The sequence below is a fragment of the Thalassospira sp. MIT1004 genome, from assembly GCF_001858545.1.
Lineage (GTDB): Bacteria > Pseudomonadota > Alphaproteobacteria > Rhodospirillales > Thalassospiraceae > Thalassospira > Thalassospira xiamenensis.
In genome coordinates, this window is sequence record NZ_MCAO01000033.1 from 1 (window position 1) to 230,686 (window position 230,686).

At 54.6% G+C, this 230,686-nt stretch carries 199 protein-coding genes and 3 tRNA genes (1 of these 202 cut by a window edge); 95 read left to right on the forward strand and 107 right to left on the reverse strand.

What is annotated here, in order from left to right; all coding sequences use genetic code 11:
* Nucleotides 1–25: 25 nt before the first annotated feature.
* Both BC440_RS11590 and BC440_RS11595 read right to left on the reverse strand, forming a co-directional pair.
* Entirely contained in the window at nt 26–1,768 is a 1,743-nt protein-coding gene (locus BC440_RS11590) for a hypothetical protein (RefSeq protein ID WP_063092494.1), read from the reverse strand.
* 27 nt (nt 1,769–1,795) lie between these two features.
* Nucleotides 1,796–3,652, reverse strand: a complete 1,857-nt coding sequence (locus BC440_RS11595) for a tyrosinase family protein (RefSeq protein WP_074624794.1) — start codon at nt 3,650–3,652, stop codon at nt 1,796–1,798.
* A gap of 109 nt (nt 3,653–3,761) precedes the next feature.
* Here BC440_RS11595 and BC440_RS11600 point away from each other — a divergent pair, with 109 nt between their 5' ends.
* Nucleotides 3,762–4,262 (forward strand): Lrp/AsnC family transcriptional regulator, encoded by a 501-nt coding sequence (locus tag BC440_RS11600; RefSeq protein WP_196871093.1) that lies wholly within the window; start codon nt 3,762–3,764, stop codon nt 4,260–4,262.
* Nucleotides 4,263–4,311: 49 nt separating this feature from the next.
* Here the strand turns inward: BC440_RS11600 and BC440_RS11605 are convergent, their stop codons facing one another.
* The 7 genes from BC440_RS11605 to hutI all read right to left on the reverse strand — a co-directional run bounded on the left by BC440_RS11605 (nt 4,312) and on the right by hutI (nt 12,893).
* Nucleotides 4,312–5,859, reverse strand: a complete 1,548-nt coding sequence (locus BC440_RS11605; RefSeq protein ID WP_063092492.1) for a TRAP transporter large permease subunit — start codon at nt 5,857–5,859, stop codon at nt 4,312–4,314.
* The gene (locus BC440_RS11610; RefSeq protein ID WP_063092491.1) at nt 5,859–6,362 is read right to left on the reverse strand and encodes a TRAP transporter small permease subunit; all 504 of its coding nucleotides are present in this window, start codon (nt 6,360–6,362) and stop codon (nt 5,859–5,861) included. The genes BC440_RS11605 and BC440_RS11610 overlap by 1 nt, the downstream gene beginning before the upstream one ends.
* Nucleotides 6,363–6,422: 60 nt before the next feature.
* A complete protein-coding gene (locus BC440_RS11615; protein WP_007088762.1) occupies nt 6,423–7,520 on the reverse strand; it encodes a TRAP transporter substrate-binding protein in 1,098 nt (365 codons plus the stop codon).
* 71 nt (nt 7,521–7,591) lie between these two features.
* Entirely contained in the window at nt 7,592–9,268 is a 1,677-nt protein-coding gene (gene hutU / locus BC440_RS11620) for a urocanate hydratase (protein WP_063092490.1), read from the reverse strand.
* The gene (gene hutG / locus BC440_RS11625) at nt 9,265–10,074 is read right to left on the reverse strand and encodes an N-formylglutamate deformylase (protein ID WP_007088760.1); all 810 of its coding nucleotides are present in this window, start codon (nt 10,072–10,074) and stop codon (nt 9,265–9,267) included. The genes hutU and hutG overlap by 4 nt, the downstream gene beginning before the upstream one ends.
* Entirely contained in the window at nt 10,071–11,612 is a 1,542-nt protein-coding gene (hutH, locus tag BC440_RS11630; RefSeq protein WP_007088759.1) for a histidine ammonia-lyase, read from the reverse strand. The genes hutG and hutH overlap by 4 nt, the downstream gene beginning before the upstream one ends.
* A gap of 54 nt (nt 11,613–11,666) precedes the next feature.
* Nucleotides 11,667–12,893 carry an imidazolonepropionase gene (hutI, locus tag BC440_RS11635; RefSeq protein ID WP_063092489.1) on the reverse strand — a complete coding sequence of 409 codons (1,227 nt, stop codon included), beginning with the start codon at nt 12,891–12,893 and terminating at the stop codon, nt 11,667–11,669.
* A 79-nt stretch (nt 12,894–12,972) separates the two neighbouring features.
* Here hutI and BC440_RS11640 point away from each other — a divergent pair, with 79 nt between their 5' ends.
* From BC440_RS11640 to BC440_RS11655, 3 genes are all read left to right on the forward strand, one after another.
* Nucleotides 12,973–14,337, forward strand: coding sequence for a formimidoylglutamate deiminase (locus tag BC440_RS11640; protein WP_063092488.1), 1,365 nt, complete (start codon nt 12,973–12,975; stop codon nt 14,335–14,337).
* A complete protein-coding gene (locus BC440_RS11645) occupies nt 14,334–15,038 on the forward strand; it encodes a GntR family transcriptional regulator (RefSeq protein ID WP_063092487.1) in 705 nt (234 codons plus the stop codon). Before BC440_RS11640 ends, BC440_RS11645 begins: the two co-directional genes overlap by 4 nt.
* Nucleotides 15,039–16,019: 981 nt before the next feature.
* On the forward strand, nt 16,020–17,108 hold the full coding sequence (locus BC440_RS11655; RefSeq protein ID WP_063092485.1) for a hypothetical protein: 1,089 nt from the start codon (nt 16,020–16,022) through the stop codon (nt 17,106–17,108).
* A gap of 60 nt (nt 17,109–17,168) precedes the next feature.
* Here BC440_RS11655 and thpR read toward each other — a convergent pair whose 3' ends face one another.
* From thpR to BC440_RS11685, 6 genes are all read right to left on the reverse strand, one after another.
* On the reverse strand, nt 17,169–17,711 hold the full coding sequence (gene thpR / locus BC440_RS11660; protein ID WP_063092484.1) for an RNA 2',3'-cyclic phosphodiesterase: 543 nt from the start codon (nt 17,709–17,711) through the stop codon (nt 17,169–17,171).
* A 61-nt stretch (nt 17,712–17,772) separates the two neighbouring features.
* Nucleotides 17,773–18,639: a pirin family protein gene (locus BC440_RS11665; protein WP_063092483.1), complete on the reverse strand. Its 867-nt coding sequence runs from the start codon at nt 18,637–18,639 to the stop codon at nt 17,773–17,775.
* 49 nt (nt 18,640–18,688) lie between these two features.
* Entirely contained in the window at nt 18,689–19,729 is a 1,041-nt protein-coding gene (locus BC440_RS11670; RefSeq protein WP_063092482.1) for an NADP(H)-dependent aldo-keto reductase, read from the reverse strand.
* Between the two features lie 144 nt (nt 19,730–19,873).
* Nucleotides 19,874–20,992 (reverse strand): FIST C-terminal domain-containing protein, encoded by a 1,119-nt coding sequence (locus BC440_RS11675; RefSeq protein ID WP_063092481.1) that lies wholly within the window; start codon nt 20,990–20,992, stop codon nt 19,874–19,876.
* 135 nt (nt 20,993–21,127) lie between these two features.
* Entirely contained in the window at nt 21,128–21,829 is a 702-nt protein-coding gene (locus BC440_RS11680) for a J domain-containing protein (RefSeq protein ID WP_007088749.1), read from the reverse strand.
* Nucleotides 21,830–22,741: 912 nt separating this feature from the next.
* Nucleotides 22,742–23,500 (reverse strand): arylesterase, encoded by a 759-nt coding sequence (locus tag BC440_RS11685; RefSeq protein WP_223304897.1) that lies wholly within the window; start codon nt 23,498–23,500, stop codon nt 22,742–22,744.
* Between the two features lie 184 nt (nt 23,501–23,684).
* On the opposite strand from BC440_RS11685, the gene BC440_RS11690 reads away from it, so the two are divergent.
* Both BC440_RS11690 and BC440_RS11695 read left to right on the forward strand, forming a co-directional pair.
* Nucleotides 23,685–24,431, forward strand: coding sequence for an ABC transporter ATP-binding protein (locus tag BC440_RS11690; protein ID WP_110252387.1), 747 nt, complete (start codon nt 23,685–23,687; stop codon nt 24,429–24,431).
* Nucleotides 24,428–26,986 (forward strand): FtsX-like permease family protein, encoded by a 2,559-nt coding sequence (locus tag BC440_RS11695; RefSeq protein WP_063092480.1) that lies wholly within the window; start codon nt 24,428–24,430, stop codon nt 26,984–26,986. Before BC440_RS11690 ends, BC440_RS11695 begins: the two co-directional genes overlap by 4 nt.
* Nucleotides 26,987–27,063: 77 nt before the next feature.
* On the opposite strand, the gene BC440_RS11700 is transcribed toward BC440_RS11695, so the two are convergent.
* Both BC440_RS11700 and BC440_RS11705 read right to left on the reverse strand, forming a co-directional pair.
* A complete protein-coding gene (locus BC440_RS11700; RefSeq protein WP_063092479.1) occupies nt 27,064–28,680 on the reverse strand; it encodes an acyl-CoA synthetase in 1,617 nt (538 codons plus the stop codon).
* A gap of 136 nt (nt 28,681–28,816) precedes the next feature.
* Complete coding sequence (locus BC440_RS11705) at nt 28,817–30,292, reverse strand: hypothetical protein (protein WP_223304898.1); 1,476 nt, start codon at nt 30,290–30,292, stop codon at nt 28,817–28,819.
* Nucleotides 30,293–30,601: 309 nt separating this feature from the next.
* Here BC440_RS11705 and BC440_RS11710 point away from each other — a divergent pair, with 309 nt between their 5' ends.
* Nucleotides 30,602–31,321 (forward strand): Bax inhibitor-1/YccA family protein, encoded by a 720-nt coding sequence (locus BC440_RS11710; protein WP_063092477.1) that lies wholly within the window; start codon nt 30,602–30,604, stop codon nt 31,319–31,321.
* Nucleotides 31,322–31,436: 115 nt separating this feature from the next.
* Here the strand turns inward: BC440_RS11710 and BC440_RS11715 are convergent, their stop codons facing one another.
* Together BC440_RS11715 and htpX are read right to left on the reverse strand one after the other, a co-directional pair.
* Entirely contained in the window at nt 31,437–33,014 is a 1,578-nt protein-coding gene (locus tag BC440_RS11715; RefSeq protein ID WP_063092476.1) for a hypothetical protein, read from the reverse strand.
* Between the two features lie 193 nt (nt 33,015–33,207).
* Entirely contained in the window at nt 33,208–34,149 is a 942-nt protein-coding gene (gene htpX, locus BC440_RS11720) for a zinc metalloprotease HtpX (RefSeq protein WP_063092475.1), read from the reverse strand.
* 345 nt (nt 34,150–34,494) lie between these two features.
* Between htpX and BC440_RS11725 the strand changes: the two genes are divergently transcribed.
* Entirely contained in the window at nt 34,495–35,085 is a 591-nt protein-coding gene (locus BC440_RS11725; protein WP_110252386.1) for a hypothetical protein, read from the forward strand.
* Nucleotides 35,086–35,152: 67 nt separating this feature from the next.
* Here the strand turns inward: BC440_RS11725 and BC440_RS11730 are convergent, their stop codons facing one another.
* The 4 genes from BC440_RS11730 to BC440_RS11745 form a co-directional block, all read right to left on the reverse strand.
* On the reverse strand, nt 35,153–38,332 hold the full coding sequence (locus BC440_RS11730; protein WP_063092473.1) for a multidrug efflux RND transporter permease subunit: 3,180 nt from the start codon (nt 38,330–38,332) through the stop codon (nt 35,153–35,155).
* A gap of 38 nt (nt 38,333–38,370) precedes the next feature.
* On the reverse strand, nt 38,371–39,537 hold the full coding sequence (locus tag BC440_RS11735; RefSeq protein WP_065701863.1) for an efflux RND transporter periplasmic adaptor subunit: 1,167 nt from the start codon (nt 39,535–39,537) through the stop codon (nt 38,371–38,373).
* Nucleotides 39,538–39,660: 123 nt separating this feature from the next.
* A complete protein-coding gene (locus BC440_RS11740; RefSeq protein ID WP_063092570.1) occupies nt 39,661–40,314 on the reverse strand; it encodes a TetR/AcrR family transcriptional regulator in 654 nt (217 codons plus the stop codon).
* A gap of 288 nt (nt 40,315–40,602) precedes the next feature.
* Complete coding sequence (locus tag BC440_RS11745) at nt 40,603–45,438, reverse strand: NAD-glutamate dehydrogenase (protein WP_063092472.1); 4,836 nt, start codon at nt 45,436–45,438, stop codon at nt 40,603–40,605.
* A gap of 371 nt (nt 45,439–45,809) precedes the next feature.
* On the opposite strand from BC440_RS11745, the gene fabI reads away from it, so the two are divergent.
* Complete coding sequence (gene fabI / locus BC440_RS11750; protein WP_063092471.1) at nt 45,810–46,568, forward strand: enoyl-ACP reductase FabI; 759 nt, start codon at nt 45,810–45,812, stop codon at nt 46,566–46,568.
* A 12-nt stretch (nt 46,569–46,580) separates the two neighbouring features.
* On the opposite strand, the gene BC440_RS11755 is transcribed toward fabI, so the two are convergent.
* The 4 genes from BC440_RS11755 to BC440_RS11770 form a co-directional block, all read right to left on the reverse strand.
* A complete protein-coding gene (locus BC440_RS11755) occupies nt 46,581–47,738 on the reverse strand; it encodes a calcium-binding protein (protein WP_063092470.1) in 1,158 nt (385 codons plus the stop codon).
* Nucleotides 47,739–47,891: 153 nt separating this feature from the next.
* Nucleotides 47,892–48,566: a DUF488 domain-containing protein gene (locus BC440_RS11760; RefSeq protein ID WP_063092469.1), complete on the reverse strand. Its 675-nt coding sequence runs from the start codon at nt 48,564–48,566 to the stop codon at nt 47,892–47,894.
* Nucleotides 48,567–48,635: 69 nt separating this feature from the next.
* Nucleotides 48,636–48,710 (reverse strand) — tRNA-Gly (locus BC440_RS11765).
* A 35-nt stretch (nt 48,711–48,745) separates the two neighbouring features.
* Nucleotides 48,746–48,820 (reverse strand) — tRNA-Gly (locus BC440_RS11770).
* 217 nt (nt 48,821–49,037) lie between these two features.
* On the opposite strand from BC440_RS11770, the gene BC440_RS11775 reads away from it, so the two are divergent.
* From BC440_RS11775 to BC440_RS11795, 5 genes are all read left to right on the forward strand, one after another.
* A complete protein-coding gene (locus BC440_RS11775) occupies nt 49,038–49,547 on the forward strand; it encodes a prolyl-tRNA synthetase associated domain-containing protein (protein WP_063092468.1) in 510 nt (169 codons plus the stop codon).
* A 135-nt stretch (nt 49,548–49,682) separates the two neighbouring features.
* Nucleotides 49,683–50,609 (forward strand): thioredoxin, encoded by a 927-nt coding sequence (gene trxA, locus BC440_RS11780; RefSeq protein ID WP_065701864.1) that lies wholly within the window; start codon nt 49,683–49,685, stop codon nt 50,607–50,609.
* Nucleotides 50,606–51,292 carry an LON peptidase substrate-binding domain-containing protein gene (locus BC440_RS11785; RefSeq protein WP_037990752.1) on the forward strand — a complete coding sequence of 229 codons (687 nt, stop codon included), beginning with the start codon at nt 50,606–50,608 and terminating at the stop codon, nt 51,290–51,292. The genes trxA (BC440_RS11780) and BC440_RS11785 overlap by 4 nt, the downstream gene beginning before the upstream one ends.
* 20 nt (nt 51,293–51,312) lie before the next feature.
* Nucleotides 51,313–51,501, forward strand: coding sequence for a Trm112 family protein (locus BC440_RS11790; RefSeq protein WP_037990751.1), 189 nt, complete (start codon nt 51,313–51,315; stop codon nt 51,499–51,501).
* A 14-nt stretch (nt 51,502–51,515) separates the two neighbouring features.
* Nucleotides 51,516–51,902 (forward strand): DUF971 domain-containing protein, encoded by a 387-nt coding sequence (locus tag BC440_RS11795; RefSeq protein WP_063092467.1) that lies wholly within the window; start codon nt 51,516–51,518, stop codon nt 51,900–51,902.
* A 111-nt stretch (nt 51,903–52,013) separates the two neighbouring features.
* Here the strand turns inward: BC440_RS11795 and BC440_RS11800 are convergent, their stop codons facing one another.
* Together BC440_RS11800 and BC440_RS11805 are read right to left on the reverse strand one after the other, a co-directional pair.
* Nucleotides 52,014–52,679, reverse strand: coding sequence for an OmpW family protein (locus BC440_RS11800; protein WP_063092466.1), 666 nt, complete (start codon nt 52,677–52,679; stop codon nt 52,014–52,016).
* 203 nt (nt 52,680–52,882) lie between these two features.
* The gene (locus BC440_RS11805) at nt 52,883–54,109 is read right to left on the reverse strand and encodes a UbiH/UbiF/VisC/COQ6 family ubiquinone biosynthesis hydroxylase (RefSeq protein WP_063092465.1); all 1,227 of its coding nucleotides are present in this window, start codon (nt 54,107–54,109) and stop codon (nt 52,883–52,885) included.
* A 487-nt stretch (nt 54,110–54,596) separates the two neighbouring features.
* On the opposite strand from BC440_RS11805, the gene BC440_RS11810 reads away from it, so the two are divergent.
* From BC440_RS11810 to BC440_RS11835, 6 genes are all read left to right on the forward strand, one after another.
* A complete protein-coding gene (locus tag BC440_RS11810; RefSeq protein ID WP_007088725.1) occupies nt 54,597–54,935 on the forward strand; it encodes a P-II family nitrogen regulator in 339 nt (112 codons plus the stop codon).
* 23 nt (nt 54,936–54,958) lie between these two features.
* Nucleotides 54,959–56,287, forward strand: a complete 1,329-nt coding sequence (locus BC440_RS11815; RefSeq protein WP_007088724.1) for an ammonium transporter — start codon at nt 54,959–54,961, stop codon at nt 56,285–56,287.
* 384 nt (nt 56,288–56,671) lie between these two features.
* On the forward strand, nt 56,672–57,880 hold the full coding sequence (locus BC440_RS11820; protein ID WP_063092464.1) for an aminotransferase class I/II-fold pyridoxal phosphate-dependent enzyme: 1,209 nt from the start codon (nt 56,672–56,674) through the stop codon (nt 57,878–57,880).
* 47 nt (nt 57,881–57,927) lie between these two features.
* Complete coding sequence (locus BC440_RS11825; RefSeq protein WP_007088721.1) at nt 57,928–60,405, forward strand: DNA translocase FtsK; 2,478 nt, start codon at nt 57,928–57,930, stop codon at nt 60,403–60,405.
* Nucleotides 60,406–60,681: 276 nt separating this feature from the next.
* Nucleotides 60,682–62,367 (forward strand): cache domain-containing protein, encoded by a 1,686-nt coding sequence (locus BC440_RS11830; RefSeq protein ID WP_063092463.1) that lies wholly within the window; start codon nt 60,682–60,684, stop codon nt 62,365–62,367.
* A 235-nt stretch (nt 62,368–62,602) separates the two neighbouring features.
* Complete coding sequence (locus BC440_RS11835) at nt 62,603–64,285, forward strand: cache domain-containing protein (RefSeq protein WP_037988440.1); 1,683 nt, start codon at nt 62,603–62,605, stop codon at nt 64,283–64,285.
* 99 nt (nt 64,286–64,384) lie between these two features.
* Here BC440_RS11835 and trxA (BC440_RS11840) read toward each other — a convergent pair whose 3' ends face one another.
* The 6 genes from trxA (BC440_RS11840) to tsaE all read right to left on the reverse strand — a co-directional run bounded on the left by trxA (BC440_RS11840) (nt 64,385) and on the right by tsaE (nt 73,758).
* Nucleotides 64,385–64,705, reverse strand: coding sequence for a thioredoxin TrxA (gene trxA, locus BC440_RS11840; protein ID WP_007088718.1), 321 nt, complete (start codon nt 64,703–64,705; stop codon nt 64,385–64,387).
* Between the two features lie 105 nt (nt 64,706–64,810).
* Complete coding sequence (gene addA / locus BC440_RS11845; protein WP_063092462.1) at nt 64,811–68,272, reverse strand: double-strand break repair helicase AddA; 3,462 nt, start codon at nt 68,270–68,272, stop codon at nt 64,811–64,813.
* Nucleotides 68,269–71,403, reverse strand: coding sequence for a double-strand break repair protein AddB (addB, locus tag BC440_RS11850; protein ID WP_063092461.1), 3,135 nt, complete (start codon nt 71,401–71,403; stop codon nt 68,269–68,271). Before addB ends, addA begins: the two co-directional genes overlap by 4 nt.
* Nucleotides 71,403–72,176 carry a nucleotidyltransferase family protein gene (locus tag BC440_RS11855; protein WP_063092460.1) on the reverse strand — a complete coding sequence of 258 codons (774 nt, stop codon included), beginning with the start codon at nt 72,174–72,176 and terminating at the stop codon, nt 71,403–71,405. Before BC440_RS11855 ends, addB begins: the two co-directional genes overlap by 1 nt.
* Nucleotides 72,176–73,285, reverse strand: a complete 1,110-nt coding sequence (locus BC440_RS11860) for a phosphotransferase (RefSeq protein WP_063092459.1) — start codon at nt 73,283–73,285, stop codon at nt 72,176–72,178. Before BC440_RS11860 ends, BC440_RS11855 begins: the two co-directional genes overlap by 1 nt.
* On the reverse strand, nt 73,282–73,758 hold the full coding sequence (gene tsaE / locus BC440_RS11865) for a tRNA (adenosine(37)-N6)-threonylcarbamoyltransferase complex ATPase subunit type 1 TsaE (RefSeq protein WP_063092458.1): 477 nt from the start codon (nt 73,756–73,758) through the stop codon (nt 73,282–73,284). Before tsaE ends, BC440_RS11860 begins: the two co-directional genes overlap by 4 nt.
* Before the next feature lie 230 nt (nt 73,759–73,988).
* Here tsaE and BC440_RS11870 point away from each other — a divergent pair, with 230 nt between their 5' ends.
* The 3 genes from BC440_RS11870 to BC440_RS11880 all read left to right on the forward strand — a co-directional run bounded on the left by BC440_RS11870 (nt 73,989) and on the right by BC440_RS11880 (nt 75,979).
* Nucleotides 73,989–75,011: an NAD(P)/FAD-dependent oxidoreductase gene (locus tag BC440_RS11870; RefSeq protein WP_063092457.1), complete on the forward strand. Its 1,023-nt coding sequence runs from the start codon at nt 73,989–73,991 to the stop codon at nt 75,009–75,011.
* A gap of 34 nt (nt 75,012–75,045) precedes the next feature.
* Nucleotides 75,046–75,465, forward strand: a complete 420-nt coding sequence (locus BC440_RS11875; RefSeq protein WP_063092456.1) for a hypothetical protein — start codon at nt 75,046–75,048, stop codon at nt 75,463–75,465.
* Between the two features lie 100 nt (nt 75,466–75,565).
* A complete protein-coding gene (locus BC440_RS11880; RefSeq protein WP_063092455.1) occupies nt 75,566–75,979 on the forward strand; it encodes a GFA family protein in 414 nt (137 codons plus the stop codon).
* Between the two features lie 21 nt (nt 75,980–76,000).
* Here the strand turns inward: BC440_RS11880 and BC440_RS11885 are convergent, their stop codons facing one another.
* Nucleotides 76,001–76,795 carry an SDR family oxidoreductase gene (locus tag BC440_RS11885; RefSeq protein WP_007088710.1) on the reverse strand — a complete coding sequence of 265 codons (795 nt, stop codon included), beginning with the start codon at nt 76,793–76,795 and terminating at the stop codon, nt 76,001–76,003.
* A 50-nt stretch (nt 76,796–76,845) separates the two neighbouring features.
* Nucleotides 76,846–77,163 (reverse strand): hypothetical protein, encoded by a 318-nt coding sequence (locus BC440_RS11890; RefSeq protein ID WP_063092454.1) that lies wholly within the window; start codon nt 77,161–77,163, stop codon nt 76,846–76,848.
* A 103-nt stretch (nt 77,164–77,266) separates the two neighbouring features.
* Between BC440_RS11890 and BC440_RS11895 the strand changes: the two genes are divergently transcribed.
* Nucleotides 77,267–77,608 carry a winged helix-turn-helix transcriptional regulator gene (locus BC440_RS11895; protein ID WP_007088708.1) on the forward strand — a complete coding sequence of 114 codons (342 nt, stop codon included), beginning with the start codon at nt 77,267–77,269 and terminating at the stop codon, nt 77,606–77,608.
* 41 nt (nt 77,609–77,649) lie between these two features.
* On the opposite strand, the gene BC440_RS11900 is transcribed toward BC440_RS11895, so the two are convergent.
* Nucleotides 77,650–78,108, reverse strand: coding sequence for a heme-degrading domain-containing protein (locus tag BC440_RS11900; protein WP_037988388.1), 459 nt, complete (start codon nt 78,106–78,108; stop codon nt 77,650–77,652).
* Nucleotides 78,109–78,238: 130 nt separating this feature from the next.
* The gene (lepA, locus tag BC440_RS11905; protein WP_007088706.1) at nt 78,239–80,044 is read right to left on the reverse strand and encodes a translation elongation factor 4; all 1,806 of its coding nucleotides are present in this window, start codon (nt 80,042–80,044) and stop codon (nt 78,239–78,241) included.
* 534 nt (nt 80,045–80,578) lie between these two features.
* Between lepA and BC440_RS11910 the strand changes: the two genes are divergently transcribed.
* Entirely contained in the window at nt 80,579–82,621 is a 2,043-nt protein-coding gene (locus tag BC440_RS11910; protein WP_063092452.1) for an ATP-binding protein, read from the forward strand.
* A gap of 108 nt (nt 82,622–82,729) precedes the next feature.
* On the forward strand, nt 82,730–83,185 hold the full coding sequence (locus tag BC440_RS11915) for a hypothetical protein (protein WP_063092451.1): 456 nt from the start codon (nt 82,730–82,732) through the stop codon (nt 83,183–83,185).
* Nucleotides 83,186–83,281: 96 nt separating this feature from the next.
* On the opposite strand, the gene pheT is transcribed toward BC440_RS11915, so the two are convergent.
* The 8 genes from pheT to BC440_RS11955 form a co-directional block, all read right to left on the reverse strand.
* Nucleotides 83,282–85,690, reverse strand: a complete 2,409-nt coding sequence (pheT, locus tag BC440_RS11920) for a phenylalanine--tRNA ligase subunit beta (protein ID WP_063092450.1) — start codon at nt 85,688–85,690, stop codon at nt 83,282–83,284.
* A 4-nt stretch (nt 85,691–85,694) separates the two neighbouring features.
* Nucleotides 85,695–86,765, reverse strand: coding sequence for a phenylalanine--tRNA ligase subunit alpha (gene pheS, locus BC440_RS11925; protein WP_063092449.1), 1,071 nt, complete (start codon nt 86,763–86,765; stop codon nt 85,695–85,697).
* A 117-nt stretch (nt 86,766–86,882) separates the two neighbouring features.
* Nucleotides 86,883–87,239 carry a 50S ribosomal protein L20 gene (rplT, locus tag BC440_RS11930; RefSeq protein ID WP_007088700.1) on the reverse strand — a complete coding sequence of 119 codons (357 nt, stop codon included), beginning with the start codon at nt 87,237–87,239 and terminating at the stop codon, nt 86,883–86,885.
* 16 nt (nt 87,240–87,255) lie between these two features.
* Nucleotides 87,256–87,453, reverse strand: a complete 198-nt coding sequence (rpmI, locus tag BC440_RS11935; protein WP_007088699.1) for a 50S ribosomal protein L35 — start codon at nt 87,451–87,453, stop codon at nt 87,256–87,258.
* 349 nt (nt 87,454–87,802) lie between these two features.
* Nucleotides 87,803–88,207, reverse strand: a complete 405-nt coding sequence (locus tag BC440_RS11940; protein ID WP_007088698.1) for a response regulator — start codon at nt 88,205–88,207, stop codon at nt 87,803–87,805.
* A 38-nt stretch (nt 88,208–88,245) separates the two neighbouring features.
* Nucleotides 88,246–88,761 (reverse strand): translation initiation factor IF-3, encoded by a 516-nt coding sequence (gene infC, locus BC440_RS11945; protein WP_007088697.1) that lies wholly within the window; start codon nt 88,759–88,761, stop codon nt 88,246–88,248.
* A 248-nt stretch (nt 88,762–89,009) separates the two neighbouring features.
* Nucleotides 89,010–90,026 (reverse strand): glycosyltransferase family 9 protein, encoded by a 1,017-nt coding sequence (locus tag BC440_RS11950; RefSeq protein WP_007088696.1) that lies wholly within the window; start codon nt 90,024–90,026, stop codon nt 89,010–89,012.
* Nucleotides 90,023–91,255 carry a glycosyltransferase family 4 protein gene (locus tag BC440_RS11955; RefSeq protein ID WP_063092448.1) on the reverse strand — a complete coding sequence of 411 codons (1,233 nt, stop codon included), beginning with the start codon at nt 91,253–91,255 and terminating at the stop codon, nt 90,023–90,025. The genes BC440_RS11950 and BC440_RS11955 overlap by 4 nt, the downstream gene beginning before the upstream one ends.
* Nucleotides 91,256–91,429: 174 nt before the next feature.
* Here BC440_RS11955 and BC440_RS11960 point away from each other — a divergent pair, with 174 nt between their 5' ends.
* The gene (locus BC440_RS11960; protein ID WP_063092447.1) at nt 91,430–92,092 is read left to right on the forward strand and encodes an alpha/beta hydrolase; all 663 of its coding nucleotides are present in this window, start codon (nt 91,430–91,432) and stop codon (nt 92,090–92,092) included.
* A gap of 23 nt (nt 92,093–92,115) precedes the next feature.
* Here the strand turns inward: BC440_RS11960 and BC440_RS11965 are convergent, their stop codons facing one another.
* The 5 genes from BC440_RS11965 to tsaD all read right to left on the reverse strand — a co-directional run bounded on the left by BC440_RS11965 (nt 92,116) and on the right by tsaD (nt 95,380).
* Nucleotides 92,116–92,466 carry a Rieske (2Fe-2S) protein gene (locus BC440_RS11965; protein WP_063092446.1) on the reverse strand — a complete coding sequence of 117 codons (351 nt, stop codon included), beginning with the start codon at nt 92,464–92,466 and terminating at the stop codon, nt 92,116–92,118.
* The gene (locus BC440_RS11970; RefSeq protein ID WP_063092445.1) at nt 92,463–92,876 is read right to left on the reverse strand and encodes an EVE domain-containing protein; all 414 of its coding nucleotides are present in this window, start codon (nt 92,874–92,876) and stop codon (nt 92,463–92,465) included. The genes BC440_RS11965 and BC440_RS11970 overlap by 4 nt, the downstream gene beginning before the upstream one ends.
* Before the next feature lie 3 nt (nt 92,877–92,879).
* Nucleotides 92,880–93,158, reverse strand: a complete 279-nt coding sequence (locus BC440_RS11975; RefSeq protein WP_063092444.1) for a YciI family protein — start codon at nt 93,156–93,158, stop codon at nt 92,880–92,882.
* 101 nt (nt 93,159–93,259) lie between these two features.
* Entirely contained in the window at nt 93,260–94,267 is a 1,008-nt protein-coding gene (locus BC440_RS11980) for an NAD(P)H-dependent glycerol-3-phosphate dehydrogenase (RefSeq protein WP_063092443.1), read from the reverse strand.
* Nucleotides 94,268–94,321: 54 nt separating this feature from the next.
* Nucleotides 94,322–95,380 carry a tRNA (adenosine(37)-N6)-threonylcarbamoyltransferase complex transferase subunit TsaD gene (gene tsaD, locus BC440_RS11985; RefSeq protein WP_007088689.1) on the reverse strand — a complete coding sequence of 353 codons (1,059 nt, stop codon included), beginning with the start codon at nt 95,378–95,380 and terminating at the stop codon, nt 94,322–94,324.
* A 263-nt stretch (nt 95,381–95,643) separates the two neighbouring features.
* On the opposite strand from tsaD, the gene hemC reads away from it, so the two are divergent.
* From hemC to BC440_RS12005, 4 genes are all read left to right on the forward strand, one after another.
* Complete coding sequence (gene hemC / locus BC440_RS11990) at nt 95,644–96,597, forward strand: hydroxymethylbilane synthase (RefSeq protein ID WP_063092442.1); 954 nt, start codon at nt 95,644–95,646, stop codon at nt 96,595–96,597.
* Between the two features lie 40 nt (nt 96,598–96,637).
* Complete coding sequence (locus BC440_RS11995) at nt 96,638–97,360, forward strand: uroporphyrinogen-III synthase (protein ID WP_063092441.1); 723 nt, start codon at nt 96,638–96,640, stop codon at nt 97,358–97,360.
* A 366-nt stretch (nt 97,361–97,726) separates the two neighbouring features.
* Nucleotides 97,727–98,938 carry a mitofilin family membrane protein gene (locus BC440_RS12000; RefSeq protein ID WP_223304900.1) on the forward strand — a complete coding sequence of 404 codons (1,212 nt, stop codon included), beginning with the start codon at nt 97,727–97,729 and terminating at the stop codon, nt 98,936–98,938.
* Nucleotides 98,935–100,368 (forward strand): heme biosynthesis HemY N-terminal domain-containing protein, encoded by a 1,434-nt coding sequence (locus BC440_RS12005; RefSeq protein WP_063092439.1) that lies wholly within the window; start codon nt 98,935–98,937, stop codon nt 100,366–100,368. Before BC440_RS12000 ends, BC440_RS12005 begins: the two co-directional genes overlap by 4 nt.
* Before the next feature lie 85 nt (nt 100,369–100,453).
* On the opposite strand, the gene purH is transcribed toward BC440_RS12005, so the two are convergent.
* From purH to BC440_RS12020, 3 genes are all read right to left on the reverse strand, one after another.
* Complete coding sequence (gene purH, locus BC440_RS12010; RefSeq protein WP_063092569.1) at nt 100,454–102,031, reverse strand: bifunctional phosphoribosylaminoimidazolecarboxamide formyltransferase/IMP cyclohydrolase; 1,578 nt, start codon at nt 102,029–102,031, stop codon at nt 100,454–100,456.
* A 279-nt stretch (nt 102,032–102,310) separates the two neighbouring features.
* Nucleotides 102,311–104,269: a nucleoside-diphosphate sugar epimerase/dehydratase gene (locus tag BC440_RS12015; RefSeq protein WP_063092438.1), complete on the reverse strand. Its 1,959-nt coding sequence runs from the start codon at nt 104,267–104,269 to the stop codon at nt 102,311–102,313.
* A 117-nt stretch (nt 104,270–104,386) separates the two neighbouring features.
* Nucleotides 104,387–105,406 carry a glycosyltransferase family 4 protein gene (locus tag BC440_RS12020; protein WP_063092437.1) on the reverse strand — a complete coding sequence of 340 codons (1,020 nt, stop codon included), beginning with the start codon at nt 105,404–105,406 and terminating at the stop codon, nt 104,387–104,389.
* Nucleotides 105,407–105,595: 189 nt separating this feature from the next.
* Here BC440_RS12020 and BC440_RS12025 point away from each other — a divergent pair, with 189 nt between their 5' ends.
* The gene (locus BC440_RS12025) at nt 105,596–106,945 is read left to right on the forward strand and encodes an RsmB/NOP family class I SAM-dependent RNA methyltransferase (protein ID WP_063092436.1); all 1,350 of its coding nucleotides are present in this window, start codon (nt 105,596–105,598) and stop codon (nt 106,943–106,945) included.
* Nucleotides 106,946–107,071: 126 nt separating this feature from the next.
* Nucleotides 107,072–107,740 carry a ribulose-phosphate 3-epimerase gene (gene rpe, locus BC440_RS12030; RefSeq protein ID WP_040061298.1) on the forward strand — a complete coding sequence of 223 codons (669 nt, stop codon included), beginning with the start codon at nt 107,072–107,074 and terminating at the stop codon, nt 107,738–107,740.
* A gap of 113 nt (nt 107,741–107,853) precedes the next feature.
* On the opposite strand, the gene BC440_RS23525 is transcribed toward rpe, so the two are convergent.
* Nucleotides 107,854–108,114 (reverse strand): succinate dehydrogenase assembly factor 4, encoded by a 261-nt coding sequence (locus BC440_RS23525; RefSeq protein ID WP_007088679.1) that lies wholly within the window; start codon nt 108,112–108,114, stop codon nt 107,854–107,856.
* Nucleotides 108,115–108,362: 248 nt separating this feature from the next.
* On the opposite strand from BC440_RS23525, the gene BC440_RS12040 reads away from it, so the two are divergent.
* Together BC440_RS12040 and BC440_RS12045 are read left to right on the forward strand one after the other, a co-directional pair.
* On the forward strand, nt 108,363–110,741 hold the full coding sequence (locus BC440_RS12040) for a Tex family protein (protein ID WP_063092435.1): 2,379 nt from the start codon (nt 108,363–108,365) through the stop codon (nt 110,739–110,741).
* Between the two features lie 187 nt (nt 110,742–110,928).
* Nucleotides 110,929–111,234, forward strand: a complete 306-nt coding sequence (locus BC440_RS12045) for a hypothetical protein (RefSeq protein ID WP_051682147.1) — start codon at nt 110,929–110,931, stop codon at nt 111,232–111,234.
* On the opposite strand, the gene BC440_RS12050 is transcribed toward BC440_RS12045, so the two are convergent.
* Nucleotides 111,222–111,521 carry a hypothetical protein gene (locus BC440_RS12050; protein ID WP_063092434.1) on the reverse strand — a complete coding sequence of 100 codons (300 nt, stop codon included), beginning with the start codon at nt 111,519–111,521 and terminating at the stop codon, nt 111,222–111,224. The genes BC440_RS12045 and BC440_RS12050 overlap by 13 nt on opposite strands.
* A gap of 93 nt (nt 111,522–111,614) precedes the next feature.
* On the opposite strand from BC440_RS12050, the gene BC440_RS12055 reads away from it, so the two are divergent.
* On the forward strand, nt 111,615–112,223 hold the full coding sequence (locus BC440_RS12055; RefSeq protein ID WP_331710470.1) for a superoxide dismutase: 609 nt from the start codon (nt 111,615–111,617) through the stop codon (nt 112,221–112,223).
* A 278-nt stretch (nt 112,224–112,501) separates the two neighbouring features.
* Entirely contained in the window at nt 112,502–113,941 is a 1,440-nt protein-coding gene (locus tag BC440_RS12060; RefSeq protein ID WP_139189986.1) for a hypothetical protein, read from the forward strand.
* Between the two features lie 78 nt (nt 113,942–114,019).
* Here the strand turns inward: BC440_RS12060 and BC440_RS12065 are convergent, their stop codons facing one another.
* From BC440_RS12065 to BC440_RS12080, 4 genes are all read right to left on the reverse strand, one after another.
* The gene (locus tag BC440_RS12065) at nt 114,020–115,519 is read right to left on the reverse strand and encodes an aldehyde dehydrogenase family protein (RefSeq protein WP_110252385.1); all 1,500 of its coding nucleotides are present in this window, start codon (nt 115,517–115,519) and stop codon (nt 114,020–114,022) included.
* A gap of 34 nt (nt 115,520–115,553) precedes the next feature.
* Complete coding sequence (locus tag BC440_RS12070; RefSeq protein WP_082822557.1) at nt 115,554–116,897, reverse strand: aspartate aminotransferase family protein; 1,344 nt, start codon at nt 116,895–116,897, stop codon at nt 115,554–115,556.
* A 62-nt stretch (nt 116,898–116,959) separates the two neighbouring features.
* Nucleotides 116,960–118,147: an FAD-binding oxidoreductase gene (locus BC440_RS12075; protein WP_063092432.1), complete on the reverse strand. Its 1,188-nt coding sequence runs from the start codon at nt 118,145–118,147 to the stop codon at nt 116,960–116,962.
* 77 nt (nt 118,148–118,224) lie between these two features.
* Nucleotides 118,225–119,286, reverse strand: a complete 1,062-nt coding sequence (locus tag BC440_RS12080; protein ID WP_063092431.1) for a DUF1338 domain-containing protein — start codon at nt 119,284–119,286, stop codon at nt 118,225–118,227.
* Between the two features lie 179 nt (nt 119,287–119,465).
* Here BC440_RS12080 and gcvA point away from each other — a divergent pair, with 179 nt between their 5' ends.
* On the forward strand, nt 119,466–120,383 hold the full coding sequence (gcvA, locus tag BC440_RS12085; RefSeq protein WP_063092430.1) for a transcriptional regulator GcvA: 918 nt from the start codon (nt 119,466–119,468) through the stop codon (nt 120,381–120,383).
* A 173-nt stretch (nt 120,384–120,556) separates the two neighbouring features.
* Entirely contained in the window at nt 120,557–122,278 is a 1,722-nt protein-coding gene (locus BC440_RS12090; protein WP_063092429.1) for a methyl-accepting chemotaxis protein, read from the forward strand.
* A 35-nt stretch (nt 122,279–122,313) separates the two neighbouring features.
* On the opposite strand, the gene BC440_RS12095 is transcribed toward BC440_RS12090, so the two are convergent.
* Both BC440_RS12095 and BC440_RS12100 read right to left on the reverse strand, forming a co-directional pair.
* Nucleotides 122,314–123,588 (reverse strand): MFS transporter, encoded by a 1,275-nt coding sequence (locus BC440_RS12095; protein ID WP_063092428.1) that lies wholly within the window; start codon nt 123,586–123,588, stop codon nt 122,314–122,316.
* Nucleotides 123,589–123,660: 72 nt separating this feature from the next.
* Entirely contained in the window at nt 123,661–124,293 is a 633-nt protein-coding gene (locus BC440_RS12100) for a LysE family translocator (RefSeq protein WP_063092427.1), read from the reverse strand.
* Between the two features lie 295 nt (nt 124,294–124,588).
* On the opposite strand from BC440_RS12100, the gene BC440_RS12105 reads away from it, so the two are divergent.
* From BC440_RS12105 to BC440_RS12165, 13 genes are all read left to right on the forward strand, one after another.
* Nucleotides 124,589–124,822, forward strand: coding sequence for a glycine zipper domain-containing protein (locus BC440_RS12105; protein ID WP_040060230.1), 234 nt, complete (start codon nt 124,589–124,591; stop codon nt 124,820–124,822).
* Nucleotides 124,819–125,430, forward strand: a complete 612-nt coding sequence (locus BC440_RS12110; protein WP_063092426.1) for an RT0821/Lpp0805 family surface protein — start codon at nt 124,819–124,821, stop codon at nt 125,428–125,430. The genes BC440_RS12105 and BC440_RS12110 overlap by 4 nt, the downstream gene beginning before the upstream one ends.
* A 232-nt stretch (nt 125,431–125,662) precedes the next feature.
* Nucleotides 125,663–125,959, forward strand: coding sequence for an SCP2 sterol-binding domain-containing protein (locus BC440_RS12115; protein WP_063092425.1), 297 nt, complete (start codon nt 125,663–125,665; stop codon nt 125,957–125,959).
* Nucleotides 125,960–125,982: 23 nt separating this feature from the next.
* Nucleotides 125,983–126,654 carry a DUF6134 family protein gene (locus BC440_RS12120; protein ID WP_063092424.1) on the forward strand — a complete coding sequence of 224 codons (672 nt, stop codon included), beginning with the start codon at nt 125,983–125,985 and terminating at the stop codon, nt 126,652–126,654.
* 54 nt (nt 126,655–126,708) lie between these two features.
* Entirely contained in the window at nt 126,709–128,016 is a 1,308-nt protein-coding gene (locus BC440_RS12125) for an OmpP1/FadL family transporter (protein ID WP_063092423.1), read from the forward strand.
* Nucleotides 128,017–128,114: 98 nt separating this feature from the next.
* Nucleotides 128,115–129,806 (forward strand): long-chain fatty acid--CoA ligase, encoded by a 1,692-nt coding sequence (locus BC440_RS12130; RefSeq protein WP_063092422.1) that lies wholly within the window; start codon nt 128,115–128,117, stop codon nt 129,804–129,806.
* Nucleotides 129,807–129,910: 104 nt separating this feature from the next.
* Nucleotides 129,911–130,315, forward strand: a complete 405-nt coding sequence (locus BC440_RS12135) for a MerR family DNA-binding transcriptional regulator (RefSeq protein ID WP_062950364.1) — start codon at nt 129,911–129,913, stop codon at nt 130,313–130,315.
* Nucleotides 130,316–130,362: 47 nt separating this feature from the next.
* On the forward strand, nt 130,363–131,499 hold the full coding sequence (locus tag BC440_RS12140; protein ID WP_063092421.1) for a thiolase family protein: 1,137 nt from the start codon (nt 130,363–130,365) through the stop codon (nt 131,497–131,499).
* Nucleotides 131,499–133,823 carry a 3-hydroxyacyl-CoA dehydrogenase/enoyl-CoA hydratase family protein gene (locus BC440_RS12145; protein WP_063092420.1) on the forward strand — a complete coding sequence of 775 codons (2,325 nt, stop codon included), beginning with the start codon at nt 131,499–131,501 and terminating at the stop codon, nt 133,821–133,823. The genes BC440_RS12140 and BC440_RS12145 overlap by 1 nt, the downstream gene beginning before the upstream one ends.
* 18 nt (nt 133,824–133,841) lie before the next feature.
* Entirely contained in the window at nt 133,842–135,626 is a 1,785-nt protein-coding gene (locus BC440_RS12150) for an acyl-CoA dehydrogenase C-terminal domain-containing protein (RefSeq protein ID WP_063092419.1), read from the forward strand.
* A gap of 55 nt (nt 135,627–135,681) precedes the next feature.
* Nucleotides 135,682–136,212 carry a thioesterase family protein gene (locus BC440_RS12155; protein WP_063092418.1) on the forward strand — a complete coding sequence of 177 codons (531 nt, stop codon included), beginning with the start codon at nt 135,682–135,684 and terminating at the stop codon, nt 136,210–136,212.
* Between the two features lie 37 nt (nt 136,213–136,249).
* Nucleotides 136,250–137,056 carry an enoyl-CoA hydratase gene (locus tag BC440_RS12160; protein WP_063092417.1) on the forward strand — a complete coding sequence of 269 codons (807 nt, stop codon included), beginning with the start codon at nt 136,250–136,252 and terminating at the stop codon, nt 137,054–137,056.
* A gap of 21 nt (nt 137,057–137,077) precedes the next feature.
* Nucleotides 137,078–137,977, forward strand: a complete 900-nt coding sequence (locus BC440_RS12165) for an NAD(P)-dependent oxidoreductase (protein WP_063092416.1) — start codon at nt 137,078–137,080, stop codon at nt 137,975–137,977.
* Between the two features lie 488 nt (nt 137,978–138,465).
* Here the strand turns inward: BC440_RS12165 and BC440_RS12170 are convergent, their stop codons facing one another.
* From BC440_RS12170 to BC440_RS12200, 7 genes are all read right to left on the reverse strand, one after another.
* Nucleotides 138,466–138,948, reverse strand: a complete 483-nt coding sequence (locus tag BC440_RS12170) for a hypothetical protein (protein ID WP_063092415.1) — start codon at nt 138,946–138,948, stop codon at nt 138,466–138,468.
* A 139-nt stretch (nt 138,949–139,087) separates the two neighbouring features.
* Nucleotides 139,088–141,181 (reverse strand): glucans biosynthesis glucosyltransferase MdoH, encoded by a 2,094-nt coding sequence (mdoH, locus tag BC440_RS12175; RefSeq protein ID WP_230729274.1) that lies wholly within the window; start codon nt 141,179–141,181, stop codon nt 139,088–139,090.
* Nucleotides 141,182–141,293: 112 nt separating this feature from the next.
* A complete protein-coding gene (locus BC440_RS12180; RefSeq protein WP_223304902.1) occupies nt 141,294–143,060 on the reverse strand; it encodes a glucan biosynthesis protein in 1,767 nt (588 codons plus the stop codon).
* Between the two features lie 340 nt (nt 143,061–143,400).
* Nucleotides 143,401–144,999 carry a gamma-glutamyltransferase family protein gene (locus BC440_RS12185; RefSeq protein ID WP_063092413.1) on the reverse strand — a complete coding sequence of 533 codons (1,599 nt, stop codon included), beginning with the start codon at nt 144,997–144,999 and terminating at the stop codon, nt 143,401–143,403.
* A gap of 18 nt (nt 145,000–145,017) precedes the next feature.
* Nucleotides 145,018–146,538, reverse strand: coding sequence for a tripartite tricarboxylate transporter permease (locus tag BC440_RS12190; protein ID WP_007088644.1), 1,521 nt, complete (start codon nt 146,536–146,538; stop codon nt 145,018–145,020).
* 17 nt (nt 146,539–146,555) lie between these two features.
* Nucleotides 146,556–147,107 (reverse strand): tripartite tricarboxylate transporter TctB family protein, encoded by a 552-nt coding sequence (locus tag BC440_RS12195; protein WP_063092412.1) that lies wholly within the window; start codon nt 147,105–147,107, stop codon nt 146,556–146,558.
* Entirely contained in the window at nt 147,104–148,048 is a 945-nt protein-coding gene (locus BC440_RS12200; protein WP_063092411.1) for a tripartite tricarboxylate transporter substrate binding protein, read from the reverse strand. The genes BC440_RS12195 and BC440_RS12200 overlap by 4 nt, the downstream gene beginning before the upstream one ends.
* A 238-nt stretch (nt 148,049–148,286) precedes the next feature.
* On the opposite strand from BC440_RS12200, the gene BC440_RS12205 reads away from it, so the two are divergent.
* Nucleotides 148,287–149,120 carry a sulfite exporter TauE/SafE family protein gene (locus BC440_RS12205; protein ID WP_037988410.1) on the forward strand — a complete coding sequence of 278 codons (834 nt, stop codon included), beginning with the start codon at nt 148,287–148,289 and terminating at the stop codon, nt 149,118–149,120.
* Nucleotides 149,121–149,233: 113 nt separating this feature from the next.
* Entirely contained in the window at nt 149,234–149,905 is a 672-nt protein-coding gene (locus BC440_RS12210) for a FadR/GntR family transcriptional regulator (RefSeq protein WP_063092410.1), read from the forward strand.
* 23 nt (nt 149,906–149,928) lie between these two features.
* Here BC440_RS12210 and BC440_RS12215 read toward each other — a convergent pair whose 3' ends face one another.
* From BC440_RS12215 to BC440_RS12235, 5 genes are all read right to left on the reverse strand, one after another.
* The gene (locus BC440_RS12215; RefSeq protein WP_063092409.1) at nt 149,929–150,684 is read right to left on the reverse strand and encodes an aspartate/glutamate racemase family protein; all 756 of its coding nucleotides are present in this window, start codon (nt 150,682–150,684) and stop codon (nt 149,929–149,931) included.
* Nucleotides 150,681–151,508, reverse strand: coding sequence for an ABC transporter permease (locus BC440_RS12220; RefSeq protein ID WP_063092408.1), 828 nt, complete (start codon nt 151,506–151,508; stop codon nt 150,681–150,683). The genes BC440_RS12215 and BC440_RS12220 overlap by 4 nt, the downstream gene beginning before the upstream one ends.
* 1 nt (nt 151,509) lies before the next feature.
* Nucleotides 151,510–152,355, reverse strand: coding sequence for an ABC transporter permease (locus BC440_RS12225; protein ID WP_223304904.1), 846 nt, complete (start codon nt 152,353–152,355; stop codon nt 151,510–151,512).
* 98 nt (nt 152,356–152,453) lie between these two features.
* Nucleotides 152,454–153,770, reverse strand: a complete 1,317-nt coding sequence (locus tag BC440_RS12230) for a PotD/PotF family extracellular solute-binding protein (RefSeq protein WP_063092407.1) — start codon at nt 153,768–153,770, stop codon at nt 152,454–152,456.
* A 27-nt stretch (nt 153,771–153,797) separates the two neighbouring features.
* Nucleotides 153,798–154,883: an ABC transporter ATP-binding protein gene (locus tag BC440_RS12235; protein WP_063092406.1), complete on the reverse strand. Its 1,086-nt coding sequence runs from the start codon at nt 154,881–154,883 to the stop codon at nt 153,798–153,800.
* A gap of 315 nt (nt 154,884–155,198) precedes the next feature.
* Here BC440_RS12235 and BC440_RS12240 point away from each other — a divergent pair, with 315 nt between their 5' ends.
* The gene (locus BC440_RS12240) at nt 155,199–155,930 is read left to right on the forward strand and encodes a GntR family transcriptional regulator (protein WP_063092404.1); all 732 of its coding nucleotides are present in this window, start codon (nt 155,199–155,201) and stop codon (nt 155,928–155,930) included.
* Nucleotides 155,931–155,962: 32 nt separating this feature from the next.
* Here BC440_RS12240 and BC440_RS23630 read toward each other — a convergent pair whose 3' ends face one another.
* Nucleotides 155,963–156,085 carry a hypothetical protein gene (locus tag BC440_RS23630; protein ID WP_282097246.1) on the reverse strand — a complete coding sequence of 41 codons (123 nt, stop codon included), beginning with the start codon at nt 156,083–156,085 and terminating at the stop codon, nt 155,963–155,965.
* Nucleotides 156,086–156,525: 440 nt separating this feature from the next.
* Between BC440_RS23630 and BC440_RS12245 the strand changes: the two genes are divergently transcribed.
* A complete protein-coding gene (locus BC440_RS12245; RefSeq protein ID WP_063092403.1) occupies nt 156,526–158,103 on the forward strand; it encodes an aldehyde dehydrogenase (NADP(+)) in 1,578 nt (525 codons plus the stop codon).
* A gap of 100 nt (nt 158,104–158,203) precedes the next feature.
* Here the strand turns inward: BC440_RS12245 and chrA are convergent, their stop codons facing one another.
* From chrA to BC440_RS12265, 4 genes are all read right to left on the reverse strand, one after another.
* Nucleotides 158,204–159,571 (reverse strand): chromate efflux transporter, encoded by a 1,368-nt coding sequence (chrA, locus tag BC440_RS12250; protein WP_063092402.1) that lies wholly within the window; start codon nt 159,569–159,571, stop codon nt 158,204–158,206.
* A 1-nt stretch (nt 159,572) separates the two neighbouring features.
* Nucleotides 159,573–160,391 carry a sulfurtransferase/chromate resistance protein gene (locus tag BC440_RS12255; protein ID WP_063092401.1) on the reverse strand — a complete coding sequence of 273 codons (819 nt, stop codon included), beginning with the start codon at nt 160,389–160,391 and terminating at the stop codon, nt 159,573–159,575.
* Nucleotides 160,392–160,578: 187 nt separating this feature from the next.
* Nucleotides 160,579–161,889 carry an MFS transporter gene (locus tag BC440_RS12260; protein ID WP_063092400.1) on the reverse strand — a complete coding sequence of 437 codons (1,311 nt, stop codon included), beginning with the start codon at nt 161,887–161,889 and terminating at the stop codon, nt 160,579–160,581.
* 24 nt (nt 161,890–161,913) lie between these two features.
* On the reverse strand, nt 161,914–162,192 hold the full coding sequence (locus BC440_RS12265) for a metal-sensing transcriptional repressor (protein WP_063092399.1): 279 nt from the start codon (nt 162,190–162,192) through the stop codon (nt 161,914–161,916).
* A gap of 103 nt (nt 162,193–162,295) precedes the next feature.
* Between BC440_RS12265 and BC440_RS12270 the strand changes: the two genes are divergently transcribed.
* The 3 genes from BC440_RS12270 to BC440_RS12280 are packed head-to-tail and all read left to right on the forward strand — an operon-like array spanning nt 162,296 to nt 164,073.
* The gene (locus BC440_RS12270; protein ID WP_139189987.1) at nt 162,296–162,628 is read left to right on the forward strand and encodes a hypothetical protein; all 333 of its coding nucleotides are present in this window, start codon (nt 162,296–162,298) and stop codon (nt 162,626–162,628) included.
* Between the two features lie 47 nt (nt 162,629–162,675).
* Nucleotides 162,676–163,407, forward strand: a complete 732-nt coding sequence (locus BC440_RS12275; protein WP_082822558.1) for a HupE/UreJ family protein — start codon at nt 162,676–162,678, stop codon at nt 163,405–163,407.
* A gap of 18 nt (nt 163,408–163,425) precedes the next feature.
* Nucleotides 163,426–164,073, forward strand: a complete 648-nt coding sequence (locus BC440_RS12280; RefSeq protein ID WP_063092397.1) for a hypothetical protein — start codon at nt 163,426–163,428, stop codon at nt 164,071–164,073.
* Between the two features lie 1,112 nt (nt 164,074–165,185).
* On the opposite strand, the gene BC440_RS12285 is transcribed toward BC440_RS12280, so the two are convergent.
* Nucleotides 165,186–165,635, reverse strand: a complete 450-nt coding sequence (locus tag BC440_RS12285) for a PaaI family thioesterase (protein WP_062950308.1) — start codon at nt 165,633–165,635, stop codon at nt 165,186–165,188.
* 234 nt (nt 165,636–165,869) lie between these two features.
* Here BC440_RS12285 and BC440_RS23145 point away from each other — a divergent pair, with 234 nt between their 5' ends.
* Both BC440_RS23145 and BC440_RS12290 read left to right on the forward strand, forming a co-directional pair.
* Nucleotides 165,870–166,046: a hypothetical protein gene (locus BC440_RS23145; RefSeq protein ID WP_156484574.1), complete on the forward strand. Its 177-nt coding sequence runs from the start codon at nt 165,870–165,872 to the stop codon at nt 166,044–166,046.
* A 100-nt stretch (nt 166,047–166,146) separates the two neighbouring features.
* The gene (locus BC440_RS12290; RefSeq protein WP_063092343.1) at nt 166,147–167,079 is read left to right on the forward strand and encodes a LysR family transcriptional regulator; all 933 of its coding nucleotides are present in this window, start codon (nt 166,147–166,149) and stop codon (nt 167,077–167,079) included.
* 10 nt (nt 167,080–167,089) lie between these two features.
* Here BC440_RS12290 and BC440_RS12295 read toward each other — a convergent pair whose 3' ends face one another.
* A complete protein-coding gene (locus tag BC440_RS12295; RefSeq protein WP_223304907.1) occupies nt 167,090–167,878 on the reverse strand; it encodes a CbiX/SirB N-terminal domain-containing protein in 789 nt (262 codons plus the stop codon).
* A gap of 96 nt (nt 167,879–167,974) precedes the next feature.
* Nucleotides 167,975–168,886 carry a LysR family transcriptional regulator gene (locus BC440_RS12300; RefSeq protein WP_063092342.1) on the reverse strand — a complete coding sequence of 304 codons (912 nt, stop codon included), beginning with the start codon at nt 168,884–168,886 and terminating at the stop codon, nt 167,975–167,977.
* Between the two features lie 138 nt (nt 168,887–169,024).
* Between BC440_RS12300 and BC440_RS12305 the strand changes: the two genes are divergently transcribed.
* The 4 genes from BC440_RS12305 to BC440_RS12320 all read left to right on the forward strand — a co-directional run bounded on the left by BC440_RS12305 (nt 169,025) and on the right by BC440_RS12320 (nt 172,153).
* Complete coding sequence (locus BC440_RS12305; protein WP_037989206.1) at nt 169,025–169,726, forward strand: pirin family protein; 702 nt, start codon at nt 169,025–169,027, stop codon at nt 169,724–169,726.
* Nucleotides 169,727–169,764: 38 nt separating this feature from the next.
* Entirely contained in the window at nt 169,765–170,235 is a 471-nt protein-coding gene (locus BC440_RS12310) for a DoxX family protein (protein ID WP_082822657.1), read from the forward strand.
* Between the two features lie 210 nt (nt 170,236–170,445).
* Nucleotides 170,446–170,916, forward strand: a complete 471-nt coding sequence (locus BC440_RS12315; protein ID WP_007088624.1) for a response regulator — start codon at nt 170,446–170,448, stop codon at nt 170,914–170,916.
* Between the two features lie 22 nt (nt 170,917–170,938).
* Complete coding sequence (locus BC440_RS12320; RefSeq protein WP_063092341.1) at nt 170,939–172,153, forward strand: response regulator; 1,215 nt, start codon at nt 170,939–170,941, stop codon at nt 172,151–172,153.
* Between the two features lie 46 nt (nt 172,154–172,199).
* On the opposite strand, the gene BC440_RS12325 is transcribed toward BC440_RS12320, so the two are convergent.
* From BC440_RS12325 to BC440_RS12335, 3 genes are all read right to left on the reverse strand, one after another.
* Nucleotides 172,200–173,663, reverse strand: coding sequence for an ATP-binding protein (locus tag BC440_RS12325; RefSeq protein WP_223304908.1), 1,464 nt, complete (start codon nt 173,661–173,663; stop codon nt 172,200–172,202).
* Between the two features lie 43 nt (nt 173,664–173,706).
* Entirely contained in the window at nt 173,707–174,189 is a 483-nt protein-coding gene (locus BC440_RS12330) for a hypothetical protein (RefSeq protein ID WP_063092339.1), read from the reverse strand.
* Between the two features lie 87 nt (nt 174,190–174,276).
* Complete coding sequence (locus tag BC440_RS12335) at nt 174,277–175,443, reverse strand: EAL domain-containing protein (protein ID WP_063092338.1); 1,167 nt, start codon at nt 175,441–175,443, stop codon at nt 174,277–174,279.
* 134 nt (nt 175,444–175,577) lie between these two features.
* Between BC440_RS12335 and BC440_RS12340 the strand changes: the two genes are divergently transcribed.
* Nucleotides 175,578–176,555, forward strand: coding sequence for a response regulator (locus tag BC440_RS12340; RefSeq protein ID WP_223304911.1), 978 nt, complete (start codon nt 175,578–175,580; stop codon nt 176,553–176,555).
* Between the two features lie 8 nt (nt 176,556–176,563).
* Here BC440_RS12340 and BC440_RS12345 read toward each other — a convergent pair whose 3' ends face one another.
* Together BC440_RS12345 and BC440_RS12350 are read right to left on the reverse strand one after the other, a co-directional pair.
* Nucleotides 176,564–177,970, reverse strand: a complete 1,407-nt coding sequence (locus BC440_RS12345; protein WP_037988904.1) for a sensor histidine kinase — start codon at nt 177,968–177,970, stop codon at nt 176,564–176,566.
* A complete protein-coding gene (locus tag BC440_RS12350) occupies nt 177,967–178,632 on the reverse strand; it encodes a response regulator transcription factor (RefSeq protein WP_007088617.1) in 666 nt (221 codons plus the stop codon). Before BC440_RS12350 ends, BC440_RS12345 begins: the two co-directional genes overlap by 4 nt.
* Before the next feature lie 228 nt (nt 178,633–178,860).
* Between BC440_RS12350 and BC440_RS12355 the strand changes: the two genes are divergently transcribed.
* The 4 genes from BC440_RS12355 (at nt 178,861) to BC440_RS12370 (ending at nt 181,760) form a co-directional block, all read left to right on the forward strand.
* Nucleotides 178,861–179,907 carry an ABC transporter substrate-binding protein gene (locus tag BC440_RS12355; RefSeq protein WP_223304913.1) on the forward strand — a complete coding sequence of 349 codons (1,047 nt, stop codon included), beginning with the start codon at nt 178,861–178,863 and terminating at the stop codon, nt 179,905–179,907.
* A 93-nt stretch (nt 179,908–180,000) separates the two neighbouring features.
* Nucleotides 180,001–180,387 carry a hypothetical protein gene (locus BC440_RS12360; RefSeq protein ID WP_110252574.1) on the forward strand — a complete coding sequence of 129 codons (387 nt, stop codon included), beginning with the start codon at nt 180,001–180,003 and terminating at the stop codon, nt 180,385–180,387.
* A 93-nt stretch (nt 180,388–180,480) separates the two neighbouring features.
* Nucleotides 180,481–180,984 (forward strand): RNA polymerase sigma factor, encoded by a 504-nt coding sequence (locus tag BC440_RS12365; protein ID WP_063092336.1) that lies wholly within the window; start codon nt 180,481–180,483, stop codon nt 180,982–180,984.
* A complete protein-coding gene (locus tag BC440_RS12370) occupies nt 180,981–181,760 on the forward strand; it encodes an anti-sigma factor (protein ID WP_063092335.1) in 780 nt (259 codons plus the stop codon). The genes BC440_RS12365 and BC440_RS12370 overlap by 4 nt, the downstream gene beginning before the upstream one ends.
* A gap of 4 nt (nt 181,761–181,764) precedes the next feature.
* Here BC440_RS12370 and BC440_RS12375 read toward each other — a convergent pair whose 3' ends face one another.
* Nucleotides 181,765–182,613 carry a citryl-CoA lyase gene (locus BC440_RS12375; RefSeq protein ID WP_063092334.1) on the reverse strand — a complete coding sequence of 283 codons (849 nt, stop codon included), beginning with the start codon at nt 182,611–182,613 and terminating at the stop codon, nt 181,765–181,767.
* Nucleotides 182,610–183,827 carry a CaiB/BaiF CoA-transferase family protein gene (locus BC440_RS12380; protein ID WP_063092333.1) on the reverse strand — a complete coding sequence of 406 codons (1,218 nt, stop codon included), beginning with the start codon at nt 183,825–183,827 and terminating at the stop codon, nt 182,610–182,612. Before BC440_RS12380 ends, BC440_RS12375 begins: the two co-directional genes overlap by 4 nt.
* Before the next feature lie 119 nt (nt 183,828–183,946).
* Between BC440_RS12380 and BC440_RS12385 the strand changes: the two genes are divergently transcribed.
* The 10 genes from BC440_RS12385 (at nt 183,947) to BC440_RS12430 (ending at nt 195,190) form a co-directional block, all read left to right on the forward strand.
* Nucleotides 183,947–184,627 (forward strand): IclR family transcriptional regulator, encoded by a 681-nt coding sequence (locus BC440_RS12385; protein ID WP_007088610.1) that lies wholly within the window; start codon nt 183,947–183,949, stop codon nt 184,625–184,627.
* Between the two features lie 326 nt (nt 184,628–184,953).
* Nucleotides 184,954–185,952 carry a tripartite tricarboxylate transporter substrate-binding protein gene (locus BC440_RS12390; RefSeq protein ID WP_007088609.1) on the forward strand — a complete coding sequence of 333 codons (999 nt, stop codon included), beginning with the start codon at nt 184,954–184,956 and terminating at the stop codon, nt 185,950–185,952.
* Nucleotides 185,953–185,998: 46 nt separating this feature from the next.
* Nucleotides 185,999–186,472: a tripartite tricarboxylate transporter TctB family protein gene (locus tag BC440_RS12395; protein ID WP_007088608.1), complete on the forward strand. Its 474-nt coding sequence runs from the start codon at nt 185,999–186,001 to the stop codon at nt 186,470–186,472.
* Nucleotides 186,473–186,482: 10 nt separating this feature from the next.
* A complete protein-coding gene (locus BC440_RS12400) occupies nt 186,483–188,018 on the forward strand; it encodes a tripartite tricarboxylate transporter permease (protein ID WP_037988912.1) in 1,536 nt (511 codons plus the stop codon).
* Nucleotides 188,019–188,053: 35 nt separating this feature from the next.
* Nucleotides 188,054–189,736, forward strand: coding sequence for a HAMP domain-containing methyl-accepting chemotaxis protein (locus BC440_RS12405; protein ID WP_063092332.1), 1,683 nt, complete (start codon nt 188,054–188,056; stop codon nt 189,734–189,736).
* A gap of 2 nt (nt 189,737–189,738) precedes the next feature.
* On the forward strand, nt 189,739–190,857 hold the full coding sequence (locus tag BC440_RS12410) for an AbrB family transcriptional regulator (protein WP_063092331.1): 1,119 nt from the start codon (nt 189,739–189,741) through the stop codon (nt 190,855–190,857).
* Between the two features lie 70 nt (nt 190,858–190,927).
* A complete protein-coding gene (locus BC440_RS12415; RefSeq protein ID WP_082822656.1) occupies nt 190,928–191,593 on the forward strand; it encodes a sugar transferase in 666 nt (221 codons plus the stop codon).
* Between the two features lie 65 nt (nt 191,594–191,658).
* Nucleotides 191,659–192,825, forward strand: a complete 1,167-nt coding sequence (locus tag BC440_RS12420) for an outer membrane beta-barrel protein (protein ID WP_063092329.1) — start codon at nt 191,659–191,661, stop codon at nt 192,823–192,825.
* Between the two features lie 4 nt (nt 192,826–192,829).
* Nucleotides 192,830–193,351 (forward strand): polysaccharide biosynthesis/export family protein, encoded by a 522-nt coding sequence (locus BC440_RS12425; RefSeq protein WP_063092328.1) that lies wholly within the window; start codon nt 192,830–192,832, stop codon nt 193,349–193,351.
* A gap of 171 nt (nt 193,352–193,522) precedes the next feature.
* Nucleotides 193,523–195,190, forward strand: coding sequence for a thiamine pyrophosphate-binding protein (locus BC440_RS12430; RefSeq protein ID WP_063092327.1), 1,668 nt, complete (start codon nt 193,523–193,525; stop codon nt 195,188–195,190).
* 27 nt (nt 195,191–195,217) lie between these two features.
* Here BC440_RS12430 and BC440_RS12435 read toward each other — a convergent pair whose 3' ends face one another.
* The 5 genes from BC440_RS12435 to BC440_RS12455 all read right to left on the reverse strand — a co-directional run bounded on the left by BC440_RS12435 (nt 195,218) and on the right by BC440_RS12455 (nt 200,136).
* A complete protein-coding gene (locus BC440_RS12435; RefSeq protein WP_063092326.1) occupies nt 195,218–195,868 on the reverse strand; it encodes a 5'-methylthioadenosine/S-adenosylhomocysteine nucleosidase in 651 nt (216 codons plus the stop codon).
* Between the two features lie 102 nt (nt 195,869–195,970).
* Nucleotides 195,971–196,047, reverse strand: a tRNA-Arg gene (locus BC440_RS12440).
* 141 nt (nt 196,048–196,188) lie between these two features.
* Nucleotides 196,189–197,925, reverse strand: a complete 1,737-nt coding sequence (locus tag BC440_RS12445; protein WP_063092325.1) for an adenylate/guanylate cyclase domain-containing protein — start codon at nt 197,923–197,925, stop codon at nt 196,189–196,191.
* Between the two features lie 159 nt (nt 197,926–198,084).
* Complete coding sequence (locus BC440_RS12450) at nt 198,085–199,092, reverse strand: alpha/beta hydrolase (protein WP_223304914.1); 1,008 nt, start codon at nt 199,090–199,092, stop codon at nt 198,085–198,087.
* An 81-nt stretch (nt 199,093–199,173) separates the two neighbouring features.
* Complete coding sequence (locus BC440_RS12455; RefSeq protein WP_110252384.1) at nt 199,174–200,136, reverse strand: ABC transporter ATP-binding protein; 963 nt, start codon at nt 200,134–200,136, stop codon at nt 199,174–199,176.
* Nucleotides 200,137–200,321: 185 nt separating this feature from the next.
* Between BC440_RS12455 and BC440_RS12460 the strand changes: the two genes are divergently transcribed.
* The 5 genes from BC440_RS12460 (at nt 200,322) to BC440_RS12480 (ending at nt 204,982) form a co-directional block, all read left to right on the forward strand.
* Entirely contained in the window at nt 200,322–200,501 is a 180-nt protein-coding gene (locus tag BC440_RS12460) for a zinc-finger domain-containing protein (RefSeq protein ID WP_007088596.1), read from the forward strand.
* Between the two features lie 143 nt (nt 200,502–200,644).
* A complete protein-coding gene (gene trpB / locus BC440_RS12465) occupies nt 200,645–201,868 on the forward strand; it encodes a tryptophan synthase subunit beta (RefSeq protein ID WP_007088595.1) in 1,224 nt (407 codons plus the stop codon).
* Nucleotides 201,865–202,713, forward strand: coding sequence for a tryptophan synthase subunit alpha (gene trpA / locus BC440_RS12470; protein ID WP_063092324.1), 849 nt, complete (start codon nt 201,865–201,867; stop codon nt 202,711–202,713). Before trpB ends, trpA begins: the two co-directional genes overlap by 4 nt.
* Before the next feature lie 57 nt (nt 202,714–202,770).
* A complete protein-coding gene (gene accD, locus BC440_RS12475; protein ID WP_007088593.1) occupies nt 202,771–203,706 on the forward strand; it encodes an acetyl-CoA carboxylase, carboxyltransferase subunit beta in 936 nt (311 codons plus the stop codon).
* Entirely contained in the window at nt 203,687–204,982 is a 1,296-nt protein-coding gene (locus BC440_RS12480; protein ID WP_063092323.1) for a folylpolyglutamate synthase/dihydrofolate synthase family protein, read from the forward strand. Before accD ends, BC440_RS12480 begins: the two co-directional genes overlap by 20 nt.
* 17 nt (nt 204,983–204,999) lie before the next feature.
* Here the strand turns inward: BC440_RS12480 and BC440_RS12485 are convergent, their stop codons facing one another.
* Nucleotides 205,000–205,782 carry a hypothetical protein gene (locus BC440_RS12485; protein WP_223304916.1) on the reverse strand — a complete coding sequence of 261 codons (783 nt, stop codon included), beginning with the start codon at nt 205,780–205,782 and terminating at the stop codon, nt 205,000–205,002.
* Nucleotides 205,783–206,096: 314 nt separating this feature from the next.
* Between BC440_RS12485 and polA the strand changes: the two genes are divergently transcribed.
* Nucleotides 206,097–208,922, forward strand: a complete 2,826-nt coding sequence (polA, locus tag BC440_RS12490) for a DNA polymerase I (protein WP_063092321.1) — start codon at nt 206,097–206,099, stop codon at nt 208,920–208,922.
* An 88-nt stretch (nt 208,923–209,010) separates the two neighbouring features.
* On the opposite strand, the gene dapB is transcribed toward polA, so the two are convergent.
* The 4 genes from dapB to BC440_RS12510 all read right to left on the reverse strand — a co-directional run bounded on the left by dapB (nt 209,011) and on the right by BC440_RS12510 (nt 213,956).
* Entirely contained in the window at nt 209,011–209,811 is an 801-nt protein-coding gene (gene dapB, locus BC440_RS12495) for a 4-hydroxy-tetrahydrodipicolinate reductase (RefSeq protein WP_063092320.1), read from the reverse strand.
* A 131-nt stretch (nt 209,812–209,942) separates the two neighbouring features.
* Nucleotides 209,943–211,088 carry a molecular chaperone DnaJ gene (gene dnaJ, locus BC440_RS12500; RefSeq protein ID WP_007088588.1) on the reverse strand — a complete coding sequence of 382 codons (1,146 nt, stop codon included), beginning with the start codon at nt 211,086–211,088 and terminating at the stop codon, nt 209,943–209,945.
* 104 nt (nt 211,089–211,192) lie between these two features.
* Nucleotides 211,193–213,106, reverse strand: a complete 1,914-nt coding sequence (dnaK, locus tag BC440_RS12505; protein WP_037988934.1) for a molecular chaperone DnaK — start codon at nt 213,104–213,106, stop codon at nt 211,193–211,195.
* A gap of 373 nt (nt 213,107–213,479) precedes the next feature.
* Complete coding sequence (locus BC440_RS12510; RefSeq protein ID WP_223304918.1) at nt 213,480–213,956, reverse strand: DUF2244 domain-containing protein; 477 nt, start codon at nt 213,954–213,956, stop codon at nt 213,480–213,482.
* Between the two features lie 237 nt (nt 213,957–214,193).
* On the opposite strand from BC440_RS12510, the gene nth reads away from it, so the two are divergent.
* Entirely contained in the window at nt 214,194–214,835 is a 642-nt protein-coding gene (gene nth, locus BC440_RS12515) for an endonuclease III (protein WP_007088585.1), read from the forward strand.
* Nucleotides 214,836–214,882: 47 nt separating this feature from the next.
* Here nth and BC440_RS12520 read toward each other — a convergent pair whose 3' ends face one another.
* Nucleotides 214,883–216,328 (reverse strand): penicillin-binding protein activator, encoded by a 1,446-nt coding sequence (locus BC440_RS12520; protein WP_063092319.1) that lies wholly within the window; start codon nt 216,326–216,328, stop codon nt 214,883–214,885.
* A gap of 74 nt (nt 216,329–216,402) precedes the next feature.
* Between BC440_RS12520 and rsmI the strand changes: the two genes are divergently transcribed.
* Both rsmI and BC440_RS12530 read left to right on the forward strand, forming a co-directional pair.
* A complete protein-coding gene (gene rsmI, locus BC440_RS12525) occupies nt 216,403–217,254 on the forward strand; it encodes a 16S rRNA (cytidine(1402)-2'-O)-methyltransferase (protein WP_063092318.1) in 852 nt (283 codons plus the stop codon).
* A gap of 2 nt (nt 217,255–217,256) precedes the next feature.
* Nucleotides 217,257–217,640: a YraN family protein gene (locus BC440_RS12530; protein ID WP_007088582.1), complete on the forward strand. Its 384-nt coding sequence runs from the start codon at nt 217,257–217,259 to the stop codon at nt 217,638–217,640.
* 9 nt (nt 217,641–217,649) lie between these two features.
* On the opposite strand, the gene BC440_RS12535 is transcribed toward BC440_RS12530, so the two are convergent.
* Nucleotides 217,650–218,057: a DUF2000 family protein gene (locus tag BC440_RS12535; RefSeq protein ID WP_007088581.1), complete on the reverse strand. Its 408-nt coding sequence runs from the start codon at nt 218,055–218,057 to the stop codon at nt 217,650–217,652.
* A gap of 49 nt (nt 218,058–218,106) precedes the next feature.
* Between BC440_RS12535 and BC440_RS12540 the strand changes: the two genes are divergently transcribed.
* The 6 genes from BC440_RS12540 (at nt 218,107) to BC440_RS12565 (ending at nt 226,415) form a co-directional block, all read left to right on the forward strand.
* Nucleotides 218,107–218,970: an AraC family transcriptional regulator gene (locus tag BC440_RS12540; RefSeq protein ID WP_007088580.1), complete on the forward strand. Its 864-nt coding sequence runs from the start codon at nt 218,107–218,109 to the stop codon at nt 218,968–218,970.
* A 96-nt stretch (nt 218,971–219,066) separates the two neighbouring features.
* Nucleotides 219,067–219,723 carry a BON domain-containing protein gene (locus BC440_RS12545; protein WP_007088579.1) on the forward strand — a complete coding sequence of 219 codons (657 nt, stop codon included), beginning with the start codon at nt 219,067–219,069 and terminating at the stop codon, nt 219,721–219,723.
* Nucleotides 219,724–219,827: 104 nt separating this feature from the next.
* Nucleotides 219,828–220,736: a transglutaminase-like domain-containing protein gene (locus BC440_RS12550; RefSeq protein ID WP_063092317.1), complete on the forward strand. Its 909-nt coding sequence runs from the start codon at nt 219,828–219,830 to the stop codon at nt 220,734–220,736.
* A gap of 615 nt (nt 220,737–221,351) precedes the next feature.
* The gene (locus BC440_RS12555; protein ID WP_007088577.1) at nt 221,352–222,341 is read left to right on the forward strand and encodes an adenosine kinase; all 990 of its coding nucleotides are present in this window, start codon (nt 221,352–221,354) and stop codon (nt 222,339–222,341) included.
* A 424-nt stretch (nt 222,342–222,765) separates the two neighbouring features.
* Nucleotides 222,766–224,586, forward strand: a complete 1,821-nt coding sequence (gene typA, locus BC440_RS12560) for a translational GTPase TypA (protein ID WP_007088576.1) — start codon at nt 222,766–222,768, stop codon at nt 224,584–224,586.
* A 248-nt stretch (nt 224,587–224,834) separates the two neighbouring features.
* Complete coding sequence (locus BC440_RS12565) at nt 224,835–226,415, forward strand: MFS transporter (protein ID WP_063092316.1); 1,581 nt, start codon at nt 224,835–224,837, stop codon at nt 226,413–226,415.
* Nucleotides 226,416–226,496: 81 nt separating this feature from the next.
* On the opposite strand, the gene ptsN is transcribed toward BC440_RS12565, so the two are convergent.
* The 5 genes from ptsN to BC440_RS12590 form a co-directional block, all read right to left on the reverse strand.
* Nucleotides 226,497–226,961, reverse strand: a complete 465-nt coding sequence (gene ptsN / locus BC440_RS12570; RefSeq protein ID WP_007088574.1) for a PTS IIA-like nitrogen regulatory protein PtsN — start codon at nt 226,959–226,961, stop codon at nt 226,497–226,499.
* A gap of 41 nt (nt 226,962–227,002) precedes the next feature.
* A complete protein-coding gene (raiA, locus tag BC440_RS12575; protein WP_037988948.1) occupies nt 227,003–227,599 on the reverse strand; it encodes a ribosome-associated translation inhibitor RaiA in 597 nt (198 codons plus the stop codon).
* A gap of 162 nt (nt 227,600–227,761) precedes the next feature.
* Nucleotides 227,762–229,330: an RNA polymerase factor sigma-54 gene (gene rpoN / locus BC440_RS12580; protein ID WP_063092314.1), complete on the reverse strand. Its 1,569-nt coding sequence runs from the start codon at nt 229,328–229,330 to the stop codon at nt 227,762–227,764.
* A gap of 49 nt (nt 229,331–229,379) precedes the next feature.
* Nucleotides 229,380–230,111, reverse strand: coding sequence for an LPS export ABC transporter ATP-binding protein (gene lptB, locus BC440_RS12585; protein ID WP_246832234.1), 732 nt, complete (start codon nt 230,109–230,111; stop codon nt 229,380–229,382).
* 111 nt (nt 230,112–230,222) lie between these two features.
* Nucleotides 230,223–230,686 carry the 3' portion of an LptA/OstA family protein gene (locus BC440_RS12590; protein WP_223304920.1) on the reverse strand. It continues 334 nt past the right edge of the window, so only the last 464 of its 798 coding nucleotides appear in the window; its start codon lies off the right edge, out of view; it ends in the stop codon at nt 230,223–230,225.

Below are 230,686 nucleotides of genomic sequence, written 5' to 3' on the forward strand. Positions count from 1 at the left end.
CCCCGGATGCGTCCCCCCGCCCCTGTTAATGACTTGGAATAACAGCCAAACCACTTTCCCACGGATGATCGGCATCCGATGGATTGGCCGGTTCATTCGGGTTCAGAACCCGGAGGCTGACGGATCCCGGATTTGCCGATGACGATACAGCAAGATCCATAATGAAGCCCTGCGTACCGCCACCGTCGGTCTGGCCCGGAATCGCCGATGCATCTGGCAGGAACTTGGTCACTTTGGCCTTGATCCCGGGGTTGGAAAACTCAATCCGCGCGTTGTCGATCGTGGTGTTTTTATCCGCTCCCTGCACGATCAGAACAAAGCTGTTCACCGTTCCCGGTACCATCAATGCCGGAAGATCGGTCGGAGATTCCCCATAAAACAGATCAATCGGCACGAACTGAACCGGCCAGGGCTGCATACTGCCGCTGCTGCGGCTTGAAACGCATTTCATCGGTGACTGCAACGGTTGGTTCGGAGTCATCTGCGTTGCCGAAAGGGCAATTTTCATCTGGTTGGCGATATCGCCAATATGGGCAATCTTCTGACCATTGATCGTGCAGTCATTGATCGTGAAACCGGCACTTGGCGGAATATCAAACACCGCATGCAGTATCTGGTCCGAATTGTTCGGACCGGTTCCCGCCGTGCCACGGGTGATTTTCCAATACTGGCTGATATCCTCGCCATTCGGCCCCTTCCAGTTCGAAAGGTTCTGGGGCTGCTGGATATAAAGCCCGACCGGATCGGTCAGTGAAATACGGTAACGTGCCGCAGCCCGGTTGGCGATGAAACCGATATGCGGATCGGAATTGCGATAGTTCTGACCGTATTGCGCACAACAAATCAGGCTTTGGGGATCGCGGCTGCTTAAATCCGGACGCTGGATGGTTGCCGCCGCGGCAAGGTAAATTTCAGCACTCAGCGTATTGGGGCCTGACGTCAGATGCAGCGCCCCGCCCGACTGGCCGGGAACCCGCACCGTGCCGCGGTTCCACTTGTTGGTCACGTCATAGGCCGGACGTCCGGTGGTCGGATCCATGACTGGATCGCCTTTTTTACCGGTCGGCTGATCAACCGTGTAACGCAAATAAAGGTCTTCAAGCTTGACCGCCGGATCAACATACATCTGATAAAGGCCAAGGACCGCCTCGGGATTGATCCGCCACATCGTCAGATAATAGGCCGGGTTTTCGCAGGTAAACATGACGCTTTGCATCTTGCTGCCCGACGCATCATAGGTAATCGACCATTCACAATATTCATCAAGCCAGCCACGTGGGCCGGATGGCGAGAAATCAACGTATTCCCCGGTCCAATCGATTTCCGGACACCGTTTGGCCGGGATTTTCAGGATCGGAGCCGAACCGCTCGGATCATAGAGCTTGTAAAGCGTGCCATCGACGGTGATCTCGCCACTATCGGCAAGGCTCATGACCTCATCCATGGTCAATGGTCGATGCAGTTGCGGGTTGTTGGATGCCTCGGGTGGGGTCAGAAAGGCGATCAAGCGGTTCGGGAACGGGGTCCAACTGATGACTGCGTCACCGGCTTCACCAAATCCCTCGGTCAGCGGGTTATAGTAATCCGCCCGTGGTGCATCATTCAGGTTCGACCACGGATCACCAATGATCGCCATCTCGGTCCAACCGGCAACATTATTGTTCCAATCGGTTTCAAAAGCCGACAGTTCGTTTTCCATACCAAGCTTTTTGTAATCCTTGGGTGCCTGATGGGCGGGCGACGTAAATCTGGCAAAGGGTGTGCTCATTTTCGGTCTCCTGGGTCACGGTTATGATCAATGAAGCGAACAGCAGCCGCGCGGTGCCATCTGTCCAATAATCGGTTGGCGCGGATCCCCCCAAACCAGCTGGGGAATAAAGCCGGGTAGCGCTTTGTACTCGTCAGCCGTCACAACACGGCCGGTATCGAGGTGGGTCACAACAAGGGAAATTTGCGGTTTGTCTTCGGGGCGAAGATCAAGCGAATAGATGGTCGGCCCGGCATTCAGAACACGTGACACACCCTGTGTCACACAACGTCCTTTATCATCGACAAGCCCCATGCCGATCCGGCTGAACCGGCCGACATAATGCATGTTGCAGCTTGTCGCGTCGTTCGGGGTCGCGTCGGCCTGATTGATGAAAACATCGATCAGATAACTGTCATGGGTACAACGAACATCGTCAAAGACCACCCATGGGCCATCGTCCATGATCTTGGCTTCGGCACGTGTTGCGACAAACGGATCGGCGGAAACACCGGCCTCTTTTGCCATTTTTCCCGGTTTGGATGGCTTCGCCTTTACTGCCGTCGGGGATTTCTTGCGCGCCGCGTCACCAGTGAACTGTTTGGCAAGAGGTTCTCCATAGTCATACCCGATACGACGGCTATCCTGCGCCATTTCACCAATTGAAGTATAGCGCCAATGGTCCGCGCTGGAATAACTTACATCCGTCGCACCTGCGCCCAAAAACGGTTGAAGCGGTGTCTGGGTGGTGAATTGCGCGCCGGGATGATTGCGGATCCAGACTTCAAGCATCCGGTCGATATTGGCGTGATAGGACAGGAACAGCGGATCAAACGCGGTATAGGCATTGTCGCCCATATCCGGCCCCAGCCAGCCGTGATAATTGTCGTGGGGCTGTTCATAAAGACCGTCAAAATTGACATCGCGATAAGGATACAAATTATCGGGCTGCGGCGGGTGAAACGCCGGGATATTGGCCCACGGGTAACCGGGGACTCCCTGCGGCGTGCTGAAAGTTTCGAATTCCAGCGCATCAACGACCTGCTGCTGGAAAATCCGCGCCATCGCATAAAACTTGGTGCGTTCCGCCCTGTCGGTATCACCGGATGTGTAAAATAACGGATTACGCTGGACGTATTTGCAGTCCGGTCCGCTCATCTTGCCGATCGCACACAGTTTGGAATTGCCGTCCTTGGCCGCAGCATAACGTAACGGGTTGGGGCGCTTCTTGCCGGTGCCGGGATGGATATATGCCTCGTCCAGAAACGCTTGGGGCAAGCCAGCTTCGGGGCTACCATCGACACTGGCATCTTGTGCCATCCAGTCCCAATAGGGGATCGCAAAATCGATCAGTTCTTCCAGATACAGAAGATACGCCCGATGCCAAAGCGCAAAGGCTTCCTGATAATGCAGGCACCAGTTGGTGTGGATATAGGCAAATATCTGCCACGGTGCGCCGCGGTCCGGATTGCCAATCTGCATGATATCGTCAAGCTTGGCACGATAGGCATCAAGCTCGTCCTGACTTAACGACCGGATATCGGCCCTGATACGTTTGACCTTTTGCGGCAAATCCGGCGGCGGTATGCGGTCGGCCGGATCGAAGGGGGACGTTTGATCAACCCGCCACCCCTGATTAACCCAAAGCCGAAAGGTTTCCAGCGCATCAATCGGCCAGAATTGAGTCTGATCGGTGGTCAATGGCATGCTACGCGATGCCAGATGATTATAAATCGTCACCGACCATTCCTTGACCGAATCCACCTGATCCAGATCGATGAAATAACCGCGCATGCACCCGATCCAGCCCCGCGCCACGGCATCTCGCTCGTTAGGCGCAATCCAATAAGGCGCGACAAACAGGTTTTTAACGTCAGAATTCCATGTCGGTTTCGCTACAATCATCGCCTGCCCCGAATAACCCCATGAGTTTTATTGAAGTTTTCTCCACTTTAGGTAGTGTTAAGTTTAGCCCTTCCGTACGGAGAAATTTTGCAAAGTTGGGCGAATAGTGATGGGGTTTTTGCAATTTCAGGGGGCTATTGCAGGATTTATGGCAGATGCGATTGATCTGAAGATTTTGGCGAAGCTCCAGAAAGACTGTACGCAAAGTCTGGAATCGCTTAGCGACAGCGTCGGGCTATCCCCGACAAGCTGTTATCGACGGATCAAGAAACTCGAAAGCGACGGGGTCATTCGCGCGCGCTGCGCGATCCTTGATGAAAAGAAACTCGGCTTTCAGGTCACTGCCATGTTTCTGATAAAGCTTGAAAAAGATAGCGCCGATATCGATCAACGCATGCAGCAGATCCTCAAAAACCGGCCTGAAATCCAGCATTGCTATCTGATCGCCGGTGATTTTGATTTTGTGATGATCGCCAAATTCCGCGATGCGACGGAATATACTGACTATATCTATCACTTCCTTGAAACCTACGCCGATATCCCGATCCAGACCTATACCTCCAAACTGGTGGTCCGTACCGTCCGGCAGGACTGGGCCCTACCGCTTTAGGCGACAAAAATGCCTCGGATAAGGTCACGAGGCGCTTTTGAGTAGATGCTCAGAAAACCACGCTTGGCAACCATTGCGCCAAAGACGGCCACAACCAGATTACGAAAATGCCAAACACCTGAAGTGCTATGAACGGCACCACACCGGCATAAATCTGTCCGGTGGTGATTTCCGGAGGCGCGGCACTGCGCAGATAAAACAGCGAAAACCCGAATGGCGGGGTCAGGAACGATGTCTGCAGATTGATCGCAATCAGGATCGCCAGCCACACCGGATCATGACCCATCATAATCAGTCCGGGGGCAATCAGCGGCAGCAGGATCACCGTGATTTCCACGAAATCAAGGAAGAAGCCCAGAACGAAAATCACCGCCATGCAGAAAAACAGCGCGCCCATCGGGCCACCGGGCATGGATTCAAGGATTTCCGCCACATGGTCTTCGCCGCCCAACCCGATAAATACCAGCGAAAACATGCTGGCGGTCAGGATGGTGGCAAAGATCATCGCCGTTACGGTCATCGTCGATGTCAGTGCAGATTTCAGAACGTCGGCCTTCCATGCCTGTCTCAGGCACGCGGCAATCGCGGCAATACCGGCAATCGCCAGAACGACATATCCAGCGCCCAGAACATAATCAAACCCGGTCAGATCATTTCGCTGAAACCGGACCGGGGCAATCCCGGCCATAACAGCAAGGATCAGAAGGGCCGCAGTCCCCGCCAGGACCAGCTTCCGGTTTGCTCCCTGCCGCACACCGGCCATCAGGATCGCGCCAATCGCGCCGACCGATGCGGCCTCTGTCGGGGTGGCGACACCACCAAGGATCGCGCCCAAAACCGCAATGATCAGCAAAACCGGCGGCAGGATAGCCCGGATTACCTCGCCCATATCCGGGCGGCCATCGTCACTTTTGACCGGCGGCATATCATTTGGCCGGAAAAAACCACGCAACAGGATATAGGCAATATAAATCACCACCAGCGTCAGACCGGGGATGAGGGCCCCTGCAAAAATCTGCCCGACCGAAATGGTTTCGATGGTGAACTTGCCCTGTTCGTACTGTGCCTGCTGATAGGCCGATGACATCACATCAGACAGAATGATCAAAAGCGTAGACGGCGGAATGATCTGCCCCAGCGTACCCGCCGTGCACACAAGCCCCGATGCCATTTTCGGGTTATAGCCAGTACGCAACATGGTCGGAAGCGCAATCATGCCCATGGCAATCACGGTTGCACCAACAATCCCCGTCGATGCCGCCAGCAACGCGCCCACCAGCACCACGGAGATGCCAAGCCCACCGCGCAACTGGCCAAACACCCGGCCCATGGTATGAAGCAAGTCTTCGGCAATGCGCGATCTTTCCAGTACCACACCCATGAGGACGAAAAGCGGAATGGCAATCAGCACGTCATTGGTCAGAACACCAAACACCCGCTGACCAAGGGCCCCCATCAGCGCAATATTCATCGCGTCAGTTGCCCAACCGATAAAGGCAAAAATCACCGCCACACCAGCGATGGAAAACGACACCGGAAAACCAAGCAAAATGCAGCCCATCAGGGCCGCAAACATCAATAAATCAAGGTATTCCATCAGGCGGTACGCCCCCGCAAAATGATAATTTGCCGCAGAAGACAGGCAACCGACTGAATAATCAAAAGAATACAAAAGGCCGGAATCAGGGATTTAAGCAACCAGACGGCCGGAATCCCCCCCACCGAAATCGCGCCTTCCAGCATCGAAACGGAATTAACCACCGACGGCCATGACCAATACAGCAATGTCGCCATCGACGGGATCGCAAGCACGACATAGCCAAAGACATCAATCCTGGCCTTGGTCGTTTCGTGTGCCGCAGCATAGAAAATATCGACCCGCACATGTCGATCAACCAGAAGCGTATAACCCGCGCCCAGCATGAAAAGCCCGGAATGCAGGTAAAGCACGCTTTCATTCAACGCGATCGAACTGAACCCGAAAACATAGCGCAGCAAAACCACGGCAAACTGCAAAAGAACCATCAGAAGTGCAAACCACCGCACGGTCATTCCGGTCCACTGGTTCACCTGATCCAGCGCATCAGCAAGGCGTTGCATGAAATCCCCCGCGAAACAACAAGACCGGCGCGAGCAAACCCGCGCCGGTCTTCAGTTCTATCAGAAGCCAAGGACCTTGGCGCGCGCATTCATCTGACCGTTATCGGCATAGGTCATGTAGCCGCCAATAAGATCACGATAGGCAACAAAGCTCTCAGTCGTTTTGCGTGTCAGTGCATCGTCACTTTCGCGAAGCTCGCCAATCACTTCGGCTGCTGCCTTGCCCATTGCTTCGATCACATCATCGGGCAACATGCGCACCTGCACTTCCTGCTCGGCAACAAGCTGTTTCAGGGCCATCGCATGCTTGGTCTCGTACTCGGTCCAGACCTCGTTATAAAGGCTGTCACAGGCAAATTTGACCACGGCCTTAAGGTCGTCGGGAAGGTCGGCATATGCCTTGGCATTCACTGCACATTCCTCGGCCGAGGACGGCTCGCCCACACCGGGCCAGTAATAGTTCTTGGCAACCTGATAGAAGCCAAGCGCACTATCGGACCACGGACCGATGAACTCGCCTGCATCAAGCGCACCGGACTGCAATGCCTGGAACATGTCACGCCCGCCCATGGCCTGAACCGCCATGCCAAGCTTGGCACACATTTCCGAGGCAAGGCCGGTAGTACGGAATTTAAGCCCCTTAAGGTCTTCGGCCGATTTGATTTCATTGCGGAACCAGCCTGCCCACTGCGGGCCGGAGTTCCCGCACAAGAACGGTTTCAGGCCAAACTGGCCATAAATCTCGTCATAAAGTTCCTGACCGCCACCATGGGTCAGCCAGCCGACCTGTTCGTCTGCACGCAGGCCGAACGGCTGCGACCCGAACAGAAGAATGCCCTTGGATTTTGATCCCCAATAAGCCGGAACCGCGTGATAAATGTCAGCAGTCCCCTCGGCAACTGCATCAAACACGCCGTTGCCCGGCACCAGTTCACCGGCGGCATGCAATTTGACCTCGATCCGGCCACCCGAAAGGGTCGTGATGCGATCAGCCAGTTTCTGTGCGGCAACGCCTGGCCCAGGCAGGTTTTTGGGCCATGCGGTTACCATGTTCCATTGGCGTTTATCCTGTGCAATGGCTGGCGTTGCAAAGGTTGCCGCCATGGCGGCAGCCCCGGCACCGGCAACACTGGCAGTCAGAAATTCACGTCTTTTCATTTTATATAGCCTCCTTGATGAAGAACCCTGATTGGTCGGGGGCGTTTGCCCCCGGCCCTTCTTTTGTCAGATTACTTGCCGAGAATCCCGGGAAGATTAAGCCCGTGTTCTCGTGCGCAATCCAGTGCGATTTCATATCCCGCATCGGCATGACGCATCACACCGGTTGCCGGATCATTCCAAAGGACGCGTTCGACCCTGCGTGCAGCATCTTCCGTGCCGTCACAACAAATCACCATGCCGGAATGCTGCGAAAAGCCCATTCCGACACCGCCGCCGTGATGCAACGAAACCCAGGTGGCCCCCGATGCCGTGTTCAGCAGCGCATTAAGCAACGGCCAGTCACTGACCGCATCCGAACCATCTTTCATCGCCTCGGTTTCGCGGTTCGGGCTTGCGACCGAACCACTGTCGAGATGGTCGCGACCGATCACCACCGGGGCTTTCAATTCACCGTTTTTGACCATCTCGTTAAAGGCAAGCCCCAGACGGTGCCGCTGCCCCAGACCGACCCAGCAAATACGTGCCGGCAAGCCCTGGAACGCAATACGTTCGCGCGCCATATCCAACCAGTTATGCAGGTGTTTGTCATCCGGGATCAGTTCCTTAACCTTCTGATCCGTCTTGTAGATATCCTCGGGATCGCCCGAAAGTGCAGCCCAGCGGAACGGTCCGATCCCCTTGCAGAACAGCGGCCGAATATAGGCCGGAACAAAGCCCGGGAACGCAAACGCGTTTTCAAATCCTTCTTCGAGGGCCATCTGACGGATATTGTTGCCGTAATCGACCGTCGGGATACCGGCATCGTGGAAGGCAACCATCGCCTCGACCTGAACACGCATCGATGCGCGCGCGGCCTTTGCCACCGCTTTCGGATCAGATTCCTGCTTTTCGCGCCATTCCGCGACAGACCAGCCCTGCGGCAGGTAACCATGCACCGGGTCATGGGCCGATGTCTGATCGGTCACGATATCGGGGCGGACACCACGTTTGACCAGTTCCGGGAACACATCGGCGGCATTGCCGATCAGGGCAACCGATTTCGCCTCTCCCGCTTTGGTCCAGCGATCAATCATCGCCAGTGCCTCGTCCAGCGAATGGGTTTTTTCATCGACATAGCGGGTCCGAAGGCGGAAATCGGCCCGCGTTTCATCACATTCGACGGCCAGACAGCACGCACCGGCCATAACCGCGGCCAATGGCTGTGCACCGCCCATACCGCCAAGACCACCCGTCAGGATCCATTTGCCCTTAAGGCTGCCTCCATAATGCTGACGCCCGGCCTCGACAAAGGTTTCATAGGTGCCCTGAACGATGCCCTGTGATCCGATATAAATCCACGACCCCGCCGTCATCTGGCCATACATCGCCAGACCTTTTTTATCGAGTTCGTTGAAATGATCCCAGTTGGCCCAATGCGGCACAAGGTTGGAGTTCGCAATCAAAACACGCGGTGCATCCTTGTGGGTGCGAAACACGCCAACCGGCTTGCCCGACTGCACCAAAAGAGTCTGGTCATCTTCCAGTTCCTTCAGGCTGGCAACGATCTGGTCAAAATCCTTCCAGGTACGTGCCGCCCGGCCGATACCGCCATAAACCACAAGTTCATGCGGGTTTTCGGCAACGTCCGGATGCAGGTTATTCATCAACATGCGCATCGGTGCTTCGGTCAGCCAGCTTTTGGCAGTGATTTCCGTGCCGGTTGCCGGATAGACGTCGCGCTGGTTATGCCGCGGATTGTTGCTCATGATTTGCCTCTTAACGTCGGGGCCAGTTCGGCCAATTTTTCAAGAATGGAAGTCAGATGCGTGCGCAGTTTTGCGGCACGGCTTTCGTCATAGGCCCAGGGTGCTGCCTCGGCCTGAAGATAGGTTGATTGCGCCAATTCCATCTGGATGGCGTGCTGATTGATATCGGGGCGACCGTAATGGCGCGTGGTCCAGCCGCCTTTGAAACGGCCATTAACGATGCTGGTGTAATCCTTCGCCGCGGCACAGACATCGCGCGCTGCCGCCTCGATCACCGGATCGCAGGTCGTCCCCAGATTGGTGCCAATATTGAAATCGGGAAGCTTCCCGTCAAACAGGAACGGGATATGCGATCTGATCGAATGACAATCATAGAGGATCGCGACCCCATGCTTTTCGCGGACCCGGTCAAGCTCGCCTGCCAATGCCTGATGATAGGCTCTGTGAAAATGATGGGCGCGAAATGCGATATCATCGTCGTCAGGTGCCTGATCCCAGATGTTTTCACCATCAAAATCAGTCAGCGGCACCAAGGTCGTGGTGTTCTGACCGGGATACAAACTGACCCCTGCCGGGTCGCGATTGGCATCGATCACGTAACGATGGAACGTTGCCCGAACCGTCGTGACATTATCGAGAAGCCCGTCATAAAGCGTGTGGATATGCCAATCCGTATCGGCAAGTTCGCGCCCGCGATCATTCAGTTTTGCGGCAATGTCGTCTGGAACATAGGTCCCCGTATGGGGCAATCCCAGAACGATGGGACCATCGCCGTGCCTGACTTCAACCGGATTGCTCTTGGTCATGCGTTGCCCCCCACCACAAAACCCGAAAGTTTCGCCGCCGAAACAAGGCTGCCGTTGGTGACCAGCTCCGCCGCCTTCGCCAGATCAGGTGCCATGTAACGGTCCTGCTCGACACTTGGAATGTCTTTGCGGACCATCGCCAGGACATCCTGCAAACCGGCACTGGTTTTCAGCGGACGGCGGAATTCAACGCCCTGTGCCGCACAGATCAGCTCAACCCCCAGAATGTAGGAAAGGTTGGCATTCATCCGGGCCAGTCGGCGTGCACCGTGGGCGGCCATCGACACATGGTCTTCCTGATTGGCGCTGGTCGGCGTGCTGTCGGTCGAGCACGGATTGGCAAGATGCTTGTTCTCGCTCATGAGCGCTGCCGTCGTGACCTCGGCAATCATCAGACCGGAATTCAAACCCGGATCGGGGGTCAGGAACGGCGGCAGATCATGTGAAAGCGTCGGATCAACCATCAATGCCACGCGACGCTGGGCAATCGCCCCGATCTCGGCAACGGCAAGGGCAATCTGATCGGCGGCAAAGGCCACCGGTTCGGCATGGAAATTCCCGCCCGAAACAATCCGGCCATCTTCTTTGAGAACCAGCGGATTATCGGTGACCGCATTGGCCTCGATCTCCAGCGTCTGCCCGGCGAAGCGCAGCAAATCCATGGCTGCCCCGGTCACCTGCGGCTGGCAGCGGATGCAATAGGGGTCCTGAACGCGGGTATCGCCTTCGCGATGGCTTTCGCGGATTTCCGATCCGTCCATCAATGCGCGCATCGCGCGCGCCACATTGATCTGCCCCGGATGACCGCGCAGCGTATGGATTTCATCAACCAGTGGGGCTGTCGATCCCATGATCGCATCGGTCGAGAGCGAGGCGGTGACAATCGAACTGGCCGCGTTGCGCCAGGCTGAAAACAGCCCGACCAATGCGCATGCGGTTGAAAACTGTGTGCCGTTAATCAGGGCAAGGCCCTCTTTCGGGCCAAGGACCACCGGTGTCAAACCAGCCCTTTTCAGGGCATCCGCACCGGCCATGGTTTCACCGCGATAGACCGCTTCGCCTGCACCGATCATAACCGCCGTCATATGGGCAAGCGGTGCCAGATCGCCCGACGCCCCAACCGATCCCTGCGATGGGACGACCGGGGTTACACCATATTCCAGCATCCCCTCGATCAGATCGATAATGTCCCAGCGCACACCCGATGCACCCCGCCCGAGCGACAGCAATTTCAACGCCATCATCAGACGCGTGGTCGGGATATCAAGCGCATCCCCGACACCGCAGCAATGGCTGAGGATCAGGTTGCGTTGCAGGGTTTCGGTATCCTTGGCCGCAATCTTGACCGATGCCAGTTTGCCAAAACCGGTATTGACCCCGTAAACCGCATCACTGCCTTCGGCGGCGGCACGGACCATCGCATGGGCGGCCTCGACCCCGGCCTTGGCCGACGGGTCCAGCTTCACGGCGGCCTGACTGCGCCAGATATGTTCAAGATCGGCCAGTTTCACAGACGCGGGGATCAGGGTGACGGTCATTTTGCATCCTTGTCGAATACAGGTTTCGGGGCGCGTGGGCAGAGTTCAGGGCGCCTAGCGCGCGACCGGAACCCCACCAAAAATACGTTCGAACAGCGGGTTGAACCCGATGCGGTATGAAAGCTCTGCCGGGTGCGACACATTCCAGATCGTCAGATCGGCACGCATCCCCGCTCTGACCTGCCCGGTATCGGACAGGCCCAGTGCACGGGCGGCATGGGCCGTTGCCCCGACCAAGGCTTCTTCGGGGGTCAGGCGGAATAATGTGCAGGACATATTCATCGCGAGCAGGATCGACATCAGCGGCGATGTCCCCGGATTGCAATCGGTGGCGACCGCGATTGGCACGCCATGCTTTCGAAAGGCAGCGACGGGCGGCAACTGTTTTTCATGCAGGGTATAAAATGCGCCGGGCAACAGGACCGCGACCGAGCCGGATTTGGCCATGGCCATCGCATCTTCTTTGTTGGCATATTCGACATGATCGACCGACAGTGCGCCATAGCTCGCGGCCAGTTTGGTGCCGCCGATATTTGAAAGCTGTTCGGCATGCAGTTTGACCGGAATGCCAAGCGCGCGGGCGACATCGAACACACGGGCAATCTGTGCGGTATCAAACGCGATGCCTTCACAGAAACCGTCAACCGCATCGACCAGCCCTTCGGCGTGGGCCGCGCGCAATGTCGGGATGCAGACCTCGTCTATATAACGATCCGGTTCACCCTTGAATTCTGCCGGGGTAGCGTGGGCACCAAGGAAAGTGGTTTTGATTCGAACCGGGCGATGTTTTTCAATCGCACGTGCGGCGCGCAACATGTTCAGTTCCGTGTCGCGGTCCAGCCCGTAACCGGATTTGACCTCGATCACGCAAACACCCTCGGCTAGCAGCCCATCGACCCGCGGCAAGGCACTTGCCAGCAATTCTTCGACACTGGCGGCGCGGGTTGCGCTTACGGTTGAGACAATACCACCGCCCGCACGGGCGATTTCCTCGTAACTTGCCCCTTGCAGACGCATTTCGAACTCAACCGCGCGATTGCCGCCATGCACGACATGGGTATGGCAATCTATCAGAGCCGGGGTGATCAGGCGGCCTTCAAGATCGCGATAGGGGAATTTTTTGCTGTCTTTATAGTCTTCGGGGATCGCGTCGGCATCGCCGACCCAGACGATCTTTTCGCCTTCAATCGCCACCGCGCCCTTATCAATCATACAATATGATAATTGATCTTTGCCCGGCGCTTTATCGATCGCGACAATTTTCGCATTCCCCAAAAGCATGTAAAGCTCACCCTTGATAAGTCTGTTATTAAATATAATATGTACGTACATAATATCACTGTCAAGACAGGTAGAAGCAATGACGGTTCTCTGGGCAAATCAGGCACTTACCACCAAAGGCTGGGAAAACAGCGTCCTGATCGAGATTGGTAAAGACGGCAGAATCACAAAGGTTCAGGCCGATTCCCCTGCCACCGGAAACCGCGTTGGTACGCTTCTGCCCGCGATATCGAACCTGCATAGCCACGCGTTTCAGCGTTCGATGGCCGGACTGACCGAAAAACGCGGCCCCGATCCCCGTGATACCTTCTGGACATGGCGACAATTGATGTTCCGCTTCCTTGATCAGCTCACCCCGGATCACGTGCAGGACATCGCGGCCTTTGTGCAAATGGAAATGCTCGAAGCCGGATACGCCAACAATACCGAGTTCCATTACCTGCACCATCAACCGGGCGGCGTTCCCTATGACAATATCGCCGAGATGGCCGAACGCATTGCGGCGGCGGCAAACATCACCGGTATCGGCCTGACGCTTCTGCCCGTGCATTACCAGTTCGGCGGTTGCGACAAACGCCCGCTGGGCGCGGGGCAAATCCGGTTTGGCAATGATCCGGAACGCTTTGCCAAATTGTATGAGGAAAGCGAAAGGGCGTTGAAATCCCTGCCGTCCGACACACGCATGGGCGTTGCCCCGCATTCGCTGCGCGCCGTTGGTCGCGAGGACCTGATTGCCACCACGCGGCTGTCAAAGGACGGTCCGGTTCACATGCATCTGGCCGAACAGGTCGCCGAGGTCGAGGAAGTCGCGGCATCCTGGGGCAAGCGCCCGGTCGAATGGCTGCTTGAACATGCCGATGTCGATGAAAACTGGTGCCTGATCCATTGCACGCAGATGCAGGAACACGAGACGCTTGGCCTTGCCAGAACCGGGGCTGTTGCCGGGCTTTGCCCGATCACCGAAAGCAGCCTTGGCGATGGTATCTTTGATGGTGTGCGGTACCTGAATGCGGGTGGAAATATCGGTGTCGGATCGGATTCCAACATTCGCATTTCACTTTCCGAAGAACTCCGCACACTGGAATACAGCCAGCGTCTGCGCGATAAATCGCGTGCCGCCCTTGCCACCCCGGAAAAATCCACCGCCCGCCGGTTGTTCGATGCGGTTGCCAAAGGCGGCGCACAGGCGGCAGGCCGCAATGCCGGCCGGATCGAGGTCGGCGCACTGGCCGATCTGATGGCGCTTGATGGCGCGGCAGTTGACCTTATCGGTCGGACAGGCGATACGATCCTCGATACATATGTCTTTGCCGGAGATGATCGCATGGTGCGTGATGTCTGGTCGGCCGGTCGCCATGTCGTGACCGAGGGCCGCCATATCGCACATGATACGATCACGGGCCGGTATCGCAAGGTGATGGAACAACTCAAGGAAGCGGTGTGAGCACCACCACGGAACTGACAAACTGGCAATCGGTCCATGACGAGGTCCTGCGCCGCATTCACACCCGTGAATGGAAACCGGGCGACCAGATCCCCAAGGAAGTCGAACTGGCCGAGGAACTGGGCTGCGCGCGCGCGACCGTCAACCGGGCGCTTCGCGAACTTGCCACCGAGGGCTTCCTTGATCGCCGCCGCAAGGCCGGAACCCGTGTTGCGGCCCATCCGGTGCGACGCGCGCGGCTTGACATTCCGGTCATACGGCTGGAGATCGAGGGCCGCGGCCAGAAATACGCCTATGCCCTGCTGTTTCGCGAACGCCGCAGCCCGCCGCCGGAAATCTGCGCCAATCTGGGTGTAACACCTGACAGCGACATGCTGCATATCACGTCGCTGCATCTGGCGGATGGCAAGCCCTATATGTTTGAAGAACGCTGGGTCTCGGTCGCCGCGACGCCAGAAATTGTTGATGCTGATCTGTCCAAAATCAGTGCCAATGAATGGCTGGTACTTCATGCCCCCTACACCAAGGGCGACATTTCATTTTCCGCCGTGCTGGCTTCCGAAAACGAAGCCGAAATCCTGCGCACGCAAAAGAATGAACCGCTGTTCCTGATCGAGCGCACGACCTGGGAAGGGGAACAGGGCATTACCTCCGCCCGGCTGTTATTCGCGCCGGGATATCGGATGCATACGGCACTTTAGACCTTCCACAGAGCCTTTGGTTTCTGCGCATATCCGCCCCTTTTTTCAGATTTCCTAAAAAAGTTCTTGATTTGTTCTTTTAATTATGGCATAAGAGAAAAGTCAACGGGAGAAATACACCCGGACCGAAACCCGCAAAGCCTTGTAGGCTCTGCGGGTTTTTGCGTTTGGGGCCGGATCAAAGAGGATATCAGGATGCAGCGGCAAGGATTGAGGCAGGGCAGCGGGGCAGCCCGCAGGATATGCGTCGGCGGATGGCGGAGCCATTACGGCGGTGTTCCGCGCCGGTTCTAATACGTTTCGAACACGCTTATTTGTCATGACAGGAGAGGTGCGTCTTATCGGGGAACGGACCCCGGATTTGCCGGATGGGGCATAAATGGCAGCAGTGGCGGCAGTGATTTGTGGCCCGTCGGTGGTGGGCAGGTTGGGGGCAGTGCGCCCGAAATCCGTCTGCTGGTGAAAATGGCGGCCGCCCGAGGTTTGTCTGGACGTCGGGGTGGCAGGTTGTCGCCGTGGCCGGAAAGTGATCGAGGTGGGCAGAAAGCCCGATGATGGTCCGTCGGCGAGGTTGCGGGAGGCCCTTGGTCCTTGGGCCCGTGGTATGTCCGGACTTCGAGGTCAGGCCATTGCCGAAAGGGACTGGCTGTCTGCGGGCCGTCTGTTGGCAAAGCTGGCGAAAGCCCGGGATGTGTCCGGCGTTGCCCGAAGTCCTGCATTGCCGGAAGTCGCCGTGGCGCAGGCCGTGAGCTTGATGGCCGTCTGTGGAACCCAAGGTTTGTTCGGGCTTGCTCAGTTGCGGGACGTCCGGTTTGTAAAAAAGGCGCCTGTCCGCTTTTCTCGCAGTCCCCTTTTCTCGAGTGCTTTGCGAAACGGCATTGAGCGGTACTTATCTGGGGCCGCGAGCACGCGCGCTTGACGGTAAGGTATGACGAGCATAGAGCTTGGGTGAAAAATCAGAAAAAACCTAACGGATATGCGATGACGTCCGAAGACCTGTCCGCCCGCAGGGTATTTGCGAATAGCCAAAAAAGATTAAAATCCGAAATCATCCGCGAAGTTAATTTCGAAGGGGTGATAGAGCGGGCCCGGTCCATGGTCATCTTGCCAGACGCAAGAATTCTGGTAGAGGGCTCCTCCGTCAAGGATGGCGCGCCTTTGGCTGCTGTGTGGTCGCCTGCGGCTGATAAGCTCGAGACAGTGGGCCTTTACAGGTCTGCGATTGAGGAAAATGCATCCTCTGATCATCATTCAAGCAGCTTGTTTCCGTGGCGCGGGGCCTTTGGCTGGCTGGATTATGATCGCTTGCACGTGATGTCTGCCGATTTTAGCCGGTGTCTTCAGACCTATCCAATTCGCAATATGGATTTCCTCGCGGAAATGGAGATTTCCCGACAGGATTCCTTTGGTCGCAAACCCAACCCACTGAGCGCCATGGCGGTCAGTGATGATCTGCTTTTGGTGACGCTATCTGATAATTTCAGAGTCCGGGTTGGGCGCTTTTTTGCGTTTCTGCGCCGAACGGGCGACAGTTTCGAGTGGACCGGCTTGCCGGTGGAATTGAACTCCCCAGAAGTCATGGCAGCGTGGCGTGACCGTGCAATGGGCTCTTCTTGGTTGTTTATAATGGACGCGTTCTTGTGGGGCAGGAAGCTCCGCGCGGTAACAAACGGGGGGCAAGCAACCCATTTCAACAGCGGGCCAACCTTTGAAACGAAACTTGTCATTGATTATGACATCGTTGGTGCGGTTGCCGAGGAGCGCGGGTTCTGGCAGCGCTTCAAGAAGCCTCGTGCGCCTGAGCTGCATCTGAAAGCTGTCAGCCAGTTGCCGCTGGGCGATCTGACCTTTAGCCGGGATATGTCCTATAGCGTGCTGAAGCTCGCTGGGCTCAACAAGATCCTGATATATCCGCCGGACCTGTCCGCCCCATTGGGCATGTTGCCCTTGACACCAGGGATGAGTCTTGGCCAGCGTAAACATGATCGTGTTGCCTTGGCCTTTGATGAAGAGACGATGCTGGTGGGAGATAAAACGGGCTTCAACCTGTGTAGAATATTGTTCGATTAGAATTAGAAAAAGGGGACTGTTCCCTTTTCTGAAGCCGCAGTCAGGCTTTTGTCTGCCCAATCATTCAAACCCGTTATACGCCGCAATCACCCGGAATTCAGGGCCATCGACGGTTGAGTGGCTTTCGTAGAGGCAGAAGCGATCAACGGTGAAGCTGCGCGAGGTCAGGTCGATATTGTCGGCCACCGCCTGTTCGACGGTCGCACGGGCGGCGTCGCGGTTACGGCCCAAAGTGATATGCGGGGTGAATTTGCGCATGTCCATGTCCGGGCATTCTTCGAGCCGCAGCAATGCCTTTTCCACCCGGTTTGCAAGACTGTGCAGGGCGGGTTGATCAGTGACACCGGCCCAGAAAATGCGCAGTTTGCGGGCAGACGCAAAGATGCCAAGGCCCTGCACGCGAAGGTCGAACGGTTCGAACGGGAGTTCGGACAGGGCCGCATCGATTTCGCGGGCCAGACCGGGATCGACATTGCCGATGAATTTCAGCGTGATGTGCATGTTTTCCGGGGTCTGGGCATCGAGCCCCTTGATCCCGCGCGCCAACGGGTAAAGGTCGTCGGCAATATCAGCCGGAATTTCGACGCCAACAAACAAACGCATATTCGGAACTCACGCACGACAATCTGGCAGATGGGGATTTGAGTGGACGACCGCCCGGTATTTATCCGGTCGAACGGCCCGGCAGCGGGATGATGTCGTCCTCGCCCTTGATTTGCGGGAAGCGGCCCGCGGCCCAGTCGGCCTTGGCCTTATCGATCCGTTCCCTGGAACTGGAAACGAAGTTCCACCAGATATGGCGATAGCCGACCGGCAACCCGCCGAGCAGCATCACGCGGCAATCGGATTGGGCGACGATATCGGGAATTTCTTCGGGCGCGATATAGATGAAGTTTTCCGGTTCATACAGATCGCCATCAATGCGCAGGCTGCCGGAAACGACATACAGGGCGGCTTCCTGATTTTCGCCGGGCAGCAGAAGCTGCGCGCCAGCATCCATGCGGACATCAAGATAGAACAGCTTGGACTTGACCGGAACCGGGGCGGTTTTGCCGAAGGCCTCGCCCGCGATCAGGCGCATATGCAAACCGGCATCTTCGATAATCGGCAGGTCGTCCTTGGCGATATGGAAAAATTCCGGGTCGGATTCTTCTTCGTCTTCGGGCAGGGCCGCCCATAATTGCAGGCCATCGAGTTTATGATGGCTGTTGCGTACCGCATCGGTTTCGCGTTCGGAATGGGTGATGCCGCGCCCGGCACTCATCCAGTTGAGATCGCCCGGCTGGATTTCGAGCAAACTTCCAAGGCTGTCATGATGGCGGATCGCACCTTCGAAAAGATAGGTGACGGTGGCAAGCCCGATATGGGGATGCGGGGCAACGTCAACCCCCTGCCCCGGCTCGAACGATGCCGGTCCCATGCGATCAAAAAACACAAACGGACCGACAGACCGGACATCCCGATGTGGCAGGACGCGGCGCACGGACAGGGGACCAAGATTGGTTTCCTTGCCGGAAATCAGTATAGACATGCGCCGCCTCCTTTTAATGTATCTGAGACCTATCTGGTTTCTTCCTGCCTTACGGGCAAGGGTTCGGCCAGGTTGTCTGGATTTTCTCGATCTCGGCCAGAACGTCGTCGGACAGTTCAAGATAGGCAGAGCCGATATTGGATTTGAGCTGTTCCATGCTGGTCGCACCAATGATGTTGGCGGTCAGGAACGGGCGGGTATTGACATAAGCCAGCGCCATCTGCGCGGGATCAAGACCGTTATCCTTGGCAAGTTTGACATAGGCCTCGGTCGCCTTGATGCCATTTTCCGTCAGGTAGCGGCCGAAATATTGCGGCCAGATGGATGAACGCGCGCCTTCCGGGCGGGCACCGCCGAGATATTTGCCCGACAAAGCGCCACCGCCCAATGGCGAATACGCCAGAAGACCGGCATCTTCGCGGATCGAGCATTCCGCCAGACCGACTTCATAAGTCCGGTTCAAAAGCCCGTAAGGATTCTGCACCGAAACCACGCGCGGCCAGCCTTTTTTCTCGGCCAGTTCAAGGAACTTCATCAAGCCCCACGGGGTTTCGTTCGACAGACCGATATAGCGGATTTTGCCTGCCTGCACGAGGTCATGCAGGGCTTCGAGGGTTTCCTCGATCGGGGTGAATTCCTCGTTCGCGTCATGGACGTAACCGAGCTTGCCAAAGAAGTTGGAATTCCGATCCGGCCAATGGAGCTGATAGATATCGACATAATCGGTTTTGAGGCGTGTGAGGGAACCGTCAATCGCCTCGTTGATCTGCGCACGGGTCAGGCGCGGGCCACCCCGGACATAGGGAAAACGTTCTGCCGGGCCGACAATTTTGGATGCGATGACCAGATCATCACGACGACCCCGTTTTTCCAGCCAGTTGCCGATGATGGTTTCGGTTCTGGTGAAGGTTTCTTCCATCGCCGGAACCGGATACATTTCGGCGGTGTCGATGAAATTGATTTCATTGCCGGTGGCGTAATCGAGCTGTTCGAACGCTTCTTCCTGCGTATTCTGCTGGCCCCAGGTCATGGTACCCAGACAAATCACACTGACATTGATGTCAGTCCGACCCAATCGACGATATTCCATAGATCAATCCCCTTTTACGCCCTGATTGGGCGCATTTTATTTTCAATGGTATGAATATATCCCGGTCGCGGAGTGATGAAAGCTTTTAGCGCAAATTTTCTTGCAACATCATGGAATTGCAATGAATTTTCGACGCATTTGATCCTAGATGAACAGGGTCAGAACCCCGGTATAGCTGTAAAAGCGATCATTGCAGACCTCGCCACTGCCGTAAAATCCGGTGAGCGGCAGATCACCGATTTCATCGCGGATGATCATCATTTCACGGCTTTCGGTGCCAAACAGATGCGGCCCGCGGGCGACACAACTGCAATAAAGCGCGCCGCGCGGTTTGCCGGGAAGGCGTTTTTGCAAATCGCCCAGCATGCGGCGCAAATCCTGTTCGGCAGCAACGCCGTCACGCCGCACGAAACGGATGGTATCGCCCACCTGCACATCGCCGCTGATGGCCATCAGGTTGTTGTGCGGATCGACCCCCATCAGGTTGCGGACAACAAAATCGCCGGTATCAGAGCCCGGCACTATCAGGGCAACGTGATAGCGGCCCGAGGCGATGGAATTTTCGTTACCGTCGGCTTCCATTTCCGATTTGAAAACTTCGAGGGCCGGACGATCATCAAGGGTTGCGATGATGCCATCGCGTCCCTCGGTCACGCGATGCACCGGTCCGACCGGGGTGCAGGCCTGACTGATTCCGACCTGCACAATCGTTTTGTCGGCAAACAAAACCCCCGAAAGGCCGCCTTCGACGACCTTGTCGGCGATTTGCGGCGCGCCGCGTTCCCCCGATGCAATGCCGCCAACCAGATAGGTTGACCCCAGACGCGCCAGTTCGGAAAGAGTGGCCAGGCTGTCAGGTGCGCCCGGATCGCCGTGAACCAGACCAAAGATCGGTTGCAGGCGATCAATCGCCCGCTGCAATTCCGGTGCATCGAGATCGTTATCGGTTTTAAGCGGTTCGAAAATATGAAAATCATTCGGATCAATCGGGGCCACCATCACGGAGGCGGCCGGAACCCCGAAATAGGCCCGGCCAGACCCGCACACACCAATCCCGACAGTGCCGACCCAGTGTTCAAGCGACAGGCGGGAACGCAGGAAGGTCAGGATGCTGCCAAGGTCGGCGGCCAGTGCCTCGGAGACATATAAAAAAGCCAGTGCCTGTTGCGGCAATGGCTGTGTTTGCAATTGATCGGCCAGTTCGGTGGCGACTGCTGCCCAATTTTCCCCGCTGGCATGTGCCGCATGAAATTCAGCCGTCATGCATTCTCCCGCTTTTTGAAAACCTGCCTGATGATGTGGCGGTCCGTTTTCTTGGTCTTGTGGTTATCCAAGCATTATCTAAGCATTCGGGGGGGCCATTCACAATGGGCGAACAAAGATTTCAGCCCTGCCCCGTCAGGCAATATGTCGGCGCAACAGGTCCATGGCGGCATTAAGCTGTGTCATGCGCTGGTGCGATCCATAATTGCTATCGGGGTGGTGAATGGCGGCCAGAATGCGATATTTGGTGCGGATGGACTTCATGTCGGGACGGGCATTGGGCGCAAAGCCCATGACATGCAGGGCTTCGTTAAAGGTGGTGACGCCGCGATCCAGCGGTTCGAACGCCAGATTATCGACAATGGCGCGCAGACGTTCGAGTTCCTCGCGCGATTGCAGAAGTTCGACGGGCGGTTCGGCCTGGCGTTTTCGGATGGCGTGGGCTTCTTCCAGTGCCTTGCGTTCGGCCGCAAGGATATCGGCCTTTTCAACGCGCATCTTGACTTCGCCCTTGTCGAAATGCAGCGCCATATTGAGCGCCTTGCGCACCGCGATGATTGAATGCCCCGGTGGCAAACGCAATTGCAATCTTGGTTTGCGCCGCCAGGGACGGCCTTCGGCGGGGCCTGATTTCAGGACGATGGTTTCACGATCACCCGGCGGCGGATCGCCCGGGTCCTCGTAATCTTCAATCGCGCCTTCGGGCACAATCAGCATGACGGAACGCGCCAGATCGGCCGCATTGACCCCGCGTTTGGCGGCCAGTGCGAGAACAGCATCACGGAACATCGAAGAACACGGAATGGTGTAGGATTGTTTGACTGATTGTGCCGCCATCACCCTTGCCCGATATATATCAATTTAAATCAATATCTTACGGCGGAAAAACCACCGCAATCCCGACTGAGAAGATCAATTTGGCTAAAGTGTAGCGGCGGGAGAACCCGGCTGCAACTGCGGTTGTAGGCAAAATTGAATCGCTTCCGATTCATCCACAGGCAAAACAGGCGATTTCGCAGGGGTTCCCGATACCGTAGAGACAAGATAAGTATTTGATATTAAAATATCTTTTCCCGCATTATCGATTCTTCGCCTGAGTTTCAGCCCCTTAGCCCGCCCGCAAGAATGGATCCCCCATGTTTGCGGCCCCATAAACGGGGGAAAATCCATAATATATTGTTATTATTGAATTATTTTCGGTTTTTATGCTTTGGCTCGCCCCGGCGGCAACGGCGTCAATTTGGTTGAATTAACGTCTCGTTTGCATTTGTTCTGTCAGATCAAACCAGAGATGACTACAAATGTAGTTGCGGATCGGGATATTCGAAACATAACCGAAAGTAAATGATGTGTTAATTTCACACTCAATCAGGTGTTCTGAGGGCTTTTGGGCCATTTTCGGGCCGGTTTTTACCATTTCCCAGCCGTCCCTGAAACATCTCAAACCATTGATAATAAACACATAAACCTGAAAAAACGAGCAGATCGACTTTGCCCCGCCCTGCTTCACCAAAATCGTTTCGGTTTGCTTTCTAATTCTATCTACGTATGCAGTTTTTCGGGATAGTTTCTGTCGAAACTGATCCTGGAGGACGATGGAAATCCTGTATTTTCATGCCAATGCCGCCCAGCAATTATTTGTTATAAAAGGAATTATCGAATTCCACCGCAAGAAGAAAAGGCTGCACCAACGGGTACAGCCTTTGAGAAATCCGGTCACCTGAATGCGGTTGGTGCGGAGGCGGAAAATCAGGAATCTGCTTCGAGAACGTCAATCACCTGCGGCAGGATGCGTTCAACGATCACCTTGACGCCGTCGGCATTGGGATGGATGCCGTCATCCTGATTAAGGCTGGAATCGGCGGCGACCCCATCAAGGAAGAAGGGATAGAAGGCGAGCTGATATTCTGCTGCCAGTTCGGGGTAGATTTCATTGAATTCAGCCCCGTATTCCTTGCCCATATTGGGTGGTGCCATCATCCCGGCCAACAGGACCGCAACATCGCGGTCGCGCAGCTTTCCGATGATTTCATCAAGATTTTCGCGGGTCTGGGATGGTTCCACCCCGCGAAGCGCGTCATTGGCACCCAGTTCCAGCAACACGATATCGGGATCATCCACCAGCGCCCATTCAAGGCGCGAAAGACCCGCCGCCGTCGTATCGCCGGAAACCGAACTGTTGATGACCTTGACGTTATGCCCGGCATCGCGAAGGGCGGCTTCAAGCCTGGGGGCAAAGCCATCCTCGTGCGAGAGACCGTAGCCCGCCATCAGGCTGTCACCATAAAGCATCAGGGTTTGCGGGGCATTGTCGGCAGTGTTGTTTGCCGCATTGTCGGCGGCTTGGGCATCATGAATGCCAAACAGGCTCATGGCGCCAATCAGAATACCAAAACCCATCCCGGCACATCGAAACAGGCGGCGGGAAAGCCCTTCGAACAATCCGGGCTTTTGCTTGAAAGTGAACTGGTTAACAGCCGGGTCTTGCCCGAACAGCGTGTATGCCACAAATCTCACCTTATGTTTTGTCATCTTGCACAGACGGTTAGCCTCTGGTTACCTGCTGGTCACCCATCGGTTACCCTGAGATCGTCAAATCTGAAGTCAAATTTGAACTGGTGACACCAAATTCCGTACAGTTATTTAACCCGTTTCTTCGCCCCTGCAATGCCTTAGCCCGATTGGACCCGTAATGAGTGTTACCGAAACTGCTTCTATGCCGGAAAAAACAGCGAATACGACAGAGGCCGCGCGCCAGCGCACCGTCGATGTTTCCGGTCTTAAGCTGAGCCTGAAGGGACCGGCGGGGATTGTTGATATCCTCAAAGGGGTCGATATCCAGATTGACGCGGGCGAACGTGTCAGCCTTGTCGGGCCATCGGGATCAGGCAAAACATCGCTTTTGATGGTGATTGCCGGGCTGGAGCAGGCGCAGGCGGGCACGATCAATATCTGTGGCGAGGATTTGCGCAAGCTTGATGAAGATGGTCTGGCCCTTTATCGCCGCCATCATGTCGGCATCGTGTTTCAGGACTTCCACCTTGTCCCGACCATGACAGCGCTTGAAAACGTGGCCCTTCCGATGGAGTTTGCCGGACGCAAGGATGCGTTTGAGCGGGCCGAGGCGGAGCTTAAGGCCGTCGGACTTGGTCATCGGATCGGCCATTATCCGGGCCAGTTGAGCGGCGGGGAACAGCAGCGCGTGGCACTCGCACGTGCGCTTGCGACCGACCCGGAACTGCTTCTGGCGGATGAGCCGACCGGCAATCTTGACGGGGCCACGGGCGAAACGATTATCGAATTGCTGTTTGATCTGGCGAAACGCAAGGGATCGACTTTGCTTCTGATTACGCATGATCCGGGGCTGGCATCGCGGTGCGACCGGTCGATCATGCTGCGCGACGGGGAAATCGTTACGCAACAGGATGCCGACATATGAGCCGTATTTCCCAATCCACCAACGGGGCGGAAAAGCTGTGGTCGATTGCCTGGCGGGTCTGCCGACGGGAATTGCGCGGCGGGTTTTCCGGCTTTCGTATTTTTCTGGCCTGTCTGGCACTTGGCGTTGGTTCAATCGCTGCGGTCGGAAACGTTTCGGAATCCGTTTTAAATGCGCTTGAGCGCGATGGCCGCGCCCTTCTGGGCGGCGATGTCGAGCTTCGGCTTGTCCATATGCCCGCAAGCGAGGAACAGCAAAGCTGGCTTTCGGAGAATACCGAACGCATGGGCAGGCTTGCGACCATGCGCGCCACCGCCTATGGGCCGGAGCAGCGCAGGCTGGTCGAGCTTAAGGCGGTTGATGATGTCTATCCGCTGTTTGGCGAGATGGAACTTGCCGACGGTATTGCGTTTGACGGTGCCCTTTCTAAAAAGGACGGTGTCTGGGGCGGTGTGGCCGAGGCCGGGCTTCTGGAGCGGTTGAAGATTACTGTCGGTGATACGGTTCGCCTTGGCGATATCAATATTCAGGTGCGCGGCGTGATCGCGACCGAGCCCGACAAGGCGGTTGGCTTTTTCAATTTCGGCCCGCGTTTAATGGTGTCGATGGATGCCCTTGCCGAGACCGGACTGGTGCAGCCGGGCAGCCTGATCAATTATTATTACGCTTTGGATTTGAATGATGCGGAAACGCCAAAGGTGTTTCGCGACCGGCTTGACGCACAGTTCGAGGATGCCGGGTGGCGCGTGCGCGATGTATCGGATGCCAATCCGGGCCTGCGGCGGTTTATCGAACGGCTGACGCTGTTTCTGACACTGGTGGGGCTTTCGGCATTGCTGGTTGGCGGGATTGGTGTTGCCAATGCGGTGCGCAGCCATATCGAAAGCAAAACATCCGTTATCGCGACGCTTAAATCCATCGGGGCATCACATGGCCTGGTGTTGCGGATTTACTTCCTGCAAATCCTGATGCTGTCGCTTGTCGGGATTGGGATCGGGCTTCTGATCGGGGCGGTAACACCGGCGATCATTGCACCACTTCTGGCCGGGCGTTTGCCGATTGATGTGACATTGGGCCCGGCATTGCCGTCGCTTCTGATTGCCACGGCATTTGGCGTTCTGACCACGCTGGTCTTTGCCATGCCGTCGCTTTTGCGTGCGCGTGAAATTCCGGCAGCCCGGCTTTTCCGCGCCAGTGCGGGATTGATGAATGGCAGTGCGTTAAGTAAGCGTGACCTGCCTTATGTTGGTGTGCCGCTTATCCTTTTGCTTCTGCTTACGGTCTTTACCGCAACGGATCGCGAGATCGCGATTGGCTTTATCGCCGGATCGCTTTTGGCGATTGCGGTTTTTGCCGCGGCGGGCAAGGCAATTGTATCGCTTTCAAAACGGATGACGGGCGGGCGCAATGCCTTTAGCCGATTGGCGCTGGCAAACCTGCATCGGCCGGGTGCCAGCACGGTGCCGATTGCGTTGTCGCTCGGTCTTGGCCTGACGCTGCTGGTGACGATTTCGGGGATCGAGGGAAATCTGGATCACGAGATATCGGAAAATCTGCCGGACTCGGCCCCGGCCTTCTTCTTCCTTGATATCCGACCTGATCAGATGGATCAGTTCAAAACGCAACTTCTTGAAAAAGATAACGTTTCGGATATCGAACAAACACCGATGCTGCGTGGGCGCGTGGTTGCGATTGACGGGGTCGATGCCAATGATGTTGGTCCGGGAGATGATCGCTGGTTCCTGCGCGGTGATCGTGGCCTGACCTTTGCGGCAAGCCCGCCGCCCGAAACCCAGATCGTGCGCGGGGAATGGTGGCCGGCTGATTATGACGACGGGGCCAAGCCGCTTGTTTCCATCTCGCGCGATATTGGCGAGGCATTCGCATTGGAGCCGGGCGATACATTGACCGTCAATGTGCTGGGCCGGGATATCACCGCCGAGATTGCCAACTGGCGCGAAATCGAATGGCAGAGCCTTCGGATGAATTTCGCCATGGTGTTTTCGCCGGGCCTGATCGACAAGGCCCCCTATAGCCTGATTGCGACCGCCCATATGCCGCGCGACATGGAAGAACCGGTTGATCGCATGATCGGCATGGATTTCCCCAATGTGTCGGCGATCCGGGTGCGCGAGGCGCTTGAGGCCGCCAATGCCATTCTGGCCGGGATCGGCACCGCGCTTAACGCAACCAGTTCGATTGCGATTGTCGCCGGGGTTCTGGTCCTTGCCGGTGCGGTTGCCGCCGGGCGGCGCAAACGGATTTATGATGCGGTTGTCCTTAAAACCCTTGGGGCGACGCGCGGCAATATCCTTTATGCCTATGCGCTGGAATACGGGATTTTGGGCCTTGCCACCGGGGTGATTGCCGCCCTGTTTGGCAGTCTTGCGGCCTGGTCGGTTCTGGTGCTGATCATGGAAGCGAGCTGGACCTTCCTGCCGATGACGATCTTTGGCCCGATTGCGATTGGTCTGGCGGCGACCCTGTCGGCGGGCTTCATCGGGACATGGCAGGCATTGCGAAGCCCGGCGGCACCGCTTTTGCGTAACGAATAGCACGCAGTGCAGAACACCCAAAAGGGCCGGTCCATCACAGACCGGCCCTTTTCATTTCGATTGGGTATCGTCGGAAATCATGCCAGATCACGAAGCGCACGACGGACGACCTTGCCGGTTGTCGTCATCGGCAATTGTTCCATGAAGGCGATTTCGCGCGGATATTCGTGGGCGGCCAGACGGGTTTTGACGAAATCACGGATATCGGCTTCAAGTTCCGGACTTTGTGCGACCCCGTCGGCCAGCACGACGAAGGCCTTGACGATCTGGCCGCGCTGTTCGTCGGGTTTGCCGATCACCCCGGCCATGCGCACCGCCGGGTGGCCGATCAGGCAATCCTCGATCTCGCCCGGGCCGATGCGATACCCCGCCGAACTGATCAGATCATCATCGCGCCCGACAAAACGGATATAGCCATCTTCGTCAAGCTGCCCCATATCGCCGGTCAGAAGCCATTCCCCGATGAATTTTTCGCGGGTGGCTTCGGGGTTGCGCCAATATTCCAGAAACATCACCGGATCAGGCGACCGAACCGCAATCCGGCCCATTTCACCGGCAGGCAGGACATTCCCGGCCATATCGATCACCGCAACGTCGTGCCCCGGCACCGGGCGGCCCATCACGCCGGGTTTGGGGGCCATGATCGACTGACAGGAACTGACCACCATGTTGCATTCGGTCTGGCCATAGAACTCGTTGATGGTAACGCCAAACACGCGACGCCCCCAATCCAGAAGTTCTGCACCCAATGTTTCCCCACCGCTTGCGATTGAACGAATATTGCATTTGAACTTTGCCGCCACATCGTCGCCAGCCGCGCGCATCATCTTGAGCGCGGTTGGCGGCAGGAAGGTATTGCGCACGCCATATTCGGCAATCAGGCCAAAGGCGGCCTCGGCACTGAATTTTTCGAAACGGTGGGCCACGACCGGCTTGCCGTGATGCCAGGCCGGCAGCAGGACATCCAGCAACCCGCCAATCCATGCCCAGTCGGCCGGGGTCCACATGACATCGCCGTCCTGCGGGAAGAAGTCATGCGACATTTCCACACCGGGCAAATGACCCAAAAGCACGCGATGGGCATGCAGCGCGCCCTTTGGCTGGCCGGTGGTGCCCGATGTGTAAATGATCAGGGCCGGTTCATCGGCGCGCGTCTTGACCGGTTCGAATTCATCGCTGGCCTCGGCCGAGAGTGCCTTGAAATCAAAACAGCCATCGGGCGCACCATCAATCACATAGACATATTCAAGCGCCGGAAGCAGATCGCGGATTTCAGCAATTTTGCGCGCCCCTTCCTGATCGGTCACCAGTGCCTTTGCGGCACAGTTGCCAAGCCGGTATTCAAGGGCCTCGACCCCGAACAGGTTGAAAAGCGGCACGGCAATGCCACCCATTTTATAGGTGGCGATATGGGCCACGGCGGTTTCGGGGCTTTGCGGCAACAGAATACCGACCCTATCGCCACGACGGATGCCATGGCGGCGCATGACATTGGCGAAACGGTTCGACAGGCGTTTGAGCTGCGCAAAGCTGTAATCGCGGCGCGATCCATCGCGCCTGCGATACATCAGGGCAAGACGATCAGGGTCGTCTGCCCATTTGTCGCAAACATCGACACCAATATTGAAATGAGTAGGCACGTTCCAGACAAAATCCGAACGCACCGACGCGTAATCCGCACGAACCGGTAGCATGTTTCCTCCCTGTATCCGCCACGTCTTTTTGATTTTTTGATTTCACGACGTTTTGGTCGGCACATGCTAGTCGATGCATCGGCAAATATGAACCATTTTGTCGTGATCAGACCGGCACCACATGACGCAGTACCCGCTAGCGGCCCGGATCGAGCAGGAAGGTAAAATTGGACGGTTGCCCGGCATCGGTAAACGCGGTGGAATGACAGCCAAGGCAGGTGCCATCCATTTGATGCTGGATAAAGCTTTCAAGGGCGACGTTACTTAAGAATCGGGGAACTTCCCCCACCCCGAACGGGGCCCCGCCGCCATTTCCGATCCATTGGGTGCCGACCAGAAAATAGTTTTTCCAGACACTGTCACCCAGTTTCCGCTGCCAGACGAAATTCGCCTCTGCCGTTCCGGAAAAAAGCCGCCAGCAACGGACGATATCGGGCGCAGTGACGCGATTGCCATCCGGATCACGGGCATAGGGTGGCTCGTCCGCCCAGCGCAGATCGGATTGTACGATCTGATTGGCAAGATGGTCGGCACGGTCGACACCGTCATAAAAAACGTAATCACGATCGGTTTTGTCCGGGCCCAGACAACCTTCGGGGAACAGGTCATTGGCGATGATGCTGTTGGGGCGGCGTGCATTTGATGCCAGTGGTGCGTTATCGACATGTTCGAATGTCGACCATATCCAGCGATCCCCATTGCCGCTTTTGACACGCTGAACGATGTGCAAACCGACCATCCCGACCGTCACATCCAGGCATTTGGCCCTGCCATCAACGGCATCCTTTGCCGCAACGGCGATCCGGGCCGGTTTTGTATAATAGCGTTCCTGATCGGCGGGATCGGTCATGATGCGCCAGGCAAACTTGATCATTTGCGCGCCGGGCTTGAAAGCCGTCTTGTCGCTGGCCAGCAGATTTGCAGTGTCCCCCGTTAAGGTTCCAGCCCCCGCAGACAGCTTTAGAATCGGGAAGCCGACAGACTGGCCACTTTGGGCAAAGGCCATGCGACCGGCGGCACTATCAAGGCCATTCCAACGGATATAATCGGCGGCAATATCATTCACCCGCGTTTCGTACAGAACGAAGTTTCCCGCCTGATCAATCAGCACGTCGCCCGAGGCCTGCACGAAGGCCGATAGCAACAAAGCCCCGTCGGGCAGATCGTTGCGACATTGATCATCGGGTGCCGACGCCCCGGCAAACAATGAATATTTGTCACGATAGGTTTCCCACCATGCATACCCGGCATCGGGGTGCCGGTAACCGGCATCAATCGGATTCCCGTCACCATCGTAAGGCCAGACCAGCGAAACCATTGCCTGCCATGAAAACCGGTCAAACGGCCGCTGTGCTTCGTAGGCAACGAAGCGATAAATGAAATTGGCGTCAAATTCGGGCACATCAACCGGTTCGGCAGCACAGAGGCCACCGACACCCGCCGTCGCACAAAATTCATCTTCGGGATAAACCGCATCAAATACCGGCACCTCGTTTGCCTTTTTGGAGGCAACGAAATTCGGATTCTGTGCCGATGCGACGGAAACGGCGAAAAGCGACAGGACAAAACCGAGCAACGACGCACGCCCGACCCGCGAGATGAACAAGAACATGTTCGATCCACAGGTTTCCAATATGCCGTTGTTATCGAAAACTTTTTTTCCCATCGACGACCCAAACCGCCACCTGAACCGGGGCGAAACCGCGCGTAACAGTACCGATCCTTTGAAAGGATACGAAATTATAGGCCGAAATGGTCAGAAAATCGCGTTTCGAGACAAAGTGAACAAGATCACAATATTGTCAGTTCCGGGGATACCACAATTAGCCAAACCGTTGCTTTTCACGGAAATGCTGCCATATTTTCAGCATTGCAGAGTTCTATGAACATTCTGCCCGTTATGGATCAAAGAGGGATTTCAATGGCTTTTGAAACGCGTCAACGCGGCTATGACGTCTCGGTTGGCCGGTCGGCGGCCGAGATTGATGAAGGTCTCCGCGCCTATATGCTGCGTGTCTACAACTATATGGCATCTGCACTTGCCCTGACCGGTATCGTCGCGATGGCTGTGTCGACCAGCCCTACCCTGATGCAGGCGATTTTCGGAACCGGTTTGCACTGGATCGTGATGCTGGCCCCGATCGGCCTCGTCCTGTTCCTGAGCTTCCGCATCCACAAGATGAGCTTTGGTGCCGCACAAACCACATTCTGGATTTATGCGGCTCTGATGGGTCTGTCGCTGTCGTCGATCTTCCTCGTTTACACGGGTGAAAGCATCGCGCGGACCTTCTTCATCACCGCAGGCACCTTCGCCGCGATGAGCCTTTACGGCTATACGACGAAGAAAGACCTTTCGAGCTGGGGAAGCTTCCTGTTCATGGGTCTGATCGGGATCATCCTGGCCAGTGTCGTGAACATCTTCCTGGGCAGCACGATGCTTCAGTTCGTGATCTCGGGTGCGGGCGTTCTGATCTTTACCGGTCTGACCGCCTATGACACCCAGCGGATCAAGGAAAGCTACCACGCCCACGATGATCAGGCGACCGCAGGCAAGAAAGCCATCTTTGGCGCCCTGCAGCTGTATCTGGACTTCGTGAACCTGTTCGTAATGCTGCTTCAGTTCTTCGGTAATCGCGAATAGAACTGATCCCCGGCATTCGCAGTCGGAAAACCCCGCATCCGAAAGGCTGCGGGGTTTTCTTTTGTCTGATTTAAAGCGTTTTGTGTTTAATCTGCACCATTTTGCCGGAAATCCCTTACGAAGCCTTGGCTTCTCCTGCGCCGCCGGTCGCATCGATTACTGCCTGGCGTTGCGAAAGCTGATGCATCATGTTTTCGGCACGGGTGAAACTGCCCGAGGCAGCGCGCGCCGCCCCGCGTGCAGCAGCCTCGTCGAAGGCTTCGTAAGCCTGAGAGAAATTCATCCGTGCATGCGAAATTGTCTTAAGGTCTTTTTCGGCGGCACCAAGGGAAAACTGCACACTGCCAAGCGCGAACATCGCCCGTCCCCAAAGATAGGGGTGATCGCGTCTTGAACAGACTTTAAGAGCCGCCTGAAAGACCGGAATAACCTGTTCGGCAACGACACCGATGCTGCCAATCGTGGACTGGGCGACAACAGACTCCGCCAGACCATAGGCAATCTGGGCATATAAAACGGTGTGGGCCTTGGTATTCACAAGTCCCAGCGCCCGACGATAATGGCCACTGGCCATTTCGGCCATTTCGATATCGTCAATTTCCTTGGCATGGATCATCGTGGCTTCGCCAAGTTTGCCAATGGCAATCGCGCGCGAAACCGGCGTGCCCGCCATCAATTCAAAACGGCGTTCCAGAAGCTTCCACACACCGATGGCTGTTGCGCCTGAACGCGCGTTCATATTGCTTACCATCGACCAGTTCAAAAGCGTGCCATACAACGCCATGATCGCCGACCGTTCCGGATCAATCAGTGACAGATCCGCAACCCCGCGCAACATGTCTTCGATTTTTTTTATGGTTTCAACGGTTTCCTGCTGAACGACCCGTTCATTCAGAAGACCGGTCGGCTTTTTGATCGTTTTGCTGTCTTTTGGCGTTTCCGTGGCCAGGGTCAGGAATTGACGGACAATCAGCTCAATTGCCCGGATGGCACTGAGGCAATAGCTGCGTTCACCCGTTTCAGCCAGCATAACCGCACCAAAAGCATAGGCGGTTGTCACGCCCTGTCCGACGTCGGCAAAGTTTTCGCCGTTATTGATCCGTTCCTGAAGGTCATCAAGGTGAGACGCAAGGCGTGCCACCTGCAACGCGCGCAGATCACGGCCACGTGCACGCGCCAGCAATTCACATGTCAGAAGGATATGAAGGGCCGCTGCGGTATCTTTATGCTGTGGCTGACGAAAGGTGTGAACCAATGGCAGCAGCAATTCATAAAGCGGTGAAACCAGCATGTCGTTGCTGAAATGAACTTCCAGCAATCCGTTCACCGGATTGGTCTGCCCCCAGAATACCGCCGTAGCATCCTGACGCCGGGCAAGGTTTAACACACCAGCATGGGCTTCGCGCACGGCCTGAAAGGCATCGGCAATATCGGTGCTGATTGTGAAATACCGTCCCAACGACAGTGGCGCAGTATCGGGGATATCCGATAGGGTGCGTTTCACCCAGTCACCAACCTGATCGGGCAATGGCGTTCCGGATGGATCTTCGGGGACAAAGTGGGCAACGGCATACAGACATGGCTCAACACGTTCGTCCGGTCCATCGACCGACGCAGAACCGTTTTCAACCGTTTCCCCGGCTGTAAAGATGGACTTGAAAACAAGCCCGACCATCGACCAGAAGCCCGCCATTTATCCCCTTCTCAAACATCCGTCGCCATCCTTCCGTGGCCGGAGGTTGACTTAGACGATTATGATATAATCTCGTGCAGCGGCGGCGGCGTCAATCATACGCCATCGCATTTCGCACCATACCGAAGGATAAAACCGGCAAGGTTTGTATAGGTCGGGGTCGGGAAATCCCCCCAAATTTTAGTAACTTAGATTAATTCCAGGGGCGACGACGCACCCGGCGATCCTTTGCCGCCCCGGACCACGGACCGGATTTTGCCGGTGCGGCAGCTCCCGATTGTGGCGCGCCCGCCATTTCACGCAGCTTGGCAATCCGGTTTGACATGCTCGGATGGGTTGAGAACAGATTGTCCACACCTTTGCCCGAAAGCGGGTTGGCAATATACATATGCGCCGTCGCCGGGTTGCGTTCGGCATCCATGTTCGGAATGGCATGAACGCCTTTGTCCAGTTTGTTAAGGGCGGAGGCCAGCCACATCGGATGGCGGCAGATTTCAGCCCCGATCTTGTCAGCTTCGTATTCGCGGGTACGCGAGATTGCCATTTGCACCAGCATCGCGCCAAGCGGTGCCAGAATGGCAACAAGGATCATGCCCACCCCGCCGAGCGGATTGTTGTTGTCATTGCGACCCCCGCCAAACATGCCGGCAAACATGGCAAAGTTGGCCAAGGCGGAAATCGCCCCGGCGATGGTGGCGGTGATCGTCATGGTCAGGGTATCGCGGTTTTTGATATGGGCCAGTTCATGGGCCATCACACCGGCAATCTCGTTGCGATCAAGCAACTGCATCAGGCCGCTGGTTGCGGCGACGGCAGCATTTTCGGGATTACGTCCGGTGGCAAAGGCATTGGGCTGGGGATTATCGATCACATAGACCTTGGGCATCGGCAGCCCGGCATTTTGCGCCAGTTCGCGCACCATCGATACCAGTTCGGGTGCAGTGCGGTCATCCACCTGCTTTGCACCGCGCATGCGCAAAAGCATGGAATCTGCATTCCAATAGGCAAACACATTCATCACCGCAGCAAACAGCAATGCGATGATCATGCCCTGTTGCCCGCCAATCATCATGCCGACTGCGCCAAACAGCGCGGTCAAGCCAGCCAGCAACAAACCTGTACGCACATAATTCATGGTCGACACTTCCTTTGACGAATACTCCGCGCAGAAGATAGGGAGAAGTTGCGCCAAGGCAAGCACCCGGCAAACTTGTTCTGCTTCTTTGCCACCGCATAGAAAACTTATTCGTTGGTGTGGGAAGATTATTCCCGCCAACCCTTTGAACAAGCAAAATGATTATGGAATTTTTTCCTGCGTGACCAACATCACAGAGCAAATGCCGCAGATATCAACGGAGTCCCACTAATACACCCATGAGTGGTCTTTTAATTGCATGTACAATTTAAAGATCATTGAAGGAGGTGTCATATGGTCGAGTTTCAAGGGAAAATGTCTATTGTCGGTGCACGGTACCTAACCATGCCCAGACCGATTGATCCACAAACCGGTGAATACAGCACCAGATTCTCGCTTGAAGAATGGAAAGCCCTTCAGACCAAGCGGAAGGAAGAATTCGAAACCTATCAAGCCAATGCCGAAGGCCAGTTGAATGGCTGGTTAGATGATAACAGCGGGGCACAAGTAACACGCGCCTATTATCTTGATGATCAGCTTGTCGCAGTCTTTGGCGAGGATAACGTCAATGTTTCCAATGGCATGAATTACGCCATAGAATATAGCAAAGCGCAGAGTGACGGCGAGAATCTTGGCTATTCCGGGGATCAGTTAACCCGATATGTCGAAAATCGCGTCGAGGTCGCGTTGCGTTCCGAATATGGCAACCGACTAACGGTTAAAGAAGGTACGGCAGGAACACTTGGCACGCTGGCAGATTACCGCGAGGAACTGTTTGGCGGGGATCGCTGGCCATCAGAAGAAAACATGCCGCCGCCGCGAGAAATTGACTGGAATGCGCCATCACCGGCACAGGCTGGCACCTGGCAAGGACCGCTTCGTATCGACACAGATACCTTCCTTGGCATTCGGCGTCTGGTTTTTGGAAATCAATAAAAGAGAAAACAGCCGGACCACGGGGTCGGGGGAACTTTATGGTCCGGCTGTTGTGCAACGGTTTTCGTTACTCCGCGGGCTGCTGCGCGTCAGCCCCATCAAGTGAACGAACCTCGTTGCCACGGCCGATCTTGCGCACCAGCACGTAGAACACCGGTGTCAGGATCAGACCGAAGATGGTCACACCCAGCATGCCCGAAAACACGGCGATGCCGATGGCATGGCGCATTTCCGAACCCGCACCACTTGAAATCACCAGCGGCACAACGCCCATGATGAAGGCAAGCGACGTCATCAGGATCGGACGCAGGCGCAGGCGGCTGGCTTCGATGGCTGCCTGAACGGTTGTCCGGCCCTGATGTTCAAGTTCACGGGCAAACTCGACAATCAGGATGGCGTTCTTTGATGCCAGTCCGGCCAGAACGAACAGACTGATCTGTGTGAAGATGTTGTTATCCCCACCGAACAGATAGACACCAAAGGCCGCCGAAAGCGTACTCATCGGGACGATCAGGATGACCGCCAGCGGCAAGGTCAGGCTTTCGTACTGGGCGGCCAGAACAAGGAAGACCAGCAGAATACAGATCGGGAAGATGAAGATTGCCGTGTTACCCGCGAGGATCTGCTGATAGGTCAGGTCGGTCCATTCATAGGACATGCCCGGCGGCAGGGTTTCATCAAGGATCTTGATAATCGCGGCCTCCGCCTCGCCACTGGAATAGCCCGGTGCGGCGTTGCCATTCAGATCAGCAGAACGGAAGGCGTTGTAACGCATGGCGGTATCCGGCCCGAATGTTTCGGATACGGAAAGAACACTGCCAAGCGGCACCATATCGCCATCCGCGTTGCGCGTTTGCAGACGCAGGATGTCTTCGGGGCTTGAGCGATAGGGTTTGTCGGCCTGTGCGATCACCTGATAGGTGCGACCGAACTGGTTGAAGTCGTTGACATACATGGAGCCCAGATAGATCTGCATGGTCCGGAAGATTTCATCGACCGGAATGCCGAGCTGCTGGACCTTTGTACGGTCAAGATTGGCCTGCAATTGCGGGACATTGATATTGTAGCTTGAGAACACACCAGTCAGTTCAGGTGCGGCCCATGCCTTGGCCAATACCTGTTTCATGGCGTCATCAAGCGCACGATATCCCTGGTCGCTTCGATCCTGCACCTGCAGTTTGAAACCGCCCACCGTGCCAAGACCCTGAACCGGGGGTGGCGGGAAGATTGCGACAAAGGCCTCGTCAAGGGCAGCATATTTCTGTTGCAGCTTTCCGGCAATCGCCAGCCCCGACAGATCATCGGATTTGCGTTCGGCAAAGTCGGTCAAGGTCACAAAGACGATGCCGGCACTTGAGCTGTTAACGAACCCGTTGATCGACAGGCCGGGGAAGGACACGGCACTTTCGACACCGGGTTCCGCCAATGCGATTTCAGACATTTCGCGAATGACTTCTTCGGTACGGTCCAGTGTCGCGCCCTGCGGCAATTGTGCAAAGCTGACCAGATACTGCTTGTCCTGCAACGGGATGAAGCCGGATGGCAAAATCTGGAAACCCTGCCAGGTCAGAACCAGCAATCCGGCGTAAACCGCCATCATGATGGTTTTCATCCCCAGCAACCGTTTGACACCACCGCCATACAGTTCCGTGCTGCGATTGAAGAACCGGTTGAACCAGCGGAAGAACCAGCCAAAGACAAAGTCCATGGCGCGGGTCAGCCAGTCTTTCGGTGCGTCATGCCCTTTCAGCAGAAGTGCCGACAGAGCCGGGCTGAGCGTCAGGGAGTTGATGGTTGAAATGATCGTTGCGATGGCGATTGTCAGGGCGAACTGCTGATAGAACTGACCGGTCAGGCCACTGATGAAGGCAATCGGAACGAACACACCGGTGATCACGAGCGAGGTCGCAATGATCGGCCCGGTCACTTCGCGCATCGCGGCCACGGTTGCATCACGCGGTGACAGACCACGTTCGATATTACGTTCGACGTTTTCGACCACCACGATGGCATCATCGACCACGATCCCGATGGCGAGGATCAGACCGAACAACGACAGCACGTTGATCGAGAATCCCAGCAACAGCATCAGGGCAAATGTCCCGATAATCGACACCGGCACGGCCAGCAGAGGAATGATCGAGGCACGCCACGTCTGCAGGAAGATTGTCACCACCACAACAACGAGCGCGACGGCTTCGAGCAGGGTTTTGATCACCGACTTGATCGAGCTTCGAACGAAAACGGTCGGATCGTAAACGATGCTGTATTCAAGACCTTCGGGGAAGTTTTCCTTGAGCTCCGCCATGGTTGCGCGAACGTTGCTTGAAATTTCAAGCGCGTTGGAACCGGGCGATGCAAAGATCGGAAGGGCAACAGCCGATTTGTTATCAAGCAGGGAACGCAGGGCATATTGCTGTGCCTCCAGCTCGACCCGGGCGACATCGCCAAGACGGGTTACAGTGCCGTCTTCGTCACGATTGATGATGATTTCGGCAAATTCCTCGGGCGTTTCAAGGCGCCCGTGGACATTGATCGGCAACTGGAACTGCACACCGGTATCATACGGCGCGCCGCCAATCGTACCCGCCGCGACCTGCACGTTCTGGCTTTGAATGGCCGAAACAACATCGCCTGCGGTCAGGCCGCGTTCGGCGACCTTGTCCGGGTTAAGCCAGATGCGCATGGCGTAGTCACCCGACCCGAACAAACCGACCTGCCCGACGCCCTTGATGCGGGCCAGCTGATCCTTGACATTCAGGGTCGCGTAGTTGCGCAGATACAGCATGTCATAGCGGTCATTTGGCGAGAGCAGATGCACCACCATCGTCAGATCCGGGGATTGCTTTGACACCGTCACGCCAAGCTGACGGACGATATCAGGCAAACGCGGTTCGGCCTGCGATACCCTGTTCTGGACTTTTTGCTGTGCCAGATCGGGATCGGTCCCGATTTCAAAGGTCACGGTCAGGCTGAGACGGCCATCGGTCGTTGCCAGCGAGTTGACATACAGCATCCCCTCGACCCCGTTGATCTGTTCTTCAAGCGGGGAAGCGACGGTTTGCGCAATTTCAGCCGGGTTTGCACCGGGGAATTGCGCTTCGACCACAACGGTCGGTGGCACGACTTCCGGATATTCGGAAATCGGCAAATTCAGCATGGCAATCAAACCTGATAACAATATCAGGACGGATAGAACGCCAGCGAAAATCGGGCGATCCACAAAGAATCTGGATATATTCTGCATAACGGTCAGCCTAGTCTTTGCGCGCAGTCAAGCATCCGTCAGGATGCCGAGGCCTGCAGAATTTCAGGAGCAACAGGCATACCGGGTCGAACTTTCATGATCCCGTTCACAATCACCATGTCACCGGGTTCAAGCCCGGAGGTCACGATGCGACGCCCGTCAACTTCGGCCCCCAGCGTTACCTGACGGTAGGCAACCGTATTGTCCGACTGGACCACGTAAACGAATTTGCGGTCCTGATCGGTGCTGATGGCGTCGGGTGCAATCAGGATGACATCCTGTTCGGCCGAGGTGCCGAGTTGCAGGCTGGCGAAACTGCCGGGCAGAAGTGCGCCGTTGCTGTTGTCAAACAGGGCGCGGGTCCGGATGGTGCCCGTACGGGTATCGATGCGGTTATCGAAACTGTGGATAAATCCGTCAATTGTCTTGCCACCGGCGATGGTCATGCGGACCGGGATTTTCTGATCCGCGCCGCTGACTTTATTGGCGTCATAGATGCTGGCGAAATAGGTTTGTTCATCCAGATCGAAATCGGCATAGATTTTACCGGTCGAGACTATGGTGGTCAGAACCGGGGCATTCGGCCCGGCATTGACCTGATTGCCGACGGTCAGTTCGACCCGGCTGACACGGCCATCAATCGGTGCCTTGACGAAGGCATGATCGAACTCGATTTCGGCAAGTTCAAGCTGTGCAAGCGCGCGGTTAACCTGACTTTGCGCAACCTGTTCGGCGCTGACGCGTTCATCAAAGACACGTTTGGAAACGGTGCCATTGGCCACCAGTTTTTCAGCGCGTGCCTTTTCCTTGGCGGCAAGCGACAGGGTTTGGCGGGCAGCCGCCAGTTCCGCCTTGGCTTCGTCAACGGCGGCCTTGTATGTGCGGGGATCGATCACGGCGAGAATATCGCCCTGCTTGACGATCTGACCATCTTCGAAGCGGATATCGACAATGGCACCACTGACCTGCGGGCGAAGCTGGACTTCCTCGACCGCACTCAGCCGGCCGGAGAAATTGTTCCAAAGCCTGACGGACTGGCTGTGCACGTCCTGGACAGTGACGGGGGTGATTTGCGGTGCAGCCTGTGCAACGGCTTCGTCGGCATCGGCGGTGCCTATGGTGCTTAGCCCGTAACCACCGGCAGCAATCGCAGCGATTGCAGCTGTGGCGGACAGCAGCATTCTCAGTTTGGATCGTGATTGCATCTTTCCATTTCCCAATAGCGTGACCCGCGCATTCGCGGACAGATTAACGGGAAGATGCGTACCGATCGGTTTGTTAGCAAGGGGAAAATGAAAAAAATTTACATGCGTTCTAAATTTTATGAATTATCCGGCGGCTGACAACGAGGCTTCCTCGGCCTTTACATCCCTGAATTCACAGCGTAAATCCAGCATCCGGCAGATGCCGACACGCAAATCAGACCGAACAGTATCCAAACTGTTAAAAACTTTGCCGTATGTCAGCAAGCCATGCACAAACTGGAAAACAAGACGCGCCAGCAGCGTCACATCGGCATCCCCGGAAAGCATGCCCTCGCCCTTAAGGCCGCGAATCATGGAGGCAAGATACTTGATCTGCTCCTCGGCAAGTTCGCGTGAACAGTCCTGAATTTCGATATCCTCGGGACCAACCTGGCCACCGGCGGTAAAGATCGGGCAAACACAAACCTCGGCATCCCCCGGAATAGACTGCTTTTTCTGTTTGTTCATGATCAGATCGATATAGCTGTTCAACTGATCAAGTGGCGCAATTTCTGGGGAAAAGATCGCTCTGAGTTCGTCCTTTCCCTTATCCCAGTGATGGCGCGCCGAAGCTGCAAACAGGGCGGCCTTGCTGTCAAAGTGATGATAAAACGCCCCTTTGGTAACCCCTGCATGCTTGCAGACATCACTGACACCAATATCGTGATAGCTGCTGGTCCATAGCAATTGTATGGCGGTCTCCAGCAATTTTGTCCGGGTCTCGGCAGCGTTCCTCATTTTCACACCATTTTTCTCTTTTTCTGTATTCAATATACGTACCGGTTGGTATTTTTCAAGGCATCCCCTGACTTCATTTGGTTTTCATCATATAAAAACGGCAGGAGAATGGCAGTAAATTAAATCGATTCAATTACTTCGCATTCGTTATCCGGTTCAAAAAATTTACCAACCCGACAGCATCCGGTTGCTCCTGACATTCCGGAGGATATTTCAGACCCCGGGCGAAGGCAAAAAAAGAGGGCACCCGAAGCGCCCTCTTTTGCGAAAATGCCTTGCCTGTGCGGATCAGCCGCCGACCATGGCCCTGATCTGACGGTTGGCAACCGTGATCATCGACAGGTCGATCTGCCCTGCGGCACGCAATTCATCGATCAGCTGATCACACCGTGCACAACCGCGCTGATGATCATCGACCCATTTCCTGACCAGATCACCACCAACCGTGCCGTTCGTGCCAGAAGACAGCACCACACGCGTCAGTTCGCGCTGATGACCGAACAGATCATCAATCGCGGCGGCGCGCGCCAGTTTCTGCCAATGGGTTTCGGCTTCGATGGACTCGGCTGCTGCACGCAGCAGGCCAAGCTGGAAGCGTGCCCCGATGGCAAAATAGGTTGCCCCGACATCGATGACATCACGCCCGGTTGCCTCGGCAATGCGGACGATATCGCAAACCGCGACCATCTGCTGCATTGCCGCGATACGGCGCGCCAGATCTTCGGGCACGCCCCGATCAATCAGGGATTGCGATTTCTGATCCAGGGTCGTGCGGAAAGCCGCATCGGCCGGGACGATATCGTCAAAGGCCTCGATCACCTTGGCGACCGCCGGACGGAACAGCTCGATCTTCGCCCCGACATTCAATTCCTCGCAATTGCGCAGGAACCACAGGGTCACATCTTCGACCATGCGGTTGATGTGGGAGAACATCGCGATCTGGACCTTGGCATCAACCTTGTTATCAAGGGCTTCGATACCCGCCCACAGTTTGCGCAGGCCAAACACCGCACGGGTAATCAGATAACCGCGCGAAACGTCCACCGCCGAAAGCCCGGTTGCCTCCATCATGTCATGGACAAAGGTGCCGCCAACGCGGTTGACCAGACTGTTGGTGCCGACGGTCGCGATGATTTCACGTTTCAGACGATGGCTGGAAATCGCCGCGCTGTATTTTTTACGGACAGCCGTCGGGAAATACCGCACCAGTTCTTCGACGAGGATCGGGTCATCGGGCAGATCGGATTTAAGCACCTCGTCATACAGCCACAGCTTGGCATAAGGCATCAGAACCGAGATTTCCGGACGGGTAAGGCCCTGATGGGCGGCCGTGCGACGTGCCAGTTCCTCGTCATCGGGAAGATATTCGATTTCCCGGTTCAGACGACCTTCGCGTTCCAGCATCCGGATCAGGCGAACCTGCGCATCCAGCGCATCCCCGCCCCCGGCAAAGGCGTTCGAGATCGCCTGGCTTTGCAGATAGTTGTCACGCAGCACCAGATCACCGACCTCGTCGGTCATTTCGACCAGCAGTTTGTTACGCTGCTTTTCGGTCATGTCACCGGCGGCAACCACCTCGCCCACCAGGATCTTGATATTGACCTCGTGGTCCGAGCAGTTGACACCCGCGGCATTGTCGATGGCGTCCGTATTCAAACGCCCACCAGCGTGGGCATACTCGATACGGCCACGCTGCGTGCAGCCAAGGTTGGCGCCCTCGCCGATGACCTTTGCGCGGATATCCTTGCCATTGATGCGGATGGAATCGTTGGCGCGGTCCCCGGCATCGGCATTCGATTCCGCGGATGATTTGATATAGGTCCCGATCCCGCCGAACCACAGAAGTTCGACATCGGCTTTCAGGATGGCCTTCATCATGTCGGCCGGCGTTACCTTGCCGGTGCCAAGATCAAGCAGCTTGCGAACCTCGGCCGAGGGATCAAGCGTCTTGGCCTTGCGGTCAAAGATTGCACCGCCCTTCGAGAGGACCTTGGTATCGTAATCGGCCCAGCTTGAGCGCGGCATATCAAACAGGCGCTTGCGTTCGGCAAAGCTTTTCGCCAGATCCGGGTCGGGATCGACAAAAATATGCATGTGGTTGAAGGCCGCAACCAGCTTGATCTGTTCGGACAACAGCATGCCATTGCCAAAAACGTCACCCGACATATCGCCAACACCGGCAACAGTGAAGGGTTCTTTCTGGATGTCTTTGCCAATTTCGCGGAAATGACGTTTGACCGATTCCCACGCACCGCGCGCGGTGATGCCCATTTTCTTGTGATCATAGCCCTGCGAGCCGCCCGATGCGAAGGCATCGTCAAGCCAGAAGCCATAATCACGGGCAACGCCATTGGCGATATCGGAGAAGGTCGCAGTCCCCTTGTCGGCCGCAACGACCAGATAGGGATCATCGTCATCAAGACGGCGTACACGTTCCGGCGGGATGATGTCGCCACCGACGATGTTGTCGGTGATATCAAGCATGCCTGACATCAGCGTTTTATAACAGGCAATGCCTTCTTCAAGGAAGGCTTCGCGACCGCCATCAACCGGAGGCCGTTTGACGACAAAGCCGCCCTTGGAGCCAACCGGCACGATCACCGCGTTCTTGACCATCTGTGCCTTGACCAGACCGAGAATTTCGGTGCGGAAATCTTCCTGACGGTCCGACCAGCGGATACCGCCACGCGCGACCGGACCACCACGCAGATGGACGGCCTCGACACGCGGCGAATAGACGAATATTTCGCGCCAAGGACGCGGAAGCGGCAGATCTTCGACCATGCCGGAATTGAATTTTACCGACAGATAGGGTTTCGGATTGCCGTCCTTGCCATACTGGAAATAGTTGGTGCGAAGCGTTGATTGAACGAGGTTGAGGAAGGCGCGCAGAATGCGGTCCTCGTCCGGGTTCATCACATCTTCAAGGCGGGTGATAATGTCGCCTTCGATGGCCTCGGCTTCGGCGGCCAGCCCCGGATCACGATCCGGGTCAAAGCGTGCAACGAACAGATCAACAATCGTTGCCGCCAAGCCAGCATTATTGGCCAGTGTTTTGGCCATGTAATCCTGCGAGAAGGCCGATCCCATCTGACGCATATAACGGGCATAGGTCCGCAGAATAACGACTTCGCGCCAATGCAAGCCGCCCAGCAGAACAAGACGGTTAAAGGCGTCGTTTTCAACTTCGCCATGCCACATGCGAATGAAAAGTTCCTGGAACTTGTCACGCACATCATGCAGGTGGAATTCGCCGTCAACCAGCACCCCGAAATCGTGGATGCGGACATTCACATCGGTATCGCGTGGTTCGACCTTGAACGGGTTTTCGGTAATGACCTTAAGACCCATATTTTCAAGCATCGGCAAGACGTCGGAAAGCGGAACCGGTGCACCGGGGTTATAAATCTTGAAGCGCAGCTCGTTCTCGGCGGCTTCGATCGGGCGATACAGATTGACCCGCAAGTCCGATGATTTGATCACGTCCTCGATACGGTCGATATCAAGAGCCGCGGTATCAACACCGAACCGATCACGATAATCGCCGGTGAAGCTTTCGCCGTAACGACGATAAAGGGTCAAGCCGCGTTCTTCGCCCATTTCACGGACCAGCACCTGACGGAGCGTATCAGCCCAGTCGCGTGCGGTTTCAACAAGCTGACGTTCGATATCGGTAACATTGTATTCCGGCAACTCACCCGGCGTGGTTTTGACCAGAAGGTGCAACCGCGCAAGGGGGCTATCGCCGATCAATGTGTAATGTGCCGTCACCTTGCCATCAAAGGCGGCTTCGATCACCGACTGGAACTTCATGCGAAGTTTCGTCGAGAAACGGTCACGCGGACAGAAAACCTGACAGGAAACAAAACGTTCAAAGGCATCACGGCGCACGAACAGGGCAATCCGCTGGCGTTCCTGCAAATGCAGGATGCCCATGCAGATATGATACAGATCATCAAGTTCGATCTGGAAAAGCTCGTCGCGCGGGAAGGTTTCAAGGATATTGACCAATGCCTTGGCATCGTGGCTGGCAGGCGGGAAGCCGGCACGCTTGATGGTTTCGGCAAGCTTCATGCGCAGAAGCGGAATGAGGCGCGGGCTGAGGTTATAGGCAACCGAGGTGAACAGACCGACAAAGAGATGCTGGCCGACAACCTTGCCTTCATCATCGAACTGCTTGACGACAATCGTGTCGAGATGCACCGAACGATGCACGGTTGACTGCTTGTTGGCCTTGGTCACCATCAGAAGACTTGGCTGGGCGACAAATGCCTGCACCTCGGTCGACAGATTGCCGATCTGGCGCAGCTCATCAAAGATATGCGTCCCTTCACGGCGCAGAATCCCAAGCTGGCTTTGCGGATTAACGTCCACTTTGGCCTTCTTGCCCGTACCGCTGAATTTATATTCACGATAGCCAAGGAAGGTGAAGTGATCGTTATGGACCCAGCCGAGGAAATCCTGGGCTTCCTTCTGGTCTTCTGCGGAAATACCGGTTGGCGCGGTTCTGATGCCATCAAGAACTTCAGCGACTTTTGACAGCATCGCCTGCCAATCCTCGACCGAAAGACTGACATCGGTAAGAACGTCTTCCAGACGATCACGGATTTTTCGCAGAACGGCTTCGTCGGTCTGCTCGTCAATTTCAAGATGCATCACGGATTCACGCGACGCATCCGAATTCTCGACCGCTTCGACCGACTGCAATTCACCACGATCATCACGCGCGATACGCATGATCGGATGGATGACCAGATGGACGGTCAGATCGAATTCGTTAAGCGCAGACGTTACGGAATCCACCAGGAACGGCATATCCGTATTGATCATCTCGATCACGGTGTGATCGGATTTCCAGCCGTGCTCTTCAAGATCGGGGTTATAGACCCGGATCTTGGCGGCATTGGCCGATGGGCGCTTTTGCGCGAATTTATATAATGTCAGTGCCGCGCCATAAAGCGAGTCGACGGATCGACCTGCCATGTCGTCGGGCGGTACATCCTTGTAAAAAAGGCGAACGAATGCTTCTGCATCCTTCGCCATCTTACCGGTCAAGCGTTGCTGGATCTGTTCGACAACCTTGTCGATGACTTCCCGTTTCGGGTCGTCGCTTCGGGCTTTCATGTCCAATTTCCCTTTTTATCGGCTCTGTTTGCCAGAACCGAAGTGCCGACCTTTGCGGGCGGCACTACACACCTCGGATGTCACATGTATTTGGGAAGACAACCTGAAGTTCCCCACACCCGGAAATGACGGAAAACTGCAGCTTCCTTCCATGGCTACACATAGCGGATCATCTGCCTAAAAACTATGCTTCTGCACAAAAAAAAATCGTTCACTCAATAGGTTCCGATCAACGGAGCCCTGTATTCCAATTGGGGATTGTCACAGAATTTTACACTTTGTTGCATCGCAAAATCATCTAAGCTTTGTATCGCTTGCGAATCAGGAGTCCGCTTCGCATCCGCAAAACAACTCAAAGCAGGAGATGCCAAGTGCTGGCAGGAAAGAAGGGCCTTATCGTCGGAATTGCCAACGACAAATCGATTGCCTATGGCTGTGCCCGAATTTTCAACCGGGAGGGTGCAGAGCTTGCGATCACCTATCTGAACGACAAGGCCGAAAAGCATGTCCGCCCCTTGGCAGAGGGACTAAACGCCGCGATCATCACCCCGCTTGATGTTCAGAACGAAGACCAGATGGATCGATTGTTCGCGGCAATTTCCGATCAATGGGGAAAACTGGATTTTGTCCTGCATTCCATCGCATTTGCGCCTGGCGATGACCTGCATGGGCGGGTGATCGACTGTTCACGCGACGGCTTTCTGACCGCGATGGATATTTCGTGCCATTCATTCCAGCGACTGGCAAAGCGTGCAGAGCCGTTGATGATCGACGGTGGCGCACTTTTGACCGTCACCTATATGGGGTCGGAGCGGGTTATTGACCATTATGGGGTCATGGGTCCGGTCAAGGCCGCGCTTGAAAGTGCAACCCGATACATGGCGGCGGAACTTGGCCCGAAAAACATTCAGGTCCATGCGATTTCACCTGGCCCCCTTCTGACACGGGCGGCATCGGGCATTGCCGAGTTTGATCACCTTATGACCAACGCCCAAAGCCGGGCACCGGGACGCAGGCTGGTTACCATCGACGAGATCGGGGAACTGGCCGCTTTCCTTGCCAGCGACCGGTCACGCGGGATCACGGGCGATGTCATCCATATCGATGGCGGTTATAACATCATGGGCTAAAGCAATTTGCCTTTAACCGATCATGTTGTCCTCGAACACGATATTGTCCTCGGTGAAATCGGCAAGATCGGTATTTTCAATCAGGACACCATAATCGTAATGCCGACCATCACTAAAATCGACATACAACCCGGCGTCCGTTTCCTCTGCATGCTCTAGAAAATCAGCGAAGTCATGGATGCCGCTTTTTTCCTGAAACTCGGTTCCGAGCTGAAGCCTGTCACCGTTGGAACCTGTTTCAAAATCGGCAATACGGTCGCGTTCGGCACCGCCTTCAAACACCCGCCACAAAAACGTGTCCGGTCCATCATCCTCTGGATATCTGTCACTGTTGCCGCGCAGGAAATCGTTGCCGTCGCCACCCTCGATGATGTCATGCCCATTGCCACCATGCAGCACATCATGCCCGTCGCCACCGCGCAGAACATCATCGCCGAAATGCCCCTGCAGAACATTCCGACCAGCATCGCCGATCAACAGGTCATCATGGATTGTGCCGTATAGATTTTCGATATCATGGATCACGTCGCCTTCGGCTTCGCCGCCCTGAAAAACACCGGTTTCAAGGTTGATCGAAACACCGGCATCACCATTGTAGCGCAGTGTGTCGTTTCCAGCGCCGCCATCGACATAGTCCGCATCGGCACCGGGGCTTAACATATCATCCCCGTCGCCACCCAGAAGGGTATCCTCGCCGTCGCGCCCTGTGAGGGTATCGTTCCCGCTTCCGCCCAGCAGGGTGTCGTTGCCCGGATCATTGCCAAGATAATCGCCGTACAGAAAATCGTCGCCGTCACCGCCCAGCAGCAAATCGCTGCCACCGCGCCCCCAAAGCACATTGCTTGCGTCATCGCCGATTACGGTATCGTCAAACGGACTTCCTTCGACCACTTCGATGCCAACAAGCCGGTCGCCTTGTGCCTCGCCCCCGTGACCGGTTCCGGCTTGCAGATCAACAATCACGCCTTGTGTTGCGGTATCGGTATCGTAGTTGGCGCTATCACGTCCTCCGGGGCCACCGTCAAGCAAATCTGCGCCCGGTCCGCCTGTCAGTTCGTCATCCCTGCCAGCGCCATAAAGCTGGTCATCGCCCGCGAGCCCATAAATCGTGTCATTATCACTTGATCCGACAAGGCTATCATTGCCTTCTGTTCCGGTAACGAGTGCCATAACGCCCTCCTACAACTGACAACATCAACTGCAGATTTAAATATATATTCCTGCACACATCAACATTCGTAAAATAGAATGAAATATAAACTTGAATTATACAAAATGACCATTTTCAAAAAATGGCGATAACGCGTTTTAGGACATGAAATATTAGAAATTATTTTGCCGTTTTCTGAATTTTATTGCGTCATCTGCAAGCGGAGCCGCTTTGACAATTTGCTTCTTAAGGGCCAGAACCAGATCGGCATCGGGATCCGGTGCGCTGGCAGCGAACAGATCTGCTGTATCACCGCCATTGATCGCAATCATGCGCTTTTCCGTTTCGGCCTGGGTTTCAACACGCCCGTCGGAAACCAGATGCCGCAAATCAAATCCGGCGGCCTTGAGTGCCGGCGCGATCAGCAATGTGCGATGGCAATCCAGCGGATCCTTTTCCGCACACATCAGACAGATTCGGTATTTGCCCGCACCCGATATCAAACGATCAATCCCGGCCCTGAATTCCGGGCGTGCTGCCATCAGGTCGTAGCTTAGCCGACCATCGGGATACAATGTCGGGTCCTGTGGTTTTCCACCCAGAACATCGCCCATGAAAACGTAAGCAATGCCGTTCTCGCGCAGGAAGGGGCCAAAGGTATCGGCGTCAAACGCCTTCCAGTAATTCGATCCGCGAAAAGTCCGGATGTCGGCCACCGCCGTAATATCCTGCCCCTTCAGAAGGGCAAGCAAACTGTCGCGGTCATGCCCGGCATAACCGACGGTCCAGATAATGTTTTGGGGGTAATCGTTGTCCTGATTGTCGTGCATTTTTCCAAAAAACGACATCTTATTGGGAACCGCAAGACCAAAACAAAAAAGGCCGCCCCGAAGGACAGCCTTTTTAAACTTTCATCATGGAGCGGGCGAAGAGATTCGAACTCTCGACCCTAACCTTGGCAAGGTTATGCTCTACCCCTGAGCTACGCCCGCATCATCATGAAAGCATGATCAAGGAAACCACCTGATGGAGCGGGCGAAGAGATTCGAACTCTCGACCCTAACCTTGGCAAGGTTATGCTCTACCCCTGAGCTACGCCCGCATTCATCAGTATTTCCTGCCCCTGTGGAGCGGCGCGGATAATAGCCCAACAAAACGCGATTGCAACCCTTTTTTCCATCAAATCGCCGCCACATCCAGAATGGCGGTTTTCCTTGACTTTTTACCCTTAAAACAGGGAAATCACGCCAACATGCTGCAATTTGCGTCCTAATTGCAATCTGACGATCTTCGCGCGACCCAGCCAGAAGGAAAACAGGATGAGTGATCCATCAACCGCACTTTTCGATTATCTCGAAAATCTTGGGATCAAAACCAGCACTCACACGCATGTGCCGTTATTCACGGTCGAGGATTCGCAAAAGCTGCGCGGGGATTTGCCAGGCCTTCATTCCAAGAACCTTTTTGTCAAAGACAAGAAAGATGCCCTGTGGCTTGTCGTGGCCGAGGAAAATACCGAAATCCGCATGAACCATCTGCACAAGACACTGGGCTGCGCGCGCCTTTCTTTTGGCAAACCGGAGCTGCTGCTTGAAACGCTGGGCGTCATTCCCGGATCCGTCACACCGTTTGCCCTGATCAACGATCATGCGCGCAAGGTCAACTTCGCCCTCGATTCAAAGCTGGCCAAAGGCGACATTCTTAACTTCCACCCCTTGCGGAATGATAGAACCACGACAATTCAATCGGATGATCTGCTTCGATTTATCACCAGTCTTGGCTACGCAATCAGAATTGTCGATTTTGACGAGGAAATTGGTTCGTTCTGATTCCGAACAAATGCTCACAAAGCCTTTTACCGCGAAACATTAAGCTATAAGACTTACCTAATGTTATGGTTGGACCCCTTGTCGAACAGCGGTTGCGGCATCATCTAGAATCCAGAATTAGAGAGTAAAGCAATAATGTCCATCATTCTTGACGCCACCGCTGCGAACGCCACCCCGACCGCCGGACAGGACAAAGACCTGATCAAGGACAGCAGCGTAGAAACATTTGTCCAGGACGTCATCGAACCCTCGATGGAAGTGCCTGTTGTCGTCGATTTCTGGGCCCCTTGGTGCGGTCCATGCAAAAGCCTGACCCCGACCATCGAAAAGGTCACACGCGAAGCTGGTGGGCGCGTAAAGCTGGTCAAGGTCAATATCGACGAGAATCAGGAACTGGCGATGCAATTGCGCATCCAGTCCGTTCCAACGGTCTATGCCTTTAAGGGTGGCCGACCGGTAGATGGTTTTCAGGGCGCACAGCCAGAAAGCGAAGTCCGCGCGTTTTACGAGCGCCTTGCAGGCGGCCCGATTGAAAGCCCGATTGCCGCAATTCTGGATCAGGCGGCAGGCGCACTTGCAGATGACGACCATGAAACAGCCCATGGCCTTTATGTTGGCGTCCTTGAACGTGAACCGCAAAACGAAACAGCAATCGGCGGCATGATCCGCTGCATGGTCGCCATGGGTGAAATTGAAGAAACCCGCCATTTTGTGGATAACATGGCCGAAGCAGACCGCCTGAAAGCGCCGATTGCATCCGCGATCAGTGCGCTTGAACTGGCGGAAACGGGCTACAGCAAGGAAGACCTTGATGTTGCGCGTGCCAAAGTGGCCGCCAATCCGGAAGACCTGCAGGCACAGTTTGATTTGGGCATGGCCTGCTTTGCCACCAACAAGCGCGAAGAAGCCGTCAACGCCATGATTGCGATCATTCGCAAGGATCGCAGCTGGAACGACGATGCCGGTCGCACCCAACTGATTAAATTTTTCGAGGCCTGGGGCCCAATGGACCCGGCCAGCGTTGCGGGGCGCCGCGCACTTTCGACGGTTTTGTTTTCATGAGCATATGCGGTCCTTTTGATCCCAGTTTTTCGGATCTTCCAGATACGATGCCGGTTTTTCCGCTAAGTGGTGCGCTTTTGCTGCCGCGTGGCCATCTGCCGCTCAATATCTTCGAGCCCCGCTATCTGAACATGATCGCGGATGCCCTGGGACAGGACCGCATGATCGGCATGGTTCAGCCACGCCCGGACGGGCGAAACACCTATCACATGGACCCCGACAATCCGCCGGTGTTCCAGACCGGCTGTGCGGGTCGCATCACGGCGTTCAGTGAAACGGATGATGGCCGTTTCCTGATCACGCTAACGGGTGTCTGCCGATTCAACATCATCGAAGAACTGCCGATGCAAAGTGGCGGATATCGTGCAGTGCTTGGTGATTTCGCCCCATGGAAGGATGACCTGCTGTTGCCATCGCCGGATTTGCAGCCCGTCAATCGCGACCGGCTCCGGCAAGCATTGGAAGGCTATTTTGCCCAGCATTCATTGCGATCCTGCTGGGACACGCTGAGCGATACGGATGATGAAATGCTGGTGACGGCCATTGCAATGGGCTGCCGCCTCAGCCCGCTTGAAAAACAGGCTTTGCTCGAATGCGCAAGCCTGTATGATCGCGGCGATATGCTGACAACCTTGCTGGAAATGGCGGCCCATCCACGGGCCCCGCAAACAGCCACCAATTAAAGTGATATGAAGGCCAGACAATGACCGCCACACATAGCCCGGTAGACCCGAAATTGCTTGAAATCCTCGTTTGCCCGGTCACGAAGGAAACGCTGGAATATAATCGCGAACAGAATGAGCTGATCAGCGTCAAGGCGGGCCTTGCCTATCCGATCCGCGATGGCATTCCGATCATGCTGCCTGACGAAGCCCGCGTCATCGCAGACTGATTGTGACGGCTTTCATGTCGGAAGACAGCTTTACCCCGCGTTTCAGTCCGGTTGAAATCAACTATCTGCGTGATGAGCACATTCTGGAAATCATCTGGGATGATGGGCTGACGTCAAAATTCAGTGCCGAACTTCTGCGGGTCGAAAGCCCGTCTGCCGAGGTTCAGGGACATCATCCGTCCGAGAAAAAAATCATCCCCGGCCGCCGTCATGTCGGCATTATCGACATCGTCCCGGTCGGGAACTATGCGGTGCGCCTTACATTTGATGATCTGCATGATAGCGGATTGTTCAGCTGGCAATATCTGCGTGACCTGCATGCCAATCAGGATCAGCTCTGGACTGATTACCTTCGTGCACTCGAGATGCGTGGCCTGTCACGCGATCCCGTACGGCGTTAAGGCAACAGGCCACCCTCTGATCCGGCCCCATAAACAAAAAACGGCCCTGCCAAGTGACAGGACCGTTCTTGGGATCAGACAACAAACCGGAAAGTTTGCCGTCGGTAGTGATCAGAAACGGTAACCAACACCGATACCAAAAATCCATGGATCAAGGTCCACATCAACCTTGGCCGGCGATGCTCCGCCGAGGTCAGCAGTCACCGTTGTGTTCAGGAAAAGCTTCTTCACGTCAAAGTTCAGAGACCACGGACCGGAAATTGCGTAGTCAAAACCGGCTTGGAACGCGTAACCAAAGCCATTGTCATAGTTGACGGAGTTCGCGCCACCAGATTTCTCGTTATAGAACATGGTGTAGTTCAAACCTGCGCCAACATACGGGCTGAAACGCTGATCCGAGAGGAAGTGATATTGTACCGTCAAAGTTGGCGGAAGCAGATTAACCGAGCCGAGATCAACATCAGGATTCTGCCATTTAACATCATGCTTGGTCGTTGCTGCGATCAACTCGAGGGCAATGTTGTCGGTAATGAAGTAAGAAAAATCCACCTCGGGGACGTAATCATTGCTGACCTTGCCTTCCCCGGTAGTAATGTCACTGGTCGAGGTATCTTCGTCCGGCACCACACCAATAACACGGCCGCGAATCAGAATATCGCCCGCCTGTTTGGTTTTAAATGCCGCTTCCTGCGCCTGTGCGCCAGTTGCCGCAATCATCATCGTGCCAACAACAGCGCAGCTGGCCACTGTGGTCATCAATTTCCGGGTAAGTGTCATGTTTATCCCCTGCATTCAAAAATACGTCATGGGGACATTGCATCTTCGCAAATGCGAAATGCTTGACTCAAATCAACACGGCACGACAAAAAGCGACACAATTTTGAATTGTTTTCAACTGTGCGCAGATAACCAAACCAAAAGGCGATCTTTAGAAATCAAAGATCGCCTTTTGCATCAATCCCCATCTGGATGGGGGAAGATTAAAGCGGTTTACCCTGCATCAGGCGCGGCAGAGTCCCGGCATATCCCATGGCATGGGACATGAAAGTCTTTTTGAGCGGCGGGATTTTCTGCACAACGGCAAGCCCGATATCGCGCGCCCAACGCACCGGCGCAACATCATTGGAAAACAGCCGATTGGTCACATCGGTCACCGCCAGCATCACGGTATTATCAAACCGGCGCCATTGCTCGTATTCGGCCAAAACATCAGAACCACCGATATCGCGACCAAGGCGGCGGGCTTCGACAAGAATCTCGGCAAGGGCCGCGACATCGCGTATCCCCATATTAAGCCCCTGCCCGGCAATCGGGTGCATGCCATGTGCCGCATCCCCGATCAGGGCGATGCGCGGATCGGTGTAGCGATAGGCATGCTGCAAACCGAGCGGATAACAAAAACGCGGGCCGATGACTTCAAGATCACCAAGGTAGCCGTCAAACCGCCGATGCAATTCGTCGACAAACGTCTCCTCGTCCAGATTGACAAGATAATTGGCGAGATCGGTTGTTTCCGTCCAGACGATCGAACAACGATCATCGGTCATCGGCAAAATGGCAAATGGTCCGGCGGGCAGGAAATGCTCCACGGCAAGACCGTTATGGGGCACCTTGTGCTTGACCGTACAGACCACCGCACTTTGCCTGTAGCTCCATTGGTAGGTCTTGATGCCCGCCCAATTCCGCAGCATCGAATTGCGCCCTTCGGCGCCAATGGCCAACGCGCCGCGGATAGACCGGCCATCTGCCAATGTAACCGTCATGCCGCCCTGATCACGTACAATGGTTTCAACACGTGCCGGTGCGATCATTTCGACCAGATCGGTTTCGGCAATAGCCCGATAAAGCGCGCCACGTGTGATCAGATTCTCGACGATGTAGCCCAGAGGCTGGTTTCCGACATCTTTATGATCATAATGAAGGAACAGCGGACTTACGCCGTCTGCAATCCTGATATCAAGGATCGGTTCGGCTTCGTCCGCCATATATTTCCATGCACCGATCACATCAAGCACGGACCGGGAAGCCGCAGCTATGGCGCAAGTACGTCCATCATAATTGGCAGTGAGGATGGCTTTGGGGTCAGCGTAATCAATCACAACGGAACGCAGGCCACCATGCGCAAGCGCAAGCCCCATCGCCGCACCATTCAGCCCCCCGCCAAGAATGATGACATCGGCCTTAATCGTTTCCTGCTGAGCAACCATCGTGCACACCTTTGCTTTCTGCGCCAGCCGGGCAAAGTCGTATGACACCTGACTGGAAAATCCATGTTTCGACAGTTTTTACGTAAAACAGCCGTCGAAAGATGCATCTGATTTAACGCGTCACGACCACGGCCACAAGCCGGACCAGGAAAATACCGCACATTGCATCAATCCGGACATTCTCGATCCTGATGACAGCAATGCCGCCACGACATCGCCTTGACGGAAAACAGATTTTTAGATCGCTATAGTTGATTAAAATTTGTGCATAAATTTTAATCAGCGCCAAAATCTATGCACAATTAGTATCCTGCCCGCGTTTTGCATCACCCGATCAGATGACCTTTTTGTTGAGGAATATATATAAGATTCAACGTATTAGAAGATTGATTTCGAATCTGGCACGATTCTTGGTTTGTAGGTTGCGACTGCGAAATCGTGATTACCACGTCGGTACTCAACGGATATGCCGGGAGGTCGCAATATTATGAAACTCGTTACTGCTGTCATTAAGCCATTCAAGCTCGATGAAGTCCGTGAAGCGCTTAGTGCGCTTGGCGTTCAGGGCCTGACGGTGACTGAAGTCAAAGGTTTTGGCCGCCAGAAAGGCCAGACCGAAATTTATCGTGGCGCTGAATATATGGTCAGCTTCCTGCCGAAAGTGAAGCTGGAAGTCGCGATCACGGATAATCTGGTTGATCAGGTTGTCGAAGCCATCACCAAAACTGCTCAGACCGGGAAAATCGGGGACGGAAAGATTTTCGTTCTTGATGTGAGCCAGGCGGTACGTATCCGCACGGGCGAAACCGGCGACGACGCCCTGTAAGTCCAGAGACAAGGGGAGACATTATGAACATTCCGATGAAGAAAACCGGCTTTGCCGCTCTTGCCGGGGCCGCTGCGCTGGCAATCACGTCACCGGCCTTTGCTCAGGACGCGGGCGTTCCGGCCGAGACCCAATACATCCTCAACACCTTCAGCTTCCTGTTTAGCGGTGCGCTGGTGATGTGGATGGCCGCCGGCTTTGCCATGCTGGAATCCGGCCTGGTGCGGACCAAAAACGTATCGACCATTCTTTTCAAAAACATCGCCCTCTTCGCCGTTGCAGGTATCATGTATTACCTGATCGGTTATAACCTTATGTATATGGACGTTTCCGGCTGGATCGGTTCGCTCAGCCTCTGGAGCGCTGATGACGCTGCAGCACTTGGTGGCGATTTCTCTGGCGGGTATTCGGCGACCTCCGACTGGTTCTTCCAGATGGTGTTCGTTGCAACCGCAGCTTCGATCGTTTCCGGTACCGTTGCCGAACGTATCAAACTGTGGCCGTTCATGATTTTCGTCGTCGTCCTGACCGGTATTATGTATCCGATTACCGGTGCATGGACCTGGGGCGGTGGCTGGCTGTCAGAAATGGGCTTTGCCGATTTCGCAGGCTCGACCATTGTTCACTCGGTCGGCGGCTGGGCGGCTTTGACCGGCGCAATCATCCTTGGTGCACGTAAAGGCAAATATGGTGCGGACGGTTCGGTTCATCCGATGCCCGGCTCGAACCTGCCGCTGGCAACACTTGGTACCTTCGTTCTGTGGCTCGGCTGGTTCGGCTTCAACGGTGGTTCGCAGCTTGCAATGGGTTCGGCTGCTGACGTTATCGCGATTGCCAACATCTATGGCAACACCTCGATGGCTGCTGCCGGTGGCGTTGTTGCCGCAGCAATCCTGACCCAGATCCTCTACAAAAAGGTCGACCTTACCATGGCACTTAACGGTGCGCTGGCTGGTCTGGTCTCGATTACTGCTGGCCCGGACACCCCGACCATCGGTTCCGCCATCATCATCGGCGCCATCGGCGGTATTCTGGTTGTTGTTGCGGTTCCGCTGCTCGACAAACTGAAAATCGATGACGTTGTCGGTGCGGTTTCGGTTCACCTTGTCTGCGGTATCTGGGGCACCATGGCTGTTCCGTTCACCAATGACGGTGCATCGTTTGGTGTTCAGCTGACCGGTGTTGTTGCGATGGGTGCCTTCACCATTGTTGCATCGGCAATCGTGTGGCTGATCCTGAAATTCACGGTTGGCATTCGCCTTAGCGAAGAAGAAGAAGCACTGGGCAGCGATGCTGTCGAGCTTGGCCTCGAAGCTTATCCGGAATTCGGTAAAGGTTCGCAGCGCTTCTAAGCGATCAGATTTCCTGACGGGTGCCATGTTCGCATGGCACCCAGCCTGTCAGACCGATTGACCCGCCTTGGGATTTCCCAGTGGCGGGTCTTTTGTATTTTGCCCATGCCACCTTTTTAAGCACAGTGATAAGCACAAGACATGCAAACGGTTCCATCCGGTCCTTATCCCGAGGATGATCCGCGTGCCAGCTGATCTGCCAATTCTTTGCCCGAATCTTCTGCCAAAAGCCCGGAGAGCGCAACTTTCCGGGCTTTTTCGCAACGGAGACCATCGCCCTTAAATCTTTCTTTGTATTTTTGGCATAGGGGTAAAGTCAGGGGAGATTGCCCACATTTTGCGGATACCTGCATTTTGACGCCTGTCGATCTGCGAGATCCATTCATGACCGGAATGCCGAACGCGATGTTTAACCAGCGCCTTGATCAATTGCCCGCCTATCCGTTTCCACGGCTTGCTGCCCTGTTAGAGGGGCTTGAACCCGGCAAGACGCCATTGGTGATGTCGATTGGCGAGCCGCAGCACGAACCACCTGCAATGATCACCGAGGCCATGGTGAAATACGCCAGCCTCTGGCATAAATACCCGCCCGGAAACGGCACGCCGGAACTGCGCAGCGCGATCAAGGGATGGCTTGACCGCCGTTACAATCTGCCTTCGGGCATGATTGATCGGGATGCTCATATTCTGCCGGTCGCCGGAACACGCGAGGCGCTTTATCTGATTGCAACATGCGTTATCCCGCAGGATCAACCCGGCCCGAAACCCAAGGTTCTTTTGCCCAATCCGTTCTATCAGGTCTATTGCGGTGCGGCAGTCCTTAACGATGCGGAAATGGTGCCGCTGGCGGCGGGACCGGAAACCGGTTTCATGCCGGATCTTGATCAGATCGATATCGAAACACTTAAGGCGTGCCGCCTGTTTTTCCTGTGTTCCCCGGCGAACCCGCAAGGGGCCGTTGCATCGCGCGACTATCTTGAACGCATTATTGCGATGGCGCAGGAACATGATTTCGTTCTGGCGATGGATGAATGCTACGCCGATATCTATGACCGTGAGGCCCCGGTTGGTGCGCTTGAAATCTGTGCAGCGCAGGGCGGCAGGATGGATAATGTGGTTGTTTTCCATAGCCTGTCAAAACGATCCAGCGCGCCGGGCCTTCGTTCAGGGTTCGTTGCCGGTGATCCCGTGATTATCAAACGCTTCAACGCATTGCGCAGCTATTGCTCGGCGACGATTCCGATGCCGATCATGGCCGCATCCGCCGAATTGTGGGCCGATGATGCCCACGCATCGGAAAACCGTGATCTTTATCGCGCCAAGATTGATGTCGCGCAGGAAATTTTTGGCAACCGGTTTGGTTTCTATCGCCCGCCGGGGGGCTTTTTCCTGTGGCTTGATGTCGGTGATGATGAAGCCGCAACCAAAAAAATATGGGTGGAAGCCGGGGTAAAAGTCATTCCGGGCAGTTATCTGTCGATCACGGATGCAGATGGCAACAATCCCGGAAAACGCTTTATCCGCATTGCCCTTGTTCATGACCTTGAAACCACCCGCGAAGGGCTTCGACGTATTGCCGATGCCCTGAGCTGAACCAAGTCTGCCCGATCAACAGCGACGAAACGACAACGGATACCCCGATGAGCAGTCAGTCCAACCTTCTCGCACGCAGCACCGCCTTTATGCCGGGCAGTCTTGTCAATCTGCTGAAACGAAGCGGATTGCAGCTATGCGGGCTTGCGCTGGTTGGCGCAGCAATCGCCCTTTTCATGATGCTGATCGGTTTTCATCCCGGTGATCCGTCTTTCAACCATGCGGCTGATCGCGATGTGATCTTCAACCCGCTTGGAACATTCGGGGCTTATACCGCCGATCTGTTGTTGCGCACGCTTGGTCTGGCATCGGCGCTGCTTACTGTCTTGATCCTCGGCTGGGGTCTGCGGCTGATTGCGGTTCGGCCGTTCAACTGGATGTGGGCACGTTTTCTGGTTTTGCCGCTTGCGCTGCTGATGGTCGCCACCGCGGCTGCCGCGGTCCGACCGGGTATGCACTGGCCGCTCACGGTCGGGTTTGGTGGTTTTGCCGGTGATCTGCTGCTTTCCAAGCTTCAATACGGGTTCGAAATGATTGGCGTGCCAGGTGCACGTCCGCTGATTGCGCTGATTGCAATGATACTTGGTCTGTTCCTGACCATGTTCTGCATGGCCTATCACATGTCTGAATGGCAGAAAGTCGGCTCGATCCTGTCGCGTATCGCAGGCGGTATTATTTCCGCAATCGGCCGCGCCATTCCTGGCAATTCAACAGATGACCGCCCGGGCGAACGGACAGCAGCCCGCAATCCCCGCATGCGTCAGGAACCGTCGCTGGAAAAAGGCAAAACCGGCCTTGGTGCTGCGATCAGTACCCGTCTGCAAGCGGCAACATCGTCACATAACAAGGACGATGATATCGAAGAAGACGATTACAACGACGCCGATCATGCGCCGCCGGTTCATATTGTCGCAGCCCCGGCGGCAAAATTGCAGCCCGGCGAAAAAGCATCGGCCCAGCGTCAGGCGTCGTTTGATCTTGGATCAGACGATTACCGATTCCCGCCGCTTAGCCTTTTGCATGAACCCGACCCGGCAGACGCAACCCAGATTGATCAGGAAGCATTGGCGCAAAATGCCCGCCTTCTGGAAACCGTTCTTCAGGACTTCGGCGTCAAGGGCGAAATCGTTCAGGTTCGCCCCGGGCCGGTTGTTACCCTTTATGAACTTGAACCGGCAGCAGGCGTCAAGTCATCACGCGTGATCGGCCTGGCCGATGATATCGCGCGTTCCATGAGCGCGATTGCCGCCCGTGTCGCGGTGGTACCGGGGCGCAATGTCATCGGTATCGAATTGCCAAACGCGCGCCGCGAAACCGTACATTTGCACGAAATTCTGGCATCGAGCGATTTCGAAAAGAATACCGGCAAACTGAATATGAGCCTTGGTAAGGATATCGGCGGGACGCCGGTTATTGCCGACCTGTCGAAGATGCCGCACCTGCTGATTGCCGGTACCACAGGCTCGGGTAAATCGGTTGGTGTGAACGCGATGATCCTGTCGCTGCTTTATCGCCTGAAGCCCGAAGAATGCCGTTTCATCATGATCGACCCGAAGATGCTGGAACTGTCGATTTATGACGGTATCCCGCATCTTCTGACGCCGGTTGTGACCGACCCGCATAAGGCGGTTGTCGCCCTTAAATGGGCGGTGCGCGAAATGGAAGACCGGTATCGCGCCATGAGCCAGGTCGGTGTGCGTAACATCGCGGGCTATAACAAACGCATTAAGGAAGCAGCGGCCAAGGGCGAACAGCTAACGCGGCGCGTTCAGACCGGCTTTGATCCCGAAACCGGCAAACCGATCTTTGAAGATCAGGAACTGCCGATGGAGCCGCTGCCGTTTATTGTGGTTATCGTCGACGAAATGGCCGATCTGATGCTGGTGGCAGGCAAGGATGTTGAAGCATCGATCCAGCGATTGGCACAGATGGCCCGTGCCGCTGGCCTGCATCTGATCATGGCGACCCAGCGCCCGTCGGTCGACGTGATTACCGGTACGATCAAGGCCAACTTCCCGACGCGCATTTCCTATTCCGTGACATCGAAAATCGATTCCCGGACCATCCTTGGCGAAATGGGTGCCGAACAGCTTCTGGGTCAGGGGGATATGCTCTATATGGGGCAAGGCGGCCGATTGCAGCGTGTCCACGGCCCGTTCGTATCGGACGAGGAAGTCGAAAGCATCGTCGCCCATCTGCGCGATCAGGGCGACCCGGCCTATCTCGAAACCGTTACCGAAGAACCCGAAGAAGATCCGGTCGCGGCTTATATGGCCGGTGGCGGCGGTTCAGACGGCGGTGGGAATGGATCGGATGATGATCTGTATAATCAGGCTGTCGGCATTGTCCTGCGCGAGAAAAAGGCATCCACCAGCTTCATTCAGCGCAAATTGTCTATCGGCTATAACCGCGCAGCCCGCATCATCGAACAGATGGAAGAAAACGGCATTGTTTCGTCGGCTAACCATGTCGGCAAACGCGAAGTCCTGATGGAAAACATGGACGGATCGCCTTACGAATACTGATCGTCGTGCAACCAAAAATATCAACAACAAACGAAAGAGGGATGCCATGTGCATCCCTCTTTCGTTTACGGATCTCGCCGCGATACTGATTTCACTCACTGATTTCAATGAGGATTCTTCATTTTATCACGGGTTTTCTGATTTCGATCAGGAACAATTGGCAAAGCTCTTTTTATAAAACCGCACATCTGCACAACCCTATGTTGCAGTTATGCTGACCTGACAGCTTTTGCTGCATGCAGTTTCCGCCGTTTACATCCAAATACGGAGAACCCGATGAAACTCTCCAATTTCTCGCTTTCCGCCAAATTGCGGATGGTACTGGTAATGACGGCTTTTGCGCTGGGCGGTCTGGCGGTCTTTGATCTTGTGACCCTGCGATCTGCACTGGTCGAAGAAAAGAAAGCCAATGTCCGGCAAGTCGTCGATATGACCCGTTCGATCTTTAGCCATTATGATCAGCTCGCCAAATCCGGTGAGATCACCCTCGACGAAGCGCAGACCCGTGCAACAGAGTTTATTCAGAATGCGCGTTACGCTGACAATAATTATGTGTTTGTACTGGGTCTTGATACCAAGGTCATACTGCACCCGATCCAGCCAAAACTGAACGGCCAGAACGGTAAACAGGTGATTGATGTCAACGGTGTCCCGGTCCTTGATGAAATGGTCAAGGCAGCACGTCATCCCGAAGGCGGTTTCCTGACCTATGAGTGGAACAAACCGGGGCATGACGGGGTATTTCCCAAACTGGCCTTTGCCGAAACATTCAAGCCGTGGGGCTGGGTGATAACAACCGGCGTTTATATCGATGATGTTGATGACATTTTCTGGCAAACCGCCATCAATGACATCGCTGTTGCGATTTCCATGCTGATCGTCATCGGAATGGCCGGACTTGCGATTGACAGATCAACAACCCGACCCCTGCGAATGATCACCGAGGCGCTTAACAAACTGGCCCAAGGTGATACCAGCGTCACCACAAACGAAACAGATCGGCGTGATGAAATCGGTGCGCTGGCCCGCTCGCTTGATGTTTTCAGGTCAAACCGCGAACAGGCCGAAAAGCTTGAACAGGAGCAGAAAGATACACACAAGATCCAGATTGCCCGCGCAGAAAAGATCGAAAAGCTGATTAAAAGTTTCGAGATCGAAGTCGAAGGCAATCTGTCGACGGTTCACAGCGCGTTGGAGCAATTACGCACCACGGCAACAGGCATGGCCAGCCAGTCTGACGAAACCACCGGCCGTGCGGCCAACGTTGCCGTGGCAACCGAACAGGCAGCAGCCAATGTCGATACCGTTGCGGCCGCGGCAGAACAGCTTGCTGCATCCATCGATGAAATCACGTCGCAGGTTTCGCGAAGCTCTGATATCGCACAGTCGGGTGCAAACGAAGCCGATGACGCAAGTACGATTTTTGCAGAACTTGGAACGGCTTCCGACAAAATCGGGCAAGTGGTTGAACTGATCCAGTCGATTGCCGAGCAAACCAATCTTCTGGCACTCAACGCCACAATCGAGGCCGCCCGTGCCGGTGATGCCGGAAAAGGCTTTGCCGTGGTTGCGGCCGAGGTCAAAAACCTTGCCAACCAGACCACGCGCGCGACCGAAGACATTGCCGGTCAAATCGGCGGTATTCAGGAATCGACCCAGAATGCACTGGGCGCGATCCAGCACCTTTCGGGTCGAATGAAGGAACTGAACGAGGTTTCGGCAAGCATTGCCGCCGCCGTACGTGAACAGGATGCAGCAACCGGCGAAATTGCCCGCAACGTTGCCGAAGCCGCAACCGGCACCAAGGATGTCGCGCAAAACGTCGTCGGCTTGCGCAAGGCCGCCGAAGAAGAACGCGAAGCATCCGGTCAGGTTCTGGCGGCATCCGGCAGCCTGAACAGCAAATCGCAAAACCTGATGGAGCAAATCAAACAGTTCCTGAACGATATCAGGGCGGCATAAGCCAATCTGATACTGAACTTTCAGCTGTGCCGTCCTGAAAACCGTCAAAGTATTTTGGGACGGCACATTCGGAAAAGACAAAAAGCAACTTTCAGTTGATTTTGATCTATCGCAAGATTTCCAGTCTAGAAAAAGCCTAAAACCGGAAAAGAATAACAAAACCGGCAGAAACACCGTCCCCACACGTTTTGGAGATGAGGCGTGAATGCCACCAACGGCTTATCTGGAAACGCTCATGACCCTATCCAATCTTTCCATATCGACAAAACTACGACTGGTTCTGGTGCTCGTTGCGCTTGCGTTGACCACTCTTTCAGCAATTGATTTGATCAACCTTCGCGCGACCATGGTTGATGATCGCAAAAACACTGTTCGCAATGTTGTTGAAATGGCCAACACAACTCTGGAGCATTATCAGCAACTGTCCAAAGACGGACAATTGTCGGATGAAGATGCCCGAGAGCAGGCGCTTGCAGCCTTGAATGCGCAACGTTTTGGCGATGACAATTACGTTTTTGTATTCAAGCCGGATACCCGAATTGTTTTGCACCCTGTCCAGCCACAGTTGAATGGCAAGCAAGGCCGCGACATCAAGGACCCGAACGGAATTGCACTGTTTGTAGAATTGGCAAAGGCTGCCGGACAGCGCGACGGTGTTTTTGTCCCTTACACCTGGAACAAGCCGGGGAAGGAAGGCACATTCCCCAAACTTTCCTATGCCAAAGCCGCACCGTTTGGCTGGATCGTTGCCACCGGCATTTATATTGATGATGTTGATGCATTATTCTGGCAGCGCGCGATTACCAATATTGTGGTCGCATTTGCCATGCTTTTCATCATCGCTGTCCTCGGCGTCATGATCGACCGGTCGACATCTCGTCCGCTTAAATCGATCACCACCGCGATCAACAATCTGGCAAACGGCAATACCGAAATCGCCATCACAAATTCAGATCGCAAAGATGAAATTGGCGACCTGCAACGGGCCTTGCTGATTTTCCGCGAGAACCGGATCCAAGCTGACAAACTTGAACGTGAACAGCAGGAAAACCAGGAAGCACAGCTTCAGCGTGCCAAAAAGATCGATGCAATGATCCGCAACTTTGAAACAGAGGTTGCCGGGAACCTGACAGTTGTTAATGCAGCGGTAACGCAGCTTCGCAGCACAGCCAGCCACATGATGGATCAATCGGTGTCGACAACCAACCAAGCCACCGCTGTTGCGGCGGCGACCGAAGAAGCGTCGGCAAATGTGGACACTGTTGCCTCCGCCGCCGAACAGCTTGCCGCCGCGATTGATGAAATCACACTTCAGGTCAATCGTAGTTCGCAGATTGCCCAGTCGGGTGCCGAAGAAGCCGAGGAAGCCAGCTCTATCTTTGCTGCGCTCGGAAATGCATCCGACAAGATTGGCGAAGTTGTTGAATTGATCCAGTCGATTGCAGAACAAACAAACCTTCTTGCACTGAATGCGACCATCGAAGCAGCAAGGGCGGGAGAAGCTGGTAAAGGGTTTGCCGTGGTGGCCGCCGAGGTCAAGAACCTTGCCAATCAAACCACCCGCGCAACCGAAGACATCGCAACCCAGATCAACGATATCCAGTCATCGACACAAAATGCGCTGGGCGCAATCCAGCACCTTTCGGGTCGGATGAACGAATTGAACGAAGTTGCAGGTGGAATTGCCGCAGCCGTCAGCGAACAGGATGCCGCCACGGGTGAAATCGCCCGTAATGTGTCCGAAGCCGCCGAGGGAACCAAGGAAGTGTCACGCAATGTCAACGGCCTCCGGCACTCTGCCGAAGACGAACGAGGCGCTTCTGGTGAAGTCATGGATGCTGCGGAAAGCCTTAGCGACAAATCACACGTCCTGATGTCCCAAATCAACGATTTCCTGGCCAACATCCGGGCCGCCTGATCAAACGGCACAAGTCTTCGATACAAAGTTCAAAGAAAAAGGCGGGCTGCATGACACAGCCCGCCTTTTGATGTTTTAAGATCGTCACCGATCAGATGATCAGATCGACTGATTGATCCAGTCGACAAGAGCGCTTTTCGGCAGCGCGCCAACTTTCATCGCGGCAACTTCGCCACCCTTGAAGATCATCAGGGTCGGGATACCACGTACACCGTATTTTGCCGGGGTGTTCGGGTTTTCATCGATGTTTACCTTGGCAATCTTGAGCTTGCCGCCCAGTTCGCCAGCAATTTCGTCCAGATACGGCGCGATCTGTTTGCACGGGCCGCACCATTCCGCCCAGAAATCGACGAGGACCGGGTCATTGGAACCCAGAACGTCGGAATCGAACGAAGTATCGGATACTTTAATCGTGGTCATACTATCAGTTCCTGGTTGTTACGAGGCCAAGTCGGGTTTCCCCTCCAACCTCGATCCGCTGTATGGAGGCAAAGGTAGGCAGCACCGACGCAAAGGTCAAGCGCGTTACAGTCTCATGATGTGTTCGGGCAGCTCGACCATCCATGGTCCGTTGGTCCAAAGGATGTAACACCGAATGTTTTTATCCGGGTACATCTGGCCCAGTGCCGCCTTGTAAATCGACATCTGCCGACGATAGGCACGTGGTGTGCCCTCGACATCGCGTGGGGGCGGCCGATTTGTTTTAAAATCAACGATCATGACGTCGTTTTCACGCACCACCAGACGGTCAATCTGGGCGGAAACGACGTCTCCGCCGACAATGCCAACCAATGGTACCTCGGCCCTTGATCCCGTATCAAACACCGGCGCAAATTCGGGATTTTCAAAGATCGCGATTGTTTCACTGGTGATTTCACGCTGCTGGTCTGCATCAAGCGCATGCACCGGCTGGGCAAGGAACCGTTCGGCGGCATCCCGCCTTTTGGCTTCGGGCAGGTCGGGCAACAGTTCAAGCAGCTTGTGAATCAGAAGCCCGCGTTTGAAACTTTGCCCCTGATCCCCGCCCAACGGAGATTGCACAGAGGGCTCTTCTTCAAGCGGGCGGCTGGGTGCCAGCGGTTTTGGCGGGAAGGCTTCGGTCGGCGCGATGTCGCGAATCAGAACGCGCGTGGACAAATCGGCGGTGCCGGTCGCGGCAGTGACCTTGTCTGCCCGAGGCGCTTCGCGCTGATCGGTTTCCCATACCCAACCGTCGCCCGACCAGCCGGACCCCGAAAATTCCGTAAAATCGAATGTTTCGGAACTCGCATAGCCCTCCATCGCCTGCTGACACAGATTGTACCAGCAATGATCGGGTGCCTTGCGCTTGCCCTGCCAGCCGCAGATATAAAGCCGGTCTTCGGCGCGCGTCAGCGCCACATACAGCAGGCGGTTATATTCCTGATCGCGCTTCACCGCGATGCCATCACGCAGACGCGAAACCACATCGGTTTCCAATGCCACACGTGGCAGCCAATACATCAGGTCGCGATCTTCCTGCCAGAACAGGTTGGGCGCCTGTGTTGGTACCTGCATGGTATCGGGCAGGAATACGATGGGCGCCTGCAGGCCCTTGGCCCCATGCACCGTCATGATCCGGACCTCGTCACGGCCGCTTTGTTCAAGGTCACGCTTGATTTCGGCGTCGCCTGCCATCAGCCAGTGCAGAAACCCCTGCAAGGTCGGCGCATGATCGGCTTCGTAGCCCATGGCAAGGTTAAGGAATTCGTCAATCGGGTCGTTTGCTTCGATCCCGAGCCGCCCGACCAGACGTGCGCGCACCCCGCGCGCATCATCACCGCGCCCACCCAGAAGTTCGGCAAACAGTTCGAACGGACGTTCGTAATCCACACGTCCCAGCCATTTGAACAGGAATTCATAGGCCGAAAGGAAGGCCGGATCGGCATCATCACTGCCTGCCTTTTCGCGCAAGGCAAGCCAAAGGGTGCGCGGACGGTTATGGGCAATCGCAAACAACTGATCATCGTCAAACCCGATCAGCGGGCTTTTGAGGACCTCGGCCAATGTCAGGTCGTCTTCGGGCATCAGAAGAAACCGGCCAAAGGCGATCAGGTCCATCACGGCAAGCTGATCGGTGATCTGCATACGGTCCACACCGGCAACCGGAACGTTGCGTTCCTTTAACGCCTTGACGACCTCGTCGACAAAGGCCGTCCGACGTCGCACCAGGATCATGAAATCACCTGCCCGCACCGGACGTCCGCGCGATGTCAGTTCCTCTCGGGTGTCGATTGCATGGCGGATACGCCCGGCGATTACCCGCGCAAGGCGGATTTCCGGGTCCTCAAGGCGCACGATACGGGTTGGTGGGGTCCACGGGTCCTCGGCGGCTCTTTCCTGCGGTTCGACCGCCGGCCACAATTCGATCCGACCGGCCTGCCCGACACGGAACGGACTGTGACTGACATCGGCACCATCATCGCCCACCCCCTGTTTCGCGATCATCCCGGCAAAAACCCGGTCCACCGTGCCCAGCACGGCATCGGTTGAACGAAACGATATATTCATCGGGACTTCGCGCCATTCGGCTTCGATTTCGCGCGCCCGTTCGCGGAAATAGGCCCGCATCTGGGTGAATTTTTCGGGATCGGCGCGCTGGAAGCTGTAAATCGATTGTTTCGCATCCCCAACGGCAAAGATTGTCCGTGGCTTTTCATCATGCTGCCCGGCACCGGCAAAGAATTCCTCTGCCAGAATACGCACCACTTCCCATTGTTCGGGGTTGGTGTCCTGTGCCTCGTCAATCAGGATATGATCAAGACCTTCGTCGAGTTTGAACAAAACCCACCCGGCAATCCCGGCCTGCTGTTGCAATAACTGCAGACTGGTCAGGATCAGATCGTCATAATCAAGGCGGGCATGCAGCGCCTTTTTCGCGGCATAACGATCCAGCATCGCATTGCCGATACGGATCAGGGCCGATGTGGCACCGGCCAATGCGGCGGCTTTGCGCAAACGGTCAATTTCGATCAGACGGGCACATTCGGCCTCCAGCGCATCGGCCCCCATCGGATGGTTTTCGGCGGCTTTTTTCGTGATCAGTTTGGCACGCGGTTCTCCTGCGGCGGTAAAGAAGACACCGCGATAATCTGAAAACACCGCCAACCGATCCTCGATACCGGTTTTTTCAAGGAATTGGGCCAATGCGGGCACACGATCCTGATCGGTTTTGGTGCCCGCCTCAAGTGCGGCTAATCCACGCATCAGCCCATCCCGATCAAAGGCATCATCGGATAGGGCCTTGCGCAGGATATCATCCTCGCTTTGGCCGTTGGGAACGCCAAGTGCCGCATAAACCGCATCGCGCATGCGTGCCGCACCGCCATGGCGTATCAGCATGCGTTTCAACCGGCCGCGTTCACGCGCCAATTCGCCCATGACCTCGCCAAAGGCACCTTCGCGGACCTGTCCGGTCACGACCGACAGGGCATCAGCCAGATCGTCATCCCGGCCATTTCGGGCAAAGGCCAGTACTTCTTCCTGAACGTCGGCCATGGTTTCGGCCGCAGTACGGTCATCCATGATTTCAAAATGCGGTGCCAGCCCGGCTTCGAGCGGGAAACGGCGCAGCAATGACTGACAGAAGGCGTGGATCGTCTGGATTTTCATCCCGCCCGGCGCATCAAGAACCGATGCAAACAGGCGGCGCGCACGGCGGGTTTCATCAACGCTTGGTGCCGTTCCGGCCAGTTTGAAAAGATCGTCCTGAAGTTCACGATCTTCCATCGTTGCCCAATGACCCAGCCGTTCATTGACGCGGTTGGCCATTTCCGCCGCGGCGGCCTTGGTAAAGGTCAGGCACAGGATGCGATGGGGCTCGGTCCCCGACAGCATCAGGCGCAGTACCCGATCCGACAGAACCTTGGTCTTGCCGGCACCAGCCGATGCCGACACCCAGACCGAGGCCATCGGATCGGATGCATTGCGTTGCAGGATATTGGGATCGGTTCCGCGAATTTCGGTCATGCGTCGCGCCCCCCATTATCTTTGCTGTCCTCTTGCTCCGTATCCTCGCTGCCCATCCATTCGCGCAGGCGTGCGAGATGAACATAATCGGAATATTTTGGCGCATGATCCGGGTGCGGCACACTCAGGTAAGGTGTATTTTCGTCGTCAAATGCGGTGGCAAGTGCATTGACCCCGGCCACCGCATCACGCGCAAGCTCCGCCGGGGTGGTTTTCATGCGTTTGGTATCAATCTCGCGGATTTCACCTGCGGGGTCGCCACCGGAAAGCTTCCAGAACGCCATGGAAGCCGGTGGACCGGCCGGGACATCCTTAAATCCGCCGTTCTGCGCAATCGCGGCCTCAAGCGGCAATTGCGGAGCAAAGCCATTGGCAACGTCCGTCTGACTGGGCGGCATGCCGGTTTTATAATCAATGATCGCGATCCCGCCATCGCGCAGCATGTCAATCCGGTCCGCACGGGCATAAACTTCGAACCCGGTCGCGGTTTCAAGCGTACCGGATTGTTCGGTATAGGATCTGCGCACATGATCCCGGCGTGCTGCCTCCGTCTGGATGAACCAGCGGGCAATCCTCTCGAACCGTGGCCACCAGAACGCCCAAAGGCCGGGCCGGGCCGCAAGCGGTTTGAACACCGCCCGCCCGATCATGATCAATTCCTGTTCGCCATCCGGTGGCAAATGATCCGGGTATCTCGAAATAAACTGATCAAGAGCATCATGGATCAGGTTGCCGTAATCCGCCGCACCGGGATCTTCGTCCACCCCGTCAAGTTTGCGCAAACCAAGGATATGCCGGGCATAGATCGCATACGGATCACGCATCCATGTTTCAATCTGGGTAACCGACAACCGTTTTGGACGGGCGGAAACCGGCGGCGTTGGTGCCGGACGGCCAATTTTGCGGCGCATGTCATCGCGCGGTTCATCCAGCAGATCGGCCAAGGCACGCCATGCATGGGCATCCGGCTTTTCCATTGAAACGCCCGACTTCCGAAGAATGTTTTCAATCCGTAACAACCAGCGGGACGGCACAGTTGGCGTGCCTTCAACGCGCAGCGCACGGGTCATGACCACATCAGGCGCACAGAAAAGCTGTTGAAAATCATGGGCGGATTGCCCGACCCGATGTTCAGGTGCCGGAAGGCCGAAATTACGCCGCATCGGGCGGCTCATCCAAGGATCGGCCCCGGCCTCGGGCGGCCAGACACCCTCGTTCAAACCGCCCAGAATGGTCAGATCGGCCTGCTGCATCTGGGCTTCGACCGTGCCCCAGATAAACAGGCGCGGATGTTTGCCATAACGCGGACGCACCGCACGATCAGCCATCAAGGCATCCAGAAAGGCTGCATACCGGATACCCGGCATCGGAACGAAATCTGTCAGGGCCTGCAATAATTCGTGGACGAAATCAGCCAGGGCTTCGCCCGCTTCGCCACGCCAAAGCCGTTCGGCACCATCCTGCACGTCGCTTGCGGCAAGGGCTTCGGCGGCCATGATGTGACTGCGCAGGGCCCCCACCGGCGAGATCGATTTTTCATCCATCAGATCGAGCAAAGGCGCAAGACTGTCTTCAAACCGGGAAATCAGATCGGAAAGTCGCGCATGATCATCGCGAATACGTTCGATCCGCGGGGCCGCGTTATCCGCCCCGGACGCGGTGATGCGATCAATCGTCTCATCGCGCCAGCCATCCAGCGCCACCTGCAAGCCGTCCAGCCCCGGACCGGGACGCGCGCCACGCAAAACATACTGTTCCATTTGCCGGGCCAGGACACGGAACTGTTCCGGCGGAAGCCCCGCCGCACTCAGCGGATGTTTCAGAAGCTCCAGCAAGGGCACCGGGGCAAATTGCTCCTGCACGGCGCGCACGACAAGGCGCAAATAGATTGCGGGCGCTGTGTCATGCAACGGAATGCCTGCGGAATCATCAATTTCGATTTCCCAGCGACGCAGTTCCGTGGCAACACGGCGCGCCAGGCCGCGATCCGGGGTTACCAGAGCACAGGTTTTACCGGGATGTTCCAAGGCGTCGCGCATCATAAGCGCAATCGTCGCGGCCTCTTCGCGCGCGCCGGAGCAGTCAACCCGCAGAACGCCATCCAGAATTTCTGGCGCGAAATTGGCGATATGGCGCCATTGGTCGGTTGTTTGCGCCGGGCGCAGGGCCTCGCGCGTCAATCGTCGGCGTTCTTCATCCTGCGGGTACGATTGCGGTACCGATGGCCAGATCAGGACCGTCCCCGGATCACGCCCGATATGGCGCAACGTTGTCCCCAAAAGATGTTGCGGGTGGGTGGCATCCTCGTTAATCGCCTGCCAGTCATCACGCCCCAACCCCGTCATCAGGCCGGGCAGGACCACGCGCCCCCGGGGCATTGCCAGCACAGCCTTCATCAAATCACGCAATGCCGGAAACGGGCCGGTTGACCCGGCAATGATCACCGGTGCGGCCGGCGGGTTATCGCGCCAAAGATCAATCTGGGCGGCAATCAGGGCATTGCGGCGCATGGCCCGGTCACTGACCTGATGGGTTTCCAGAATGGCCGGCCAGTGCAAGGTAAGGATTTGCAGAAATTCCAGCGTCAATTGCCAATGTTCGGCAAATTCGGCAGGCACCAGCCCCTTAAGATCATCAAATTTGCAATTTTCGGTCTGTACCTGATCAAGAAACCGCGCCAGTTCCCCGGCCAGACGGGCGGCCTGATCCGCGGTTGGTTTATCACCCTTATGATCGGGCCGGTTCATGATCAGACGGGTTAGCAGCAGTTTTCGTTGCAAATCCGGAATGGATGGCGGCAGATCAAGGGCCGCCTGTTCGCCGCCTGCACCATAAATCGCCAGTTCGTCCTCGTCAGCCTCGCCCAATGCGCGGATGGTCGGCAGCATGGTCACCGCCCCATTCGACTGACGAAGGAACGCATCGCGCATTACCTTTGCCGACCGGCGATTGGGTACCATCAGGACATAATCAGGTAAGGCGACCGGCTCTGCTGCGGTTTCCGCCATCAACTGTTTTGCGATCAGATCGGCAAATGCAGCGCCCGGCGGAATATAAAACAGGTTTTCAGGCTGTGCCGCCGGTGCGGCAAAGTGATCGGCGGCGTCCATATAATCGAACAGATCCGCCATCAACCGCCCCCGGCTTTGGCTGCTTTTGCCATTCTGGCGGCACTTTCATGCGCCAAAGCGTCTGCGATGACGATTTCGGCATCGGCCAATGCTTCTGGCGTGCCGATATGGAAATAATCCCCGTCATGAACCAAACCAAAGCAGCGCCCCGATGCCAAAGCCTTGTCGTAAACCAGATTTGATGAAAACGCGCCATCAGGGGTATTTTCAAACAATCGCGGCGACAGGATTTGAACACCGGTAAAGAAATACGGGGCAGACACGGCATCGCCGCGACGCTTCAACCGACCATCGACCTGCCAGAAGAAATCACCCGCACCGTCATAACCAAACGCCCCTTCGACCGGATAGATCGCAAGCAACGCGTCCATATGGTCCGGATCGAAGGCCTCTGTCAGGCGGTCAAAAAGCGGCTCCGCCCCCTCGGTCCAGAAAACATCCGCATTGGCAACCAGCACAGCCTGATCATCAAGCATTGGCAGGGCCTTTTTCACCCCACCGCCTGTTTCAAGCAAGTCTTCCTCGGGCGAGCACAGAACCCGTGGCAGGGTCCGGGTGGCGACGTGGTCGACAATCATCTGGCCAAGATAGTGACAATTCACCACCGCCTGATCAAACCCGGCATCCGCCAGTTTATCAAGCACATGATCAAGCATCGGCTTCCCCGCAACCGGAACCAGTGGTTTTGGCATGTGATCGGTGATCGGACGCATGCGTTTGCCAAACCCCGCGGCCAGGACCATTGCTTGCGCCTTTGCGGTGTTATCCCTCATCAGGATGCCCCCTGTTCGGACGATTGGCGTGCGCCGGAAAGTGACGGGGCCATTCGTGCCTCAACCGGGATATAATTTGCAATCCATGCCGCCAATTCAGGTAAATTGCGGTCTGCATCGCGCAGGATCAATTCCCAGCAGCGCGGGATGAAATCGAAATAGCGTCGTTTGCCCGCCTTGATCGCCAACCAGCCAAACCGGCCCAGTATCCTGAAATTCCTTACCATATTGCAGGCCATATATGATGTTTCGAAATCGGAATGATCCAGATTTTCGAAGGCTGCACAATAACGATCCTTCAGACTGGCTTCGAGTTCCGAACCGATATCATGCCGGACATCACGCAATAACGACACCAGATCATAGGGCCGTGGGGCGATTGCGGCGTCCTGAAAATCAATGATCCCGCAATCCTCGCCGCCCTCGTCATTTTCAACCAGCATCAGGTTATCGACGTGATAGTCGCGGTGAATGATGACCGTGCCGGTTTTCCAGCATGACGGCAAAACGCCATCAAGCATCACGTCAAAATCAATCATGGCCTGATTGCGTCGGACCGGATCGGCAATGATCAACGGCAGATAGTCATCCTTGAAGCTTTTCAGCATACGCCTGAAATTATCCGGCCCGTAAACCACCAGATCGGCCTCTGCCTGCATCCGGGCCCGCGCCGTTTTTGTATCGCAATAGCGATGCAGGTTAATCAACTGATCCACCGCCCGAAGATAAAGGGCCGGTTTGGACGCCCCATTCTGGTCGAGCGCCCGTGTAAAGGTCAGATCGCCAAAATCCTCGATCAGGACAAGACCCTGCGACACATCGCTGGCATAGATTGCCGGTACGCGCCAGCCTGCCTGCATGAACAGGTCTGTCGTTGTCATCACGGGCGCCACAGATGCCGGGCGTTCGGGATTCTCATGGATGCCGTGCGGATCAACGCTGATGGCATCAATGGGAAAATCCATCAACAAAGCGGTGCGGCGACCGTCATCCAGACGATAGTATTTCCGTGCAGAGGCGTCATCGACCAACGGCACCGGCACCACATCACGCCAGCCGTTTTTCCCAAGGAAAAGATCAATCACATCCTGTCGTGCCGCCGCATTCATGATGCAACCTCATCGAGATTTTCAATGCGCTTCTGCCAATCGGCACCGTGCGGAAGAAGCTGAAACACCCGCGCATCAATTGTTGATCCGGGTTCGATATGAATATCAAGACGATTTTCGGGCGTCAGATATTCCAGCCGGTCAGGCCATTCAATCAGACTGACGCCATCGGCAAAGGCATCTTCGATATCAAGCTCGTGGATTTCTTCGGGATCGGACAACCGATACAAATCGAAATGCCAGACAGGGATGGGAGCAAGTTCGTAAATCTGCACCAGGGTGAAGGTCGGACTGGGAACTTCTTCATGCGGATTGTTGGCCAACGCACGGATATAGGCCCGGCAAAAGGCACTTTTCCCCATGCCCAGTGTCCCATGCATCAGGATCACGTCACCCGGCTTTGCCAATGCGGCAAGTTTCCCGGCAAGGGCTTCTGTCCCGTTCTGGTCGCTGACAGTAACTGTCCTGATCATGATATCCGTCAATTGATTGCAAGCTGACCCTATTTGTAGGGTGACGGGACCATCCTTCGCAATGATTTTACGTGCAAGGATAAAGGCAACCCGCGCACAAGGTTAAAAACGGCGGGAAAGGCCGGTTTACATTGCGATAACCGGTCCCAAATGTTATCTCGCACATATATGATTCAGGCTATGAATTACCGTCGCTTTTATCGACCTGATGTTATTTGGATGGAATGAACATGTCAGACGCATCGTACAGCACCGATATCGCCATAATTGGCGCTGGCCCTATCGGGCTTTTCGCCGTTTTCGAAGCCGGAATGCTGGGGCTTAAAACACATGTCATTGATGCGCTTGATATGGTTGGCGGGCAATGCAGCGCGCTTTATCCCGAAAAGCCGATTTTCGATATCCCGGCCCATCCGCAAATTGCCGGTCAGGACCTGATTGATCAGCTGGCCAAACAGGCCGCCCCGTTCGAGCCGACCTATCATCTCGGTCAGCAGGTGATCAAACTTGAAAAGCGTGACGATGGCCGTTTCACGCTGGAAACCTCGGTCGGCACCATCATTGATGCGGGTGCGGTTGTGATTGCGGCCGGTTGCGGTGCCTTTGGCCCGAACAAACCGCCGATGGACGGCCTTGAAGATTACGAAGGCAGCGGCGGCGTTCAGTATTACGTCAAACGCCGCGCCGATTTCGCCGGCAAAAAGGTTGTCATTGCCGGTGGCGGGGATTCGGCTGTTGATTGGGCGCTTTCCCTTCATGACATCGCCGAAAAGGTCATGGTTGTTCATCGTCGCCCGAAATTCCGCGCCGCACCGGACAGCAGCGCAAAATTGCAGGCCCTTGCCGAAGCCGGAAAGATCGAGATGGTCATTCCCTATCAGCTCAAGAGCCTCAAGGGTGACAATGGCAAGCTTTCCCATGTCGTCGTTGCGACGCTTAAGGGCGAGGAACTTGCACTGGAAGCAGATCACCTGTTGCCGTTCTTTGGCCTTGCCATGGAACTGGGTCCGATTGCCGATTGGGGGCTTAACCTTGATCGCAACCATATCGGTGTGACGCAGGCCACGATGGCAACGTCGGTTCCGGGCATCTTCGCGATTGGCGATATCGCGACCTATGAGCACAAACTGAAACTGATCCTGTCAGGCTTTGCCGAAGGGGCCAGCGCCATCCATGCCGCGCGCAGCTACCTGTTCCCGGACAAGGAATTCCATTTCGAATATTCCACCACGACGGGTGTTCCGAACGAGTAACGAGCCTTGTAGACCATTCAGGAAAGCGCCCTTTATGCTAGGGCGCTTTCCGAACAAACAGGCAAGGATTCTGTGCCTGATTTTTGCTTTTTCTTCTCAGTCACGCTTCAAATTTCGTTTCCATCCAGGTGGAATACCACCTAAAGTCATTGCAGTAAATTTTCAGCAACCGGAAAATGCAATGGAAAATCCTGAGAATCCGTCCACCGCAAAACGCACACCTTTAACCGACATGCATAAACTTGCATTGTTCGGAGCCGGAACCTTGCTGTGTGGAACAATAATATTCATGTTCACACTTAATAGCGTTTTCGAAATGGCAATGCGTGGCCGCTCTGGCGGGAGCATCATGTTAACGATTGGAATGACATTGGCAATCGGTCTGCTGATTGCTGGTGGGACGGTCGTTTCAAAATGCGTATCAAAAGCAATCAAACCTATTCTAGAAGACTAAAAACCTTCAACAACAAGCTCGGCCGATTAGGGTGTTGATTGGGCCCCTTCTCTTGGCAACATTGGCGGAATAAGCCCTGATCAAAAAGGAAAAGCACACCATGCCCGCAGCCGATAAAACCACCCTTCATTCCGGCGGTTGTCTGTGTGGCGCGGTGCGCTTTTCCGTTTCTGGCGATCCGACGGGCGGCAATCATTGCCATTGCGGCATGTGCCGCAAAGACAGCGGTTCAGGCGTCTCAACCTTCGTCACCTTTCCGACCGCGACCCTAAAATGGGAAGGCAAACCGGCCGAGTTTGAAAGTTCGCCCAACCGGTTTCGCGGCTTTTGCCCGAAATGCGGATCAAGCCTTACCTGGCGGCACGGCGACTATCCCGAATTCCTTGATTTCAGGCTTGGCAGCTTCGACGACCCGACGCCCTTCAAGGCAAAAAAGCATCTATGGATGAGTACGGCCCTGCCCAGCTTTGCGGGAATTGACCCCGATATCGAACATATCGATCAATCGAGCTGATCGACCACGAATGTCCTTTTCCTAGACGGTCGGGACCGTGCCGCCATCGATGGTATATTCCGCACCATGAATCGACGACGCCCGGCTTGATGCCAGAAAGGCAATCAATTCTGCGACTTCTTCCGGCTGTGCCGGACGTCCCAAGGGGATGCCGCCCAAGGCATCAAGGATGCTTTGGCGTGCGGCTTCCTCGCTGATACCGCCGCCTTCTGCAATCCGTTCGACCATCGCCTTTGAGGCATCGGTATAAATCCATCCCGGCGCAACGGCATTGACCCGAACACCTTTGGGGCCGACTTCCTTTGACAGAACCTTGCTGTAAGTCGTAAGCGCGGCCTTTGCTGCGGCGTAGGCGGTTGTTGCGTCAAATAACGGCAAACGCCGCTGAATTGAGGAGGTATGCACAACAACACCGCTGCCACGCCTGATCATTTCCGGCACCAGACAGCGGTCCAACCGCACAGCCGCCATCAGGTTAAGGTTCAATTCCTTTTCCCAACCGGCATCGTCGATCACGGCAAAGCCACCGGACGGGTTTGACGACCCGCCCAGAACGTGGATCAGGATATCAACTCCTCCCATGCGTTCTTGTGCAGCTGCGGCGAGTTTTTCGACGCCGGCCGTGGTTGAAAGGTCCGCCTGCACATAGCAATCGCTGTCGATATCATCGGGTTTCTCGCCCCGCGCCGCCGTAAGCAGGGTTCCGCCACCCGCCATCATGCGTTCAAAAACGGCCTTTCCTGTACCTTTGGTACCGCCGGTTACAATTATGCGTTTTTGCGCAAATTCCTGCGCAGGATCTGGAAGCTGAAACATTTTCGGGTCGCTTGTTTTGTTGGGAAAGTTGCGTCAAAAATCGCGGTCGATTAGCCGATCAAAAGCTTTTCGATCTTGCCATTCGCAAGTTCGAACCGATAATCAAGTTCAATCGGACTGTTGGGGAAGTCACCGCTGACCTTGGCTTTCACCGCAAATTGTTCAGCTATATGGGCAACTTCAATCGGCTCGGCGACAAAGTTGTATTTTGCTTTGACGTCTTCCATCCATTTGCCGATTTCGGGTTGGCCGTGATGGCGTTGCTTTTCGTCTTCGACAATTGCAGTTTCATTGAAAGCCGCAACCTTCTGGGCAACGCTATTGGATGGATCAAAATATGCGGTGATCGGTTCAGGGAGTTTGATCATCTTGTTTGTTCCTGTCTGTTTGCTTGTCAGACAGGCATTTTTCAAACAAACTCCCATTTTGGGAAGTACGTACTTTAAAGTAAGTAACTAACAGGCTTGAAGCATGGCGAAAACCTACACGCCGGTCACTGCGGCATCAGACGTCGAAACGATCTTTAAAATGCTTGAAGGTCGATGGAAGCTGATCATTCTTTTCCATCTGTTTGGCGGCAAGGTGCAACGTTATTCAGATCTGGAAAAGCTGATCCCGGGCATTTCGCAAAAGATGCTCGCCCAGCAGCTTCGACAGCTTGAAGCCGACGGCATCATCGAACGCAAAGTTTACCCGGTGGTGCCGCCCAAGGTCGAATATCGCATGAGCGAATGGGGCCAATCATTGTGCCCCGCATTGGATGCCCTGCTTAAATGGGCAGAAGCCCGTCCTGCCGAACTCAAAGTTGGCTGACGATCATTGGCCGATAACCCGATACCCGAAATCGAACCGAGTCAGGCCGAAACCCCAAGAAAATCTTCAAGAACACCAACAATCATCCCGTGATCCTCGTGCGAGGCAAGGCCGGAAACGGTGATTGCCGCGATCACGCCAACGCCTTTGACGCGAACCGGGAAACTGCCGCCGTGGTCGGCATAATCGGCGAAATCAATCCCGTGATCGGCAAGCGTTTTGCCCTTGGCCTTCAACGCCAATCCGAACTGCATCGATGATTGATGTTCGCGAAGCGTCAGATTGCTTTTGCGATATGCCCAGGAATCATTGGCGGGTTTTGCCCCCAAAAGGGCCGCGTGGAACAGGGTGCGATCAGATGTACGGATGTCAACGACAACCGGGGCTCTCTGTGCCCGTGCCACTGCCACGAGGGCCGATCCGATTTCCCACGCCGTTTCCTCGTCAAAGCGATCAAAGACAAGGATGGCTTCCTGACGTTGAAGAATTTCAAGATCCATAGCGGGCTCCTGCAGCAAAACGGTATGACGACCTATCCATAACGCATGGCACGAATTGCCGAAAGCCCTCAAAGAAAAAGGCTGCATCCCCAATGGGATGCAGCCTTTGTTTCGATGCCGTAATATCGGTTTATTTATCGTCGCTCATTTTAAGGGCGTTGATAAAGGCCGACTGTGGAATTTCGACCTTGCCGAACTGGCGCATCTTTTTCTTACCGGCCTTCTGTTTGTCCAGAAGTTTGCGTTTACGCGACACGTCACCGCCATAACACTTGGCTGTCACGTCTTTACGCATCGCAGAAACCGTTTCACGTGCGATCACCTTGCCGCCGATGGCGGCCTGAATGGCGACCTTGAACATCTGGCGCGGGATAAGGTCCTTTAGACGTTTGCAAATCTCGCGGCCCCGATGTTCGGCAGCAGACCGGTGAACCATCAATGCAAGCGCATCAACCGGCTCTTCGTTGACCAGAATGGATACCTTGACCAGATCGCTTTCATCGTAGCCCGCCAGTTCATAATCAAAGCTGGCATAGCCACGCGAAATCGATTTCAGGCGGTCATAGAAATCAAACACCACCTCGTTCAGCGGCAGTTTGTAAACCGCCATCGCCCGGTTCCCGACATAGGTCAGGTCCTGCTGAATGCCGCGACGTTCGGTGCAAAGCGTCAGAATGCCGCCAAGATATTCGTCCGGCACCATGATGGATGCCTTGATCCAGGGTTCTTCAATCGCCTTGATCTTGGTGACATCGGGGAAATCCGCCGGGTTATGCAGCAGAATATCTTCGCCCTTGGTCATCGAGATTTTATAGGAAACCGACGGTGCCGTGGTGATCAGATCAAGTTCGAACTCGCGTTCAAGACGCTCCTGAATGATTTCAAGATGCAAAAGCCCCAGGAAGCCACAGCGGAAACCAAGCCCCAGTGCGGTCGAGTTTTCCGGCTCGAACTGGAAGGATGCATCGTTAAGGTGCAGCTTTTCAAGCGCATCGCGCAGCACATCATATTCGCTGGTATCAACCGGGAAAATGCCACAGAACACTACCGGAATGGACGGTTTGAAACCGGCAAGCGGTTTTGCGCAGGGACGTTTTTCTTCGGTAATCGTGTCGCCGACTTCGCATTCGGCAACGGTTTTCATACCGCAATTGATAAAGCCGACTTCACCCGGCCCCATTTCATCAAGCGCAAGCGGCTTGGGCGTGAACACGCCAACACGGTCAACCGTGTGGGTAACCTTGGCGTTCATGAAGCGGATTTTCTGGCCTTTTTTCAGGGTGCCTTCTTTGACACGCACCAGAATCATCACGCCAAGATATGAATCGTACCAGCTATCAACCAGCAGGACTTCAAGCGGTGCCGCCGGATCGCCCGTCGGAGCAGGTAAACGATGCACCAATGCTTCAAGCACATCAGGAACACCAAGACCGGTTTTGGCCGAAATCATCAGCGCGTCACTGGCGTCAATGCCAATCACTTCTTCGATCTGTTCCTTGACGCGGTCCGGTTCTGCGGCGGGCAGATCAACCTTGTTCAGGACAGGCACGATTTCGTGGTTGTTATCAATCGCCTGATAAACGTTGGCCAGGGTCTGCGCTTCGACACCCTGGGCGGCATCAACCACCAGAAGCGATCCTTCGCACGCGGCAAGCGAACGCGATACTTCATAGGCAAAATCGACGTGACCCGGCGTATCCATCAGGTTCAGGGTATATTCCTGACCATCCTTGGCCGTGTATTTCAAACGCACGGCCTGAGATTTGATGGTGATCCCGCGTTCGCGTTCGATATCCATCGAGTCGAGGACCTGCTCGGACATCTCGCGATCGGTAAGACCACCGGTAAGCTGGATCAAACGATCGGCCAGGGTCGATTTACCGTGGTCGATATGCGCGATAATCGAAAAGTTTCGAATGTTCTTAAGATCGGTCATATGGCTGCTTCTGGCACTGGGCGATGGTTATGTCAAAAATTCGGTTCGGTTTTTGCCAAAACTTGATCGCATTTCACATCGATCATTTATCACAAAGCCGGTGTCACGCCGTTTGCACCATCCCGGTCAGCCAGCCCTGCACAAGGCAGCGACATCTGGAAAGGCACGGCAGTAAAAGTTGTGCTGCCGCGGAGCAAGCGGGCGATACCGGCAATTTCGGATCGTCTTGGCCGTCCTGGCGATAAAAACCAATCGCCAACAGCGGGTTTATAGGGGTTTTTAACTTCAATTAGAAGCACTGTGTTTGAATTCGGTTCTGCGAATTCGCCTTCACCCTGCCCCGGATTTGCATGATCGTCCCTTCCTGATGGCAACAACATGCCCCGAACAAGAGCAAGTTGCTGTCACCGCGCGATTTTTTATATGAGATCATCCGCATTATTGCCGGTTGAAAGCTTTTCAACCCGACCAAAAAAACATAGGCTTTGATCCCGGGGCAGTTAGGCAGGATCAGGCAAGGGTGCAACAAAGAAAATGTTTCTGACATCCATCGAGCCGTCATTGTCCCGACGCGGGTTAAGCAAACTGCGAAAGCGTCTGGCTGCGCTCACGATGACCGGCATGGTGATCCTGCTTTTTTCCTTCTTCTTTATCCAGAAAACACTATACGACAGCGCGATTGATCAGGCGCGGGCGCAAATGATGGCCATCACCTATCATCTGAGTGCCGTGCTGATGCAAAACAGCACAATCGACCTGCAACGCGTCATTGATGAAAATCCCGATCTTTCCGTTGGCGTTCTGGATACTGATCGCAATCAGATCAACGGCACCATCCCGCCCCATTTGGTTGATGATCTTTTTGACGAAATAGACAAACAAAAAGCCTATCGCGGCAGTTTGCTGTGCATGCATGGCAATACCGTGATGCTGATGGCCTACAGTATTTTGCCGCAGCTTGACCGTATCGTTGTGACCTATATTCCGCGGCACATTTTATTGGGCAACTGGCGCGAAGCCATCATGCTTCACGCCTCGTTGTTTCTGATCGTGCTGGTTATTATGGCGGGACTTTCTGTTTGGCTGTGGCAGCGCCTGAAACGACAGCATTTGCGCGCCGCCGACCTGGCCGAGCATTTCAACGATTCAGAAAACACGCTGTCTGATTGCGGCTGTGCGATTTTAAGCTGGTCGTCAAAGAACCCGTCCGGAATTCTTACATCTCGTCTGAACTGGCCGGAAATACTCGGCCTTGAATTTGGCGATGTCAAACCAACCGCCGATGCATTTCTGTCACGTCTTGGCGCGGCATCGCGGGCACAGCTACGAAGTCCGCTGATTGACAACGAGTGGCAAGATAATCGTATCGGCACAATGGTCGATATACTGACATCAGCCGGTCAAACCCAGCGCTTTTATCTGATGGCTCAACGCCGCCAGGAAGAAGACAGTGAAACCATTACCGTCCTTTTGCTGGAAATCGCCCCGCAGCAGGAACTTTGTCACCCGTTCGAAACCTATCTGCATCATACGCCAGAACCTGCAATCGCAGTCGACATGGAAGGCATTCTGCAAGGCCTCAGCCCCGCATTGGCCGAACTTGTTGGCAAGGCGGTCTATGACCTGATCGGAAAGCCGGTCGAATTTCTTTTCCTGCCAGAAGACCGGGAAACTATCCGCACAAGTTTCATAAACCGGCAAAGTGGCGATACACAGGAAAGAGAACTGGTTTTACGTATTTCCGATCAGCGCGGCGAAACCCGATGGCTGGCGTGGCACGCCATTGGTCCGTTCGAGGGCATGACATTCAGCAGCGCACGCGACGTGACCCAGTTTGTCGAAAATGCAAACAAGCTTCGCGATACCCTTGATCAGCTTAAGCGGACCAATGAAGACCTTGAACAATTTGCCTATGTCGCGTCCCACGACCTGCAACAGCCATTACGCATGGTCGCAAGCTATACCCAGCTTTTGAAACGCCGTTATGGCGGATCACTTGATCAGGAAGCGGACGAATATATCGACTATGCGGTCGATGGCGCAAAGCGCATGCATAAACTGATCAGCCATTTGCTGGAATATGCCAAAACCGGCAGCAACGATGATGAAATGGCGGAACTCGACTGCAATCAGGTACTTAACGAAGCGCAAGCCGACCTCAAGGCCATTATTGTTCAGGAACAGGCAACCATTACCCATAATGATCTGCCCGTGATCAACGGTGATCGGATCAGTTTGTCTCGTCTGTTCCAGAACCTGTTGTCGAATGCGATCAAATATCGTCGCCCAGGCGTCCCACCTCACATCGATATTCATGCCATGCGAGATCCCGACATGCCCGGATTCTGGCGTATTTCGGTTCGCGATAATGGAATTGGCATTCATCCGGAACATGCACATCGTATTTTCCGCCTGTTCCAGCGTTTGCACAAAGATGAGTTCAGCGGAACCGGGCTTGGGCTTTCACTATGTCGGAAAATTGCAGAACAGCATGGCGGTCGGATATGGCTTGATACGACCCGCCCCCTGACCGATCCCGGGGCAACATTTGTCTTCACTCTGCGCGGGAAGCCATAAAAGCCCCCAAGTCCAAGGGTGGCAAGCATCTTGCTTTGAAACAGACAGCACAAAGCGGGTCGGTAAAACCTGCCCGCTTGATGACCATCGGCCACGACGGAGCATGGTATGACTAGCACCCGTTTATATACGGCACTTTCATTGACTGGTTTGTTGCTTCTGGCGGCATGTGGCTCGGACATGCGAACCATGCCAAACAGCCACATGCAATCGCTGGCCAGCCTGTTTGCCGAGCGCGATGTTCATGCCCCTATGCCGCGTGGATGGCGGCAATTGAATGGTAAGGAAATCAACTACCGTTTCGCAAACGAAACTTACGCTGTTTACTCAGTTGACGAGGATGAAGAACTGCTGGTCATGCATCTGTCCGATAACGGAACCGGTCGGCTTGAAGCGGATGACGACTGGGAAAGCTGCACATGGAACAGCATGATCGATCAACTTAACATCGAATGCGATGACACCGATATGGAATGGCGGATTTACACCAATGGTCCGGACATCGTGGCCGTCGACCTTGATGAAGAAGAATTTGCCGTCTTGCGTAAACGACCAGGTGGATAGCTTCCTTGCGCCTTCGCGCACATTCCCACATTCGGACAACAAAAAACGGGCCGCCAGACAGGCGACCCGTTTTTATTATGCTTGTCGGGGAAAACCCTAGGCGCGCAAAGAACCGCCTGTTGCCTTTTCGACAGCAGCGACAACCTTTTTACAAACCCCGTCGATTTCTTCTTCGGTCAGGGTTGCCTTGGTCGGCTGCAAGGTGATCGAGAAAGCAATTGATTTCTTGCCATCCTCGATACCTTTGCCGGCATAAAGATCGAAGATCGTGACATCCGAAATCAGGTTACGGTCCACATTCCGTGCTGCCTTGACAATGGCTTCGGACTGAACATCCGCATCCAGAAGGAAGGCAAAATCACGTTCGACCGACTGGAAGCTTGATGCATTCAGTAACGGGCGGCCGGGGCCTTTTTTCTTTGGCATCGGAACGTTTTCAACGAACAGCTCGAACGCAACGACGCGCCCTTTGACACCCAAAGCTTTCAATACTTTCGGGTGCAGTTCACCGAAATAGCCAAGGATGTTTTTCGGCCCCAGCTGCAAGGCGGCTGATCGGCCCGGGTGATACCACGACGGGGCACCATCAGCATTCACCTGCACGTTGGCTGCGGCAGTACCAAGGGCTTCCAGCAATGCCTCGGCATCCGCCTTGACATCAAACAGGTCAATATCGCGACGGGACCCTGTCCAGCTGCGCGGAGTAGTCGATCCCGACCGCAAACCGGCCGCAACCAGACGCTGATCCCCCGGCTGATCGCCAAAGAATTCCGGACCAGCTTCAAACAGTGCCAGATCAGCAAAGCCGCGCGACTGATTGCGACCGACTGCGGCAATCAGGTTGATCAGCACATTGGGCCGCATCACATCAAGATCGGAACTGATCGGATTGGCAAGGAACAGCCCCGGTTTCAAATCCGCAAACAGTTTTGCCCAACGCGAGTCCGTGAACGACCACGTGACGGTTTCAAACATGCCGCGCGAAGCCAGTGTCCGACGGGTCAGACCGACCCGCTTCTGGAACGGGCTAAGGGCCGGAACCGGCAGGCTGGTTTCACGTTCCAGCGGCACCGTCGGTATTTTATCGTATCCGACAATGCGCAGCACTTCCTCGACCAGATCGGCTTCGCCAACGATATCCGGACGCCATGTTGGTGCAACAGCCGTAATAACGGGCGCATTTCCGGTAACTTCGAAGCCAAGCGACTTCAGAATTGCAATCGCCTGATCGGCGTCAACGTCGACACCCCCCAGTTCCCGGATGCGATCAATGCGAAGATCAAAGCTGTTCCTGGGCGCAGGAACGTCACCGGCCTTGACCACGTGCGAAACTTCGCCACCACAAAGTTCCGTGATCAGACGGGTGGCAACTTCCATGCCCCAGACAATTGATTGCGGATCAACGCCGCGCTCGAACCGGTAACGGGCATCGGAATTGATCTGCAGTTTGCGACCGGTTTTTGCAACACTGATCGGATCGAACAGGGCACATTCGACAAACACATTGACCGTGTCTTCGACACAACCGGTTTCTTCACCGCCGATAATACCACCGATGCCAAGTGCCTTTGCCTGATCGGCAATCACGACCATGCTCTCGGACAGCTCGTATTCCCTGTTATCAAGTGCCGCAAGCTTTTCGCCATTGATCGCATAGCGCACATTGATGTCACCCGACAGTTTATCGGCATCAAATACATGCAATGGACGGGCAAGGTCATGGGTCACAAGGTTTGTGATATCGACAAGAGCCGAAATCGGACGCAAACCGATGGCTTCAAGACGGGCTTTCAGCCATGCCGGGCTTTCGCCGTTTTTAACACCGCGAATGTAGCGACCATAAAATGCCGGGGCTGCGGCATTTTTTGCAATATCTGCTGAAATCGTGACACCCACCGGGCTATCGAACGATCCGGCAACCGCTTCCTGACGTGGATCTGCCTTTAGCGCCCCAAGACCGGCAGCGGCAAGATCACGTGCGATCCCGCGCACACCGGTACAATCGGGACGGTTCGGGGTCAGGCCGATTTCAATGATCGGATCGTCCGCACCAAGAACCGTTGCAACCTGTGCGCCGATTTCGGCATCTTCCGGCAGTTCGATGATGCCGTCGTGATCTTCACCCAGGCAAAGTTCGCGGGTCGAACACATCATGCCCTGGCTTTCGACGCCCCGGATTTTACCCGGTTTCAGTTTCGAACCGTCAATCGGGATGATCGCGCCCGGCTGTGCCAGTGCAACCTTGATCCCGGTTCGGGCGTTCGGTGCACCGCAAACGACCTGAATGATTTTATCACCGGTATTCACCCGGCACAGTTTCAGGCGGTCGGCATCCGGGTGCTGACCCGCTTCTTCGATATAGGCGACACGGATATCCCGAAGCGCTGCGGCTCGGTCGGTGACGCTTTCGATTTCAAGCCCGACATCGGTCAGTTTTTCGGCGATAACATCAATCGACGCATCGGTATCGAGGTGCTGCTTCAGCCAATCGAGTGTGAATTTCATGATCTTAGCCTCTCACCATGTTCGGTACATCCAGCGGCACGAAACCGTAATGTTTCAGCCAGCGCAGATCGGTATCGAAGAAGGTGCGAAGATCGGGAATGCCGTATTTCAGCATCGCGATACGTTCGATCCCCATGCCAAAGGCAAAGCCCTGATATTCATTCGGATCAAGCCCACAAGCCGCCAGAACGCGCGGATGAACCATGCCGCAGCCCAGAATCTCCAGCCAGTCGTCGCCTTCACCAATCTTGAGCTCCCCGCCCTTGCGCGAACAGCCAATGTCCATTTCGGCACTCGGCTCGGTAAAGGGGAAGAAGCTCGGACGGTAGCGAACCGGAACTTCGTCCAGCTCAAAATAGGTTTTAACAAACTCCAGCAGGCACCCTTTCAGATGGCCCATATGGGTTTTCTTGTCGATCACCAGTCCTTCGACCTGATGGAACATCGGCGTATGGGTCATATCGCTATCGGAACGATATGTCCGCCCCGGCGCGATGATCCGGATTGGCGGGGTTTTGCTCTGCATGGTTCTGATCTGCACCGGCGAGGTATGGGTGCGCAGCACAAGGCGCGACCCGTCTTCCTGCTCGGGCAGATAGAAGGTGTCCTGCATCTCGCGCGCCGGGTGTTCCGGCGGGATGTTCAGGGCGGTAAAGTTATGGAAATCGTCTTCGACATCCGGACCTTCGGCAAGCGCAAAGCCCATCTCGCCAAAGATCGAGATGATTTCGTCCATCGTCTGGCTGATCGGATGAATCCGGCCTGCAGTCTCGTCCATGCGCGAAGGCAGGGTTACATCGATCCGTTCGCCAACCAGGCGTGCATTCAAGGCCGCGTCTTCCAGGCCGGATTTGCGGGTCTCGATCGCCTCGGCAACCTGATCCTTGACCGTGTTCAGCGTTTGACCGAATTCACGGCGCTGATCCGGATCCATCTGGCCAAGGTTTTTCATCAGGCCGGTAATGCGGCCCTTTTTGCCAAGAGCACTGATACGAACATCTTCAAGAGCCTGCAAGTCGGCTGCTTTTTCGATTTCGGCCAGAACCTCTTCGCGCAATGCTTCGATGTTTTCCATAACTTCCGATGCTTTGCTTAAAGTGAATTGGGATAAACAAAAGAAAGGGGACGGCCAATATGGCCGCCCCCGATCAAATCAGGCAAGTGCCGATTAAACCTTTTTGCAAAAGGTTTATTAGCCGAGTGCAGCCTGCGCCTGGGTAACCAGAGCTTTGAAAGCATCGGGTTCGCGCACGGCGATGTCGGCAAGCACTTTGCGGTCCAGTTCAACGCCAGCCTTCTTGAGGCCGTTCATGAACTGCGAGTAGCTCAGACCGTTTTCACGAGCACCGGCGTTGATACGCTGAATCCACAAGCTGCGGAACTGGCGTTTCTTAACGCGACGGTCGCGATATGCATATTGCAGACCTTTTTCAACGGCCTGCACAGCAGTGCGGTAAGCATTCTTGCGGCGACCACGATAACCTTTGGCAGCCTTGATAACCTTGCGGTGACGGGCGTGAGAAGACACGCCCCCTTTTACACGAGCCATTTAACTCTCCTTAGCCTTAACCGTACGGCAGGAATTTTTTGACGATGCGGGCATCTGCGTCACAGAGAATCTCCGTGCCACGTGCCTGGCGCTTCATCTTGGTGGGTTTCGCAGTCAACAGGTGACGCTTGTTAGCGACATTGCGACGAACTTTACCCTTTGCGGTCAGGCTAAAGCGTTTTTTAGCGCTCGCTTTGGTCTTCATCTTGGGCATTTTTCTATCCTTGCATAAGCAATGAAACACGAAATTCCCCACGGCGGCTGGGCATGCCCTGAAAGATCAATGATCTTTCCAGCCTCACCACCTGTTTTGGGGACGGGTGGTTATAGACTCCACCCCTTCCTTTTTCAAGGACCTTTTCGCCCCTGTTACCCGCGATTTTCCCCGCTTCACCACATCGCGTAAAAGATCAGACTGAAACGGTCACAACAACACACCGTTGGCAGAGATCCTCGCATATCTGCGTGATCCGAAATCGTATTGTGAAAGTCAGGGAAAAAGTCGGACGATCAGGATGCACTCATACCTGGCGACAGATCGATGTCAGCCCGGCAGAAATATGTTAAACTGCTGTTTTAATTGTGTGAACCCGACCGATCCACTTCTCGATTCGGCTCAGCAGTTTTTCGCGATTGATCGGCTTTAAGACGAAGTCATTTCCACCCGCGGCAACACCGCCACGCAAATCTTCTTCGCCCTGACGGGCCGTGACATAGATGATTGCACAGGCACGATCAGGGAAACCCGTGCGAACCCGAAGCGAAGTTTCAAAGCCATTCATGCCGGGCATCATGATATCCATCAGAATGATGCGCGGCTTTTTTGTCTTCAGGACTTCCAGAAGTTCCTTGCCAGAGGAAACGCCAACAAAACTGTATCCGCCACTTTCGACGATTCGTTTCAGAAGCACGAGACTTTTAGGGTCGTCATCGACCCCGACGATCAGAAGATCATTCCCGGCTGCCATGGCATTCCCTCTTGCTTGGAAAGGCAAAACGCCGCGGGTTAACGCGGCGCCAGCACCATAATCATTATGCGGCCTTCCATCTTCGGCATCTGTTCAGTTTTGGCAAGATCTTCAAGATCCCCCGAAAAACGCTGCAGCATGCCAAGACCAAGGTCCTGGTGAGCCATTTCACGTCCACGGAAACGCAAAGTGACTTTCACCTTATCTCCACCGCCAAGAAACTTCTGCGCTGCACGTAGCTTCACATTGTAGTCATGGATATCAATGTTCGGACGGAGCTTGATTTCCTTGACTTCAATAACCTTCTGTTTCTTTTTGGCTTCGTTCTGTTTCTTGCTTTGTTCGTATTTGAACTTGCCGTAGTCGATCAGCTTACAGACGGGAGGCTCGGCATTCGGAGCGACTTCGACAAGGTCGAGTCCAGCTTCCATCGCCATTTCAATGCCTTCACGAACCGTCATTGGATCAGACATATTGCCTTCAGCGTCAACGACACAGATGGCACGGGCTTTGATATCCTCATTGACGCGCGGACCTTCCTTGGTCGGCTGCATCGGTTTACGTGGTCGTGCTATGGATAATCTCCTTTGGTAATCAAACAAAAAAGCACAGAAACAAGTCGCTGGTGATGCAATAAGTCGCCGGAAAGCACATCCGGTCATGCGTACTGCAAAACGGACCTTTGCCTAGCATATCGGGCCGTCATCAGAAAGCAATGATTTTAGCCTTGGGCAACGGTATTCAAAGCCTTGAAGTCCTTCGCATTCAATGACGCACGACCGACATGGCAGAAACGGCGATATTAATCGACAAGATCAAGGCGATGACGAACCTCATCCATCACCCGGTTAACCGTCAATTCCCTCAGGTCATTCTCTCGCACGATGCTGACGGCGTTGTCCGTTGTCCCGCGCGGCGCACTTTTTTTGGGGTCGGAGTCCCGCGAAAACAGCACAATAGACGGCGCCCCGGCCGCTGCTGCAATGTGCATTGGCCCCGTATCATTGCCAATCGCCAAAACAGAGCGTGCCGCAAGTCCCGCAATATCAAGAAACCCTGTACGTCCCATCAGGTTTCGCGCCTTGGGGCACATACTATCGATTTTGCCAAGAACCTCGGCTTCCTTATCAGTTCCGATCAGCACCGGCGTCAGACGATAGTCGGCAATCTTTTTTGCCAGCAAACCGAACCGCTCGGCAGGCCACCGCTTGTCAGGACGATGCGGGGCACCGCCAGGACAAATAAGAACAAAAGGACTTCGAACCCCAAAACGTTCCAGATCAATATCCGATCCGGCAATAAACGGCGGTGGCACATTTTCGATCCCGGAGCGATGCAGCTGATCCGCCAAACGGTCAATGGTATGCAGACTGTCACGATCCGGGTTGTCATGCGGATGCGAGCAGCCCTTGGCAATTCCGGACCACTCCGGTGCTTTCCCCGGCCAAAACAGCCGATAGTAAAACCCGCTGCGATCCGAAGTTTGCAGATCATAGACCCGATCAAAGTTGCCATTTCGCAGGAAGCGGCGCAGCGCAAGAACCTCACGCACCTGATAAAGCTTTGGCCGCCGGTCTATTGCAATGGCGTCAAAATAACCCGTTGATTTTATCAGGTCGACATAAAGCCGTGTTGTCAGAACCGTGATATGAGCACGCGGATGCGCGGATCGAATCGCGGCAAATGCCCCCATGGCAAGAATAATGTCCCCCAAGGCAGACAGCTTGATGACAAGAATGCGTTCCTGCCTGGCATCCGGCATCACACCCGCGACAATTTCAGCATCTTGCGACATGTCCGAAGTCATCGTTTCTGTCATGCAGCGTTCCTGATCGCGCCTTTCAGCGCCTTTTCATAAACCGCCAGAGTTTTTTCCGCCATTTGGGTCAGGGAATAGTTTTCGATAACGTGCTTTCGCCCCTTTTGCGCCAAAGCGGCACGCTTTTCCGGGGTCAACCGCAACACTTGTGTCAATGCCACAGACAATTGCTCAACTTCATTCGGCGTAACAAGCCATCCGGTTTCACCGGGCAAGACCGTCTCCATGGCACCGCCATGGGCCGTCGAAACAACCGGGCGCCCCATTGCCTGCGCTTCGGATGGAATTCGGCCGAAGGCTTCGGGCTCGATTGACGGACACGCAACCACATCCGCCAGCATGTAGGCCGCTGGCATATCGGCACAATGATCAACGATATGCACAATATCTTCGAGGCCAAGCTTCCTGGTCAAAGCCAGCACTTCATCGCGATAAGCCGTGCGTCCCTGATCGGAACCGACCATCAGACAACGCACGTTCCGATGGCCAAGTGCTTCAAACACTGCCGGTAAAGCCTTGATCAGGAAACAATGCCCTTTCCAGCGCGTGATCCGTCCCGGAAACATGATGACATATTCTTCACCGGTCAAACGCCACTGGTTTGACAATGCAATCAGGCGTTCCTGACTGACATTTTCCGGATTGAACAAATCGGTATTGGTACCGCGCGGCACGATATTCAGGCGCGCAGGATCCATTTTATAAAATTTGCGAATATGGTCCGCGATATGATTGGAAATGGCGATGACCTGATCACCCATTGTCATGATCGCGTTATAACGCTTTTTGAACAGGTTGTTATGACCGGAATAAGTGCCATGGAATGTCGTAACAAACGGAATCCCCGCCTTGCGCGCAGCAAAATAGGCACTCCAGGCCGGCGCGCGCGAACGCGCATGAATAATATCAACGCCCTCTGCACGGATAAGATCAACCAGCGCATCAACATTGCGGCGCATGGTAAACAGATTTTTTGACTTCAGTGGCAGGGTAATATGACGGGCACCAAACCGGTCCAGCTCCCGCTCAAGCCGACCGCCCTGAGAAGCGACCAGCGCAACACCACCACCATCAACAATGGCACGCGCAATATCAACCGTACCGCGCTCCACACCACCGGTATCAAGTTCCGGCAGAACTTGCAGAATTACGGCCGGACGATAAGCCGAACCTTGCACCTGCTGTTCCGGACGATAAACTGACTGGGTCTTGATCTCTGACGCGCTCATGCAATTCCAACCACTAACACCCAAGGATACCCTTCCCGGATGACAAATGACATGCCGACGCCTCAGTATCTCGAGCGGCCTGACGGATTAAAAATCGCATACCATGCGACTCCCGGCAAGCTGACAGAAGTACAAGGCCGACAAAAGCCTGGTGTTCTGTTTCTGGGGGGCTTCATGTCCGATATGACCGGCACCAAGGCCACCCATCTCGAGGCCCATTGCGTACAGCAGGGGCTGGCTTATACCCGCTTTGACTATTCGGGTCACGGACAATCGGCAGGCGCATTCAAAGACGGGACGATTGGACAGTGGGCCCGCGATGCCATTGCCATTATTGACGAAATCACCTCAGGTCCGCTTATTCTGGTCGGATCATCAATGGGGGGCTGGATCATGCTGTTGGCGGCACTGGCCCGGAAAGAACGCATCGCCGGACTTGTTGGCATTGCGGCGGCCCCCGACTTCACCGAAGACCTTATGTGGGCGCAATTCAGTGATGCCCAGAAATCTGAAATCACCAAGAACGGAGCCCTGATCGAGCCGACCGAGTATGGCGACGATCCCTATACGATTACGCAGGCTCTGATAGAGGATGGCAGAAATCAGCTACTTTTGCGAAATCCGATCAAACTTGAATGCCCGGTTCGCCTTATCCAAGGCATGCAGGATCCGGATGTCCCGTGGCAGACCGCCATTCGTCTGACGGAAGCACTGGTTTCCAAGGATGTCCGCATAGATCTGATCAAAACCGGTGATCATCGCCTGTCCGAACCGGATCAGCTTGATGTCATCACCAAACATCTTGATGAGCTTATCGAAAAGGTGACGGTCGCCTAAGACCGTCACCATGACGCAGAATTTCAGGCCAGAACGACTTTCTCGTTCTCAATCTTTACGGCAACGGGTTCCAGCATATCGCCGTCACAAGGACCCGATACGCATAGGCCATCTTCGATCCTGAAACGTGCGCCATGCGTCGAGCAGATGATTTCGTTGTGAATATCACTGATGAATTCATCGGACTCAAGTTCAAGCGGCACACCAATATGGGGGCAACTGTTGACGTAACCGAAAACCCCTGCGTCGTCCCGCACGATGAAAATCCCGGCCCGGCCAGAATTTCCGTCAAGCGATATGCCTTTGGCCCCGGTCGCATCCAGATCAGAAAGCGCACATAACACTGTTCCGGAGGGCGGCAGATCAACTGTCATGCCGAAACACCACCCATCTCGCAAATCGCTGTCCAGGATGCATCATCTATCGGCATGACCGACAAACGGGATTGTCTGAGCAACGGCAATTCGGCAAATCGCGGATCAGCTTTGATATCGGCCAGTGTCACCGGATTTGGCACCGGTTTGACGGTTTTGAAATCAACCTGAACAAATTTGCCGGTGGCGTCAGTTGGATCGGGATAGGCTTCGCGGACCACCTCGACAATGCCGACAATCCGTTTTTCATTCACCGAATGATAAAAGAAAGCCAGATCACCGATCTGCATGATCTTGAGGTTTTTTGCCGCCTGATGGTTGCGAACCCCATCCCATCCCTCGACACCTTTCCTGACCTGATCGTCCCACGACCAGCTTCCCGGCTCGGTTTTGATCAGCCAGTATGCCATGGATCAGAATACCTTTTTGAAGGGACGGATAATCACGGATTCAAACAGACCTGCCTTGCCGTATGGATCGTTGGCGGCAAATTCTTCGGCTTCGGCCTGGGTGTCAAATTCGATAATGAAGACCGAGCCATTCATGCCCTCAAGATCGGGATCAAGTGTGGGGCCTGCTGCAACGATCCTGTCGGCAAAACCGTCCTTGATATAGGCAAGATGCGCATTACGATTGGCTTTGCGCACAGCAAGATGCCCCGGTTTGTCGACACAGCGAATGTAAAAATGCATGGCAGCGTTTCCTGTCAAAATTGGTTTTGATACCGGTAAATTGACAGAACCTGCTCAAAGGCTCAAGCCGAACAAAAGCTGATAGCGTGGATGTGACCAGATTATTTTCCGGTTTCAAGCTCATCGCGAAACGGGCGCTGCAACAATGCATTGATCGTGCTGCGCAGGTCCGCATCATGGTTGGCGACCTGATCCACAGCACTGCAGATTGGCATTTCAATACCGTATTTCGACGCAACAGCTGTAATTGACGCGGCTGTATGAACACCTTCGGTCACCGAACGTCGTGCGGCCAAAATGGCATCAGCCTTCTGCCCCTGCCCAAGGGCAAACCCGAAGGTGTAATTGCGCGACAACGTGCCGGTACATGTCAGCGTCAGATCGCCAAGTCCCGCCAGCCCCATCATGGTTTCAATCCGCCCCCCCATCGCCACCGCCAATCGCGACATTTCGGCAAGTCCACGGGTAATCAGGGCTGCGCGCGCATTATCGCCAAGCTCAAGCCCCGCGACAACGCCGCTTGCGATTGCCAGAACGTTTTTGATAGCCCCCGCAACTTCAACACCCACGACATCGGTACTGAAATAGGGCCGAAATGCCGACGTCCCGATCAGTTCCACCAGATCCTTGCCCAAATTCCTGTCTGAACAGGCAAGTGTAATCGCCGCGGGCAGCCCTTTGGCAACTTCCTGGGCAAATGTCGGGCCAGACAGAACCGCAACCGGAACATCACCAAGCGTTTCGTTCACGACCTGCGCCATAAGCGCACCGGTCCCTTTTTCGATCCCTTTGGCGCAAATAACGGCAGGAAGCGTTTCGGGCCAATGCGGGGCAAGCTTGATCAAAGTGCTTCGAAGATGCTGTGCCGGTGTAACCAGAAGAACCGCGTCTGACTCTCTCAATCCATCAATCGCAATTGTCGCTCTTAATGCTTTCGGAAGCTTCACCCCAGGTAGATAAAGGTCATTTTCACCAGAATTGTCGATGCGTTCCGCCAGCGCACTATCACGCAGTACAAGCTCAACATCAGCACCAGCCCGTACAGCCTGAATAGCCAGCGCAGTACCCCATGCGCCGCCGCCGACTACCGTTATGCGCTTATCCGACATAGTTCTTCTCGACCCCGATGATAAATATTCGAACAGTTTGGCGTTTGGAGAAACTCAGGCCTTCACTCCCGCACCCGGACGCTTTGGTGCCTCTGGGTCAAGCGGCCAGCGCGGTCGCGGCTTGAAATCCAGTTCGTCATGCTGACCGAGGCGAAAACGTTCCAACCCTGCCCAGGCAATCATGGCGGCATTATCAGTACAAAGCTCCAACGGTGGCGCAACAAGCGTCATGCCAGCCTGATCGGTCAGTTCCGTCAAACGGGTCCGCAAATATTTGTTTGCCGCAACCCCACCGGCAAGCACCAAAGTCTTGCCCGTCGGATAATCGCGCATGAATTCGAAAATTGCATTTCGTGTGCGATCAATGAGCGTATCACCCACTGCCCGCTGGAACGAAGCCGCCAGATCAGCTTTGACTTCGGCAGTTTGCTGTTCGACAGGAAACCCGTCGAGATAGATGCGGACCGCAGTCTTCAAACCCGAAAACGAAAAATCACACCCGGGACGCCCGCGTAACGGTCGGGGCAGACCAAACCTGTCCGGGTTCCCGGCCTCCGCCGTTTTTTCAAGCGCAGGCCCCCCCGGGTAACCAAGCCCCATCATTTTCGCGGTTTTGTCGAATGCTTCACCCACCGCGTCATCGATGGTCGTCCCGATCCGCTTGTATTGGCCAACACCTTCAACGATCAGGACCTGGCAATGACCGCCGGAAACCAGCAACAGCAGGTAAGGAAATGCAACATCATCCGTAAGGCGCACCGTAAGCGCATGACCTTCAAGGTGATTGACCGCCAGAAACGGCTTCTGAGCTGCAAAGGCAATCGCCTTCGCGGTCATGGCCCCCACCATAACGCCACCAATCAGACCGGGGCCACCTGTGCAGGCCACGGCATCAAGATCGGCAAAATCAACACCCGCATCATCCATCGCTTCGGCGACAAGACGGTCAAGATGTTCAAGATGCGCGCGTGCCGCAATTTCCGGAACAACACCACCATAAGGACGATGATCGTCAAGCTGCGAAAGCACCCTGTTGGACATAACCTCGCGCTTGTCATTCACGACAGCTGCCGCCGTTTCATCACAACTGGTTTCGATACCCAATACGATCATTTCTTGCAAATCCGGCAATAAGTCGCGTCAGATTGACGCATCCTGTGTGGGAAAATTCTGGCAGTGATGTAGCCTAAACAGCACCCGTTTTCCACCCCAAGGCAATGCATTTGCCCTATGCAGGAAAAGCGTCAGAGAAAAAACACTACCACATAAGTCAATGAAACAGGGACATTCATCATTATAATCCGATCCGGTTTGGGTAAGGTGGCATACGCTACCGCCCTTGTTTTCAATCGGTTTTATGACTACAACTCGGGCTCATGACAAACACATCTGATACCGTAAAACTCCGCATCGGCACACGTGGCTCTCCCCTGGCGATGGCTCAGGCGCATGAAGTCCGCGACAAGCTTGCGAAAGCGCATCCCGAACTCGCCGCCGAAGGCGCGATTGCCATTACCGTTATTACAACGACGGGCGACAAGATTCTTGATCGCGCATTGTCGGAAATCGGTGGCAAGGGGTTATTCACCAAGGAAATTGATGATGCCCTGATGGGTGGCGAGATTGATCTTGCTGTTCACAGTATGAAAGATGTGCCGACGGTGCTGCCAGATGGCATGATTTTGCCAACGATCTTGCCGCGCGAAGACGTGCGCGATGCGTTTATTTCTCTGAAATACAAAAGCTTTGCCGAAATGCCTGCGGGATCGGTGATCGGCTCGGCATCGTTACGCCGCCAAGCAATGATCCTTAATAAATATCCCGATCTCAAGGTTGTGACATTCCGTGGCAATGTCCAAACCCGCCTTCGCAAGCTTGAAGAGGGTCAGGTGGATGCCACGCTTCTGGCAATGGCAGGTTTGAACCGGCTAAACCGTCCAGAAGTTGCAACTGCTGCAATTTCCGAGGACGACATGCTCCCCGCTGTTGCCCAAGGGGCAATCGGTATTACTATTCGCGAAACTGACAACCAGACGCACAACTGGCTTTCTGCTTTGAACTGCCCGGCATCGGCCATCCGCGTCGCGGCTGAACGCGCGGCGTTACGTGCGCTCGACGGTTCATGTCGCACCCCTATTGCTGCTCTTGCCGAATATCTCCCGGATGGCAGAATGCGTTTACGGGTCAGCATTGTGCGCCCGGATGGCAGCGAACGACTGGATACTGAACGAATGATTTATGATCCGGACCTGGCAAATGCCGCAGCCGCCGGAACCGATGCCGGTAACGAGCTCAAAGAGCGTGGCGGGTCAGACTTTATCTCGGCCTAGTCGGGTTAATGGCGCGATCTGGAATATCAGCGGGGAGAATATGGGACCATTGATCCTCAATACCCGACCGGAAGCCGATTCGCAGGAACTCGAAACCACGCTTCTGCAACGTGGTTATCGCCTGCTTTCGGCGCCGATGTTGCGGATCGAGTTTCCCCAAAACCCGGATCAGCTTGATCTTGCTGATGTGCAGGCATTGATATTTACCTCTGCCAATGGTGTGCGTGCCTTTACCCGGCAATGTGATGACCGGCGTTATCCGGCTTTGTGCGTAGGTGATGCCACTGCGCGCACCGCACAACAGGCCGGTTTCACCGATATACGAAGTGCTAACGGTGACATTCACGATTTGGCACGCCTGATCAAAGATCAGATTGATCCGACAAACGGGGCGTTATTCCATCCTGCGGCCCGCAAGGTCGCCGGAGATCTGGGATCACTTTTGCGAGACGGAAACTTCGATATCCGAAGGCAAACCATGTATGATGCCGTTCCGTCCGATTGTCTTCCAAATGAGGTCGTCAGCGCGATTTCTGCCCATCATATTGATGCAGTTTTATTTTTCTCTCCCCGTACGGCGGAAAGCTTTGTTAAGCTGATTGAAAGACACAAGCTGCAAAAAGATCTGGTCGGTACACGTGCAATTTGTCTGAGTTCGGCAGTGCAAGATCGCCTAAGCGTCCTTACATGGCTAAAGACAGAAGTGGCAAAACACCCGACACAGGAATACCTTCTTTCGGCACTAGAGAACGCATTCGCCTGACTTTTCCGCGCCAAGTGGTGTCTCGGAACAACCGCAAACTGCAATGGTCCGACCGTGAAAAAACCAGAAACGCCAAAAACCCACGCTTCCACAGACCCAGCCGAGACAAAATCCGGCTCGTCCGAAACCATTTCCATTGATAGCAAGGGCAATGCAAATGTTGCCAAAGAACCTGCTGATCAAAAGCCGGGAACGACGTCGGGTGGGTCAGAAGGTGCGAAACCTTCATCCACGTCAAACGCTACCTCAAAGTCAGACAGCCAGAAGTCCGGCTCCAAAACGGCAGATGCAAAACCTGAAATCAAACCGGGTATGAGCCAAAAGACTGCTTCCGACAAGCAAGCCACAGACAAGACAGACAAAACCGTGCAAAAAAAGCGTGGTGGTCGCGCAATCCTGTTGTTTGTGATCATTATTGCCGGTGCTTTGGTCACCGGATGGCTGACACGTACCCTTTGGTGGCGTGACGCGGAACCCGTCCTGAGCCAGTATGTGCCTGCTGAAATCCTGGCGGAGATCACACCGGCAGAAGTGGCGGATAACCAATCGTCAGGAACTGGTAGCGAGCCGACAACCGATAGTGCCACACCATCCACATCTGCCAATGATGCACCCGGAACTTCATCAAGCATAACGCCTGGTGCGCCGGAACGTGACGATGCAATGATCGGCAATGAAGACAACCTGTCTGAGCCGACAGACAATGCTTTTGCCCGCAATGAAAAAGCACCATCAGAAGGTGATGAAACAGTCGTCGTCGATACGGCATTGACCGAACGCCTGTCACGTCTCGAAGGTACGATCAACGCCTTGCGTGAACGCCTTGACAGTGAACGCGGCGATTCGCTGAACTCCACAGTTGCACGCCGGATGGCAGAAATTGAAACCCGCACCGCACCGATTGAAGAACTGGCACGGGTCGAAGCCGAACTTTCTGGTGTTGCAGCAGAAATGCGCGATCTGTCAGCACGTCTGTCAACCATGGAAGAAGAAGTGCGGGCAACTGCCGGTCTTCGGGTTGAAAGCCGTGGCCAGGCCATTGCCATGGCCGTTACGATCCTGCGCGATGCCGTGCAGCGCGGCGGATCGTTTATGATCGCGCTTAATCAGCTGGAACGCAGCGGCTCGGACGATCCCGTCATTGCAGAACAGATATCAGCCCTGAAACCGCTTGCGGATCGTGGCGCGCCCACCATCGAAAAGCTGCGCCAGTCATTTCCGGCAATGGCACAGAAAGCCGTACAGGCATCAAGTGACGACCATTCCGGTAGTGTTCTTGACGCGACCTGGGCCAATATCAAAAAACTGATCCCGGTTCGGCGTATTGATGTTGTCGGCGAAGAATCGCTCGATGGACGTTTGGTGACCGCAGAAACAGCGCTTGAAAGTGATGATCTTGATGGTGCCATTGCCGCCCTTGATGGTATCGAAGGTGACAATGCCAGGGCCGCCGTCAACGAGTGGCTTGAAGACGCCAAAAGCCGTCAGGTGTTGAACGGTGCCATCGCAACGCTCAGTGCACATGCGATCAATCTTCTGACCGGTGATGGGTCTGCAAATACGGGGGACAGCCAATGATCCGTCTTGGCCTGTTCATTCTGATAACTGCAATTCTGGTCACCTGCACGGTCTGGTTTGCCAATAATCCCGGTACAATGACCATCGTCTGGCTCGGCTACAGGTTTGATGGCTCTATTGGCATGGTCGCCCTTGGCCTTCTTGTTCTGACCGGGGTTCTGGTCATCCTTTGGCGCTGTTGGTCCGCCATTGCCAATTCTCCCAATTGGCTTGGCCGTATTCTGGGCAGTCGCCGTCGCAAAAAAGGTCAGCAGGCCCTTACCATGGGATTGCTGGAACTTGCATCTGGTGATGTTCGACAAGCATTGAAGCATACCCGTGCGGTCGACCGGTATCTTGAAGACGATACCCTGACCCGCCTGTTAACAGCCCAAGCCGCCGAACTTGACGGAAACAACGAGGCTGCCAAACGTCAATTTGAAGCAATGCTTGAAAAGCCTGATTCAGCATTTTTCGGGTTGCGCGGTTTACTGCAGTTATCGCTGAAGTCCGATAACCGGTCGGAGGCACTCGATTATGCGGAACGGGCCCACCGCCTGCGTCCGCGCAATCCGTCCGTGCTTGTAACGTTATTTGATTTGTTACTGGGTGCAAAACGCTGGGACCGGGCCCTGACCCTGCTGGTGGATGCCCAAAAGGCAGATATCTTTAACGAAGATGAACTGACACGTCGCCGTGCACTTCTGATTACAGCCAAAGCCGAAGACGCAATAACGGATGGTGAAAATGCCGAAGCCATCAAACTTTTGCGCAAAGCTTTGAACGCGCGCCCGGACTTTACCGGCGCGGCCGTTCTTCTGGCTAGGCTTTATGCCGACATTGATCAGCCTGCGAAAGCGCGCGACGTTGCCCAGCAAAGCTGGCAGACATCACCATCCGCGGCCTTGGGTCAAATCTATCTGGACAGTCTTTCCGAAGACGCCTTGGCAAAAGTCAAAGCTGTCGAAAAGCTGATTGCCGCCAATCCGGAACATGTAGAAAGCCAGCTTTTGCTTGCCGAAGCCGCACTTTCTGCCGATTTGTGGGGCATGGCACGCAGCAACCTGGAAAAGGCCATCGCCCAAAAGGCGCAGTCACGTCACTACCGTCTTCTGGCTGATCTGGAATTCCGTGAAAAGAAAGATGCCGCAAAAGCACGTGAGCTGCTGGTAAAGGCAAGTCACGCCAATCCCGACCCCGGCTGGCGGTGCGGCGCATGTGGTACGGAAACAGATAAATGGGCGGTAACCTGCCCGTCCTGTCATTCCTTTGGCAGCATTGACTGGCGCGCACCGATGCGCGTTCATAATGATCAGCCCGCATCCGATCCGGCAACGCCAAAACAGCCCGCCGCCATAAAGCGGGATGGGGCAATGATCGAAAACTCCGATCCGATTGATAAAACTGTGAACAGCAGCGCAAAAGGGGAACATCCAGCAACGGCTGTTTGACCCTGATATCCATCCACTGAACACAAAAAACAGGCCGCGGACATAAAATGTCTGCGGCCTGTTTGCTTAAGGTTCAAACCAAAGATTAATGACGGAAGTGACGCATACCGGTAAACACCATGGCAATACCATGTTCATCGGCAGCCGCAATGACTTCTTCGTCACGCATTGAACCGCCCGGCTGAATAACCGCTGTGGCACCGGCATTGACTGCGGCCAGCAATCCGTCTGCAAACGGGAAGAAGGCATCAGACGACACGACCGATCCCTTGGTGCGCAATTCGCCTTCACCCGCATTTTTACCGGCTTCTTCGGCTTTCCATGCGGCAATCCGTGAACTGTCAACACGGCTCATCTGGCCGGCACCCACACCAACCGTTTTACCGTCTTTGACATAAACAATCGCGTTTGATTTGACATGTTTGCCAACACGGAAGGCAAACAGCAGATCATCAAGTTCGGCTTCGGTCGGCTTGCGCTTGGTGACGACTTTAAGCGCGTCACGCTTGACGCGACCGGCATCGCGGTTCTGAAGAAGATATCCACCAGCCAACGACCGAAGCGTCATGTCTTCACCTTCCGGATCCGCCATGCCACCGGTCACCAGAAGACGCAGGTTCTTCTTCGCTGCCAGAACTTCCTTCGCCGCGTCATCGGCATCCGGGCAGATCACGACTTCGGCAAACAGCTTGGCAATTTCTTCGGCAGTGGCCTTATCAAGGGTACGGTTAACCGCGATGATGCCACCAAAGGCCGAAACCGGGTCACAAGAAAGTGCCTTGTGATAGGCTTCAATCAGAGTTGCCCCCTCGGCAACGCCACACGGATTGGCGTGCTTGATGATGGCAACAGCCGGTTTTTCATCAAACTCGGACACCAGTTCGAACGCTGCATCCGTATCATTCAGGTTATTGAATGACAGTTCCTTACCCTGAAGCTGGGTTGCGGTGGCAACGCCCGGACGGTTCTTGCCATTGGTATAGAACGCTGCCTGCTGATGGGGGTTTTCACCGTAACGCAGGGTCTGTTTCAGTTCGGCAGAAACATTCAGGCGCTGCGGGAAGGTTTCACCAAGCTCACCGGCAAACCAGCTTGAAATAGCCGAGTCATAAGCGCCCGTACGGGCAAATGCCTTGGCGGCCAGAACGCGTCGGGTCTCAGCCGTCGTGGCACCTGCATTGTCTTTCATTTCGGCAACAACGCGGTCGTAATCAGACGGATCGACAACAACCGTAACCGATTCGTGGTTCTTTGCCGCCGAACGGATCATGCTCGGTCCGCCGATATCGATATTTTCGATGCAGGTATCGAAATCGGCACCCTTGGCAACGGTTTCTTCGAACGGATAAAGGTTCACACACACCAGATCGATCGGCGAAATATCGTTATCTTCCATCGCCTTCATGTGGCTGGAAAGAGAACGGCGGCCCAAAAGGCCGCCGTGAATCTTCGGATGAAGAGTCTTGACGCGACCGTCCATGATTTCGGGAAAACCAGTATGATCGGCAACTTCCTTCACAGGGATACCGGCCGCTTCGATGGCCTTGGCAGAACCACCGGTAGACAGGATTTCAACACCCTGTTCATGAAGGGATTTGGCAAATTCGACCAGACCGGTCTTGTCGGAAACAGAGATCAGCGCGCGCGCAATACGAGCAGTCATCGGGTTCGCTTTCAAAAGATCGTCAGTGATGAAGGCACCGGACCCATTGATGATATATCGGCCCACAAAAGAAACCGTTCCGTATGGCTGCGCGTGGGCAAGACTGGCCTTCTGATGAATGAAAACCGATGGTTTTCATTCTGGCCGACACATGATCAATGAGTCCGAACCATGTTTCGCGCGGAGCTTTATCACGCAGACGATAAAATGTGGACCCCGAAATGTTGCATGGCCGCAGACCAGACTGCGCAGACGTGCCGTCTTTAAACAGATATCAGGTTATTGACCACTAACCGCCTGATCGAGTTTTCCCGGATCGCTATCTGCAAAGAAGGATTTAACCCCAATCTCGGGCGGCTGAAATTCGGGGACAAGACGCCCCATCAGTTCCAGCGTCTTGTGCGTATCACGCCTTGCTGCACTTTCACCAAGCTCGTCAAACACCTGCTTGATCAACGCATAATCAACAACACGCGGGGCCGCCAACATAACGCCGTCGGTTTCAGTCGGTTCTGGTGGCTCACCATCGTGGAACAATTCTTCGTAAAGCTTCTCGCCGGGACGTAATCCCGTTACCTTGATATCGATATCCTTGCCCGGACGCAGGCCCGACAGCAGGATCATCTGACGCGCCAGATCGATGATCTTGACCGGTCGCCCCATATCAAGAACGAATATCTTGCCGCCATCGGTGACACCATGCTTGCCAAGTTCGGCAGCCTGCAAAACAAGTTCCACCGCTTCGGCAATCGTCATGAAGTACCGCGTGATGCCTTCGTGCGTCACCGTCAACGGACCACCGGCCTCCAGCTGGCGGCGGAACAGGGGTACGACGGATCCGGTTGAGCCCAGCACATTGCCAAACCGAACCGTCACAAAACGTGTCGGGCCGCGCTGATCCGCTGGCAGCGTCTCAAGCGCCTGACAATAGCATTCCGCCAAACGTTTTGACGCCCCCATGACATTCGCCGGATTTACGGCCTTGTCCGTTGAAATCAGAACCATGGTGCCAACCCCGGCCGCACGGCATGCCTCGGCAACGTTGCGGGTGCCCAACGTATTGGTCAGAATACCTTCATTGGGATTATGTTCAACCAGCGGCACATGTTTGTAGGCTGCGGCATGAAAAACAATCTCCGGCTTTTGCTTTGCAAAAACCTGATCGATCCGGGTTCGATCACGAACATCGCCTAAAATACTTTCACGCGGAAGATCGGGATATTTTTCCGCCATCTCCATATCAATGGCATAAAGATTGTATTCCCCCGCATCCAGCAAGGTCAGACTTTCCGGACCATAGGCAGCAATCTGCCGCACCAGTTCCGAGCCGATTGATCCACCGGCACCGGTCACAAGCACCCGATGCCCGGCAATCATTTGACGAACCTTGTCTCGATCAAGGCGCGCCTGCGGACGGCCCAGCAAATCCTCGATCGCTACGGGGCGGATTTGCAGTGGGTCGGCAAGACCTTCCCGCAGATCATTCAACTTTGGCAGGCGCGCAAGGGTGATGCCCCTTTGCTCAGCAATCTCGACCCATTTCGTTATATCTTCGTGACGCAGTGCGTCACCGGTCAGAACCAACCGGCGCGGCAGCCCACGCTTGCTATTGGCGAGCTTGCCAAGGATCTCCTCAAGACGGTCTACGGTCGCAAGAACATCAACGCCGTGCATGTTGCGCCCAACGCGGCTATCGGTCAGCGAAACAATCCCGACAACATCAAACGGTGTATTTGCTGAACGACGCGTTTCGCGAATGAAGGCTTCCGCCTCGTCACCTGCACCAATCAACAGAACCGGCAAACGATGCGTCCCCTGCCGCAGCATTTCACGGGCAGAGGTTTTGTCCTTGGTGATCCGATAAATCAGCCGGGATCCCCCCAGCAGCGCCATTAAAAGGAACCACTGAATAATCGGTGTTGATCGCGGCAACCAGTCAAGCCGCGCGGTCAGGAACAACACAAGAAACAATACGCCAATGGCAACTGTTACCGCCTTGGCAATTCGCGTCAGATCGTTCAAAGACGCATAACGCCAAATCCCGCGATAAAGGCCAAAAAACCAGAAAGAGACTGCGGCGATAACGGTAAAGACTGATGCTGAAAACAGAATGTTCTGCGGATTATAAAAAACCACACCATCGCCCACGCGCAGATAAAGTGCTGCGGGCAATGAAACAGCTGCCATTGTCACATCATGGACAAAGGCAATCTGGCTACGTTGGAATAAACGCGACATTCGGTTCCTTACCGGAATACTGGTGTGGTTCATACTAGCCGCAAGCCTTTGGCAGGGACACGGTTTTTCTTTTCGCGTTCGGCCTGTGACAAGTCAAGCTATCCGAACGAGCGGCAATCAGGGCGAATGCGTTTTGACAGTCTTAACCGGCAAAAATTTCATTCCCGCAATCAGCAACACGACAATTATCGCAGCTATTGCCAACCGTTCAGATACGTCCGCATCTGTCGGCAAAAACACCACAAGGATCAGTGCCAGATTGGCAAGCATTATCAGGAATGAAACCCCAGCGTGGCTCATCCCACGCTGGGTCGCCTGTTGATAGAAATGCTCACGATGAGCATGCCAGACCTTTTCCCCCCGAAGCCCGCGCTTCATCAACGTAAAGGTTGCATCGACCAGATAGTATAATGGCAGGATCAAAGCTGGCATCCACGCACCACGTGCCGCCAGTTCAAGCAGCAACCAACCCAGAACAAACCCCAGCGGCACCGATCCGACATCCCCCAGAAACAGCTTCGCCGGATGCCAGTTCCAGATCAGAAATCCGGCCATGATCGCCAGAATACCAAGCCCGATATAACCAAGATCAATGAATTCAGGCAACGGCATCAAAAGCGCCAAAGCAAAAACGCCCGCGCCAATGGATCCCGCTTCGACCCCGGTAATGCCGTCAATCCCATCCATGAAATTGAAAAGATTAAGGAACCAGACCCAGGCAAGAACCACCAGAACACGATCCAGCCACATTGGCACCAGCCCTTGCAGGACAGGACTGTCAATCGCGAACACACCGACGATCACGGCAACGAACTGACAGGCAAAACGAATAGCAGGCGACAGATCATGTCGATCATCAAACCAGCTTAACATGCCAAGCGCCGCAGCCGCGGCGAGCATGACCCATTGAGGCAGATCAGCATTCCCCGACCATAAAAAAACCGCTCCGACCATGAACACCAAAAGCGGCGTCACGGCCAATCCGCCACCGCGCGGGGTTGGCACCGCGTGACTGGAACGATGATTGGGCATATCAAGAATCGCCTTGCGCCGCAGATAAAGCAACACCGCCCAGGTCAGCAACATAGAGCCGATCAGAAAGCAGCCGGAAAAAATCGCAAGTGCGGCAAAAGACATCTGTAACGCCCGTTCCGTTCAAATCATCCGTCTGGATTACCGGGCACTCGTCCCCATCGCAAGGCTTTTAAGTAGCCGACAAACCATATCCAGCAGGCCAGCCATGCCAGAAATCGCGCGGCTAAGTGCTTTACAGCCCCCCAAAGGGCGCTTACTTACAAGCCACAACCCGAAACCGGAGATATTCCTTTGACAGAACGCCGCGCCCGTCCGGACAACCGCCACGCGCCACACCATAGCCAACCGGCCGATCTTCCCGATCCACGGATGCTGGCGCTCAAAACCCTGCAGGAGCTGCGCGGGGGGGAAGTCACACTGGACGAGCTTCTGTCAAAACACGGGTTTGGTCTGCCGTCACTGGATCGCAATTTTTTGCGTCAATTGCTCGGCACGACATTGCGCCATCTCGGTGAAATTGATGCCATGCTCGCCCCACGCTATCACCCGCCACAAGATCGCACCGCCGCACGACTGACCAATATCCTGCGTCTGGGTGTTGCCCAGCTGTTTTTCATGGATACAGCCGATCATGGTGCAGTTGACAGCACGGTTAATCTGGCGCGCGATGCAGGACTTCATCGGTACACCAAACTGATCAATGCCGTCTTGCGCGGCTTGCAGCGCGACGGCTTTGAATGGCCTGAAAATGTCGAAGACTGGCAATTGAATGTTCCGGCATGGCTGCGCGGATCATGGAAAAAGGCCTATGGCGCGGACGTGGCCCAGGGCATTGCACAGGCAAGCCTTGGCTATGCCATGCTTGATCTTTCGATCAAAGACCCGGCCGAGGCCGCCGAATGGGCGGAAAAAATGGACGGTATCGTCCTTCCAACCGGCACGGTCCGGCTTGAAGGCGGGCGTCGCATCCGCAACCTGCCGGGCTATAAAGACGGCAAATGGTGGGTGCAGGACGCGGCGGCATCCATCCCGGCCAAACTGTTTTCGGCTCACAAGGGCAAAACCATTTATGATCTCTGCGCTGCACCGGGCGGAAAAACCATGCAGCTTGCGGCTTTCGGTGCACAGGCCATTGCCGTTGATAAATCCGAGGGCCGCCTGAAACGCGTCTATGAAAACCTTGAACGGGTTGAACTCGGTGCCGCTGTTGTTATCGGGGACGCCACCGATCTGGCCCCTGATACGCCACGTGCCGATGCGGTTTTGCTTGATGCGCCTTGTTCGGCAACCGGCACCATTCGCCGCCATCCCGATATTTTGCTGCGTCAGAACGACAAACTGATGCGATCACTTTTGCCGATCCAGACCAAGCTGCTTAATCAGGCTGACAAGCTTCTGAATGTTGGTGGCGAGCTGATCTATTGCACCTGTTCGCTTCAGCCCGAAGAGGGCGAGCATCAGGTCAAATCGTTCCTGGCCGACCACCCCAATTACGAACGCAAGCCGATTACCGCCGACGAACTGGGCGGTTGGAGTGAGGCCATCAACGATGCCGGTGAATTGCGCATCCTGCCGCTACATATGCAGGAATATGGCGGGATCGATGGTTTCTTCTGCGCACGTCTGGTCAAGAAATCCTGATTGGTATCTTAAACGATACAGATCAAGACAGCCATTCGCCCCGCTTGGGTGACAGGACCGCGTTTTTGGGGTATGAGAACCGCGAAATTCCCATATCCCAACCCGCTTCAGGACCTTTGCCGCGCCATGACCGCATCAAACGCCATTAAAATCGCACCTTCGATCCTTTCCGCCGATTTCGCCCAGCTGGGTGTTGACGTCCGCGCGGTTGATGCCGCTGGCGCAGACTACATCCATATCGATGTCATGGATGGTCATTACGTGCCCAACATCACCATCGGCCCGGATGTGGTCAAGGCACTGCGCCCGCATAGCGACAAGGTGTTTGACGTTCACCTGATGATCGCACCGGTCGATCCCTATATCGAAGCCTTCGCCAATGCCGGATCCGACATCATCACCATCCATGCCGAAGCAGGCCCGCACCTGCATCGTTCGCTGCAGCTGATCAAGTCGCTGGGCAAAAAAGCCGGGGTGTCGCTGAACCCGTCAACGCCGGAAAGCGTCATCGAATATGTCATGGACATGGTTGACCTTGTTCTGGTCATGACCGTCAACCCCGGCTTTGGCGGCCAGAAATTCATTCCAAGCCAGCTTGAAAAAATCAAACGCATCCGCAAGATGATCGACGCGACCGGACGCGATATCGACCTTGAAGTCGATGGTGGCGTAAACCCGGAAATCGCGCCCAAGGTGATCGAAGCCGGGGCAAACGTTCTGGTCGCCGGTTCCGCGACCTTCAAAGGCGGCCCATCCGAATACGCCAACAACATCAAAGCCATTCGCGGCAACTGAGCCCGGCGGACTGCTTTATCTGGCAATTCAGAAATGAATAGGGTCGGCGCAAAAATTCCCGACCCTATTCATATATGTATCACCTGAAGTCAATTCCGGGAATGGCTGCAACATCAAAAATCGATGCAACGGCCCTTGTTTTCCCAATCACCAAATCGGGTCGGCTCGGGGCCTTTGGGCCCGCCGATTTCGCGCTGTTTTGCAGCAGCTTCCTTAGCGGCCTTGGCTTCGGCCAGCGCATTGATTGCATCCTGTGACAGAACAGGTGCCATGTCTGCACCGGCAATGGCTTCATTCTTTTCTTCCGAGGTTTTCGGTTCTGCCTTTTCTTTTGGCACCTCGTGAATGACGGTTTCGCGGAACTTTCCGGCCATCCTTATTCTCCGGTTGTCGGGACTGCCCGATGGAACTGTTATCCCAGAAATAGCCCGCCTGCACCGTCGGGGCAAGTTATAGGGCAGCAATATCTGGCAGGATTTCCAAAATCCGTTCGATTTCAGCAGCTTGGGATTTCAACGAGAAAATCCATCAAATATGCAGACAGCCATTTATCCGAAACTGGCTCTTTCCCCCCTGCACGAAAGCCGCTATTTCAGGCAGACGAGCAAACCAAGGAGAAACCATGCGTCCAATTCCCCAGCGTATCGCCGAAGAACTTTCATGCCGGCCGGAACAGGTCATTGCCACCATCGAGATGCTCAATGAGGGCTCCACCGTTCCATTCATTGCGCGCTACCGCAAAGAAAAAACCGGCGGCCTTGATGATACCCAACTTCGTACGCTGGAAGAACGCCTGCGCTATCTGACCGAACTGGAAGAACGCCGTTCAAGCGTGCTTGAAAGCATCCGCGAACAGGAAAAGCTGACGCCGGAACTTGAAAAGGCCATCAACGAGGCCGACACCAAAACCCGCCTTGAAGATTTGTACCTGCCCTACAAGAAAAAGCGCCGCACCAAGGCCCAGATCGCTCGCGAAGCCGGGCTGGAGCCGCTGGCGGATGATCTGTACGGCAATCCGAACCTTGATCCGGAAACAGAGGCCGCAAAATATGTCGATGCTGAAAAAGGCGTCGAAGATACCAAGGCCGCCCTTGATGGTGCGCGTCAGATCCTGATGGAACGCTTTGCCGAGGATGCCGATCTGGTCGCCAAGCTGCGCGACCTTTTGTGGAATGATGGCGAAATCAGTGCCAGCGTGATCGATGGCAAACAGGCTGAAGGTGCCAAGTTTTCCGACTATTTCGAACATTCCGAAAAAATCAAAACCTGCCCGTCGCATCGCGCACTGGCCCTGTTCAGGGGACGCAACGAAAACATCCTGCAACTTAAACTGACCCTGGGGGCCGCCGACGAAGACCGCCCGCGCACCGAGCAGGGCCGGGCCGAGATCATGATTTCCGCCCATGTCGGGATTGCCGACCGTGGCCGTGCCGCAGACAAATGGCTGGTGGATACGGTTCGCTGGACCTGGCGGGTCAAACTGTCGCTATCCATCGAACTTGATTTGTTCGGCACCCTTCGTGACAGCGCCGAAGAAGACGCGATCAAGGTGTTTGCCGATAACCTCAAGGACCTGCTGCTGGCCGCACCGGCCGGGCAGAAGGCCACCATGGGTCTTGATCCGGGGGTGCGTACCGGTGTCAAGGTTGCCGTGATCGATGCCACCGGCAAGATGGTTGATACCGCAACCGTTTACCCGTTCCAGCCACGCAATGACGTCGAAGGGGCGCTGAATACACTGGCGGCCCTTGCCGCCCGCCACAAGATCGAACTGATCGCGATTGGCAATGGCACCTATTCGCGTGAAACCGATGAGCTTGCCGGTCAGTTACTCAAACGCTTCCCGGCCCTTAAGGCGACCAAGGTCATCGTCAACGAATCCGGCGCATCGATTTATTCCGCGTCACAATTTGCCGCCGAAGAATTCCCCGATCTGGATGTGTCGCTGCGTGGCGCGGTATCCATCGCCCGCCGCCTGCAGGACCCGTTGGCGGAACTGGTGAAGATCGAACCAAAATCCATTGGTGTCGGGCAGTATCAGCACGACGTATCGGAAACCAAACTGGCCAAATCGCTCGATGCCGTGGTCGAGGATTGCGTAAACGGCGTGGGGGTTGACCTTAATACCGCGTCTATTCCGCTTCTGACCCGTGTTGCCGGACTTTCGGAAACACTGGCGCGCAATATTGTCGGTTATCGCGATATCAATGGCGCGTTCCGGTCGCGTGCGGACTTGCGCAAGGTCGAACGTCTGGGCCCCAAAGCGTTCGAACAATGTGCGGGATTTTTGCGCATCCGCGGCGGTGAAAACCCGCTGGATGCATCGGCCGTTCACCCGGAGGCCTATAAACTGGTGGAACGTATCAGCACGCGTTCCAACAAACCGCTGGCAGAGCTGATTGGCGACTCGCCCTTCATCAAAACCCTGCGCCCGGATGACTATGCCGATGATGTGTTCGGGGTTCCGACGATCCGCGACATTCTGGCCGAGCTTGATAAACCCGGCCGCGATCCGCGCCCGGAATTCAAAACCGCGAAATTCACCGATGGTGTGAACGAGATCAAGGACCTTAAAACCGGTATGAAGCTTGAAGGTACCGTCACCAACGTCACCAATTTCGGGGCGTTCGTGGATATCGGTGTCCACCAGGACGGGTTGGTGCATATTTCACAACTGGCCGACAAATTCGTTTCCGACCCGCGTGAAGTCGTCAAGGCAGGCCAGATCGTGTCGGTTACCGTCATGGAAGTCGATGCTCCGCGCAAACGTATCGGCCTGTCGATGAAATCAGCACCGGACTATGAAGGCACCCGTGAAAAGCGTACCGAGTCCCGTGGCAATCAAAGCAATCCCGGCCATCAGGCCCGCGGCAACACCGGGCGAAACAACCAGCACGGCGGAAATTATCAAAGCAGTCCGCGTAACAATCAAGGCAGTGCCGGAAATGACGGTGGTGCGATGGCCGCCGCACTCAAGGCCGCGATGGAACGCCGAAAGTAATAATTTCATAAAAATTTCGCGCACGATCTGATTGTAGAAAGCCCCCTAACCTTTTGTTCAGGGGGCTTTTTACCTGTGACCGATGGAAAATCGAAACATTCGGCACGGAAATGCCGCATTTGCGCCGCCATTTTCCCGTCTTCACCGCGCATCTTTACTTCACCAAAAAGAAGCGCGAGGAAACAACATGTTTAGATCTTTGCGCAGCAAGCCGGTTGTAATCGCCCTCGTCGGAGTTTTGACAGTGACGACAGCCGCACTGGCTGCAATCCGCGTCGCACCGAAAGCGACCACCGACAGTGTCACCATCCATGCTGATCAGCCGAAAGGCGAAGTCATCCTGTCCTTTCAGGACGGATCGATTGCGCTGAACAAAGATTGCGGCTCTTTTCCGTGCCGTATCGATATTTCCCGCCTGCAAAAGGGGGAATATGACGTGATGATCCGCAATGGCACCGATATTCAGAACATGGTCAGCCTTTATAAGGAATAGCGGGCTGACCGGTTATCCGGCTCGGGGTACATGACGCCCGATAACAGAAGCCTGTCGGGCAGACATTCGCAGAATTCAAAATATTTTCGCATCCATGGAACGATGCGCGCCTCAGCTTGTTTAAAGGGTATGAAATATCGCAAAGCCGTCCAAGGCATTGCGCGCTGCTTCCTTTGTCCTAGATAAAGGCCGAGGATTAAGACCACGAGGTTTTCCATCATGCCCGTTTCCAAACCAGCCAAAAGACAGTGATCATCCATAGCAACAAGTTTTCCAACAGGTTGCATGGGATTTTCACTTTTACGGCAGGTGGTAATGGGGATATGTTGCGGAAGCCCTGTGCTGACCGCACAAACCAATAACGAAAGTCGAGGATCTGTATCATGGCTCTTGAACTCCCTGCACTCCCCTATGCCTATGACGCGCTTGCACCGGTCATGTCGGCTGAAACCCTTGAGTTTCACCATGACAAACACCACAACGCCTATGTTGTGAACGGCAACAAGCTGCTCGAAGGTTCCGGCCTTGAAGGCAAGTCGCTCGAAGAAATCGTTGTTGCATCCTATGGCGATGCATCCAAAGCCGGCCTGTTCAACAACGCTGCCCAGCACTGGAACCATATCGAGTTCTGGCAGATGATGAAGAAAAATGGCGGCGGCAACATTCCGGGCGAACTGGAAAAGAAAATCGTTGAAGATTTCGGCTCTGTCGATGCCTTCAAGGAAGCCTTCATTCAGGCTGGCGTGACCCAGTTCGGTTCGGGCTGGTGCTGGCTGGCACTTGATAAATCCGGCAAGCTGGTCGTGACCAAAACCCCGAACGCGGAAAACCCGCTGGTTCACGGTCAGACCCCGCTGCTCGGTTGCGATGTCTGGGAACACTCCTACTACATCGATTACCGCAACGCGCGCCCGGACTATGTCAAAGCGTTCATCAACGACCTGGTGAACTGGGAATATGTTGCAGAACGTTTCTCCAAAGCTGGCTGATTAGACCCAAAGCTTTGAGATTGAATTTAAAAGCGGCCCTGATGCGGGCCGCTTTTTTTATGAGCCAAACATCAAGCTTTTGGTCACTTTCCAAGCACACTCGGTATATTGGTCACCTCAGTACCAATATAATATGCTCCGTCAAACGGATGAAGGACCTCCTGCTAGCAGGAAACCAAGCCCGTCCTTTGTCATAAATCTACCTTTATATATTAGTTGATCATTATTCAACCTATGATTATATTTAAATCCCGATAAACGCCTTAGAGGGATCAGCCATGCCTATAAAATTCAAAAAGTTGCGTGAAGCTGCCACCGTAACAATCATTCTAGCATTCACAAATACCGGGATGCTGAGCCAGGCAACCGCTCAAACTAAAAACCCTACCCTTGCAGTAATTCCAGCCGGTTTTAATTTTCCAACACCTGGATACGTCATCCAGCAATGGATAACAAATGCAGGATCAAGCGACACAACCGTCTCAGCTGCCGGATTAAAAAACATCCGCGATCATGGATGGGATTTATGGAATGGGATGACGCAAATGACGGGCATTAGTTCCGGTGGCGCGACGATTGCAGAAATCGAAGTTCCAATCTGGACCACCTGGCCGGACCAAACGCAGGCGCTAAAACCGATATTCTCCAAATCAGGTGCTAGCGAATTACTATTTGAACTCTCGCAAGAAACCGCCATGCGCCGACCAAAGCAATTCAAACACCTAAAAAAGGCAGAAGTAAAAGCCAAAGCCGACACTGCCGCCGCCCCCGAGATTGTGTATACATTGGAGACAGAACGATTTAACAGAACCTGGGTAATTTCGGCGAATACACCTCAGATTGTGCCCTTTGGACAAGGCATTTATTCCATTCTGGGTAAAGCCAACATTGACAATTATGCCAACGATTTCCCGGCCAGCTATTCCCCTGGAGCAAAAGCGATTCTCGACTTCGATGCCCGAGCGATAGAGACCAAACCGGTATATTACGCCCTGAAAAGCAAGGGCACATCCATCATGCCCTATTGGCAGGGAACCAGTTCATCGGCCACAACAAATACAACCAATCCCGTACCGGAAACATGGAAAACCTGTGTCATCATTGATGCAGAAAATACAGCGACAACCGGTATGCGCGTAGCCACGGCAAATGAACAAAATGGTGCCTATGCCGCACCGGGCTTGCAATGCGCAAGCTATCTTTATGCTCCGATTGGTATGGTGTTTGTGCAAAGCCTGACCGCACTGGAAGCAGCCGCATTCGAAGGACAACCAGACATTAAGGCAGGCGACTTCGGTGCGCTTATGGCTATGCATGTCAACAGCAAGGAAACCGATTCCTGGACCTGGCAGACATTCTACTGGCAGGGGGATCCGTCTTTTGAAACCAACAGTCCAGGCAGCCTTGAGGGTCAACCATCTTCACTCGGCGCGCCTTGGTCAAGCTATGCAATGTGTACTGCCTATGATCAAAGCTATGATCGCGGTGCAACCATGAACCTTTGCTATAACCCGTATCTGGAAACAAGCCCCGGAATCCCCGATGGTATCCAGTCAAACTGCGTAAGCTGTCATGGCTCTGCCAATGTTGCGGCACAAGGCACAGAAAACCCGCCCAGCTATCCGTCAAACTATGACAAACTGATTGATTTTGGCGGATCAGAGTTCAAAGGCGTCATGAAAACTGACTTCTCCTGGACTATTGCCGACCAACAGTAACACAGCGGAAAATATGAAAAAGGAGCCCTGCAAGCACTCAGCGGGACTCCTTTTATCATCGTAAATTATCCGACGAGATCAGATATCGAACTTGATACCCTGCGCCAGCGGCAGTTCGCGGGAATAGTTGATCGTGTTGGTCGCACGGCGCATATAGCCTTTCCATGCGTCCGAACCCGATTCACGACCGCCACCGGTTTCTTTTTCGCCGCCAAAAGCACCGCCGATTTCCGCACCCGACGGGCCGATATTGACGTTGGCGATACCGCAATCCGAACCAACGGCTGACAGGAACAGTTCGGTTTCACGCAGATCGGTCGAGAATATGCAGGATGACAGGCCCTGTGGCACACCGTTCTGAAGCGCAATGGCTTCTTCAAGCGTTTCATAGGTCATGACATACAGGATCGGCGCAAAGGTCTCGTGGCGCACGGTTTCGGTCTGCGACGGCATTTCGACAACCGCCGGGGTGACGTAATAGGCATTCGGATACTGATCGGCCAACACGCGTTCACCGCCATGCACTTTACCGCCGTCTTTCTTGGCATTGGAAAGCGCGGTCTGCATGTTGTTAAAGCTGTCCTCGTCAATCAGCGGACCGACAAGCGTGCCATCGGCAAGCGGATCACCGATTTTGACAGACTTGTAGGCAGCAACGATTTTCGGCAGCAATTCGTCTTTGACGTCTTTGTGGACAATCACGCGACGCAAGGATGTGCAACGCTGACCACATGTCCCAACCGCCGAGAAGACCACCGCGCGCACGGTCATATCAAGGTCGGCAGACGGGGTCACGATCATCGCATTGTTGCCCCCCAGTTCCAGGATGGTCCGGCCAAAACGTTCCGCCACACGCGGTGCAACTTCGCGGCCCATACGGGTTGAACCGGTTGCCGAAACAAGTGCGACATCATGGCTGTCGGTAAGGGCTTCGCCAATGCTGCGATCACCGATCACCACCTGATGCAGGCCTTCGGGGGCATCACCGAATTTCGCCAATGCCTTTTCAAAGATTTTCTGGCAGGCAAGCGCCACAACCGGGGTTTTTTCCGACGGTTTCCAGATCACCGAGTTGCCGCAAACCAATGCAAGGGCTGTGTTCCATGACCAGACGGCAACCGGGAAGTTAAACGCGGAAATGACGCCAACAACACCCAACGGGTGCCAGTTTTCCATCATTTTATGGCCCGGACGTTCGGACGCGATGGTCAAACCGTAAAGCTGACGGGACAGGCCGACGGCGAAATCGCAGATATCGATCATTTCCTGAACTTCGCCAAGACCTTCCTGATAGATCTTGCCGCATTCCAGCGACACCAGACGCCCCAGCGGTTCCTTGGCTGCGCGCAGTTCTTCACCCAGAAGACGGGCCAGTTCACCGCGACGCGGGCCGGGCACCTGACGCCACTGGGTAAATGCCTTTTTCGAACGCGCAATGATGTCGTTCATTTCCGACGGATCGGTTTCGGCAACAGCCGCAATTTCAGAACCGTCAACCGGGGTCTGAACCTTAAGCGTACCATTGGAAATCTCGGCCTCGGACAGGCCCAGTTCAGTCAGAATGTTTTTGAAACTCACGGTTAAGCTCCCTTCTTTTTGAGTTTTACGGCAATCACGACCGGTCATCCGCATCCGACACCGCTGCCAGTTTTGGCAACACCTTGCCGATGATGGCAAAGGCTTCATCGACCTGTTCGAACGGAATGGTCAGCGGGGCCAGAAGGCGCACCACATTGGCGTGTTCACCACTTGGCATCAACAATAGCCCGCTCGCACGGGCCAGTTGCAATAATGTTTGCAGTCGTTTTGGCGACGGGGTGCCGTCATCTGCAATCAGTTCAAAGGCGCGCATCGCACCAATACCGCGCATCGCACCGATCACATGCCCACCGGGCAAATCGCGCAGCCAGGCAATATGGGTGGCATATTTTTCGCCAAGCTGCCTGGAACGGTGCAAAATATCGTCTTTTTCCAGCACTTCAAACACACCGGTCGCCGCCGCACAGGCCACCGGATTACCGGAATAAGTCCCACCCAGGCCACCGGGCATCAGGGCATTCATCACATCTTCGGCCCCCGTGATCGCCGCCAGCGGAAAACCACCGCCAATACCCTTGCCCATCACGATAATATCGGGGCAGACATTGGCATGTTCGATGGCAAACATCTTACCCGTCCGGCCAAAGCCCGACTGGATTTCATCAGCGATCAGAACCATGCCATTGGCATCACAAAGACGGCGCAGTTCGACAAGAAAGGCCGCGTCGCACGCCCGAAAACCGCCCTCGCCCTGCACAGGTTCGATCACCACGGCACCGATGCTTCCGGGGTCAACCGATAAGGCAAACAATCTGGCGATGGCATCCATTGCATCGGCCACTGATACACCGGTTTCACGGCAGGGATATGGCAAATGGTAAACCGGCCCCGGAAGCGGCCCCAATCCGGTCTTGTAGGGTTTGGTTTTACCCGTCAGCGCAAGGGTCGCAAGCGTTCGGCCATGAAACGCGCCTTCGAAAGCAATAACACCGGTCCGGCCGGTAAAGGCACGGGCAAGTTTCAGGGCATTTTCCATCGCCTCCGCCCCGGAATTGGTTAGCATCGATTTTGCCGGACCTTCAATCGGGCAGTTTTGCGCCAGCCAATCGGTTACCGCGACATAAGGTTCATGGGGCAACGCGTTAAAGCACGAATGGGTAAACCGTTCGCACTGCGCCGCCACACGGGCCATGACGACCGGATTGCGATGGCCGGTATTCAATACCCCGATCCCGCCGATGAAATCGATATAACGATTGCCATCGATATCCCAGGCTTCGGCATTCAGCGCCCGATCCAGATAAATCGGGTGCAGAGTACGAATACCATTTGAAACACTGTGTTTCTGGCGTGCCGTGACAGTGGCGGCGTCCATCACGGCATCAGATGTCTGGTTGGTCATATCGTCACGGGGCATGTGGGGTTGCTCCGGCTTTCATCGTTAAGATATTGATTTCGAACGTTCGTTTCGAAATCGATTTAAATCACGTTCAGTTCCAGAACCGGGGCATTGTCACGAATGCGCTCATATCCGAACACGGACATATCAAGTGTTTGGTAGTGGCCCGCAACGATCAGTTCTGAAAGACCACGGCCAACTGCCGGGCTTTGCTGCAATCCATGGCCCGAAAATCCATTGGCAAAGAAGAAGTTCTTTACCTCGGGATGCGGACCGATGATCGCGTTCTGATCAAGCAGGTTATAGGAATAATGCCCGGCCCAGGCATTGACCATCTTGATCGCCTCGAACCGTTCACACCGCTCGTAAAGCCCCGGCCAGATAATTTCGTCAAACAGGCTGTAATCGACGTCAAAATCCCAGCATTCCGGGTCACGATCCGCAGGCGGCGCAATGCCGGTAATGAAAAGATCGCCTTCGGGACGGACATAAAGGCCACTTGGATCAATCAGCATCGGACAGGCCGCGTTAATGTCGGCCGCATCCCGGCAATCAAACACAAAGATACACCGTTTGCGCGGCTCCACCGGGATTTCAAGCCCCGCCATGCGGGCAACTTTTGACCCACCGGTTCCCGCTGCATTAATCAGCGCCCCGCAGCCAAACCGCCGTCCGTCTTTCAGAACCACACCCGTGACCTGATTGCCATCGCGCAGCACTTCGACGACTTCGCCGTCGATATAATCAGCCCCCTGACGGCGGGCCTGTTTGCGGAAGGATTGCATCAGGGAATAGGCATCAAACCAGCCTTCCCCGGTGCGGCCCCAGCAGGCCGCCGCCAGATCGGATGTGTTCATCCACGGATATTTGGCGGCCAGTTGATCGGGCTCCATCCAGACGATATCAGCCCCCAGCTTGGTCTGGGTTGCGTGGTTATGTCGCAGGATATCGCGGCCGGACTCGGTCGCCAGAACCAGATAGCCCTTTTCATGGAAGGAAATATCGACGTCGGGATCAAGATCACGTTTCAGATTACGCAGGAATTCAATGCCAAAACCCGACATTTCAATGTTGATCGGGGTCGAAAACTGCTGACGGATCGATGCCGCCGACAGGGTTGTCGAACAGAATTCATAATTCGGGTCTTTTTCAATGACCAGAACCCGGCCCTTGAAATCATCCCGGCCGGTCAAAAACCACGCGGCGGAGCTTCCGATAACCGCCCCGCCAACAATGATGACATCATAATTTTCGTCCATTGAACCCATGATCGCCTATCACCCGATAGAATGTTTTGAAACCGGAACGGTATAACCCGTTCCGGCATTCCGGTCTTTTTGCTTCCTTATGCCGCCTTGCTTCCGGCGGTCATCTTAAAGATGCCCTGTGCATTGCTGCTGTCAAATCGAAGATCCAGTTTTTGCTCCCCGGTCGTCTCGTCACGCACGTGATCACGGCTGATGAATTCATAGAAGGAACCGGGCACATCGCGGGTCACCAGATCGCCATTGGCATCACGCATCTGACGCAGAACACGGGTTGCCTTGAACGCGGTCTGACGCACCGATCCGGTGCTGGAAATCTCGACCTTCTCCTTCATCGGGCGGCCTTTGGCGCGCTGTTCGTCGGCGACCGCCTCGATATCGTCAACCCGATCCGTTGCGTGGTTGAATGCATTGCCTTCGGTTGAAATCCACGCCATTTCGGCGGATTCAGCCAACAGTATTTCGTAATCGGCCTCGGCTACCGGGCCGTGCTGCGCCCCAAAGCATTTGACCAGAACCGGCAGAAGCTTGGTCGCATCGGCAAAGCCGATATTGCCGTTAGCAGCCAGTTGATCCAGCAGGACCTTGGCACCGGGCGACAGCGGATCAACCGATTTGCCAACCGTATTGGCAACCGCCTGCTGAAAGGCAGGGCTGAATTCTTCGACATGAAGTTCGGACACAAAGAACTGCGCGATCAGTTCCGGTTCATCTGCATGACAAAACGCCCGGCCCGTCATTTTCAAACGCGACAACGGGTAAAGACCGGCAATATCGAACCCAAGCGGGGCAAGGATGCGTGCCATGGCAACATGACCGCGCGGCAATGCGCCGGTTGCCGGGCCATCGACGGTACGAATGGCACCATGATCGAAAATGATCGGCTCGCCCGCGGCCAGTTTATCCTCGGAATAGGCTTTGCCTTCGGGAACGGCTTCCAGAAGACCATCAAACAGGATCATGTTAAGCGCCTGCGCCATCGTCAGGCGGCTGACTTTTCCGGCCTCATTCGCAGGATCGGCCAAAAGCCGGTCATTCACATCAATCATCCGAAACAGATAATCGGCCTTTGTCTCGCCAATAACGGCCTTAAGCACCGCGCCAAGCTGGCTGTTCAAGGGGGATTTAACTGGCTGGGGCATTTCTGCCTCTCCTTCCGTAATATTATCAATTACCCGATCAATTTTACTGTCCGGAAGGATCATGTGGTGGCACGAGGGGTTCCGAACCATTGAAATGCTAAGACTTGGCAGGAATTCTAACAAACGATATATTCGCACCATATCATTCCATTTGGTAATGAACTTGGGGATCAAAACACATGCGTCGCGTCCTGCCGTCCCTCACTGCCCTGCAATTTTTCGAAAGCTCCGCCCGGCATCTCAGCTTTACCCGTGCGGCAGAGGAACTGAACGTGACGCAAAGCGCGATCAGCCGCCAGATCCGCGCACTTGAGGAATATCTGGGCCGGGATCTTTTTCGTCGGGTGAAAAAGCGCCTGAAACTGACCGCGGCGGGCGAAGCCTATGCCGCGCAGGTGCGCGACCTTCTCGACCGGGCAGAAGCCGCAACCCTGCAGGTCATGGCCTATTCCGACGCGGGCGGGATGCTGAATGTCGGCACATTGCCGACCTTTGGCGCGCGCTGGCTGGTGCCGCGACTGGGGGATTTCAAAACCACATGGCCCGATATCCAGCTTAACCTGATCACCCAGACCCGCGAATTCAACTTCACCCGCGAAGGCATCGATATCGCCATCCATTTTGGCGAGGACAACATGCCCGGCTGCGTGTTTCACCGCCTGATGGGCGAAACCCTGATTGCGGTTTGCGCGCCCAAAATCCTTAAGGAAAATGACGATCTGCCGATTGCACGTGAACGGGTCCGCAATTGCACCCTGTTGCAACATTCCACCCGTCCCCGTGCCTGGCAGGACTGGCTGGCCGCAACCGGTGTTGCGGTTGTGGATGAACTGGCCGGTCCCAGGTTTGAACATTTCCATATGGTCATCCAGGCCGCCGTCGCCGGACTGGGGCTGGCCCTTCTGCCGGAATTTCTGGTGCGCGAAGAACTTGATAACGGGCGGCTTGTCGCCCCGTTTGACGTATCGATCCCCAACCGGCACGCCTATTACGTTGTTTACCCCGAAGAAAAGGAAAACAACTTTGCGGTTCGGGCCTTCCGCGACTGGATCATCGCGACATGCAGGGTGGAATCAGCACAATCAAACGCCGCATGACATCCTTCAACGGATATATCCCGACAACGAATTTTATTGCCGATTGAATCCACGCCCCCTAAAGTTCCCATCCATATGTATAAGAGCCGCCATTCAGGCGGTCAGGCAGGGGCATCCGTTGCAGGATGTTCAGACAGGGGTGGCCCTTCGGGGAATGACTGGGGTATAGGGAAATGGTTGTGTCACAACTGGAAAACCGTCTGGCGATTTACAACATCCTGCCGGAAACATTTGGTGCCCTCCGCAAGGCATCAGGACTGATCCACGATAAATCGGCCCAACGCGCCGAGACATTTTACCGGACCATTAGCCAAAGCGAAGATCTGAAATCCGATCCCCTTTCAGACGCCACCATTACATCCCTGATAAAAACGCTTCAAAACCACTGGACCCAGTTGTTTGACGGCAAGGTCGACGAAAATTTCGTCAAACAGGCCAACCGGATCGGCCAGACCCACGAAACCCACGGCATTACCCCAAAGCTTTACATCGCGACCTACAATGCGATCACCGATGCCCTGATCGAGGCCATCATAACCCGCTTTCGCTGGAACGCCGGTCAGGCGGCAAACATCGTCACCTCGCTGACATCAGTCATGCTGCTCGATATCGAACTGACGCTGACCGCCTATTGCGATGCCAGTGCCGTCAAACGCCATAATGCATCGGAAAATGCCTTCGCCGATCAGCAGCTTGATCGCACAATGGAACTGTCGGTTGCGATCAATCAAAGTGCCGTATCCAATGCCCGCATGATGAATGTCATCGAAGACGTTGATCGCAAGGCGCAATCGATTTCGGCTGCCATCGATCAGATGGTTTCCGGCATCAGTCACATCGCCGAAAATGGCCGGGCTGCTGCCGATAACGCGACCGATGCCATCACCGCCACCCGCAACGGCCAGCAAACCGTCAGGGAAGCTGTCGGCAGCATGGATGACATCGCACATGCGGTGTCGGACGCATCTGGCCGGGTCGATGCCCTGGCCGAGGCATCGGAAAAAATCGGCGAGATTGTCGCCTCCATCGAAGCAATTGCCGCCGAAACCAACCTTCTGGCGCTCAACGCTACAATCGAGGCCGCCCGCGCGGGCGAAGCCGGCAAGGGTTTTGCCGTCGTCGCGGGCGAGGTCAAGGCCCTTAGCCAGCAGACCGCACGCGCGACCGAGGAAATCCGCAGCCGCATCGTTAACCTGCAAGGCGAAACACAGGGCATCGTCGATGCCATGGCACGCGGCAATGATGCCGTCTCACGCGGGCAGAATGTGATGAATGATGTTGCCCGCGAAATGGGTGACATCGGCAGCAAGATGGAAGACACCACACGCCGCATTGCCGATATTTCAACCATCCTTGATGAACAGAACAAGGCAACCGATGCCGTCCGCGATGGCATTACCGGTATCGCAGGGCAAACCGGCGGGCAGGTTGCGGCAATCCGCTCGGCCATTGGTGTTATCGGTCAGGTCGAAGGCCTGATCGAAACACAGGTTTCCGAACTGGTTCAGTATGAAATTCCGAACCGCACCATACGAAGTGCCCGCGCCGAACATGCCGTGTTCTTCAAATCCGTTGCCGAATTGCTCGCCGGACTGGGCAGCAGTGCCGATATCCAGATGGGCGATGCCAAAACCTGCCGGTTTGGCAAATGGTATGACAGCCCGGCATCAAAACCGTTCCGCCATCTGCCGTCTTTCGACGCGATCCGGGCACCGCATCTGGCACAACACGAAGCCGGTCATGCGGCAATCACGGCCTTCAGGAACCGCGATATTATTGCCGCGGAAACGGCCTTCGCCCGCATGGAAACTGCGACCCGTGAAGTCCTGCAGAAACTCGATCAACTGGCAAACGAAGCGCGCAATATCACACCACTCGCCGAAGCCGCCGAATAGCCGGCCACGTAAAAAGACCCGAACAGCTTGAAACCTTATCCACCGATCTTGCTGGCAGATCCCGCACGAAGGGCTGCAATCATCTGAATGCACACAATCACGAACAGGAAGGACAAGGCCGCCTCCCAGTTGCCAAGCAGGTCATGCAGGGCTCCAAACAAAACCGGACCGACCGCGGCCAGCAAATAACCAACCGACTGACACATCCCCGACAATCGCGCCGAGGTTTGCGGGTCCGCCCCGCGGATACCCACCAGCGTCAATGCGATGCTGATCATCGCCCCCTGGCCAAGCCCCATGCAGAACGCCCAAAGATAGGGAAGCTCGGTCGTGGCAAAAACAAACCCCGGAATGCCGATCATCAACGGAACATGCAAAATGACCATCGCCAGTTTCTTGTTGGCGATTTTCGAATAGATCAGCGGTGCGGCAAACGCCGCCGGAATGCCAAACACGTTAAAGATCGTCAGAAGGGTTGCGGCCTCCCCCTCGGAAATGCCGCTATCGATGAAGACCTTCGCGACCCAGGCCGTGCCGGTATAAAACATCAGCGACTGGCACCCGAAAAACAGCGCAAGCCACCATGCCTCGGCATTTTTCCACAGTGAAACCTGTGTGACAGAAACGGGTGCCGGGCCCTTATGTCGATAACGCAACATTGGCAACCACAACAGGAAGGCAAGGGCGGCAAACACCGCCCAGATCCCCAATGAATAACGCCAATCACCATCCGCCGCATTTCGTATCGGAATTGCAACGAATGCCGCAACAGTCGCACCGGTCGACATTGTAAAGGTGTAAAGCGCTGTAATCAAAGCAACACGGGTCGGGAAACTGCGCCGCACCAGCGACGGGGTCAGCACGTTTAAAACGGCAATCGCCGACCCCAGAATGATCGTGCCAACAATCATGATGCCATAACTGCCGGTCGCGCGAAGTCCCTGCCCCACCGCAATAAACAGCAACATGGTCAGAAGGGTTGCCTCCAACCCGAACCGCTGGCCAAGGCGCGGCGCAAAGATCGATAACACACCGAAACTAAGAACCGGTATGGTCGTCAACAGCCCAAGCTGCACGCCCGAAAGCTGCAGATCAAGACCGACAATCTCGGCAAGCGGCCCCATGGCAACGATGCTGCCGCGCATGTTCGCTGCCAAAAGCAAAAGCGCCAGCAGAAAGCCAATATGCGGACCAAGGTGACGAAATCCGCGTGCCGCGGGATCGGCTGATCGCGTGTTTCCATCCTGCTGCGTTGGGGACACAGCGGGCGAAGCTTCAGACGGTGCAACACCGCCCTGATTTTGGGTCATCGGAATACTCCGGCGAAGGTGGTGGCGGGGAAAGCCTGAGTAACTTTGTTATTCATGCACCAGAAAGATCGATCAAACCGGCAGAATGCCAATCAGAACACGCATCGCAATCACGACAAACAATACCGCGATGATGCGTTCGATCCACATCGAATGTGCGCGCAGCCATGGCAAAACCGCGCCATGCGACAAGCCAACAGCAACAAGGCAGTACCAGGCAGCATCAATTCCCGCGGCGGTGAAAGCCAGCAGGAATTTACCGCCCCATTCAAATTCCGGGGACACGAACTGACTGAACAGGGCAAGGAAAAACAGCGCAATCTTCGGGTTCAGAAACGCGATCATGAAACCATCACGCGCTGCCTGCGTCATTGTATCGGCGACCTGCCCATTCTGATCAGATTCGAACCGTGCGCCTGATCCTGCCGCACGCCAGGCCCTGATCGCCAGATAGATCAGATAAAGTGCGCCAAGGACGCTGACGATATTGCGAAATGCCGGAACCGTCTGGAAAAGTATGCCAAGGCCGGTCATGGTGATGACGGCATAAAAACCGACGCCCAATCCATGAGCCACCGCACAGGCAAACCCCGCCTGACGTGATTGCCCGACGGAATATCGCAAAACAACGGCCAGACTGGGGCCGGGCGTCATCGCGCCAAGGATGCAGATTGTCGCAACGGACAACCAGGCCGCAAATGTCATGACGTTTCCCTTGGTCTTTCTGAGTTTTTTTATCGCGCCTAATGCCGCGCCATCAAGCTAGCGGGATGTCTGAACCGTTTCAACGCAAATGATGTTTCAAAATCGCATCAATCACAGGCGAAAACGCGTTCTGAATCAAGGCATTCCCCGATGCCTTTTTCTTACCTTATCTGCCGCACTCTCTCCTTAAAGCCGCCCGATGCCTTCCTTGTTGCCCGATCAGACTGTCTGATCGGCGGCGTATCCATTTCCCGGAATGCCACCACGATAAAACAAAATGGGAAGGACACGAGAGATGCGAAACGTAGCTATTACATTGGCCGTTGCCAGCACACTGGGATTGTCGGCCTGTAGCGGTTTGGGTGACAGGGATCAGAAAATGCTGAGCGGCGCCGCCATTGGTGCCGGTGTTGGCGTTGTGGGTACAGCCGTCACGGGCGGATGTATTTCCTGCGGGGCTTTAATTGGCGGGGTCGTTGGCACCGGTGCCGGTTATATCCTTCATGAAAATGAGGAACGCCGGAAGTGACAGGCTTGAAATGGTCCCGACGCATTATGGCCGCTGCGGTCTCTATTGGCATCGTCGCACCGGTTGCCATTCCGGCGATGGCCTTTGCCGACCCGCCACCCTGGGCACCGGCGCACGGTCATCGTGCAAAGCATAATGATAAACACCACCACCACAGGGATTATGACCGCGGATATCGACCCGACATGTTCGTATCAGACGGGAATTTCCTGCGATGCAACCGCGATGTGATTGGTGCACTGATCGGCGGCGGCGCAGGAACGGCTATCGGATCGACAATCGGCAAAGGCAGCGGGCGTGACGTTGCCATGATTGGCGGTGCGATCCTTGGCCTGCTGGGTGGGTACTCTGTCGGGCAAAGCCTGGATCAGGCCGATGTCGCCTGCACGGGATATGCCCTTCAACAAATTCCGGACGGACAGACCGCCCACTGGATCAACCCGGAGTCGCAACGCCAGTTTGATATGACGCCAACCCGGACATGGCAAAATACGGCGGGACGTTATTGCCGCGAATATACGGCAACAACCGTCATTGGCGGAAATCAGAAGCAAAGCTATGGCACAGCCTGCATGCAACCCGATGGAAGCTGGCAGATCGTATCTTGATATCGCCTGCCGAAAATACGACCTATACGCGTAGTTGTATATTGAAGGACCCGGAACTTCCGGGTCCTTTCTGCTGTCTGGAACCGCAATTTTGCGGTCGATTATTTATCCAGATCAGTGACTTAATAGGAGTCTAACTATCCATATCGTAATTTGTTTTACGTTAACGTCACTTTGCGTTACAGTGCTGACATAAACAGAAAAACAAAATCAGCTTCACAGGGAGGCGTTCGTGGAGGATATCCTCGAATCCGTAAAACAGAAACTTCCGCAATTGCGCGGCCTTAATGCCGTGGTTGCCTTTGATTGCGGCGAAGATGGACATATCGTCATTGATGCGACCGGCCCCGAGCCGGAAATCAGTGATGACGATATGAGCGACGCGGACTGCATCCTGAAAATCAAGAAAGCCAATCTGGAAAAGATGATTGCCGGCAAACTTGATCCGATGCTCGCCTTTACAATGGGCAAGCTCAAGATCAAGGGCTCCATGGGAGTCGCGGCAAAACTTTCATCCATGCTGGATTGATTTCTATCGTCAGGGGAACAGGGATGCGGCACAGCTTTATCAAAAGCACCGTTCTTTGCACTTTGGCCGCCGGATTGATCGGAAGCCTTGGTGCAACTTCATCGGCGCATGCCGACGAAACGCTGAATTACCAGGTCTTGAAGGATGGTGAACCCATCGGCTTTGAAACGGTCGAAATCACCGATACGCAAGATGGTTATACCGCCGCCATCACCACACGCACCGATGTGACAGTCCTTTTTCTTCAATTCCAATATGGCCATTCACGCCTTGAAAAATGGCGGAACGATCAGCTTATGTCGGTTGATACCGACACAAATGATGACGGCACCCCATATACCTACAAGGCTGAATATGACGGCGATTGCTATGAGGTCGCCGGCAAGGGAATCGCGAAACGTGATGCCTGCGACGGTGCATGGCCCCTCACGCTTTGGCGCGAGGATATCACCGCGAAAACAAGTCTTTACAGCGTCATCAATGCCGAACCTTACGCTGTAACAACCCGGAAAACCGGGACAGAAACACTTGTCATCAAGAACCGGGAAATACCGGCCACACACTATGCCATGACCGGGGATGTCCAACGCGATCTCTGGTATGGCGACGACGGCAGGCTTCTGAAAACAAGTTTCAAAAGAAAGGGTTACGACATCGACTTTATCCGGGTCGATGCCACAGACCTTCAAAAATAAAAGCGGGCGCAAAAAGCGCAAATTCCAAAACCGTTATGATCCAGGGAGAAACCCATGACGTCCAAATTCAAGAAAGGCTGCCTGTGGGGGGCAGCTTCCGGAACAGCACTTATCTGCGCACTTGCCGCAAGCGGCAGCGCCCACGCATCAGGCTTCCAGGTCCGTGAAACCAGCGGCACATTACAGGGTTCCAGCTTTGCGGGCATGTCGACGCTCTCAACCGATGCATCAACCATGTTCTACAATCCCGGAACAGTCGGCCAATACAAAGAAACGAGCTACAGTGTTGGTGGCACGTTGATTATGCCTGTCGCGAAAGCGAAAAACATTGAGGCATCCGGAGGCCTTGTCACAAACACTCAAACCTTCAACAACGGCAGCTATAAAGATATGGCACAGGACGCGTTTGTACCTAACGCTCATGCCGTCTGGAAACTAAATGACCAGTTAAATCTGGGTGTTTCAATTACGTCACCATGGGGACTGGTCACTGACTATGAACCTGATTTTGCAGGGCGCTTTTATGGTACAACCTCCAAAATCCAGACCATCAATATCAAGCCTGTTCTTGCCTACAGATTTGATAACGGGTTGTCGATCGGTGCTGGACCTCAAATTCAGCAGATGGATGCGTCGCTCGCTAGATCGGTTCCAAACCTTGCTGGTGCGGGCGAAGGAAACAGTGAAGTAAGTGGTGATTCAGTGGATGCCGGCTGGGCCGCTGGTATCAACTGGGAAGTGATTGATGGTACGAAAATCGGTCTTTCCTACAACTCTGAAATCAAGCACGAACTTGACGGTAAAATTGACTTTGATACGGCCGCCAACGCACTTGGTTATACCGACCGGAATGCGACGGCAAAGGTTGCCACGCCAGAATCAATCACCTTTGGCGTCTCCCAGGAACTGAGCAGTCAGTGGACCGTTATGGCAGACGCCCAGTGGACCAACTGGAACTCCATCGACACGCTCACCTTCAATTATGATGGTGACATCAGTCCGCAAGCCGGAACGCAAAGCTCAACCTCTGACGAATATAAGTGGGGTAGCGCCTGGTTTGCATCACTTGGCGCAAGATACCAGTATGACGATAACTGGTCCTTTACGGGTGGCGTCGCCTTTGATGAATCGCCAATAAAAACCGAATATCGCAATGTTAGACTGCCTGATTCCGACCGTTATTGGGTCTCACTTGGTGCCGCATACAAGGTTGCAGACTGGGCGGCCGTAAGCCTTGGATATACCCACGTTTTCGCAAACTCGGCACGCGTTGACGAGACGGATACATTCCTTGGCAGTTACGCGGCAGATTACGACGCACACGTCGACATCATCGCTCTACAGGCGAATTTCAAGTTCTGATCGGTTATACTGTTCGATGCGGGATGGCGGTTTGCCATTCCGCACCGGGCGGTTTTTTTTGCCCGCAAAGTGACGTTAACGTAATGGAGTTAACGCGTATGAACCAAATAAACGTCCAAGACGCGCCTGTCCTGCAAAACGGTGTCGATATCAGCTCGCCAGTGCGTATGCGCCCGGTTCACGAGATTTTTGATGATGCGGCAAAGCGTTTTGCCAAGCGCCCATGTCTTGATTTCCTGGGTCGTATTTACGACTACGAAGACATTGCCAGACAAATCGATCGCGTCGCCGAAGGCTTTCATCAGCTCGGCGTGCGTAAAGGCGACAAGGTCGGGCTGTGCCTGCCCAACACACCTTATTACGTGATCTGCTACTATGCCGTGCTGAAATGCGGCGGCGTCGTTGTCAATTTCAACCCGCTTTATGCCAAGCGCGAGATCGCCTATCAGATCGAGGATTCCGGTTGCCGCCTGATGGTAACGCTTAACCTGAAGCAGATTTATTCCAAGGTTGCCGATTGCCTGGATGTAACCTGCCTGAAGCGGATCGTCGTCTGCGAGATGAGCGACATCCTTCCCCCGGTCAAAAGCGTTCTTTTCAGCCTGTTCAAGCGCAGCGAACTTGCCGAAATCCCCAAAGATTTGCGCCATATTCCTTTTTCGCGGCTGGCTGATTGCAAACCCATAAACTTCGTTGCGGACGTAACGGTCAACGATCTGGCCGTGCTGCAATATACCGGTGGTACAACCGGTCGCCCCAAGGGGGCAATGCTGACCCACGGAAATCTCAGCGCCAATGTCGATCAATTGACACGCTGGATGCCCGATGCAAATCCCGGCCATGAAGTCACTTTATGTGTGCTGCCATTTTTCCACGTCTTTGCAATGACCGTGGCACTGAACACGTCGATCAATCTCGGGGCGGAACTTGTTCTACAGCCGCGCTTCGAACTTGATGCGTTGTTAAAGGCACTCGACAAGAAAAACGTCACGATCTTCCCCGGTGTGCCGACGATCTACACGGCGATCAATAATTCGCCGGAAACGCTCAAACATGACCTGTCTTCGGTCCGTTGCTGCATTTCGGGCGGCGCGCCGCTTCCTGTTGAAGTCAAACACCGGTTCGAAGAAATCACCGGTGCCAAACTGGTCGAAGGCTATGGCCTGACCGAAGCAAGCCCGGTCTGCACATGCAATCCGGTTAAAGGCGTCAATAAGGAAGGATCAATCGGCATTCCCTTGCCCGGCTCCGATATCCAGATCAGGTCGCTTGATCGGTCCGATCAGATCATGCCTGCCGGGGAAAAGGGCGAGGTTTGCGTTCGCGGCCCGCAGGTGATGCCGGGATACTGGCAGAACGAAACCGCAACCAGGGAAACCTTTGTCGATGGCTGGCTTAAGACCGGCGATGTGGGTTATGCCGATCAGGACGGATATATATTTCTGGTTGATCGACTTAAAGACGTTATTTTATGCAGCGGTTACAATGTCTATCCGCGCGCCATCGAAGAAGCGCTTTATCTGCATGAACAGATCGCCGAGGTCACGGTTATCGGCGTTCCCGATCAGTATCGCGGTCAGGCACCCAAGGCCTTTGTGCGTCTGAAGGACAATGTCACCGATGTGACCGCCGAAGATTTGCGAACATTCCTTGATGACAAGATTTCGAGAATCGAAATGCCACGTGAAATCGAGATCAGGGAAGAACTTCCAAAAACCATGGTCGGCAAATTGTCGAAGAAGGAACTGGTCGAGGAAGAGCGCCTGAAACGCGAGGGAAAAGCACAATAATTCAATACGTTAACGTCATGTCACACAGAATGGAAAAAATCCAAGTGACGTTAACGTAAACTAATTGACGTAAAGATAAAAATATATACCATAGGGGCGATCAAATGACGAAAATTGACGACCGGTTTTATACCGTTCCCGAACTGGCCGAAAATCTGGGGGTTACGCCACGCACCATCCGGTTTTACGAACAAAAAGGTCTCGTAGCACCACAACGTGCCGGCACGACAAGGATCTACACCCGGCAGGACAGAGCCAGAATGCTGATCATCCTGCGGGGCAAAAGACTGGGTTTCACGCTGAAAGAGATTGCAGATTATCTGGATCTTTATGGCGCAGACCCCACCCAGGCCGAACAGATCAGGATGTTGCTGACCCGGGTCCGGGAACGGATAGAAGCCCTGGAAGATCAACGCCAGGCACTGGACGTCACTTTGGATGAATTGCGTGACATCGAACAACAATCGATTGATGCGCTTAAAGAAAAAGGACTCGATCCGGTAGCGTAACAATTGCTTTCCGGAATCGCTGACAGCTCAGGAAGGAATACTTCGCCATGACCAATGCCGTAATTGCCGGATATGTCCGGTCACCTTTCACCCCGGCACGCAAAGGTGCCCTTGCCAAGGTCCGTCCTGACGATCTTGCTGCACAGGTTGTCAAAGGTCTGGTGGATAAAACCGGGATCGATCCCAACACGATAGAGGATCTGGTTCTGGGCTGCGCCTTTCCGGAAGGCGAACAGGGGCTTAACGTTGCCCGACTGGTTACTTTTCTTGCCGGTCTGCCGCGTTCGGTCGGCGGTGTTACGGTCAACCGTTTCTGCGGATCATCCATGCAGTCGATCCATCAGGCAGCAGGTGCAATCGCGATTGGTGCCGGTGACGCCTTCATCTGTGCCGGTATCGAAAGCATGTCGCGCGTGCCGATGATGGGCTTCAACCCGATGCCAAACCCGGCCCTGTATAAGGAAATGCCCGAGGCATATATGGGCATGGGTGACACAGCAGAAAACGTCGCCACCAAATACAGCCTGTCGCGCGCCGATCAGGAAGCCTTTGCCGTGGAAAGCCACAAAAAGGCCGCTGCGGCACAATCCGCCGGTAAATTCGTTGACGAAATCATTCCGATAGAAGGCCCCGATGGCACAATCGCCGAAGATGGCTGCATTCGCGGCGACACCACAGCCGAAGGTCTGGCCGATCTGAAACCGGCCTTCAAGGCGGATGGCGTTGTGACCGCGGGCACATCCTCGCCGCTGACCGATGGCGCATCGGCCGTTCTGGTCTGCTCCGAAGAATATGCCAAGAAACACGGCCTGACCCCGCTGGCACGGATCAAGTCCGTCGCGGTTGATGGTTGCCTGCCGGAAATCATGGGAATCGGGCCGGTTGGCGCCTCGAAAAAGGCGCTGGCACGTGCTGGTATCAAGGCATCCGACCTGAATGTCGTTGAACTGAACGAGGCCTTTTCATCGCAGGCAATCGCCAGCATTTCCGACCTTGGTCTGGATATCAAAACCGTCAATATCGACGGTGGTGCGCTGGCCATCGGGCATCCGCTGGGCGCAACGGGCGCACGTATTGTTGGCAAGGCAGCCGCCCTTCTGAAACGTGAAGGCGGCAAATACGCACTTGCCTCGCAATGTATTGGCGGGGGTCAGGGGATCGCGACCATTCTGGAGGCGATGTAATGACCAACATCAAACAGGTCGCCGTTATCGGCGCCGGTGTTATGGGGGCCGGGATTGCCGCCCATATCGCCAATTCGGGCACGCCCGTTCTGTTGCTTGATATCGTTCCCGAAGGATCAGAAAACCGCAACGCGGTGGCCGAAGGTGCGGTTGCCAAGATGCTGAAAACCGATCCGGCCCCGTTCATGTCCAAACGTGTCGCAAAGCTGATCACGTGCGGCAATATCGAGGACGACCTTGATAAGCTGGCCAAATGCGACTGGATCGTCGAGGCCGTCATCGAACGCCTTGATATCAAGCAGGATCTATACCGCAAAATTGATGCGGTTCGAGCCAAGGGATCGGTTGTCTCGTCAAACACCTCGACCATTCCGCTTGCCACACTGATTGATGGCATGGGCGACGGGTTTGCGCAGGATTTCATCATCACGCATTTCTTCAACCCACCGCGCTATATGCGTCTGCTGGAACTGGTCGGATCAGACGTCACCCGAAACGGTGTCATCGATATGGTCGCGAAATTTGCCGACCATAAACTGGGCAAGACCTGTGTCATCTGCCATGACAAACCGGGCTTTATCGCCAACCGCCTTGGTGTCTACTGGATTCAGGCCGCCATGGTCGAAGCCATGGACCGGGGATTGACTGTCGAAGAAGCCGACAGCGTCATTGGTCGCCCGTTCGGCATTCCCAAAACCGGTGTCTTTGGCCTGATGGATCTGGTGGGTCTGGATTTGATGCCGCATGTCCAATCCAGCATGGCCGGTGCCCTTGATAAATCCGATCCGTTCCACGCGATTTACCGCGAAAGTGATCTGGTCGGAAAACTGATCGCGGATGGCTATACCGGTCGCAAGGGCAAGGGCGGCTTTTACCGTCTGAACCGCGAAGGTGGCGAAAAGGTCAAGGAATCCGTCAATCTTCAGACCGGTGAATTCGCCAAATCGGAAAAAGCCCGCCTTGAAAGCGTTCGTTCTGCCGGTAAAGACCCGCGCAAAATGATGGAAGCAAAGGACAAGGGTGGCCTTTATGGCCGTGCCGTGATGGCCAAAACCCTTGCCTATGCTGCCTTCATCGCCGAAGAAGCCGCCAATTCGATTGTCGATGTCGATGACGCGATGAAACTTGGCTATGCGTGGAAAACCGGCCCGTTCGAACTGATGGATGCCATCGGGGTTGATACTCTGATTGCCATGCTTGAAACCGATGGTATCGAGGTCCCGGCATTACTCAAAAAGGCCGCCGGGAAATCGTTTTACAAGATCGAAGACGGCACGCTGTTCTTCCTTGGTTTTGATGGCAAATACGCCAAGGTCGTCCGCCCGGACGGTGTTCTTCTGCTTGAAGACATCAAACGCAAATCCGAACCGGTTGTCGGTAACCGCGCAGCATCGCTTTGGGATATTGGTGATGGCGTTGCCTGTCTTGAATTCCATACCAAAATGAATGCGCTTGATGCTGACGTTCTTGGTATGATCAAGACATCCATCCGGACTGTCAAAAAGCAGTTCAAGGCGATGGTGATCTATAACGAAGGCAGCAATTTCTCCGCCGGGGCGAACCTTGGTCTGGCTTTGTTTGCCGCCAATATCGCCGCGTGGCCGGAAATCGAGAATCTCGTTGAAACCGGTCAGGAAACCTACAAAGCCCTTAAATATTCACCCTTCCCGGTTGTTGGCGCACCCAGCGGCATGGCACTGGGCGGCGGCTGCGAGGTCCTTTTGCATTGTGATGCGGTGCAGGCCCATGGGGAGACCTATATCGGTCTGGTCGAACCCGGCGTTGGCCTGATCCCGGCCTGGGGCGGGTGCAAGGAAATGATCCGTCGCTGGTCGGAAAACCCGAAATTCCCCAAGGGCCCAATGGCACCCAGTGCCAAGGCATTTGAAATCATTTCGGTCGCAACCGTTGCCAAATCCGCAATGGAAGCCAAGGAAAACCTGTTCTTCCGCCCGGATGACGGCATCACCATGAACCGCAACCGTCTGCTGGCCGATGCCAAGGCGCGTGCGCTTTCCATGGTCGATGGCTACGAAGCACCCGAAGAATTCACCTATCGCCTGCCCGGCGAAAGTGCGCGGGTTGCCTTCGAGATGGCGGTTGATGGTTTCTATCGTCTGGGCAAGGCCACCGATTACGACCGTGTCGTCGCAGGTGAACTTGCCAGGGTTCTTGCCGGTGGTGACACCGACATCACCGAAGAACTTTCCGAAGATGACATTCTGGAACTGGAGCGCGAAGGCTTCATGCGTCTGGTCCGCAACGAAGGCACCATGGCCCGGGTCGAACATATGCTTCTGACCGGCAAGCCGTTGCGAAACTAGGACGAGGAGGACAGAAAAATGGCCCAATATAAAGCACCGCTGCGCGACATGCGCTTCGTCCTGACCGAACTGTTTGACTATAACGACATCAACCAGATGCCCGGATGCGAGGATTTCACACCGGATGTCGTCGATGCCGTTCTCGAAGAAGCCGCCAAGGTCTGCGAGGAACTCCTGTTCCCGATCAACCGCACAGGTGACGAGGAAGGCTGTCATTGGGATGATGGTGTCGTCACCACGCCCAAGGGCTTCAAGGAAGCCTATCAGACCTTTGCCGAAGGCGGATGGACGGGCATTGCCTGCGATCCCGTCTATGGCGGTCAGGGTGCGCCGAAAACGATCAATGCCCTGGTCGAGGAAATGATCTGTTCGACCAACCTGTCATTCGGGATGTATCCGGGTCTGTCTTTTGGGGCCTACGCCGCCCTTCACAGCCACGCCTCGGACGAACTGAAGGATAAATATCTTCCGAAAATGGTCGAAGGCACGTGGGCTGGCACCATGTGCCTGACCGAACCACATTGCGGTACCGATCTTGGCATCATCAAGACCAGGGCCGAACCACTTGAAGACGGATCCTATGCCATTTCCGGCACCAAGATTTTCATCTCGGCCGGTGAACATGACCTGACGGAAAACATCATCCATCTGGTTCTGGCCAAACTGCCCGATGCACCCAAGGGGACCAAGGGCATTTCCCTGTTCCTTGTCCCGAAATTCATGGTTGGCGACGACGGATCGCTTGGGGATCGCAACGCGGTCAAATGCGGGTCGATCGAACACAAGATGGGGATCAAGGCATCCGCCACCTGTGTCATGAACTTTGATGGCGCAATCGGGTATCTGGTCGGTGAACCCCATCAGGGCATGCCCGCCATGTTTACCATGATGAACCAGGAACGCCTTTCGGTTGGCATTCAGGGTCTTGGACTTGGCGAAGCCGCCTATCAGGGGGCGGCTGCCTATGCCCGTGACCGCCTGCAAGGCCGGGCATTGACCGGCCCGAAAAGCCCCGAAAACCCCGCCGACTCCCTGCTGGTCCATCCCGATGTACGCCGGATGCTTCTGACCGCACGCGCGACCAACGAAGGATGCCGGGCAATGGGCATATGGGTGGCGCGCGCACTTGATACCGCCAAACATCATGCCGATCCGGTAAAACGCGAAGAAGCCGACGAATTCGTCCAGCTGATGACCCCAATCGTCAAGGCCCTGTTCACCGATTGGGGCTTTGATAACACCAATCTTGGCGTTCAGGTCTTTGGCGGCCACGGTTACATCCGTGAATGGGGCATGGAACAATATGTTCGTGATGCCCGCATCGCCCAGATTTACGAAGGCACCAACGGCATTCAGGCCCTTGACCTTGTCGGGCGTAAAATGCCGGCAAAGGCCGGTCGTTACCTTCGGCGTTTCTTCCACCCGGTGCAGGAATATATCGAAGCCAACGTATCGAAGGACGGGCTTGGCGATTTCATCCAGCCACTGGCGAAGGCCTTCATGCGTTTGCAGCAGGCCACCGGTGAACTGGCCCAACGCGGCATGAAAAACCCGAACGAAGCCGGGGCCGCGGCCACCGAATTCCTGCGCCTGTTTGGTCTGGTCGCGGTTGGCTATATGTGGGCCCGCATGGCGGAAATCGCGTTGGCGAAACAGGACGACGATCCGGACGGTTTCTATAAGGCGAAACTGATCACCGCCAAATTCTATATGGAACGCATCCTGCCGCAGTCTGGCGCACTGTTCAGCGCGATGATGGCGGGGTCCGGCACCATGATGGAACTGGACGAGGATCTGTTCTGATCATGCAAACGGGCCGCATCCCTCAACCGGCATATATCGGCACAAGGAGCCTGTCGTGAATCTGATTTTCCGACTGATCCGTGTGCTGGTCTTGTCCTGGTTGCGGCCCGGTCTGCATCCGCTTGATCCGTCTGTCCTGTCATTCCGTGCATGGCCACTGGATCTGGATATCAATGTCCATATGACCAATTCGCGCTACTTCGCCCTGATGGATCTGGGACGAACCGAACTGATCCTGCGCAACGGCATCGCCAGACAGATGCTCAAACGCAAATGGCAGCCGGTCGTGTCCGGATCGACCATGCGGTTCAAGCGCGCGATCAAACCGTTTCAGCGCTTCAAACTCGAAACCCAGGCCCTTTATTGGGATGACAAGGGTTTCTATCTGGAACAGCGCTTTACCGCGAAGGGCAAAACTCTGGCACTTGGCGTTGTGAAGGCCGTGTTTGTCGGCCCCGATGGCATCGTCCCGCCCGAACAGATTTGCAGGCTGGTGGGTGCGGATGAAACGTCACCGATAATGCCCGACTGGCTTTCAGGCTGGCCGGACATGGAAACCGCCATCGAAGCACGGCTTGCCGCCTGACAAAAGAACCGGGCACAAGCCCGCGGGAGGAATTCTTATGACTTCAACTGATGCCGTCTTGCTGTCGATCACCGATCAGATCGCAACGATCACCCTGAACCGGCCCGACCGGATGAATGCACTTGATCAGTCCATGATCAAAGGATTTGGTGATGCCCTTGATCGGATCGAGGCGGACATTGCCAATATCGGCGCGGTCATTATCGAAGGATCAGGCGGCACGTTCATGGCCGGTGGCGATGTTAAGTTCTTTTATGAGCTATCAAAAAACCCGGTGGAAGAATCCCGCCCCCAGATCGAAACCATGATCAACCGGGTGCATGACATCATCATCCGCCTAACCGCCCTGCCCCGCCCTGTTATTGCAAAGCTTGATGGCGCGGTTGCCGGGTTTGGCATCAGCCTGATGAATGCCTGCGACCTTGCGGTTGCCGCCGAGGAAACCGTTTTCACACTGGCCTATATCCATATCGGCACGTCACCCGACGGCGGATCAACCCATTCGCTGCCCCGCCTTGTCGGCATGAAAAAGGCCAAGGAAATTGCCTTTCTGGGTGACCGGTTCACCGCGGCCGACGCCCACGAATGCGGTCTGGTCAACAAGGTCGTCCCCGCCGATCAACTGGCATCGGCGACGGCCAAATATGCAACCCGCCTTGCCGCCGGTCCACGCGATGCCCTTGCCCGCACCAAGGCGTTGCTCAACACCGCGCCCGAAAACGATCTGGCCGAACAATTGGAACTGGAAGCCAAAGCCTTCGCCAATTGCGCCGGAAGCCACGACTTCCGCGAAGGTGTCAGCGCCTTTGTCGAAAAACGCAGCCCGCAATTTGGCAAATCATAAGAAAATTCAGGGAAGAAAATCATGGCAAGTTTAGCTGGCAAAACACTGTTCATCACCGGCGCATCGCGCGGGATCGGCAAAGCAATCGCGCTGCGTGCGGCACGCGACGGGGCAAATGTTGCGATCATCGCCAAAACCGATGAACCCCATCCCAAACTGCCCGGCACCATTCATTCTGCCGCCACCGAGATCGAGGAAGCCGGTGGCAGAGCATTGGCCCTTAAAACCGACATTCGCGAAGAAGACCAGATCGCCGATGCCGTCGCCAGAACCGTTGATACCTTTGGCGGGATCGACATCCTGATCAACAATGCCAGTGCGATCAATCTGACCCCGACCCTGCAAACACCGATGAAGCGGTTCGATCTGATGTATCAGGTCAACACCCGGGCCAGTTTCGCCTGTGCGCAGGCCTGCCTGCCGCATCTGATGAAATCGGACAATCCGCATATCCTGACCATGTCGCCACCGCCCAACCTGTCGGCACAATGGTTTGCCAATCACACGGCCTATACGATTTCAAAATACGGTATGAGCCTCGTGACGCTTGGTCTTGCTGCGGAATTCGAAGACGAAGGTGTTGCCGTTAACTCGCTTTGGCCCGTCACCGTGATCGAAACCGCCGCCCTTAACATGATCCCCGGCCTTGAACAGGGCCGTGCGCGTAGCCCCGAAATTCTTGCCGATGCCGCGCACGCCATCCTGACATCCCCCGCACGCGACGTTACCGGTGGTTTCTTCACCGATGAAAGCGTGCTGGAAGCCATCGGGATCACCGATTTCGAAACCTATAACCTGACACCGGGCAAATCGCCCTATCCGGACTTCTTCCTTGAACTGGACCGAAACGGCAAAAACGATCCGAATGTCGCCCGGCTTCTTGAAAAACTGTCCGCGGCCCATAGAGCCTTGTCCGTTTAGATTGAAGCGATTTTGTTCGCGTTTGGCGAACGATTTTGCAAGGCACAGCGCGCAGGGCGATGCGGGGCATCGTTCAAGCGGTGTAACGCAGCGAAACGTCGCCAAACACGAACCCTTCGGGCCGGGACATTCTTCTGCCCCGCAGCGTCAAGGATCTTGACCGTAGCCCCCCGCTACGCTCTGCGATCCTTTCCTTGCAGGACAGAAGAATGTCTCCGGCAAAACGCTTCAATCTAAACGGACAAGGCTCTAATGCCGCCTGAACCCTTTTTCGTCGGCGTTGGGGAGTGTGTGCCCTGACGTCATCGGGATCTGATTTCAATCGGGATCAGGTCCCACTCGCCCGCTGAACTCGACCCGCCCTTTTGGGCGGGTTCTTTTTTGCATGCCCCCAAACCAACAAAGCACCGCCTTTATGGCAGTGCTTCATTGGGAATGCGCAAATGACGTTGAGGGTAAAACAAGTCAGCGCAAATCTGTAAATTCTTTTAGGACGCGGCGCGACGATCCAGCGACTGGCGCGGCATCACACAGCTTTTCACCGCCGGGGTCGGGCACATCATCTGTACCGACAGGGCAAGGGCCAGGTCATTGTTGCTGTGTTCACGATCCAGGAAACGCTCGGACCAAGCCTTGTCGCAGTTTGCCGACAGGAATGCACAACGCATCATGGCAAAGCCCGAAGAACCAAAACAGTTGTTCTGGCCGCTCAGATCGGCAAACCAGCTTGCAATGGCATCATGGGCCGCCTGATCAAGGATGTCCTGCATGCTTTCTTTTTCGGTTGTCGCAACGGTGTCCTGCTGCAAGGCGGTACGCAATTCGTTCACCAGACGCTGATGGGCCTGCGGATTATCAACACTGAACGAACGCAACCACGCACGCGCGGTTTCATCGATCAGGCGAGTCACAGCAGCAGATTCAAAAGCAGCGTAGGAAAAGCCTTTTGATGCGATGGTCAGATCAGTCATGTTTGCGGCCCCTTCGGGCTAAATGGCGACAATCGATGATTAACTCTTTGGTAAGGATTATGATCACCTAAAAACCGCGGCATATTTTGATTAAATCAGGGCGTTTTTGTGGCGCGACCTATGCAAGAAAATCAATGCACTATGACGAATTAGCGGGCATTTTTGCGTTTTCGTCCTTTTTGCCAGCCATAATTTGATCAAGAGGCTTGACCGGCCACGATAGAATCTTGAGTTTCTCGTCTTTTGTCAGGCTTTCGACGCCCAACCGGGACAGCTTTTCATAGATGATGCCGATCTCGATCTGGGTACGACGATCAGGTTTACGCGCGGGCAAAAGTGCCGAATGCAATGCGTTGGCAAACGGGTCCTCGATCAGGCGCAGCAACCCGTCTTTGACATCCTCATCGGGCGCTTCCGCTGTCAGGCGCGCCAATGTCGCAAGTTCTTCGGGGGATTCGGTTTCTTCGGGTGTCACAAAAAGCTTCATCCGGCGCGCCGCACGCCCGATGGCAAGGCTGCTTGACCAATGCGTCAGCCACGGTGCCAGAACAAGCCCCGCCAGAATCGGCGACAGCCACCAGAAGAAGGCCGTATCCACAAACAGCGCCACCGCCCCCCAGATAAGGCCGATCACGATGATCGTCCGATGGGTTTTCAATGCCGCCTTAAACGGTACCCCCGTATCGTCACGTTCCTGTGCATCCCAACCCACCTGATTACCGGTCAGAACCGAAAACACGAACTGCGCATGCAACATCATCATGATCGGTGCCTGCAAGGCGGAATACAGCGTTTCAAGAACACCACTCGCCAGCACCATGACCCCGCCGTATTTCTTCCGGTCACGGCCAAGGCAAACCATCAGGATCGAGATGATTTTGGGCACCACCAGCATACCGATGGTAAAGACCAGCAGCACCAGCATCTCGAACGACCGGTCAACCGGCCATTGCGGGAACATCGTAAACTGGCTGGGGAAGAAGCTATAGGTCAGTTGGGTGTTCTGCAGCGTCGCAATCGTCGAAGACAGCAACAGCAGAAGCCACAGCGGCGATGAGCCAAAGCTCATGACCCCCATAAAGAAATGAAGACGGCTAAGCGGCCTGAATCCCGGCGCAAACAGAAGCCGCGCGTGCTGCATATTGCCCTGGCACCAGCGGCGATCACGGATTGCATAATCAATCAGGTTCGGCGGCAATTCTTCCCAGCTACCTTCAAGCTGCGGGATCAGCCAGCAACGCCAGCCCGCCTTGCGCATAAAGGCGGCCTCGACAAAATCATGGCTCAGGATATGCCCGCCCATCGGCGGCTTGCCCGACAATACAGGCAACCCGCAGCAATCAATGAACGCCTGCACGCGAATGATCGCGTTATGGCCCCAATAGTTCGAACTACCCATGCACCAGAATGACAAACCCGCCGACATGGTCGGACCATGCACACGCGAAATGAACTGAAGGATACGGGCAAACAGGGTCTGGCGGCCGGTCGGCTGCGGCGGACTCTGGATGATCCCGGCATCGGGATTGTTTTCCATTAGATAGGCCATATTCACCATGGCCTCGCCCGACATCACACTATCGGCATCAAAAACGATCATGTGATCGTAATGCGTCGCATAGGTCTCGCAGAATTCCTTAAGGTTCCCGGATTTGCGTTCGGTATTTTCAGCCCGACGGCGGAAAAAGATCTTGCCGCGCGCTTTCAGATCGGCGCAGGCCTTGGCCCATGCGACTTCCTCGGCGATCCAGATATCGGGATCACGGGTATCGGACAGAACAAAGAAATCAAACGCATCGATTTCACCCGTCGCGACAAGGCTTTCATAACTTGCGCGAAGCCCGGCAAAAACACGGTCCGGGTCTTCGTTATAAACCGGGATCACCACCACATTCCTGGATCTGAGCGACCCTTTGCGCGCAATCGGCTTCAACCGTTTCAGCGTAATCGCATCCAGCCCGAACCCACGCAGGAATATCCCGACAATCCCGGTAAAGAAGGACACTGAAATCCAGGCAAAGTTGATCGTAAAGAACGCAATAACCACCATTTCCATGACGGTCAGCTGGTCGGCCCCCAATACATCGGCCATCAGCCACGCGGCATAGGCGGTCGCAAAAATCGATGCGCCAAACAGGAAAATGCGCCGTGATCCAACACCCGGCCCGCGCAGTTTGACTGTCGGGTCAAGGTCATCCTCGTTGACACCATGATTGGCTGCGCTATCAGGCATAGGATCGGAAATCCGGCTCATAAGGTTTTACTTTTCCCTGAATTCAACTTGCGACTGTCGGGCAAAACGCACCACACGGGCAATTGTGCCCGCGGGATTCGGGCCAAAGGCGTTAAAACACCCACGGCATCGTCCAGGTTTCACTCAGCACCCTGTCGTCATATTGCAGGAAGGCCCGTAAATTTGAACTTTGGGCGTCACCTGTCCCAATCAGATCAAAGATCACGCGAACCCCACCGTTTTCCGAATCCTTCATGATACGGACATTGCGTATTTCGGCATTGGACGCGCTGATATTGGCTTTAAGATTGTCGAGGTCAGCCAGATAATATTCAAGCTCTTCACCGGCAAAATTCAGGATGAAACGGGTTGCCGCCTGCGCGTCATCACCCTCAGACTGGATACGCATGATGCGCGTATCTGTCGCCTGTGACAGCTTGTGCAGGTCGCTTCCATCCTGTGTTGCCGCAATCTTATATTCGAATGTCAGCTCGGTTCCCGCCTCGGGCTTGTTCTGCGGGACCCAGAAGGCAACAATATTGTCGTTACCTTCGCTCGGGCTTGGTATCTCGACCAGTTCAACATGCCCTTTGCCCCAATCGCCTTTTGGCGTCACCCAATATCCCGGCTGCTGATCGAAACGGGTATCGAGATCCTGATAATGGTCAAAGTTCCGGTCACGCTGCAAAAGCCCGAAGCCGCGCGGATTTTCATCCAGGAACGAACTGATTTGCAGATTTGCCGGATTATCAAGCGGCCGCCAAAGCCATTCATTTTTACCGTTATTGATCAAAAGACCATCACTTGAATGAACTTCACCACGATAATCATCAAGGCGGCGGCGCTTCTGTTCGCCATAAAGGAACATGCTGTTCAATGGCGCAAGGCCGATCTTTTCGACACGATCCCGGAAGAAAAGCGTGCTGCTGACATCAACTTTGCTGTTGTTACCCGGGCGAATATCAAACCGATAGGCACCGGTTACGCGCACGCTATCAAGAAGCGCAAATACCGTGATCGTGCGCTCGCCTTGTTTGGGCGCCACGATCCAGAATTCACGAAATACCGGGATTTCTTCGCCGGACGGACCGGCAAGATCAATGGTCAGGCCGCGCGCCATCTGCCCGGCAACCTGATCACGCCCCAGAATGCGGAAATAGGAAGCGCCAAGGAAGGTCGCCAGTTCATCACTGCCTGCAACATTCCCCAACGGATACCGCAGACGGAAACCGGCATATCCCTGTGTCGAGAAATCATTACCCGAAAGGCCGGTCTCGCCAAAATCGAACAATCCCGCAGAATAGGGAACAGCCTGCACCTGACCTTCACGAATAAGGTTTATGGCAACCGGCACGTCATACATGTTGCCCGGATGATAAAGGTCCAGTGCGAAACCCGAATTCGCCTGACTGAAAAATGCTTTCTCGGATTTAAAGCGGATCTTCGCGTAATTATCGGAGCTAAGATTTGCCAGTGCTTCGGGCAGCTCACGATGCGGATTCTCGAACGGTTGTTTTGCAAGATTGCGCGCCCGCTCGATCACCTGTGCGGGATCAAAGGCCACTGGCACGGAAACCGCCGGTTTTTCAGCCGTCTCTGGTGCCGCCGCACCCTCAGCAGGTTGCACAGGATTTTCAGCAGAATTATCAGCAGGGGTTTGGGCACTATCCGCCGCCGGCTCTGTGCTTTCTGCTGCCGGGCTGGCCGTTTCGGCCTGTACGGGTACAGCAGGCTGCTCGCCTGACGAAGTTTCGGTCGTAGTGCTGCTATCCTGCGCGTGTACCGGGCCACTCGCCCCAAACGTTAAAAACCCCGCCAGCGCAACCGCAAGCAGAGCATGAACCGAGACACTGGTGACACGCTTTTGAAATCTGTACATATTTCCCGTCTGAGTTTTCCAACTGATCGGCGATTTTCCCGCCAAAGATGTTTTGCTTAAAGAACGGGGCAGCAATGTGACAGCATATTGATAAGAATCCGGTGCTGCCAGCATTTCAAATTCCGCATCTTGCGTCTTTACGCTTTTCCGGCCCAGACTCAAAGCAGCATTTTTGCATGGGCTATCCCCCTGAATTGCGGTGATTTCCATCTTGACGAACCGAAAAACATTAGCAGATCAAAATATCGGATTTTCATAAGAATTAAGGCCGGTCAAATTAATGACCGGCCTTTGCACCAGATGAATTAAGGGGAGCTCATCTGAATTGAGGATGGGAAGATTAATATCCGACGGCACAACCGTCTTTTCGCGGATCAGAACCGGCAACATATCCGGCATCGGTTTTCGCGATAAGCTGCGCACCACCAAAACCGAAATTGGTGCTATCGGGGGCCTCAACCTTGATCGCGTGCCCCTTGGTTTTCAGGGCATCGATCACATCCGCCCCGACCGAGGCCTCAACGGCAACCTCAAGCCCGGAAAGCGCCTGCCAGCGCGGCGCATCTGCCGCCGTTTGCGGGTCCTGCCCCCAAAGCTGGGTCCGAAGCGTCATCTGCAAATGGCCCTGTGACTGCATCGGGCCGCCCATCACGCCAAAGCTCATGACCGGGTTGCCGTCGTCCCCCATCAGGAAGCCCGGAATGATCGTCTGGAACGGGCGTTTTCCGCCTGCCACCTGATTGGGATGACCGTCTTTCAGGGTGAAACCGAAACCACGGTTTTGCAGGCTGATTGATGTGCCCGGCACAACAACACCGGACCCGAAACCCATATAGTTCGACTGGATGAACGACACCATCATGCCGCTTTCATCCGCCGCCGTGACATAGACCGTGCCGCCATGCTTTGGCGCACCGGCCTTGAAATCCTGCGCCTTGTTGGCATCAATCAATGCCGCACGCGATTTCAGGTAATCATCGGACAGCAGATGTTCGACCGTCACATCACGCATGTGATCCAGATCGGCAACATATTCATGCATATCCGCAAAGGCCAGCTTCATCGCCTCGATCTCAAGATGCAGGGCCTCGACCGAGTCCGGTGCATGATCGGCAATGTTGGTATGACGCAAAATACCAAGCGCAATCAGGGCTGAAATGCCCTGTCCGTTTGGCGGGATTTCATGCAGCTTGACCTTGCCAAAGCTTTGCGAAATCGTTCCGACCCAGTCGGTTTTATGATTTCCAAGGTCCTCTTCGGTCAGGACCGCACCATTTTCCTTGGCAAAAGCCGCAATTTTGGCCGCCAGCCGCCCGCGATAGAAACTCTCGCCACCGGTCTCTGCGATATCTGTCAGGCTTTCCGCAATCGCACGGTTGATGAACAATTCACCCGCCTTCGGTGCCTTGCCACCGGGCAGAAACGCCTCGGCAAAGCCCGGTTGCTTGCCCAAAAGATTGCCGCCCTTTTCCCAAAGGGTTGCAATGATCGGGGAGACGGCAAAACCACGGCTAGCATATTCGATGGCTGGCTCGAACAGTTTTTCAAACGGCAGTTTGCCAAACTTGTCGGAAATTTCGCGCCAGGCCGAAACGGCCCCCGGTACGGTCACAGATTCCCAGCCGCGCTGCGGCATGGCATCCGCCCCGGCAAAGCGTTCCGGCGACCATGCCGCGGGCGCACGACCAGATGCATTAAGCCCATGCAGCTCCTTGCCATCCCAGATGATCGCATAGGCATCCGAACCAAGCCCATTGCCGGTCGGCTCAAGCACCGTCAATGCAATGGCAGAAGCCAATGCAGCATCGGCCGCATTCCCGCCCGCCAGCAACATGCGCAAACCGGCCTGTGCCGCCAATGGCTGGGATGTCGATACAACATTGCGCGCAAGCACCGGTGACCGGCGTGAGGCATAAAGCGCGTCATGACGAAGTTTCATTGGAGTCTCCTGATCGGCTTAATCGCCGTCCTGTTCATCGGTGGCGGGACGGTTCTTTTTACGCATTTTAAGGATGGAACGGACACTGAAGATAACCGACAGCAACGCCGCCGCCAGAAGGACGGCTGAAATCGGTCGGGTAAAGAAAGTCATCCAGTCGGGATCACTCATCAATGCCCGACGCAGATTGGTTTCGGCAATCGGCCCCAGGATCACACCCAGCACCAGCGGTGCCAGCGGATAATCAAGGCATTTAAGGCCATAACCAACCAACCCGATAATCCCCAGAAGATACAGGTCCGTCACACGGTTATTAAGCGCAAACGCCCCAATAACGCAGCAAATGATGACGGTCGGCACGATGAACTGTTTGGGGATGTCGGTCACCCGCAGGAACAGGCGCATGGAAGCGACACACACCACCAGCATCATCAGGCTTGAAACGATCATGGCAATGAACATGCCATAGGCCAGATCGGCATGATCCATGATCAGGCGCGGGCCGACCGAAATGCCATGCACCATCAATGACGCCATCAGAATGGCATCCACCGCAGAACCGGGGATACCAAGCGCAATCATCGGGATCAGGCCGCCACCCGCCGTGGCAGAGTTACCCGCCTCGGACGCGACCACACCATCGGCGCAGCCTTCGCCGAATTTTTCCGGGTTTTTCGAACTGCGTTTGGCCTGATCATAGGCCAGCAGATTGGCGATCGATCCACCCGCACCCGGCAACGCCCCAATCAGAACCCCGATCATCGATGACCGGAACAGATTGACCGGTGCCATCAGGACTTCGCGCATGACTTTCCATGTCTTGAAGTCGATCACATCGGGGATCAGCGCCTGATTGGCCTTCTTGCCATGAATTTCCACTTCGCTCAGAAGCTGGCTGATCGCGAAAATACCAATCAGCACCACAAGGAACGGCAAGCCCGGCATCAGAAGATCGGTATCAAAGGTCAGGCGCGATTTGCCCATCATCGGGTCCGGGCCGATGGTCGCAATGCCAAGGCCAATGACGCCCGCGATCAAACCACGGATTAACGAATTCCCGACAAGGCTGGCAACAATCGTCAGCGCAAAGACGATCAGCGCGAAATATTCCCACGGGCCAAGCTTGACCGCAATCAGCGCCAGCGGCGGGGCGGCCACGATCAGAACGATGGTCGAAATCACCGTCCCGAAGAACGATGCCCATACACCCAGTGAAAGGGCCCGGCCCGGTTCCCCCTTGCGTGCCATCGGAAAGGCATCAAAGGTTGTGGCAACCGAACTTGGTGTTCCGGGAATCCCCAGAAGGGCGGCACTGATCAGGCCACCGGTATACCCACCAACATAAACCGACAGCATCACCGAAACACCCTGCAACGGCTCCATGGCAAAGGTCAGCGGCAGCGTCAGAATGATTGCCATTGTCACGGTAAAACCGGGGATGGCCGCGGCAACAATCCCGGCAACCGACCCGATCAGCATGTATGTCAGGGTATCAAAGGCAAATACCTGATGGGCCCCGGCAAGAAACGCATCCAGCATAATTTAAACTTTCCCGCCTAACCCGCGAACAGAACGCCGCGCGGTAAGAACACATTGAAAACTTCTGCAAACAGCAGGTTCAACCCGACCGAAAAAATCAGGGCGGCGATGATGGACTGCATGACCGTGCGTCGCGAAACACCCGCAATCATCAACTGCGCAATCAGCAGAAAGACAAAACTCGCAAGCGAAAACCCGGTCCACGGCAGAACGCCAAGATAAACCGCAAACAGCGCAAACAGGCCGATGGATACCCGACGCACATAAAGCCACTGGGTAAAGGCAGCCCCCACACCCGCAAGACCACCCGCCCGCACGATTTCAATGATCGAACGAACAGCCGCAATCAGGCAAAGCACCGCCAGCAGGGCAAAAACAAGCTTCGGGAAGGTGCCCGCCCCCAGCGGTTCCCAGCGTGACGTCGGCAAACCGGCCGCCATCGAGGACAGAACAACAGAAACGCCACCAAAAACGATATAGGAGATCAGCCGCGCCAATTCGGTGCGGGCGCGCGAAGCAGCGGATACACCTGTATCCGCTGCTGCTGCCTCCGTCACCTTGACGGTCATCCTTCGAGCTTGCCTACAAGCTTCGCGATGGTCGCATTAAGCTTTTCAAGATAGGCGCTGTATTTTTCCTGACCATAGAACACCGGATCGGCACCGGCATTTTTCATCAGCTTGATCACGTCTTCGCGCTGCATGACCTTTTCGATATGGGCTTCAAGCGCATCAACGGTTTCCTGCGGCGTCCCTTTCGGCAGAACCACACCACGCGTGATCACCAGCTCGGCATCCATGCCAAGTTCCTTAAGCGTCGGAACGTCCGGTGCATCATCGGTGCGTTCTGCGGTGCCAACGGCGGCATAAACCAGATCGCCATTGTCGACGAACTGCTTGGCAGATGAAATATCGCCAATTGCGATATCGATGTTACCACCCATCAGCGCACGGATACGCTCACCCGTATCGGTGTAACCGACATAGGAAAACTGAAGCCCCATGGCTTCTTCGATCATCGCGATATGAACATGCGGAATCCCGCCCAGCGTCACACCGGCGCGAACGGCACCCGGATGCGCCTTGGCATAGGCGACCATTTCTTCGAAGTTCGAAAAATTATCGTTCTTCGAAAGCGTCAGATACTGCGGCGACGATGCCACCAGTGCGACGGGGATAAAGCTGTCCCAGTTAAGCTCGGTAATTCCGGTCTGGCTCGATACCAGAAGACCTTCGTGAATCTGCGAAATGGTATAGCCATCTGCCGGACGTTTGGCGAATTCGGCAAGGCCGACATTGCCACCCACGCCGGGCATATTGATGACAGGAATGGCCTGTCCGGTTTCTTCGGCAAGGCCCTGTGCAACGATACGCATCAACGTGTCACTGCCGCCACCCGGCCCCCACGGCACGATGAATTCAATCGGTTTTTCGGGATAGCTCTGCGCCTGCGCGGGTGCGGCAAAGGCAGCAGCCATCAAACCGGCGGCTACGGCAATCTTGCGGAACATATGTTCTGCCTCCTGATGAGATTTGATACCTGAGTCTGAACCAATTTATATTTGGTTTGTTCATTTTGTCGCCATATTGTTGGCATTCTTGCATTTGGTTCGCAACTATTAAATCTGATTAATCGTGATTAATTGCCAGATTAAGCTGCTTAATGGCGCAAAACATTTGCCAACTACGACCAATCAGAGTTAGTACCAATACACCTAGATAGTCATTATTGGTTTGGATTGGTTCATCATGATTGAAATCGAAGGCACCATGAGCCTGTATCTGCTGTGGGGTGCGGCAATGCTGTTTGCCGGCATCGTTGGCGGCATCATGGCCGGGCTTCTGGGCGTCGGCGGCGGTATCGTCATTGTGCCGGTGCTGTATCATTTCCTGACCACCATGGGTGTGGATGAAAGCCTGCGCATGCAGGTTGCCGTCGCCACCTCCTTAACAACGATTATCGCCACCGCGATTTCATCCACCCGAAGCCACTATAAAAAGGGTTCGGTCGATATCGCCCTGCTTAAACACTGGGGCCCGGCAATTGTCGTCGGTGTTCTGATTGGCACCGCGATTGGTGGCTTTGCCGATGGCCGGGTTCTGACCATCGTGTTTGCCGTCGTCGCCCTGCTGGTTGCCGCCAATATGATTCTGGTCCGGGATCGCGAAACCGATACCCAGAAAAACCCGCCAAAATCCGTCTGGGCGATACTGGGTGTGATCGCGGGCAGCCTGTCGGCGATGATGGGGATCGGCGGTGGCACGATCTGCGTACCGGTATTAAGCTTCCTTGGATATGACATCCGCCGTGCGGTGGGCACATCGGCCGCAATCGGCCTGATCATCGCCCTGCCCGGCACCATTGGTTATGCCATGTCCGGCATTGGTGTCGACGGACGCCCGCCCTTCTCGCTGGGCTATGTGAACGTGCTGGCCGCGGCCCTGCTGATCCCGATGACGGTTCTTTTCGCACCGGTTGGCGCACGCATCGCACATTCCATCCCAAGGCGGGCCCTTCGCATCTGTTTTGGCCTGTTTCTGGCCATCACATCATTGCGCATGTTCTATGATCTGATTTCCTGATATCTGATTGGGATTGATGCTGTTCCGGGCTGACGAAACCGCAAGGGTGCAACATGCGGGCAACAGGCCGGAACAGATAAGATTTAAACGTCCAGATAACGATAAAAAACGCCATGAATGACATAGCAACCCAGGGGTTGGCAGAAAAGCTGAGAACAAGCTTCGCCGCGGGAGAATTCGTCAAGGACGGGCGCGTCATCGCCGAACGCGAACTGGCCGAACAGCTTGATGTCGGGCGCCGCGCGCTGCGCAAGGCATTGGATCAGCTTGAATCTGATGGCCTGATCTGGCGTCGTCAGGGTCAGGGCACCTTTGTCGGCACCCCGCCAACACCGCGCCTTCGCAAACTCGAAGGACTGGCCACCCGAACAAGCCCGTTTGAAATCATGGAAGTCCGCCAGGAGATCGAGCCATCCATGGCCCGGTTTGCCGCCCTGCGTGCATCACAGTCCGATATCGACACCATGCGCACCATGGTCGAAAACGCCGCCAAAGCCCAAAATCAGGGCGAATATGAAAAATGGGACGCGGCCTTTCATCAGAAACTGGCCGAAAGTGTCCGCAACACCCTGTTTCTGGCGGTGTTCGAAGCCGTCAGTGCCGTCCGCCGCGAAGCCGCATGGGCGCGTATGCGCGAAAGCAGCCATTCCGACCGCCTGATCAATGATCTGAGCACCCAGCATCGCGAGATCGTCGATGCCATAGAACAGCGCGACCCCAAACGCGCAGAAGACGCCATGCGCCGTCATCTGGTTCAGGTCGAACAGGCCCTAAAGCAAATCTGACCGGAAATCCGGCCCAAACCATCTCACGCCACCGGCGCAAACGCGGCAAATATCCCGTCATAGGTTTTCACCGGCGGGCTGGCATAGGCCCCCGCCTTGCTGGTCTGAAGCCCCAGCATCCCCATGGCTTCGATCAGCTTGACCGCCGCACTGACCCCGTCAATCACCGGCACGCCAAGCTCGGCCTGCAATCGGTCGGCAATATCGGTCATTCCGGCACAACCCAGAACAATCGCCTCGGCACCATCTTCGGCAAGGCAGTTTTCCGCCGAAATTTTCAGCGCCAGATAGGCCATATCCGCATTCTCGCCCTCGAAATCGAGTGTGCGAACACCCGCCGCCCGCACCACACATTGCGAAGATGCCCCATATTTCGACACCAGATGTTCAAGCGGCCGCACCGATACCGCCATCGGCGTGACGATGGCAAAACGCGACGCAACGATGGCCGCAAACCGAAGGGCCGCCTCGCACAACCCCATCACCGGCGCTTTGGTCAGGCAGCGCGCGGCATCGACACCGGTATCATCAAAACACGCCACCACATATCCGCTGATCTTCCCGCCCGAAGCCCCGTCTGCCTCAAGCCCGCGCATCGCGGCAAGCAACCCGACACTGGCAAATGCCTCGTCATAATAGCCCTCGATACTGGCCGGGCCGAACTGCGGGTTAAGGGCAACAATCTCGGTACCGGGCGCAACAATACGGCGCGCCTGCAAACCAACCTTTTCGGTAAACCCGACCGACATATTGGGATTGATAACCGCGATCCGGGTCATGCCTTTTGCCCCTTGCGATGCCGCAGGATCAGGACCGAACCAAGGGCTATGGCAATCACCACAAACGAAAAACCGGTCGTCACCGTGCCCAGCGCATAAAGCACCGGTGTCGTCACATTGGTCGTCATCCCGTAAATCTCAAGCGGCAGGGTATTAAGCGCCCCCGCCGTCATCAGCGTCCGGGCAAACTCGTCATAGGACAGGGTAAAGGAAAACATCGCGACCCCAATAAGGCTGGGTGCCACCATCGGCAAAACGATATGCCAGATGGTTTGCCAACTGCTCGCCCCCAGATCGCGCGCGGCTTCTTCAAAGGACGGATCAAACCGGTTAAACACCGCAAACATGATCAGAAGCCCGAACGGGAAGGTCCATGTCAGATGCGCGCCAAGGGCCGATGTAAACCATTGCGGTTGCCAGCTCACGATATTGAACAGCAATCCGATGCCAAGCGAAATCAGGATCGACGGCACGATCAGGCTGGCAATCGCCAGATAGAAAATCACGCTGTCCCCCTTGAACCGCTTGCGAAACGCCAACCCCGCCATAAAGGACACCAGAACCGTCACCACCATGACAATCAGGCCAAGCTTGAGAGATCGCAGGAACGATCCGCCAAAATCCCCGACCGCCTGCTGCTCAAACAAATTGCCGAACCAATGGACCGAAAATCCATTCATCGGGAAGGTCAGACCGCCATTTTCACCCTGAAATGACAGGATAAAGATCGTCAGCATCGGCCCATACAGGAACAGCACAAACAGCGCAAAGAAGGCCGCCAGAAAATAGAAACTTGTCGGGCGCTTTTCACGGGTCTTCGCCATCTCAAAGCTCCTTCCTGATATCGACCATGCGAAGCAACGCCGTCACGATCAAAAGCACGGTCACCAGAAGCACCACCGCACTGGCCGCCGCCGCCGGATATTGCAGCAACCCGATCTCATTGGAAATCTGAAGCCCGACCGAGGCACTCTGCCCGCCACTCATCAAACGCACCGTGATGAAATCGCCCATCACGACCGTGATGACAAAGATCGAACCGATTGCAATGCCGGGCTTCGATAGCGGCACAATCACGTGCCGCAGGGTTTCAAACCCCGATGCCCCGGCATCACGCGCCGCCTCGATCAGGGAACGGTCAATGCGCATCATCGAATTGAAAATCGGCACCACCATAAACAGGGTGTAAAGATGCACATCCGCCAGAACGACCGCAAAATCCGAAAACAGCAGGAATTCAAGCGGCTCATCGACAATTCCCAGCCCCATCAGGGCCGAATTCAAAAGCCCGTTGCGCCCCAGAAACGGAATCCACGAAATCATGCGAATGATGTTCGATGTCCAGAACGGGATCGTGCACAACATGAACAGGACAATCTGCCATGTCAGGCTGCGCACATGGAACGCCAGGAAATAGGCAACCGTAAACCCGATCAGAAGGGTAAAGCCCCAGGTAAGCGCGGCATATTTGAAGGTATTAAGGTAAATCTGCCAGGTTACTGAAGACCCCAGCAGGTATTTGTAATTTTCAAAAATGAAGTCGGGCAGAATGCGGTATTCGTCATAGTCCCAGAAACTGACGACAATAATCGTCAGCAACGGCACGACCAGAAAGATCGCAAAGATCAGCGCCATCGGCGAGATCAGGAAATACGACGATCGCTTGGACATATCAAACGCCATTGTCTGCCCTTTGAACCGGAAAAATCATCAGGGAAATCAGGATATCGGGCGCAACCAAAGCTGCGCCCGATCAAATTCAGATGCCCTTAGGCAGCGATGAATTCGTTCCACTTGCGGACCATGTGCTTGTTCTCGTCCATGACAGAGTTCCAGCACGCAACCGATCCCATGCGTTCCTCATACGAACCGCCATCGCGAACCGCACCGGCCTTTTCCATGACCTTGCCATCCGGGCTAAGGATATCGCCCTGGGCTTGCTTGCCTTCCATCCAGAAGCCCCATTCGTCTTCGGACATGAATTTCTGTGCGGTTGCCGGGGCTGCACTGTAATAACCCTGACGGTTAAGATACGCCCCGACCCAGCCCGACAGGTACCAGTCGATATATTCATACGCCGCCTCAAGTTCGAGGCCGGTAAGGTGCTTGGCAAGACCAATGCCACCACCCCATGCACGATACCCTTCCTTAAGCGGCTGGTATTTGCACGCAATGCCCTTGGACCGAACGGCAGCAACCGCCGGTGACCACATCGACTGGATCACGACTTCGCCCGATGCCATCAGGTTGACCGACTCATCGAAGCTCTTCCAGAAGGCACGGAACTGACCGGCTTTCTTGGCATCGATCATGATCGCAATCGTCTTGTCGATTTCTTCCTGGGTCATGTTGCCCTTGTCACCATAGGTGACTTCACCCATGGCTTCGCAAACCATGGCCGCATCCATGATCCCGATCGACGGAATATTCAGGATCGATGCCTTGCCCTTGAAGGCCGGATCAAGCAGATCGGCCCAGCTATTGATCGGACGTTCGATCAGGTCCGGGCGAATGCCCAGCGTATCCGCATTGTAAATCGTCGGAACAAGGGTCATCCACTGGGTCGGCGCAGATGCAAACTCGACACTGTCGGCCCCTTCGACAAAGCCAACCGTGTGCGGTGCCGTGCCCTGTGCAATCTCGGAATCCGGGGTCAGTTTGCCATCGATGAACAGCTTGGAGATATACTGATAGTTTTTAAGCTTGGTGGTATCCATCGGCTGCATGGTGCCCGCCGGGAAGACCTTCTTACAGATCCAGTATTCGATATCGGCAATATCAAACGATTTCGGCTGGGTTACCGCACGCTGGGCAACCGCATCGGAATCAAGGGCAGTCATCTGAAGCGTGAAACCAAGGTCTTCCTTAACCTTGTCGGCAACCGCATTGATGTTTGAAACACCCGTGCCGAACTGGCGCAACGTCACATCCTTGATGTTCTGCGCCCAGATGGTCGGGAAACCGGTGATCGCACCTGAACCAATCGCGACACCGGCAGTCGCAGCCGCCCCTTTAACAAAACCGCGGCGGGTGACTTCCTTGGTCGAAAGCAGGTTTTTCGTCGTTTTGGAATTGTCGGTCGTCATGTGAAGCTCCTGATAAATGATGTTTTTTTAGGCCAGAACATGCGCGTGTTCGGGTTTCCAGTAGGCGATGAACTTTTCCTTCCGGCGCACAGGCGCCTGCCGAAATTCGCTTTCGGTCTTCATCAGGGTGATTTCCTTGCCGTCATTGGTCGTCGCCACAATCCGCACCCAAAGGCCGAGATACTCGACCGTTGTGATTTCGACGGGAATCTGACCATTTTCGGCATCACCGGGCGCTGTTTCACCCAGTCCGATCAGGTCGGTACGAATTGTGAATTCAAGATCCTCGCCCGTGGCACCATCGCCATATCCGGGCAGGAAAAAGCTATCGGGCCCACGCGTCAGAAGCGTTCCCGCCGGGCTGCTTTCCGAAACCGTTCCCTTGAAGATATTCTGACCGCCCATGAAATTGGCGATGAAGCGCGAACGCGGCTTGTTGAATATTTCCTCGGGCGTGCCCTTCTGGCGAATGACACCGTCTTCCATGACAACAACCATGTCCGAAAGCGCAAGCGCCTCGTCCTGGGCATGGGTGACATGGACAAACGTGATGCCAAGCTCCTGCTGAAGGCGGCGCAATTCGTCGCGCATCCGCGCCCGCAGGAACGGATCAAGCGCTGAAAGTGGCTCGTCAAGCAACAGGACGGAGGGCTGCGTGATCAACGCACGCGCAAGCGCAATGCGCTGCTGCTGCCCACCCGAAAGCTGATCGGGCTTGCGATCCGCAAATTTTTCCATATGGACGCGGGCCAGCATTTCCTTGGCCCGTTCATTGCGCTCTGCTGTTGAAACGCCCTGCATCCGCAGACCAAATGCGACATTTTCCATGCAGGTCATATGCGGAAACAACGCATAATTCTGGAACATCATGGCCGTGCCGCGCTTGACCGGCGGAAGCTCGGTCACATTGCGATCCCCGATCAGAAGATCACCCTCGCTGATCACCTCATGCCCGGCGATCATGCGCAATGTCGTGGTTTTGCCGCAGCCGGATGGACCAATCAGGCAACAATAGGCCCCTGCCGGTATTTTGAGGTCGATCGATTTGACTGCGATGGTACTGCCGTAATGCTTACTGACAGCGATCAACTCAATGGCCCCGTTACCCTTCATGCGCCCACCCGTTACTGCATGCAAAATTGTTAACAATCCATATTTTCGATTGTAGGCAAATTGCATGCCACTTTCAGGATCGGCAGTTTTCCGCGAAGCGCATACAAAACCCCAAGGCGACAAAACCGGCCAATGCCCGATTCATACGCAACTTGTGCGCAATTTTTGCGCAGCAACATTCTTTTGATTAAACCTGATGCAATGCCATTCCGACTCACCAGAAAGGGCTGTCGCATTTTTTTGTTTTGCAGATCGTCAACAATTTTGTAGAAAAGAATTGACCCCTCGAATGAACAACCGGAAAGACGCGCCGCGATGGCCAACCCCGCACAGCCCACCCCCTATAAAGGCAGCGGTAAACTTCGCCCGGAAGAACTGATTTATCGGGAAATGCTCGACGCCATTCTTGACCGGCGGCTGGAACCGGGCATGAAACTGATCGAAGAAGATCTTGCCAAAACCTTCTCGGTCAGCCGTGCGCGCATCCGGGCCACATTTTTACAGCTCGCACACGACAAACTGATCAATCTGGTGCCCAATCGTGGTGCCTTTATCGCCGAACCGACCATTGACGAGGCCATCGAAGTCTTTTCAGCCCGCCGCATGATCGAGGACGGCGTGGTCCGAAAAATCGCCGCCAACATGACGCCCGACCGCGCAAGCCAGATCCGCGAACATCTGGAACGCGAACATCAGGCCCACCACGCAGGCGACCACCGCGCCGCCATCATCCTTTCGGGGGAATTCCACCTGTTGCTGGCCCGCCTTGCCGGCAACCTGGTGATCGAGGAATTTCTGGAACGCCTGATCCTGCGAAGCTCGCTGATCATTGCGATGTATGAAAGCCCGCAACCGGTTGATTGCTCTCACTCGGAACATGAAAGCCTTTTGAACGCCCTTCTGGGCGGCGACCCGGATCTGGCGGCCGCTGAAATGGCCAAACACCTTGATGCCATTCGCGACCGGTTGCAGCTTCAACGCCCCAAACCGGCCAAAACCGATTTCGCCAGCATCTTTGGCCGAAATCCCAAATCGGTTGCCAGCTAATCCGGCCAGTGATGGGTCGGGATTTTCAAATATCAGCACCCGTTATCGGCTTCCGTGAAGTCATGGGGCGGACCACGCAGCTTCCGCCCGAACACGCCAGAAATCCCTAGCCAGTAATCCTTGGCCGTAATGCGCGGCACAACACAGCGCAGCACTATACGGCACGGGCATACACGCCCGCAGACTACTGACACAGCATTCCCAACCAGATCATCATTCCCACGACGGCGGGAATCCAGTCTGTTTCAATGGGATATGGATTCCGGGTCTGCGCGCCGCTTTGCCCGAAATGACGATTTTGATCCATTCCGGGCTTTGTCAGTAATCTGAATTCTGACGGGCACACACGCCCGTCGCTTTCTCTGACCAAATATAATTGTATAAATTATCCAATGATGCTTAACTGTTTGAATCTCTACTGGCGGCTGCCGATGTCGATTTTGTCATATAATATGATATTTACATCGCCGCCCCGATTTCCTAAGCTGCGCCGAAGAAAACCGCGCAAATCGGGCGTTTGCAGATTACCGCAATCCACGGCCCAACCCTTTGCACGGTATCATCATACAAACACGCCAACCCCACAGGAGGCTCCATGCTGAATGGACAGCACTATATTGCAGGCGAATGGCTGAACGGTCCGGATGTGTTTCAGGCCGATAACCCGTCGACGGGTGAAAAACTGCCAACAAAGTTCCAGCACGGCACCGAGGAACTGGTGGATCAGGCGGTTCAGGCGGCAAATGCCTGTGCCGAAGAATTTGCGGCGATGCTGCCGGCCAAACGCGCGGCCTTCCTGCGCGCGATTGCCGATGAAATCGACGCACGCGGCGATGAAATCACCGAAATCGGCAATCTTGAATCAGCCCTGCCCGCGGCACGCCTGACCGGCGAGCGCGGCCGCACCGTGGGCCAGTTGCGCTTCTTTGCCGACTGGATCGAAGAAGGATCATGGTTCGAAGCCCGCATCGAAACCGCCCAGCCGGATCGTCAACCCCTGCCAAAGCCCGACATCCGCGTGATGCACAAGGCACTTGGCCCGGTCGGTGTTTTCGGTGCGTCAAACTTCCCGCTGGCATTTTCGACCGCGGGCGGTGACACCGCATCGGCACTGGCTGCGGGTTGCCCGGTCGTGTTCAAGGGCCACGCGGCCCACCCCGGCACGTCCGAAGTCGTTGCCAAGGCCATCGAAGCCGCAATTAAAAAAAACGGCATGCCCAAAGGCGTATTCAGCCTGATCCATGGCGGCACCCGCAAGGTCGGTCAGGCGCTGGTCGCCCATCCGCTGATCAAGGCGGTTGGCTTTACCGGTTCGACCGGTGGCGGTCGTGCGCTGTTTGATATTGCCGTTTCGCGCCCGGAACCGATCCCGTTCTATGGCGAACTCGGCAGCAACAACCCGGTCTTCCTGATGCCCAAAGCAATGGGTGCCAAGGCCGTTGAAATCGCCAAGGGCTGGGTTGGGTCGCTCACCATGGGTGTTGGCCAGTTCTGCACCAATCCGGGTCTTCTGATCGCGCTTAAGGGTGCCGATCTTGACGCCTTTGTCGAAACTGCTGCCGCCGAACTCGGTCAGGTTGGCGGTGCCGCCATGCTGACGGATCGTGTATCAAGCGCCTATCATCATGTAACCGATGCCATGGCCGGTCACGCCAAGGTAACCTGCGCGCTTAAACGCCGCGACAGCGACGGCCCGTTCGAAGGCAGCCCGGCGATCTTCCGCACCACCGCTGCCGACTGGCAGGCCAACCCGGAACTGGCCGAAGAAATGTTCGGCCCGGCTGGCATCATTGTCGAATGCGACACGCCCGAAGAAATGGTTGCCCTGTCCGCCACCCTGATCGGGCAGTTGACCGCGACCGTTCATATGGTTGATGCCGATGCCGAACTGGCCGGGAAACTGCGCCCCGCCCTTGAAAAATGTGCGGGCCGCATCCTGATCAATGGCTGGCCAACCGGGGTCGAGGTCTGCCACTCCATGGTCCACGGTGGACCCTATCCGGCAAGCACGGATTCCCGTGCAACATCGGTCGGGTCGCTCGCGATCAAGCGTTTCATCCGCCCGGTCTCCTATCAGGCCTTCCCGGATGCATTGCTGCCCGAAGCCCTCAAGGACGCAAACCCGCTTAACATCCCGCGCCTTGTAAACGGCAAATGGCAGATGCCGAAATAAAGATCGCACTTACAGAAGAATAAAAGGGCGCGGCCATGTACTGGTCGCGCCCTATCTGTTTCTGGACCGGATTTGAAAATACGATCCTGTTCCACCGCGATCAGGCGATACCCGTCAATCTGGCCGCAACACCCAGTCCGGCACATAGCAGCAGCACCTGAATAGTGCCCATTCCCCGCCAGAGAACCGCCAGAAGTGCGATCACGGTCAGTGCTGCCGCTGCCAGGTTTACCGACGAAAGAACCGGGATCAGCAAATCCAGTCCGGGTGCATCAAGCGGTTTGACTTCGGCAAACACCACATGAAGCCCGAACCATACCGCAAGGTTAAGGATGACCCCGACCACCGCGGCAGTAATTGCACTAAGTGCGGCTGTCAGGTTCTGGTTATTGCGCAGCCTTTCAATGAAAGGTGCACCAAGGAATATCCACAGGAAACAGGGCGTGAAAGTGACCCAGGTTGTCAGCAAACCGCCAAGAGTCGCTGCCATCAGCGGCGGCAGGGTGCCCGCATCGCGCAACGCCCCCATGAAACCGACAAACTGTGTCACCATGATCAGCGGCCCCGGCGTGGTTTCAGCCATGCTTAAGCCATCAAGCATTTCACCCGCCGCCAGCCAACCGAAATTCTGCACCGCTTCCTGTGCGACATAGGCCAGAACCGCATAGGCTCCGCCAAAGGTCACCACTGCCATCACACTGAAGAACCCGGCGATCTGGCTAAAGACATGGGCCGGGCCAAGCGCAAGAAACAGCGCCCCAACCGGCACCAGCCAAAGGCCAAGCAGGATCGCTGAAACGCGAAAGGCCCAGGCCCGATTGACCTGTGTATGGTCCGGGGATTCTTCACCCAGCAGGGTGTCGGCATCGGCAACCTGAACTGCACCGATTTTCCCATGTCCACCGCCACTGCGAAATGCCGCAATATTCCGGCGTGCCGCAACATAACCCATCATTCCGGCGACAAGAATGATCACGGGAAAAGGAACCCCGAAGGCAAAGATCGCAACAAAGGCCGCAACCGCAATCAAGATCATCGCACTGTTTTTAAGCGCCCGCTTGCCGATCCGGTAAACGGCCTGGGCGACAATTGCCAGAACCGCTGCTTTAAGACCAAAGAAAAATGCCTCGACAATCCCCACATTGCCCCAGATCGCATAGACCCAGCTAAGCGCCATGATCGCGACCACACCGGGCAGAACGAACAGGACACCGGCAATCACACCGCCAAGGGTCCGATGCATTAGCCAGCCGATATAAACGGCCAGCTGCTGTGCCTCGGGACCGGGTAACAGCATGCAATAGTTAAGGGCATGGAGAAACCGCTTCTCGCCAAGCCATTTGCGCTCTTCGACCAGAATTTGATGCATCAGGGCAATCTGGCCCGCAGGCCCCCCGAAACTCAAAAGACCGATCCGCGCCCAGACCTTGAAGGCTTCGCTCAGGGTCGGATAATCAGATGATCGCATGTCATACCTGTGGCTTGTTGGTTGGCCAGTTGTGGTTTTCATGCGTGGCGTCACGCGCCCAGCGATAGAACGAATCATATAGCAGCATACCGGCGTCAAGTTGCTCAAGATCGTCGGAATACATGCGAGATAATCCAAGTGACGCTGCAAGAAGCCCGGCCGATTCCGGGGCGAGATCAAGGCGGGCGGTATCCGCCCCGCGCACAATCAGGGCAAGCCGGTCAAGGGCCGGTATAGACAAACCAAATTCCGCCAGCATCACATCGAAACTGCACAATTCGTCACGATGGCTCCAGAACACGCCTTCGATGTCAAACGGTACCGCCTGATAACGCTCTGCCACACCCAGAACTTCTGCCGGGGCGACAAACAGAATAACGGCACGCGGATCAAGAAACCGCCGGATCAACCAGGGACAGGCAATGCGGTCAATTTTCGGTCGTGATCGTGTTACCCAGACTGTCCGTCCCTGAGAATCGCGCGCGGGCAGCTTCTCCGGGCGAATTACCGGATGTCCGTTTGACACCCAGTCTTCAAAGCCGCCTTCCAGATATTCCGACGGACAACCCTCCGCACGCAGCCATGCCGCGGTTCCCTGACTGCGTTTATGTCCGGCCTGACAGATCACAATGGAACTTGTCCCGGCGATGCGTGATGCCAGTTCAGACAAGGCAGTATCGTCCACCCGGATCGCGCCGGGTATCAGGCGCGGATCAGCGTTGAAGTCTTCGTCGGATCGAACATCAAGAAGCAGTGGCACGCGGGGCGTACCGATGATTTTGGAAAGTTTGTCGCTGGAAATCGCCTTGGGCGCAGGCATGTGCGTTCCTCCTTTGCAGGCTTGAATTGGAACGCGATCTTTAGCTGGCGCCTCGTGGGGAGTTCGCGTTTCCCCATAGCCATAGAAAACGCGAAGCCATGGAAATAGTCAAGACCAAAGCAAAATCGATCAGATCGCCGGTTTGCACTCCAGCGTAGATAATCAACTCTGCTGTCGGCCTGTCTGTTTAAGGCCACCGGGAATGGATTTCATCGATTACATAAGGATGGCGATGGCTGCGCGCCCCTTGCAAATGCGGATGATCTGCGGGGAGATCATCATGGCTGTGTTCGATTTCGTCGCTGTCGCTCGCAGGCCATAACAAGGCTCCGGCCAGTGTCGCGAGCAGGGCGATTGCGCCAAAAAGCACCAGACCCGCCTGAAATCCGTATTGTGAAACAAACCAGCCAGCCAGCGGATAGGTCACAAGCCAGCAGGCATGAGACAGGGCAAACTGGGCGGCAAAAATCGATGGCCGATCCCGGTCATGGGCTGATTTGCGCAACAGGCGTCCCGAAGGTGTCTGGGTTGCAGAATAGCCAAAGCCGGTAATGAACCAGACAATCAGAAGAACCGGCCATACCAGTTCGCCCATCAGGAGAAATGACGCCAGACCGGCAAAGGCCAGTGTTCCCAGTAGCGCACCGGCAATCATTACGGTGCGTTCGCGGGTCCGGGCAAGAACACCCGGCAGAACCAGAGCCGCCAGCATCGAACCGGCACCAAACGTCCCAAGGGTGATGGCAACCGCGCTGTCGCCAAGCGCAAGCGTGTCACGGACAACGATAATCGTATTGACCAGTATCTGGGCACCAAGGGCCGCGACCGCCATATTGATCGCCATCAATCCGCGCAGGCGCGGCGTCCGGGTAAAGATGCGTACCCCGCGCAACAGGCGTTTTGCAAAGCTGTCGGCGGTAAGCCTGGCCGGATCAGGAAGGCTTACGGCGAGGATGAATGCGGCTGACACGGCAAATCCCGCCGATGTCCCGGCAAAAAGCGCATTAAACGTCATGACCGTAAGCAGCAATGTCGCAATCAGCGGGCTTATCAGGTTTTCAAGATCATAGGCCAGCCGGGACAGCGACAGCGCCTTGGTATAGCGTTCCTCGTCCGTCAGGATTTCCGGAATGGTGGCCTGAAATGTCGGGGTAAAAGCGGCAGACGCGCTTTGCAGCAGGAAAATCAGAACGTAAATCTGCCAGATTTCAGTGACAAACGGCAGCATTGCGGCGATCAGCACACGAAAAAGATCCATCCCGATCAGAACCGGGCGGCGTGGCAGCGGGGCGACCAATGCCGCAGCAAAGGGGGAAACCCCGACATAGGCGATCATTTTAATGGCAAAGGCAGTGCCAAGGACCATCCCGGCATCCGCCCCGGCAAGGTCAAATGCCAGAAGCGACAGGCCGACCGTTGCAAGCCCGGTACCGAGCAGCGATGAAATCTGGGCCAGAAACAAATTGCGATAGCGACGATCCGACAGCACGGAAAGCATGGGGAACCTCGGAAAGGCGGGGGCTCACAGGTATTTTGCAATCTTTTTGAACCCGTCGAGCGATGCGGGACTGGCGGCGGGGGCATCGGCAAAGGCCGTGTCGAGACAATGGTCGATATGATCCTGTATCAGGATGCGTTTGGCTTGCGAAATGGCCTTTTCAACGGCGTGAAGCTGCTGTGCGATATCCTCGCACGGACGGCCTCCTTCGATCATTGAAATGACACTATGCAAATGACCATCGGCGCGCTTTAATCTCTTGACGATGTCGGCATGGGTTGCGTGTGGTGCGTGTTCTGTCATATAGATGAACCTATCCCCCCTAGGGGGATAAATCAAGCGACCTTGGTGACACAGATATCAGGAGAGGCAGGGCAAAACCGTGACAGGGCTGATGAACCGGGGAATGATGCGATTTGCTGTGGTTGCGGGAATTCTTCTGGCATTCATCGCACAGCAGAATCATCATTTGCCATCGGGTTTTCCTGTTTCGGAAGCATCGCCTGCGCAGTTGCTTGAAATCCTTGATCACGGTCACAGCCATGAACTCGATATTGTCGATAGTGGCGATAATGCCGGATGCACATCCCATGATCTTGTTGATCATGATCATCCCCCGGCCATTCTGGCGGACCGCGAAATCATGTCGCGCATGCTGTATCGCTGTGGCTGGTCGCGGGTGGAACTGACAGCACGGGACATCCCGCCCGGACAGGATATTCGCCCTCCCATCGTGTGAGAAGCCATTCGAGTACTCGATACAGTCTTCACGATGAAAGTTTTATCATGCACGGTTTTCGAACTGCTGCGCACGGGGTTGCGGGGATTGTTCCGCCGCGTCTTGCGACAGTATGTCTTGCGTTCGCGCTGCTGGTTCTGGCAGCGACGGATGCGCTGGCCCATGCCGTCACCGAAGGTGACAAGGGCTATATCATAGAAATCAGCGGTATCAATCTGATCCCGTTTGTCTATCTGGGAGCCAAGCACATGGTGACCGGATATGATCATCTTCTGTTTTTGTTCGGTGTGATCTTTTTCCTTTACCGGATGAAGCATATCGCCATCTATGTCAGCCTGTTTGCTGTCGGCCATTCGACGACAATGCTGCTCGGCGTCTTTTTTGACTGGAATGTCAGTTCCTATCTTATTGACGCGATCATCGGTTTGTCGGTGGTTTACAAGGCGCTGGACAATCTTGGTGCGTTTCAGCGGTGGTTCGGTTTTCAACCTGACACAAAGATCGCGACACTGGTTTTCGGGTTCTTTCACGGGCTGGGTCTTGCGACCAAAATCCTTGAATATGACATCGCGCCCGATGGGCTTCTTCCCAATCTGATTGCCTTCAATATCGGGGTCGAACTGGGCCAGTTGATTGCGTTGGCAATGATCCTGATTTTCATGGGTTTCTGGCGCAGAACCGAAGGGTTCTGGCGTCATGCCTATACGGTCAATGTCGCGATGATGTCGGCGGGTTTCATGCTGATCGGGTATCAGCTAACCGGCTATTTTGTTGCCTGACAAAACGGAGTTTGAACAATGTATAATGCCAATAAACCCAATCTTGACGAGCTTCCAAGCAGCCCGCAGTTGATCCGCTCGACCATTGTTGCGGCACTCGTTGCTGTTGTTTTGCTGGTGACGATCATTCTTCCGGCTGAATACGGGATCGACCCGACCCGGATTGGCAGTGTCCTTGGCCTGACCGAGATGGGTGAAATCAAGACCCAGCTTGCCGAAGAAGCCGAGGCCGACCGCCAGATGCAATACGAGTTGCAGAATCTTCAGCCGGGCAAGGACCAGTCGGGCCTGTTTGAAATCCTTGCCGGTCTGTTCATTTCCAGCGCACAGGCACAGACAGCGGGCGATGGATGGAAAGACACCATCAGCTTTACCCTGACGCCGGAACAGGGTGCCGAATACAAGCTGGTCATGGAAGAAGGCGCGGTTGCCCCGTTCAAATGGGTTGTCGAGGGCGGTGCCGTAAATTTCGACCTTCACGGGGACGGGACCGGCGGGCAATCCGTCAGCTATGAAAAAGGCCGGGCGATCCCCGAAGACGAGGGTGAGATCACGGCACGTTTCACCGGATATCACGGCTGGTTCTGGCGCAATCGCGGGAAACAGGATGTGACTGTTACCCTGCAAGTTGGCGGAAACTACAGCGAACTGAAACGCACCTATTAACAGATGCCTTTCCCCCTTGTGCATTGCATGTGCAAGGGGGGAAATTCCTGCATGGCACCGGATGCAATTTCGAAACGATGACTGCGACCTTCTGGCAAATAATCCGATTTCAATCGCCTTAACGGGAGCGGTTCATCTGATCGGGCTGATGCCCTTCGATCTCCCGGATGGTCCCGAATGGCCCCGAATGGCCCCGAATGGCCCCCGGGGGCAATGGCAGGATAGGAACGCCAGACTCCGAAAGCGCGGCAACAGGGTGATATTCCCCGAAGCAGGCTCACTGCCGCCCGGACGAACCTCAGACCTCCACAAGCCCCACCACCAGACGGCCCACTGACAGCCACAGGCTTACCGCCCGCTCCGGTCCTTTCCGGCAATGCCATGACCACCGAAGCCCGGCCAAACCTATGACCTCCGCCAGACGACCCACAGATCGCCCACGGCCTCACTGCCCGCTCCGGTCCCTTTCGCCAGTGCCATGACCATGAAGCCCGGACAAACCTCGGGCCTCCAGCAACCCAACCGTCGCCGACTGACAATCATCGGGCTTTCTGCCGCCTCGATCACCGTCCGGCCAAGGCGGCAACCTGCCACCCCGACATCCAGACAAACCTCGGGCCGCTGCCATTTTCACCAGCAGACGGATTTCGGGCGTACTGCCCCCAACCTGTCCACCACCGACGGACCACAAATCACTGCTGCCGCTGCTGCCATTGCTGCCACTTTCGGCAAATTCGGGGTCGCTTCCCCGATAAGACGCACCTCTCCCGTCATGACAAATAAGGGTGTTAAAAGCGTGTTAGAACCGGCGCGGAACACCGCCGTAATGGCTTCGCCATCCGCCGATGAGCATCCTGCGGATTGCCCCGCCGCCCTGCCTCAATCCTTGCCGCTGCATCCTGATCACCTCTTTAATCCCGCCCCAAACGCAAAAACCCGCGAGGCGCACAAGGCGCTTCGCGGGTTTCGGTCCGGGTGCATTTCTCCCGTTGACTTTGTCCTTATGCCACAATAAAAAGAACAAATCAAGAACTTTTTGAAAAAACTTTATACCCGGTCAGAAAGGCGGGAAGCAGGCTACCATCCGGGGCCGTCCTGTATTTTCATGAACCCTATGCGTCGCGCGGCACCCCGTTCGGGTCCTCGCTGCCGCGATGGTATTTGAAGGTGCCGGTCGCGGTTGCGATCACTTCGCCCGCCGCGTTATAGGCGGTGGCTTCGGTAAAGACGATCTTGCGCCCGCCGCCCTGTTTGCGTCCCTCAACCCGCACCGTGCCGCCGGTTGCCATTCCGATGAAATTGGTCGTCAGTGACAGGGTCAAAGATTTGCGGACATTCCCCGGAACAGCACAGTAACAGACAGCACAGCCCGACGCCGTATCCATCAGGGTCGCAATCACGCCACCATGCAGGATGCCCGCACGATTGCGGTGATGATCCCTGATTTCAAGTTCCACCACCGCACGATCTTCTTCCCATTCAACAACCTGATAGCCCAGATAAGCCTGAAGCCCGCTACCATGCGCCTGTTCCCAGGCAAGATTGTCATTCACATCACTCATGTCGCCGACCTTTGCGTTAATCCTGTTTGCCAAGCTATAGCAGATAAATCCAACATTTTGGACCATCCGAGTTTGGCAATAGATTGTGCGTTGCGATATAAATTAATCACTTAATATCAATTAGTTATATCTATCGTTCTCCAAACAAGAAGGGGATAGCGGTGAAACGAGAATAGTGGGTTCGAACGGCTTCTGGTACATCTGAAATCACCCCAGACGCAAAGGAACCTAACCATGGCAACGCTTGCACTTAAAGACACCACCACCATCGAACGCGAAGTTCGCGTCAACTGGTTCACCAACCTTGTTCATGCGCTTCAGGTCGCCGTGATCATGAAAGCGTCGAAAGCACGCACCCATGATGAACTGATGACCGAATGGAACAATGCATGGCGTCAGGTCGAGGGCTAATTCGCCCTCTCTGACCCTGCGGGTTTGAGGATTGGCATCCAGAAGATGGTGACAATTCATCGCCCTTGACGGTTTCAACCAAACAACCGAAAACGGTTGAATGCAAAAGTTTGATATCGTCACGATCCGGTTGTTTGTCGCCATTGTGCGCGCCGGAAGCATCAATGAAGCCGCCCGGCGCGAACATATCGCGACATCGGCTGTAAGTCGCCGCATCGGCGAACTTGAAGCCATGCTTGGCGTCAAGCTGCTGCGTCGTCTGCCCCGCGGTGTCGAACCGACAGAGGAAGGTACCATTTTCGCGCGCTACGGCGAAAAGCTTCTGGGTGATCTTAATCACCTGTCAAACGAGTTGCGCGATTTCAATACCGGCGAAAAGGGCAAGATTTATCTTGCTGCCGTAACCTCGGCAATCCTCACCGGACTGCCTGCATTTCTGGCCGATTTTCAACGTGATTTCCCCGATGTGACCGTCGATGTCCGCGAACTGACATCGCGCGAGTCCTCTGATGCCGTCCGCGAAGGCCGGGCCGATCTGGCGATCATGGCCGATAACGGCCCCTGTCAGGGTTTGTCGAACCACGTCTTTTGCGACGACCCGATCTGGGTCGTGACGCCCAAAGGCCATCCGCTCATCCCCGATCCATCCAATCCCGCCCCGGTTACCTTTGCCGAAGCCGCGAAATACGACATCATTTCCCTGCATGAAGGCGGCGTGATTGATGACCTGATCAGCGAGGCGGCGGGCAAACTGCATCACGATATGCATCCGCATATCAAGGTCATGCGTTTCGGCTCCTTGCGCCAGATGATCGCCGCCGGACTTGGCATCGGCTTCCTGCGGCAAAGCTCGGTTGCCGGTTACATTGATCACATGAATATTTCCGGCGCACCGATTGCCGATAGCTGGGCCAAACGCCAGTTGCTGATCGTGCATGACGGCGAAGATACCCTGACCAGTTCGGCGAAAATATTCCGGGACTATCTGTTAAAGAAATCGTCCGAAACAACAGTCAAACCGGGTCTTGGCTGATCACGCGATTTTATACAATGGCTGCACTGCTTGCGGCATGGCCGTCTTTGGCATTCGCGCTTAACCGCAGATTTGGCCTGCCCATTTCAGACCGGACGTATTTTGCGGCTTCCTTCAGGATCAAGTCGGGTAATTCGGCCCACTCGCCAATCGGATCAAGTATCTCAATGGCTTCATCCGGTTGCCCGGCAATCATTTCCGGCAGATCGGTGGTGGCGTGCGTGCCGCCGCCAGCCAGCATCGGAACAATCACAGCCCGTTTGCGCGAGCCAATTTTCCGCCAATCGCGAATGGACGGGTTGCCTTCGATATTTCCAATGCAAATTTCTGCATCGGGGCAGAACTGACCCACTTCATTGGCAAGCCTGACGGTTTCCGGCAATGCTTTGGTCAGGGTTTTAAGGCCATGCGGCACAAGAAATACCGACGTTTCCGAACAATCCCAACCACGCCGCACCATCGCAGAATTCACATGACGTGAAACCATCTCCGCAAAACCGGGCAAATTGATTGCAGGCGGCAGAATTACCGCACGATCAAGTCCGGCATCACGCAAATTGCGCGGCAATTCCTGAAACACCAGATAACCTTCACTGAAAAACAGCGGAAAGACGATCAGTTCGCTGGCGTCATGATTGCGTTTCAGCTTTGCCAATTGATCCGCAACCGAGGGCTGGCTGCGCATATAGCCATGATGCACAAAACCAGACCAATGGTCGCGCACGGCTTCTGCCAGTGTTCCCGCAGGATCACCGCCATTACCACTGTTACCGTGCGACACAATCATCAGGGTCGGCATATCGAATTCCGCCAAGTCCTTGAACAGTTCCAAAGCTGGTCGAGATCTAATGCTTGATACGGACCTCGCAAGAGATCGGATTTCACCACAGGCAGATTATTGTACCAGATCCCAACGCGGTTGCCCGCCAAACCGGTCATAAAGAAAATCAACCAGAAGCCGGATACGCGCCGATAACTGCCGACTGGGCGGATACAACAGATACAGGAAAAGCTCTGGCGAGGCATAATCACACAAAACACTGACAAGATTGCCGCTTTGCAAATCCGGACCGGCGATAAAGGTCGGCAATAATACCAATCCGAGATCAGCCAGGGCTGCATCACGCAGAACCTCGGCATTGTTGCAGCAGAACACGCCATTCACCTGCACCGAAACCGGTCCGTCCGGTCCGGTCATCTTCCAGCTCGACCCGGCGGGCAAGCTACCGTAATGCAAACAAGGCAAGGTTGCCAGATCACGGGGCGATACAGGTTCGCCATGCTTTCGGATGAATTGCGGCGATGCACACAGAACCCGGTTCATCGGAATGATTTCGTGATCAATCAGTGCCAATGTCTCGCTTGGCTGACTGATCCGCACCGTCATGTCGTAACCATCAGCAACCGGATCGATGAACCGGTCCGAAAGTGCCAGCTCCACCCGTATTTCAGGGTATTCACGGGCAAAATCGACCAAAGCAGGCCCCAGATGCAGGGTGCCAAAGGACATCGGCGCATTGATGCGAATATCCCCCGACGGGGTTGCGCGGTTTTCACGAATGGCTTCTTCTGCTTCGCGCAAATCGGCAAGAACCGCTTTGGCCCGGTCATAAAAAGCGCGCCCGCTTGGCGTGACAGCAACCTGACGGGTCGTACGGTTCAAAAGCTGCACGCCCAAGTCTTCTTCAAGTGCAATAACAGCACGATTAACCTGGGATCGTGACTGCCCGATAGCACGTGCCGCTGCGGCAAAGCTTCCTTCATCAACCACTTTTACAAAGGTTTGCAAGCTTACCAGCTTGTCCATCCGCACGCTCCATCTGGCGAAGGCCACAACAATTGTCGCATAATTTGCGACAGTATGCACATTATTAAGATAATTGTCACTTTTGTCGAAAAGCGTATTCTGGCTCCAACGAACAGCATTCAACTGATGGAGACCAACATGATTACCAAGATCGAATCCGCAGACCGTGGCCGCGCCCAGTTTGGCTGGCTTGACTCCCATCACACTTTTTCCTTCGGTCACTATTACGACCCGAAACGGATGGGCTGGGGCCCGCTGCGCGTGATTAACGAAGACCGGGTTATCCCCGGTGCCGGTTTTGACACCCACGGCCACAAGGATATGGAAATCATTTCCTATGTGCTTGATGGCGCGCTTGAACACAAAGACAGCCTTGGCACCGGTTCCGTTATCCGTCCGGGCCGCCTGCAACGCATGACTGCCGGTACCGGCATCCGTCATTCGGAATACAACCATTCCAAGGAGAAGCCGGTTCATTTCCTGCAAATCTGGGTCATACCCGAAGCCGCGAACCTCGAACCGGGTTACGAGGAAAAGGAAATCGCACGTTCCGATACGGGTTCGGGCCTGTCACTGATCGGCAGCCGCACCGGCCGGGATGGATCGATCACCATTCATCAGGATGTTGACCTTTACGTTGCCCATCTGGGTGAAGGCGAAACAGCATCCCATAAAATCGAACCGGGCCGGATTGCCTGGGTGCAAGTAGCGCGCGGCATGCTGAGCGTTAATGGCGAAACCCTGAAGGCTGGCGATGGTGCCGCCATCCGGGACGAAGATGAACTTGTCTTCACCGACGCAACCGAAGCCGAAGCTCTTGTTTTTGACATGGTCGCCTGAGCCGGTCTTCCGGTCCGACCCTTCAAAGGAAAACGAATATGTCGTCCCTTGAACACACCAAACCACGTCCGATTATCCCGGCCCTTGGCAATCTGTGGACTGCCCTTGAACCTCTTTCACCCGTGATCGTCCGCGTCACCACGGGTCTTCTTCTGGTCCCGCACGGTGCCCAGAAACTGTTTGGTGCCTTTGGTGGCTATGGCCTTGAAGGTACGGCTGGCTGGCTTGAAAGCATCGGCTTTGCCCCGGGCTTCCTGTTTGCCCTTCTGATCGGGCTTCTGGAATTCGTGGGCGGCCTGATGCTGACTGTGGGCCTTCTGACCCGCCCGGTAGCCGCCGCCGTGATTGCCTTTATGGCTGTTGCGGTCACCATTCATCTGCCCAACGGGTATGCATGGAACAATGCCGGGTTTGAAATGCCGGTCTTCTGGGGGCTGATGGCGCTTTCGGTCCTGATCCGTGGCGGCGGAAAATATTCGATCGATCGCAAGATTGGTATCGAATTCTGATCTTGCTCACCCTAACGCAACGATCTTCCCTCTTCCCTGAACAACGACTTCGGGCTGCCCTTACCGGCAGCCCTTTTTTTGTTTCCCTCCCTATATAGGGATATGTGGCTCTTCTCAACCGACGTAACATGCACACATAAAAGACTGCCAACTGAACCAGTATTTTGATCAACCGGTCTTCAGGAAACCATTACGGTCAGAGTTTGAGAAATGAACGCGATAAAATCCAATAGCCATAATGATATTGCCATTGCCGATGGCTTGCGTCGCTGTAAGGGTGACAATGCTTTTGGCAAACCGAACGCGCAGAAAAAGTTCCTGATCGTGGACGACAGTATCGAAGTCCGCTTCTCTATCCGTCGGATTTTGCGCAGCGGCGGAGCACAATCCGTCGATGTTGCAGAAAACGGTGAAACCGCACTTCAGATGATGGCGCAACTGTCGCGAAAACAGCAAAGCTATGACGTCATACTGATTGATTACATGATGCCCGGCATGTCGGGGATCGAAACGCTCTATGAAATCAAACGCCGACAAATCAAACATGCAGAAGGCACCCGCATGATCATGCTGACCGGCTTTTTTGATCCGGATATGGGTAAAGAAGCCGTATCGGTCGGAGCCGCATTTGTATTGTCAAAGCCCTGCGATGCTGCCAGCCTGATGGCAGCAATTGCCTGAACCCTTCCGCGAAGGAGCCGGGATGCCAGAAAGCGCTTCAATCATTTTCGTCGATGATGACCCCCATGTCCTCAGCGGATTACGCCGCCGTATCGTATCCAAACGCCCGAATTGGAAACTGCGGTTTTGCACCAGCGGCGCAGAAGCACTCGTAAATCTGGATCAGCATAGTGCAGATGTCATTGTTTCGGACATGCGCATGCCCGAGATGGACGGGGCAGAATTGCTTCGGTCTGTTGCCCGGAAATATCCGGATACCGCACGCATCCTTCTTTCCGGCTACGCCGATGAACAGGCTATCCAGACCGGTCTTGCGGCAACCCATCATTTCCTGATGAAACCCTGCAGCGATCAGGAAGTTATTCATGCCATCGAACGTGGCCTGATACTGCGCAACTATCTGCGAGACCCCCAGCTGATCAATATTCTGTACCGCATGCCTGCTGAACTTGTCTGGCCCCCGGTGTTTTACCGGCTTCATGCAATTCTGCAATATAAGGGACCACACAGTCAGAACGAACTACAGGAATTCTCCTTTGAAAATCCTGGTTTTATTATGCTGGTATGCGAAATGGCGCGGCGCGAAAAGCTGATCCTGCCAACAGAGGGTCCGGATCTCGTTACCCTGATTGACCTGTTCGGTCTTGAAACCATCAAGGCACTATGTGTCATTTGGACCTTGCATGGACAGCAAACCAGATTTGACCCTGACAATATCGACCAGCCAATAGATCGCTGCCTCATTCTGGGCAATATGGCGGCCGGGATCGCAAAACTTGAAGGCATGCCCTCAGAAACAATTGATCTGATTCGGGCAGCAGCATTGCTGTGTCATATCGGCCTGAATGTGATGGAGCATGTAATACCTGATCAGGTTGCTTTAAGCCGCAAGCAGGCCGACGACGATCAATGCGATATCATTTCCACTGAGATCGGCGAGATTGGAGTGTCTCATCCTGCCGTATCGGCATGCTTGGCCGCTCTCTGGGGTTTCAAGCACGAAATTGTCGAAAACATTGCTTTTCATCATCGCCCCGAAGCTGCGCCAACCCGTGACTCGCTGTCTCTTTTGATCGTTTATGCAGCTCAGCATTTTGCCCGCAAGTTTGGCAATGACCGTCATATCCGGGCGGCAAAATATGATCGCGCTTCGGGTTTCATCGCCCATTGTGATGCCCAGCAAAAATGGGCGAATTGGGAACGTCATTGTGCCCCACTTGGCGATAACCAAGCCTGACCAATCACCTTCCATTTCAGTCAAACGATACCGACGACCATGAACATCACGACCGGATGTCATAGAATTCATCGGTCGCGGTGTAATTCAATGCGCTATCATCATCAGTTGATCGAATACCGGGTTTCGGAATTCGAATAACGAATTCCGCCCCTTCGCCGTCCGGAGCGGAAAGGGTCAAGTCACCGTTAAAATCGTCCTGAATCAATTTCCGACATATCGGCAAACCCTGCCCCGTCCCAACGCCCCGTTCCTTGGTCGTGAAGAAATAATCGAAAATTCGATCTCGTAAATCCTCGGGAACACCACCGCCATTATCCCTTAATCGGATAAAAACATTCTCAGCGTCCGACGTGACATTCAGTTTGATTTTGCCGGAACGTTGCCCCGACTCGCGGATCGCCTGCGAAGCATTGACGATCAGGTTGATCAGGGCCTGTGACAAATGGTTCCGCCGCCCTTCAACTTCGGTGACGTCCGTATCATAGCTTTGTTCGAGTTCGGCAACATGTTTGACCTGATTACGCGTCAACGTTATCGCCGTTTCAATTTCCTCGGCGATGGAAATCCGTTCCACAGAGTCCGTTGTAGGATGGGCAAATTTCCGGATACCACGAACAATTTCCGCTATACGATCAAGCCCCTGAATACTCTCGCGGATCGCAAGCGGTATTTCTTCGGTCATAAAATCGATCCGTTCCGGCGCCAGTTCAAGACGAACAGACCCGTCACCTTCGTCTTTGCGGAGTGCATGAACGAAATCGTTAAAGCTGTCAGAGAGAAATTCAAGATTGTTCTGTATGTATTGGGCTGGGGTATTGATTTCATGTGCAACCCCACCAGCCAGCGTCCCCAAAGCATGCATTTTCGCGTAATCTGCAGCTTCTTCAATCACTTCCTGTTCCTGGCGTGCGCGTCTTGCATCGATATCAGCGGCAAATGCACGTTGACGGTGACGAATTACAAAGATCGCCAGACCAATCATCACGATCATCCCGGAAAAGAACAGATATGACAGAATCTCTATGTCGGACTTTACGCTCGCGATGTTACTTGCATTGTAGACTGACACAAAATTTGTTGTCCGCACCACCGCCTGCTGCAAGGGATCATCGATCGACACAAGTTCTTCGCGGATAAATTCCACCAATGCAGTCGCGTTCGATACGCCTTTAATCCGCTCATCAATCCGTGCGATCTTTTCATCAAGCATCGCAAGCAAATCGCCAACTTCCGGGATTTGGGCTAAAACCTGAAACCCTTCGCCCTGCTTGACCAATAGGGTTCTGCTAACAAAGATTTCATATTCCAGTAAAACCTTTTCAAGCTCATCCCTCTCAACAACGCCATCGGAACGGGCATACTCGATATACCGTTCGATTTCGAGGAACTGCCGCTGAATCTGGAAAACTGCCCATGCAAAATTTTCGCGATAGGCAAATTTCTCATCTTCGAGCTTTCTTACGATTGCGATCGAGAAAACCCCATAAAGAACAACGAACAGAGCCAAAATTGAAAAAATGGCCCTGTTCGATATTTTTGACAGAAAATTTCTAGTTTTGCCCATCAATCGACTTCACCTGCCAGACGGAATAAGACCAATAGGTATCAGTCTGGAAACGGGTATCGCTGTCATAGGGGAACACAACCCAAAACGGCCCTTTGTCACGTACCGACATTTCCGCATCATTCAGTCGATAAACCAGGATGGCATTGTCACGACGCAGGACACCAGCCGGAACCATGACGCTATAATCATTTAGCGCAGAAACGCGGACTGTATCGGCGGTGATGCCATAGGTATCGAACAGAACGTCGAAATCGACACCCTGAAATTTCTGAACACCATCCGTCCATGGGGTCGAGGTGTAAAACTCGGTGCTTGGCAGTTTGGTCAATTCATCAAACGAGACAGTCACCGTTTCACCGCCCGTGTTTGAGAGTATGAGCTTTCCGGCTGCTCGGGCGTTTTCCGTTGAGAGAAAACCGATGACACACAAAGCCATCGTAAATTTAATGATCGTTTTCATCATCATAGTTGTACTCCGAAACTGATTTACACATTGGTCACGCCAAAGGGTTACAACAATAGCTGGGCCGGAAAAAATGGCTGTATGGCCGGTTCATTTCGTAAAGATACTTGGAATATGTTCTTCAATCGGTTGTGGCATACCAAAAAGATATCCCTGCAATTCATCAACGCCATAACTTCTGAGACGAAGGGCTGTTGCCTCATTTTCAACGCCGGTGGCGACGACCGAATAATCAATCTGTCGGCATATCTGGACAATCCAAGAAATAAATCTGCCCGTATCGTCATTTCCCATCACCTGGCGGATCAATCGACGATCAAGTTTAACGCCAACAAAAAATTCGTGGCGCAGCAACTCCAACGCCCCTTTATCAGCCCCAAACCCATCAATAAAAATTCGTATTCCGCGATCTGAGAGAAACCTCGCGTTTTTTATAAAATTTTCGTCAATCTTGCCGAGCTGCATCTCATGAATTTCAAACGCGACTTCCAAACCATATTTCTGCATTTCAGCAACAAAGCCAGACAAAGCCTGAACGAACTGGCGGTTGCAAACCGAGGCGTAATCAAGATTAAGTGACAACAGGGCACCTGAACCCAGAATTTTGCGATAAACAGGCGCTGAATTAGTCGTCATATCCATCAAACACATCGTCAGACGATCCATGACAGGCTGATTTTGGCACTGCCTTATGATTTTCCCGATATCATAACCTTTATGCACATCAGACATTCGGCAAAGAACCTCGCCCCCCGTTCGCGAAAAGTCTTCGGCTCTGACACGGGGCTGGAACGCGGTTGTGACTGCGGATCGATCAAGAAGCTCATTCAACGTATCGGCAATGAGTTGATCAGCATGACTTTCTTTACGTTTGTCCTCAATCGTCTTGAAAAGCACTTCCTTGAAGGTCGCAATCGAAATCGGCTTTGTCAGAATTTTACTGACTTTTGCCAGACCGTTTGCTTCACGCATGGGAACTGCCGAAATATTTCCGGTTAGCAGAATCCTCGGAATATCGGGGGCGCACCGAAATGCACGTTTCAGAAAGCTGATTCCATCAATCGTCGGCATCACCAGATCAGCTACAATGATATTCACACCCGAACGATTTTTGGATAACCATTCAAGAGCTGCTTCACCATTGATATATTTGACTAAATTAAAGCTTCCGGACAAAGAACGGCATACCGAAGCCAGAAGATTCTCATCATCATCTACTATCAGAACCGTCGGAAGACCGGCTGCAGCAACGCTCATCTGAAACAACTCCGGTTATTACGAAACCTTAAAGATTCTGGGCACGAACGATCTTCACCAGTTCATACAGGTCTTGATATACCGAAGAATAATGTCAGGATGGACGCACCAATATCCCCATATGTGGAGTGTGCATGACAATGGTGTCGGATCAGCCTGTCCGCATTGCTTTTGTCGATGATGATGAAAACCTTCTGTCATCGCACCGGCGGAATTTCGCGCGTCTCGCCCCGCATTGGCAGGGATTGTATTTCAACAATCCGCAAACCGCGCTGGCAGAAATTTCTGGTGATCCCGATGTTACGGCGGCGATCCTTGACATTCACATGCCGATCATGACCGGGCTTGAGCTGGCGGCCAAGCTTCGAAATCTTCGAAGCGATCTGATCATCGTCATGTTGACCGGCTATGCCGATCTGCAATCAGCATTAACCGCGGTCAATGAATTCGGTGTATTTCGGTTCTACCCCAAACCTACCGCCCTGAAGACGGTTCTTGAGGGCATCGAAACCGAAATCGCCCGCAAACGCGGAGAGAGCCGCGATACAATCCCCGCGGCATTCCTGGATCTCTTTCATCTGGGGCTGATTGCAACCGATGACCGGCTTGCGATTTCACATATGAATGCACAGGCTGCGGAAATGCTACGCCGATCACCCGCCATGCAGGTTAATCCTGAAAACCGGCTTCTGATCGACAATGCCCCGGATGATCTGGATCGGTTTCTGCACCCCCCCGCCGGTCGTGTCCCTGCGATGCAACGCGGTTTCTCGCTTGATCATGAACAGGGTGCCCTTTCGGTTTTCCTGCGTCGTGTACGAAATGGTGCTGACAAGAAAGACAGTTTTGTGTTCATTCTGGTTGAACCTGAACGAATGGGGCCGCCAACAATTGATGATCTGATTGATGTGTTTGGTCTGACCCGGTCCGAGGCCAAACTGACACAAAAACTGGCAGAAGGAATGTCCCTTGATCAGGCCGCAGATCTGGTAGGTATTTCGCTAAGCTCGGCGCGCACCTATCTCAAAACGGTGTTTTCCAAAATCGGAGTTAACAGGCAGCCGCAATTAATGAAAACCGTGCTGTCGACCATCCCAGCCCTTCGCCGTTAAAGTGCGTTTTATTGGTCTGATGCCAATCGGAAACGCACCGAGAAGATCGCGCCGCTGTGATTTTCGGGTTCATCCAGCCCGATACGGGTATCGTGGCGCAAGGCGATTTCGCGCACGATAGACAGGCCAAGACCACATCCGTCTTCCCCGCCATCCGACACGCGATAGAACCGCTCGAACACATGCTTGCGATGTTCAAGCGCAATGCCCGGCCCGTCATCCTCCACCACCAGCTTGATGAATGCAGTGTTACCTGCCTCGGGCATTAACCGAACCGTGACCGAACTGCCTTCTGGGCAATAGGTCAACGCATTGTGGATCAGGTTCTTCAGCAATTCCTCGATCAGCGTCGCATCGCCCATGATCGGGGCCGCCCCGTCAATCCCTTCGTATCCGAGATCAATACCGCGTTCCAGTGCCTCGGGCACCTTGCTGCCCGTGACCGCGCGGGTGATCTCGCCCAGATCAATACGGACAAAGGGTCGTCCGGCCAGACCTTCGGGCGCGGACCGTGCAGATGCCAGCAACTGATTGGCAAGATGGGATGTCTGACGCGTTGATGCCGCCAGCTTTTCCATGACATCATGCAGCTTTTCCGGGTCCTTTTCACGCAGTCCCAGCTCGGCCTGGGTACGTAACGCTGCCAATGGTGTCCGCAACTGATGCGCGGCATCTGCGGTAAAGCGCTGCATGGTCGAAAGCGTATTTTCCAAGCGTTTCAGCAAATGGTTGATCGCCCCGACAAGGTGGCGCACTTCGGTTGGGACATCATGCAAAATCGGCCTCAGGTCCGAAGGCGATCTGCGGTTAAGTGCTTCTTCCAATCGCGCCAGCGGTTTAAGCCCCTGCCCGATCCCAAACCAGACAATAAGAGCCGCAATCAGGATCAGTCCGAATTGCCGGACAGCGGCACGTGCCAGAATATCCTCGCTCAGGCTTTCGCGTGTTCCGGTAGTTTCCGCGACCAGTACGTGAAAACGGGTCGCCATCCTTGCACTGGCAACATACCGCGATAACGCCCCGATCCGCACACGTTCACCGTTATATTCCGCGTCATAAAATACCGGCTCTTCAAGTAGTGGCATCAGTTTTTCGGGAACCGGTGGTAATTCCTCATAACCAGTTATGAATTCACCTTGTGCGGTACTGACCTGATAAAAAACCCGATCCTGTGCGGAGCTTGTCAGCATCTCAAGCGCGACATAAGGCACGTCAACCTCGATCTGGCCGCCAATCAGAACCACACGATCAGCAATTGCCAGTGCAGAACTCAGAAGCGCACGATCAAACGCCTGATTGGCGGAATGCACGGCATTGCTGCGCACCTCGAACAGCATCAGCGAACTGATCAGAAGCAACGGGATCAGAAGCCAGATCAGCAATCGTCGGCGAAGGGATGCGTTACGCCACTTCATGTTTTTTTCAGCAGATAGCCAAGGCCGCGGATGGTCTGGATTTTAACATCAGCCGTTTCGACGCGTTTGCGCAATCGACTGATATAAAGTTCGACCGCGTTTGCACTGATATCATCCTCAAATCCGGCAAGCTGGTCTGTAATCTGTTCCTTGGATAAGACATGCCCAAGCCGCAGCAACAGAATCTCAAGGATATTCAGTTCTCGCCTTGGAATTTCGATATCCTCGCCGTCAATCATCGCACGGCGGGCTACGGTATCATATGTCAGGCGGCCACAGGTGATCCGGGTATTATGCGTACCGGAATGGCGACGCATAAGGGCGCGCACACGCGCTTCAAGCTCGATCAGTTCAAACGGTTTTGCCAGATAATCATCCGCACCAAGATCAAGGCCGCGCACACGATCATCGATATCGTTGCGGGCCGTAAGGATCAACACCGCACTTTCTGACCCGCGATGACGCAACCGGCGTAGTATTTCAAGTCCGTCCATCCTGGGAAGGTTGAGATCAAGCACCACAAGACCGTATTCCTGTGTACGCAGAATTTCATCCGCTTCCTCGCCATCGGAAATCACATCAACCGCATAGCCCGCCAACTGCAAGGAGCGGGCGATGCCATCGGCAAGTGCTGCGTGATCTTCTACGACAAGGACTCTCATTGTATCGGGTCCGGTCCCCTGTTAAACCAGAAGGGTCTGGTACATATTGCCCGAACCACATGAATTTTCCAGATTTTGCCGGATCGGGAAAGCCTTGATATAATCATCTGGCATCACGCCTGCGCGTAAACGGTTAATGAGGGCCTGTAAGCAATGAACCTGCGCAGTACTATCATTATTGCAGTTTTCTGCGCAGCAATTTTCCGCGTTTTTCCCGCGTCTGCCGAGTTGTTTGTTTTTCCTGCACAGCAAAATGTAGGTCCCGGCGACCCGGAACAGAACCTGTTATCGGAAAGTCGAACTGTCGTCATTTATGGATCGGCCGACATCGAGGCCTTTCGCCCTGTGATTGATGGCTTCCAGCAAAGTAACCCCGAAATTCGCGTCGAATATCATCAGCTGCAAACGCTGGAAATGTATCACCAGACCCTGGCGGAGCATGAAGCCGGAGAACCAAACGCCGATCTGGTGATCAGTTCTTCGATGGACTTGCAGATGAAACTGGCGAATGACGGTTATGCCATTTCCCATCAAAGCGATCAGACCCGCGCTTTGCCAAACTGGGCGCGCTGGCGCAACGAAGCATTTGCCGTCACGCAAGAACCCGCCGTAATGGCGTATAATCGGCAGTTCTTTCGCGAAAACAATCTCGAACCTCCAAGAACACGTAACGACCTCATCCGGCTTCTGAACGATCATGACGATCTGCTCAGCGAAAAAGTCACGACCTATGATATCGAGCGCAGCGGGGTTGGCTTCCTGTTTCTGGCACGCGATGAACGCTTTTTTTCGGGGATATGGGATTTTGTCCGCACACTGGGGCAGGCAAGGGTAAAACTGTATTCCAACACATCCCCGATGCTTGAAAAAATCGCCGACGGTCAGTTGGTCCTAGGATACAATTTGCTGGGATCATATGCAGAAACATTCAGTCACCGAAACCCCAATCTTGGGGTGATCCTGCCTGATGATTTCATCGTTGTTTATTCCCGTATCGCCATCATTCCGCGCGGCGCGCGCAACCCGGAAACTGGCGGCAGATTCCTTGACTATATCCTTTCTATCGAAGGCCAGAGCATCCTGCAGGATGAAGGGAATTTTAACCCGGTCCGCCCCGATGTCCCACCCAGCCCGTTTTCGTCGCTGATTTTTGACCGCTACGGCGAACGGGTCCGATCATTCCCTGTAGGGCCCGGGCTTCTGGTTTATCTCGATCAGGCAAAACGCCAGCGGTTTTTAAGCCGCTGGCAGGATGCATTGCTTAATCGCCGGTAAAAATTTTGTATCGGCCGGAATAAAATACCATGCGGCGGTGTCTTGCTTGATGAAGGCGGATTTTCGATCCGTCCCTGTTCCAAGGAGGAATTCATGAAGAAGCTTATGATCGCTGCCGGCCTGTTCACTGTGATGTCCCTACCGCTTTCGACCGTCGCCCTTGCTGCTCCCGATACCATGACCGTTGAAACCGGCATTGGCCCGGTACTTGCCGGTGGAAATGGCATGACCCTTTACACTTTTCGCAAGGACACGGACGGACAATCGAATTGCTATGATGCCTGCGCAAGTGCTTGGCCGCCCTTTATTGCCAAAGCCGGTGCAACTGCGGATGGCAACTTCGGCCTGATCCAGCGTAAAACCGGCGAAATGCAATGGGCCAAAGACGGAAAACCGCTCTATTTCTGGGTCAAAGACACTAAAAAAGGCGACACAACGGGTCATGGCTTCAAGGATATCTGGGATGCTGCCCGTCCTTAAGCGACCAATCCGTAACAGGTCTGATTGCAATTTGTTTTGCAAGTCTTCCGGGGCAGTACGAAATTCGTTTCGTGCTGCCCGGAGGATAATGTGATGTCGCGACAGAGTCAGGCGATGCTTGATCTGATCCCGCAATTGCGCCGCTATGCGCGCAGCCTGACCCGATCATCGCACGATGCCGAAGACCTGTTGCAGGACTGCCTGACAAATGCTGTGGAAAACGAGGCATCCTGGCGCGGCACCAATCTGCGCGCATGGATGACACGGATCATGACCAATCTGAATTACAATAACCTGCGCAAAAACCGCCGCACCCCGCCACATGTCCCAATCAATACCACCGACAGCGATCCGGGTCTGCAAAGTCCCAATCTGACTGTCGAACATTATGCCTTTCGCGAGGCAGTGGAAAAACTGCCGACCGATCAGCGATCTGTATTGATGCTGGTGGCGATTGAAGGATACAGCTATGGCGAAACTGCAGAGATTCTTGACATACCGGTAGGCACGGTAATGTCACGCCTGTCACGTGCCCGTCACTTCCTTGCCAAACAGCTTTCCGGCAACAATATTGTTGAACTACGGAGTTCCAGATGAACGATAGGAACAACACATCCGTAACCGAAAATGATCTTCATGCGTGGGTCGACAACCAATTATCTGATGAACGTCGACAGACTGTCGACGACTGGCTTGAAACCCACCCTGAAGACCGGCAAAAGGTTGAAACCTGGCGCAGACAAAATGTAATTCTTAGGGATCTGTTCCCCGAACCTGATGCATATCTGGGACTTCCCCTATCACGACGTCGCGCATCAACAACAGAACATCATCGCACAATCTGGCGCAACCTTGCTGCGGCTTTGATCCTGTTTATCGCCGGAGGGGCCAGCGCGCTTTTGGGACAAAAAATCATTGGCCCAACCAGCCGTGAAGCCTCCTATATCGACATCCTTCAAAAGGCATCACGTGACGGATATGGAATTTATGCCAGCGAAGTTCGCCATCCGGTAGAAGTCTACGCCAATGAAAAGGATCATCTGGTCACGTGGCTAGGCAAACGTCTTGGCATGTCGATGACGGCGCCTGATCTGGAAACACAGGGTTTCGAACTCGTTGGTGGGCGATTGGTGCCCTTTGATGGCAAACCCGGTGCGCTTTTGATGTATCAGGATGGCAGTGGTGCAAGACTGACCGTAATGATCGCACGTGATCCTGATAATGGATCAACGGCATTTCGCTATGATCAGAAAGGGTCTATCGGCACCTTTTACTGGGTCGATCAGGGGATCGGTTATGCCTTAAGTGGCGAATTTGATCGGGATCTTCTGGAAAGTGCTGCGCGCAGCATCTACGCGCAGCTGCCGACCTGAAACCTTACTGATCGCCGACATCTTTCGGGAACGGGCGGCGTTCCGGACCGTCATAATTCCAGATCAGACGACGCGGAATTGGCCCCTTGTTGCGCCCCCCCTGATTGGTTTGTTCCCAGGCATGAGCGAGTATCCCAACCGAACGGGACAAACAGAACAAGCCCCGTGCAAGAGGTGCTGCAAATCCAAGCTCGGCATATATCACCGCCGTCGCACCGTCGATATTCATCGGGATGCGTTTGCCTTTGCGTTGCAGAAGGGTTTCCTCGATCTGACTGGCGATCTGTCCAAAGCGCCCGGAAACGATGCCCTCCGCAGCCGCCTTTTCAACAAGCGACAATAAACGCGGGGCACGCGGATCAAGCGGATGGAAACGATGCCCAAATCCCGGAATATGTTTGCCATGTTCGGCAATCTGATGATCCAGACCAGCAGCTGTCGCATCGGCCAGGCTTGCGCCGCTATCCATGCGCGCGGCAATATCGTGGTAAAGTCCGACAGCCTGTTCGCCCGCCCCACCATGAACATCACCCAGAACATTTACAGCACTGGCCATCGCGTTATTCAACCCGACCCCGCAGGTCGCAGCCATTCGCGCGATTGCGATACTCGGTGCCTGCGGGCCATGATCGACTGCCGCGACAAGCGCGGCCTCAAGCAAGGCTGCCTGTCCCTTTGATGGTAACTCACCGCGCGTCATCAACCAAATCATACCGGGGAAACTGATATTGCCGATCAGATCCTCAATGGCGTAACCGCTGAAATGGATTTTCCCCGGTTCCATATCGATGATGGATGTTTTCCACCAGTCGCTGACTTCGTTTTCAATGTCTTTTACAGTTTTATCGCTCATAGCACGCCCTCGGCTTTCAAGGTGGCGACCTCCTCGGCGGAAAGACCAAGAGTGGCCAGAATGGTTTCGTTGTCCTGTCCCAGAACCGGTGGTGGCGCATTAACCGAAGGCGCGTCGCCATTCATCTTGATACCGGTACGCAGAATGCGGATGTCACGTTCGGCACGCGGTACATCGGTAAAATCGGCAAGCATCCCGCGATCGGCAATTTGCGGCAGCGAAAGTGCCTGCGGCACGGTCAAAACCGCGCCTGCCGGTACGCCAGCGGCGTTGAATTTTGAAACCCAGTGATCTGTTGGACGGGTTACGAGTATTCCTTCAAGCAGATCGCTTAGTTCCCTGCGATGCGACAGGCGTTCCGTTCGGGTAATGAAACGCGGATCGATTTTCAGGTCTGGCAATTCCAGAACATCACAAACGGCTTCAAACTGTTCCTGTTTGTTTGCTGCAATGTTGATCTTGCCATCCTGTGTGCGGAAAGTACCCGACGGCGAGGATGTGAAATTATCGTTTCCGTTGGCTGTTGGCTGTTTCCCGGCGATCAGGAAATTCGACACCACCCACCCCATGGTGGCAATTACGGATTCCAGCATCGAAATATCGATAAAACTGCCCTTGCCTTCATTGCTTCCCATGGCACGCCCGGCAAGTGCCGCTGTGATTGCGTATGCGGCGGTAAGGCCCCCTATCGTGTCAGCCATCGGATATCCGACACGATAGGTTTCCTTATCTTCTTCGCCGGTGATTGTCATAATGCCCGAAAGCCCCTGCACGATCTGGTCATAGGCAGGCAGCTTTTTCATCGGTCCGGTTTGCCCGAAACCCGAAATCGCACAGTAAACCAGCGCCGGATTTACCCTCGACAGCACATCATAGCCAAGGTCAAGCCGATCCATCACGCCGGGTCGGAAATTTTCGACAACGACATCCGCCTTCGCGACCAGCTTTTTGAGTATTTCCTTACCGCGCGGATCCTTGAGGTTCAACGTGACGGATCGTTTCCCGGCATTCTGCGCCATGAACGAAACACCCATCAGCTTTTCATTCAATCCCTGATCCGCGCCCAATTGACGTGCAAGGTCCCCCCGACCGGGTGCTTCGACTTTGATGACATCAGCCCCCAGATGGGCAAGCTGATGGCAGCAAAACGGACCCGCCAGAACGTTGGTCAGGTCCAGAACGGTAATACCGGCAAGTGGTTTGGTCGTATCCATGACATTTCCTTAAATTCTGTCTGGTAGAATTTTGTTCTATTATATAGAATTTTGACCAATCACAAAACGCCCAATGACATTGCATCGGGTCCAACCGCCACACGGAAATCGGATTAATCATGTCAGAACAGAATGTTAGCGCGGTTGAACGTGCCCTGGTCATTCTTGATGCTTTTACAGATCGCGACGCCGATCTTTCGCTCAAGGACCTTGCTGAACGCACGGGGATGTATAAAAGCACGATCACCCGATTGGCTGGAACGCTGGAGTCGCGGGGGTTTCTGGCAATATCGGGGCGTGGACGTTACCGGCTGGGACCAGCATTGTGGCGTCTGGGGTCAATATATCGTCGTTCATTTCGTATGGATGACGTAGTTCGACCACATCTGTCGGCGCTTGTTTTGGCCAGCGGCGAAACAGCCTCTTTTTATGTGCCCGAAGGAGAAAACCGCCTGTGCCTGTTTCGCGAAAATTCCCCCAGCAGCCTGCGCCACCATCTGGAAGAAGGTGCGATACTCCCCTGTGATCGTGGCGCGGCCGGGCACGTGATACGCGCATGGGGTAATGGCGTCGATGATCATGCAATTGACGTTCTTGAAGCCGGTTTTTCCCAAAGCGAAGGCGAACGTGATCCGGATATATCAGCAATCGCAGTACCCGTTCTGGACCGGCAGAACAGGCTGCTTGGTGTTTTGACTCTTTCGGGACCGGTCAGCCGGTTCAATCAATCGAAACGCAAGGAAGCACTTCTTTTCCTGAAGAAACATGCCCTTGAGTGTGGACGAGCATTGTCGGCATAAACCGTTTTCCGCAGCGGCTTTTGCCGCATGATCATAAATGCTGTGAACTTTTTTCACTCTGTTTGGTGCGATGACAGGTTGGTGACAGGTTTGCCTGTTACCGTCTTCGCGCTGCCGATCCGTCAGGTCGAATGATCTGATATAAGGACAATCAAAAAGGATCATCGGCAAGGGAGGCCTTCAGCTGTTTGTTGTCATGGGGTACCGGCATGTCGCCGGAATGCAAGCGCAGCCAGACCTTCATTGCAGATGCCTTGTCCTGAACTGATCGGCCTGCCGCCAATCGGCGGCCAGGGAAGGTTTTTGTGTCTGGAGGAGACGACAACATGACGAAGCTGACGATGTTCTCACGTCGCGGATTCTTGGCTGCAGCAACTGCTGTTGCCGTTTCAACTGCTGCATTTGGCGCCTTTGATGCCAAAGCGCAGGAAGTTAATGATATCCACTTCATCGTTCCGGGTGGTGCCGGCGGTGGCTGGGACAGCACTGCACGTGGTACCGGTGAAGCCCTGACCAAATCTGGTCTGGTCGGTACGGCGTCTTATGAAAACATGTCTGGCGGCGGTGGTGGTAAAGCCATTGCCTACATGATCGAAGCTGCAGATCGCCTCGACAACACCCTGATGGTCAACTCCACCCCGATCATCATCCGTTCTTTGACCGGCGTATTCCCGCAGTCGTTCCGTGACCTGACCCCGATTGCCGGTGTTGTTGCTGAATATGCCGCGTTTGGCGTTCCGGCTGATAGCCCTTACAAATCCTTTACCGATGTTGTCGAAGCGATCAAAGCTGATCCGAGCTCGGTCAAGTTTGGTGGCGGTTCGGTCCGCGGCGGTATGGATCACATTGTTGCGGCCTATGCTGTTCAGCAGGGCGGCGGTGATGCCAAACAGGTGAAATACATTCCTTACGACGCTGGTGGCAAAGCAATTGCCGGTCTCCTGTCGGGTGAAACCGAAGTTATTTCGACCGGTCTTGGCGAACTTCTTGAACTGCACAAAGCAGGTCAGATTCGTATTCTGGCTGTGACCTCGACCGATCGGATCGAAGTTGCTCCGGACGTTCCTTCGCTGGGTGAGCTTGGCATTAATGCTGAATTCATCAACTGGCGTGGTTATTTCGGTTCCCCGGCTCTTTCGGCTGAAAAGGCGGACGAATACGCCAAGATTCTGAAAGACGTTCAGGCAACCGAAGAATGGGAAGTCGTTCGCAAGCGTAACGGCTGGGAAAAGTTCTACAAGCCGCGTGCCGAGTTTTCCGCGTTCATGGAAAATCAGGAAAAAACGGTTGGCGATCTGATGCGTGAACTTGGCTTCCTGAAATAAGCCATCCCGACCTGCAATAAAAAAGACCTCTGAAGGAAACCACGCCATGTCCATCAATCGTGACAAGTTCGGCGCACTGCTCTTTTTGTGCCTTGCGCTGATCTATGGCTATTATGTTCGCGATATCCCGCTTCTGTTCGGTGACGAAGATGCCCCGTTCAATGCCCGGACCCTCCCTAATGCCGTGGCGTGGGTACTGGGTGTGGTTTCCTTCGTCCAACTGGTACTGCCGGCCAATCGAGAGGCCGGCAGCCTCCTTGCCGCATTCCGCGGCATGAAATGGAAACCGGTCATCATGCTTGCCGCATTGATGATCTTCTATGGCCTGACCATTCGCTATCTCGGCTTCCTGATCTCGACCACCATCTTCCTGATGGGCGGTTTTGCCGTTCTTGGCGAACGCCGCATCAAGGTCCTGCTGGGTGCAGCCGTACCTGTCGTTTTCGTGTTCTGGTTCCTGCTGTCCCAGTTGATGGGGATTTATCTGGCACCGGGCGACATCTTCGAAATGCTGGGCTAAGGCGAAAGAAATGCTTGAAGGAATTTTCTCCGGTCTTTCGACCGCGGTCATGCCGATCAACCTTCTGATGGTTGTTGTCGGTTGTTTTGCCGGTACCTTTATCGGCATGTTGCCTGGTCTCGGTCCGATCACGGCCATTGCGCTGATGATCCCGATCACCTATGGCTTTGATCCCTCTACTGGCCTGATCCTTATGGCTGGTGTGTATTACGGCGCGATTTTTGGCGGGTCGACATCATCAATCCTGATCAATGCGCCCGGCGTTGCCGGAACCGTTGCCACGGCGTTTGACGGTTACCCGATGGCTCAGCAGGGCCATGCCGGCAAGGCACTTGCCATCGCGGCCTATTCTTCCTTCTCTGGGGGCACGATCGCTGCCATCTTCCTTCTGGTTGCAGCACCGGCACTGGCTTCGGTTTCGCTGTCCTTCCAGTCGGCTGATTACTTTGCATTGATGGTTCTGGGCCTGACTGCCGTTTCCGCGTTCGCCGGAAAGGGACAGGTTCTGAAGGCAATCACGATGACCCTGTTTGGCATCATGCTATCAACCATCGGCACCGATCCGGCGGCTGGCGTTGCGCGCTTCACCTTTGGCAGCATGGACCTTGTCGACGGCATCAGCTTCCTGTTGCTGGCGATGTCGACATTTGCCCTGTCCGAAGCCCTTCTGCAGATTCTGCGTCCGACCAAGGATACCCGTACTGACGAACAAAAAGCACTTAGAAACCTCGGCTCCATGAAGCTGACGAAGGAAGAGGTCAAAATCATGACCCCGGTCATCGCCCGCTCCTCGGTGCTTGGTTTCTTCACCGGCGTTCTTCCGGGTGCCGGTGCAACGATCGCGTCCTTCCTTGCCTATGGCCTTGAACGCAACCTGGCCAGTGCCAAGGAAAAGCTCAAGTTTGGCAAGGGATCAATCCGTGGTCTCACAGCTCCGGAAACGGCAAACAACGCGGCATGTTCCGGTTCGTTCGTCCCGCTTCTAACACTTGGTATCCCGGGTTCGGGGACCACTGCCGTGATGATGGGTGCGCTGATTTCTTATGGTGTTCAGCCAGGTCCGCGTCTGTTCGTCGAACAGCCTGACGTGTTCTGGTCGGTCATCATTTCGATGTATATCGGCAATATCGTTCTGCTGGTTCTGAACCTGCCGCTGATCCCGTACATCTCGCGTTTGCTGGCACTGCCGCAACAGTTGCTGGTTCCGTTCGTCCTGTTCTTCTCGCTGATCGGTGTTTATCTGGTGACGTTTAACACCATGGATATTCACATGATGGTCTTGGCCGCGGCAATTGCTATTGGCCTGCGCCTGTTGAACTATCCGATGGCACCCATGCTGCTGGGCTTCATCCTGGGCGAAATGATGGAAGAAAACCTGCGTCGCGCATTGATGATCAGTGATGGTTCGATTTCCTTCCTTTGGGAACGCCCGATTACGCTTATAATCCTGTTGATCAGCATTGCCTTCCTGTTGGCACCGCTTGTCGGGAACACCCGTCAGTGGTTGCGCAACCGCAAGGCCGTTCCGAACGACGGCGAAATGTAAGACCAAATATCTTCGACGCGAAGGATACAAAAGCGATGCGTTTTCTCGATAATCTTTCAATCGGCCCGAAAACCCTTTTGGTTCCTGTTTTTCTGATGGTTGTGATCATTGCGATGGGTATCGCAACGGTTCTGACATTGGAAAGCGAAAAGGAAACGCTGAACAACCTTCGCGTCGAAGCTTATGAACGCCGTTCCGATGCGCTGACACTCAGTGACGCGCTGAACGAAGCGCACGGAAGCCTTTTCCGGATTCTGACGTGGGATTCCAACGGCGTTAATGCCGCCGCTGTTCCCGAACTTCGCGAAAAGGCCGGTAATCTGTCTACCGAACTGGCCCCGCTTGCCGAACGTCTGGCAGAAGTCGGCGGCGATGAATTTACCACCGCCTACGACACCTATATGAACGAAGTCGATCAGTTCCTGATCGAAAGCGAGATGAATATCTATGGCGCGCTTGAGGTTATTGCGCGTGCCGATGAGTCCTTCCGCGCACTGCAAGTACCGTTGCAGAAAATTCTCGCGCAGTCTCAGGAAGTTGCCACCACATCATTTGGCAACGCCCAAGCGCAGGCCGAAACACTTCAGAAGGTCTTCGTCATTGTCGCGATTGTCGTGATCTTTGTCGCGGCAGTCGTTTCAGTTTTTGTTTCACGCCGTATTTCGCGCCCGATGACCGATCTTGCGCAACTGATCGAACAGATTTCCAAGGGTGACCTTGATGTGGAAATTCGTGGTGTGCAGCGCCGTGACGAGATTGGCGTGGTTGCGCGCTCGGTAACCGTTCTTCGCGATCAGTCAAAAGAAGCCGAAACACTGCGTCATGAACGCGAACGCGTGCGAAAGATAGAACGCGAACGCCAGCTTGAACTGGTTAAGGCAACCGACAATTTCCAGCGTGCCGTCCAGGAAGCTCTTGGCGGATTTGACCGTGAATTCGGGTCACTGAACGGCTCGGCCAACGACATGGAACAGATTGCGACATCGGCCACCGCACGTGCTGCTGATGCCAACCATCATTCCGAAGCTGTCCTGCATCATATCGAGGCCGTATCACAAACCACCGCCAGCCTGTCAGAGGCCATCGGCGAAATTGGCCAGCAGGCACAGAAATCAGCCGAAGTTGCCGGACGCGCCCGCACTGAGAGTGAACATTCCCGCGCCCTGTTTGAACAGCTGACCGAAGCAACCCAGCGAATTGGTGATATTGTTACGCTGATCGAAGACATCGCCAACCAGACAAACCTTCTGGCATTGAACGCAACGATCGAGGCAGCACGTGCCGGTGACGCAGGCAAAGGCTTTGCCGTTGTCGCAGGCGAGGTTAAAAACCTTGCATCGCAAACCGCCCGCGCGACCGAGGATATTTCGGCACAGGTCGAAGAAATCCGCGGTCTGACGGACAATGTTGTCAGTGCTCTTGAATCCGTTGCCAATGTTATTGGTGAAGTTGATCAATCAGCCGCGGCCATTGCGGCGGCGGTGGAAGAACAACAAGCCTCGACCAATGGCATATCGACCAGCATCCATGATGCCAATGGTGGCATGCGGACGGTTGCCGATGCAGTTGGTGCATTGGATACGGAAACCGCCCGCGTTCACACCGGATCGGAAAACGTTTCGCGTGCGACAAACACCCTGAATGCCGAAGCTGCCCGCCTGCGTGATGCGATCGACGGCTTCCTTGACCAGATCAACAAGAACAAGGCCGAGGCATAATAATGAGCGTCCCGCCGGAAAGGCCCGCAGACGACAGTTGGATCAACCGCCTTTCCAGCAGCCTCACCCCGAAATTTTTCAAAAACCTGTTTGTGGCACTTGGCATAGGGCTTGTGGGCGGATTGATCGCATACGGCATCAATATGCCGCTTGCCTGGATGATGGGGCCAATGCTCGCGACATTTGTCGCCAGCCTGCTGCGTGTCCGCATGGGTATCCCGATGCGATTTCGCTCCGTTATTCTGGGTGTGATCGGCGTATTTCTCGGGGCATCCTTTACCCCAGATACCCTTGATCAGGCGGCCCGATGGCCGATCAGTATGATTGCGGTTCTGCTTTACGTTCCGATCATCACGCTTGTTGTTACCTGGTTTTACAGCAAGGTCGCAAAACTCGATCCGGCAACGGCTTTGTTTTCAGCCACACCGGGCGGTTTGACGCCAATGGTGGTTCTGGGTGCCGCCGCAGGCGGCAATGAACAGGAAATCGCCCTCACACAGGGTTTGCGCGTTCTGCTTCTGGTCATGTCAGCACCATTGATCGTCCTTATGATCACCGGTGTCGTCGCAAGTGGTCATGGCGATAGCGAAGCCATCCAGATGACGTTGTCCGAGGGACTGATCACGGCATTCTGTGCGATTGCAACCGTCCTGGTTTTCCGAAAAATCGGCATTCCCGCCGCCGAAATGACCGGCGCCATGATGGCCAGCATGGTTTTGCATGTAACCGGTCTTGTGGAGGGCAATCTGCCCGGATGGTTGTTGGCCGGAAGCCTTCTGATCCTCGGCTCGGCAATTGGCAGTCGCTTCGCCGGGGTAAAGCTTTCCTTCCTCGCCCGTCTTGCAGGTTATTCGATCTTTGCCACTGCGCTGATCCTTGCCTTCACCGGCGGAGTGGCCTGGTTTGTTTCTGACTGGCTGGATCTTGATTATATTGCTGTTCTGCTCGCCTTCGCACCGGGTGGCGTTGCGGAAATGTCCCTTATCGCGCTAGCGCTGAATGTCGAACCAAGCTTTGTTGCTTTCCATCATATCGTCCGCATTTTCGAGATCGTATTGCTGGCACCAATCATGGCAAAGTGGTTCGAACGATATCGTCAAAAGCGTTTAAACAACCTTTAGTTATAAAGCGTTGGCGTCTTACGATTAATTCGCTAATCTTTTCCTGCACATTCCGGGCGGGGAACAGAAAATGCAAACGAGGCTTTCGGGGCGGAGCTCGCAAACATTCGGCTTACACGGCCAAAGTCCTTTGCCGAAACGGCTCTTTGATCTTTCAGTTGCCACAACCTTACTTATCGCGGCCCTGCCTTTACTATTTATGATAGCGATAGCCCTGAAATGCGATCATCGTGGCCCCGTATTTTTCAAACAGGTTCGCATCGGGTATCTTGGCAGGCCTTTCAATATTTATAAGTTCTGCACTCTTTGGGGTTCGATACGCCCGGAAGGCACACCTCTGCCACCGACAAAATTCTGTAATTTCATTCGGCGCTGGGGTCTGGACGAGCTGCCGCAGCTTTTCAATATCGTTCGTGGTGATATGTCACTTGTCGGGCCACGCCCGCATACACCAGCGGACAATCACGATTTCGCCCGGCACTTTGCGCTTTATAATGCACGCCATCAGGTGCCACCTGGCATCACAGGTCTGGCCCAGATCAATGGTTGGCGCGGCCCAATTCAGTCCAGTTTTGATCTGAAAAGCCGCCTTGACTGTGATCTTCTCTATATCAACCAGCAATCTTTGACATCTGACATACTTATTTTGATCTGCACAATCACGCGCCCTTGGTACTGGGTGAATGGCCCTAAGCGCACATCCCCTGAAACACTGTCATCATGTCGTACCGAATGAAAAACGCTGGCTTTAAGACTGCTTCACTATGTTGCAGCATTCTGCTGGCCAACTGTTTCAATCCTATGGCTTTTGCAAAGTCTGAACCGACACAAAAGAACAGGCGAGATACAACAATTCAGCTTGGCCTTTTTGATTTGGTGCCATCGCTATCGGTGACAGAGGAATTCAACGACAATATTTTTCTGTCCGATAGCTACCAAAAGTCCGACACCATTAGCCGGGTAGTACCTGCTTTAACCTTGCAATCAAATTGGCAACGGACCCGCTTACGGCTTGAAGCTCTTGGTGATACTGGGTTTTACGCCAAATCAGGCGAAGATGATTATCTGGATGGCGAACTTGGTGTTTCCGCCGGATCGGATATCGGCCCGGCATTTGCTGTTGATGGCGATTTCCGTATCGCCAAAGGTCACGAAGATCGCGGCGGTGATGATATTCCGACCGGTGCCAGCGAACCCGTCACCTATGACGAGAAAAATACTGAAATTGCCCTTCGCTATTTTGCCGGTGATGTCCACTACCATGCCGCCATAGCCTTTCGACAGCTTGATTTTGACGATACCGCGCTCACCAATGGGGGCATTGCCAATAATGATGATCGGGATCGGACTGAATTGCGGCTGATCATGCGGGCTTCTTATCAACTGGGACCAGGCCGCAAAGCTTATGGCGAGACCACCTTTAACCAGCGAGAATATGAAAATACCCCCGACGATCAGGGAATTTTTCGCAATTCAAACGGTTACCGATTGCTGGGCGGCATGACATTTGACCTTACCGATTTAATTAAGGCCGATCTCGGGGCTGGATGGATGTCGCAAATTTATGAGGATTCCCGTTTGCAAAATAACGAAGGATTTTCACTTCGTGCCGCAACAACATGGAATATTACACGCATGACTGCGTTGGATTTCCGTGCCAAACGCGAAATCGGGGAAACCACCGTTACCGGTGCCAGCGGAATTATCGGTGAAAGCTTCGATGCCGGTATTGAACATGAACTGCGCCGCTGGCTAAGCATCCGCCTTAACGCTGGCTATCAGCAGGATCGGTTTGAGGGGGCTGGACGTACTGACAAATTAATGCGCTTTGGCGGGGGCGTGCGTTATGAACTCAACCGTTTTACGGAACTGGATGGTTCCTGGCGATATGACCAGCGTAAATCAAACGAAACCGGCCATGATTATCGCCGCAATCGCGCTTTGCTGACGCTTCGGTTGAAAATGTGATGTCATGAAAAACATAATTCTGACTGCAATCCTTTTGTTCGCGGTTTCAGGTGGCGTTCATGCCCAGACCGTCTACACGATTGATAGCGGAGACAAGCTGCGTATCACGGTTTTCGACGAGGAATCTCTTTCAGGTGATTTCTCGGTCGGTGCAGACGGATCCGTCACTCTGCCCCTGATCGGAACGGTTACCTTGCGCGACCTCACGCCACAAGCCGCACAGCAAACCATCGCCAACGTCCTTGCAGACGGTTATCTACGCCATCCCGTTGTATCCATTGATGTTCTTCATTTCCGCCCCGTCTATATTATTGGCGAAGTCAATGAGCCCGGTGAGTACGGGTATGCTTCAGGAATGAACGTATTGAATGCCGTCGCACTTGGTGGCGGTTACACTTATCGCGCCGATCAGGATGACATCATTATCATGCGTGGCCGCGACGATAATCGCGTCGAGATTCAGGCCAACGAGCAAAGCATTGTATTGCCTGGTGATATTATTCACATCACGGAACGGTATTTTTAAATCTCGTTGTAAGCGAATAAGCGATCAATCTAATTGGAACGATTTCAAAAGATTGACGAAAAAATCTGTTTCAAGGTGAACCCCATCTTTACGGGCCGGTTTAACCATGATGAAATCCGGTCACGCGCAAAAGCGCCCCACCAAGACAATGCGCATCTCAGGGAGCCCCGAATGTCGAATACTGCGGAAATGCGTCACGGCGGACGCATACTGGTCGATCAACTTGCCCTTCATGGCTGCGAACGGGTTTATCTTGTTCCCGGTGAGAGCTATCTGGCTGTTCTCGATGGCCTGGTCGACCATCCCGATATAGAACCAATCATCTGCCGCCAGGAAGGCGGTGCCGCCATTATGGCCGAGGCGCACGGCAAACTGACCGGAAAACCCGGCATCTGCATGGTCACGCGCGGTCCAGGTGCAACCAATGCGTCGGCGGGCGTGCATGTCGCCCATCAGGACAGCACCCCGATGATCCTTCTGGTCGGTCAGATCGGGCGTGACATGCTTGATCGCGAAGCCTTTCAGGAAGTCGACTATCGCAAGATGTTCGAACCGCTTTGCAAGTGGGTTGCCCAGATCGACGACATCAACCGCATCCCGGAATATATCAGCCACGCCTATCATATCTCGACATCCGGTCGCCCCGGACCAGTCGTCCTTGCACTGCCGGAAGATATGCTATCATCTGCCGCCGATGTTGCCGATGCAAAACCCTATGTCCCGATCGAAGCCAAAACTGCGCCCGAAGATGTCGCCCGGTTCCGCGGTGCGCTAGCAGATGCGAAACAGCCGATCATGATCGTTGGCGGTGGTGGATGGACCGCAGAAACCACCGAAAACCTTAAGTCGTTTGCAAAACGAAACAATGTTGCGATCGCCACCAGTTTCCGCTGTCAGGATTACATCCCGAACACGCACAGCCATTTCATTGGCGATGTCGGTATCGGGATCAATCCGGAACTGGCGCAATTCATTCGCGAAAGCGACCTTGTGATCCTTGTCGGGTCGCGCATGGGGGAAATGACCAGTAGCGGTTACAGCCTGCTTGAAATTCCCTGCCCGAAACAGAAACTGATTCATGTTTACGCAGGCCCCGATGAACTGGGCCGTGTTTATCGCCCTGATATCGCAATCAATGCGTCCCAACGGTCCTTTATCCGTGCGATTGCTATGATGGAACCAGTGGACGGAAGCGGCCGTGAAGAGCAGATTGAAACGGCCCACACTTCATATCTGAAATTCTCGACCCCGCTTGATACGCCGGGTGACGTGAAAATGGCACATGTCGTTGCGCAACTTCGCGAAATGCTACCCGAAGACGCAATTGTGACCAACGGGGCTGGCAACTATGCCGCCTTCCTGCACCGCTTCTTCCGGTATGGCAAATATCGCACCGAACTCGCACCGACTTCGGGTTCGATGGGCTATGGCCTTCCGGCATCTGTGGCCGCCAAGCTGACCCATCCGGATCGCCCATCGATCTGTCTTGCCGGTGACGGATGCTTTTTGATGCACGGCCAGGAATTCGCAACGGCGGTTCAGTACGGTGTCAACATCATCGTGATCGTGGTCAATAACGGCATGTTCGGTACCATCCGCATGCATCAGGAACGCAATTATCCCGGTCGCGTTTCCGGCACCCAGCTGCACAACCCGGATTTTGCAGCCTACGCTGTCGCTTTTGGCGGACATGGCGAAACCGTTACCAAGACCGAACATTTCGGACCGGCTTTTGAACGTGCCATGAATTCAGGAAAACCGTCGATTATTGAGGTGCAGGTTGATCCGCAGGCCTTAACCCCGATCAAGACACTGGATCAAATTCGCGCGGGCAGCTGATCTGTGAAGCTATGAAATATGGCGAGGTCACTTACCAGTTGGCAGGGTGATCTCGCCCTTTTCAAGAGCCTTGCGCAATTTGGTAACTGCTTCTGCAAGCTTCTCGTCAATGACATGCAAATAGGCCGTCCAGTCCGAAAGCTTTTTAAGCTCTTCCTTGCCATCAGAAATTCCGCGCAGGCCGATCAAAGGTACGTCAAACTTCTGACAGACCCGCAAGATGGCATAAGTTTCCATATCGACCATATCGGCATCAATCGCGTCATAAGCGACACCCGATACAACGTTTGCGCCCGTAGACAAACGTGCTTCCGCGACACCTGGAATGCGATAAGGCAATTCCATAACTGCCGGAAGATTCAGATAGGGCGTAATCCCCTTCTCAAAACCAAGTGCTGAGCAATCCATATCGCGGTAAGACACAGATGACGCCTGATAAACCGCCGCCTGCTTAAGCGTGCGCGAACCTGCCGATCCAAGGGTTACCACCAGATCGGGCAAATCGCTCACCAATTTCAGCTCCGTCAAGGCTGCGCTCAGATTAAGTGCCGCCTCAACCGGACCGATGCCGATCATCAGTGGTTTGAACAGTTTTTCAAGATGAGGGCCATATTCCTGATTTGCCGCCATGGCAAACAGCACATTGGCTCCGGCAAAATCATGAAGATATCCGTGCATGTCTCATCCATCTCATCTGCGATTGATCAAGATGCAGATTAGTGGTCAGAAAACGCTTTGCCAGCCCTTAATTGGGCGGATTTGAAAATATTCTTGGGAAATTGGCGCACCCGACAGGATTCGAACCTGTGGCCTTTGCCTTCGGAGGGCAACGCTCTATCCAGCTGAGCTACGGGTGCGCAATAGGCATCGGGCATCACGGCCCGAGCGGTTGGGTGATACAGGTTTTGTCCGTCGCGGGCAAGGATTTTTGACGGCCCCTGCCAATCAGCATCCTGTCGACAGTTTAGTTAAATTCTGGTTGCTGCATATCACAGCGATCAGCTTTCGACATCACGTCGCTCATAGGGATCCCGTACGATCCAGGTCCCGTTCCATTCCCGGTCCTGTTCACGGCGCTGCAGACGTTCCATACGGTTAAGCATGAGCTGGGCGGCAAAATCGCTGCCGATACCCTCCTGAACTTCCTCAAACAGCGGTTGCGCCTTATCAAACTGGCCCTCGCGATAAAGCGCAATCGCCATCTCATAGGTTTTGCGCCACTCGCGACGTTCATCGCTCAGCTGTCCGGACTGCGCCAGCACTTCATAGAGATAGACCACATGCTCGGTCCCCAGCAGCACGACATGGTCGAGATCACGCATCTCGATTTCGCCAGCTGCCATGCTGGCGGTTTCATGCGACGCCAGAATTTGCGTACCATAAATCCGGTTGGCCTTTTCAAGACGGTTGGCATAGTTCACACAGTCGCCGACCACCGTATAAGACCGTGATTTATCCGTCCCGATGGAGCCGACAACAACCTCGCCGGTTGCAATACCAACCCGAATATCAAGTCCGTGATCGCCAATCAGGTCGGCATATTTGGTCTTCAGCGCGTTAAAGCGTGCCACCTGCTCCAACGCTGCCAGACAGGCATGCCCGGCATGGCTTTTTTCCCCGCAGAAGGGCGGCCCCCAGAATCCAATCACCCGATCCCCGACAAAGTTATCGATAATGCCGCTGTGGTTGGCAATCGGTTCGGTCATGGCCGTCAGATAGTCATTCAGAAAATCGACGAGTTTCTCGGGCGGGATATGCTCCGCCATCCAGTCAAAATTGGTCAGGTTGACGACGCTAACCGTCATTACACGCTTCTGCGAGGTCTCAAGCGCGGTTTCCTGCGACAGCAGGTTATTGATAATCTTTGGATCAATATATTTGCCAAACCGTTCGCGCATCCGGAACCGGACACGTAATTCACGCGTCATTCGGTTAAAGGCATCCGCCAAACGGGCAAAATCGCCCTTGCCCTTGAAATCAAGGCTGGTATCGAGCTTGCCCGACTGCACGCTGTTTAACGCATTGGTCGTATCACGAACCGCTTTGACCACTGCCTGCGCCAGATAGTAGGCCAAGGAAATGCCAATCACCACCGCGGCCAGCATCATGATGAATTCGGCCTGGATCAGGAAATCTTCGCGGGCTGAGACATTTTCGACTGTTTCGCTGGAATATTTTTCCAGCAGCAAAATCTCGCTGCGCAGATCAAGCACGATATTGCGATGAATGCCACGCACCAGATTTTCCTGACGTTGCGCATCGTCAAGATCGCCATCGCGTACCCTGCCAAGCAGCCGTTCAACCCCCAGATTGAACTGGGCGGCAATATCGGCAAATTCACGCATCCGCACATCAAGATCAAGCAAGACGCCCTGATCAAAATGACCTGATGCCTGTGCTCGGCCAAGGGCTGCCGATGTGAACGCCTTGCGAAAAGCCTGTTCGATCTGGGTCTGCTTGGCATCAATTTCGATTTCGATGCCACTCAAAAGCGATGCATCCGGTCCTTCATTCTCGACCACACGCATATAACGGTCGATCAGCGAAATCTGCTCAAGCTGACGGGAACGCACATCGGAAAGCGCATCTTTCACCGGCGTGACATAGCGCGACACCGCTTCAAGATCGCCATTGATCCCCAACGACTGAATGACGGAGAACCCGGTAGCCACCACAAGCCAAACGACAAAAAAGGCCGCTACACCCAGGAACTTCGCCCGAACGGTCCTTAGCATGCCGGTCCTGATCCTCCGAAAAACATGGCTGAAAGCACCACCAAATACGCAAAGGCGATAGGTGCCATATCGTGATGGTCGCACCGCGTAACAAGCATGGCAACCATATGCAACTGATTAAAAATGCTACCTGATCGGTGATCCCCGGTCAAAATGCAATCAGTTGACCCGGCACGAAAAATCCCGCGCGGTACCGCCACCCTTTATCCAACGTCCGATATCGCCGATCACCGTTGGCCCATTCAGGTCCCGCAACAGCATGTGATAGCCGTCGCGATAAAGACAAATCGTGCTTTGATCGCTATTTGACGCCCGCATGTTATCTGCAATCGCGGCAACCGCCCCCGGTGGAATAACCTGATCCTGCTGACCTGACATCAAAAGTGTCGGAATATCGATATCGCCAGCCCGCTGCTGCGCCAAATCCATTAAATCTGCCAGTCCTGCAACCATGTCGACCCGCACCGATTTCATCATGTACGGATCACGAGATAGACGACGAAGCATTTCGATATTGTCAGACGGCCATATATCAAGCCCCTGCCCCGACAGGGGCAACCACGGCAAACTATTGGAAATCATCGATAATGGTGCTGTCTGATACCATGGCATCATGTCGCGGTTCCAGACTGCCGGTGCGACCAGAATAACCCCGTCCATCCATTGGGGGCGCGACGCAGCTGTCACAATTGCAACTGCACCCCCCATCGAGTCCCCCATCAAATAGATCGGTCGCCCCGGATATCGCATGCGAAGAATGACGAGCATATCAGATGCATCATTGATCAGGCTTTGCGTTCCCGGCCAGAATGGCCGTGTCGCCGTGCGGCCAAATCCGCGCTGATCATAGGCAAAAAGCGCAATATTTTCAGAAGCTAACTCCGTTCCGGCTTCGTCAAACGCGTTCGCATAATCGCCAAACCCATGCAGACCAAGGATTACCGCATCCGGATCATCAACCGGCCCCCAATACTGCAACGGCAAAGATGCCCCATCAGACGCCATAAACGCATTTTCGGTCATTCTAACGCTGGCGATCGGATCGCCAGCGGGAATTACCGTCGGCGCGCAGCCCGCCAGCCAAAATGCGAACCCAAGCCCGACAAACCACGACAATGCCTTCTCAATGTGATGAATTGCCGCCCCCACAATCATGTTGCTTTGCATTTACAGATCAAATTAAGGCCAAAAAACAAAACCCTGCAAGCAACTTGCAGGGTTTTGAAGGATGGTGAGACGCCCCGAAAATCAGGCCGCCTTGCCCGCACGGGCCTTGTCGTTATCGCGAGTCAGCATCAGGAAGATATCTTCAAGATCGCCCTCCTCGGTCGACAGGTCGGTAATCGCAAGACCGCAGCCCTGAATGGCATTGAGAATTTCAGCCATCTGGGTGTTGCTGGGCCGGTAATTCAGCGCGATCTGGTTTGCGGCCTTAAGCTCAGCACCCCACGGGGTCAGTTCCTCGGGCACGGCATTGAGTGCATTTTTAACTGTCAGAATCAGGGTTTTATGATCGATACGACGCAGAAGACTGCGCTTGTCTTCATGGGCAATCACATTGCCCTTGTTGATGATCGCAATCTCGTCACAAAGCTCTTCGGCTTCTTCAAGGTAATGCGTGGTCAGAACAATCGTAACGCCCACCTTGTTCAGTTCCTTCACATAGGCCCAAAGCTGCTGACGCAGTTCAATATCAACCCCGGCCGTTGGTTCATCCAACACCAGAACCGGCGGCATATGAACCATCGCCTTGCCGACAAGAAGACGCCGACGCATCCCGCCCGAAAGTGAGCGAGAATAGGAATCGGCCTTGTCAGACAGTCCAAGGGCGGCAAGAATCTCGTCCGTACGACGTTCCGCTTTGGGGACACCATACAGGCCTGCCTGCAATTCCATCGCCTGACGCGGCGTGAAAAATGCGTCCAGATTAAGTTCCTGCGGCACGATCCCGATTGAGCAACGCGCAGCACGCATTTCGGTTTCGATATCGTAGCCCCAGATTTTTGCCGTACCGCTTGTCTTGGTGACAAGACCAGCCAGTATATTGATAAAAGTGGACTTTCCGGCACCATTCGGACCAAGAAGGGCAAAGAAAGAACCGCGTGGAATTTTCAACGACACATTGTCCAGTGCCAGTTTTTCGCCGTTCGCACCCTTATAGAGCTTGGTCAGCCCTTCGACTTCGATGGCGTAGTCGGGCATTGCAGTCATGAATGCGTGATCTCCGCTCTTTTCCGCGTGGCTTGTTTGCGCTAAGACCATGCGGAAGTGTTGATTGAATATGCGCAATCGGTATCATCCCCATGAAAGCGGGGTCAATGGCTCTTGGACCTGTTTCAGGCCGATGATCAACCGATGGCAACACCGATGCCTGTGCTAACTGGGAAGCTGGATATATGAAGATCACCGAAGAAATCAAAGTCGGCAGCCTTAATGTTGCCTGTGACGGCGGCAAAGGTCACCTTGGCCATCCCACCGTTTACCTCAATCTTGAGGAAAAGGGCGAGGTGGTCTGCCCATACTGCTCAAAGAAATATATTTTCGACAAATCCCAGGCCGAGCACGCAGCCCATTAATCTATTTTGCCTGACCACAGGTAAAAGGAACCAGCGCCAAAGCTGCCAATATCGTTGATCCCGGCAGCTTTTCGCTGACTTAATGACTGTCGCATGTCTTTGCCGTCGCGGCATTGTTCGCGGCACATCCACGGGGAAATCCTATGACGTCTGCACCAACCGCTCTTAACAGCTATCGTGCCCTTCCGGATCCGGACGGACATTTCGGCAATTTCGGGGGCCGCTTTGTCGCCGAGACCCTGATGCCGCTGATTCTCGAGCTTGAGCAGGCCTACAAGGATGCCAGGAAAGATCCGGCGTTTCAGAAAGAACTCGACTATTACCTGAAGCACTATGTCGGTCGCGCAAATCCGCTTTATTTCGCCGAACGCCTGACCGAACATCTTGGCGGTGCCAAGATTTATTTCAAGCGCGAGGACCTGAACCATACCGGCGCGCACAAGATCAATAACTGCATCGGTCAGATCCTTCTGGCCAAACGCATGGGCAAAACCCGCATCATCGCCGAGACCGGCGCGGGTCAGCACGGCGTTGCAACAGCGACGGTTTGCGCGCGCTTTGGTCTGCCCTGCACGGTTTATATGGGCTCGAAGGATATCGAACGTCAGTCGCCGAACGTTTTCCGCATGCGCCTGCTGGGTGCCGAAGTCAAACCAGTCAAATCCGGTTCCTGCTCGCTCAAGGATGCGATGAACGAGGCCCTTCGTGACTGGGTCACCAATGTCGAAGATACCTTCTACATCATTGGGACGGCAGCGGGTCCGCACCCCTATCCGGAACTGGTTCGCGATTTCCAATGCGTGATCGGTAACGAAGCCAAAGAACAGATTCTTGAGCAGGAAGGTCGCCTGCCCGATCAGGTAATCGCGGCCGTTGGTGGTGGATCAAACGCGATCGGTTTGTTCCACCCGTTCCTTGATGACAAGGATATCGAGGTGGTTGGTGTCGAAGCTGCCGGTCATGGCGTGCACACCGGTAAACACGCCGCCAGCCTGAGCGCTGGAAAACCGGGCGTTTTGCACGGGAACCGCACCTATCTGCTGATGGATGACGACGGACAGATCAAAGAGGCCGACTCGATTTCGGCCGGTCTTGATTATCCCGGTATTGGGCCGGAACATAGCTGGCTTAAAGATATTGGTCGTGCGCGTTACGAGCCGATCACCGACAAAGAAGCGCTGGAAGCTTTTAAACTGTGTTCGGAACTCGAAGGCATTATTCCCGCGCTGGAATGCAGCCACGCCATCGCACAGATCATGAAAGAAGCCCCAAAAATGGGTAAAGACAAGATCATTCTCATGTGTCTGAGCGGCAGGGGCGACAAGGATATCTTTACCGTGGCCGAAGCACTGGGAGTAGAACTGTGAGCGACGCAATCATCGGCGGCCAGGACCGCATCGCCAAACGTTACGCGAAGCTCAAGGAAGAAGGTCGTGCCGGTCTGGTCACGTTCATCACCGCAGGTGACCCCGACCCGGAAGCATCGTTTGAAATCCTTAAAGCTCTGCCTGCGGCAGGTGCGGACGTCATCGAACTCGGTATGCCATTTACCGATCCTATGGCGGATGGTCCCGCCATTCAGGAAGCCTCGATACGTGCCCTGGCAGCGGGGATGCATATGCGCAAGACCCTGTCATTGGTCCGCGGTTTCCGCGATCAGGATCATGAAACGCCAATTATTCTGATGGGGTATTACAACCCGATTTATATTTATGGCGTGGCAGAGTTTCTTGAAGATGCCCGCAATGCCGGTGTTGATGGCCTGATCGTTGTTGATCTGCCGCCCGAAGAAGACGCCGAGCTTTGCGTCCCGACCGTGGAAAAAGGGTTGTCGTTCATTCGTCTGACGACACCGACCTCTGATGACAAGCGCCTGTCGAAACTCGTTCAGAATACGTCGGGCTTTGTTTATTATGTTTCAGTTGCCGGTGTTACCGGTGCCGGTTCAGCAACCAATGACCAGATTGTTGAAGCGATGGCGCGTCTGCGTCGCCACACGGATCTTCCGATTGCAGTTGGCTTTGGCATCAAGAACGCGACCCAGGCCGCAGAGGTTGCCCGGCAGGCCGATGCTGCTGTGGTCGGGTCAGCAATCGTATCAAAAATTGCCGAAAGTCTTGACGAAAACGGCAAGGCCACCGATAAGACCGCCTCTATGGTCACAGGCCTTGTTCGCGAACTTGCAGACGGGGTACGCAACGCGCGTAAATAACGCTGCGCGTTGCCGTGAAATGACCGATATAGGCAAAACCAAGGATCAGTATCCGATATGTCGTGGCTGACAGAATTCGTCCGTCCCAAGATTCAGAAACTTGTTCGCCGCACCGAAGTGCCCGAAAATCTCTGGCATAAGTGCCCGTCTTGCGAACAGATGATCTTCCACCGTGACCTGGCAAAGAACAAACATGTTTGCCAGCATTGCGGCCATCACATGCGCATTTCCGCCAAGGAACGTCTGGAACTCCTGTTCGATGATGGTAAATACCAGACCATCGAACTGCCGAACGTTCCGGTCGATCCGCTGAAATTCCGCGATCAGAAAAAGTACACCGACCGACTGAAAGCAGCACAGGCCAAAGCAACCTATAAGGATGCACTGGCTGTTGCCCACGGGGAAGTCGGTGGCCATGCAACCGTCATTGCGGTATTCGATTTTTCCTTCATGGGCGGATCGATGGGTACTGCCGTTGGCGAAGGCATTGTTGCGGCTGCCGAACTGGCAACCGTTCAGGATGCGGCCCTCATCATCGTTCCGGCATCGGGCGGTGCACGCATGCAGGAAGGCATTCTCAGCCTGATGCAGATGGCGCGCACCACGGCGGCGATCGAAAAGGTCAAGGAAAAGGGCCTGCCCTATTTCGTCCTTCTGACCGATCCGACCACCGGTGGTGTTTCTGCATCCTTCGCCATGCTGGGTGACATCCAGATTGCCGAGCCAGGCGCACAGATCGGTTTTGCCGGTCGTCGCGTGATCGAAAACACCATTCGTGAAAAGCTTCCCGATGATTTCCAGACAGCAGAATATCTTCTGGATCACGGGATGGTCGATATGGTCGTGCCGCGCGGTGAGTTGAATGAAACCATCGGTCGCCTGATCGATATGATCCGCCGCACCAAGCCGGGTGCCGCGATCGTTCCGATCAAGGATGCAAAAAAGAAACCCGCGAAAAAGGCCGAGACCGAAGGTGACAACGCCAAGAAGTGACGCCATTCTTGCGCGTCTGGGCCAGCTTCATCCAAAAGTGATCGACCTTTCATTGGGTCGGATTACCCGCTTGCTCAACAAGCTGGGTAATCCGCACCTCAATCTGCCGCCAGTCATTCATCTGGCCGGAACCAATGGCAAGGGATCAACGCTGGCTTACCTGCGTGCCATCTATGAGGCCGCAGGCCTTCGTGTTCACACTTCGACCTCCCCGCACCTTGTTCGCTTTCACGAACGCATACGTCTGGCCGGTGAACTGATCAGCGAAGACATGCTGTGTGACCTTCTTGAAGAAGTCGAAGCGGTCAATGGCGGTGAACAGATAACCTTCTTTGAAATCACCCAGACAGCAGCTTTTCTGGCCTATTCCCGAATTCCGGCAGACGTTGTTCTGCTTGAAACCGGTCTTGGCGGTCGGGTTGATGCCTCCAACGTGATTGATAAACCGGCTTTGACCGTCATTACGCCGATCTCGCTTGATCATCAGGGGTTCCTTGGCGATACGATTGACAAAATCGCCTTTGAAAAAGCCGGAATCATGAAGCCAGGCGTCCCATGTGTTCTGGCCCCACAAAGCCTTGAGGCATTTGATACGCTTGCCCGCCATGCCGGTGATATCGGCAGCCCTCTGATCACGAATTTCGGCATCACCGCCGAACGCGAGAACGGCTTCACACTTCGTATCGCCGAAGAAGAATTTGATCTGCCCTTGCCCGCGTTGCCCGGTCGCCATCAATTCATCAATGCCGCAACCGCCATTACCGCCGCACGCTACGCCGATATCCCGAATATCGCAGGCCCGAATATGGCAACGATTTCCCGCGGCATTACCCAAGCCAGTTGGCCCGCCCGCCTTCAGAGGCTGACCAAAGGCCCGCTGTGCGATGCCATGCCTGACAAATGCGACCTGGTTCTGGATGGTGGCCACAACATCGCCGCCGCAGAAGTCATTGCAGACTGGCTGTCACGTCAATCACAAGGTGACACGGTTGTGATTATGGGAATGCTCGACAACAGGGATCCCATCGCATTTCTAAGACCGCTGGCCCCGCATATCGCATCATTTGCCGGGATTCCGATCCCGGGTGATCATGAAGTCCACCGTGCGGAAACATTGCGTGATGCTGCCGTTAAGGCCGGAATTGCCAATGCTTATGCCTGTGACACGTTGAATGATGCGCTGGCAGTTCTGAAAAACAGCATCAATCAACCCAAAAGGGTCTTGATTTTAGGTTCGCTCTATCTGGCGGGTGTTGTTTTGGAAAATCACACCTAAACTAACACATCCGGCAATCAGATTTCCGGCAAACGCACTTTGCTGTGTACCGCGGATGAATTTCCGCCGCCCATACCACTACCACTTGATGACCCGTCATCATCTTTACGCAGGCGAAGACTGCCAGCTTTGTGCACCTTGCGCCGGTCGCCGGTTACACCGGGCGGCAACCCATCCAAAGCAGTCTCTTGCGAAACCTGATTTCTGACTTGTCCGATCCGATCATAACGTTCGGCTTCACGCCGAACATTACGACCAGCGACCCATGTATAACCCAGCACATAAAGCAGAAATCCACCAACCCCGATGGTCAGGGTCAGGAACTGCAAAACTGGCAGGAAGCTTCCGAATAGCTGTCCGCCGCCGTAAATCATGAAAATGCAAACCGCCGCTACGGGTGCCAACGCAAGAAAGAATATCCCGCGCACCTTGTGACGGATCGGCCCGTAATGCATCAACATCGCATAAAACAGATACATCAGCGCGATGAACACGACGAGCTTGATCAGCAGCACAAAATGGTCGGCCGCAGGAAGGCGCTGATTGCGATCATAAACGCCAAAAACCACGAACAGACCGTGCAGGAAAAACCCGAAAATCCCAAACGTAATCAGAAAGCGTAGCCACGAGGACACGCTAAAGAATCTGCGCCATCCCGATCCGTTGGATCGCGCAACCCGTTCAGCTTTCCTGATTTTTTTGTGCCGATTTGCCAGCTTCATGTCGTCATGAAGCTGGCGCGTCGGTTCTGCGGTTTCAATGCCGATGCCTTGCGGCTTGAAAACCGGTTTATCTTCCATCGCCGGCAATGACCGGTTCTCCCGTTTCCCAGAGCGAAGTTGCACCGCCATCGACCATATCAATCCCTTTGCATCCTGATAAGCCCAAAGCGACATACTGCCGCAAATGGCAAGAATCAGATCATGATCAAAAATTTCATTTTGATTTCGATATGATATCAAAATGCCTGTCATCAACTGACAAGCTCCTGTCAGGAGTAAAGCCGATAACAGGTGACATATTCCCGCTTTCGACGATGCCCCACTCGACTTAGCCGACCGGATCGGGCATTCTGCGGACCATCAAATCACATGAATGAATGAGCATTAGACGCATGACAGATTCTGCGCCATCCACCGGCAAAGCCCCGCGCCGCGTCGTTCTGGTTGACGGTTCCGGTTTTATCTTCCGGGCCTTTCACGCCTTACCACAAATGACAAGCCCCGACGGTACGCCGGTGAATGCGGTGTATGGTTTCTGCACCATGCTGATGAAATTGCGCGAAGATACCAAGCCCGATCATATGGCGGTGATCTTCGACACCAAGGGGAAGTCGTTCAGAAACGATTTCTATCCCGAATACAAGGCGCACCGTCCGCCGCCGCCGGAAGAACTGGTTCCACAGTTCGGGCTTATCCGTGATGCGACGCGTGCCTTCAACCTGCCTTCGATCGAGCTTGAAGGCTACGAAGCCGACGACCTGATCGCGACCTATGCCCGGCAGGCTGAGGCCGAAGGTTCTGATGTTATTATAGTATCTTCTGACAAGGACTTGATGCAGCTTGTGACGGACCGGGTGCAAATGTTTGATGCGATGAAGAATCGTACTATTGGCGCACCGGAAGTCTTGGAAAAATTCGGCGTTACACCCGACAAGGTTATTGATATCCAGGCGCTTGCTGGCGATTCCGTTGATAACGTTCCCGGCGTACCCGGCATTGGCATTAAAACCGCGGCCCAACTGATTGACGAATATGGCGATTTGGATGGCCTGCTGGAACGTGCAGGCGAAATCAAGCAACCCAAGCGCCGCGAAAAACTGATCGAGAATGCCGAACTGGCGCGCATTTCACGCGATCTTGTGACCCTCAAAACCGATGTTCCGGTTGTCGAAAAGCTGGATGGTTTTGAACTGCGCGAACCTGATCCGGATGCTCTTTTAAGCTTTGTTTCAACACATGGCTTTAAATCTCTGATATCAAAAATAAAGGCAAAGTTCGGCGGCTCTGTTGACGCAGATGGCATTGTCGAACCGGGAACCGGTGTCAATGATATCAGTGTCAAAAAGGCGGAATATGAACTGGTGCAGGATGAAGATCGCCTAAAGCACTGGATTTCAATGGCTGAATATGCCGGTACGGTTGCTGTCGATACAGAAACCACATCACTGAATGCCCATCAGGCCAAACTGGTTGGCATTTCGCTTTCGACCGAACCGGGCAATGGCTGCTATATCCCTGTTGGGCACGGACAGGGTCATGGTGAAAGTGGCGAAGCACAGGGTGGGTTTGATTTTGATGCCCCCGCCGAAGCACCGGCAAAAGTCGAGGTGCCAAAGCAAATCCCGCTGAATCGCGCGATTGCCTTGCTCAAACCCCTTCTGGAAGACCCGGGTGTTCTCAAGGTCGGCCAGAACCTGAAATACGATATGATCGTATTGTCCCGCCACGGTATCAATGTCGCACCGATAGACGACACCATGGTGCTGTCCTATGTTCTGGACGGCACGAGCCACGGCCATGGTATGGATGAACTGGCCGAACTGCATCTGAATTACAAACCGATCAAGTTTTCCGATGTTTGCGGATCGGGCAAAACCCAGATCACCTTTGATCAGGTGCCGCTCGACAAGGCGCTTGATTACGCCGCCGAAGACGCCGATATCACGCTGCGCCTGCACCGACTTCTGAAGCCACGGATTGCGCAGGAACACATGGCCAGCGTCTATGAAACGCTGGATCGGCCGCTTGTCCCGGTTCTGGCCAAAATGGAAAGCCTTGGCATCCGTATTGATGCCGACAAACTCAAAACCCTGTCGAATGATTTTGCCAAGCGGATGGCTGCCCTTGAAGAAACCATCCATGAAATGGCCGGTGAACCGTTCAATCTCGGCAGCCCAAAACAGCTTGGCGAAATTCTGTTTGAAAAGATGAGCCTGCCGGGCGGGAAAAAAACCAAAACCGGTGCATGGCAGACTGGCGCGGATGTTCTTGAAGCATTGGCGGCTCAGGGACATGACCTGCCGACCAAAATCCTTGAATGGCGGCAGCTTTCAAAGCTCAAAAGCACCTATACCGATGCTCTTGCCAATCACATTAATCCTGAAACCGGCCGCGTTCACACAAGCTATGGCCAGACCAATGTGAATACCGGTCGCCTTTCGTCAAACGATCCCAACCTGCAAAACATCCCGATCCGAAGCGAGGAAGGCCGTAAAATCCGTACGGCCTTTATCTCGGAACCCGGTTGCAAACTGATTTCTGCCGACTATTCGCAGATCGAGTTGCGCCTTCTGGCGCATGTCGCCGAAATCGACGCCCTGCGGGATGCCTTTAAAAATGGCGAAGATATCCACGCCGCAACAGCATCCAAGGTGTTTGGCGTTCCGATTGAAGGCATGGATCCGATGGTCCGCCGCAAAGCCAAGGCCATTAATTTCGGCATCATTTACGGGATTTCGGCCTTTGGCCTCGCCAACCAGCTTGGTATCCCGCAAAAAGAAGCCAAAGCCTTTATCGAAGCCTATTTCGAAATTTATCCCGGCATTCGCGATTATATGGAACAGGCAAAAGACTTCGCCAAAAAGCATGGCTTTGTCAGAACTCTGTTTGGCCGTCATATTCATATCAACGGCATTAATGATAAAAACGGGATGCGGCGAAGCTTCGGCGAACGTGCGGCCATCAACGCCCCTATTCAGGGCGGTGCCGCTGACATCATCAAACGCGCCATGATTGCCGTTCCCGGTGCCCTTCTTGATGCGGGGCTTAAAACCCGCATGCTGCTTCAGGTTCATGATGAATTGATTTTCGAGGCCCCCGAAGATGAAACCGAAAAGGCCGTTAAGGTGATCCGCGAGGTTATGGAAAATGCCGCACACCTGTCCGTACCGCTTATCGCAGATGCCGGTATCGGGGATAGCTGGGCGGATGCACACTGATCAGATCAATATCCAAATCCTTCATCATGACCAAAGCCCCGGCAGTACTGCCGGGGTCTTTGCGTAAAATGCCTCGATTGGCGATGGTTTATAGGCCCAGAACGTCACGCATTGAATAAAGACCGGGCTTCTTGCCCTCGGCCCATTTCGCGGCACGTACCGCCCCCTTGGCGAAAACTTCGCGTGATGATGCTTTATGAGTAATTTCGATCCGCTCACCCTCGCAGGCAAAAACAACGGTATGGTCGCCCACAACATCGCCACCACGCAACGTTGCAAAGCCGATGGTGCCGTTTTCGCGTGCGCCGGTATGCCCGTCGCGTGAGCGTACCGAAACCGCATCCAGATCGACCCCACGGCCCTTTGCCGCCGCTTCGCCAAGGCCAAGTGCCGTGCCGGAAGGTGCATCAACCTTGTGCTTGTGGTGCATTTCAACGATTTCAATATCAGCCGTATCCTTGTCAAGGATCGCCGCAACCTTCTCGACCAGCGCAAAGGCAAGGTTCACGCCGACACTCATGTTCGGTGCGAAAATGATGGTTGCTGTTTTGGCCGCGACCTTAAGCTCTGCTTTCTGATCATTCGAAAGCCCGGTCGTGCCAATCACAAGGATTTTACCGGTTTCGGCTGCCAGCTTGGCATGGTTCATGGTTGCCGCCGGTGCGGTGAAGTCAATTACCGCATCAACAGCTTCAAACAAGGCCTTGGGATCGTCACCTACCAGAACACCGCTTTCTTCCAGACCGGCAATCAGGGTAACGTCCTTGCCGACAAACGGGCTGTCTGGCAGATCGGTACCACCACCAACCTCGCAGCCTTTGGTTTTGGCCGTTTCATTGACCAGCATGCGCCCCATTCGGCCGGCACATCCGACAATTCCGATCTTCATTTCCGCCTCTCCTAGCAACAAAGCGTGCAAATCATGCCTTTGCTTTAGCACAGGCCTCTGACCGCACAAAACAAAACCCCCGACACGTCCGCCGGGGGTTTGAATTTCAGACTGAAATGCTGTGTTTGAACCTAGTCGGTCAGGTCTTTCCAGATTTCCTTCATCTTGGAAAAGAAACCTTCGCTTTCCGGGTTACTGCCCTCTTCGCGTGAAATCTCGTCAAACTCTTTTAAAAGTTCTTTCTGCCGCTCGGTCAGTCTGACCGGGGTTTCGACGCTGATTTCAACGAACATGTCACCACGCGCCTGCGACCGCAGGATGGTCATGCCCTTGCCGCGCAGACGAAGCTGCTGTCCCGATTGCGTACCTTCCGGGATATTGATCCGGGTGCGCGTCCCCTCGATTGTTGGCACCTCGATGGTGCCGCCAAGGGCTGCCTTGCTCATCGGGATCGGAATCCGGCAGTACAGGTTCGCCCCATCGCGCTGGAAGAAGCGATGGTTCTGGATATCCAGGAAGATATACAGATCACCTGCCGGTGCACCATTGGCACCAGCTTCACCTTCGCCCGCCAGACGAATACGCGTACCATCCTCAACCCCGGCCGGAATCGTCACCGACAGGGTCTTTTCCTGTTCAACGCGACCAACACCATGACAGGATTTGCAAGGATTCTTGATGATCTTGCCTTTGCCATGACAGCTCGGGCAGGTACGCTCGATCGTAAAGAAACCCTGCTGCGCGCGGACCTTGCCGTGACCATTACAGGTCGGACAGGTTACCGGCTGCGAACCGGCCTCCGCACCGCTGCCATGGCATTCTTCACAGGCAACCGACCCCGGAATGGTGATCTCGGCCTTTTTGCCTTCAAACGCTTCTTCAAGCGAAATCGCCATATTGTAGCGAAGGTCGGCCCCGCGCGACGATCCACCACCACGACGACCACCGCCCATGGCACCGAAAATCTCGTCGAAAACGTCGGCAAACCCGCCGCCGCCGAAACCACCGCCAAAGCCGCCACCGAAACCACCGGCACCGCCCGGCCCACCTTGCTCAAACGCAGCGTGACCAAAACGGTCATAGGCAGCACGCTTTTCCTGATCTTTCAGGACTTCGTAGGCTTCGTTAACTTGCTTGAATTTTACTTCGGCTTCGGTATCGCCCGGATTTTTATCCGGATGATACTTCATCGCCTGTTTACGATAGGCGCTTTTGAGCGCGGCAGCATCGGCGTCTTTGCCAACACCCAACAGCTCGTAATAATCTTCTTTCGCCATCTGTAACTCCGAAACACGGTCGGGCCGTTCCCGCAATTCTCTGCGTCCGGAACGGCCCGATTTTTATTTACAGGGCGTCGTTCAAGACGACCTCTGCGGTCGCCTTACTTGTCTTTTTTGCTGTCATCGACTTCTTCGAAGTCGGCATCAACAACACCGTCATCGGCCTGTGCGGATGCGCCAGCAGATTCACCTTCGCCACCTTCTTCGGCCTGCTGTGCCTGATACATGGCTTCGCCAAGTTTCATTGCAGCCTGCTGAAGTTCGTTGACCTTCGTGGTGATTGCTTCCGGATCTTCGCCATCCTTGGCTTCTTTAAGCGCAGAAAGAGCGTCTTCGATCATCGATTTCGCACCGGCATCAACCTTGTCACCGTGTTCGGCAAGGTTTTTCTCAGTCGAATGAATGACGGCTTCCGCCTGGTTACGGGCTTCGACAAGCGCTTTGCGCTTTTTGTCGGATTCCGCATTGGCTTCGGCATCCTTGACCATTTTTTCGATCTCGTCATCGCCAAGACCACCAGATGCCTGAATACGGATCTGCTGTTCCTTGTTGGTCGCCTTGTCTTTGGCAGACACGTTGACGATACCGTTGGCATCAATGTCAAAGGTCACTTCGATCTGCGGAACCCCACGCGGTGCCGGCGGGATACCGACCAGATCAAACTGGCCAAGCATCTTGTTGTCGGCAGCCATTTCACGTTCGCCCTGGAAGACGCGGATGGTCACGGCCGTCTGGTTGTCTTCAGCGGTCGAGAAGGTCTGCGACTTACGGGTCGGGATCGTGGTGTTACGGTCGATCAGACGGGTGAACACGCCGCCAAGGGTTTCAATACCCAGCGACAGCGGGGTCACGTCAAGCAGAAGAACGTCTTTGACGTCGCCCTGCAGAACGCCACCCTGAATTGCCGCACCAAGTGCAACAACTTCGTCCGGGTTTACACCTTTGTGCGGCTCACGACCGAAGAACTCTTTAACGCGTTCCTGAACCTTCGGCATACGGGTCATGCCGCCAACCAGAATAACATCGTCGATTTCGCCTGCAGTAATGCCAGCATCTTTAAGCGCGGCCTTACAAGGGGTCATGGTGCGTTCGATCAGATCACCCACCAGCCCTTCAAGCTTCGCACGCGACAGCTTGATGTTGAGGTGTTTCGGACCAGATGCATCAGCCGTGATGAACGGCAGGTTGACGTCGGTCTGCATCGACGAGGAAAGCTCGATCTTGGCTTTCTCTGCGGCTTCTTTCAGACGCTGCAGGGCCAGACGATCTTTGCGCAGGTCGATCTGCTGTTCTTTTTTGAACTCATCAGCAAGATAGTCAATAATCTGTTTGTCAAAGTCTTCACCACCAAGGAAAGTATCGCCGTTGGTTGACTTAACTTCAAAGACACCGTCGCCGATTTCCAGAACCGAGACGTCAAAGGTACCGCCACCAAGGTCATAAACGACCACGGTGCCACCATCTTTCTTGTCCAGACCATAAGCCAGTGCTGCTGCAGTCGGCTCGTTGATGATACGCTTTACTTCGAGACCGGCAATTTTACCGGCGTCCTTGGTTGCCTGACGCTGGCTGTCGTTGAAATATGCCGGAACGGTAATTACGGCTTCGGTTACCGGTTCACCCAGATGGGCTTCTGCGGTTTCCTTCATTTTCTGAAGCACCATGGCTGCGATCTGGCTCGGTGCCATTTTCTCGCCATTGACTTCAACCCATGCATCACCATTGTCACCCGCGACAATTTTGTACGGGACAAGGTCTTTGTCTTTTTCGACTTCCGGGTCACCATAACGACGACCGATCAGACGTTTAATCGCAAACAGGGTGTTTTCCGGGTTGGTCACTGCCTGGCGTTTAGCAGGCTGACCGACAAGGCGCTCACCGTCATTGGTGAATGCGACCATCGACGGAGTGGTACGGGCACCTTCGCTGTTCTCGATCACGCGGCCTTCTTTGCCGTCCATGACTGCGACGCAGGAGTTGGTGGTGCCAAGGTCGATACCGATAATCTTGCCCATAGTAAGTTCCTCTTTTAGCGGCCGGTCCGTCCCGCAGCCTTCACGATCTAAGCGCTGCGCAGGACCTCCTGGGACCAATGGTTGTAATAGTCTCAAAATTCGTGGGGTAATTACCCCGCGCACCTATATATGAAAGTCATCAAAAACTCGCAAGCGGTGAAAACGGGGAATCTCGGGTGAATTTTACTCTGAAACGTGTATTTCGGTGTCCTGAACCGGTTCCAACACCGTTTCCCCGAACGGAATTACATCTTTTCCAGCTGTTTGCGCGGACAAGGTTAATGAAATTCGCTGGAAGCATATCGGGGTTGCCGACACAGCAAAACCTCTCAAAGAATCTCGAGAACCCGCTTCAAACCTCGACTTTAACTAATCACACTGCCCGGGGATCGGAACTGCATCGAGCCTGACGCAGCAGGCGATCAAGCTTCCCGGCAAGATCGGTTTTTTCTTCCGCACCCAAAAATCCCCCAATCTCGAAACGCTTTCCATGTGATCGCAAATAAAGTTCGCATCGGTCATCATCACCCCGTTCAAGCACCACCTGAAGCCAATAGGGTTGAAAATCAAATTCCTGTCGCGTCCCGCGCGCCGAAATTCTGGTGACCCGCAAATTGCCGTGACGCAATTCAATCCGCTCCTCCGCCCGTGCTGCACGGAAACTGAAATAAAAGGCAAGCGACAATAGTATCACGTCAACACCAAGAAAACCGATCACCGGCCACGCCCCGACCAACCAGAAAATAAGACCGATAGTCGATGTGACACACGCCATCGCAATAACGATATTGCGCGCCGCCCGCCTGCCAAGCGAACGCGGCGGATGCAGATTAACCCGAAATATCGGCATTTCTGTTCTTGGTACGGCTGGCATGGCTATCAACCGGTTTGCGGCATTTCCAATGTTTCAATTCTGGAACGCTTCCAGATTCGTCGCAATCAAAATTCGACCTTTGCAAAGCAGCCGTTTATATATGCTGATAGCAGGAGATCAGATCAGGAATGCGGAAAGTCAACCATCCCTTGTCCCGGAAATGACCGCAAAAATACGGCATCAACACAGAGACGAAAATCCATGTCCCGCCCGATGAGCAAAACCGCCATAGAAGAATTTTTTCAGCGTCTTTCGGATGCCGATCCGGAACCAAAGGGGGAGCTGGATTACACCAATCCCTATACGCTTCTGGTCGCTGTTGCACTATCAGCGCAGGCAACCGATGTTGGTGTCAACAAGGCCACCAAAAAGCTGTTCCAGATCGTCGAAACCCCGCAGGACATGCTTGACCTTGGCGAAGAAGCCCTGATCGAACACATCAAAACCATTGGGCTCTATCGCGGCAAAGCCAAGAATGTCATGGCTGCTGCACGCATTCTTGTTGAAAAACATGGCGGGATCGTCCCCAACGATCAGGATGCGCTTGAAGAATTGCCCGGCGTTGGTCGCAAAACAGCCAATGTTGTCCGCAACATTGCGTGGGGCGAACACACGATGGCTGTTGATACCCATATTTTCCGGCTCGGTAACCGGACGGGGATGGCAAACGGCAAAAACGTGCTCGCTGTTGAAAAGGGTCTTTTGAAAAAGGTCCCGTCACGCTTCATGAACCATGCCCATCACTGGCTGATCCTGCATGGTCGTTATATTTGCAAGGCACGCAAACCACGCTGTGGTGACTGCATCGTCAATGACCTGTGCAATTACAAAGACAAAACACCCGCCGAAGCATAATCGGCGGGTGTTTGAGAGCGTTACAGCAGTCTCCAAATCCGAACAGATCAGAAAACCTGATCGAATGCAGCAGGTGCCGGTGCGACAACCTTTACGCCATCAGGCTGGATTTGCATAACTGCATAGCCACGTTCAGAACGTCCCTGAGCCGTCAGACGGAAAATACCGTCCACCCCGACAAACCCGTTCGGGTTCGTAACAGCTTCGTTGGTCATCTGACCGGAATCGCGCGACAGCACAGCGGCAAGGGCCGCACTGTCATAGGCAAGGCTTGAAATACGCGGGGGTTGTTCACCAAAGGTCCGCTGGAAGCGATCCGAGAACAGTTTCCAGTTTTCGGGATCCGGTGCAGCAAAAATGCCGCCCTTAAGTGCCGGCTCGGAAAACAGGCCCGGATCATTCCAGCCGAATGTCCCGATAAACTGAACCTGCGCACCATCGACATCAAAATAGGCCAACAGTGCAGAAACCTGACGAAGCTCGCCACCGGTTGCCGGCAGGATCAACGCGTCAAAATCAAGTTCACCAAGTGTATCGACACCTTCCAAACGCTTCAAAGCACGTTGGGATGCTGCCGAACCATCGGCCTGCAATTCGCGTTTACGTGCCCGCAAGTTTGCCCGTCTGGCATCATAATTGGCAAAATCACGAATTGTCTGTTCCAGATTTTCCGACCCCGGTGCATAGAACGCGACCCGGCCAAGGCTGCCACCGACACGTGAAACAACACCCTGCAATGCGCCTGCGATCTGGCGCCCATAGTCGTTTTGCGGCAGCAGGGCTGCAAATCGGTATTTACCCTGTGTTGTTGCATAGCCAGCAGCACGCGCAATCTGGTCTTCGGGGACAAAGCCGTTAACCCAGACACCGCTTTCGGCAACCCGCTGATTGTTCGAAAATGCGATTACCGGAACACCGGCGGCCTTGGCGATTTCACTGGCACCGCTAACCGATTCGGCAAAAAGCGGGCCAAGAATCATCTTTGCCCCGGCATTGATCGCCTGATGGGCTGCGGCCTGCCCACCCTGATAAGTTCCTGCCGTGTCAATCGGCATCAGGACGAAATCGTCACCGGCAACATCAAACATTGCAAGTTCGGCCGCATGGCGCATCGCCCGGCCAAGCTCCTCGTTTGGCCCGGAAAGCGGCAGCAGAAGTGCAACGCGCTTTTCATTTAATGCCGCTTCATCGTTATAAAGCGTCAGAATCTCCTGACCCTCTCCCTCCGGCAGGGCGGCATCGCCCGGCCAAGGGTTGGCATCCGTAATAAGCCCCTGATCGGGGGCTCTGGTCGGATCGTTTGCAGGGTTATTTGCCGTTTCCACAGGCGCCCCATCCCGTTGCATGCCCAACAGGTCCGTGATACTCGTGGTCGCGTTACATGCCGCAAGCCCCAGCGAAAGGACCACCACAGATGCCGTCCGGCGCGCGACCCGGCACCATGCCGAATTCCCGTCCTGATTCTGCAACGGATGACGTTTCGGAAAACCCACTCTCACCTCCCGATAGCTCGTTTCGCACGCAGGGTAATGCGCGCGACGGATCAAGTAAACCAGATGAACGACACTTGCCACTTTCATCAGGTCTTTATCTTGTCGCTACTCCAATCGGTAATTTGGGCGATATTACGTTTCGTGCGCTCGATATCCTCAAACGTGCCGATATTATCCTGTGTGAGGACACCAGAACATCGGGCAAGTTGTTGTCGCGATATGGCGTAAAAACCAAACGGATCGCCTATCACGAACATAACGCCGCCAAAATGCGCCCCGAAATCATGGAACGCCTTGGCAAGGGACAGGGGCTTGCGCTAATTTCGGATGCCGGAACGCCCCTGATCAACGATCCCGGCTACAAGCTAGTCCGTGATTGCAAGGCAGAAGGCTTCAATGTCACTGCTGCCCCCGGCGCCTCGTCACCGATTGTGGCTCTTATTTTATCGGGACTTCCCAGTGACCACTTCTTTTATGCTGGCTTCCTACCCCCCAAGACATCGGCACGCAAAAAGGAACTGGCACGATTTTCAAGCATTCCCGGAAGCCTGATCTTTCTTGAGAGTCCCAAACGACTGGCAAGCAGTCTTGCCGATATGGCTGAAATGCTGGGCGAAGCGCGCGAAGCAGCCGTCACCCGCGAACTGACAAAAATGTTTGAGGAAGTTCGAACCGGAACACTTGGCAATCTGGCGGCTCATTACGCCACCGAAGGCACGCCCAAGGGCGAAATCATTGTTGTTGTCGGGCCGCAGAATGAACAGGACGCCGAACCCGACGCCGATGACATTGATGCGCGCCTGACCGGACTTCTGAAAACCCTGCGTACCAAAGAAGCAGCCGATCAGTTGGCCAAGGAAACCGGCCTTAAAAAGCGTGATCTTTATAATCGGGCGCTTGAACTTTCCAAACCATCCGGGGGATAGCCATGAAATCCGCCCGGACAACACGCGACACAGGCCGATCTGATCGTCGCAAGGCCGAGCAGGCCGGTAGACGTGCTGAATGGTTATGCGCAATGTGGCTTCGGCTATGCGGTTATCGTATTCTCCAAACCCGGTATCGCTGCCCGGTCGGCGAAATCGATATCATCGTCAAAAAAGGCAATCTGATCGCCGCAATCGAAGTCAAAAATCGCGCTAACCTCGACGATGCACTGCATGCTTTGCGCCCCAAACAGCAACAACGCATTGCCCGCGCTCTTTCAAACTTCGCCTCAAACATAGGGCATCATGGCGATTTGCGGTTTGACATCATAGCCGTACGGAACGGCTGGCGTATCAGGCATTTGAAAAACGCCTGGATGCTGTGATCAGATTAATCACGGATGCATCTTTGCGCCCTTGATGATTTTGTCAGTCACCCGTTTTTCCGCGCGCAAAGCAATTCCGACCGCTTTGGCATCCTCTGGCGAGAACTGCCCGAAAGCATCGCGATTGGCTTCGTCATGACCGGTTGAAAACATTTCCTCGACATAAAGCGATGTGGTTACCCCACGCTCAAGGGCACGGCGGTGAATCTTTGCCATTGTCGCGGCATCAGCCGACAGAACGATCACCGGTTGGCGGGACAAGGGGTTATAGATATTATTGTCACGGTCTTTATAGGGTTCCCCGATGATTTCGGGAAACTGGGCGACAATACCGCTCATTAAAAATGCCGTCACATTCAGCGATTGCCAATTTTCGAGATCATTGCGAAGAACAATGGCGACTTTGGTATCAAACATTTGCACATCCGTTGATTTTCAGGTTCGGGAGGTTGTCGGAAAAACCGTAATGCTGGATTCTGTAAACCAAACCCCATCAGACGGTCTTGAACGTTTGTGCAAACCGCGCGAGCACTTCATTTCTGCGGCCCCGCTGCCGGGGATCGAGCGAATGGAAGCCCTTTTCTTTGGTAATATGTTTGCCCCCCATCGCCACGATACCTATGCGCTGGGCATCACCATGCAGGGCGTTCAGACCTTCAACTATCGCGGCTCTTCCTGTGCCAGTCAGCCCGGTAATGTGATCATCCTTCACCCCGACGAGGTCCATGACGGAGGTGCAGGAACCGAGGACGGTTTGCGCTATCGCATGCTTTATCTCGAACCATCACTGCTACGGCAGGGCCTTGGCACGGATACGGCTTCCCTGCCCTTTGTTTCTGATCCCGTCATTGCCGACTCGCAGCTGGCAGCAACCCTTGCCTCAATGCTCGCCCATCTTGATGAAGATGTTGATCCCCTTCTGATAGATCAATTTATCTCTGACATCGCCACCGGCCTTGCGCAGCACGCCAAAAACTCAATGAAACCGATTGGCTTTCTGGCGTTGGAACACATGGAACGGGCCAAACAATATCTTGAAGACAACTTTGATCGCCCGGTACAGTCCGCCGAGCTTGAAGAGGTCACGGGGCTTGATAGATATCGTCTTATCCGTCAATTCCGTGCCTGTTTTGGGACAACACCATATCGTTATCTGATGATGCGTCGCCTGCAAAAAGCCCGCATCCTTATCAGCCTTCGCCAGCCGCTGGTCGATATTGCGGGTGATACCGGATTTGCTGATCAAAGCCATCTTAATCGGCATTTCAAACGTGCATTTGGTATCACACCCGGCCGTTGGGCCGAACTCACATGCGAAAAAAGTCATTAATCGGTCAAACCGCGCTTCGAGTTTAAAACTCCTTAACCGGCTGCGCTCATATTGGCAGTTGAGACGACGGGGGAACGCGGGGCGAGAAACCGATAGATGACATTGCTGTCACGCACATTGCGACGGTCAAAGGGCCGTATTGTTAAAGTCAGGAATTATATTGCGCAGGCAGGACCCGTTCTGGTGATCCTTGCTTTTATGCCACTTGCGGGGTGCACGTCTCTTGCAGTGGGTGCAGGTGCAACTGCCGGTGTGGCCGCCCTACAGGAACGCGGATTTGGCGGCGCGGTCAGCGATACCGCAATCACGGCCGAGATCTGGCAGAAGTTCCTGACCGAAGACGAAAACCTGTTTCGCCGGATCGAAATCGAAGTAGTTGAGGGGGAAGTTCTGCTTGCCGGAACGGTTGAAAATACCGACAGCGAACTTAAAGCGGTCGAACTGGCCTGGCAGGTCAATGGCGTAAACCGTGTCATCAACGAAATCAATGTCGGTCAAGGCAGCAGTTTAATGGACAGCGCCAGTGATCTTTTGATCACGACCCGCATCAAAACCGCACTGATGTTTGACACAGACGTCTATGCGATTAACTACAGTGTCGAAACCATCAATGGTACCGTCCATATCATGGGCATCGCGCAAAGCGAACATGAGCGCAACCTTGTCATCTCTCATGCACGCGCTACCAGTTATGTCAGACGCGTCGTCAGTCATGTAAGACTTAAGGACGACCCACAACGCCAGAGGACCTGAGCATTATTATTGATCGGGAAAAGGACATCACAGCAAAAGATCGCCAATGGCTTACCGATTACGGTAACGGCCAATATCCCGATGCAACTGCGGCCGAGGCCGCTTTGCATTTTGCACGGTTAAACGACCCCAACCGGGATATTGCACCTTATATCGATTTGCTTGAAGCCATTTCTGGTGATGTCCGCAACCGGATTGGCTCCCTATCTGCGCAATCAAGAGATGAAGATGGCCGTGCCGTCGTCGACCTAATCGTGCAGGCCATGCAGGATGTTATCCCCGGTCACTATCAGTTTCAGGGCGATGCGGAAAATTATGACGATATCGCCAATGCAGATTTGATGTCGGTCATTGATCGAAAGCGCGGTCTTCCTGTGGCGCTCGCATTGCTTTACGTACATGTCGCAAAACGTTGCCAGATAGAGATCACGGGCATCGATTTTCCTGGTCACTTTCTGCTGCGTCTGCAATCCGGGGGGGCGCGAAGAATGATCGATCCCTTCCATGGCGGCATCACATTGGGTTCTGCCGAGTTACGCGAGTTGTTGAAGGCGTTTCAGGGGCTAGATGCAGAACTGCAACCCGCTCACTATCGTGAAGCATCTGATATTGCGATATTGTTACGACTTCAAAACAATATAAAGGTTAGGGCCATTCGGCGGGGCGAGCTGGCCCTCGCCGCGCGTGTGATTGACAACAGTTTGCTGATTGCACCTGACCATGACGGGCTTTGGCATCAGCTCGGCGCGCTTTACGCCCGCCTGCACGAAGATGCAAAAGCACTCCATGCCTTCACCCGGTTCGTTGAACTGTGTAAGAACCCGATGCATCGGGCCCGCATAAGTGCTGTTGTCGAAGAACTGCGTGATCGCCTCGGTCATCAATCTTCTGACCGCAAGAATGACACGCGCGACGTGCCAAATTCAGATACGCCAGTGCAGCTATATCCGATCCGGTCGCAAAACACGGATCACAAAAATCCCTCGGACAATCCTGATTCCGGTCAACCCTGAACTCCTCAGTAGTGTCAAGGCACGGGGAAGCCACTTCAGACTTAACCGCTATTTTCCCAGTACAAGATTGATTGTATATTCCTATATTATATTTTTTAGGAATTTTATGTATATCTAGATGAAGACATACCAGTCTGTTTGAATTTTAACACGCCTCTTATCTTCGCTAATTTCATAATTAAGATAAATAAAACGATCTTATAGTGAGATTTATGAGTAGCAACAGAGCGCTAAAGACATCACATCGGCAAACAATAGGTAAAGAGCCCTCATCATGCCTTGGAGGAGTCAAAAAGCGCGGTTTTCTGCGCATCGTGGAATCGGCGACCAGGGTGTGACGAATCAATTTCCGACAATGGCAAAAAATTTCGGTCAACAAAGATTGAATTGATTTCGGAAAGCCGCGTGAAAAACTACGGATGCAGTTTTTCACGTCCTTAACGCAGGGTTAAAAGACCGGACGCGAAACGGTCGCGATGCTTGCACCGCGATTTTCATTCTCTATACTCCCGCTCCAGATCATCCGACCCATAAAGGCGATGGCAGCCAAGCACTATGACTTGCCGAACCTTGACTGTCGGGAAATACCGAAAAAAGCTTAGGAAATTCAAGTCAATGAGTGACACCAAATTCGACGTCGTCGGAATCGGCAATGCCATTGTCGACGTTCTTTCTCACTGCAAGGAAGAAGACCTTGGCCGTTTGAACCTTGTAAAGAACGCCATGACTCTGATCGACGCCGAAACCGCCGACAGTCTTTACGCCCAAATGGGCCCTGGCCTTGAAATGTCCGGTGGATCCGCTGGCAATACCATGGCGGGGATTGCGGCCCTTGGTGCCAAAGGTGCTTATATTGGCAAGGTGCGTAACGATCAACTGGGTGAGGTTTTCCGCCACGATATCCGTGCCATCGGCGTTTCCTTTAATTCGACCCCGGCAACAAGCGGCTCCCCAACGGCGCGCTGCCTGATTTTCGTGACACCGGATGGTCATCGTACCATGAATACCTTCCTTGGTGCCTGCACGGAGCTTGGCCCGGATGATATCGATGCCGAACTGATCGCATCGGCCAAGGTCACCTACATGGAAGGATATCTTTGGGATCGGCCCGAAGCGAAGGAAGCTTTCATCAAGGCCGCACAGGTCGCGCACGATGCCGGACGACAGGTTTCGATCAGCCTGTCTGATTCCTTCTGTGTCGACCGTCATCGTGAATCGTTCCGCGATCTGGTCCATAATCATATCGACGTACTGTTTGCCAACGAAGACGAGATCAAATCGCTTTACGAGGTCGACACCTTCGAAGAAGCCCTGGCGGAAGTCCGTAAACACTGCAAAGTCGCAGCCCTGACCCGCAGTGAAAAAGGTTCGGTCATTGTATCGGATGACGAAGTCATACAGGTTGATGCCGAACCGGTTGCCCGCGTGATTGACACCACCGGCGCAGGTGATCTTTTCGCATCGGGCTTCCTTTATGGCTACACACGTGGCGATAGTCTTGCGACATGTGGTCGCCTTGGCTCGATTTGTGCTGCCGAAGTGATTTCGCATATGGGCGCACGCCCCGATGCAGACCTTAAGGAACTGGTTGCGAAGACTCTTTGACCCTTCGCCATGGTTTCACGATAAAATTCACGGGACGGCAACATTTGGTTGCCGTCCCGTTTCTTTTGTAGCAATTGCCGGTATTCTGCCGTTTTGCAATGCACACAAAGATTGACTTTCTCCAGTTAATAGCGCAAGAACCCGGCATTGCATAAAAATCAACCCCGCATGGCATGCACAAGGCTGGTCATTCGCCTCGACATTGGCTATGACAGGGCGGCTTCCGAGCCAAACTGCAATTTGTCTTTTGGGCCAGTAAACATTCAGCATGTGCAGTGCTGCGCTAATGCGCGGGTTTGAACTTGCCGACCGGGCAACACCGGTCCTGCGGCAGCTGAATATCTACTGGCCTTGAAACTTTTACTGACCGATGCGCAAGGGATGTATCCCGGCGCGCGGCATTTTTATTCTGGAGTCCGCGCCAATGAACTTGCGCAATATCGCCATTATCGCACACGTCGACCATGGCAAAACCACTCTCGTCGACGCGATGTTCCGTCAATCCGGTGTTTATCGTGACAACCAGCGTGTTGATGAACGCGCCATGGACAGTAACGATCTGGAACGCGAACGCGGCATCACCATCATGGCAAAGCCGACCGCAATTCAGTGGGGCGATACGCGTATCAATATCGTCGATACCCCGGGCCACGCCGATTTCGGTGGTGAAGTCGAACGTATCCTGTCGATGGTTGACGGTGTTGTTCTGCTGGTTGACTCGGCCGAAGGCCCGATGCCACAGACCAAATTCGTTCTGGGTAAAGCCCTGAAACTCGGCCTGAAGCCGATCGTGATCATCAACAAGATCGACCGCCCGGACCAACGCGCAGAAGAAGTTCTCGACGAGATATTTGATCTGTTCGTGTCGCTCGAAGCCAATGACGAACAGCTTGATTTCCCGGTTCTGTATGCCTCCGGTCGTGATGGCTGGGCTGCCGAGGCACCGGAAGGCCCGAAAGAAAACCTGACACCGCTGATGAACCTGGTTCTGAACTATGTACCGGCACCGAAGGCAGAAGTTGACGCGCCGTTCGCAATGATTGCGACCATGCTGCATGCTGACAACTTCCTTGGCCGTATCCTGACTGGCCGTGTCGCACAGGGCCGCGCAAAACTTAACATGCCGGTCAAGGTTCTGCGTGGTGATGGCACTGTCGAAACCGGTCGTCTTTCAAAATTGATGGGTTTCCGTGGTCTTGATCGTGTCCCGCAGGAAGAAGCTGTTGCTGGCGACATCATCGCGATTGCCGGTCTGACCGACGCAACCGTTGCCGACACCATCTGCGCACCGGAAGTCACCAGTGCAATTTCAAGCCAGCCGATTGATCCGCCGACCCTTGCCATGACTTTCTCGGTCAACAACTCTCCGCTTGCTGGGCAGGAAGGCGACAAGGTTACATCGCGCATGATCCGTGCCCGTCTGGAACGCGAAGTCGAAGGCAACATTGCCATTCAGCTGTCGGAAACCGCGGATAAGGACGCCTTTGAAGTCGCAGGTCGTGGTGAACTTCAGCTTGGCGTTCTGATCGAAACCATGCGTCGCGAAGGTTACGAACTGTCGATCTCGCGTCCGCGCGTTCTGATCAAGGAAATCGACGGCGTCCTGTCCGAGCCGTTTGAAGAAGTCCAGGTCGACGTGGACGAAGAATTTGCCGGTGCCGTCGTTGAAAAGATGAGCCTGCGCAAGGCCGAAATGACCGACATGCGCTCAAGCGGTGGCGGCAAGACCCGTATCATGTTCCTGGCACCGTCGCGTGGCCTGATCGGTTATCATGGCGAATTCCTGACCGATACCCGCGGTACCGGCGTGATGAACCGTGTGTTCCATTCCTATGGTCCGGTCAAAGGTTCGATTGCAGGTCGTCGTAATGGTGTTCTGATTTCGAACGATCAGGGCGATGCGGTTGCCTATGCCCTTTGGGGGCTGGAAGATCGCGGTTCGATGTTCATCAATCCGGGCGAACGTGTCTATGAAGGCATGATCATCGGCGAACACAACCGCAACAACGACCTTGAAGTTAACATTCTCAAGGGTAAAAAACTGACCAACGTCCGCGCATCGGGCAAGGATGATGCCATCACCCTGACCCCGCCGCGTCGTATGTCGCTTGAAGAAGCGCTGGCTTATATCCAGAACGACGAACTGGTCGAAGTTACCCCGCAAAGCATCCGTATTCGCAAGCTGCACCTCGACCCGAACGTGCGCAAACGCGAAAGCCGCAAATCGGAATCCGAAACCGTTTAAACCGGTTTGGATCGTGATTTAGAAGGGTCGCCTGCTTGGGCGGCCCTTATACATTGAGAGGCACGAACATTTGCTATGATGTTCGTGCCTTTTTCATCAGGGGTCTCGTCCCGAAGTCGACATTGTCTGCGCCTATAGCTGACAATGTCGACTTCGGGACGAGACATACAATCGCCTACACCGTTTCGGCATTCCTTAACGTGTTTCCCCTAATTTCGCACAAGGCCGCATTCAGACGGGGAATATCCATGCACGACACAGCCTTGCGCAGTTGGGGTGATTCATTTCGGGCGTTCATTCATCCACGCGTGATTACCATGCTGTTCATGGGACTGTCGGCCGGGATTCCCATCCTGCTGATTTTCTCAACCCTGTCGATCTGGCTACGCGAAGCCGGCGTGGAACGTTCTACCGTCACCTATTTCAGCTGGGCCGCCCTTGGTTATTCTTTCAAATTTGTCTGGGCCCCCCTTATTGACCGGCTGCCGTTCCCGATTTTGCATGGTGCTCTTGGACGTCGGCGAAGCTGGCTGATTATTGCCCAATGTGCCATTATCGGCGCCATCCTTTGGATGGGCTTTACCGATCCGACCGAAAACCTGACTACTATGGCCTTTGCTGCTGTTGCGCTTGGCTTTGCATCGGCAACACAGGACATCGTGATTGACGCCTATCGCATCGAGGCAGCAGATACCGACCTGCAAGCCATGATGAGCTCGGCCTATATCGGTGGGTATCGTATCGGAATGATTGTCGCCGGTGCCGGAGCATTGACCATTGCCGGACTATTTGAGGCCGAAGGCAGTTATGAGCCGATTGCTTGGACAATTGCCTATGGCTGCATGGCTCTGGCCATGGGGATCGGCGTTATCACCACGCTGATCATTCGCGAACCCACCGTAAATCGGACTGACAGCAAGTATTTTCATAAAACATCCGATTACGGTCGTTTCCTTCTGATGTTTGCGCTGACTGTGATCGCCTTCATCATTGCCAACATCTATGCCAGCGACCTGACCGAGCCATTAAAAACGGCTTTAGTCGAAAACGGAATGATCGACGGACTGGCTGGTTTCATCGCCGGGTTTCTCAAACTAGCCATCTCTGTCGCAGCCGCAATCCTTTTCGCATGGCTGACCACACGTATCGGCGTAACCCCAACCGGCATGGTTCAGGAAACCTATGTCGCACCGGTTAAGGATTTCATCGACCGCTATGGCAAGGCTGCGATAGTTGTGCTGGCACTCATTGGCGTCTATCGGATTGCCGATATCGTCATGGGGGTCATGGCCAATGTTTTCTATACCGATCTGGGCTTTTCCAAGGAAGAAATAGCAGCTGTTTCCAAAACATTTGGCCTGTTCATGACCATCGCAGGCAGCTTCCTTGGCGGTCTTCTTTCGGTTCGCTACGGGGTCGTGCGTATCCTGTTTCTTGGCGCACTTCTCTCGGCAATTACCAACATCCTGTTTGCAATTATGGCTCATCTGGGCCCGAACACGATCATGTTTGCCGGTGTGATTATGGCCGACAACCTGTCAGGTGGTCTTGCAACAACCGCCTTCATCGCCTACCTGTCGGGCCTGACCAATATTTCCTTTACTGCCATGCAATATGCGATCTTTAGCTCAATCATGACCCTGTTCCCCAAAATCCTTGCCGGATTTTCGGGCAGTGTCGTCGATGCGCTCGGTTACAGCTGGTTCTTTATCGGCACAGCCCTGATTGGCATACCCGTGCTGTATCTCGTTGTCCTGGCCGGTAGGCTGATGACACAGAATACCGCAGAAAAAGCCGCGCACGCAGCAGCGATAACCGAAGACGGCTAACCAACAGTTATTCATCAAGGCAAAATAAAACCGGGCACCACATAATGGCACCCGGTTTCAGATCTTCTGATGTCACGACGCTCAGGCGGCCTGTTCAGCCTCATCCTGTGTCAGCAGTGCATAGATTGCATCCGCAGAACCCGCACCGCGCAACTTGTCGCACATGCCCTGATTACGCAGAAGGCGGGAAATACGCGCCAGTGCTTTCAGGTGATCTGCACCAGCTTCTTCCGGGGCAATCAGCATGCAAAACAAATCGACAGGATGTTCGTCAACGGCATCGAACTCAATCGGGTTCTGAGCACGCGCAAAGATCATGTGCAACCGGTCAAGATCCGCCAGCTTGCCGTGCGGAATCGCGACACCACCACCTACGCCGGTGCTGCCAAGTTTTTCACGGTCAAGCAAAACGGAAAAAATCTCGCCCGCTTCACGCCCGGTGACGTCAGCTGCCTTTTCGGCAAGTTCCTCAAGGACAGCCTTTTTCGCACCGGACCGCAGGGCCGGTATTACCCCCGAAGGGGAAAGAATCGATGATATGTCCATTTTTCGCGTTGCGTTGTTTGGCTCGGAAGAATCTGTATCCGTCACGCTGCACCAGCCTCCTTATCGGATGGGTCAAGCCACCCGATATTGCCGTCAGCACGACGATATACAACATTCAATCCGCCATGTTTGCCATTCCGGAACATAAGTGCCGGAATGTCCCCCAAGTCGAGCCGCATAACAGCTTCTCCAACAGAGAGCGTATCAATGCGATCCGGTGTTTCAGCGACGATCACAGGCTCGAAGCCGTTGACATGTTCGTCATCAGAATGATCGTCGTCTTCCTGTGCGATCACATAATGTGTCGCATCAATTCTTGCCTGCTCATACTGATCACGGTTGGTATGATGGTCACGCAGACGCCGCTTGTAGCGTCGCAACTGTTTAGCGACACGATCACAGGCGGAATCGAAGGCAGGATACACTTCATTCGCTGATGCCTTCGCCTGAACCAACATGCCCTTGCCGACATGGACCGATATCTGCGTGATGTAGAGATGCGCCTCTTTGGTGATGGTCACCGTTGCTTCGATCGCGTGATCGAAATATTTCTCTACCGCAGGGTCCAACGTCTCGACGACGTGTTGACGGAGTGCGTTACCAACGTCGAGTTGTTTACCAATAACCGTAATTTGCATGGATCGCCTATCCCCAGTTGAGTGACTTCCCAGTACATATGGACATTCAGTGCCCCTCAATCAGGAGGCCGCACCATATTCCCTCGTTAATGCCAAGTCAACATTTGGGTATTATTGCTGAATATACAATACCTTAAGGTATATTTTGCAGTGTTTGACTGGCTAGGAAACCTGCGACTTTTTTTCGCGCCGTCGCTGGACCGACGAGGGAATTCTCATCGCTTCGCGGTATTTTGCCACTGTTCGGCGGGCGATGTCGATCCCTTCCTTTTGAAGCAGCTCGACAAGTTTGTCATCAGACAAAATCTTTTTCGGATCTTCCCCGTCTATCAATGACTTGATGCGATGACGAACAGATTCAGAAGAATGCGCATCTCCGCCATCCGCAGATGAAATTGCCGTGGTGAAAAAGTACTTCAACTCGTAAACGCCACGCGGGGTCGCCATAAACTTGCCATTGGTCACCCGTGAAACCGTGCTTTCATGCATGCCGATTGCTTCGGCGATATCGCGCAGGATCAACGGGCGCAAGTGCGACACGCCGTAATTGAAGAATCCATCCTGCTGACGCACGATCTCGCTTGCGACTTTCATGATCGTGGTAGCACGTTGATGCAGTGCCTTTACCAGCCAATTGGCGTTCTGAAGCTTCTCGCTAAGAAAACTTCGTTCCTCGCGATTACGCAGCCCCTGTCCTATCTTTACGGCGTAATCCTCGTTCACCAATACGCGCGGCAATGCATCGCTGTTCAGTTCAAGATGCCAGTTGCCGCTTCCGGCTGCGCGCATCAGAACATCGGGAATGACCGGCGTTGCCGGTTCCCCATCGGCGGTTCGCCCCGGACGCGGATCAAGGGTGCGAATTTCGGAAATCATGTCCGAAAGATCATCGGTATCCACGCCGCATATCCGGCGCAAGCGATCAAATTCACGACGCGCAAGCAAATCCAGATTAGCCAGCAACGCTGCCATCGCTGGATCAAACCGATTAAGCTCACGCAATTGCAGTTCGAGGCATTGGGCAAGGTCGCGGGCGAAGATGCCCACTGGCTCAAATCCCTGCATAACGGCAAGAACGCGCAATACATCGCTCATTTCGCATTCAAGTGCCTCGGCAACCTCTTCAAGCGGCCCGGCGACATAGCCATTTTCATCAAGCATATCGATCAGGTAGCTGCCAATCATGCGTGAAATGGCATCCGCAAACGCGATGTTAAGCTGATCATCAAGTGACTGACGAAGTGTCGCCTTGTCGGCAAGCGTCTGTTCCAGGCCAGGCAGATCTTCGCCGCTGCCTCCACCACCCGTTCCACCGCTATAGGGCGACGAATAATCATGGTTTCCGGCAACCGGGGCACCATCGGGAGTGATTTCACCTTCGCCGTTGTAAAGGGCATCTGGCGCACAATCGAGCGGACCGGAATCGCCGGTGCTCATGGTTTCACTTGACGTCAGGCGGTCGGTGCCAAAACGATCTTCTCGATCAGAAAAATCATCGCTGGTACGGGAATCGATACCCTGATCGCCATTCCCGACTGCCCCGTCACCTGTTTCGGCAAAGGTTTGCCCCGGATCTGCGCGTTCCAGCAGCGGATTTTCCAGCAATTCACTATCGATGAAATTGGAAAGTTCGATGTTGTTAAATTGCAGCAGTTTGATCGCCTGCTGCAACTGAGGCGTCATGACGAGAGACTGAGACTGACGAAGATCAAGCCGCGCCTTCAGGGCCATTATGAACTACCCCTCGTCAATCCGAACCCCCTAGAAACAAGGTGTGTGATCAAAGGCTGAAACGATCACCCAGATAAACCCTTCTGACATCGTCATTTCTGACGATTTCGTCAGGACCACCTTCCATCAAAACCCGACCGTCATGCAAGATATATGCCCGGTCAATGATGTCCAGAGTCTCGCGCACATTGTGGTCGGTAATCAAGACCCCAATGCCGCGATCTTTCAGATGACGTACAAGATCGCGAATATCACCGACCGCAATCGGGTCAATCCCAGCCAGCGGCTCGTCCAGCAGAACGAAGTTCGGATGGGCCGCAAGGGCACGTGCAATCTCGCAACGGCGGCGTTCCCCACCCGACAGGGCAAGGGCAGGAGTGCGGCGCAAATGCTCGATGGCAAATTCCGCCAGAAGATCTTCCAGGTTCTGTTCACGCTTGATCCGGTCATCTTCCACGACCTCCAGAACCGCCATGATGTTCTGTTCGACCGTCATCCCGCGGAAAATCGATGCTTCCTGCGGCAAATAACCGATTCCCATGCGTGCACGCTGATACATCGGCATCATGGTGATATCGCGCCCATCAAGCGAAATATTCCCCCGATCCGGAGAAATCAGACCCGTGATGATATAAAAACTGGTTGTCTTTCCGGCGCCATTTGGTCCCAGAAGGCCGACGGCTTCGCCGCGTTGTACCGACATCGACACGTCTTTAAGCACCGGTCGCTTCTTGAAGCTCTTGCCAAGATTGTGCGCAACCAGCCCCTTGTTGGCTGTCACCAGCCGAGGGCCCGTACCGGAGGATGCATTGCTGCCACTACCGGTCTTTGGTGCATGTGTGTTGTCGGATTTTCCGCTTTTGCGCGACCAGAACAAATTCCCGACCCTTCGTCAGTTGCCATTCCCGGATTGGCCCGGGCTGTTTTCGTCGTCTTTTTCCGGCACAAGCAAACCGCGAACGCGGCTTTTGCCATCGCCATTTCCGTTGGCGGTCAATCGGCTGACACCTGTATTCAGGTCGACAACAGCGCGATCCCCATTCAGCTGGTTCTCGCCGCGCGTGATCTTAACCGATCCGACAAGGGTTGCGATACCCGTTTTCGCATCATAAACGCCTTGATTGCCAACCACAAAATCGGTTGACGTTCGGATGGTAACATTTCCATCACCGTCAATGCGGCTCAGTTCGTTTTCGCCATTCTTGCCTGCTTCGAACCGTGCCGTCAGAACATCACCGCGAAGGGTACGATCATCGGCAACGGCAACCGCATTACCACGTGCAACCGCCATACGTTCGGTTTCCCAGTATTCAAGGCTTTCTTCAGCGGTCAGGGTTTCATTGGGTGTTTTGTATC

Coding starts and splice junctions, on each gene's coding strand:
- BC440_RS12020 (WP_063092437.1), bottom strand. CDS start 105,406: ATGTCTTTTGCCGCACTTGCGATTTTTTCCGGCTGCTTTCTGATCGGC.
- BC440_RS12460 (WP_007088596.1), top strand. CDS start 200,322: ATGAAGATCACCGAAGAAATCAAAGTCGGCAGCCTTAATGTTGCCTGT.
- chrA (WP_063092402.1), bottom strand. CDS start 159,571: ATGCGATCATCTGATTATCCGACCCTGAGCGAAGCCTTCAAGGTCTGG.
- BC440_RS11860 (WP_063092459.1), bottom strand. CDS start 73,285: ATGAATGCGGCGGCACGACAGGATGTGATTGATCTTTTCCTTGGGAAA.
- BC440_RS11885 (WP_007088710.1), bottom strand. CDS start 76,795: ATGTTTCAGCTTCCAGATCCTGCGCAGGAATTTGCGCAAAAACGCATA.
- BC440_RS12060 (WP_139189986.1), top strand. CDS start 112,502: ATGCCTATAAAATTCAAAAAGTTGCGTGAAGCTGCCACCGTAACAATC.
- BC440_RS12385 (WP_007088610.1), top strand. CDS start 183,947: ATGTCAGAACAGAATGTTAGCGCGGTTGAACGTGCCCTGGTCATTCTT.
- BC440_RS12280 (WP_063092397.1), top strand. CDS start 163,426: ATGTATAATGCCAATAAACCCAATCTTGACGAGCTTCCAAGCAGCCCG.
- nth (WP_007088585.1), top strand. CDS start 214,194: ATGAGCAAAACCGCCATAGAAGAATTTTTTCAGCGTCTTTCGGATGCC.
- BC440_RS12340 (WP_223304911.1), top strand. CDS start 175,578: ATGACAATGGTGTCGGATCAGCCTGTCCGCATTGCTTTTGTCGATGAT.
- purH (WP_063092569.1), bottom strand. CDS start 102,031: ATGACTGCTCGTATTGCGCGCGCGCTGATCTCTGTTTCCGACAAGACC.
- BC440_RS12510 (WP_223304918.1), bottom strand. CDS start 213,956: ATGCCGATATTTCGGGTTAATCTGCATCCGCCGCGTTCGCTTGGCAGG.
- lepA (WP_007088706.1), bottom strand. CDS start 80,044: ATGACCGATCTTAAGAACATTCGAAACTTTTCGATTATCGCGCATATC.
- BC440_RS11655 (WP_063092485.1), top strand. CDS start 16,020: ATGACGTCCGAAGACCTGTCCGCCCGCAGGGTATTTGCGAATAGCCAA.
- BC440_RS12235 (WP_063092406.1), bottom strand. CDS start 154,883: ATGAAGGGTAACGGGGCCATTGAGTTGATCGCTGTCAGTAAGCATTAC.
- BC440_RS12040 (WP_063092435.1), top strand. CDS start 108,363: ATGCGTCCAATTCCCCAGCGTATCGCCGAAGAACTTTCATGCCGGCCG.
- BC440_RS12145 (WP_063092420.1), top strand. CDS start 131,499: ATGACCAACATCAAACAGGTCGCCGTTATCGGCGCCGGTGTTATGGGG.
- BC440_RS11825 (WP_007088721.1), top strand. CDS start 57,928: ATGAGCAGTCAGTCCAACCTTCTCGCACGCAGCACCGCCTTTATGCCG.
- hutI (WP_063092489.1), bottom strand. CDS start 12,893: ATGCTTTTGGGGAATGCGAAAATTGTCGCGATCGATAAAGCGCCGGGC.
- BC440_RS12070 (WP_082822557.1), bottom strand. CDS start 116,897: ATGCCCCGTGACGATATGACCAACCAGACATCTGATGCCGTGATGGAC.
- BC440_RS11890 (WP_063092454.1), bottom strand. CDS start 77,163: ATGATCAAACTCCCTGAACCGATCACCGCATATTTTGATCCATCCAAT.
- BC440_RS11875 (WP_063092456.1), top strand. CDS start 75,046: ATGCTAGGGCGCTTTCCGAACAAACAGGCAAGGATTCTGTGCCTGATT.
- trxA (WP_065701864.1), top strand. CDS start 49,683: ATGTCCATCATTCTTGACGCCACCGCTGCGAACGCCACCCCGACCGCC.
- BC440_RS23145 (WP_156484574.1), top strand. CDS start 165,870: ATGGCAACGCTTGCACTTAAAGACACCACCACCATCGAACGCGAAGTT.
- BC440_RS11965 (WP_063092446.1), bottom strand. CDS start 92,466: ATGACAGTTGATCTGCCGCCCTCCGGAACAGTGTTATGTGCGCTTTCT.
- BC440_RS11895 (WP_007088708.1), top strand. CDS start 77,267: ATGGCGAAAACCTACACGCCGGTCACTGCGGCATCAGACGTCGAAACG.
- BC440_RS12485 (WP_223304916.1), bottom strand. CDS start 205,782: ATGGAAGATAAACCGGTTTTCAAGCCGCAAGGCATCGGCATTGAAACC.
- BC440_RS12230 (WP_063092407.1), bottom strand. CDS start 153,770: ATGACGACCGACAATTCCAAAACGACGAAAAACCTGCTTTCGACCAAG.
- BC440_RS11785 (WP_037990752.1), top strand. CDS start 50,606: ATGAGCATATGCGGTCCTTTTGATCCCAGTTTTTCGGATCTTCCAGAT.
- BC440_RS12450 (WP_223304914.1), bottom strand. CDS start 199,092: ATGCAAAGCAACATGATTGTGGGGGCGGCAATTCATCACATTGAGAAG.
- BC440_RS12130 (WP_063092422.1), top strand. CDS start 128,115: ATGAACCAAATAAACGTCCAAGACGCGCCTGTCCTGCAAAACGGTGTC.
- hutU (WP_063092490.1), bottom strand. CDS start 9,268: ATGAGCAACAATCCGCGGCATAACCAGCGCGACGTCTATCCGGCAACC.
- BC440_RS12330 (WP_063092339.1), bottom strand. CDS start 174,189: ATGATGATGAAAACGATCATTAAATTTACGATGGCTTTGTGTGTCATC.
- BC440_RS12265 (WP_063092399.1), bottom strand. CDS start 162,192: ATGACAGAACACGCACCACACGCAACCCATGCCGACATCGTCAAGAGA.
- BC440_RS11715 (WP_063092476.1), bottom strand. CDS start 33,014: ATGGCGGGCTTCTGGTCGATGGTCGGGCTTGTTTTCAAGTCCATCTTT.
- BC440_RS11640 (WP_063092488.1), top strand. CDS start 12,973: ATGACGGTTCTCTGGGCAAATCAGGCACTTACCACCAAAGGCTGGGAA.
- BC440_RS12445 (WP_063092325.1), bottom strand. CDS start 197,925: ATGCTAAGGACCGTTCGGGCGAAGTTCCTGGGTGTAGCGGCCTTTTTT.
- BC440_RS11695 (WP_063092480.1), top strand. CDS start 24,428: ATGAGCCGTATTTCCCAATCCACCAACGGGGCGGAAAAGCTGTGGTCG.
- BC440_RS11915 (WP_063092451.1), top strand. CDS start 82,730: ATGACTAGCACCCGTTTATATACGGCACTTTCATTGACTGGTTTGTTG.
- htpX (WP_063092475.1), bottom strand. CDS start 34,149: ATGAATTATGTGCGTACAGGTTTGTTGCTGGCTGGCTTGACCGCGCTG.
- ptsN (WP_007088574.1), bottom strand. CDS start 226,961: ATGGACATATCATCGATTCTTTCCCCTTCGGGGGTAATACCGGCCCTG.
- BC440_RS12555 (WP_007088577.1), top strand. CDS start 221,352: ATGAGTGACACCAAATTCGACGTCGTCGGAATCGGCAATGCCATTGTC.
- BC440_RS11590 (WP_063092494.1), bottom strand. CDS start 1,768: ATGAGCACACCCTTTGCCAGATTTACGTCGCCCGCCCATCAGGCACCC.
- BC440_RS12015 (WP_063092438.1), bottom strand. CDS start 104,269: ATGTCGCGTTTATTCCAACGTAGCCAGATTGCCTTTGTCCATGATGTG.
- BC440_RS12150 (WP_063092419.1), top strand. CDS start 133,842: ATGGCCCAATATAAAGCACCGCTGCGCGACATGCGCTTCGTCCTGACC.
- BC440_RS12310 (WP_082822657.1), top strand. CDS start 169,765: ATGTCGTCCCTTGAACACACCAAACCACGTCCGATTATCCCGGCCCTT.
- polA (WP_063092321.1), top strand. CDS start 206,097: ATGACAGATTCTGCGCCATCCACCGGCAAAGCCCCGCGCCGCGTCGTT.
- BC440_RS12295 (WP_223304907.1), bottom strand. CDS start 167,878: ATGCCGACCCTGATGATTGTGTCGCACGGTAACAGTGGTAATGGCGGT.
- BC440_RS12225 (WP_223304904.1), bottom strand. CDS start 152,355: ATGTCCAAGCGATCGTCGTATTTCCTGATCTCGCCGATGGCGCTGATC.
- BC440_RS12400 (WP_037988912.1), top strand. CDS start 186,483: ATGCTTGAAGGAATTTTCTCCGGTCTTTCGACCGCGGTCATGCCGATC.
- BC440_RS12540 (WP_007088580.1), top strand. CDS start 218,107: ATGCTGGATTCTGTAAACCAAACCCCATCAGACGGTCTTGAACGTTTG.
- infC (WP_007088697.1), bottom strand. CDS start 88,761: ATGCAGCCGACCAAGGAAGGTCCGCGCGTCAATGAGGATATCAAAGCC.
- BC440_RS12240 (WP_063092404.1), top strand. CDS start 155,199: ATGGCCAACCCCGCACAGCCCACCCCCTATAAAGGCAGCGGTAAACTT.
- BC440_RS12090 (WP_063092429.1), top strand. CDS start 120,557: ATGGTTGTGTCACAACTGGAAAACCGTCTGGCGATTTACAACATCCTG.
- BC440_RS11725 (WP_110252386.1), top strand. CDS start 34,495: ATGCCCAGACCGATTGATCCACAAACCGGTGAATACAGCACCAGATTC.
- BC440_RS12165 (WP_063092416.1), top strand. CDS start 137,078: ATGGCAAGTTTAGCTGGCAAAACACTGTTCATCACCGGCGCATCGCGC.
- BC440_RS12140 (WP_063092421.1), top strand. CDS start 130,363: ATGACCAATGCCGTAATTGCCGGATATGTCCGGTCACCTTTCACCCCG.
- BC440_RS11900 (WP_037988388.1), bottom strand. CDS start 78,108: ATGGATCTTGAAATTCTTCAACGTCAGGAAGCCATCCTTGTCTTTGAT.
- BC440_RS12315 (WP_007088624.1), top strand. CDS start 170,446: ATGAACGCGATAAAATCCAATAGCCATAATGATATTGCCATTGCCGAT.
- BC440_RS11800 (WP_063092466.1), bottom strand. CDS start 52,679: ATGACACTTACCCGGAAATTGATGACCACAGTGGCCAGCTGCGCTGTT.
- mdoH (WP_230729274.1), bottom strand. CDS start 141,181: ATGCCTGATAGCGCAGCCAATCATGGTGTCAACGAGGATGACCTTGAC.
- BC440_RS11705 (WP_223304898.1), bottom strand. CDS start 30,292: ATGTTCTTGTTCATCTCGCGGGTCGGGCGTGCGTCGTTGCTCGGTTTT.
- BC440_RS11820 (WP_063092464.1), top strand. CDS start 56,672: ATGACCGGAATGCCGAACGCGATGTTTAACCAGCGCCTTGATCAATTG.
- BC440_RS12370 (WP_063092335.1), top strand. CDS start 180,981: ATGAACGATAGGAACAACACATCCGTAACCGAAAATGATCTTCATGCG.
- BC440_RS12375 (WP_063092334.1), bottom strand. CDS start 182,613: ATGAGCGATAAAACTGTAAAAGACATTGAAAACGAAGTCAGCGACTGG.
- addB (WP_063092461.1), bottom strand. CDS start 71,403: ATGGCGGATCTGTTCGATTATATGGACGCCGCCGATCACTTTGCCGCA.
- BC440_RS12390 (WP_007088609.1), top strand. CDS start 184,954: ATGACGAAGCTGACGATGTTCTCACGTCGCGGATTCTTGGCTGCAGCA.
- BC440_RS11735 (WP_065701863.1), bottom strand. CDS start 39,537: ATGCAATCACGATCCAAACTGAGAATGCTGCTGTCCGCCACAGCTGCA.
- gcvA (WP_063092430.1), top strand. CDS start 119,466: ATGCGTCGCGTCCTGCCGTCCCTCACTGCCCTGCAATTTTTCGAAAGC.
- BC440_RS11790 (WP_037990751.1), top strand. CDS start 51,313: ATGACCGCCACACATAGCCCGGTAGACCCGAAATTGCTTGAAATCCTC.
- BC440_RS12075 (WP_063092432.1), bottom strand. CDS start 118,147: ATGGGTTCAATGGACGAAAATTATGATGTCATCATTGTTGGCGGGGCG.
- BC440_RS12415 (WP_082822656.1), top strand. CDS start 190,928: ATGCAAACGAGGCTTTCGGGGCGGAGCTCGCAAACATTCGGCTTACAC.
- BC440_RS12425 (WP_063092328.1), top strand. CDS start 192,830: ATGAAAAACATAATTCTGACTGCAATCCTTTTGTTCGCGGTTTCAGGT.
- BC440_RS11610 (WP_063092491.1), bottom strand. CDS start 6,362: ATGCAACGCCTTGCTGATGCGCTGGATCAGGTGAACCAGTGGACCGGA.
- trpB (WP_007088595.1), top strand. CDS start 200,645: ATGACGTCTGCACCAACCGCTCTTAACAGCTATCGTGCCCTTCCGGAT.
- BC440_RS12005 (WP_063092439.1), top strand. CDS start 98,935: ATGATCCGTCTTGGCCTGTTCATTCTGATAACTGCAATTCTGGTCACC.
- BC440_RS12395 (WP_007088608.1), top strand. CDS start 185,999: ATGTCCATCAATCGTGACAAGTTCGGCGCACTGCTCTTTTTGTGCCTT.
- BC440_RS11700 (WP_063092479.1), bottom strand. CDS start 28,680: ATGCTACCGGTTCGTGCGGATTACGCGTCGGTGCGTTCGGATTTTGTC.
- BC440_RS12435 (WP_063092326.1), bottom strand. CDS start 195,868: ATGCACGGATATCTTCATGATTTTGCCGGAGCCAATGTGCTGTTTGCC.
- BC440_RS11955 (WP_063092448.1), bottom strand. CDS start 91,255: ATGAGCGCGTCAGAGATCAAGACCCAGTCAGTTTATCGTCCGGAACAG.
- BC440_RS12305 (WP_037989206.1), top strand. CDS start 169,025: ATGATTACCAAGATCGAATCCGCAGACCGTGGCCGCGCCCAGTTTGGC.
- BC440_RS11880 (WP_063092455.1), top strand. CDS start 75,566: ATGCCCGCAGCCGATAAAACCACCCTTCATTCCGGCGGTTGTCTGTGT.
- BC440_RS12275 (WP_082822558.1), top strand. CDS start 162,676: ATGCACGGTTTTCGAACTGCTGCGCACGGGGTTGCGGGGATTGTTCCG.
- BC440_RS11795 (WP_063092467.1), top strand. CDS start 51,516: ATGTCGGAAGACAGCTTTACCCCGCGTTTCAGTCCGGTTGAAATCAAC.
- BC440_RS12290 (WP_063092343.1), top strand. CDS start 166,147: ATGCAAAAGTTTGATATCGTCACGATCCGGTTGTTTGTCGCCATTGTG.
- BC440_RS12100 (WP_063092427.1), bottom strand. CDS start 124,293: ATGACATTTGCGGCCTGGTTGTCCGTTGCGACAATCTGCATCCTTGGC.
- BC440_RS11970 (WP_063092445.1), bottom strand. CDS start 92,876: ATGGCATACTGGCTGATCAAAACCGAGCCGGGAAGCTGGTCGTGGGAC.
- BC440_RS11690 (WP_110252387.1), top strand. CDS start 23,685: ATGAGTGTTACCGAAACTGCTTCTATGCCGGAAAAAACAGCGAATACG.
- BC440_RS12205 (WP_037988410.1), top strand. CDS start 148,287: ATGATTGAAATCGAAGGCACCATGAGCCTGTATCTGCTGTGGGGTGCG.
- hutH (WP_007088759.1), bottom strand. CDS start 11,612: ATGACCGTCACCCTGATCCCCGCGTCTGTGAAACTGGCCGATCTTGAA.
- BC440_RS11810 (WP_007088725.1), top strand. CDS start 54,597: ATGAAACTCGTTACTGCTGTCATTAAGCCATTCAAGCTCGATGAAGTC.
- BC440_RS12565 (WP_063092316.1), top strand. CDS start 224,835: ATGCACGACACAGCCTTGCGCAGTTGGGGTGATTCATTTCGGGCGTTC.
- BC440_RS12180 (WP_223304902.1), bottom strand. CDS start 143,060: ATGTACAGATTTCAAAAGCGTGTCACCAGTGTCTCGGTTCATGCTCTG.
- dnaK (WP_037988934.1), bottom strand. CDS start 213,106: ATGGGCAAGATTATCGGTATCGACCTTGGCACCACCAACTCCTGCGTC.
- pheS (WP_063092449.1), bottom strand. CDS start 86,765: ATGGAAAACATCGAAGCATTGCGCGAAGAGGTTCTGGCCGAAATCGAA.
- hutG (WP_007088760.1), bottom strand. CDS start 10,074: ATGACCAAGAGCAATCCGGTTGAAGTCAGGCACGGCGATGGTCCCATC.
- raiA (WP_037988948.1), bottom strand. CDS start 227,599: ATGCAAATTACGGTTATTGGTAAACAACTCGACGTTGGTAACGCACTC.
- BC440_RS11595 (WP_074624794.1), bottom strand. CDS start 3,652: ATGATTGTAGCGAAACCGACATGGAATTCTGACGTTAAAAACCTGTTT.
- BC440_RS12105 (WP_040060230.1), top strand. CDS start 124,589: ATGCGAAACGTAGCTATTACATTGGCCGTTGCCAGCACACTGGGATTG.
- BC440_RS12220 (WP_063092408.1), bottom strand. CDS start 151,508: ATGGCGAAGACCCGTGAAAAGCGCCCGACAAGTTTCTATTTTCTGGCG.
- hemC (WP_063092442.1), top strand. CDS start 95,644: ATGACAAACACATCTGATACCGTAAAACTCCGCATCGGCACACGTGGC.
- BC440_RS12345 (WP_037988904.1), bottom strand. CDS start 177,970: ATGAAGTGGCGTAACGCATCCCTTCGCCGACGATTGCTGATCTGGCTT.
- BC440_RS12125 (WP_063092423.1), top strand. CDS start 126,709: ATGACGTCCAAATTCAAGAAAGGCTGCCTGTGGGGGGCAGCTTCCGGA.
- BC440_RS12405 (WP_063092332.1), top strand. CDS start 188,054: ATGCGTTTTCTCGATAATCTTTCAATCGGCCCGAAAACCCTTTTGGTT.
- tsaE (WP_063092458.1), bottom strand. CDS start 73,758: ATGATCAGGACAGTTACTGTCAGCGACCAGAACGGGACAGAAGCCCTT.
- BC440_RS12535 (WP_007088581.1), bottom strand. CDS start 218,057: ATGTTTGATACCAAAGTCGCCATTGTTCTTCGCAATGATCTCGAAAAT.
- BC440_RS12215 (WP_063092409.1), bottom strand. CDS start 150,684: ATGACCCGGATCGCGGTTATCAATCCCAATATGTCGGTCGGGTTTACC.
- BC440_RS11960 (WP_063092447.1), top strand. CDS start 91,430: ATGTCCGATATGACCGGCACCAAGGCCACCCATCTCGAGGCCCATTGC.
- BC440_RS11855 (WP_063092460.1), bottom strand. CDS start 72,176: ATGAGGGATAACACCGCAAAGGCGCAAGCAATGGTCCTGGCCGCGGGG.
- BC440_RS12080 (WP_063092431.1), bottom strand. CDS start 119,286: ATGCCCCAGCCAGTTAAATCCCCCTTGAACAGCCAGCTTGGCGCGGTG.
- BC440_RS12430 (WP_063092327.1), top strand. CDS start 193,523: ATGTCGAATACTGCGGAAATGCGTCACGGCGGACGCATACTGGTCGAT.
- BC440_RS12200 (WP_063092411.1), bottom strand. CDS start 148,048: ATGTTCCGCAAGATTGCCGTAGCCGCCGGTTTGATGGCTGCTGCCTTT.
- rpoN (WP_063092314.1), bottom strand. CDS start 229,330: ATGGCCCTGAAGGCGCGGCTTGATCTTCGTCAGTCTCAGTCTCTCGTC.
- BC440_RS12410 (WP_063092331.1), top strand. CDS start 189,739: ATGAGCGTCCCGCCGGAAAGGCCCGCAGACGACAGTTGGATCAACCGC.
- trxA (WP_007088718.1), bottom strand. CDS start 64,705: ATGACCACGATTAAAGTATCCGATACTTCGTTCGATTCCGACGTTCTG.
- BC440_RS11605 (WP_063092492.1), bottom strand. CDS start 5,859: ATGGAATACCTTGATTTATTGATGTTTGCGGCCCTGATGGGCTGCATT.
- dapB (WP_063092320.1), bottom strand. CDS start 209,811: ATGAAGATCGGAATTGTCGGATGTGCCGGCCGAATGGGGCGCATGCTG.
- BC440_RS12190 (WP_007088644.1), bottom strand. CDS start 146,538: ATGCTGGATGCGTTTCTTGCCGGGGCCCATCAGGTATTTGCCTTTGAT.
- BC440_RS12095 (WP_063092428.1), bottom strand. CDS start 123,588: ATGACCCAAAATCAGGGCGGTGTTGCACCGTCTGAAGCTTCGCCCGCT.
- BC440_RS12170 (WP_063092415.1), bottom strand. CDS start 138,948: ATGACTGATCTGACCATCGCATCAAAAGGCTTTTCCTACGCTGCTTTT.
- BC440_RS12050 (WP_063092434.1), bottom strand. CDS start 111,521: ATGCAACCTGTTGGAAAACTTGTTGCTATGGATGATCACTGTCTTTTG.
- BC440_RS11740 (WP_063092570.1), bottom strand. CDS start 40,314: ATGAGGAACGCTGCCGAGACCCGGACAAAATTGCTGGAGACCGCCATA.
- BC440_RS12360 (WP_110252574.1), top strand. CDS start 180,001: ATGAAGAAGCTTATGATCGCTGCCGGCCTGTTCACTGTGATGTCCCTA.
- BC440_RS12270 (WP_139189987.1), top strand. CDS start 162,296: ATGATGCGATTTGCTGTGGTTGCGGGAATTCTTCTGGCATTCATCGCA.
- tsaD (WP_007088689.1), bottom strand. CDS start 95,380: ATGATCGTATTGGGTATCGAAACCAGTTGTGATGAAACGGCGGCAGCT.
- BC440_RS11710 (WP_063092477.1), top strand. CDS start 30,602: ATGGCTTTTGAAACGCGTCAACGCGGCTATGACGTCTCGGTTGGCCGG.
- BC440_RS12120 (WP_063092424.1), top strand. CDS start 125,983: ATGCGGCACAGCTTTATCAAAAGCACCGTTCTTTGCACTTTGGCCGCC.
- BC440_RS12160 (WP_063092417.1), top strand. CDS start 136,250: ATGACTTCAACTGATGCCGTCTTGCTGTCGATCACCGATCAGATCGCA.
- typA (WP_007088576.1), top strand. CDS start 222,766: ATGAACTTGCGCAATATCGCCATTATCGCACACGTCGACCATGGCAAA.
- BC440_RS12420 (WP_063092329.1), top strand. CDS start 191,659: ATGGCTTTTGCAAAGTCTGAACCGACACAAAAGAACAGGCGAGATACA.
- accD (WP_007088593.1), top strand. CDS start 202,771: ATGTCGTGGCTGACAGAATTCGTCCGTCCCAAGATTCAGAAACTTGTT.
- BC440_RS12045 (WP_051682147.1), top strand. CDS start 110,929: ATGTTTAGATCTTTGCGCAGCAAGCCGGTTGTAATCGCCCTCGTCGGA.
- BC440_RS12210 (WP_063092410.1), top strand. CDS start 149,234: ATGAATGACATAGCAACCCAGGGGTTGGCAGAAAAGCTGAGAACAAGC.
- BC440_RS12350 (WP_007088617.1), bottom strand. CDS start 178,632: ATGAGAGTCCTTGTCGTAGAAGATCACGCAGCACTTGCCGATGGCATC.
- BC440_RS11815 (WP_007088724.1), top strand. CDS start 54,959: ATGAACATTCCGATGAAGAAAACCGGCTTTGCCGCTCTTGCCGGGGCC.
- BC440_RS12245 (WP_063092403.1), top strand. CDS start 156,526: ATGCTGAATGGACAGCACTATATTGCAGGCGAATGGCTGAACGGTCCG.
- addA (WP_063092462.1), bottom strand. CDS start 68,272: ATGACCGAAATTCGCGGAACCGATCCCAATATCCTGCAACGCAATGCA.
- BC440_RS11755 (WP_063092470.1), bottom strand. CDS start 47,738: ATGGCACTCGTTACCGGAACAGAAGGCAATGATAGCCTTGTCGGATCA.
- BC440_RS12300 (WP_063092342.1), bottom strand. CDS start 168,886: ATGGACAAGCTGGTAAGCTTGCAAACCTTTGTAAAAGTGGTTGATGAA.
- BC440_RS11600 (WP_196871093.1), top strand. CDS start 3,762: ATGGGGTTTTTGCAATTTCAGGGGGCTATTGCAGGATTTATGGCAGAT.
- BC440_RS11675 (WP_063092481.1), bottom strand. CDS start 20,992: ATGACGGCTGAATTTCATGCGGCACATGCCAGCGGGGAAAATTGGGCA.
- BC440_RS11940 (WP_007088698.1), bottom strand. CDS start 88,207: ATGGCAGCCGGGAATGATCTTCTGATCGTCGGGGTCGATGACGACCCT.
- BC440_RS11975 (WP_063092444.1), bottom strand. CDS start 93,158: ATGCATTTTTACATTCGCTGTGTCGACAAACCGGGGCATCTTGCTGTG.
- pheT (WP_063092450.1), bottom strand. CDS start 85,690: ATGAAATTCACACTCGATTGGCTGAAGCAGCACCTCGATACCGATGCG.
- rplT (WP_007088700.1), bottom strand. CDS start 87,239: ATGGCTCGTGTAAAAGGGGGCGTGTCTTCTCACGCCCGTCACCGCAAG.
- BC440_RS12365 (WP_063092336.1), top strand. CDS start 180,481: ATGTCGCGACAGAGTCAGGCGATGCTTGATCTGATCCCGCAATTGCGC.
- BC440_RS11665 (WP_063092483.1), bottom strand. CDS start 18,639: ATGTCTATACTGATTTCCGGCAAGGAAACCAATCTTGGTCCCCTGTCC.
- BC440_RS11730 (WP_063092473.1), bottom strand. CDS start 38,332: ATGCAGAATATATCCAGATTCTTTGTGGATCGCCCGATTTTCGCTGGC.
- BC440_RS11910 (WP_063092452.1), top strand. CDS start 80,579: ATGTTTCTGACATCCATCGAGCCGTCATTGTCCCGACGCGGGTTAAGC.
- rpmI (WP_007088699.1), bottom strand. CDS start 87,453: ATGCCCAAGATGAAGACCAAAGCGAGCGCTAAAAAACGCTTTAGCCTG.
- BC440_RS12255 (WP_063092401.1), bottom strand. CDS start 160,391: ATGCCTGCGCCCAAGGCGATTTCCAGCGACAAACTTTCCAAAATCATC.
- BC440_RS11950 (WP_007088696.1), bottom strand. CDS start 90,026: ATGACAGAAACGATGACTTCGGACATGTCGCAAGATGCTGAAATTGTC.
- BC440_RS11760 (WP_063092469.1), bottom strand. CDS start 48,566: ATGTCGTTTTTTGGAAAAATGCACGACAATCAGGACAACGATTACCCC.
- BC440_RS11980 (WP_063092443.1), bottom strand. CDS start 94,267: ATGTCGGATAAGCGCATAACGGTAGTCGGCGGCGGCGCATGGGGTACT.
- BC440_RS23525 (WP_007088679.1), bottom strand. CDS start 108,114: ATGGCCGGAAAGTTCCGCGAAACCGTCATTCACGAGGTGCCAAAAGAA.
- BC440_RS12530 (WP_007088582.1), top strand. CDS start 217,257: ATGAAATCCGCCCGGACAACACGCGACACAGGCCGATCTGATCGTCGC.
- BC440_RS12335 (WP_063092338.1), bottom strand. CDS start 175,443: ATGAGCGTTGCTGCAGCCGGTCTTCCGACGGTTCTGATAGTAGATGAT.
- BC440_RS11670 (WP_063092482.1), bottom strand. CDS start 19,729: ATGGAATATCGTCGATTGGGTCGGACTGACATCAATGTCAGTGTGATT.
- BC440_RS11680 (WP_007088749.1), bottom strand. CDS start 21,829: ATGGCGGCACAATCAGTCAAACAATCCTACACCATTCCGTGTTCTTCG.
- BC440_RS12455 (WP_110252384.1), bottom strand. CDS start 200,136: ATGACTGCAATGCCCGACTACGCCATCGAAGTCGAAGGGCTGACCAAG.
- BC440_RS12545 (WP_007088579.1), top strand. CDS start 219,067: ATGACATTGCTGTCACGCACATTGCGACGGTCAAAGGGCCGTATTGTT.
- BC440_RS12380 (WP_063092333.1), bottom strand. CDS start 183,827: ATGGATACGACCAAACCACTTGCCGGTATTACCGTTCTGGACCTGACC.
- BC440_RS12260 (WP_063092400.1), bottom strand. CDS start 161,889: ATGCTTTCCGTGCTGTCGGATCGTCGCTATCGCAATTTGTTTCTGGCC.
- BC440_RS11805 (WP_063092465.1), bottom strand. CDS start 54,109: ATGGTTGCTCAGCAGGAAACGATTAAGGCCGATGTCATCATTCTTGGC.
- BC440_RS12185 (WP_063092413.1), bottom strand. CDS start 144,999: ATGAAACTTCGTCATGACGCGCTTTATGCCTCACGCCGGTCACCGGTG.
- thpR (WP_063092484.1), bottom strand. CDS start 17,711: ATGCGTTTGTTTGTTGGCGTCGAAATTCCGGCTGATATTGCCGACGAC.
- BC440_RS11835 (WP_037988440.1), top strand. CDS start 62,603: ATGACCCTATCCAATCTTTCCATATCGACAAAACTACGACTGGTTCTG.
- BC440_RS12285 (WP_062950308.1), bottom strand. CDS start 165,635: ATGAGTGATGTGAATGACAATCTTGCCTGGGAACAGGCGCATGGTAGC.
- BC440_RS11775 (WP_063092468.1), top strand. CDS start 49,038: ATGAGTGATCCATCAACCGCACTTTTCGATTATCTCGAAAATCTTGGG.
- BC440_RS12135 (WP_062950364.1), top strand. CDS start 129,911: ATGACGAAAATTGACGACCGGTTTTATACCGTTCCCGAACTGGCCGAA.
- dnaJ (WP_007088588.1), bottom strand. CDS start 211,088: ATGGCGAAAGAAGATTATTACGAGCTGTTGGGTGTTGGCAAAGACGCC.
- BC440_RS11615 (WP_007088762.1), bottom strand. CDS start 7,520: ATGAAAAGACGTGAATTTCTGACTGCCAGTGTTGCCGGTGCCGGGGCT.
- BC440_RS12195 (WP_063092412.1), bottom strand. CDS start 147,107: ATGACCGTCAAGGTGACGGAGGCAGCAGCAGCGGATACAGGTGTATCC.
- BC440_RS12320 (WP_063092341.1), top strand. CDS start 170,939: ATGCCAGAAAGCGCTTCAATCATTTTCGTCGATGATGACCCCCATGTC.
- BC440_RS11830 (WP_063092463.1), top strand. CDS start 60,682: ATGAAACTCTCCAATTTCTCGCTTTCCGCCAAATTGCGGATGGTACTG.
- BC440_RS11745 (WP_063092472.1), bottom strand. CDS start 45,438: ATGAAAGCCCGAAGCGACGACCCGAAACGGGAAGTCATCGACAAGGTT.
- rpe (WP_040061298.1), top strand. CDS start 107,072: ATGACCGCATCAAACGCCATTAAAATCGCACCTTCGATCCTTTCCGCC.
- BC440_RS11870 (WP_063092457.1), top strand. CDS start 73,989: ATGTCAGACGCATCGTACAGCACCGATATCGCCATAATTGGCGCTGGC.
- BC440_RS11995 (WP_063092441.1), top strand. CDS start 96,638: ATGGGACCATTGATCCTCAATACCCGACCGGAAGCCGATTCGCAGGAA.